The organism is Klenkia sesuvii (assembly GCF_037083825.1).
Taxonomy (GTDB): Bacteria; Actinomycetota; Actinomycetes; order Mycobacteriales; family Geodermatophilaceae; genus Klenkia; species Klenkia sesuvii.
Genome location: NZ_JBAPLU010000001.1, coordinates 57672 through 281806 on the forward strand (window position 1 = coordinate 57672; position 224135 = coordinate 281806).

The window sequence follows — 224135 nt, forward strand, 5'->3', positions numbered from 1 at the left end:
CCGGTCGCGGGCACGGGATCCATCGCAGCCCCCTAGTACTTCAGCAGGTTGGCGTCGTCGATCGAGGCCGACCGGCGGGTGCGGTGGATCGACATGATGATCGCCAGCCCCACCACCACCTCGGCGGCCGCGACGACCATCACGAACAGGGCGATCACCTGGCCGTCGACCGTCCCGGTGGACCGGGCGAAGGTGACCAGCGTGAGGTTGACCGAGTTGAGCATCAGCTCGATGCACATGAAGACGACGATCGCGTTGCGCCGCACGAGCACCCCGACCGCGCCGACGGTGAACAGCACCGCGGCCAGCACCAGGTAGTTGGTCAGGCTCATGCCAGCGGCCCGCCGGTGCCGCGGGTGGTGCCCAGCGCGGCGTCCGGGCCGCCCCTGGGCGGGTCGGCGGGCGGCAGCTCGTCGACCACCTGGGGCTCGACGCCGGTGGCGAAGCTGGCCGGCGCCGGGCTGCCGTCGGGCAGCCGGCCCGGGGCGGCGATCGAGTTGGCCCGGGCGTACACACCGGGGCCGGGCAGGGTCTGCGGGTGCTCGGTGAGGAACCGGGCGCGCGACTTCTCCTTCTGCCCCTGCCGGGAGCCGGGCTCGCGCTCGGCGTGGTTGAGCACCAGCGCCCCGATGGCCGCGACGATCAGCAGCGCGCCGGTGACCTCGAAGGCGAGCAGGTGCCGCCCGTAGAGCACCTCGGCGACGGCGGCCACGTTGCCGTCGGCCGCGCCGCCCGCCCCGCCCTGCACGGCCTCCAGCCCGGCCACCGGGAGGTCTTCGGTCGCCCGGGCGATGCCCGCCCCGACCAGCACCGCGAACCCGGCGCCGAGCAGCACGGCAGCCACCCGCTGCCCGCGCAGCGTCTCGACCACGGAGTCGGCAGAGTCCCGCCCGACCAGCATCAGCGAGAACAGGAACAGGATCATGATCGCGCCGGTGTAGACGATGATCTGGATGGCGCCCAGGAACGGCGCCGACTGCACGACGTAGAACACGCCCAGCACCAGCATCGTGTTGACCAGGAACAGCGCCGAGTGGATGGCGTTGCGGGCCAGCACCATGCCCAGCGCCCCGGCCAGCGCGATCGGCGCCAGCACCCAGAACGTCACCGTCTCCCCGGGGCCGCCGGTGCTGTCGGCGGCCGCGGCGAGCAGGGTGGCGGGCACCGTGGCGCTCACTGCGTCGTCCCCGAGGCCCCACCCGGTGCGCGCAGGTAGTAGTCCTTCTCGTCGTCACCCAGCCGCATCGGGTGCGGGGGCTGTTCCATGCCCGGCAGCAGCGGGGCCATCAGCTGCTCCTTGGTGTAGATGAGGCTGCCGCGTTCGTCGTCGGCGAGCTCGAAGTCGTTGCTCATCGTCAACGAGCGGGTCGGGCAGGCCTCGATGCACAACCCGCAGAAGATGCAGCGCAGGTAGTTGATCTGGTAGACGCGGCCGTACCGCTCGCCCGGGGAGAAGCGGGCCTCCTCGGTGTTGGTGCCGCCCTCGACGTAGATGGCGTCGGCCGGGCACGCCCAGGCGCAGAGTTCGCAGCCGACGCACTTCTCCAGGCCGTCGGGGTGCCGGTTGAGCACGTGCCGCCCGTGGTAGCGCGGCGCGGTGACCTTGGGTTCCTCCGGGTACTGCTCCGTGGTGACCTTCTTGAACATGGTCGAGAAGGTCACGCCGAAGCCCTGGGCCGGCGCGGGGAGCCGGCTGGTGCGCGGGGCCGGCGCCGACCGGGTGCCCCCGCCCTGCTCGACCTCGCCGCCGCGTCGGCGCTCGGGGGTCAGGTCAGGCATCGTCGTCCTTCCGGGGGGTCGGGCTGGGGCGGCGGCGACCGGTGGCGACCGGGGCACCGGTGGCGACCGGTTCCCGACCGGTCAGCCGCGGGGAGGGCGGCACGACCAGGTCCATCGGCGGGATGGGGAAGCCGCCCTCCGCCCGGGCCGGGCCGCTGCGCTGGGCGGGCCGGTGCCGCGCGCCGGGGGCCCGTACGGGGGGCAGCACCTCGGGCTCGGTGGGGTTGGTCGACCCCGCGGCGGCGTGCAGCGCGGCGATCCGGGTGTCGGCGTTGCTGCGGCGCGAAGCCACCAGCAGCACGCCCAGCACCAGCGCGGCCAGCGGCAACCCCACGTAGAGCGCGACCTCCCCGCTGTCGAGGTCGTACTCCCGCGAGACCGTGCGCATCGTGGCCACGGCCATGATCCACACGAGGGCCGTGGGCACCAGGACCTTCCACCCGAAGCGCATGAACTGGTCGTAGCGCAGCCGGGGCAGCGTGCCGCGCAGCCAGATGAACACGAACAGCGCGGCGACGACCTTGAGCAGGAACCACAGCAGCGGCCACCAGCCCGAGTTGGCGCCGTCCCAGATCGAGATCGGCCAGGGCGCCCGCCAGCCGCCGAGGAACAGCGTCGCGGCCAGCGCGGAGACGGTGACCATGTTGACGTACTCGGCGAGGAAGAAGAGGGCGAACTTCAGCGACGAGTACTCGGTGTGGAAACCGCCGACCAGCTCGGACTCGGCCTCGGGCAGGTCGAAGGGCGCCCGGTTGGTCTCCCCCACCACCGCGATGACGTAGACGACGAAGCTGACCGGCAGCAGCACGGCGTACCAGCTCGGACCGTCGAAGGTGAGCCCGAAGAAGTCCAGCCGGTTGTCCCCGGCCTGGGCGGCGACGATCTCCGAGGTGCTCATCGTGCCGGCGTAGAGGAACACCGCCACGATCGACAACCCCATGGCGATCTCGTAGCTGACCATCTGCGCGGCGCTGCGCAGGCTGCCCAGCAGCGGGTAGGTCGACCCGCTCGCCCAGCCCCCCAGCACGATGCCGTAGACGCCCATCGCCGAGCAGGCCAGCACCACGAGGACGCCGATGGGGGCGTCGATGAGCTGCAGCGGGGTCTGCTCGCCGAAGATCGAGACCATCGGGCCCAGCGGGATGACCGAGAAGGCCAGGAAGGCCGGGATGGTGGCGATGACCGGGGCCAGGAAGTACACCGGCTTGTCGGCCATCGCCGGGATGATGTCCTCCTTGAAGGCCAGCTTCAGCCCGTCGGCCAGGCTCTGCAGCGAGCCCCCGGGGCCCACCCGGTTGGGGCCCGAGCGTTGCTGCATGCGCGCGACGACCTTGCGCTCGAACACGATCGCGAACAGCGTCATCACGACCAGCAGCGCGAACACGCCGACGATCTTGACCAGCACCAGCCACCAGACGTCCTGCCCGAAGTCGGCCAGGGTCGGGCTCATGCGGCACCTCCGGCGGTGACGGTGACGACGCCGCCGGGGGCCGCGCCGAGGTGGGTGCGCACGTGGCTGCCCGGCGACCGCATCGGCAGCCACACGACGCGGTCGGGCATGTCGGTGACCCGCGCCGGCAGGGTGATGGCGCCGGCCGGGCCGGTGACGGTGACCGGCTCGCCGTCGCCGACCCCGAGCCGGACCGCGACCTCCTTGGCCAGCCGCACCACCGGGGGGCGCGCGGTGCCGGCCAGCGCCGGCTCGTCGCGCTGCAGGGTGCCGTCGTCGAGCAGCTGGTGCCACGAGGCGAGCACCGCCTGGTCGGGCGCCAGCCGCGGGCTGCCGGCGGGGGCGACGTCCAGCCCGCGGACCTCGCGGGCCCGACCGGCACCGCCGAGGGCGACCAGCTCGCGTCGGGCGGCGTCCACGGTGGTCAGCCCGAGCGCGACCCCCATCGCCTCGGCCAGACCGGTGAGCACGCGGGCGTCGGTCAGCTGGCCGCTGCCGTGCAGCGTCGCGTCGAAGGGACGCACCCGGCCCTCCCAGTCCAGGTAGCTGCCGGCCTTCTCGGGTGCGGCGGCCACCGGCAGGACGACGTCGGCGTGCGCGGTGACCGGTGAGGGCAGCAGCTCGAGGCTGACCACGAACCCCGCGGCGGCCAACGCGGCCTCGGCCAGTGCGGGGTCGGGCAGGTCGGCGGGGTCGACGCCGCCGACCAGCAGGCCGCCGAGCCGGCCGTCGCGGGCGGCCTGCAGGATGCCGGTCAGGTCGCGGCCGGCCCGCCGCGGCAGCTCGACGCCCCACGCGGCCTCGACGTCGGCACGGTCGGCGGCGTCCTCGACGGCCCGCCCGCCGGGCAGCAGGGTCGGCAGCGCGCCCACCTCGACCGCGCCGCGCTCACCGGCCCGGCGCGGCACCCAGGCGATGCGGGCACCGGAGGCGGCGGCCAGCGCCGATAGCGCCGAGAGCGCCCCGGGCACCTCGGCCAGCCGCTCGCCGGCCAGCACGACCGCGCCCTCGGCGCGCAGCGCGCCGGCCGCCTGCGCGCCCACCCCGCCGGCGGACTCGGTGGCCAGTGCCCGCAGGACGGCGGCCTCCAGCCCCGGCGGCGTGGCCAGCAGGGTGGCCGACAGCTTCTCGTCGGCGGTGGTGGCGAACGGGGCGACGTCGTAGACCGGCAGGCCCCGCTCGCGCACCGCCCGGCGCAGCCGCAGGAGCACGATCGGCGACTCCTCCTCCGGCTCGAACCCCACCATCAGCACGGCGGGCGCGGCGGCCAGCTCGTCGTAGGTGACGGCGCCGGCGCCGGGGGCGGTGCCGGCCACGTGCGCGGCCAGGAAGGCCAGCTCCTCGGGCGAGTGCGCACGCGCCCGGGCGTCGACGTCGTGGGTGCCCAGCGCGACGCGGGCGAACTTGGCGTAGGCGTAGGCGTCCTCGACGGTGAGCCGGCCGCCGGGGAGCACCCCCACCCCGCCGTCCGCGCGGGCCGCGGCCAGGCCGGCGGCCGCGGCGGCCCAGGCCTCGGGCCAGGACGCGGGCTGCAGGACGCCGTCCCGCCGGACCAGCGGGGTGGTGAGCCGCTCGTTGGCCGCGGCGTAGCGGAAGGCGAACCGGCCCTTGTCGCAGTTCCACTCCGTGTTCACCGCCGGGTCGTCGCCGGCCAGCCGGCGCAGCACGGTGCCGCGGCGGTAGTCGGTGCGCTGCGCGCAGCCCGAGGCGCAGTGCTCGCAGGTGCTGGCCTCGCTGCGCAGGTCGAAGGGCCGCGAGCGGAACCGGTAGGCCGAGCTGGTGAGCGCCCCCACCGGGCAGATCTGCACGGTGTTGCCCGAGAAGTAGGACTCGAACGGCTCGTCGGTGTAGATGCTGACCTGTTGCAGCGCGCCGCGGTCGAACAGCTCGATGAACGGGTCGCCGGCCACCTGCTGGGAGAACCGGGTGCACCGGGCGCAGAGCACGCAGCGCTCGCGGTCCAGCAGCACCTGCGAGCTGATCGGCAGCGGCTTGGGGTAGGTGCGCTTGGTGCCGGTGAACCGGCTCTCGGCGTGCCCGTTGCTCATCGCCTGGTTCTGCAGCGGGCACTCCCCGCCCTTGTCGCAGACCGGGCAGTCCAGCGGGTGGTTGACCAGCAGCAGCTCGAGCGTGCCGGCCTGGGCGCCCGCGGCGACCTCGCTGGTCAGCTGGGTCTTCACCACCATGTCGGGGGTCACCGGCACGGTGCAGGAGGCGACCGGCTTGCGCTGGCCCTCGACCTCGACCAGGCACTGCCGGCAGGCGCCGACCGGCTCCAGCAGTGGGTGGTCGCAGAACCGCGGGATCTGGACGCCGATCTGCTCGGCGGCCCGGATGATCAGCGTGCCCTTCGGCACCGCGACGTCGAAGCCGTCGATGGTCAGCCGGACGTGGTCCTCGGGCGTGTGCGCACCCGGCACGGCGGGGACCTGGGCCGGTGCTGGTTCGGGGGTGGTCATGCCATCGCTCCCACGGGCTCGAGCTTCAGCGTGCGACCCAGCCGGCCCTGTTCATCGGGCGGCAGCAGGGCCACGTAGTCGTCGCGGAAGTACTGGAGGGACGACGCGATGCAGCTGGTGGCGCCGTCGCCCAGGGCGCAGAACGAGCGGCCCAGGATGTTGTCGCAGGTGTCGGTGAGCAGGTCCAGGTCGCGGGCGGTGCCGTGCCCGGCGACCAGCCGTTCCAGGATCTGGACCAGCCAGTAGGTGCCCTCCCGGCACGGGGTGCACTTGCCGCAGCTCTCGTGGGCGTAGAACTCGGTGAACCGCAGGGTGGCCTCGACGATCGAGTCCGTCTCGTCGAAGACCATGAGCGCGGTGGTGCCGAGCATCGAGCCGGCTGCGGCGACGGAGTCGAAGTCCAGCGGGACGTCGAGGTGGTCGGCGGTGAAGTAGGGGGTGCTGGACCCGCCCGGCGTCCAGAACTTCAGCTCGTGGCCGGGCCGCACGCCGCCGGCCATCGCCAGCAGCTCGCGCATGGTCGTCCCCATCGGCGCCTCGTACTGGCCGGGGTGCACGACCCGGCCGGAGATCGAGTAGATCTTGGGGCCGGGTGACTTCTCGGGGCCGAACTCCTTGAACCAGGCCGACCCGCCGCGCACCACGTACGGGACGCTGGCCAGCGTCTCGACGTTGTTCACCACCGTCGGGGCGCCGTACAGACCGGCGACGGCGGGGAACGGCGGCTTGAGCCGGGGCTGGCCGCGGCGGCCCTCCAACGAGTCCAGCAGCGCGGTCTCCTCGCCGCAGATGTAGGCGCCGGCGCCGGCGTGCACCACGACGTCGAGGTCGAACCCGGAGCCGTGGACGTCGCGGCCCAGGTGACCGGCGGCGTAGGCCTCGGCGACGGCGGCCTGCAGCCGGCGGTGGGCGTGCACCGCCTCCCCGCGCACGTAGATGACCGCGAAGGAGCAGCGGATCGCGTAGGAGGCAATGGCCACGCCCTCCACCAGCGCGTGCGGGTCGGCCATCATCAGCGGGAGGTCCTTGCAGGTGCCCGGCTCCCCCTCGTCGGCGTTGACCACCAGGTACTTGGGCTTGGCCGCCGGGCCGGTCGGGGTCTCCCCCGGCGTGGGCTGCGGGATGAAGCTCCACTTCATGGCGGTGGGGAAGCCGGCGCCACCCCGACCGCGCAGGCCGGAGTCCTTGACGAGGGTGACCAGCTCGTCGGGGGTCATGCCCAGGGCGGTGCGCCAGGCGGTGTAGCCCTCGGTGCGCTCGTAGGTCTCGATGGTCCAGCTGCGGGGCTCGGCGAAGCGGCTGGTCAGCACGGGGGTGAGCGGCACGGCGTCAGACCTCTCGCGGGACCGACGTGCCCGACCCGGACTGGGCCTGGCCGTCGACGTCGGGTGCTGGGGCGTCCCGGTCGGCGGCCTCGCGGCCGGCCGGCTCGGGGCGGTCGGGGTGGTTCTGCGCGGCGCCGGAGCGCTCGGCGGGGTTGTCGGCGGCGGCCACCTGGGCATCGGCGGCCTGCTCCCCGGGTGTCTGCCCCCGGGAACTGCCGGGGGAAGGGAGCCCTTCCGTACCGGACTGGGCCTCCCCGTGCTGGAAGGGCTCCCTTGCCTCGGCAGGTTCGACGCCGGGCATCGGCGGGGCGGTCTCGCCGCGCTCGGCGGCCAGCCGGACCCCGCGCAGGGTGGGGACGCCGGCGCTGGGCCCGTCGACGGCAGCGCGCTCGGCAGCGGCGTCGGCGTGCTGGCTGAACCCGGCCAGCTGCCGGGACACCCCGCGGAAGTCGGTCAGCGGCGCCCCCCGGGTGGGCGCGGGCCGCTCGCCGCGGCGCAGCGCGGCGACCAGCGCCAGCGCGGCGTCGACGTCCTGCTGGTCGTAGAACTCGTAGTCCACGGTCACGACCGGGGCGTAGTCGCAGGCGGCCAGGCACTCGGCGTGCTCGAGGGTGATCGAGCCGTCGGCGGTGGTCTCGTCGTGGTGCACGCCCAGCTCGGCCGCGACCGCGTCGTAGATCCGCTGACCGCCGAGCACCGCGCACAGCGTGTTGGTGCAGACGCTGACCAGGTGCCGGCCGGTGGGGTGCCGCTTGAACATCGTGTAGAAGGTCGCCACCGCGCCGACCTCGGCCTTGGTGAGGCCGAGCTCCTCCGCGCACAGCGCGACGCCCTCCGGGGTGACGTAGCCCTGGACGGACTGGACCAGGTGCAGCATCGGCAGCAGCGCCGAGCGCGGCACCGGGTACCGGGCCATGATCTCGCGGCACTCGAGCCGGGTGGTCCCGGTCAGCGGCGGCAGGTCCTCGACGGTGCCGGGAACGGCTGACGAGTCCAGACCCGTGACCGCCGTCCCCTCGGGGCTGCCGGGCAGCGCGCTCATCGGTCGACACCCCCCATGACCGGGTCGACGGAGGCGATGGCGGCGATGACGTCGGCGATCATGCCGCCCTCGCTCATCGCCGCGGTCGCCTGCAGGTTGGTGAAGCTGGGGTCGCGGACGTGCACCCGGAAGGGCCGGGTGCCGCCGTCGGAGACCACGTGGAAGCCGAGCTCGCCGCGGGGGCTCTCGATCGCGGTGTACACCTGGCCGGCCGGCACCCGGAAACCCTCGGTGACCAGCTTGAAGTGGTGGATCAGAGCCTCCATCGACTGGCTCATGATGTGCTGCACGTGGTCGAGGGAGTTGCCCATGCCGTCGGGCCCGAGCGAGAGCTGGGCGGGCCAGGCGATCTTCTTGTCCTCGACCATGACCGGGCCGGGGCGCAGCCGGTCCAGGGCCTGCTCGATGATCTTCATCGACTCCCCCACCTCGGCCATGCGCACCAGGTAGCGGCCCCAGGCGTCGGCGGTGTCGGCGGTGGGCACCTCGAAGTCGTAGGTCTCGTAGCCGCAGTAGGGCTCGACCTTGCGCAGGTCCCACGGCAGGCCCGCGCTGCGCAGGATGGGCCCGGTGACGCCGAGCGCGACGCAGCCGGTGACGTCGAGGTAGCCGACGTCGCGCAGCCGCCGCTGCCAGATCGGTTGGCCGGTGAGCAGCCGGTGGAAGCCGGCCACCCGCTCGGGCATGATCGCCAACCACTCGCGGATCCTGTCCTCGATCCCAGGGGGGAGGTCCTGCGCCAGCCCGCCCGGGCGCACGTAGGCGTGGTTCATGCGCAGCCCGGTGATCTCCTCCAGCAGGTCCAGCACGAGCTCGCGCTCGCGGAACCCGTTGGTCATGCCGGTCAGGGCGCCCATCTCCATGCCGAAGGTGGCCAGGCCGACCAGGTGGGAGGCGATCCGGTTGAGCTCCATGACCAGCACGCGGATGGTGGTGGCCCGCTCGGGCACCTCGATGCCCAGCAGCTTCTCCACCGCCAGGCAGTAGGCGGTCTCGTTGAACAGCGGCGCCAGGTAGTCCATCCGGGTCACGAAGGTCGTGCCCTGGGTCCAGGTGCGGTACTCGACGTTCTTCTCGATGCCGGTGTGCAGGTACCCGATGACGACGCGGGCCTGGGTGACCGTCTCGCCCTCGAGGTCGAGCACCAGCCGGAGCACCCCGTGGGTGGAGGGGTGCTGCGGGCCCATGTTGACCACCAGTCGCTCCTGGGCGAACTGGTCGGCGCCGCCGAAGGTCAGGTCCCAGTCGCCCCCGGTGACGGTGAAGACCCGCCCCTCGGTGGTCTCCCGGGAACCGGCGTAGGGGTCGGCGTGCGGGTCGGTGGTGGTCACCGGTAGGACCGCCTCTCGTCCGGGGGCGGCGTGCTGGCGCCGTGGTACTCCACGGGGACACCGCCCAGCGGGTAGTCCTTGCGCTGGGGGTGGCCCTCCCAGTCGTCGGGCATGAGGATGCGGGTGAGCGCCGGGTGGCCGTCGAAGACGATGCCGAACATGTCGAAGGCCTCGCGCTCGTGCCAGTCGGCCGTCGGGTAGACCCCGGTCAGGCTCGGCACCCGGGGGTCCTCGGCGGAGACCGCGACCTCCAGCCGGATGCGGCGGCGGTAGGTCATCGACGTCAGGTGCACCACGACGTGCAGCCGCTCGCCGGCCGGCCCCCCGGAGTCCAGGTAGTCCACCCCGCTGACGCTGCTGCACAGCTCGAACCGCAGGGCGTCGTCGTCGCGCAGCGCCTGGGCCAGCACCAGGAGGTGCTCGCGGGCCACGAACCAGGTGATCTCGCCGCGGTCGACGACCACCCGCCGCACGGCGGCGTCGTAGACCTGCTGGCCGACGGCCTCGGCGAGGGCGTCGGCGACCTCGTCGAACCACCCGCCGTAGGGCCGGTCGGTGGAGTGCAGGGTGACCGCGCCACCGGGCTCGACCCGGACCAGACCGCCGAAGCCGGAGGTGTCACCGGTGCCGGTGACCCCGAAGGCGCCGGTGCGGAAGGGCCCCTCGCTCACCGCTGCTCCCCGGGGAGGACGACGGCGGCCCCGCCGCGCTGCTCGAGGGCGAACTGCCCGGTGCGGCCCTCGGCGGCGGCCTGCTCGTAGGCCTTCCGGGCGGCCTTGTCCACCCGCACGGTGGAGGGCATCGCCACGTGCAGGTCCTTCGCCGTCCCGTCCGCCTGCGCGGCGGCCAGCGCGGCCGCGCGCTTGGGCCCCAGCGGCTCGTGCTGGATCTTGTGGTGCAGCTTGAGGATCGCGTCCATGAGCATCTCGGGGCGCGGCGGGCAACCGGGCAGGTACATGTCGACCGGCACGACGTGGTCGACGCCCTGCACGATCGCGTAGTTGTTGAACATCCCGCCCGAGCTGGAGCACACGCCCATGGCCAGCACCCAGCGCGGCTCGGGCATCTGGTCGTAGATCTGGCGCAGGACCGGGGCCATCTTCTGGCTCACCCGGCCGGCCACGATCAGCAGGTCGGCCTGGCGTGGCGAGGCCCGGAAGACCTCCATGCCGAAGCGGGCCAGGTCGTAGCGGCCGGCACCGGAGGCCATCATCTCGATCGCGCAGCAGGCCAGCCCGAAGGTGGCCGGCCACAGCGAGGACTTGCGGGTCCAGTTGACCAGCTTCTCGACGCTGGTCAGCAGCACCCCGGACGGGAGCTTCTCCTCGAGGCCCATGTCAGTCCCACTCCAGCCCACCGCGACGCCACTCGTAGGCGAAGGCGATGAAGATCGTCGCGACGAACAGGAACATCGAGAGCAGGCCCCACACGCCCAGGGCGTCGTTCGCGACCGCCCACGGGTAGAGGAAGACGATCTCGATGTCGAAGATGATGAAGAGCATCGCGGTCAGGTAGTACTTGACCGGGAAACGACCGCCGGTGAGCGGCTGGTCGACCGGCTCGATGCCGCACTCGTAGGCCTGCAGCTTGGCCCGGTTGTACCGGCGCGGACCGATGAAGGGGGCCGCGGTGACCGAGAACAGCGCGAACCCCGCCGCCAGCACGAAGAGGCCGACCAGCGGGGCGTAGGTCTCGAGCATCAACGCCTCCCCCGGTTCCGGACCCGCTTGTGAACTGGTTCACAAGTCGACACGTCAGAACCCTATGCCCCAGGTCACAGTTCCCGGAAGGGACCCCCGCCCGGCGCGCCGCGACCGAGGGTGGACACCTGCCCCGAGCCGGTGACGGGACCGACGCCGAGCGGGCCCTACCGCGCGGGCGTCAGGCGGTGCAGGACGTCGAGGGTGCGGTCGACGGCGTCGCCGTCCCGACCGTCGGAGAGGTTGCCCATCAGCCGCAGCGCGATCGCGACCGCGGCCGGTCGCTTGAGCCCGTGCGCGGTCGCGAAGCGCACCAGCTCGGGCCGGGCGAGGCCCTTGAGGAACAGCCCGCCGAGCCGGTGGTGGGCGCCGAACTCCCGCCGCAGCAGGTCGGGGTAGCCCCGCAGCACGGCCTCCCGGGCCGGGCCGTCGGGTCTGGCCAGCGCGGCCCGGACGACGCCCGCCCCGGTGCGGCCGGTCTCCATCGCGTAGCTGATGCCCTCGCCGTTGAACGGGTTGACCGTGCCGGCCGAGTCACCGACCAGCAGCAGCCCGCGGGTGTAGGCCGGGCGGCGGGACAGCGAGGTGGGCAGCCCGGCACCCCGCAGCGGGGTGCCGGGGCGGTCGGGGTCGATGCCCCACGAGGGCGGCAGTGAGGCGATCCAGCGCCGGTAGACCGTGCGGGTGTCGTCGTCCCCCGCGTACCGGGTGTCCAGCAGGCCGAACCCGACGTTGGCCGTGCCGTCGCCCATGGGGAAGAACCAGCCGTAGCCGGGCATCGACGCGGCGTCCGGGCCCGACGCGGTGAGGTCGAAGGAGATGTCGAGGTAGGGGTCGTGGGTGCGCGGGGTGGTGAGGTACTGCCGGACGGCGACCCCCAGCGGCACGTCGGTGCGCCGGTTCAGCCCGACCGCCTTGGCCAGCCGGCCGCTGAGGCCCTCGGCGGAGATGACCAGCGCGGCGCGGAACTCCTCGCCGTCGGTGGCCCGGACCCCGCAGACCCGGCCGGCGTCGTCCAGCAGCGGCTCGGCCACGGTGACCCCGAACCGCACCTGCGCCCCGGCCGCCACGGCGTGCCGGGCGAGCTGGGCGTCGAGGTCGGCACGGGTGCGGATGAGCCCGTCGGCGGGCCAGCGGGCCAGCCGCGGCCAGTCGACCTCGACCACCTGCCCGCCGCCGTGCACCCGCAGGCCGCGGTGGCGCACCCAGCCCTCGTCGGTGGTGTCGATGCCCATCGCCGCGAGGGCGGCCACCCCGCGCGGGGTCAGACCGTCACCGCAGACCTTCTCGCGCGGGAAGTGCGCCTTCTCGAGCACCAGGACGTCGAACCCGGCCGAGGCCAGCCAGTACGCCGCCGACGAACCGGCCGGGCCGGCGCCCACCACCACGACGTCGTACCGCTGCTCTGCCACGCGACGAGCCTAGGTCGGGGGCCTCAGGACGGCGGCGGCGCCACCGGGTCGGTCGGGCTCGGCGCCGGTGCGGGCGGCGCCGGCTCGGACGGGACCGGGTCCACCGGGGTGGGCGGCGGGTCGACGGGACCGGGGTCGGGCGTGGGCGGGAACGTCATGCCGTGTGCTGTGCCCCGCACCACACAGCCCGAACCCCGACGATCACGGACCCCAGGACACCGACGCTCGGCGTGGCGCGCGCACAGCTCCGTGATCAACAGCAGGGTGGGCGGGGCGGTCAGGCGGGCTTGACCCCGCGGTGGAGGGCGACGATGCCGCCGGTCAGGTTGCGCCAGGCGACGTCGGTCCAGCCCGCGGCCTGCAGCTTCGCCGCCATCGGGGCCTGCGCCGGCCAGGCCCGGATCGACTCGGCGAGGTAGACGTAGGCCTCGGGGTTGCTGCTCACCGCGCGGGCGATCGGCGGCAGGGCCCGCATGAGGTACTCGAGGTAGACGGTGCGCCACGGCGTCCAGGTGGGCGTGGAGAACTCGCAGACCACGAGGGTGCCACCGGGCCGGGTGACCCGGGAGAACTCCCGCAGCGCGGCGTCGGTGTCGGCCACGTTGCGCAGCCCGAAGGAGATGACGACGCCGTCGACGCTCGCGTCGGCCAGCGGCAGCGCCATGGCGTCCCCGGCCACCATCGGCACCGGGCGGTGCCGGCCGGCCCGGAGCATGCCCTGGGAGAAGTCGCAGGCCACGGCCCGCACCCCACCGGTGGCCAGCTCCACCGTGGAGACCCCGGTGCCCGCCGCGACGTCGAGCACGGTCTGGCCCGCGCGGGCCCCCAGCGCCGCGCGGGTGGCCCACCGCCAGCCGGCGTCCAGACCGCCGGAGAGCACGGTGTTGGTGACGTCGTACTTGCCGGCCACCCGGTCGAACATCGCAGCGACCTCGGCGGGCCGCTTCTCCAGCGTCGCCCGGTAGCCGGCGTGTGCCCGATCTCCTGGTTCCACGCCCGACGACGATACGGCGGGGGTGCCTATCGTGGAGGCCGTGACCAGTGCGGCGACGACCACGCAGCGCGTGGTCACGACCCCGCTGGGGCGCCGCCGCAGCGACCTGCTCACCAAGCTGCCCGCCGCCGGCGCGCTCGCCTGGGTCCGCGACGGCGAGGGGCTGGTCGGCTGGGGCGAGGTCGACCGGCTCGAGGTGACCGGCCCCGGGGCCCTCGAGCGGGCCGCCGCCTGGTGGGCGCAGCGCTGCGCGGCCGCCGACGTCGTCGACCCGGTGGGGCTGCCCGGGTCGGGTCCGGTGCTGTTCGGCTCGGTGGCCTTCGACCCCGACCGCGGGACGTCGGTGTTCGTCGTCCCGGCGGTGGTGCTGGGCCGGCGCGACGGCCAGACCTGGGTGACCACCACCGGTGACGACCACCCCGAGGTCACCGAGTTCCCCGCCCAGGCCGCCGACGTCTCGATCGGCCGGTTGACCTACACCGACGGCGCCCTGGACCCCGTCACCTGGTGCGGCCGGGTGGCCGAGGCGGTGCGCCGCATCGCCGCCGGCGACCTGGACAAGGTGGTGCTCGCCCGCGACGTCGTGGTCACCGCCGACCACCCCCTCGACCCGCGTCGTCTGCTGCTGCGGCTGGCCGCTCGCTTCCCCTCGTGCTGGACCTTCGCCGTCGAGGGGCTGCTGGGCGCCACCCCCGAGCTGCTGCTGCGCCGCACCGGGGACGTCGTGGAGTCCCGCGTGCTGGCCGGCACCGCCGCGCGCAGCAGCGACCCCGCCGCCGACACCGCCCTGGGCGCGAGCCTGGCCGGCAGCGCCAAGGACCACGCCGAGCACCGCTACGCCATCGACTCGCTCGCCGCCTCGCTGCGTCCTTTCTGCGCCGACCTCGAGGTGCCCGCGCGCCCGGCGGTGCTCACGCTGCCCAACGTGCGGCACCTGTCCAGCGACGTCCGCGGCCACCTGTCCGCCGATGCCCCCGGCCTGCTGGAGCTGCTGGCCGCCGTGCACCCGACGGCCGCCGTCGGGGGGACGCCGACGCCGGCCGCCGTGGAGCTCATCCGCGAGGTCGAGGGCATGGACCGCGGCCGGTACGCCGGGCCGGTCGGCTGGGTCGACGCCCGCGGGGACGGCGAGTTCGGGTTGGCGCTGCGGTGCGCCCAGCTGACCGGGGGGGACGGCGGCGCGGAGGCCCGCCTGTTCGCCGGGTGCGGCATCGTCGGCGACTCCGACCCGATGGCCGAGCTGGCCGAGACCCAGGCCAAGCTCGCCGCCGTCCAGGCCGCCCTCCAGGACTGACCCCGGAACTGGGAATGATTCCCATTAGCTATTAGGGTGGGCGCCATGCTCCCCGGCCTGCCCTCCCGCCCTGCTCACCTGCCGCCCGACGTCGTCGACCGGCTCCGCCGCTGGGTGCGCACGTCCCTGGACCTGGACCTCGACACGGCCGTGCTGGTCACGCAGCTGACCTGCCGCGACGCCGGGTGCGCGCCCGTCGAGACCGTGCTGGCCGTGCTGCGGCCCGGGGAGACCGTTCAGCGCACGATCTCCTCCCCCGCCGAGCTGGTGTCGGTCGCCGACGTCCAGCGCGCGTTCGGCCTCGCCGCATGAGTGCCCCCACCGCCGACAAGGTGCCCGTCACCGTCCTCACCGGCTTCCTCGGCTCGGGCAAGACCACCCTCCTCAACCGCATCCTCACCGAGCAGCACGGTCAGCGGATAGCGGTCATCGAGAACGAGTTCGGCGAGGTCGGCATCGACGACGCCCTGGTCATCGATGCCGAGGAGGAGGTGTTCGAGATGAACAACGGGTGCATCTGCTGCACCGTGCGCGGCGACCTCATCCGCATCCTCGGCACCCTGATGCGCCGCAAGGACCGCTTCGACCGCATCCTCATCGAGACCACCGGGCTCGCCGACCCGGCGCCGGTCGCGCAGACCTTCTTCATGGACGACGAGATCGGCGGCCAGCTGCGCCTGGACGGCATCGTCACCCTCGTCGACGCCGCCCACCTGGTGCAGCACCTCGACGACGAGCGGCCCGACGGCGTGGAGAACGAGGCCGTCGAGCAGATCGCGTTCGCCGACCGCATCGTGCTGAACAAGACCGACCTGGTGGACGCCGGGGAGCTGGCCGAGGTGCGCGCCCGGATCAGCGGGATCAACCGGCTGGCCGACGTCCTGGAGGCAGTGCAGGCCGACGTCGACCTCTCCGCGGTCCTCGACGTCGGCGGGTTCGACCTGGCCCGGGCCCTCGACCTGGACCCGGCCTTCCTCACCGAGAGCGAGCACCAGCACGACCAGACCGTGACCAGCGTCGGCGTCGAGCTCGACGGCGAACTCGACATCGACCGGCTCAACGCCTGGCTCGGCCGGTTGCTCTCGACCAAGGGTGTGGACATCTTCCGCAGCAAGGGCATCCTCGCCGTGCGCGGCATGCCCGAGCGCTACGTGTTCCAGGGCGTGCACATGCTGCTCGACGGCACCCAGGGCGCCCCGTGGGGCGACGCGCCGCGCAGCAACCGTGCCGTGTTCATCGGGCGTGACCTCGACCGGGCCGAGCTCACCGACGGGCTGCGCGCATGCCTGGCCGAACCGGTGCCGGCCTCGTGACCACCGCCCTGGCCCGGCCCGTGCTCTGGACCGCCCGGGTCGACGAGTCGGTGAGCGCCGTGGGCTGGTCGGCCGGCGACGTGCGGGTGGCCGTGGCCGACCTCGGCGGAGCGGTCACGCTGCTGGACGGCCGCGACGGCGCCGTCGTCGCGACGGGCCCGACCCACGACGGCGGCGCGCTGGCCCTGGCCTGGCAGCCCGGCGGCGAGGTGCTGGCCACCGGCGGTGCCGACGGGCGGGTCGTGCTGCTCGGCCCGGCCGGCCCGTGCGTGGTCGAGGTCGGCGGGTGGGTCCAGGCGATGCGCTGGGCCCGCAGCGGGCGTCACCTGGCGGTGGCGACCGGCCGCACCGTGGTGCTGCTCGACCCGGCCGGCGCGGTGCTGGCCCGGTGGGGTGGTCAGCCCAGCACGGTCACCGACGTGGTGTTCAGCCGCGACGGCTCCCGCCTCGGCGTGGCGGCCTACGGGGGGCTGCGCTGGTACGCCGTCTCGGCCTCCGGGGCGTCGGCCGCGGCGGACCCCGTGCGCGTGTTCGACTGGAAGGGTTCGCTGCTCACCGCCCGGGTCACCCCCGACGGCCGCTGGGTGGCCTCGGGCAACCAGGACTCCAGCGTGCACGTGTGGCGACTGTGGACCGGTGAGGACGCCCAGATGGCGGGCTACCCGCAGAAGGTCGACGTCCTCGCCTTCGACCGGCTCAGCCGGTGGATGGCCAACGGCGGCAGCACCGAGGTGCACCTGTGGGACTTCTCCGGACGCGGTCCGGTGGGGCGGTCGCCGTTCGTGCTGCCCGGGCACGACGCCCTGGTCAGCGCGCTCGCCTGGCAGCCGACCGGCAGCCTGCTCGCCTCGGCCGGCCGGGACGGCGGCATCGCCCTGTGGCAGCCCTCGACCACGGGGATCACGGGGCGTCGTCCGCGCGCCCGGTTCACCGCTGGGGCACGGGTCACCGGGCTGACCTGGCAGCCCGGGGGCGGCGCCGTGGTGGCCGGCACCGTCGAGGGCGCCGTGCTGGCGGTGGCGGCATGAGCACGCTGCCCGTCACCGTGCTGTCGGGGTTCCTCGGCGCGGGCACGACGACCTTGTTCAACGGGGTGCTGGCCAACCGCGAGGGGGAACGGGTGGCGGTGGTCGCCAGGACGTGAGCGAGGTCGACCTCGACGCCGATCTGCTGCACCCTCCGCGCGGGGTGGGGCCTCAGGACAGCGCGGCGTGGGCGGCGTCGCGGAGGCGGACGGCGAGGTCGGCCTCGGCGCGCTGGTCACCGCGCACCACGACCACCCGCGGGCCCCCCAGCGCCAGCGCGCCGCGCAGGCCGTCGGGGTCGTGCACCGCGGTGGCGGCCCAGCCCAGGGCCCGGGCCACCGCGACGAGGTCGCGCCCGTGCGGGGTGCCGAACACCCGGCGGTAGCCCGCGGCGTGCTCGGCCCGGCCGGGCTCGAGCTGGGCGAAGATGCCACCGCCGTCGTTGTCGGGGACGACGAGGGTCAGGTCGGGCACCCGTTCGCCGTCGCCGAGCAGCAGCCCCTGCAGGTCGTGCAGGAACGTCAGGTCCCCCATCAGCGCGTACGCCGGACCGCCGCCGGCACCCTGGTGGGCCAGTGCGGCGCCGATCGCGGTGGAGACCGTGCCGTCGATGCCGGCCACGCCCCGGTTGGCCAGCACGGTCAGGCCGGCGCGGGGCACGGCGTAGCGGTCGACGTCGCGCACCGGGTTGGAGGAGCCGAGCACCAGCAGCGCACCGGCCGGCAGCGCGGCGACCAGGTCGCGAGCCAGCCGCGCCGCGGTCAGCCGCGGGTCGGCGTCGAGCACCTCGTCGACGGCCGCCCCGGCGCGCTGGGCGGCCTGCGCCCACTCCTGCGCCCAGCCGTCGGGGACCACGTGCCCCGAGACGTCGCGGCCGCCCACGACCGCGCCCGGGTCGGGCAGCACGCCGGCGACCCGGTGGGTGCCCCGGCCGGCGTCGGGCCAGCCGGGGTGGGGCGTGACGGTGTCCACGACGACGTCGGGGTGGGCCAGCAGCGCCGACACCGGCCGGCTCAGCGTCGGTCGGCCCACCACCACGACCCGGTCGGGCCGGTGCTCGGCGGCCCAGGCCCCCGACCCCAGGAGCAGCGCCGCGCCGCGCACCGAACCCGACCCGCCCCAGGTGCCGCTGCTGGGCTCGCCCAGCACGGGCCACCCGCGCTGCTCGGCGATCACCGAGGTGCCGCGGCCCAGGGCCACCGGGGCGTCGCCGGCGACCACCAGGGTGCGGCGGGACCGCGCGGGCCCGGGCGGGGCACCGGCGGGCGGGGTGGCCAGCATGGGCCCGGGCCCGGTGCCCGGGGTGGCCGCCGTCCAGGGCGCACCGTCGGGGCGACCGGCCCACGCACCCGCGGGCGGGGCCGGCCGGGGGTCGTGCCCGTCGGGCAGCAGGGGCTCGCGCAGCGCCAGGTTGAGGTGCACGGGCCCCGGGTCGCCCGACAGCGCGCCGGTGGCCACCAGCAGCGCCCGGGCCGCCACCGAGCGCCAGTAGCGGTTCTGCGCGGCCTCCCGGCCCTCCTCGGGCACGCCCAGGTCGGTCGCCCAGCGGACGGCCCCGCCGTACAGGCCGACCTGGTCGACGGTCTGGTTGGCGCCGGTGCCGCGCAGCTCGGGGGGCCGGTCGGCGGTGAGCAGCAGCAGCGGGACGCCGGCGTGCGCGGCCTCCAGCGCCGCCGCGTGCAGGTGCGCGGTCGCCGTCCCGGACGTGGTGAGGACCGGGACCGGCCGGCCGGCGGCCTTGGCCAGGCCGAGGGCCAGGAAGGCGCCGGTGCGCTCGTCGATGCGCACGTGCAGCCGCAGCCGGCCCGACAGCTCGGCCTGGTGCAGCGCCAGGGCCACCGGGGCCGAGCGCGAGCCGGGGCAGACGACGGCGTCGGTCACCCCGCCGCGGACCAGCTCGTCGACCAGGACCCGGGCGAAGGCGGTGGAGGGGTTCACGCGGCACGCACCCGCTCGAGGCGGGCCAACCAGCGGCGCTCGGTGTCGGGGTCGGCGGCCGGCAGACGGTCCGGGGCCACCGCCCGCACCGGCAGCGCCCCGTCGACCGGCAGCAGCGGCTCGGTGGTGACGTCGTGGTCGAACAGCGCGACGGTGGCCAGCCCGCAGGCGAAGGGCAGCTCGGGCAGGGCGGCGGCCAGGGCGACCCCGGCGGCGATGCCGACCGAGGACTCCAGCGCCGAGGACACCACGCACGGCAGCCCGTGCGCCCGCGCGACCTCCAGGGCCGCGCGCACGCCGCCCAGCGGCTGCACCTTGAGGACGACGACGTCGCACGCCTCGCGCAGGTCCACCCCGGCCGGGTCCGCGGCCCGACGCACCACCTCGTCGGCGGCCAGGCGGACGTCGACCCGCCGGCGCAGCGCGGCCAGCTCGGCGACGGTGGCGCAGGGCTGCTCGACGTACTCCAGGTCGTACCGGCCCAGCACGGCGATCCGCTCGGCGGCCCGGTCCACCGACCAGGCGGCGTTCGCGTCGACCCGCACGGCCCCACCCGCGCCCAGGGCGTCGCGCACGGCCTCGACCCGGGCCTCGTCGTCGGCGTCGGTCTGCCCGGGCTCGGCGACCTTCACCTTGGCGGTGCGGCAGCCCGACGCCGTCACGATCGCGTGGGCCCGCTCGGGCCCGACCGCCGGCACGGTGCAGTTGACCGGGACGCAGGTGCGCAGCGGCGCCGGCCAGCCCACGGTGGCGGCCTCGACGGCCGCGGCCCACCAGCGCGTGACGTCGGCGTCGGCGTAGTCCCAGAACGGGGAGAACTCGCCCCACCCCGCGGGCCCCTGCACCAGCACCCCGTCGCGCACATCGATGCCGCGGAACCGGGTGCGCAGCGGCGTCGACCACACCCGCACGTCCATCACGGTGCCGAGCCTAGGCTGGGTCCTCGTGGCCCGGCAGCTCTCCCTGGTGACCGCGCCGGCCCCCGGGCCCGCGGTGCTCACCGACGTGTGGCCGCCGCTGCGCGCGGCCCTCGACGGCCGGGCCCCGCTGGCCGTCGTCCCGGCCGACGCCGGGTCCGCCGCCCGCGCACGGGCGGTGCTGCGGCCCGAGGTCCCGCTGGAGGACGGCGCCGACCTGGTCGTGCTCACCTCCGGCTCGACCGGCGACGGCCGCGGGGTCCTGCTGTCGGCCGCCGCGCTGCAGGCGTCGGCGACCGCGACGCTGGACCGGCTGGGCGGACCCGGCGGCTGGGTGCTGGCGCTGCCGGTCAGCGCGGTCGCCGGGCTGCAGGTGCTGGTGCGCTCGGCGCTGGCCGACCAGGCCCCCGCCGTCCTGGCCCCGGGCGAAGCGTTGGCCGACGCGCTCGGGCGGGCGCCGGGCGACCGCCGGTACACCGCGCTGGTGCCCACCCAGCTGCGCCGCTTCCTCGCCGCCGAGCCCGACGCCCTGCGCGCGTTCGACGCCGTCCTGGTCGGCGGCGCCGCCACCGACCCGGCACTGCTGGCCCGGGCCCGCGACGCCGGCGTCCCCGTCGTCACCACCTACGGCATGAGCGAGACCGCCGGCGGTTGCGTCTACGACGGCGTCCCCCTGGACGGCGTGGGGGTGCGCGCCGGTGAGCACGGCATCGAGCTGTCGGGGCCCCAGCTCGCCGCGGGCTACCGGCTGGACCCGTCGGCCACGGCCGAGGTCTTCGTCGACGGCTGGTTCCGCACCCGCGACGCCGGGGCGCTCGGGTCCGACGGGCTGCTGACCGTGCACGGCCGGCTGGACGACGTCGTGGTCACCGGCGGGGTGAACGTCGCCCCGGCGGCGGTGGAGGCCGCGCTGCGCGAGCACCCCGCCGTCGCCGACGCGGTGGTGCTGGGCCGCCCCGACGCGGAGTGGGGCGCCCGCGTGGTCGCCGCCGTCGTCCCCTCCCCCGGTGGCGCACCCGACCTCGCCGTCCTGCGCTCGTGGGTGACCGCGCGGCTGGGTGCACCGGCCGCCCCGAAGGAGCTGCACGTGGTCGACGCCGTCCCGGTGCTGCACACCGGCAAGCCCGACCGCCGCGCGGTCGCCCGACTCATCGGAGGAGCCTGATGGCCACCCCTGCCCAGTGGCTGGCCGGCGCCCGTCCGCGCACGCTGCCCGCCGCCGTCGCCCCCGTGCTGGTCGGCACCGGCGTAGCCGTCGCCCTCGACGGGTTCCGGCTCGGGCCCGCGCTGCTGGCCCTCGTGGTCGCGCTGGCGCTGCAGGTGGGCGTGAACTACGCGAACGACCACTCCGACGGCAAGCGCGGCACCGACGCCGACCGGGTGGGACCGATGCGGCTGGTCGGGTCGGGGGCTGCCTCGGCGCGGGCCGTCCTGGTGGCCGCGCTGCTGTCGTTCGCGGTCGCCGGGGTGGCCGGGCTGGCGCTGGCGGCGGTGTCGTCGTGGTGGCTGGTCGCGGTCGGCGCAGTGAGCATCGCCGCCGCCTGGACCTACACCGGCGGGCCGATCCCCTACGGCTACCGGGCGCTGGGCGAGGTGTTCGTCTTTGTGTTCTTCGGGCTGGTCGCCGTCGTCGGCACCACCTTCGGGCAGACCCGCACCGTCGAGGGGCTGGCCTTCGCCGCCGCGGTGCCGGTCGGCCTGCTCATCACCGCGATCCTGGTGGTCAACAACCTGCGCGACGTGCACGGCGACGCCGCGGTCGGCAAGCGCACCCTGGCGGTGCTGCTGGGCGAGCAGGCCACCCGCTGGTTCTTCGCCGGGCTGGTCGTCGCCGCGTTCGTGGTGGTGGTGGCCGTCGGCGTCGTCCGGCCGTGGGCGCTGCTGGGGTTGCTGGCCGCGCCCGTCGCCGTCCCGCCGGTGCGCACCGTGCTGAGCGGTGCGACCGGGCCGGCGTTGATCGCCGCCCTCGGCGGCACCGGCCGGGCGACGCTGGCGACCGGGGTGGCGTTCGCGCTGGGGCTGGCGCTCAGCTGACGGGGTCGTCGGTGCCCTTCAGCCGGGCGCGGAGGTCCTGCTTGGCCGCCCGGCGGGTGACCGACCGGGCGGCCATGGCCTCGGTCAGCCGCTCGCGCAGCGGCTTGAGCAGCACGAACGACAGCGGCATGGACAGCAGCAGGCCGAAGAGCAGGCCGGGGAAGCTGCCCAGCCCCAGCACCCACAGCAGGGCGACCAGCGCGGCGGCCAGCGCGATGCGGCCGAGGGTGTAGAGCGCCAGCAGCGGCCACACCGACGGCGCGCTGGCCGGCCCCCCGGTCGGGCCCACGGGCCGGTTGGGCTCGCTCGGTGCGGCCATCTCACTCGCTTCGGCCATGGCGGCCCTCCCACTTGGTCGACAGGACGACGGTCGTCCGGGTGCGCGAGACACCCCGGACCCGGTTCAACGCGTTGATGGTGTCCTCGAGTGCCGGGATGTCGGTCACCCGCACCTTGAGGACGTAGCCCTCGGTGCCGGCGGTGCGCCAGCAGTCCTGCACCTGGGGCAGGTCCGACATCGCCTCCAGCATGCCCACGTCGTCGACCTCGTCGCTGTCGATGATGCCGATGAGCGCGGTGACGCCGAGGCCGACCGCGGCGGGGTCGACGACCGCGGTGTAGCCGGTGATGACCCCCGCGGACTCCAGCTTGCCCACCCGCTCGTGCACGGCCGGGGCCGAGAGACCCACCTGGCGGGCGAGCTCGGCGTAGCTGGCGCGCCCGTTGGTCTGCAGCAGGGTCAGCAACTGCTGGTCGACGGCGTCGATGTCGGCCTCCGGGGCAGGGGCAGGGACGGGGCGGCGCAGACACGGGTGCGGCGCGGGGTGTGCGGTGCGCGGGTGTAGGGCTGGGGCCTCGCGGGCACCCCACCGAGTATCGCGCGAGCGCCTACATTGGGGTCTCGGCGGGTCGGGCACGTCTGCGGGGAAGGGTGGACCGGTGGTCTTCTTGGTCATGCTGGTGATCGCCATCGCGGTGGTCGTGCTGGTGATGCGCGCTGCGGCCACCCAGGGTGGCGGCAACGGCGGTGGCAACGGCGGGTTGCGCCGGCCGCCGCGTCCGCGCGGGCCCAAGCCGCCGCCGCGGGTCGTGGCCCCCGACGACGACCCCGACTTCCTGCGCGAGCTCGACCGCCGCACGCGCCGCGACGACGGCACCGCCTCCGCGTAGCCGCACCCGCGGGAACGGCCATGTTGCAGGGGGCCCGGGCCGCGCGGGGCGTGGTCTGGGGGGCGACGGGGTCCTTCCTCAGGCGGCGCTGGTCGACCCGCCGCCGAACAGCCGCCGCCAGCCCCCGCGCCGGGTCGGCGCCTGCTCGACCTCGTCGCTCCCGTCCTCGGCCGCCGCGGCGTCGAGGGCGGCCAGCACGGAGCCGTCGTCCTTCGGGTGGTCGTCCTCGGGGTGGTCGTCCTCGGCGGTGACCGCCGGACCGGTGTCTCCGCGGTGGGTGTCGTGCGGCGCCGGCTGGCCGCTGGTGGGCCACCCGATGCCCTCCCCGCGGTGCGGCTCCTGCGGCCACCCCACCGGGGAGCCGGCGTCGGCGGCACCCAGCGGCGGGCGGGGCTGGGCGCCGGCCTGACCGCGCTGCTGCAGAGCCGTGGCCACGATGGGGTGGACGACGGCGCCGTCGGCCGCGCTGTGCTTACCCACGGTGAGGTCCCCTGCGCTCGCTCATGTCAGCAGGGTCGCACGTCAGGCCCTGGCGGGCAGCCTGGACACCGCCGGATCCCCCGATCGGGGATCACGGAGAGTGACCCAGGGGTCAGTTCAGCCCGCCGTAGGAGTGCAGCCCGGTGGACACCATGTTCACGTAGAGCAGGTTGAAGACCATGACGCCGAGGCCGACCACGTTGACCCAGGCGGAGGGGCGGCCGCGCCAGCCGGCCGTGGTGCGGGCGTGCAGGTAGGCGGCGTACACCACCCAGGCGATGAACGCCCACGTCTCCTTGGGGTCCCAGCCCCAGAACCGACCCCAGGCGCTCTCGGCCCAGATGGCGCCGGCGATGACCGCGAAGGTCCAGATCGGGAAACCGAACACCGCGGTGCGGTGCGCCGTGCGGTCGAGCGCGGCGGCCGAGGGGAGCCGGTGCACGATGCGCGACAGCGGCGCCTGACCGGCGGCCAGCTTGGCCTCGTACCGGCTGCGCACCAGGTACATGACGCTGGCGATGCCCGAGACGAAGAAGATGCCGAAGCCGAGGATGGCCGTGGTGACGTGCACCGCGAGCCAGGCCGAGCGCAGGGCGGCCACCAGCGGACCGGCCTGGGCGTACAGGAACAGCCCGATGCCCACCATGGAGAGCACCACGGGGGCGAGCACGAAGATGCCGATGTGCCGCAGGGCCGGCGTGCGCACGGCCAGCACCAGGTAGACCACGACCGCGACCAGCACGACGGCCGTGCCGAACTCGTACATGTTGCCCCAGGGCAGCCGGCCGGTGGCCATGCCGCGGGTGACCAGCACACCGGTGTGCACGAGGGCGCCGACGAGCGTGAGCCCCATGGCGACCATGCCCCAGCGGCGGGCGCGCGCGGGCTCGTCGTCCGCACCCGGCGCGACAGGGGCAGCAGGGCCGGCGGGCGCGCCACCGGCGGCGACCAGCTCGCGGGCCGGGGCGACCGCGCGCCCGAAGGCCAGCTCGGCGCAGAAGGCGACGACCGCCAGGGAGTAGAGCCCCACCGACACCGAGAACAGGGTGTCCGACAGCGCGGCGAGCGTTTCGTCTGTCACGAGCTGGGGTTCTCCTCGGTGCGGGCGCGGCGGGCCAGGGCGGCCGCGACGTCGTCGGTGAGTGCGGTGAAGCGTGGCGCGGTGTCGGCGCTGCCCCGGGTGAGCGCACCGATGGCCAGGACGGTACCCGCGCCGCCACCGCGGGCGGCCCCCGCGCGGGCGAAGACCCGCTCCCGGCGGAGCAGCAGCATGCCCAGCAGGCCGACCAGGATGGCGATCGCCGAGACCAGCACCCACAGCTGGCCGGGGTCGTGGGAGACCTGCATGGCGGCGAACTGCTTGAGGCCGGAGAACGTGATCACGGTGCCGTCGGCCAGGGTGGTCGACTCACCCACCGACAGGTTGGCCGCACCGACCCGCTCGAGGGTGCCGCGGTCGATCTGGGTCTGGTCGACCGAGTAGACGTTCTGCGGGATCCCCGAGTCCAGGCCGAGGTAGCCCTCGTACACGAACAGGGCGACCTGCGGGTCCAGCGGCCGGGGGTCGATGGAGGTGAGCACGCCTCCCTGCATCGAGCCGGTGGGGGCGAAGAAACCCTCCAGGGCCAGCTGCTCGTCGCTGCCGGGCACGTCGGGCAGCTTGAGCGCACCCTGGCTGGACATCGTCGCGGTGTCCGAGGGCAGGAACGGGGCGGAGACGTCGGTGAAGGAGTCACCGTTCGGGAAGGTCACGCTGAACACCGGCGAGAAGCCGTGGCCGGTGACGTAGACCCGGTCGCCCTCGAAGCGCAGCGGGTCGTTGACCCCGATCGTCGTGGCGCGGCTGGCCGACCCGGCCAGGCCGTAGGAGATGTCGGCGGTGAACGACGCGGCCGTGAGGTTGTCCTCGTACTCGGCCCGGAAGTCCTCGAGGGTGACGCACAGCGGCGTCATGTCGGCGGTGTCGACCAGCGCGCCCTCGCTGTGGTTGTCGTACTGCTGGAAGGTGTTGCAGAACCGGTCGCCCTCGGTGACCAGGATGCTGCCCTCGTACCCCCACAGCTTCCCCCCGGCCAGGCCCAGCAGCAACGCGAGCAGGGCGAGGTGGAAGACGACGTTGCCCGTCTCCTTCAGGAAGCCCTTCTCCGCCGACAGCTCGGGGCCGTGCGCGCCGTCGCGGCGGACCACCCGGAACCGGCGGACCCGCAGCTCCTCCTCCACCGCGTCGAGCGCCTCGGTGGCGGGCAGCGGGGTGTCCAGCGCCCGGTTGTCGGGCAGCCGGTGCAGGTGCCGCGGCGCCGGCGGCGGCGCCGCGACCACCGCGCGGGCGTGCTCGACGGCCCGGGGCAGCACGCAGCCGATCAGGGAGAGGAACAGCAGCAGGTAGATCGCGGCGAACCACGGCGAGCTGAAGACGTCGAACAGGTAGAGCTTGTCCAGCACCGGCGCCAGGTCGGGGTGCTCGGCGAAGTAGCCGCTGACCTGGCTCTGCGACAGCGACCGCTGGGGCAGCAGGGACCCGGGGATGGCGGCGACGGCGAGCAGGAAGAGCAGGACCAGCGCCGTCCGCATCGCCGTCAGCGACCGCCACCACCGCAGCAGCGTCGAGGAGACCTTCTGCACGGGAGCCGCCCTGCGAGGCGACGGACGAGGCGCGGGCCGCTCGACGGTGGTGGTCACAGGAAGAACTCCCCGAACCCGGTGGACCCCAGCCACGAGCGGAACCAGAGCATGCCCTCACCCCACAGGCCGGTCAGCAGCAGCAGCCCGACGACGACGAGCACGGCGCCGCCGAACCGGCTGACCGCGGCGGCGTGGCGCCGCAGGAACGTGGTGGCCCCGACCGCCCAGCGGGCGCCGAGGGCGACCAGGACGAAGGGGATGCCCAGCCCGAGGCAGTAGGCGACCCCGAGGAAGGCTCCCCGGGCCGCGGTGGCCTCGGAGAAGGCCAGCGAGTTGACCGCACCCAGCGTCGGTCCGAGGCAGGGCGTCCACCCCAGCCCGAACACCACACCGAGGAGCGGGGCCCCGGCCAGGCCCGCGGCCGGCTTCAGGGAGAGCTTCTTCGTGCGCTGCAGGAACGGGATCCAGCCCAGGAAGCCCAGGCCGACCAGCACGGTGACCCCACCCATGACGCGGGTGATCTCGTCGTTGTAGACGGCCAGCCAACGACCGAGGCCCCCGAACGCGGCGCCGAAGGAGACGAAGACCGCGGTGAAGCCGAGCACGAACAGCACGGCGCCGACCACCATGCGTCCCCGGGGCGGGCGCTCGTCGGCCCGCACCGCGGTGGCCACTGCACCCCCGCCGTCCCCGTCCGGTCGCGGCGTCCGCGTGCGGGCACCGCTGCCGACCAGGCCGGTGACGTAGGAGAGGTAACCGGGCACCAGCGGCAGCACGCACGGCGACGCGAAGCTGATCAGCCCCACCAGGGCGGAGACGGCCGCGGCGACCAGCAACGGACCGTCGGTGACCAGACCGGCGAAGGTGCTGCCCACCTCAGCCCTCCGCCAGCAGCTGGTCGAGCGTGGACCGCAGGTCGTCCTCGCTCACCGCGGCGGTGAACACCGCGGCCACGCGCTGCTGCCGGTCCAGCACGATCGTCGACGGGATGGCCCGGGTCGGGAAGTCGCGGAAGGCCAGGGCGACCTCGCTGGCGGGGTCGTAGAGCGACGGGAAGGTCAGCCCCTTGTCGGCCACGAACGCCTGGGCCAGCTGCTGCTGGTCCTTGACATTCAGGCCCAGGAACTGGACACCGTCGTCGCGCAGGTCCTGGTGGACGCGCTCGAACTCCGGGCTCTCGACGCGGCAGGGGGCGCACCACGACGCCCAGACGTTGAGCACGGCGATGTCGCCGGCGAGCTCGTCGGAGCTCCAGTCGCCCCCGTCCAGCAACGTCCCGGAGAACTCCGGCGCCGACTGCCGCTCGTCCTCGGCGATCACCCCGCCGGACGGCGTGCCCTGCACGAACCGGAACTCCCCGCCGTTGTTGACGTCGACCTGGCCCGACCCGGTCGAGCAGCCCGCCACCGCGAGCGCGGTCAGGACGGCGAGGGCCAGCTTCCTCATGCCCCGCCCACCGTGCCCTTCCCGGCCGGGCCCGCCGGCTCGGCGTAGTCGACCCGCACCAGCTCGTCGCCGGCCCAGGTCAGCGAGGTGACGCTGGCCAGCCCGCACTGCCGCCGCCGGGGGTCGTGCACGTAGCTGCGGCCCTCGACGGTCAGCCGCAGCACCCAGATGGGCAGCTGGTGGCTGACGCAGACGGCCGCCGAGCCGCGCGCGGCGTCGCGGGCGGTGTGCACCGCGCCCAGCATCCGCTCGGCGATCTCCCGGTAGGGCTCGCCCCAGGACGGCCGGAACGGGTTGCGCAGCCGCCACCAGTTGGCCGGGTGCTTGAGCGCGCCGTCCCCGACGCCGAAGGTCTGGCCCTCGAACTGGTTGCCGGCCTCGACCAGCCGCTCGTCGGTGGCGATCGGCAGGTCGAGCGCCTCGGCGATGGGCGCCGCGGTCTCCTGTGCGCGCTGCAGCGGGGAGGCGACCAGGTGGGTGATCGGACGGTGCTGGCCGAACCAGTCGGCGGCGGTGCGGGCCATGCCGTGCCCGGCGTCGGAGAGGTGGAACCCGGGCAGCCGGCCGTAGAGCACACCGGTCGGGTTGAACACCTCACCGTGCCGCATCACGTGGACGGTGGTGAACGGCCGCGTCCCGGGTTCCCGCGCGAGCTCGCGAGCGGAGGGGAGGACGGGGTCCGTCACGGCTGCAGGGCCTGGGCGTCGTGCGAGACCGTCGGTGCGGCACCCGGGGTGGCCGCGGCGGCCGCGCGGGCGGCGGCGGGCAGCGCGTCGAGCACGCGCTGCACGGCCTCGTCGTCCATGGCGGCGTTGACGAACCAGGACTCGAAGGCCGAGGGCGGCAGGTACACCCCGTCGGCCAGCATCGAGTGGAAGAACGCCGTGTGCTGCGCCGTCTCCTGGGTGCGCGCGTCGTCGTAGTCGCGCACGACGCGGCCGTCGGGGACGAAGAAGACGGAGAACATCGACCCGGCGGTCTGCAGGCGGTGCGCGACCCCCGCCGCGGCGAGGGCGTCGGTGAGGGCGCCCGAGATCGTGGCGGCGACGGCGTCGCAGCGGGCGTAGACCTCGTCGGTGCAGTGCTGCAGCGTGGTGAGCCCGGCGGCGACCGCGACGGGGTTCCCGGCCAGCGTGCCGGCCTGGTAGACCGGGCCGAGCGGGGCCAGCTGCTGCATGAGCTCGCGGCGGCCGCCGAAGGCCGCGGCCGGCAGACCGCCACCCATGACCTTGCCGAAGGTGACCAGGTCGGCGTCGTAGTGCTCGTGCCCGTGCCAACCCGCGCGGCTGACCCGGAAGCCGGTCATCACCTCGTCGACCAGCAGCAGCGCGCCGTGCGCGGCGGTGATCCGCCGCAGCTCGGCGTTGAACCCGTCGAGCGGCGGGACGACGCCCATGTTGCCGGCGGCGGCCTCGGTGGCGACGACGGCGATCTCGCTGCCGCGCTCGGCGAACACGGCCTCGACGGCGGCGACGTCGTTGTAGGGCAGCACGACCGTGTCGGCGGCGGCTCCGGTGGTGACGCCGGGGGTGTCGGGCAGCCCGAGCGTGGCCACCCCGGAGCCGGCCGCGGCCAGCAGGGCGTCGACGTGGCCGTGGTAGCAGCCGGCGAACTTGACGACGACGGACCGGCCGGTGGCGCCGCGGGCCAGCCGGATCGCCGAGAGCACCGCCTCGGTGCCGGAGTTGACCAGCCGGACCTGCTCGACGCCGGCGCGGTCGACGATCTCCGCGGCCAGGTCGACCTCGCCGGCGGTGGGTGTGCCGAAGGAGAAGCCGCGGGAGGCCGCCTCGGTCACCGCGGCGACGACGGCGGGGTGCGCGTGGCCCAGGATCATCGGGCCCCACGAGCTGACCAGGTCGACGTAGCGGCGGCCGTCGACGTCGGTGATCCACGGACCCGACCCCGAGGCCATGAACCGCGGGGTGCCGCCGACGGCGCGGAAGGCGCGCACGGGCGAGTTCACCCCGCCGGGGGTCACGGCGGCGGCGCGCTCGAACAGGTCGGCCGAGGCCGGCGCTCCGTAGGGGTAGGCCTCGTGGGCGTCGCGCGGGTAGCTCACGGCTCCACTGTCCCAGGCTGCTCCGACGAACCGGTGGCCCCCGTCAGAGCTGTGCGCAGGGCAACCGTCAGCTGTGCGGGCCGGCGGGTGGGCACGAGCACCGTCGTCCCGTCGGTGCGGCGCAGCGGCAGGCCGACTCGGCCCTTCGGGACGTCGGCGCCGCCGCCCAGCACGGGTGCCCCGACGTCCACGCCGACCTCGCCGGACAGCGACGTCGGGTCGACCTCGGTCAGCGGCAACCGCTCGCGGCCGACGGTCAGCCCGGCGTCCGGGCCGCGGTCGACGACGGTGACCGTCCACACCCGGTTGGCCGACACGGTCCCGGCCGCGACGATGCCGAGCACCGCCACGACGGCGACCACCCAGACCAGCAGCGGCACGTCCTGGCCGGGGAGCACGGCGTCGAGCACGGCCAGGACGACGAACGCCCAGACCATCGACCAGAGCGTGCGCCAGGACCCGCCGGGCTCGCGGTAGGTCACCGCAACCAGCCGGCGGCCTCGACCGCCCAGTACGTCAGGACCGTGCCCGCGCCGGCGCGGCGGATCGAGGTCAGGGTCTCGAGGATCGCCCGGCGGCGGTCGAGCATGCCGCGCTCGGCGGCCGCCTCGACCATCGCGTACTCACCGCTGACCTGGTAGGCGCTGACCGGGACGTCGACGGCGTCGGCGACCTGCCGCACGATGTCCAGGTAGGGCAGCGCGGGCTTGACCATGACGGCGTCGGCGCCCTCGGCGAGGTCCTGGGCCACCTCGCGCAGCGCCTCGGCGGCGTTGGGCGGGTCCATCTGGTAGGTCGAGCGGTCACCGAACTGCGGCGCACCCTCGGCGGCCTCGCGGAACGGGCCGTAGAAGCCCGAGGCGTACTTGGCGGCGTAGGCCAGGATCGGCACCTCGGTGAACGCGGCGGAGTCCAGCCCGGCCCGGATGGCGGCGACCTGGCCGTCCATCATCCCGCTGGGGGCGACCAGGTGCGCCCCGGCCTGGGCCTGGGCGATCGCGACGGCGGCGTAGCGGTCCAACGTCGGGTCGTTGTCCACGACGCCCGCCGGGGTGACCACGCCGCAGTGGCCGTGGTCGGTGTACTCGCACAGGCACAGGTCGGCCATGAGCACGAGCTCGTCGCCCAGGTCGGCGCGCAGCTGCTGCAGGGCGACGTTGACCACGCCGTCGGCGGCGTCGGCCTGGGAGCCCACCGGGTCCTTGTCGGCGGGGATGCCGAACAGCATCAGCCCGCCGATGCCGGCCTCGGCGGCCTCCGCGGCGGCCGTGCGCACCGACTCCTGCGTGTGCTGCACGACCCCGGGCATCGAGGAGATCGGCTGCGGCTCGGTGATGCCCTGCTTGACGAACACCGGCAGCACGAAGTCGGCGGGGGCCAGCCGGGTCTGCGCGGTCAACCGGCGCATCGCCGGCGTCGAGCGCAGCCGCCGTCCCCGCGCGAAACCCGGGCTGGCACCCCCACGCCGCCCTGCGCCGAGAGTCCGCCCCGCCGTCACTCCGCGGACCCGGCCTCGGCGCGGCGGGCCTCGGCGAACGCGGCGAGCGCGTCGACCAGCGGACCGACCGCGGCGGTCTCGGGCTGGACGTCGACCCGCAGGCCGAACTCGGTGGCACTGGCCGCGGTGGCGGGGCCGATGACCGAGACGACGGTGCGGGCGTGCGGCTTGCCGGCGATCCCGACCAGGTTGCGCACGGTCGAGGACGACGTGAAGCAGACGGCGTCGAAGCCGCCGCCCTTGATCGCCTCGCGCACGGCGGCGGCCGGCGGGGCGGCGCGCACGGTGCGGTAGGCGGTGACGTCGTCGACCTCCCAGCCGCGCTCCTTCAGGCCCGCGGTCAGGGTCTCGGTGGCGATGTCGGCGCGGGGCAGCAGCACCCGGTCGATCGGGTCGAAGACGTCGTCGTAGGGCGGGAAGTCCACGAGCAGGCCCTCGGAGGACTGCTCGCCGGAGGGCACCAGCTCGGGCACGATGCCGAACTCGCGCACGGCCTCGGCGGTCTGCTCGCCGACGCAGGCGACCTTGACCCCGGCGAAGGCGCGGGCGTCCAGGCCCAGCTCGACGAACTTCTCGCGGACGGCGCGCACCGCGTTGGTGGAGGTGAAGACGATCCACCCGTAGCGGCCGGTGACCAGGCCCTTGACCGCACGGTCCATCTGGGCCGCGCTGCGCGGGGGCTCCACGGCGATGGTGGGCACCTCCACCGGGACGGCGCCGTAGGCGCGCAGCCGCTCGCTCATGTCGCCGGCCTGCTCCTTGGTGCGGGGCACCAGCACCCGCCAGCCGAACAGCGGGCGGGACTCCCACCAACCCAGCCGGGCGCGCTTGTCCACGACCGACCCGATGGTGGCCACGACCGACCCGGTGAAGGACTCGGTGCCGGCGTCCTTCTCCGCGACCGCGCCCAGCTTGGCCACGACGCTCTTCTGCGCGGTGCTGGAGCCGTCGGCGGTGACCACCACGGAGGTCGCGGCGGACATGCCGCCCTCGAGGAGGCCGGCGGCCACGAGCGGCAGCTGGTCGGCGGCGACCTGCAGCACGAGCGGGCTGCCGGTGCCGGTGGCGGCGGCGGCGAGCGCGGCCAGGTCGACCGGGTCCTCGCCGCGCAGGTCGGCCTGCACGGAACCCGCGCCCACGGCCACGCCGGCGAACGCGGGCACGGCGCTGCCCACGGCCACGCCGGGGACGACGTCGAAGGGCACGCTGGTGCGGGTCACGGCCAGCACCTCCTTGACCACCAGGTCGGTGGTGAAGGGGTCGCCGGCCACCAGCCGGACGACGACGGAGCCCCCCTTGGCGGCGGCCACGGCGGACTTGGCGACCTCGGCCGGCTCGCCGGTGGCGACGGCCAGCTCGAGGTCGGGGTGCGCCTCGCGCACGGCGTCGGTCAGCGGGGCCGGGACCTCGGCGTCGACCAGCACGAGGTCGGCGGCGGCCAGCGCCTCGGCGGCGCGGGTGGTCAGCATGCCGGGGTCACCGGGGCCGGCTCCGACGAAGACGACTCGGCCGGACTGCTTGCGTGAGCGCGTCATCGCGTGCTCTCCATCTCCGACCCCGAGGTGGGGTCGCTTGCGGTCGAACAGGGGGTCTGTGGGTGTGGCAGGGCGTTCATCGGCTGGCCGCCACGAGGGCGCCCGCACCGCGGTCGAGCAGGTCGGCCGCGAGGTCGCGGCCCAACCGGGTGGCGTCGGTCACGGGTCCGGAGACCGAACCGCGCACGGCGTCGCCGCCGTCGAGCGCGGTGACCGACGCCCGCAGGTAGATCTCCGCCCCGCCGTCCTCGGCCTCGCCGATCTCGGCGTGCGCGGCGACGGGCGCGCTGCACCCGGCCTCCAGGGTGGCCAGGACGGTGCGCTCGGCCGCGACGCAGGCGCGGGCACCGGCGTCGTCGAGGGCCGCCAGCAGCGACCGGGTGACGTCGTCGTCGCTCCGGCACTCCACGGCCAGGGCACCCTGCGCGGGGGCGGGGAGCACCTGGAGCGGGTCGAGCACCTCGGTGACGGCGTCCAGCCGGCCGAGGCGGGCCAATCCTGCCCGGGCGAGGACCACCGCGTCCAGTTCGCCCGAGGTCACCTTGCCCATCCGGGTGTCGACGTTGCCCCGGATGGGGACCACCTCGAGGCCCAGGCCGAGGGCGCGCAGCTGGGCGACCCGGCGGGGGGCGCCGGTGCCGACGGTGGCCCCGGTGGGCAGTTCCCCCAGGGTCAAGCCGTCGCGGGCGACAAGGGCGTCGCGGGGGTCCTCCCGGGCGGGCACCGCGGCGATGACCAGTCCGGGCTCCTCGGCGGTGGGCAGGTCCTTGTAGCTGTGCACGGCGACGTCGACCCGGCCGTCGTGCAGCGCCTCGCGCAGCGCGCTGACGAACACCCCGGTGCCGCCGAGCTGGCTGATGGCGGCGGCGGACCGGTCGCCCTCGGTGGTGATGTGCACCAGCTCCACCGGTCGACCGCTGACCGCGGCGAGGGCGTCGGCGACGTGCCCGGACTGGGTCAGCGCGAGCTCGCTGCGCCGGGTGCCCAGCCGGATCGGGCCGGTCACGGGAGGTCCCGGTCGGTGAGCTGGTCCAGCGTCGTGGTCGAGGTGGTGACGGCGGCGTCGACGGTGACGGCGTCGGCCAGCTTGCCGGTGGTGTCGGCGTCCAGGCCCAGCCCGAACAGCGCGCGCAGCGCGTCGGCGTAGTCGGTGCCGCCCGGGGCGCTGGCCAGCTCCTTGACCCGCACGGTGGGCTCGTGCAGCAGCTTGTCGACCACCCGGCGGACGGTGCGGGCGATCTCGGACCGGGCCCGGGCGTCGAGGTCGGGCAACCGGGTGGACAGGCGCAGCAGCTCGGCGTCGACCACGTCGGCGGCCTGGCTGCGCAGCGCCGACACCGTGGGGGCGACGGCGGCGGCCTGCCGCTCGGCGCGCAGCAGCGAGGTCTCGAGCTCGACGAGGGCGTGCGCGGCGGCGATGTCGTCGGCGGCGACGGACCCGGCCACCGGCTGGCCGGGCCGGGCGGCCCGCTCGCCCTGCAGCATCGCCAGGTCGACCACGTGGACGCCCGGCAGGGTGCCGACCGCGGCGTCGACGTCGCGGGGCAGTGCCAGGTCGACCACCACCAGCGGGCGGTCCCGGCCGGCCATCGCGGTGCCGACGACGTCGGTGCCGATGACCGTCCCGGTGGCACCGGTGCAGGTGACGAGCACGTCGGCGGCGGCCACCTCGTCGGCCAGCCGGTCCAGGTCGGCGGCCCGGCCCCCGATCGACTCGGCCAGCCGGGCGGCGGTGGACGGCGTCCGGCTGGTGACGGTGACGGTGGCACCGCGGCGGGCGAGGGTGGTGGCGGCCAGCGCCCCCATCGACCCCGCGCCGACCACCAGCACCGGCCGGCCCGCCAGCTCGCCGACGCGGTCGGTGACGCGGTCGAGGGCGACCGAGACCAGCGAGGCGCCGGCCCGGTCGATGCCGGTCTCGCTGTGCACGCGCTTGCCCACCCGCAGCGCCCGCTGGGCGATGGGGTGCAGCTCGCGCCCGATCGCGCCCTCGGCCTGGGCCAGCGCGTAGGCCGCGCGCAGCTGGCCCAGCACCTGGGTCTCGCCGACCACCATGGAGTCCAGGCCCGCGGCCACGACGCACAGGTGACCGATGGCCTGGTCCTCGTAGTGCACGGTGACGTAGGGCGAGAGGTCCTCGACGCCGGTGCCGGCGTGCCGGGCCAGCACCCGGCTGACGTCGGCCACCCCGCCGTGGAACCGGTCGACCTCGGCGAAGATCTCGACCCGGTTGCAGGTCGCCAGGACCAGCGCCTCGGACACGTGCTCGCAGTCCAGCAGCTCGTGCAGGGTCTTGACGGTGTCGTCGCCGTTCATGGCGGCCTGCTCGAGCAGGGTCACCGGCGCGGTCTGGTGGCTGATGCCGACGGCGAGGAGGCTCATGGGAGGGCCACCTGCTCGCTCATCCGGTGGGGCACGACGTCCACACCCTTCTGCTGGTCCAGGAAGGCCAGCACCTGCAGTTCCACCGACAGGTCGACCTGCCGGACGTCGACCCCGGCGGGGACGGCGAGCGCCACGGGGGCGAAGTTCACGATGCTGCGCACCCCGGCGGCCACCAGCCGGTCGCACACCGACTGGGCCACGGTCGCCGGCGTCGTGACCACGGCGATGGTCACCCCGTGCGCGGCGACGACCTCCTCGAGGTCCTCGACCGGGCGGACGGCGGTGCCGCCGACGACGTCGCCCACGCGGGCGGGGTCGGCGTCCAGCAGCCCGACGAAGGTGAAGCCCCGGGTGCCGAAACCGGCGTAGCCGGCGAGCGCCGACCCCAGGTTGCCCATGCCGACGAGGACGCAGGAGCGGGCCTGCTCGACGCCGAGCGCACGGGCCAGCCGCTCGCGCAGGGCGGGGACGGCGTAGCCGACGCCCCGGACGCCGCACGGGCCGAGGTAGGAGAGGTCCTTGCGCAGCCCGGCGGGGTTGACCCCGGCGGCGGAGGCGAGCTCACCGCTGGACACCGACCCGCGACCGGCCTCGGCCAGGCCGGTGAGCACGCGCAGGTAGACCGCCAGCCGGGCCACCGTCGCCTCCGGGATGGCCCGGGTCCGCACCTCGGTCACGCGCCCTCCTCGCTGGTCCCGCCCACCCGGCTGCGGCCACCGCGGACGCACCGGTCGGGGTGGTCCACGGGCGTCTCCACTGCGGTGCGCGCGCACGCAGGGGGTGCCGCTGGCGTCGAGGGGGTGTCGGCCGGGTCTCGTCGGCCCGGCAACGCCACGGTAACCGCTTGTGAACGTCGGAACAAAGTCCCGTGGGGCATCCGTGCAGGTCACCGGCCCCCGATGTGTCCGACGCCACCGCTGCGGCGGGTGCTCAGCGGGCCGCGAGGTCCCGTCGGAGCCGGTCGACGTCGACGGTGAAGTAGCTGTGCTCGCGGCCGTCGAGCAGGACCACGGGCACCCGGTCGCCGTACTCGGCCTGCAGCTCGGGGTCGCCGTCCACGTCCACGGCGGTGACCGCGAGGCCGTGCTCGGCGGCCACGCGGGCCAGCGTCTCGGCCGCCACCTCGCAGAGGTGGCAGGACTGCCGGGTCAGCAGCTGCAGCGCAGGGGCGGGCTCAGCCACCCTGCACCCCGGCGTCGACGCCCTCGGCGTGCTGGGTCTCGGCGGCGATGCGGTCCAGGCCCAGCTCGCGCAGCCGGGCCCGGCTGACCTTGCCGGTCAGGGAGTGCGGGAGCGCGTCGACCAGGTGCACCGACCGCGGCACCTTGAACCGGGCCAGGGAGGTGCGGGCGTAGGCCCGCAGCGTCTCGCCGTCGACCTCGGCGCCGGGGGTGAGCACGACGAAGGCCCGCACCGACTCCCCGGTCCGCTCGTCGGGCACCCCGATGACCGCCGCCTCGGCGACCTCCGGGTGGCCCTCCAGCACGCGCTCGACCTCCAGCGGGTACACGTTGAACCCGCTGACCAGCACCAGGTCGCGGCGCCGGTCCACCAGGTGCAGGTCGCCCTGCGCGTCGCGGTAGGCGATGTCGCCGGTGAGCAGCCACCCCTCGGCGTCGGGCCCGTCGGCGCCGTCGGGCCAGTAGCCGCCGAACAGGTTGGGCCCGCGCACGCACACCTCGCCGGCGCTGTCGGGCGGGTCGTCGCCGAAGGGGTCGCCGAACACGTCCTCGCGCACCCGGCTGCCGGGGTCGGGGCCGGCCTCGGGGCCACCGGCGGTGTCCCGCAGCACCAGCTCGACGCCGGGCAGCGGGGCGCCGATGCAGGCCGGTTTGCCGCGTCCGGTGACCAGGGTGGTGGTCAGCACCGGCGCGGCCTCGGTCAGGCCGTAGCCCTCCCACACCGTCACCGCGGCGCGCTCCTTCATCGCCGTCCAGACGCGGGGGGCCAGCGGCGCGGAGCCCGAGCTCGCCGTGTGCACCGCGGCGAAGGCGCGGCGCAGCGCGGTGTCCGAGCCGGCGGCGTCGGCGGCGGCCAGCCAGGCCTGGTACATCGGCGGCGCGGCCGGGACGGCGGTGACGCCCTCGGCCGTCATCAGCTCCAGGGTGGCCACCGGGTCGAACGCGGGGACGACGACGCCGCACGACGCCGTGGCGGCCACCAGGCCCAGGCCGCCGTTGAGCCCGTAGACGTGGAAGAGCGGCAGGGCGAGCAGGACGACGTCGCCGGGGCGCACCGGGGCGGGGTCGACCGCGAGCACCTGCTGCTGGTTGGCCAGCAGCACGGCGTGGGTGAGCATCGCACCGCGCGGGCGGCCGGTGGTGCCGCTGGTGTAGGCCAGCAGGGCCAGCGCGTCGGGATCGTCGGGGTCGGCCGGGGGCTCGCCGTCGGCCGCCGGCGGGCCGACCTGCACGGGCACGCCGGCCAGCTCCTCGCGACCGGCGGCCACCACCAGCGCGCGGGCCCCGGAGTCGGTGAGCAGGTGGGTGAGCTCGGGGTCGGTGTAGGCGGTGTTCACCGGGACGACGACCAGCCCGGCCCGCATCGCGCCCACGACGGCGAGCACCCAGTCGATGCCGTTGGGCAGCTGCACGGCCACCCGGTCCCCCGCCGCGAGCCCGCGGGCGGCGTACCCGGCCGCGGCCCGCTCGACCGCCTCGTCGAGCTCCGTCCAGGTCAGCCGCCGGTCCCCCTCGACCAGTGCGGGGGCCGGGCCGTGGGTGCGCGCGGCGGCGCGGACGAGACCGTGGAACGTGCGGGCTGCGGGGGCCACTGCGGGTTCTCCTCCCTCGGCGGTCCCCCGGTCCGGGACCGCTCGCGTGGACGCGGAGGCCCGATGTTGTCACCATGGGGCCGACCTGCGCAGGTCAGGGCCCGGGTGGACGGGTCACGAGCGGTGCGCCGACGACGACGGGGGGACGTCCATGCCCCGCCAGGGTCGTGCCGCCGAGGACCTCGAGCGGGGGGCGGGTGCGGCCGGCGCCGGGGCCGACCCGGCCGAGGGCACCGCCGTCGTCGTCCCACGCCCCCGGCCGACACCACGCCCCCGGCCGACACCCCGGCCGCGCACGCCCGGACCCCGCCGGGCCGGCGGCGTCGAGGGCGCGCCAGCGACCCCGCCGGTGACCCCGCCACCGTCCCCGCGCCACCGCCCCGCCGAGCCCGATCCCACCGTGGAGCCCGACCCCGCCGCCGAGCCCGATCCCACCACGGGGTCCAGCCCCACGGCCGAGCCCGATGCCACCGCGGAGCTGCCGGCGCAGCCCGAGGGCGAGGAGCAGGTCGCGGTCTGGACGCTGGTCGAGCGCGCGCAGGCAGGTGAGGCCGAGGCGTTCGGCGAGCTGTACGACCGCTACGCCGACATGGTGTTCCGGTTCCTCTACCACCGGGTCGCCGACCGGCAGACGGCCGAGGACTTCACCAGCGAGACCTTCGTGCGCGCGCTGCGGCGCATCGACTCCCTCACGTTCCAGGGCCGCGACGTCGGCGCCTGGCTGGTGACCATCGCGCGCAACATCGTCCTCGACCACGTGAAGAGCAGCCGGTTCCGGCTGGAGGTGACCACCGCCGACATGCGCGACGCCGACCGGGCCACCGACGGCCCCGAGGACGCGGTGCTGCAGGGGTTGACCAACGCCGAGCTGATGGCGTGCGTGGCGCAGCTGGGCGACGAGCAGCGGGAGTGCATCGCGCTGCGGTTCCTCCAGGGGCTCTCGGTGTCGGAGACCGCGGCCGCCATGGGCAAGAAGGACGGCGCCGTGAAGGCGCTGCAGCACCGGGCCGTGAAGCGGCTGGCCACGCTGCTGCCGGAGGGGTTGCGGTGACCCGTCCGGGTGGGCGGGGAAGTTACCTGCCGGTACCCCGTATCGGTGGGACGGGCCCCTCGTTGTTCGCGCTGACACGACCCGCCGGGCCGGTCGGTGCGCACGCGGGACGGGGACGACGATGAGCGACAGGGAGGTCCGAGCAGAGCTCGAGGACGCGCTCGTCCGGCGGCTGCAGCGGCTCCCCCGCGACGCCCCCGACCTGGGCGCGGACGTGCGGGCCACCCAGCGCGCGCGGCTGGTGGCGATGGCCGCCGTCCGCGAGCCCGCGGTCCGCTCGCCGGAGCCGGCGCCCTCGTGGTGGCGCCGGGCGCTGGCTGCCCGGTCCGCCGACGTGGTGCCGCCGCGCTGGCGCACCCGGGTCACGGCGGGGCTGGTCGGCGCGGCGATGTCGGTGGGAGCCCTGTCGGGGTTGGTGGCGGTGGCCCAGGACGCCGAGCCCGGCGACCTCCTCTACGGCCTGAAGCGGGGCAGCGAGCAGACCCAGCTGGCGCTGGCCGCGGACACCGAACGGGGGTTGACCCTGCTGGGCTTCGCCACGACGCGCCTGCAGGAGCTGCAGGCGCTCACCGGGTCCGACGCAGGGGCCCAGCCGGTCGCCGCGGCGCCGGGCCGGTCGGTCGCCGCCGCCCCCGATGCCGGGACCGTCGTCGACGTGCTGGACACCATGGACGAGCAGACCACCGAGGGGACCTCGGCGCTGACGACGACGGCGGTGCCGGCGCGCGACACCGCCGCGCTGACCACCCTCGTCGGGTGGGCCCAGCAGCAACGGGCGGGGCTGGTGGGGCTCGACGTACCGGTCGGCGCCGAGCAGGCGGTGGCCGACTCGCTCGACCTCGTCGACCAGGTGGCCGCGCGGGGGGCTGGTCTACAGGCGTCGCTGGCCTGCTCCGACGGCGCAGCCGACGCCGGCCGCGACTCGCTGGGCCCGGTGCCCGGTGCGTGCCTGCCAGCCCCCTCCCCCGCGCCGACCGCGGCGCCCTCCACCGGTGCGCCGGCGACCCCCGCCCCGGGCAGCACGGCAGCGCCGGCCCCGACGACGGGCCCGGCGCCGGCGTCGACGAGCACCGCCGCGAGCACGCCGGCGGCGAGGCCGACCGGCGGCGGGGCCGCCACCACCGCACCGGGGGTGCCGGGGGTCCCCGGAGCACCCGGAGTGCCGACCGTGCCGCTGCCCACGTCGGCGCCGACCACGACCCCCGGGCCGCTGATCGAGGTCCCGCTCCCACTGCCGTCGACCACCATCTGCGTCGGCGGGCTGATCTGCGTGGGCGACTGACCCTCCACCGGGGCGTGGGCCTACGGTTCTCCCCGTGCCCGACGCCGTCCGCTCCCCGGGGACACCCACGTCCGGCGTCGTCCTGGTCACCGGCGCCGCCCGGGCCACCAGCATCGCGGCCGGCATCGTGCCGAGGTTGCGCGCGGACGGGTGGACGGTGGCGACCAGCGACCTGCACGACAGCGACCACGACGCCGACCTCGCCTCGGCGACGGCGCCGCAGGAGCTGCTGGACGCGGTGGTGGCCGCGCACGGGCCGGTGCGGGCGCTGGTGCTCAGCCATGCCCACTGCGTCGAGTCCGGGGTGCTGGACACGACGGCCGAGAGCTTCGACCGGCACGTGGCGGTCAACGCCCGGGCCACCCTCCTGCTGATCGCGGCGTTCGCGCGGCAGGTGCCCGACGGCGGCGGCGCGGTGGTGGCGCTGACCAGTGACCACACGACCGGCAACCTGCCGTACGGGTCGTCGAAGGGGGCGCTCGACCGGATCGTGGTGTCGGCGGCGCGGGAGCTGGGCCCGCGGGGCATCTCGGCGAACGTGCTGAATCCGGGGCCGGTGGACACCGGCTGGATGGACGACGAGCTGCGGGCGTCCTTGGTGCCGCACCACCCCCTGGGCCGGCTGGGCACGCCGACCGACATCGCCGGGGTCGTGTCGTTCCTGCTGTCGCCCGAGGGACGGTGGATCTCCGGTCAGCTCCTGCAGGCCGACGGCGGCTTCTCGGCGCGCTACTGACCGGGGCCGGTGGTCGCCCGGGCGCGCCGCCGGCCTGCCCGCCGCGCCGGGGTGGTCCGCGGCGCGCGGCCGTCCGCCGCTCAGAAGGGCGGTGGGTCCGCGGCCGGGTCGTGGGGTGGGGGTGCGAGGAGGTCGAGGACGCCGTCGGCGGCCGGTGGCCGGGTGCTGCGGGTGGTGCCGCCGGGGGTGGTGACGTGCAGGGTGCCGTCGGGGTCGAGGCGGAAGGCCCAGCCGGGGGCGTGGGTCTTGAGCAGGTGGTGGCGTCGGCAGAGCATGACCAGGTTGCGGACGCAGGTCTTCCCGCCGCGTGCGGGGTTGTGGTGGTCGTAGGGGACGACGTGGTCGGCGTCGGCGTGCAGGGCGGTCTGGCGGCAGCCGGGGAAGCGGCAGTGCCGGTCGCGGGCGCGCAGGTACCGGTACTGGGCGGCTGTGGGGCGGTAGGCGGTGGTGGCGGGTGGTGGTCCCAGCCCGGCGCCGGCCCGGGCGGCGGCTTCGAGCTCGTGCGGTGTGGCCACGGCCAGCAGTCGACGTCCGGGGCCGGTGACGGTGAACGTCAGGTGCCCGCCGACGGGGTGGGTGAGCCCGAGGGCGTCGATGCGGCGCAGCAGTTCGCGGACGGCAGCCGGGCTGATGGGCATCCTGTCGACGTCGGCGACCTGGGAGCCGCCGGCGGGCACACCTGTCCCCCGGAGCCGGTGGCCCGGTCTGCGCGAACCTGTCCCGGCAACGTCGGCCGGCTCCTCGGTGGCCAGGTCATCGGTGGCCATGTCCTCGGCGGCCCGGTCCTCGGCGGCCAGGTCCTCGGCGGCCAGGTCCTCGGCGGCCAGGTCCTCGGCGGCCAGGTCCTCGGCGGCCAGGTCCTCGGCGGCCAGGTCCTCGGCGGCCAGGTCCTCGGCGGCCAGGTCCTCGGCGGCCAGGTCCTGGGCGGCCATGTCCTGTGCGGCGGGTCCTTCGGTGTCGGCCTCGGCCTGGGCTCCCCCCGTCGTGGTCCCTTCGGGGACGGTGCCGTTGAGGTCTGCTGACTCGCTGGTGGAGATCAGGTCGTCGAGGTCGGGCAGCAGCAGGTCGGCGAGGTCGGCGTTGACCGTCACGTGGGTCACCGCCGGGTCCCGGGCCTCCCACGGGCGCATGATCAACGTCAGGACGACCGCGATGCGGATCTGGCCGATGGGTCGCTCGTCGCCATCGGCCTTCAGCGCCCTCGCGTAGGCGTTGACCTGGGCGCGGGCCAGTTCGAGGTCGGCGAGGTCGACGTGCAGCAGCCGCAGCTCACCCAACCCGTCACCGGTGCCCACCACCACCACGTCGGCACCGCGCTTGCTGATCTCCCGCCGCCGGTCAGCCGCCGCCGAATCGGCAGCGATGAGCGCGGCGACCAGCCGGTCGTGCAGCGCCGACGGGCCGCACCCGCGCTCGGCCCAGCCCACCCCGCAGGCGGCCAGGGCGGCGACGACCCCGTCCTCGACCGGGCCACCCCAGGAGGCGGCCTGGTGCTTGAGCGCCCGCACGATCGCCCGCGCCCGCGACTCATCGATGCGCCCATCGGCCAGCGCATGCCACACCCCGGGCAACTGCCGCACCAGCGTCAGGGCGTGGTCGACGTGATGGCGGGTCGCCGGCACCGAGGCGCCCAGCAGCACCGCCACCTCCTCGGGCAGGAAGTCATCGGCGGCCTGCGCTGCGGCCTCCTCCGCTGCCTCCTGGTCGAGCAGGTCGGGGACCTCGCCACCGCTGCCGGCACGTGCCGTGGGGAGGAAGGGCAGCGGCCGGCGGGCGCCCAGGGTGGCCTTGCGCTCGATCAACCCCAGCTCGTAGGCCGCCAGCGACGAGCGTTGCCGGTGCACCGACGCCAGCTCCGCATCCAGTTCCGCCCCGTCCAGCCCGGCGGCCACCGCCAGAGCGGTCAACCGCGGCACCCCACCCCTGGCCACCGGCGGGTCCACCGGCGGGGTCTCGAGCGGGTCCACCGGCGGGGCAGCGGGCACGGCAGCGGGCGCGGCGAAGCGGGGGGACACCTCCACCCAGAACCGCCGGCCCGTCGTCGTCATGCAGCCATTCGACCAGGAGGGTCTGACAGGAACGGGGCCAGAACAAGGGGTGTGAGCAGGAAATTCTCTGCTCTGGAATGCGCGCGGAGGGTGGGCGGGGCACCGGCGCCGGTGTGCCGGCCGGATGGGCCCGTGGCCCACCGCCCGGGGCCGGCCCCGCCCAGCGGTTAGGGTCGGGCACGCCGGGTCGGGGCCGGCGCGGCGTCGAGACGAGGGGGCCACGAGTGGTTCGAGTGCCGTTCCGCGGTCGCCGCGCGCGCACCCCGGGTGACCTGGAGGACGAGGAGACCCGCGCGCTCGTCGCAGGCGTCGCCTCGGCTGCCGCGGCCGAGGTGGACACGCCGCCCGCCGTCCAGCCCGACCACACCGCCGCCGCGTTCTTCGACTGCGACAACACGATGATGATGGGCGCGTCGCTGTTCTGGTTCGCCCGCGGCCTGGCCGCGCGCAAGTACTTCACCGGCCGCGACGTCGCCTCCTTCATCTGGCAGCAGGCGAAGTTCCGGGTGGCCGGCACGGAGTCCGCCGTGGACATGCACACCGTGCGGGACAACGCCCTGGCGTTCATCGCCGGCCGCTCGGTCGAGGAGATCTCCAGCGCTGGCGAGGAGATCTACGACGAGCTCATGGCCGACCGCATCTGGGCCGGCACCCGCGTCCTCGCCCAGCAGCACCTCGACGCCGGCCAGCGCGTCTGGCTCGTGACCGCCACCCCGATCGAGCTGGCGTCGGTCATCGCGCGCCGGCTGGGCCTCACCGGCGCCCTGGGCACCGTGTCGGAGATCGTCGACGGCAAGTACACCGGCCGCCTGGTCGGCGAGATGATGCACCACGAGGCGAAGGCGCAGGCCGTGCGGGCGCTGGCCGAGCGGGAGGGCTTGGACCTCACCCGCTGCACCGCCTACAGCGACTCGTCCAACGACCTGCCCATGCTGTCGCTGGTGGGCACCGCCGTCGCGGTCAACCCCGACGCCGAGCTCAAGGCCGTCGCCCGCTCGCGCGGTTGGCTGGTCAAGGACTTCCGCACCGGCCGCAAGGCCGCCCGCATCGGCGTCCCGACGCTGGGCGCCGCGGCCCTGGGCGGCGGCGCGGTGACCGGCCTGCTGGCCCTGCGCCGGCGCAACCGCTGGCCGTTCTGACCCGCCCCGACCCAGCGCGGGGTCAGCTGAAGACCGAGCGACGCTGCAGCAGCAGCTGGTAGAGCGACTGCTGGATGGTCTCGCGCACCTGGTCGGTGAGGTTGAAGACCAGCATCGGGTCGTCGGCCGCGGCCGGACCGTAGGACGCGGTCTCGATGGGCTCGCCGAAGGCGATGAACCACTTCGAGGGCAGCGGCACCGCACCGAGCGGACCCAGCAGCGGGAAGGTGGGCGTGATCGGCAGGTAGGGCAGCCCGAGGATGCGCGCCGCCGTCCGGGCGTTGCCGATCATCGGGTAGATCTCCTCGGCCCCCACGATCGCGCACGGCAGGATCGGTGCCCCGGTGCGCAGCGCGGCGGTGACGAACCCGCCCCGGCCGAACCGCTGCAGCGTGTAGCGCTCGCTGAACGGCTTGCCGATGCCCTTGAACCCCTCGGGGAAGACCCCGACCAGCTCGCCTTCGGTCAGCAGCCGCTCGGCGTCCTCGTTGCACGCCAGCGTCGCCCCCAGCTTGCGGGCCATCGCACCCACGAACGGGTACTGAAACACCAGGTCGGCACCCAGCAGGCGGAAGCGGCGGGCGGCCGGGTGCTCGTCGTGCAGCGCGACGGTGGTCATGAGCGCGTCGAGCGGCAGGGTGCCCGAGTGGTTGGCCACGACCAGGGCGCCCCCGACGTCGGGCACGTTCTCCAGGCCCTGCACCTCGACCCGGAACCACTTCTGGAACAGCGGGCGCAGCACCGGCATGAGCAGGTGGTCGGCCAGGTCGGGGTCGAAGCCGAACTCGTCGGTCTCGTACTCGCCGGTGAGCCGTCGGCGCAGGAAGTCCAACCCCCCGGCCAGCTGCGCCTCCCACCCGGGCGTGGGCGTGGCCGCCCCGCTCGGCTCGTCGGGCCCGTCGGGGTGCAGCCGGATGACCCGCGCCTCAGGCATCGCGCACCGCCCGCAGCCCGGTCACCCGCGGCTCCTCGGGCCGCGCCGTGACCGACCCCAACGCGCCGACCAGACCGGCCGCCCGGCCGGCGAGGGAGCCCGCCGTGGACAGCAGGGCACCGACGGCGCGGGGGTCGACGACCGGGACGACGGTGCGCCCGTAGTCGGCCAGCGCCTCGGCGGTGGTGTAGCGCGGCGTGTAGCCGAACTCCTCGCGCAGCACGCGGGTGTCCACGACCCGGCCGAAGTTCAGGAAGCGCAGCTGCTCGGGCGAGTAGTCGGTGATGCGCGCCTGCCGGGTCAACCGGCCCAGCGGCGCCATGGCCTGCTCAGGCAGCGGCAGCGGGACCCGGCCGAGGCGACGGATGGCCTGCGAGAGCAGCACCGTGCCCTGCGCGCCGACGTTGACCGTCCCGGTGAACTCGCCGGTGGTGGCCTTGGCCAGGACGGCGACCGCGTCGTCCTCGTGGAGGAGCTGGACGCGGGCGTCGAACCCCAGTGCCGTGGGGACGACGGGCAGGCGTAGGAAACCGGTGAGCAGGGAGTCGATGCGCGGGCCGATGAAGTTGGTGAAGCGCAGCACGGCGACGCCGACCTCGGGACGGCGGCGGGCGAAGGACCGGACGTAGCCCTCGATGTCGAGGCTGTCCTTGGCGAAGCCGCCACCGGGCACGCGGCGGGCCTGCATCGTCTCGGTGAACACGGCCGGGTCCCGGGGACTGGCCCCGTACACGGCGCTGGTGGACTTGAGCACCAACCGCCGCACGCTGGGCACCCGCTGGCAGGCCGCCAGCAGCTGCATCGTGCCGATGACGTTGAGCTCCTTCATCGACGTGCGGCCGCCGCTCCCCCCGGGGGTGGAGCTGATGTTCATGTGCACGACGGTGTCGACCCCGGCCGCGGCGATGACCTTGCTGATCAGCGGGTTGCGGATGTCGGCGCGCACGAACTCGGTACGACCGAGGCGACGCATCACCTCGGGGCGGGGGGGAACCGTGTCCACCCCCAGGACCCGCTCGACGGAGGGGTCCGCGGCGAGCTCGGCCGCCAGCGCACCGCCCAACCACCGGCTCACACCGGTGACGAGGACGACCGCGGGCGGCACGAGCGTCAGCTCACTTCTTGTTGCGACGCTGGACGCGCGTCTTCTTGAGCAGCTTGCGGTGCTTCTTCTTAGCCATCCGCTTGCGGCGCTTCTTGATGACCGAACCCATGGTGATGCTCCCGACTCGAGGTCGCGCAGGGCCGGGCCGCCGACCGGAGGTCAGGCCGGGCACCGCGCGAGGGTGTTCAGCTCGTGTGCGCCGGACCCCCGACAGCGGAGGCTCGACGCTCAGCGGTCGAGACTACCTGGTGGCCGGGCGGAGCGGCTCGCTCGCAGGGGCAGGAGCCGTGCGGGGCCGGCGGCCGGGGTCGTCCTCCCGGGGAGCCGCCGCCGGTGACCCGACGGCGGCGACCCCGTGCGGAGGGTGCTGCTGTGCTGTGCAGTTCACTGCTGGTGGAACAGGTGACGCGATGGAACGGCCGCGTCGCAGGGTCCCTGGCCGCGCGCAGCGTGGCCTGGGGCGCGAGGAGGTCCTTCCTCAGGCGATGTCGGTGTAGGCGTCGCGCAGGTAGTCCTGGACGGCGCGCTCGGGCACCCGGAAGGAGCGGCCGACGCGGACGGCGGAGAGCTCGCCGCCGTGCACCAGGCGGTACACGGTCATCTTGGAGACGCGCATCATCGCGGCGACCTCGGCGACGGTCAGGAAGGTGACGGCCGAGCGCTGCGGCTGGGGAGCCAGCTGCCGGTTGACGGGGGCGGCGGCCGGGTGCGGAGCGGGCACCGGGCGGGCGACCGACTGGGCCGACACGGGGCGGCCGACCGGGCGCGGGCCGGGCTGGGCGGGGCGGACCTGGTAGGCGCGCTGGGGCATGGTCATCGTCGTTCTCCTCCGCTGGGGCGCGCATCGAGGCCGTCGGCTTCCCCACCGGCGGTCGGGTCACGTGCGTGCTGGGAGAAACGTTAGGGGTCTGCTGGGACAGAAGCGATGGGTGAAACGAACAGGCGGACCGGTCCGTCCTGGTCACTTGTCGACACGACTGACAGTGGTCGCTTGTTCACCGGCCGTCTCTGACATGTCGACACGGCGACACGGCGTCACAACGCCGTCACATCTCCCCAACAGCGACGCCCCGGAGTTGTGCAGTCACGCAGCGTAAGAATTCCTAGAAAATCTCACCCGGTTCGACGACCGAGCTCCACCGAGCGGTCGTGCGCGGCCTCGATGGCCGCGATCAGGGCGGCCCGCACCCCGTGCCGCTCGAGCTCGCGGATCGCAGCGATGGTCGTGCCCCCCGGACTGGTGACCGCCTCGCGCAGCTGCACGGGGTGCTCCCCCGAGTCGCGCAGCATGGTCGCCGCGCCCAGCGCGGTCTGCACGATGAGGTCGGCGGCCAGCGCCCGGGGCAGCCCCAGCAGGATCCCGGCGTCGACCATGGCCTCGACCAGGTAGAAGAAGTAGGCCGGACCGCTGCCCGACAGCGCCGTCACGGCGTCCTGCTGCTTCTCGGGCACCCGGCGCACCTGCCCGACCGCCGACAGCAGCGCCTCGGCCTCGTCGAGGTGGGCGGGGGTGGCGTGCGCCCCCGCCGACAGCACGCTCATGCCCTCGTCGACCAGGGCCGGGGTGTTCGGCATGACGCGCACCACCGGCGTCCCGGCCGGCAGCGCGGCCTCCACACGCGCCGTGGGCACACCGGCCGCCACCGACACGACCAGGTGATCCGGGCCGACGTGCGGAGCCAGGTCGGCCAGCAGCGCATCGACGTCCTGGGGCTTGACCGCCACCAGGACCACCCGGCACGCCGCGGCCGCGGCGGCGAGGTCCAGCGACCGCACGCCGTACGTCCCGACCAGCTCCGCGGCGCGGTCGGCGCTGCGCTCGACGACCACGATGCCCGCGGCGGCACCCGGTCGGCGGGTCAGCCCCGAGAGCAGGGCCTCCCCGATCTTGCCGCCGCCGACGAGGGCCAGTCCGGTCAACTGCAGGTCAGGTGTGCTGGTCACGCGCAGACGCTAGCCGGGCACCCCGGGGGACGGGTCAGGTACCAGCGAGCAGACCGGCCGCCGGGACGACGACCAGCAGCGTGCCGGCGAACAGCAGCAGCACGAGCACACGCATCGGCAGCGCGCCCTGGCCGTGCCGGCCGCGCCACCACGACACCGACCCGACCATGCCCGCGATGGCCAGCGGCGCCGCCACCACCGCGACGTAGGGGAGCAGCTCCCACAGCACGGTGAACAGGTAGTAGACGCCCACCCCGACGGCCAGGGCCAGCACGAGCTCACCGACGAACCGGGCCCAGGCGAGTGCGGTCTGCCCCGTGGTGAGCGGTTCGTCGTCCTCCTCGGCCGGCAGCACGACCTTGGGGATCGGACCGGTGGAGGGCACCGGCGCCGCGCCGGACCGGGTGCCGACGGCGCCGCCCAGACCGGGCGTGCGGCCGGTGCGCAGCCCGGGGATCGCCGCGGTCGTGCCGCTCGGCTCGGGGGCGGCGGGCTGCTCGACGGTGGCCGGTTCGGGCTCGGGAGCCCGCCGCCGTCCGAAGCGCGAGCCCGACCCGGTCGCCCCCGTGGCCCCGCGCGGCGGCGGAGGTGCGGTGTCCTCGGTCCGCCGGCCGGCCACCCGGCGGTCGGCCACGCGGCGGTCGGTGTCCGGTCGTGCGGGGTCGCGCCGGGACGCGGTGTCCTCGGCCAACCGGGCGCCGGCCGGGCCCGCCCCGGCGCCCGCCCGGGCGTCCTTCTCGGCCTTCTCGGCGCGGGTCTCGTCGACGGTGCGCCGGCGGCGGGCGGGCTTGACCGGGCCCGTGGTGCCCGGCCGGGTGCCGGCCTCGGACTCCAGGCCGTGCTCCCGAAGGATCTCGGCCAGGGAGCGGACCGAGTGGTCAGCGTCGCTCATGCGCCCTCCAAGCCGTCCAACCGCCGCAGGATGATGCCCTCGCGGAGGGCCCATGGGCAGATTGCCACGGCGGGCACCGCGACGGCCCGCATCGCGGCCCGCGCCACGACCGCGCCCGCCGGCACCTGGTGCGCGCGGTCGACCGACACGCCGTTCAGCTCGGCCAGGGCGGAGGAGTCGATGCGGGACACGAACCCGACCAGTTGCTCCAAGCCGACCGCGCTCAGCTGCCGCGGCACCCGCAGGCCGGCCGAGTAGGGCGCGGCGCCGGTGAGCCGGGCGAGGGTGCGGAAGGTCTTGGACGTCGCCGCCACCAGGTCGGGTTCCCCGGCCGCGGCCAGTCGCCGGGCAGCGGGGGCCAGCAGCCGCGTGGCGTGCCCGTCGAGGGCGTCGAGGGCGTCGAGGTCGGGACGGCGACCGGCGTGCGCCTCGGGCAGGAACCGGCGGGTCATGCGCCCGGCGCCCAGCGGGACCGACAGCGCGACGTCGGGGTCCTCGTCGATGCCGGTGGCCAGCTCGAGCGAACCGCCACCGATGTCCAGGACCAGCAGCCGGCCAGCGCTCCACCCGAACCAGCGGCGCACCGCCAGGAAGGTCAACCGCGCCTCGTCCTCGCCGCTGAGCACCTGCAGCTCGACGCCGGTCGCCCGGGCGACCCGCTCGAGCACCTTGGCCCCGTTGGTGGCCTCCCGGATGGCCGAGGTGACGAAGGCCAGCAGCTCCTCGCACCCGGCCTCGGTGGCCACCTCGCGGGCCCGCCGCACCGCCGCCAGGAGGGCCTTCTCCCCCGCCTTGGACAGCTCGCCGTCCTCGCCCACGTGCTCGGCCAGCCGCAGGACCGACTTGTCGGAGAAGGCCGGGGTGGGGTGGGCGCCGCGGTGGGCGTCGACCACGAGCAGGTGCACGGTGTTCGAACCGACGTCGAGCACTCCCAGCCGCATGACCGCACAGTCTGCCGGGTGCCCGGCCGGCCGGGCACACGTGGTGGACTGGACGACGTGCAGGCACCGCCGGAGGAAGTCGACCCCGACCACGCCCGCGAGTGGGTCGAGTTCACCGACCCCGCCGATCCCGAGCACCGCGTGCGCGCCGACCTCACCTGGCTGACGTCGGCCTGGACCTGCGTCTTCGGGCGCGGGTGCGCCGGGGTGGTGGCCGGCCGGGCCCAGGACGGCTGCTGCAACCACGGCGCCTTCTTCACCGACACCGACGACCTCACCCGGGTGGCCGCCGCGGTGGAGGAGCTCACCGACGCCGACTGGCAGCGTCGTCCGCAGTGGGCCACCGACTGGACCGAGCCCGACACCCTGGACGAACCCGGCGAGGACGGCGCGACCGAGGCCGCGCTGCGCACCCGGGTCGTCGACGGCGTCTGCGTCTTCAACAACCGGCCCGACTTCCCCGGGGGCGGCGGGTGCGCCCTGCACGCCCTGGCGCTGCGCACCGGGCGGCACCCGCTGGAGACCAAGCCCGACGTCTGCTGGCAGCTGCCCGTGCGCCGGGAGCAGGAGTGGGTCGACCGCCCCGACGACACCCGCGTGCTGGTCAGCTCGATCGGCGAGTTCGACCGCCGGGGGTGGGGCCCCGGCGGGCACGACCTGCACTGGTGGTGCACCGGGTCCCCGGTCGCCCACGTCGCCGCCGAACCACTGGTGGACACCTACGCGGCCGAGCTGACCGAGCTGCTGGGCGCCCCGGCGTACGCCGAGCTACGCCGGCTGGCCCGCGAGCGGCTCGACCTGGGACTCGTGGCCCCCCACCCGGCCAGCCCGGTGCCCGTCCAGCTGCACCGGCGCCGGCCCGGCTGACGCACCGCCCGGCGCCGCTGCGGGGGTCGCCGCGAAGGTGCGGCGCCACTCGCGCGGGGCGACCCCGCGACGGCGGACGACGTGCCCGTGCGGAGGGACCCACGTCTACCTGATCGGTCGGCGCATCGAGGAGGCCCGGGCCCGGCTGGCCGCTGCCGATTGCGTCCAGCGCGCGGACCACGCCGTCCCGGCGTAGCTTCGAACACATGAGCGACGCAGACGCCCCCGTGAACTCCGGCCAGCCCGGCGACCCCACCGCCGAGAAGGACCCGCACGACTGGGTGACCGGCGACGAACCGGCCACCGGCGCGCAGAAGAGCTACCTGTCCACGCTGGCGCAGCAGGCCGGCGAGGAGGTCCCCGAGGACATCAGCAAGGCCGACGCCTCGATCAAGATCGAGGAGCTCCAGGACGAGACCGGCCGCGGCAAGTGAGCCCGGGGGCCCCGCCGTCGGCGGGGCCCCCGGTCACGACTCGAACTTGTAGCCCAGCCCCCGGACGGTCACCAACCACTTGGGGGTGGCCGGGTCGGGCTCGATCTTGGCCCGCAACCGCTTCACGTGGACGTCGAGGGTCTTGGTGTCGCCCACGTAGTCCGACCCCCACACCCGGTCGATGAGCTGCCCGCGGGTCAGCACCCGGCCGGCGTTGCGCAGCAGCAGCTCGAGGAGGTCGAACTCCTTCAGCGGGAGCGGCACCGTCTCGCCGTCGACGGACACGGTGTGCCGCTCGACGTCCATGCGCACCGGGCCCGCGGCCAGGGTGGCCTCCGAGGGCAGGTCGGCGTCGCTGCCCCGGCGCAGCACTGCGCGGATGCGGGCCAGGAGCTCGCGCGCCGAGTAGGGCTTGGTGACGTAGTCGTCGGCACCCAGCTCCAGGCCCACGACCTTGTCGATCTCGGTGTCCTTGGCCGTGAGCATGATGATCGGCACCGCGCTGCGGGCGCGCAGGGTGCGGCACACCTCGGTGCCCGACAGGCCCGGCAGCATGAGGTCCAGCAGCACGATGTCGGCCCCGCCCCGGTCGAACTCGGCCAACGCGTCGATGCCGTTGCCGGCCACGACGGCCTCGTAGCCCTCACGGCGCAGCATGTAGGACAGCGCGTCGGAGAAGGACTCCTCGTCCTCCACGACCAGCACTCGGGTCATGACCGTCCTCTCTGGACATCGGTCTCGGCGACGGCTGCGCGCAGCGCGTCGACACGGTCGCGGGGAGGACCCGCGGGGTCGGAGGCGGGGCCGGGGACGTCGGCGGTGGGGGCCAGCGGGATGCGCAGCGTGAACGTCGACCCCAGGCCCTCCTCGCTCCAGACGGCCACCGACCCGCCGTGGTTGGTGGCCACGTGCTTGACGATGGCCAGGCCCAGGCCGGTGCCGCCGGTCGCGCTCGCCCGCGACTGGTCGACCCGGTAGAAGCGCTCGAACACCCGCGCCCGGTCGGCCCGGGGGATGCCGATGCCCGAGTCGGTCACCGCGATCTCGGCGAACCCCTCACGCGCCCGGGTCCCGACGGCGATCTTGGTGGAGTCCGGCGAGTAGGTGACCGCGTTGGCCAGCAGGTTGGTGACGGCGGTGGCCAGCTGCGCCTCCACGCCGAGGACCACCAGGTCGTCCTGCTCGCCCACGGCCAGCTCGATGCCCTTGGCGGCGGCCGCCAGCCGCGTGCGGTCGACCGCCTCGGCCACCACGTCGTGCACCAGCACGGGCTCCAGCTCGGGCAACGGCTCGGCACCCTGCAGGCGGGACAGGTCGATGAGCTCGCGCACCAGCCGGGACAGCCGGTCGGACTCGTGCACCATGCGGGCGGCGAACCGCTGCACCGTCTCGGGGTCGTCGGCGGCGCCCTGGGTGGCCTCCGCCAGCAGCGCGAGCGCCCCGACCGGCGTCTTCAGCTCGTGCCCGACGTTGGCGACGAAGTCGCGCCGCACGGCCTCGACCCGGCGGGCCTCGGTGACGTCCTGCAGCACGAGGGCCACGGGCCCGGGTTCGTGCGCGGCGCCGCCCTGCACGCGCAGCCCGTGCACGCCCACCATGCGGGGACCGGTGCCCACCAGGTCGGCGGGCAGCTGCACGTCCGCGCGCCGGGGCCCGGCCCGCCGCACCTCGTGGGCCACCGCAGCCAGGCCGGGCACCAGCAGCCGCGGCCCGCGCAGGATGCCCATCGCGCGGGCGGCCGGGTTGGCCAGCAGGACCGAGTCGTGCACGTCGAGCAGCACCACCGCCGGGTCCATGAGGTCCAGCAGCCGGCGGGCCAGCACCGCCTCGTCCTCGACCCGGGTGGGCGCACCCGGCAACGAGGTCGGCACGAAGGTGCCGTCCTCGATCGAGGACGACGGCTGCCCGGTGCGGAACCGGACGACGAGGGCGCCGGCCACACCGCCCAGGACGAGGCCGAGCACCAGCCACAGGAGCGGGAGCACGGCGCCGATGCTAGGCCGACCGGGGGACGGTTCCCGGCCTCCGCCCACGGGATCACCCCTCGGGGGAACCAGTGTTCACGGCCCGGTGTCCGGCCGTTCACCTGCGCGACCCGGCACGGGACCGGCCCGAAAACTACGCTGCTGTGCGGACGCCCGAGCCGCAACCGCACCCGGGTTGCGCCGCGTCACCGTCGACATCCGCACCCGCCCACCCGGGTGCGCACACTGGAGGAGCACCGTGCGCGACACCTACCGCGAAGAACTGGACGACATCACCACCTCCCTGGTGGAGATGACCAACACGGTCGGCTCGGCCATGAGCAAGGCCACCACCGCGCTGCTGGACGCCGACGTCGCCCTCGCCGACCTCGTCATCGCCGGGGACGCCCACATCGACGCCGTCCGCGAGAGCGTCGACGAGCGGTGCTTCACCCTGCTCGCCCGCCAGGCCCCCGTCGCCACCGACCTGCGCTCGGTCACCACCGCCATGGCCACCGTGCAGGACCTCGAGCGCATGGGCGACCTGGCCCAGCACATCGCCAAGGTCGCCCGCATGCGCTTCCCCGACCACGCGGTGCCCCAGGAGGTGCGCCCGGTCTTCCTGGACATGGGCCACACCGCCGAGAGCCTCGTCGCGCAGGCCGGCACCATCATCGCCAAGCGGGACATCGAGGCCGCCGCCCAGCTCGAGGCCGACGACGACCTGATGGACCGCAACCACCAGCAGCTGTTCCGCGAGCTGCTCAGCGACGAGTGGCCGCACGGCATCCAGTCGGCCATCGACATCACCCTGCTGGGCCGCTACTACGAGCGCTTCGCCGACCACGCGGTCAGCGTCGCGCGCCGGGTGGTCTACCTGGTCACCGGCGAGCGCCCCTCGCCCGTGGTCGCCGCCGCCAGCTGAGGCTGTGCGCATCGCGATCCTCCGGATCGCACGAGAAGGGCCCCGGGACGTCGTCCCGGGGCCCTTCTCGTCACTCGGTGCTGGAACGGCCCCGTCGCAGGGTCCCGCCGCGAGCTTGCTCGTGGTGGGGGGCGACGGGGTCCTTCACTTCTTGCCCTGGTTGGCCACTGCCTTGATGGCCTCGGCGGCGGCCTCGGGGTCGAGGTACTGGCCGCCGGGGTTGGTCGGGCGGAGGTCGTCGTCCAGGTCGTAGCGCAGCGGGACGCCGGTGGGGATGTTCAGGCCCACCACCTCGTCGTCGCCCATGCCGTCGAGGTGCTTGACCAGCGCCCGCAGGCTGTTGCCGTGCGCGGTGACCAGCACCGTCCGCCCGGCGCGCAGGTCGGGCACGATCGAGTCGTACCAGTAGGGCAGCATCCGGACGACGACGTCGGCCAGGCACTCGGTGGCCGGGCGGGCCTCCGGGGGCAGGAAGGCGTAGCGCGGGTCGGCGTCCTGGCTGTACTCGTCGGCCGGGTCGATCGGCGGCGGCGGGGTGGCGTAGCTGCGCCGCCAGGTCATGAACTGCTCCTCGCCGTACTCGGCGAGCGTGGCGGCCTTGTCCTTGCCCTGCAGGGCCCCGTAGTGCCGCTCGTTGAGCCGCCACGAGCGCGTGACCGGGATCCACTGCCGGTCGGCCGCGGCCAGCGCCAGCTCTGCGGTGGTGATGGCCCGCTTGAGCAGCGAGGTGTGCAGGACGTCGGGCAGCAGCCCCTCGGCCTTCAGCAGCTCACCGCCCCGGGTCGCCTCCGCGCGGCCCTTGTCCGACAGCGGGACGTCGACCCAGCCGGTGAAGAGGTTGGCCTTGTTCCACTCGCTCTCGCCGTGGCGGAGGAGCACCAGAGTTCCGGTCACGGCGTCCATCCTGCCCGACGGGTCACCCGGTCAGCAGGGGCCAGGTCAGCCAGAGCTCGAACAGCAGCGGGGGCACCAGCCCGGCCAGCAGCCAGGGGCTGCGCACCCGCCGTCCGGTGCTCCACCGGACCACCGCGGCCACGCCCACGCACAGCCCGGCGCCGGCCAGCCCCCACCCGAGGGCCGCGGGCACGTCCGCGGTGAAGAACTGCGCGATGGCCAGCTGCACGGCGCACACCAGCAGCGGGTAGACCAGGGCCGTCGCCAGCACCACCCCGGTCAGGGCACGGGTGCGGCTGCGCAGCTCGGTCTCGTCGGCCATCGTGGTCGTCGGCGCCGGGCTCAGGTGAGCGTGCCGGCCCGCCACCGCCGGGCGGCGGCGCCCAGCTGGTCGGCCGTGCGGGCCAGCGCGGACCCACCCCGGGTGACCCGGTCGGCGGAGTCGGGGTCGGACTCGTCGAGGTCGTCGGCGCGCGCCGCGCGGCCGCCGGCCACGACCCAGCAGAAGGCGGCGGCCCGGTCGAGCGCGACGTCGAGGTCGCCCTCGAACACACCGGTGAGGACGGCGTCGGCGAGGTCGCGCACGCCGTCGGGCCCGGGCGGGTCGGCGAGGCCCGCGACGACCTCGCGGGGCAGCACCCTCCCCTGACCGGCCTCGAACTCGCGGGCGGCGGCCACCGGGTCGCGCTGCACCCAGGCGCGCAGCAGGTACAGCCGCCACAGCGCGCCGGGCAGCGAGATGGCCGGGGCGTCGGCCCACAGCTCGGCCAGTTCGTCGAGGCCCTGGTCGTCGGCGAGGGTCACCAGGCGCCGGGTCACCTCGGGGTCGTCGGTCGCGCGGGCTCGGTCGACCAGCGCGTAGGCCACCCCGCGGGCGGCCTCGGTGGTGGCGATGGGGTCCACCTCCCCGGCCAGGTGCGCGCCGATGGAGGCACGCAGCAGGGGGCGGCGGTTGCGGCCGGCCATCGGGTCCTCCTCGTCGGTGACGGCCGCAACGGTAGGACGACCCCCTCCGTTGTACGTGCCCGACCGGCCGACGGCTACCCCGGGCGAGCGGCGGGGTCGCGGCCCAGGAAGCCCATCAGGCGGTCGACCGCGGGGGCGTCGTCGGGCACCGGCACCTTCGGGCCGTACTGGCCCGACTGCCGGAGGAACTCGTCCATGGGCTGCATGCCGGCCAGCAGCTGCGTGCACTCGGCCTCGTCCAGCCCGGCGTCCTGACCCGACGCGCGCGCCAGGTCCCAGGTGTGCAGCAGCACGTCGGTCGAGTAGAACCGGTCGACCGCCTCGGCCAGCGGCAGCGTGCCCAGGTGCTGGTGGGTGAACGACTCGGCCGCGCGGGGCGAGTCCAGCAGCGCCTGGACGGCGGTCGCGTGCCGGGTCCAGTCCTGCGCCGGGTCGCCGGTCCGCTCGACGGCCAGCACGACGTCGTCCGCGGCGAGCAGGCCGGGCAGCCACTCGACCAAGTGAGCGACCACGTCGGCCGCCGTCCAGCCCTCGACCGGGGTGGTCGCCGTCCAGTCGGTGACCCCGGCGACCACCTCCCCGAACCGGCCGGCCACGCGGGCGTGCCGGGCGGACGGGCTCTCCACGGCGGTCATCGGGTCTCCACGGGTCGGACGGGGTCAGGACGGCGGGAGGGTGCGGCGGCCGGGCAACCAGACCAGGCAGACCACGGCGGCGACCAGCGCGGAGGCCGCCGTCCCGATCGCGGTGACGTGCATGGCCTCGACGAAGGCCTGGCGGGCGGGGGCGACCAGCACCTCGGCGTCCGCCCCGGCCACCCGCACGGCCTCCAGCGTGGCGACCACCGACTGGCGGGCCTGCTCGCGGGCGGCCTCGGGCAGCACCTCGACGGCGTCGCCCAGCCGGGCGGCGTAGACCCCGGCGACCAGCGAGCCCAGGATGGCCACGCCCAGCGCCCCGCCGACCTGGCGCACCGTGTTGTTCACCGCCCCGCCGGCACCGGCCTTCTCGCGCGGCACCACGCTCATGATCGCCTCGGTGGCCGGCGCCAGCACGGTGCCCAGGCCGAGCCCCTGCACGAAGAGCACGACCAGCACCAGCCAGACCGGCGGGCCCACCCGCAGCAGCTGGTTGGCCGCGAACGCGGTGGCCATCAGCCCGAACCCGGCCGCGCACACCAACTTGGCGCCTAACCGGTCGGCCAGCACCGACGCCCGCGGCGAGGCCATCGCGATGGCCACCGCCATCGGCACCAGGGTCGCCCCGCTCTGCAGCGGGCTGAAGCCGAGCACGCCCTGCAGGTAGTACACGAGGTAGAACGTCGCCCCCTGCAGGGCGAAGAAGTTCAGCGCCAGCGCGCCGGCCGAGGCGGAGAACGCGGGCAGCCGGAACAGGGAGACGTCCAGCGCCGGGTGGCTGGTGCGGCGCTGCCACCAGATGAACGCGGCCAGCAGGACCAGACCGCCCAGCAGCGGGCCGAGCACGCCCGGCGTCGTCCAGCCCACCCCCTCGCCGCCGCGGATGATGCCGAACACCAGCGAACCCAGCCCGGCGATCGACAGCAGCACCCCCGGGACGTCGAGGCGCCCGGGCGCGGGGTCCCTGGACTCGGGCACCAGCACGACGACGCCGAGGGCACCGAGCGCCGCGACCGGGATGCCGAGCAGGAAGACCGCGCCCCACCAGAAGTGCTCGAGCACCAGCCCGCCGGCCAGCGGTCCGCCGGCGATGCCGATGCCGGCCGCCCCGGCCCACACCCCGATGGCCCGGCTGCGCTCGGCGGGCGGGAACACGTTGCTGATCACCGCCAGGGTGGCCGGCTGCACGGCGGCCCCGCCGACGCCCATGAGCGCCCGCCAGGCGATGAGCTCGTCGGCCGACCCGGCGAAGGCGGCCAGCACCGACCCCAGGGAGAAGATGCCCAGCCCCAGCAGCAGGGCCCGTCGGCGCCCGATGCGGTCGCCGAGGACGCCCCAGCTGAACAGGAGGCCGGCGAAGACCAGGATGTAGGCGTCGATGGCCCACTGGAGCTGGCTCTGGGTGGCCGACAGGTCGCGCTGCAAGGTGGGCAGGGCGACGTTCAGCACCGTGTTGCCCATGATGACCACCAGGAGGCAGACGATCATGGTGGCCAGCACCCACCAGCGGCGCTCGTACCCGGGCGGGGCCGGGGTGCTCACCCGCGCTCGACGAAGTCCGCGAACGCCTCGAGGTTGCGCAGGGACTCCCCGCGCTTGACCCGCCACTCCCACTCGCGCCGGATCGAGGTGCCGAAGCCGATCTCGAGCATCGTGTTGAAGTGGTCGTCGGCGTAGCTGAGCACCGCGCCCAGCAGCCGGTCGACCTCCTCGGCCGTGACCGCCGCCGCGCTGACCCGGCCGGTCAGGTAGACGTCGCCCACGGTGTCGATCGAGTAGGCGACGCCGTACATGCGGGCGTTGTGCTGCAGCAGCCAGGTCCACAGCTGCTCGCGGTTCTCGTCGGGCTGCCGGCACACGAACGCCTCGATGCGCAGCCCGTGCTCGCCGAGCACCAGCCCGCACACCGTCTTGAGCTTCTTGGTGCCGGGCAGGTCGACCAGGAACCGCCCGGGGGCGGGGTGCTCGTAGACCAGCTCGGCGTCGCGCAGCGCGGCGTCCACCACGGCCTCGAGCTCGGCGACGGTGCTCACCGCGCACCGCCCCCGGCCGAGAAGGCCCGGACGGCGTCGCGCACCCGGTCCCGCGGCGAGCGCACCGCCGACCCCATCTCGGCCATCGCGGCGGCGTAGGCCTCGACCAGGGACCCGGCCGTGCGGTCCCAGCTGAAGGACTCGGCGTGCCGGCGGGCCCCGGGCGAGAGCTCGTCGCGCCGCTCGGCGACCTTGCGGATCGCCGCGGCGTAGTCGGCCGGGTCGTGGCCGTCGACGAGCACCCCGGAGACGCCGTCGGCGACCGCGGTGGGCAGCCCCCCGACGGCCGCCGCCACCACGGGTGTGCCGCACGCCTGGGCCTCGAGCGCGACCAGCCCGAAGGACTCGTTGTGGCTGGGGACGACGGCGACGTCGGCGGCCCGGTAGTGGTCGGCGAGCGCCCCGGCGGCCTGCGGCGGCACGAACCGGACGACGTCGGTGATGCCCAGGGACGCGGCCAGCTCCTGCAGCTGCCGCGGTTCGGCCAGCCCGCTGCCGCTGGGCGCACCGACCACCAGCACCTGCAGCCGGGACCGCAGCGCCGGCTCGTCGGCGAGAAGGCGGGCGGCGGCGTGCAGCAGCACGTCGGGGGCCTTGAGGGGTTGGATGCGCCCGACGAACAGCAGCACCAGGGCGTCCTCGGGCACCCCGACCGTGCGCCGGGCGGCGGCCCGGTCGCCGGGGGTGAAGGTGGCCAGGTCGACCCCGGGCGGCACCACGAGGGTGCGGGCGGGGTCGGCCCCGTACCAGCGCACGAGCTGGCGGGCCTCCTCCGCGGTGTTGGCGACCAACCGGTCGGCCTCGGCGACCACCTGCTCCTCGCCGATGACCCGGGCCATCGGCTCGGGGGCGTCGCCGTCGGCCAGGGCGGCGTTCTTCACCTTGGCCAGGGTGTGCGCCGAGTGCACGAGCGGCACCCCCCAGCGGTCGCGGGCCAGCCAGCCGACCTGCCCCGAGAGCCAGTAGTGGCTGTGCAGCACGTCGTAGAAGCCGGGTTCGTGCCGGGCCTCCTCGCGGAGCACGGCGGCGGTGAAGGCGCACAGCTGCGCGGGCAGGTCGTGCTTGCCCAGGCCCTCGAAGGGGCCGGCCGACACGTGCCGCACGGTCACCCCCGGGACCATCTCCACCACCGGGGGCAGGTCCGACGAGGTGGCCCGGGTGAAGACCTCCACCGCGATGCCCCGGGCGGCCAACCGCCGGGACACCTCGACGACGTAGACGTTCATGCCCCCGGCGTCACCGGCACCGGGCTGGTCGAGCGGGCTGGTGTGCACGCTCAGCGTGGCCACGCGGCGCGGCAGCATCGGGCGCGCCGTCCAGGGGGCGACCGGGCGCAGCGGGCGACGAGCAGGCACCGTCACTCCTCCCCGCAGGCGCCTCCGCCGGGCACCTCTCCGGTCCCCCATCCTGCACCAGCAGACTGGACGCATGCCCGCCGAGACATCCGCCCTCCCCTTCCCGGGCCACGGACGTGTGGCCGTCGTCACCGGTGCGTCCAGCGGCATCGGGGCCGCGACCGCCGAGCGCCTGGCCGCCGACGGGTTCACCGTCGTCCTCGCCGCGCGGCGTCTGGACCGGCTCACCGAGCTCGCCGCGCGCATCGGCGGCCGGGCCGTCGAGCTCGACGTCACCGACCAGGCCTCCGTCGACGCCCTGGCCGCCTCGCTGGACCGGGTCGACGTCCTGGTCAACAACGCCGGCGGCGCGTTCGACGCCGCACCGGTGGCCGAGGCCGACCTCGACTCCTGGACGAGGGCGTTCGAGGTCAACGTGCTGGGCACCGTGCGGGTCACCAAGGCGCTGCTGCCCGCGCTGCGCGCCTCGGGCGCTGGTGACGTCGTCCTCATGGGGTCCACCGCGGGCCTGGTCAGCTACGAGGGCGGCGCCAGCTACACCGCCGCGAAGCACGGCGTGCACACCCTCGCCGAGACCATGCGGCTGGAGCTGGTCGCCGAGCCGGTGCGCATCGTGGAGATCGCCCCCGGCATGGTGCGCACCGAGGAGTTCGCGCTCAACCGCACCGGCGACGCGGCGAAGGCCGCCAAGGTCTACGAGGGCGTGCGCGAGCCGCTGGTCGCCGCCGACGTCGCAGACTGCGTCGCCTGGGCCATCACCCGCCCGCACCACGTGAACGTCGACCTGCTGGTGGTCCGCCCGCGCGCGCAGGCCGCCCAGCACAAGGTCCACCGCGAGGGGTAGGCCCACCACCCCTCCCCCAGCACGCCCACCACCCCTCCCCGGCACGCCCACCACCCCTCCCCCGGCATGGGAGCCCATGCACCCGGTGATGAGGCCCATGACCGGGTGCACGGGCTCCCATGCCGGGGTCAGCGGGCGTCAGCGGGGGGATGCCGGGGTCAGCTCGGGCGGACGGCGGTCGGTTCGGGGACGAGGGCCACGCCGAAGCGGTCGCGGACGGCGTCCACCACGCGGCCGGCGAAGGCGAGCAGCTCGTCGGCCGTGGCGCCCGGCTCGGTGGTGAGCGCCAGCGAGTGCCGGGACGACGTCCCCACGTGGCCCTCACGGGTGCCGCGGCCGAAGCCGGCGTGCTGCACCAGCCACGCCGCCGACAGCTTGACGTCGTCGCCGGCCGGCCAGCTCGGGCAGCCCGCGGCGACCACCGGGTCGGCCATCGCCGCCGGGACGACCGGGTTGGTGAAGAAGGAGCCGGCGCTGCGGGAGTCGGGGTCGGCCGGGTCGAGCACCATGCCCTTGCCCCGGCGCAGCTCGAGCACCGCCGTCCGGACGTCGGCCAGCGGCGCCCGCTCCCCCACCTGCACGCCGAGCCGGCGGGCCAGCTCGGCGTAGCCCACCGGCATCGACAGCTCCGACGCGGTCAGCCCGAACGTCACGGTGAGGACGACGAACACGCCGGGGTTCTGCTTCAGCGCCGAGTCGCGGTAGCCGAAGCCGCAGTCGGCCGGCGAGAGCGTGCGCACCGAGCCGTCGCGCCGGTCGAGCACCTGCACCGCGGTGATCGTCTGCGCCACCTCCTGGCCGTACGCGCCGACGTTCTGCACCGGCGTCGCCCCGGTGCTGCCCGGGATGCCCGACAGCGCCTCCATGCCGGCCAGGCCCTCGGCCACGGTGTGCGCGACGAGGTCGTCCCACGGCTCGCCGGCCTGCACCTCGAGCGAGTCGCCGGTGCGCAGCACCCCGCGGGAGCGGACGGCGACGACGTCCCCGGGCCACCCGGCGTCCGGGGCGACCACGTTGGAGCCCCCGCCGAGCACGAGCAGGGGGCGCCCTGCGGCGTCGGCGGCACGGACGGCGGCGACCAGCTCCTCGGCGTCGTGCACCTCGACCAGCCGGTCGACTGGCCCGCCCACCGCCAACGTCGTGAGTTCGGCCAACCGGGTTCCCTCGAGCACCTGCACCCCTCCACGCTAACCGCGACTACGCTCCGGGCCGGTGAGCAGCGACCACTCCCGCAAGGCGGTGCTGCCCCCGACCCGCAAGCAGCCCCGGCTGGCCGCCGGTCGCGCCCGCGCGCTGGGCCTGCCCACCCGCGGCACCACGAACGCCAACCGGTTGCGCCGGGTCGACCGCTGGCTGCTGGCCACGCAGGTGCCGCGGCTGCGCGACGCGGCCCGCCCGCTGGTGGTCGACCTCGGCTACGGGGCGTCGGCGGTCACCACGCTGGAGCTGGTCGAGCGGCTGGGTCCTGAGGTCGACGGCCTGGAGGTCGTCGGGTTGGAGATCGACCCCGAGCGGGTGGCCGCCGTCGCCGCCGACCGTGACCCACCGCGGGTGGACTTCCGGGTCGGCGGGTTCGAGCTGGCCGGGCTCTCGCCGGTGCTGGTGCGGGCGTTCAACGTGCTGCGCCAGTACGACGAGGAGTCCGCCGCCCGCGCCTGGACGACGATGTGCGCCGCGCTCGGGCCCGGTGGCCTGCTGGTGGAGGGCACCTGCGACGAGTGGGGGCGGCGCGCCTGCTGGGTGGCCCTGGACGACTCGGGCCCGCTGACCCTGACCCTCGCCGTCCGGCCCTCGGACATCGAGCGCCCCTCGGACCTGGCCGAGCGGTTGCCCAAGTCGCTCATCCACCACAACGTGCCCGGGCAGCCGGTGCACGAGTTCCTCGCCGCCTTCGACGCGTGCTGGGCCGCGGCCGCGGGGCTGTCGACGTTCGGGCCGCGGCAGCGCTGGGCGGCCGCGGCCGAGGCGCTGGCCGGCCAGGGGTGGCCGCTGGTGGGGTCGACCCGGCGGTGGCGGCACGGCGAGGTCACCGTGCGCTGGTCCGCCGTGGCCCCGCACGGCACGAGCACCGCGTGAGCGCCGCACGGGCCCGGGGCGAGCGCACCGTGGGCCGCCGGCGGGCAGCCGAGCCGCCCCCGGCCATGCCCGGGCAGGTCGCCGTCGCCGGCGGGGTCGCCGAGATCCTGGGCGACGCCGACCGCGACCGGTCGTACGTGCTCGTGCTGGACGGGGTGCCGCAGTCGCACGTCGACCTCGACGACCCCGCGCACCTGGAGTTCGAGTACGTGCGCCGCATGGGCCACGTGGTCGACCTCGCCGCCGACGAGGGCGCGCCGCTCGACGTCCTGCACCTCGGCGGCGGCGCGCTCACGCTGCCCCGCTACGTGGCCGTGACCCGGCCCGGTTCGCGGCAGCGCGTCGTCGAGCTCGACGAGCCGCTCACCGAGCTCGTGCGCGAGCACCTGCCCCTGCCCCGCGGCGCCCGGGTCCGGGTGTGCGCCGCCGACGCCCGGGTCGGGTTGGCCGCCGCGCCCGACGACAGCGCGGACGTCGTCCTGGTCGACGTGTTCGCCGGGGCGCGCACCCCGGCGCACCTGACCAGCACCGAGTTCGCCGCCGAGGTGGCGCGCGTGCTGCGGCCGGGCGGGGTGACGGCGTGGAACGTCTCCGACGGCCCGCCGCTGCACTTCCTGCGCACCCAGGCAGCCACGCTGCGGGCGGTCTTCGGGCACGTGCTGCTGGTCGCGGAGCCGGGCACGCTGCGCGGGCGCCGGCACGGCAACACGGTCGCGGTGGCCTCGGACGCCGAGCTGCCGGTGGGCCCGCTGACCCGTCGGTGCGCCGGTGACCCGATGCCCTCGCGGGTCGTCGCCGGGGAGGACCTCGTGGCCTTCGTCGGCACCGCAGCACCGGTGGAGGACGCGAGCGCGGTGCCGTCGCCGGAGCCCCCACCGGGCATCTTCGCCTGATCTCGGCAGGCGGCTGCCAGGGAGCCGCCCTACGGTGCCAGCATGACCTCTCCGGCGCCCCGCAGCTTCTCCCGCGACACCCAGCACAAGGTCATCGCCGGGGTCTGCTCCGGCCTGGCCCGGCGCTTCGGGCTGTCGCGCACCGTCGTCCGGGTGGCGTTCGTCGTGTCGTGCGTGCTGCCCGGCCCGCAGTTCGTCGCCTACCTGCTGCTGTGGCTCGTGATGCCCCGCGGCTGAGCCGCGGGCGTCCTACCAGCTGCTGTTGCCCGACTGCAGGCCGCGCAGGGCCGGCCGGACGTCGACCAGGTAGACGACGATGCCGATGACGGCCGGCAGCCCCAGGAACGACATGACGCCGAACCCGTAGACGACGAGGGTGGCGATGGCGGTGATCGCCACCCAGGCCGGCTTGGACAGCTTGCCGGTGGCCACGTAGCCCGCGGCCGGGCGGATGACGGCGTCGACCGTGGCCCAGGCACCCATGGCCAGCACGGCGTACGTGATCACGAGGAACAGCGCGTTGTCGAAGGCCGGCATGCCGCCAGGGTAGCTCCCGGGGACGCTACAGGGCCCGCAGCGCGGACGCTGCGGGCCCAGCGGCTGGGACGGCCCCGATGCCTCAGCCGGCCGAGGGCGCGTTGCTGCTGGCGGCCGGCGCGTTGCTGCTGGCCGACGGCGCCGAGCTGCGGGCCGAGGGCGCGCTGGCCTTGGCGGGCGCCTTCGCCGGGGTGGCCTTGGCGGCGGTCGTCCGCTTGGCGGGGGTGCGCTTCGCCGGGGACTTCGGGGCGGCGCCCGCGGTGGATCGGACGGCCCGCTTGGCCGACCGGGCCTCGCGGGCCACGTCGCGCTTGGTCTCGGCCACGGCCTTGCTCGTGCGCGCCTTGGCCTTCTGCGCGGCGGAGGTGACCTCGTCGGCGGCGTCGGCGGTCTCGGCCTTCGACTTCTGCGCGGCGGAGGTGACCTCGTCGGCGGTGTCGGCGACGGCCTCGTCAGCGGTGTCGAGCACCCCGTCGACGGCGTCCTGCACGGTCTCGACCCCGCGCTCGGCACGGCTCACGAGCGAGCGGAAGCCGGGCTGGCGCCGCAGGTCCTCGACGACCTCCTCGCCGCGGGCGGCCAGGCCGGCCAGCGTGCTGGTGGCCTGCTCGCGGGCGGCGCCGGCCAGCACCGTGACGGTCCCGCGGACCTCGGCGACGGAGTTCTTGACGGCGTCGGGGCGGGCGGCGCCCTGGGCGCGGTCGGCGGCGACCTCGGCGGTGCTGCGCACCTGGCCGACGGCGGAGAAGGCCTTGTCGCGGGCGGCCTCGGCCCGGGCCCGCGCCTCCTTCACCGCGACCTCGGCCTGCGTCTGGGCCTCACTCGGCAGGGCCTCGGCGCGGTGCAGCACGCCCTCCACGAACGAGCGGGCGCGGTCGACGACGACGTCGCCGGCGCCGATGGCGGCCAGCACACCGGTGCGGCCGGTCTCGGCGACGAGCTCGCGGGCAGACCGGGCGGTCAGCCGGGCGTCGTGGGCGGTGCGCTCGGCGCGCTTGCGGGCGGTCTCCGCGCTCTTCTTGGCGTTGTCCAGGGTGCTCATCGGTGCTCCTCGGGAGTGGGGGTGACGGGGGGAGCGGCCAGCGACTCGTACAGGTCGAGCAGCACGGCCTTGTGCCGCTCGCTGAGCGCCGGGTCCGACCGGATCGCGGCGACCGTGTCCGGCGTGCCGGAGCGGCGGTCGAGGATGCCGGCCTGCTCGTAGAGCGTCTCGGCGGAGATCTTCAGGCCCCGGGCGATCTGGGCGAGGATCTCGGCCGACGGCTTGCGCAGCCCCCGTTCCACCTGCGAGAGGTAGGGGTTGCTGACCCCGGCGGTGCGGGCCAGCTCGCGCAGCGACACCTGGGCGGCGTTGCGCTGGGTGCGGATGAAGTCGCCCACCTGCGAGCTGACCGACGTCGAGACGGTGGAGGCCTCGGCGGCGGCGGACTCGACGGCGCTGGTCACGCTCTCGCGGACCGAGCTGACGATCTCCGACGGGTTCTGCACGCAGTCCATCCTGACGCCTCCTGCTAGCTCTTGCAAGCAGAGAGCTAGCAGTGTGGCGGATGCCTCAGACCGCGGCGCGGACCTCGCCGACCACGCCGTCCCCACCGCTCACCGGGAGGACGGCGAACGGGGCCAGCAGCTGCGCGGGCACGCCCAGCCGGGCCAACCCCGCGCACAGGGCCGGCATGCGCCCGCGGTCACCGCCGTCGTCCAGCTTGAGCGCGACCGCACCGGCACCCGGCAGCGCAGCCACGTGGACACCGTCGGCCCCGCCCTTGACCAGCAGACCGGGCACGGCCCCCATGAGCAGGGTGTCGTCCTTGCCGGTGCCGGCGACCAGCCACGGGTGCGCCCGCACGGCGTCGGCGACGGCCCGGCCGGCAGTGCCCGGCTCGGCCTGCACCAGCGACAGGACACCGCGGGCGAGGGCGGTCACCGACAGCGCGTGCTGCGGCGCGCCGCAGCCGTCGACCACGACGGCGCTCACCGGCTCACCACCGGCCTCGCCCAGCCGGGCCTCGATCGCCTGCTGCAGCGGGTGCGCCCGGTCCAGGTACCCCTGGGTCGGCCAGCCGGCGGCCACGCAGGCCGACAGCATCGCGGCGTGCTTGCCCGAGCAGTTCATCGCCGAGCGCGCCGGGGTCCGGCCCTCGACCAGCCAGGTGGCCTTCTCGCGCTCGTCGGAGGGCAGCGCAGCCGGGCAGCCCAGGTCGTGCTCGGCCAGGCCGGCGGCGGCCAGCATCGACAGGGCCAGCTCGACGTGCCCGGGCTCACCCGAGTGCGAGCCGGCCGCGATGGCCAGCTCCTCGGTGGAGCGGGGCACCCACCCGGCGTCGAGGTAGGCGGTCGCCTGCACCGGCTTGTTCGACGACCGCGGCAGGGTGGGGACGTCGACCGCCCCCACCGCGTGGACGACGGCGCCCGATGCGTCGAGCACCACCAGCGACCCGCGGTGCACCGACTCCAGGAACCCCGACCGGTGCACCTCCACCAGCACGGGGTTGTCCGGGAACGACATCAGGTCCCGATCTCGTGGTTCGGCCCGCTCGCAGGGACCCGCGGCGCGCGGAGCGCGCCGTGGGGGGCGAGGGGGTCCTTCATCAGTGCCGGCCCTCGGCGGCCAGCAGCTGGGCGACGTCGGCCTCGCCGTCGCGGTAGCGGCGGCCCAGCTCGGCGGCGAGCGCGTCCATCACCTGCTGCACGCCGCGGCGCCGCTCGGACAGGCCCCGCTCGCCCTCGGCCAGCGCGCGGGCGGCGGACTCGAGCTGGTCGTCGGGCAGCTCACCGACGTCGGAGAGGTCGACCCCGGGGGCCAGCGAGTTCACCCACTGCTCCAGCTCCGCCGGGTTGCTGGGCTGGACGGTCTGGTGCCGGCCGAGGCCGTGCGCCGGGCCGCGCCCCTTCTCCGCCAGGATCTCGGGCAGCAGGTCGACCAGGGAGCGGCCGTCGTGCTCGGCGCGGCGCTGCAGCTCGCGGCGCACGATGTCCAGCCGGCCCTGCAGCAGGCGCCGGGTGTAGGAGAGGTCGACCTCGCTCTGCTCGGCCTGCCGGCGCAGCCCGCGCACGTCGAGCATCGGGCGCCGTTCGACGCCGTCGAGGAACGCGGGGTCGAGCAGGGTGTCGACGGCGGTGCCGCCGGCCGCGGTGGTGGTCATCGGGGTGCCTCCAGGGGTGCTGGCTGGGACGGGTGGATGCCCAGCAGCTCGCGGGCCTCGGTGGTGGTCAGGGCGGGGCGCTGGGCGATGCGGGCCAGACCGGCCGCGCGGGCGACCAGCTGCGCGTTGTCGCGCACGGGCTCGCCGGGGGCGTAGGTGAGCGTGTCCTCCATGCCCACCCGCAGGTGACCGCCCGCGCTGAGCGCGGCCAGCATCACCGGCAGGGAGGTGCGACCCACCCCGGTGGCCGCGAAGGTCCAGCCGGGTTCGATCGCGGGCAGGCAGGCGGCCAGTGCGCCGGTGGTGCCGGGCATGCCGCCGGGCACGCCCATGACGAGGTCGACGTGCACGTGGCCGCCGTGCGGGGGGCCGTGCCGGTCGAGCAGCCGGGACAGGGTGGCCAGGTGGCCGAGGTCGAAGGCCTCGTACTCGGGCACGATGCCGCGGTCACGCATCTGGGTGTGCAGCTCGACGATCAGGTCCCACGGGTTGTTGAAGACGTCGCGGCCGAAGTTGACCGTGCCCAGCGACAGCGACGCGGCGTCCGGCTGCGCGTCGAGGACGGCGACCCGGTCGGGCAGCGGGTCGGTGACCGCCCCGCCCGAGGAGAGCTGGACGACGAGGTCGGTGGACTCGCGGACCGCGGTGACCACCTCCCGGACCCTTGCCAGGTCCAGCGTCGGCCGGGTGTCCAGGTCGCGGACGTGCAGGTGGACGACGGCGGCACCGAGGGCCTCGCAGTCGCGCGCGGTGGACACGACCTCCTCGACGCTCACCGGCAGCGCGGGGACGTCGGCCTTCGCCGACTCCGCCCCGGTGGGGGCGAGGGTGATCAGGGTCCCCGTCGTCACCGGCCGATCGTCGCAGACCGGACGGCCCGCACGCGCTCCCGGGCCGCCAGGACCGTGTCGTCGGTGGCGACCACGAGGTCGTCGGGGTCGACGACGACCACCGACTCCCCCGCCCGCAGCTCGGGCAGGGGTTCCTTCTCCAGCGTCGCCGACTTGACCAACGCCAGCCCGACCACCCCCAGCTCGTGGTGCCGGACGACGGTGCCCAGCCGACCCACCTCGCGGGTGCCGGCGGTGACCGGCGTGCCCGGCGGGGGCAGCTGCTCGCTCATGCCGTCCAGGTGCACCAGGACCAACCGGCGCGGGGGCCGACCCAGGTTGTGCACCCGGGCGACGGTCTCCTGCCCCCGGTAGCAGCCCTTCTCCAGGTGCACGGCGGTGGACAGCCAGGGCGTCTCGTTGGGGATGGTGCGGTGGTCGGAGTCGGTGCCCACCCGCGGCCGGTGCGCCTCGACGGCGAGCGCACCCAGCGCGTCGACCCCGGCCAGCACCGCACCGACGGCCAGCAGGGCATCGGCGCGGGCGGCCAGCTCGGCGCGGGGCACCAGCAGGTCGACGGTCGGCACGCCGTCGCCGAGGGCGGGCATGCGCCGCACCCACCCGCCGACGGCCGCCCGCACCTCGTACGGCTCGGCCGGCACGGGGAGCCCGGCAGCGGCCAGGACCTCGTCGGTGCGCGGCCCGACCAGGGTGAGCACCGCCCACGCGTCGGTCACCAGCGCCGGTTCCACCCGCAGCATGAAGCGCATGCGGTCCAGCCAGCCGGCCAGGTCGGCACCCGCGCCCGGCTCGGTGTCCAGCCAGGTGGTGCCGGCGAGGTCGGCGACCACGACGTGGTGCTCGACGTGGCCCTGCGGGGACAGCACCAGCGTCTCGGCGCCCGAGCCGTCGGCCAGCCGGTCGAGGTGCTGGCTGGTCAGGCTGTGCAGCCAGGACAGCCGGTCGGGACCGGGGACGGCGACGACGTCGCGGTCGCTGCGGTCGACCAGCACGACCGCCTCGGCCGCGCGGCGCTGCTCGGGCAGCGGTTCGCCGTAGTGTGCGGCGACGGAACCGCCCTCCACGGCGACCGCACCCGGACGGGACAGCAGCGGGGACGTCACGACTCCTCCTGACCGGCCCCGCGGCAGTCCCGGCACGTCCCGGACAGCGCCACGTGGCCCACGTCCAGGCTGTAACCGAGGTCGGCGGCCAGACGTTCCGCGACGCCGTCCATCACCGCCGGGTCGACCGAGTCGATGCGGCCGCACACCGAGCAGACGACGTGCAGGTGCGGGTGCTGGGCGGCGTGGTAGACCGGCGCGCCCTTGCCCAGGTGGGTGTGCCAGACCAGGTTGAGCTTCTCGAGCAGCTCCAGGTTGCGGTAGACCGTCGAGGTGTCGGGCGCGGCGCCGCCGGGGCCGGCCTGCTCGCGCAACCAGGAGCCGATCTCCTCCGGGGTGCCGTGCTCGAGCGCGCCGACCGCCTCGAGGACCCGCTGCCGCTGGGTGGTCAGGCGCAGCCCGCGGGAGCGCAGCTGCTGGGCCAGGGGCAGGGCGTCCGCACCGGCCGGGGGCTCGTGGACGTGGTCGGGCACGGTCTCGAGCCTAGGGGTGCTGCTGCCCCGCGTCCCACCACCGCAGCACCCGCTCGCCACCCAGGGTCAGCCACCGCGACGGCTCGCCCTCGGGCACGTCGACGTCGAACCACACCGCGCCGCGCTCGACCGGCCCCTGCCGCCACCGCCCGTCGGCCCCGCGACCGGCCCGCAACCGGTCGACGGCCTCCGCGGCCCGCGGGTCGGGGGCGGTGCCGTCGTGCAGCCCGGCCAGGCGCAGGTGCTCGAGCACCCGCAGGACGTCGTACCGCCAACGCGACGGGGCGACCGGCGGTGTGGTGCAGGCGTCGAGCAGCTCGCCGTCCGAGCGGTGGAGCAGGTGCCGGGCGAGCAGGTGCTCCTCGCCGCGGTGCCGGGCCGCGCGCAGCGCGTCGTCCCCACCGGTGGCGATCTCGTGGGCCAGCAGCCCGCGCACGGCGTTCAGCGTGGAGTGCACCGACGAGACCGTCGAGCCCTCGACCCACGCGCAGTTCCAGCCGCCGTCGGCGAGCTGGTGCTCGGGGAACCAGTGCGCGAGGTCCTCGACGTCGACGCCGAGCCACACGCCGTTGGCCAGCGTGGTCGCGTTGATGCAGACGTCGACCTCGCCGCCCCAGTAGGGCAGGTCGTCGTACTCCCAGCGGCAGCCGGCGGCCAGACGCTCGGCGGTGTCTCCGAGCGCGGTGGGGTCGCACCCCCACTCCCGCAGCGCGGTGAGCGACCAGGTGGTCGCCGTCCAGGGCTGGCCCTCGCCCTCGGGCCAGGTGGGGTCGCCGTCCGGGCGGGGGAAGTAGGCGCCGCCGGCCCACTGGCCGTCGGGGTCCTGGTGGGCCAGCAGCCGGGCCCCGAACCCCTCGGTGGCGACCCTGGCGCGGGTCGCCTGCCAGACCTCGGGCGGTGCGTCGAGCAGGTCGCGTTCGACCTGCCAGCGCAGCGCCGGGTCGCCGTCGAGCAGCCAGGTCAGGACGTCGTCCGCCATGCTGGGAACCTAGCGCGCTCCTAGGGTCGAGCCGTGTTCTTCTTCTTCGGGTTCGGCAGCAAGCAGAAGGACCTCGGGCCCGGCTCCACCCGCACCTGCCCGCGCTGCGGCAACACCACCGTGTGGGCGCGGGTGGAGCGGTACTCGCAGTTCACCGTCTTCTTCGTGCCGCTGCTGCGCTGGAAGCGGCAGCAGCTCGAGGTCTGCACGATCTGCGGCACCGCGGTGCAGGTGTGAGGCAGGCTGGGTCGGTGGACGACCAGCGGGCAGTGGCGGTCTGGCGGGACGGCGCGGCGGTGCGGGTGCCGGCCGACCAGCCGGTGGTGACGGCGTTCGACGCCGGACTGGCCCGCGGCGACGGCGTGTTCGAGTCGGTGCTGGTCGACGGCGGCGCCACCCCGCGGCTGGGTGACCACCTGGTGCGGTTGCAGCGTTCGACCCGGCTGCTCGACCTGCCCCCGGTGCCCGACGACGCGTGGCGCGAGCTGGTCGCGGCGGCCACCGAGGGCTGGCCGGCCGACGTCGAGGGCGTGTGCCGGTTGTTCCTGACCCGCGGCGACGGTGCCGCCCCGACCGCGCTGGCCCTGCTGGCCCCCGTCGGCGAGGACGTGCTGCGCCAGCGGCGGGACGGCGTCCGCGTGGTCGCCCTGACCTACGGGCTCGCCGCCGACGTGCGGGCTGGTGCGCCCTGGCTGCTCGGCGGGGCGAAGACGCTCTCGTACGCGGTCAACATGGCGGCGCAGCGGCACGCGCACGCGGTCGGCGCCGACGACGTGGTGTTCACCTCCGCCGAGGGCCAGCTGCTCGAGGGCCCGACGTCCACGGTCGTGTGGGCGTCCGGCGGCACGCTGCACACCCCGCCGGCCGACCTCGGCATCCTCGCCGGCACCACGCAGGCCCGGCTGTTCTCCGCCGCCGAGACCGACGGCTGGCCCACCGCGGTCACCCCGGGCACGGTCGCCGACCTGCACGCCGCCGACGCCGTCTGGCTGCTGTCGGGCATCCGCGGCGCGGCGCGCGTGACCTCCCTGGACGGCGTGGCCCGCGACGACGCCGGCCTGACCGCCCGCGTGCAGGACCTCCTCGCCCGGCCGTGACCGCCCGAGGACGCCGTCGTCGTGGCCCACCGTGACGCCTCTCCTGGGTGGGCACGGACGGTCCTCCGGCGGTCGCGACGTCCGGCACCCCTGCGGCTCAGGTCCTGTCCGCGCCCGTGAGGTGGCGGCCGTCATCGGGCACATGTACCTGGCCAGGCGCCGTCGTGTTCGCGACGATCATCCGGTAGCAGGGCGTTCGGGGTCCCTGGATGTCTGAACACCCTGAGCGGGGCGTCGGCGGACGCGTGTCAGGTCGAGTCGGCATCACGCACCGACGGGCTCTCGCCCGGAGCGGACGGGTCAGGTCAGCAGCGGGCCGAGGATGATCTCGGTTCCGTCGGGGCGGTAGGTGCGCCAGCGCTCGCCGGGTGGAGCCCCGTCGTCCCGCTCGACCCGGAACCCGTGGTGCACCTTCGTGTGGTGGCGTTCGCAGAGCAGCGCCGAGTTGTCGAGGCTGGTGTCGCCCTGGTCAAGCGCCCACTCGGCCAGGTGGTGCACGTCGCACCAGTGCGTCGGGTTGTCGCACCCGGCGAACACGCAGTGGCCGTCGCGCTGCTCGACCGCGCGGCGGATGTGCGGCGGAACCACGCGCTTGGTGCGCCCGACGTCCAACGGCAGCCCATCGGGTCCCATCACGATGCGGGTGACCGTCGAGTCGCAGGCGACCCAGCGCGCCCGGGCGGCCGAGACCCGTGCACCGAAGCCGGTGGCAGCCGCGTCGTGGCCGGTGGCGGGGTCCACCAGGTCCTCGAGGTCGACCGTCACCACCACGTGCGGCTTCACGGTGCGCAGCAGCGGCAGCCCGCCGGCGGCCAGGGTGTTGTCGGCCCACTGCACCAGCGCGTCGCCCTGCTGCTGCGCCCGGGTGCGGAGGTCACCGCGCGGCCGGTCTGCCTGCACCATCGACTCGATCACCGCAGCGACTCGTTCGAAGCCGACCGCATCGAGGTCGAACCGACCCGACCCGCTGCCGTCGTCGTGCCGGGTCATCGTCAGGCGGCGGCGCTCGGTGGGGTCGGGTTCGGGGCCGTCGGGGTCCAGCGCGTTGCGGAACGCCTGCACCGCCGTGCCCAGCTTCGCGTGCGGCAGCGTGCGGGCGACCGCGGTCCAGGCCTCGTCGAACGCGCCGAGGTCGACGTCCTGCTCCTCGGCTGCGGCGACGTCGCAGGGCCGCAGGCCGTCGGCGACCACGCCCACCTGGGCGGCGGTCACCGTCCCCTCGGCGAAGGCGGACCCGAGCCGGGGCAGGTGCTCCAGCACGCGGCCGGCCCGGACGACGGCTGCCGCCGCACTCGCCGAGTAGTGGTGGTGCCCACGCAGCAGCGACTGCATGGTGCGCAGTCCGTCGTGCTCGGCCGCACCGACCACGTCGGCGTGCCGCACCGTGCGCACGAGTTCGGCCTGGAGGCGGTTGATGGTCTGCACGATGTCGGCGGTGCGGTCGAGGAGCTGGCCCTCACGCAGCTCGTGCAGGTCATCGGCGGCGAGCGCCTCGACGGCCGAGCGCAGCTCGCTCATCGACCACCCCTCCCGCTCGAACACCTGTACGAATTCTACCGGGCCGACTGCGGCGCCTGCAAGCCGAAATGCCAGGTCAGAGCGGCACTGAACCCGGAGAACCCAGTCCGCCGGCCTACGGCACGCGAGCCGGATCAGCCACCTCCGGATCGCCGTCCCGCCCGACGACCGAGCGGAGCAGCCGACGCTGCCAGGGAGCACTCGACGCGCTCGGGGTCGTGGCCGCACCCGCGGGTAGACTGGGGTGAGGTGCGCCGGGAAGTCTGGTCGGCAGTTCCGCAACCGACCCCTGGAGCCGCTTCCGTGTCGAGTCCTACCCGCCTGTTCGCCCGCGGCACCTACGGCGAGGCCACCCGCATCGCCGCACTGCTGCGCAAGGAGACGGTCGGCGGCGTCCTGCTGATCATCGGCGCAGCCGTCGCGCTCGTCTGGGCGAACACCCCCTGGGCGGACTTCTACGAGGGGCTGCGCGACACCGTGGTCGGCCCGGCCTCGCTGCACCTGGACCTCTCGCTGGGCACCTGGGCCGCCGACGGGCTGCTGGCGATCTTCTTCTTCGTGGCCGGGCTCGAGCTCAAGCGCGAGTTCGTCGCGGGGGACCTGCGCGACCCACGCAAGGCCGCACTGCCCGTCGCGGCGGCGGTCGGCGGCATGGCGGTCCCGGCGATCATCTACACGGTCATCAACCTCGGCAGCGAGGACGGCCTCACCGGCTGGGCGATCCCCACCGCCACCGACATCGCCTTCGCCCTGGCCGTGCTGGCCGTCATCAGCACGCACCTGCCCGCGGCCCTGCGCACCTTCCTGCTCACGCTGGCCATCGTCGACGACCTGCTGGCCATCACGATCATCGCGATCTTCTACACCTCGTCGCTGTCGCTGGGCCCGCTCGCCCTCGCCCTCGTCCCGCTCGCGCTGTTCGGGTTCTGCGTGCAGAAGCGCATCCGCTCGTGGTGGATCCTGCTGCCGCTGGCGGCGGTGACCTGGGTGCTGGTGCACGAGTCGGGGGTGCACGCGACCGTCGCCGGTGTGCTGCTGGCCTTCACCGTGCCCGTCGTGCGCAGCCAGGCCGCCGGCGGCCCCGACGCCGGTCCGGGGCTGGCCGAGCACTTCGAGCACCGCATCCGGCCGATCTCCGCCGGCATCGCCGTCCCGGTGTTCGCGTTCTTCTCCGCCGGCGTCACCGTCGGCGGCCTGTCCGGCCTGGGCGCCTCGCTCACCGACTCGGTGGCCGTCGGCATCGTCGCCGGGCTCGTCGTGGGCAAGGCCGTCGGCATCACGGGCGCCACCTGGCTGGTCAGCCGGTTCACCCGGGCCCAGCTCGACACCGACCTGCGCTGGCCCGATGTCGTCGGGCTGTCGTTGCTGGCCGGCATCGGCTTCACCGTCTCGCTGCTCATCGGCGAGCTGGCCTTCGGCGCGGGGTCGCTGCGCGACGAGCACGTCAAGGTCGGCGTGCTCACCGGCACCCTCATCGCCGCGTTGCTGGCCACCGCCGTGCTCAAGCCCCGCGACCGCACCTACCGCCGCATCGCCGAGGCCGAGGCCCGCGACGACGACGGCGACGGCATCCCCGACGTCTACCAGGAGCAGGGCCGCGCGGTGGACCAGACCTCGCCCCGCGAGACGGTCGACGAGGCCTCCCGGCGCCGCCGCGCCACCGAGCCGGAGGGCTGAGAAAAGGGCGTTGCGGGGGCGGCCGCACGAGTCGTACCGTGGCCGCACACGAGAGAGGAGGTGGTCCGAACAATTGATGTCGTTCAGGACTCGTGAGGTGGCTGTCCGCTAGCCGCCGTCCAGATGGGCCGCCCGCTCGGCACCGGTGAGACCCCGGTCCGACGCGCGTGGCATCGCCCGTCCGTCGCACGGCGGCGAGCGAGAACCGGACAGTCACCCGACCCCCGGGCCGCCGACCCAGTCCAGTCGGCCCGCCCCCCGTCAGAAGTGCTCATCGAGCCGACGGGGATGGCGGAGCAGCCCGGGGGTTGTCCTGTCCCGGGGCCGGTCAGGCCATGAACCGGCGGGCAGCCACCACCCCGGCGGGCAGGTCGGCCCGCAGCGGCCCGACGACGTCGGCCAGCCCGCCGACCGTCAGGCGCGGACCAGCCAGGGCCAGCGCGGCCACCGCCGGCCACGGCGGGCGCCACCCACCCAGCCCCTGGTCGTCGGCGACGCCCTCCAGGTAGGCGTCGACGACGCCGTACAGCTGCCCGGCGTCGACCGGCAACCCGGCCACACCGCCACCGGGCAGGGCACCGGCCGCGCGCCACCAGACCGCGCCGTCCCACCCCAGCACGAACGAGACCTCGCCGGCGTCGGCCCGCAACGGCGGCAACCACCAGTCAGGGGCCCCGGCGACCAGCTCACCGGACGGGGCGCCGTCGGGACGCCGGGTCAGCCGCGCCCGGTTGCCGCCGCCGTCGTCCCAGACCCACGTGTCCCTGCCGACGGCGTGGGCGACGGCGGGGAACCCCAGCGCGGTGGTCACCGCCGCCACCGCGGCCCAGCGCCCGCGCAGGACCTCCAACGACGGCAGGTCCACGGCGACGAGCTCGTCAGCGGGCACTGCGGGACGATAGCCGTCATGGACCCCGCCGCCGTCGAGACCAGGGTGACCACCGTGCTCGGCGCCTGGGCCGCCGGGTCGGTGATCGTCGGCGCCGCGCTGCCGACCTCCCCGCGCCTGCGGGGGTTCGGCCGGCAGACCGCCGCGTGGGGGGCCGTCGACGGCGCGATCGCCGCGGTGGGCACCCGCAACCGCCGCCGACGGGGCCCGACCGACCCGGCGCGGCTGCGACGCGTGCTGGTGGTGAACGCGGTCCTCGACGTCGGCTACGTGGCCGCCGGGCTCGTGCTGCTGCGGGGCACCCCATGGACGACCGACCGCTGGCGGGGCGACGGCGCGGCCGTGGTCGTGCAGGGGACCTTCCTGCTCGCCCTCGACGCCACGGCCGCCGCCGCACTGCGGCCCGCTCTGCTCAGAGGCGACTGAGCTCGTCGGCCAGGTCGTCGAGGCCCAGCGACCCCTGCGACAGCGCCGCCATGTGCCACGCCTTCAGGTCGAAGGCGTCACCGCGAGCGGCCTGGGCCGCCGCGCGACCCTCGAGCCAGGCCCGCTCGCCCAGCTTGTAGCTGATCGCCTGCCCGGGCATGCCCAGGTAGCGCACCAGCTCGCTGTCCAGGAAGGCCGCGTCACGCCCGCAGTACTCGCCGAAGAAGGCCCTGGCCAGCTCCGGGGTCCACGGCTGGCCCCGGTGGTCGGCCAGCGCACCGTCGGCGTCGCCGGGGATCGGCAGCTCGAGGTGCATGCCGATGTCGACGACCACGCGCACCGCCCGCATCTGCTGGGCGTCGAGGTAACCCAGGCGCGCGCCCGGGTCGGTGAGGAAGCCCAGCTCGTCCATCAACCTCTCGGCGTAGAGCGCCCAGCCCTCGAGGTTGGCGCTCACCCCGCCGACCGCGGTCTGGAACACCGAGAGCTGGTCGGACACCAGCACCCACTGGGCCAGCTGCAGGTGGTGGCCCGGGACGCCCTCGTGGTACCAGGTGGAGACCAGGTCCCACAGCGGGAACCTGGTCTTGCCCAGCGTCGGCAGCCAGGTGCGGCCCGGCCGCCCGAAGTCGAGCGAGGGCCGGCTGTAGTACGGCGCGGCGGCGCTGCCGGGCGGGGCGATCATCGCCTCGACCCGCCTGATCGGCTCGGCGATGTCGAAGTGCGTGCCGTCGAGGGAGGCGATCGCGTCGTCCATCATCTGCTGCAGACGGAGCCGGATCTCCTCGACACCCTCCACGGCCTCGCCGTGCTCACCCAGCCAGCGCATGGCCTGCATCGGCGTGGCCCCGGGCAGCACGAGCTCGGCGGCGGCCCGCTGCTCCTCGCGGATGCGGCGGTGCTCGGCCCAGCCCCAGGCGTAGGCGTCCTCCAAGCCGGTGCCCCGGCCCAGGTCGCTGCCGTTCCACCGGCGGGCGAACCGGGCGTAGCGCTCGCGGCCCACCGCGTCGGGGGTGCCCTGCGCCTGCGGGAGGTAGGTGTCGCGCAGGAAGTCGCGGACCTCCACGACCGCGGCGTCGGCCGCGGCGGCCGCGGCGTCCAGCTCGGCCCGCAGGCCCTCGGGGCCGGGGGCGACGACCCCGGCGAAGTAGGGCCCTGAGGACCACTCGTCGAGCTGGCCGACGACAGTCTCGACCTGCCGCGGGGCGGCGAACAGCCCCCGGGACGCACCCTCGGCGAGGGTGGCGAGGTACCCGCGGTAGGCCTCGGGCACGCGGGCGAGTCGGCGGCCCAGCACCGCCCAGTCGTCGTCGGTGGTCAGCGGCATCATCGTGAACACCTGGCGCACCGAGTGCACCGGGGAGAACAGGTTGGACAGCTCGCGCAGACCCTCGCCGGCGTCGTGCAGGTCGAGCGAGGCGGTCAGCCGCTCCCGCAGCAGCCGCGCGCAGCGGAACTCGACGGGGTCCTCGGCCAGCGCCGGGTCGGCGGCCAGCACCCGGTCGAGCTCGGCCAGGGTGTCGCGCTCGAGCTGGGCGGCGGCTGCCAGACCGGCCGGCGAGAGGTCGGGCAGCCGGTCGTCGCCGGGGCGGGTGCCCAGCGCCGTGCCGGCGATCGGGTCGAGGTCGCAGAGCGCGTCGACGTAGGCGTCGGCCACCTCGCGCGGGGTGGCCGGGCGGGACGGTCGCTGCGGGCCCGTGGTGCTCATCGGATCCTCTCCAGACGCGCGGACATCACCGGGCGCAGCTGGCCGTCGGGGCCGGCCCGGTCGACGGCGTACATGAGCGCGCCGTCGACGACGCCGTAGAGCCGCACCGCCTTGGTGGTGTCGGGGTGGTCGGGGGTGCGGGCCAGCACGTCGCTGGTCAGCTCCCAGCTGGTGGTGGTGCGGGCGGTGCCCACGTAGATCTCGACGAGGCCCTCGGGGTGGGCGACCAGCAGCTCGACGTCGTCCTCGCCCCGGGGACGCCAGAACCCGGACTCGCGGACGTCGGGGGCGCCCACCGCGCCCTCGGCGGTGATCTGCCAGGTGTGCGACTCGTAGGCCAGGAAGTCCCGGCCGTCGTGGGCGAACCGCACCCACTGACCGAACCGCTGGTCGCCGTCGGGGCCGACGAGCACCCCCTCGCCGTGCCACTCGCCCAGCAGCGGCAGCACCGAGAGCAGCTCGTGGGCCACCTCGGGGCCGGTACGGACGTCGGTGGTCTCCTCGACCGGGAGCACGGTGCGGCCGTCGGCGGGCTGCTCGGGCAGCCCGGCGGGCGTCGGGTTCGTCATCGCCGGACCCCCGTGCGCTCGCGGCGGGTCAACCGGGCCGCCCCGGCCGCGCTCCACAGCGCGGCGAGTGCGGCCAGGGTGACGAGAACCCAGGCAAGGACCAGACCCATGCCCGCCACGGTAACGAGGGGGTCCGACACCGGCGCGCGTCAGCGGGGGCCCGGCCGGCGGCCCACCCCGCGGCTCAGACGGCGACGACGCCGGCGGTCGCCCGGCAGACCTCGTCCCAGGCCGTGGGCTCGATGCCGAAGGTCGTGGTGGTCCCCGACCCGTCGACCACGAACTCGGCGTCCCACTGGTGCCGGATGGCCACCAGCTCGCGCATCTGCGGGACGGCCACGCCCAGCGTCCTCAGCAGCGGCCAGGGCAGCCCCGACACCCGGGCCGGGCGGGCCCCCATCGCGGCGGCGACGTCGGTCAGCACCTGGCGCTGGCTGCGCGGCGGCGTGCTGGGCACCACCCACGGCCGGCCCCAGGCCCGGGGGTCGGTGCCCAGGACGGCCAGCACGCGGCCCACGTCGGGCAGGTACGCCCAGCTGTGCGCCACGTCGGGGTCGCCGACCACCCAGGCCCGTCGGCCGCGGCGGAGGGTCTGCAGCTGCCGGGTGACGTGGGAGTGCGCCGCCGGCACCGTCGGGCCGATGAAGTCGGCGGCACGCGCCTCCGCGACCCGGACGCGGCCCGCGTCGTGGGCGGCGAGCATGTCGGTCCACACCCGGGCCCGCACCCGGCCCTTGGTGTCGGTGGCCGCCAGCGGGCTGTCGGCCGTCATGGGTCCGGTGGGCCGGCCGTGCACGTACAGGTTGCCCATGGCGACGAGCACCGCACCGGAGCGCTCGGCCGCCGTCAGCAGGGCAGCGGCCATCGGGGGCCAGTCGGCGGCCCACCGGTGGTAGGCGGGGTTCACCGCGTTGTAGATCGCGTCGGCCCCCCGTGCGGCCTCGGCCAGCGCGCGGGGGTCCCCGGCCTCCACCCTGCGGTGCTCGACGTCGGCCGTCGACGTCCCTCCGCTGCGCGACAGCACGCGCACCCGGTGCCCCCCGGCCAGCAGCTCGTCGGCCACGGCCGACCCGACTGGGCCCTTGCCCACCACCACGTGCAGTCCCACGACTCCTCCTCGGTTTCGACGAGAGCACCGCTCTCGTCGACTGAGCATGGGCGGATGGCAATGGCCTGTCAAGAGCACTGCTCTCGTTCCAGATCGGTGGTACCGTCCGGGTCGTGGTGAGCACCGCGAGGGAACGTGCCCGGGCCGCGCTGACCGAGGAGATCCTGGCGTCCGCGCGCACGCAGCTGGCCACCGTCGGGGCCGCCGCCCTCTCGCTGCGCGCGGTGGCCCGGGACCTGGGCATGGCCTCCTCGGCGCTCTACCGCTACTTCCCCAGCCGCGACGACCTGCTCACCCGGCTGATCCAGGAGGGCTACGACGCCCTGGGCGCGGCCGCCGAGGAGGCCGACGACCCCGCCCAGCAGCCACGGGCCCGGTGGCACGCCGTGTGCGCCGCCATCCGGGCGTGGGCCCGGGCGAACCCGCACGAGTGGGCTCTGCTGTACGGGTCGCCGGTGCCCGGCTACGCGGCGCCGGCCGACACGGTGCCCGCGGCGGCCCGGGTGGGGGTCGTGCTCGGCGGCATCCTGGGTGACGCGGCCCGGGCCGGCCTGCTGCCGCCACCGGAGGGGCGGCGCACCCACCTGGTGCTCCCCGCGGCGACGGCCGTGCTGGGGGGCGACCACCCCGCCCTCGACGACGCCACCCGCGCCCGGGCGCTGATGACCTGGAGCGCGGTCCACGGGATGGTCAGCTTCGAGCTGTTCGGCCACTTCGTCGGCTCCGTGGCCGACGGGGACGCGTTCTTCACCGAGCAGGTCGGCGAACTGGCCGACCTGCTCGGGCTGTGACAGGTCCTCCTACGCAGAAGTCCGTCCTCCGCCACCGGACCTGGTGGCGGAGGACGGACTCGTGAGGTGCTGGAACGGCCTGGCTGCAGGGTCCCGCGGCGTGCGGAGCGCGTCGTGGGGGGCAGTCAGGTCCTTCCTCAGGCGATGGCGAGGGTGGTCTCGTTCAGGCCGACCTCTGCGCTCAGCACCCGCTCGGCGCGGCCGACCGGGGCCAACGACCGCAGCTTCCACTCACCCGGCGCGGCGAAGAACCGGAACTCCCCCTCGGGCGAGGTGACGACCTCCGCGGTGAACTCGTCGGAGGAGTCGAGCAGCCGCACGTAGGCGCCGGCGACCGGCGACCCGTCGTGCCAGACCGACCCCTGGATCACCGTCTGGGTGGTCAGGTCGACACCGGCCAGCGCGCCACCCTGCTTCGGGGCCCCGCACACGGTCAGGCCCCCTTGGCGATCGGGACGCCGACCAGCGAGCCGTACTCGGTCCACGAACCGTCGTAGTTCTTGACGTCGTCGTGGCCGAGCAGCTCGCGCAGCACGAACCAGGTGTGGCTCGAGCGCTCGCCGATGCGGCAGTAGGCGATGGTCTCCTTCGAGCCGTCGAAGCCGGCGTCGGCGTACAGCGCGGCCAGCTCCTCGTCGCTCTTGAAGGTGCCGTCCTCGTTCGCGGCCTTGCTCCACGGCACGTTCACGGCCGAGGGGATGTGGCCGGGGCGCTGCGCACCCTCCTGCGGCAGGTGCGCGGGGGCGACCAGCTTGCCGGCGAACTCGTCGGGGCTGCGCACGTCGACCAGGTTCTTGGTGTCGATGGCGGCCACCACCTCGTCGCGGAACGCGCGGATCGAGGTGTCGGGCTCCTGCGCGGTGTACTGGGTGGCGGGGCGGGTGACCTCGGCGTCGGAGAGCGGGCGGCTGTCCAGCTCCCACTTCTTGCGGCCACCGTCGACCAGCTTGACGTCGGCGTGGCCGTAGAGCTTGAAGTACCAGTAGGCGTAGGCGGCGAACCAGTTGTTGTTGCCGCCGTAGAGCACGACCGTGTCGTCGTTGCTGATGCCCTTGGCCGACAGCAGAGCCTCGAACTGCTCCTTGTCCACGAAGTCGCGGCGCAGCGGGTCCTGGAGGTCGGTCTTCCAGTCCAGCTTCACCGCACCCTCGAGGTGGCCCTTGTCGTAGGCGCTGGTGTCCTCGTCGACCTCGACGAAGACCAGGCCGGCGTCGCCCAGGTGCTCCTGGGCCCAGTCGGCGCTGACGAGCACGTCGGCACGGCTCATGGTGGTTCCTCCTGTGGTGGGGGTCAGTGGGTACGAGCGGGACGGGCCCGCCGGACGAGCAGGTAGAGCTCGCAGCCGAGGCAGAAGCCGGCGGCTGCGTTGAGCAGGGCGGCCACCAGGGCCAGCCCGGTCGCGACGGCACCGACGAGCGGTGCGCCGGCCAGGTAGCCGAGGGTGCCGACGAGGGCGAAGCCGAACCCGACGAGCTGGGCGAACCGGGGCGGCGCCTCGTCCTCCCGCTCGGTGACCGGGCCCAGCCGGGGGGCGACGAGGGTGCGGAAGAGCACGCCGTAGGGGGCGTACCGCAGCCCGGCGAACGCACCGACGGCGAAGACCACCGCCTGGACGGCGAGCAGCCAGCCGCTGCCGGTGAGCAGGACGACGGCGAGCACGACGGTGGTGACCCAGGCGCCGAAGCGCGGGCCACGGACGTCGACCTGACGGGTGGGTGTCACGGGGTGGGGGCCTTCCGAGGAGCGGGGTGAGGGCTCGTCGAGGCGGGGAGTCAGCCTCGGAACTCGGACCGACACAGGCAGCTGCCCAGGCGGCACAGGTCGACTGTGCGTCGCTGAGTCAGCAGGGTGCCCACGGCGGGGAGGGTAGCAACACCCATCACACGGGCCCCGCCGCCGGTGCGTGCGCGGCCACCAGCGCCCGCAGCTCGTCGGGCCGGGGCGCACCGCTGCTGCGGCCCAGCAGCGCACCGCTGCGGTCGAGGTAGAACAGCGTGGGGGTGCGCCGGACGTCGAGCGCGCGCACGGCGTCCAGCTCGCTCTCGGCGTCGACGTGCACCGCGGCCAACCCCGGGTGCCGGGTCCCCAGCTGCGCCAACCGGGCCGTGGTGGCCCGGCAGGGCGCGCAGAACGCGGTGGCGAACTGCACCACCGTCAGGTCGGCGTCCTCGGGCCGCACACCCAGGGAGCGCAGCACCTCGACCTCCGGGGAGTCCCCCGTCATGCCCTCCCCCGTCGTCCGCACGGCACCGCTGCGGGTGCGCAGCCACCAGCCGGCCACCCCTGCCACGAGCAGGGCGAGGCCGAGCACGATCGCACCGGTCGCATCCACGTCACCACCCAACACGACCGAGACGGTGGGGATTCCCTACTGCAGGACGACGTCGGTGGCCGCCACCGTCAGGTCGACGCCGCCGTCGGTGACCTGCAGGCCGGTCAGCTGCAGACCGAAGGGCAGCGCGGGCAGCGGGTAGCGGAACTCCAGCAGCTCCTGCGCCTGCTCCAGCACGAACTGCGGGACGTCGATGCCGGCCCCCGACGCGGAGTCGACGTCGACCACGAGGTCCTGCCCGTCCAGGGACACGGTGCCCGCGGCCGTGAGCGGGATCGTCTGCCCCAGCAGCTCGACGGTCTTGGTGATGCGCAGCCCGTCGCCCTCCCGGGTGAGCGTCGTGTCCCCGCCGAGCTGGTCGGCCAGCAGCGAGAGCGGCACCGAGGCCTGCCCGTCGACCCGGTCGACCGGCAGCTGGGACACCCGTCCGCCCAGCACGTCCGACAGCGGCAGCTGCACCCCCTGCAGCGAGACGTCGGCGGTCGTGCCGGCGGGCTGACCCAGCTCGTCGGCGGTCAGCGCGATGCGCACGTCGTCGTAGCGCCCGGCGACGGCCTGGGTGAGGAACGGGAACCCGGTGATGTCGACGTCGGGTTCGCCGGCCAACCCGCCCTGCTGCGCGACCTGGGCGGCGACCTGGTCCTCGGCGACCAGCACGCCGACGCGGTCGGCGGCCACGAGCAGCACCAGCAGCACCCCGAGGGTGATCAGCAGACCTTTCACCGGGCCCACTCTCCCAGGGCTACAGGCTGGTCTGCAGCGCCAGGAAGTAGGCGACCGGTGCGGCGGCGGCGAACGGGAGGACGGCCTGCACCACCGGCAGGGCCCAGCCCCGCCGGGGACGCTCGGCCACGACGTAGGACGCGCCGACCGCCACCAGCACCGCGACGCCGGCGATCGCGGCGCCGTACGTCGCCGCCGACAGCGCGTCGAGGAGGTCGCCGGGCCGACGGCGGAGGAGCGCGGTGCCCACCCCGGCGAGGACGGCGAGCACCAGGCCGGTCAGCCCACGGGGCACGCCCGCCGCGACCGAGGGCCGGGGCAGGACCAGGTCGACGAGGTGCCCGACCAGCAGGGCGGCGCCCACGACGAGCACCGCCGACGTCGCCAGCCGCGGCCCGTCGGGCGTGCGCCCCAGCGCCAGCAGCAGGGCCAGGGCCACCACCGCGCACAGCAGCAGCAGCACGCCGGCCAGGGAGGCGACGAGGTAGCGGCGCGGGGCCGGGCGGGCCATCTGGTGCACCACCGACAGCAGGAACCCCGGTCCGAGGACGAGCAGGAGCACGCCCAGGTCGGGGCGGTCGGGCAGGCCCAGCAGCAGGTCGGCGCCGACCGCGGCCAGCACTCCGACGCCGATGGAGCCGGCCAGACCGCGGATCCCGGTGGCCAGCACCCACGCCGCCACCAGCGCGACCTGCAGCACGAGCACGCCGGCCAGCAACCCCGCGTGCCCGGCCAGCAGCGGCAGCCCGGCCAGCGCCGCGGTGCCGACGACGACCGCGCCGGCGGCCGGCAGGTGGTGGACGGGCGGCGGGAGCACCTGCGTCGAGGTCGGGCCGGTCATCGGCCCGGGCGCGCGGCGGCGGGGGCGGGGATCACCGGGCCATGTTCGCAGAGCCGGCCGCGGCCGACGGTGTCCCGCGCCCAGCGACCGATGCGCTCGGCCAGTGGCGCGGTCATGCCGTTCTCGGCGTGCCCCATGCCGGGCACCACCCACACGGTGGCGGCGGGCCCGGCCGCCTGCGCGAGCGTGCGGAAGTGCTCGAGCGGGAAGTAGGTGTCGCGGTCGCCGTGCACCAGCAGCAGCGGCGTGGGCGCGATCGCGCTGACCAGCTGGACCGGGGCCGGCGGGTTGCTCGGCCACGGCGGGGCCAGGCGGACTCCCATGACCCGCGCCCCGAGCCGGCGACCGACCGTCGTCTCCAGCAGCCAGTGCACGCGGCGCATGGGCACCGTGTCGCGCAGGCCCCGGTGCAGGGGCCCGCCGCGAGCCTGCGAGTGGTGGGGGGGCAGCGGGGTCCTTCTGCTGGCGCAGCGCCGCACCCCCGCCCATCGACAGGCCGACCGTGACCACCGTGGTGGCGCCGTCGGCGCGGGCGGCCCGCACGGCCGCGTCGACGTCGAGCAGCTCGGGGTCCCCGCCGACGCCGGAGGCACCGCCGGACCGGCCGTGCCCGCGGAAGTCCAGCCCGCGCACCTCACCGAACCGGCGGAGGTAGCCGGCCAGCCGGAGGAAGGGGGCACGGGCGGTCGAGTTGGTGAACCCGTGCGCCACCACGAACGTCACCGGCCGCCGCTCCGGGTCCGGCGGCCCGGGCAGGTCCGGGGGCACCACGATGCCGCGCAGCCGCACGCCGTCCTCGGTGGTCACCGTCACGTCACGACGGGGCAACACCGGGACCACCTCGCGCAACACGTCCGATATCCTGCCGGTTCACCCCGACACCGGCGTCGACGGACCCGAGGAGACGGCATGCGGCTCGTGCTCATGACTTCCGCCCGTCAGGCGACCACCGAGGTGCTGCCCGCCCTCGGTCTCCTGCCGCACCAGGTGCGGGTCGTCGCGCCCGAGCTGTCGAGCCTGCTCGACGGCGACGCCGGCGACGTGGTGCTGGTCGACGCCCGCCACGACCTGGTGCGCGCGCGCACCCTGTGCGGCCTGCTGGCCAGCACCGGGGTGGCCGCGTCGCTGGTGGCGGTGCTGTCCGAGGGCGGTCTGGTCGCCCTCTCGGCCGATTGGGGTGTCGACGACGTCGTCCTCGACACCGCCGGCCCCGCCGAGGTCGACGCCCGGCTGAAGTGGGCCACCGCCCGCCGCGCCGCCGCCAGCACCCCGAGCCCGGTCGACGAGGGCGGCGTCACCAAGGCCGGCGAGCTGGTCATCGACGAGCACAGCTACTCGGCCAAGCTGCGCGGCCGCCCACTCGACCTCACCTACAAGGAGTTCGAGCTCCTCAAGTACCTGGCCCAGCACCCCGGCCGGGTGTTCTCCCGCGCCCAGCTGCTGCAGGAGATCTGGGGCTACGACTACTTCGGCGGCACCCGCACGGTCGACGTCCACGTGCGGCGCCTGCGGGCGAAGCTGGGCACCGAGCACGAGGCCCTGATCGGCACCGTGCGCAACGTCGGCTACAAGCTCGACCAGCAGGTCGCCGACGCCACGTCCGCCTCGGCGACCGCGGCCCCCGAGACCAGCGACGCGCCGGCCGTCCCCTGACCGAGCACCGGCACGACCCCCTCCCGGACCACGCGATCGCGGTCTCGGTGAACGTGCTGCCCCGCGCCGAGGGGCGCTCGCTCGAGCTCGCCCTGGAGCTCGTCGAGGCCGCCGCCCGGGCCGACGGCGTCCGCCCGCTCAGCGAGGAGGCCGAGCTGCGACTGCGGCACGGCGGCCCGGACGGCGGCCGCGACGTGCTGTTCGGCCACGAGGGACGCGCGGCCGCCTACGCGCGGCTGGACCGGGACGGCGACGGCGGCTGGCAGGCCGAGTTCGTCGTCCACCCGCAGCTGCGCCGGCGCGGCCTCGGGCGCGCGATGGCCGAGAAGGTGGAGGAGCTGGCCGGCGACGGGCCGCTCGCGGTCTGGGCGCACGGCGAGCTCCCGGGGTCGGCCGAGCTGGGCACCGCCCGCGGGTGGACGCGGGCCCGCACGCTGCTGCAGATGCGCATGCCGCTGGCCGGCCCCGGACCGCACGCCGACCCCGAGCTGCCCGCCGACGTCGTCGTCCGGCCCTTCCGGCCCGGGGTCGACGAGGAGGCCTGGTTGGCGGTCAACGCCGCGGCCTTCGCCCACCACCCCGAGCAGGGCGGCATGACCCGCCGCGACCTCGAGCTGCGCGAGGCCGAGGAGTGGTTCGACCCGGCGGGCTTCCTGCTCGCCTGGCGGCTGGCCGACGACGGCACCGAGACGCTGCTGGGCTCGCACTGGACCAAGGTGCACCCGGCGGGCGAGGTCGCCGACGAGCCGGTCGGCGAGGTGTACGTGCTGGGCGTCGCCCCCGCGGCGCAGGGCCTGCGGCTGGGTCGCGCGCTGACCGACCTGGGCCTGGCGCACCTGCGCTCGCGCGGGCTGGCGGAGGTGCTCCTCTACGTCGAGGAGGACAACACCGCTGCGGTCGCCCTGTACGAGCGGTCAGGGTTCAGCCGGTACGCCGTCGACGTGCAGTGGCACCGTCCCGCGCGCCGGTCCTGACCCGCTGTTGAGCCCAACCGGGTGAGTTCACCTGGGGGACGTGACCTGTACCGCAGCCGGTGATCCACACCTCATGGGTCGTTCATCCCGCGTTCACCGAGCGAGCCAGATCCGTCCACTTGCGCTGCCTAGCGTCCTCGTCTGTTGGACCTCACTGCCCGGCACCGACGTCCGGGCACCACCAGTCGAAAGGCCCTGAGTAGATGCTCAGCACCAAGACGCGCGCCGTGACCCTCTCCGCGGCGTTCGCCAGCACCCTCGCGCTCGCTGCGTGCGGCGCCTCCAACGAGGGTGGCACCACCGACTCCTCCGGCGCGGATTCCAGCCAGGAGCAGCTGAGCGGCACCCTCGTGGGTGCCGGCGCCTCGAGCCAGCAGGCCGCCATGCAGGGGTGGACCGCCGGTTACTCCTCCATCCAGCCCGACGTCACGGTCAACTACGACCCGGTCGGCTCCGGCGGTGGCCGCGAGCAGTTCATCGCCGGCGGCACCGACTTCGCCGGCTCCGACGCCGCGCTGAAGGACGACGAGCTCACCGAGGCCGAGGCCCGCTGCGGCGACGGCGGCGTGTTCGAGCTGCCGAACTACATCTCGGCCATCGCCGTGGTCTACAACCTGCCGGGCGTCGACGAGCTCAACCTCTCGCCCGAGGTGCTGGCCGGCATCTTCACCGGCGCGATCACGACGTGGAACGACCCGGCCATCGCCGCGGACAACGAGGGCGTGCAGCTGCCCTCGACCACCATCACCCCCGTGCACCGCGCCGACGACTCGGGCACGACCACGAACTTCACCCAGTACCTGAACGCCGCCGCCCCCGACGTGTGGACCAGCGAGCCCGACGGCGAGTGGCCGCTGTCCGGTGGCGAGGCCGCCAACCAGACCTCGGGCATGATCTCGGCGGTCTCCGCCGGCGAGGGCGCCATCGGCTACGCCGACGAGTCGCAGGCCGGCGACCTGGGTGTGGCCAACATCGGTGTGGGCGAGGACTTCGTCGCCCCCTCCCCCGAGGCCGCCGCGGCCGTCGTCGAGGGCTCGGAGCTGCAGTCCGGGCGCAGCGAGTACGACTTCGCCTACGACATCAACCGCACCACCACCTCGGCCGACGAGTACCCGATCGTCCTGGTCAGCTACCACATCGGCTGCGTCTCCTACGACGACGCCGAGACCGCCGACCTGGTGAAGTCCTTCCTGGGCTACGTCATCAGCGAGGACGGCCAGCAGGCCGCCGCCGACGCCGCCGGCAGCGCTCCGATCTCGGACGGTCTGCGCGAGCAGGCGCAGACCGCGGTGGACGCCATCACCTCCGGCAGCTGACCCACCGCGAGCGGCCCGGGTGCTTCGTGCGCCCGGGCCGCTCGTGCGTCGGCCCCCGCCGACGGCACCACCCCACCCGCCCCGCACCGACCGCACGCTCGGAGTCCCCGTGACCTCGCTCGACACCCCGCCCCGGAAGGCCGACAAGCCCACCCGCACCGTGCGCAGCGCCGGCGACCGCACCTTCGCCGGGCTGTCCACCGGCGCCGGCATCCTCATCCTGGTCGTGCTCGCCGGGGTGGCCGCGTTCCTGATCTCGGAGTCCCTCGACTCGATCACGGCACCGGCCGCCGACGTCCCCGGCGGCGAGGGCGTGTGGAGCTACGTCGGCCCGCTGGTGTTCGGCACCCTGCTGGCCGCCGTCATCGCCCTGGTCGTCGCCACCCCGCTGGGCGTGGCCATCGCCCTGTTCATCACCTACTACGCGCCGAAGCGCGTCGCCGCGACGCTGGGCTACGTCGTCGACCTGCTCGCCGCGATCCCCAGCGTCGTCTACGGCTTCTGGGGCCTGGCCGCGCTGGCGCCGTCCCTGGTGCCCTTCTTCGCCTGGGCCGAGCGCAACCTCGGCTTCCTGCCGTTCTTCGCCGGCCCCGCCTCGGTCACCGGCCGCACCATGCTCACCGCCGGCCTGGTGCTGGCGATCATGATCCTGCCGATCATCTCGGCGATCAGCCGTGAGGTGTTCTCCCAGGCCCCGGCACTGCACCGGGAGGCCGCGCTGGCCCTCGGCGCCACCCGCTGGGAGATGATCAAGATGGCGGTGCTGCCCTACGGCAAGTCCGGCGTCATCGGCGGCGCCATGCTCGGCCTGGGCCGCGCGCTGGGCGAGACGCTCGCGGTGGCCATCGTGCTGTCGGTCTCCGGCGGCATCACCTTCAACCTGATCAGCTCCTCGAACCCCTCGACGATCGCGGCCAACATCGCGCTGCAGTTCCCGGAGTCCTCCGGGCTCGCCGTCAGCACGCTGATCTTCACCGGTCTCGTGCTGTTCGTGATCACCCTCGCGGTCAACATGCTCGCCCGGTACGTGGTCAACCGCCGGGCCGACTTCTCCGGAGCGAACTGATGAGCACCACCACCCCGACCCGTCCGGAGGCACCCGAGCCCCTGGCCCCGGCCGTCGGCCACCGGCGCGGCCTGCCGCGCTTCGGCGGCACCGCAGTGTTCGCCGCCGGGCTGGTCCTGGCCGCGCTGGCCACCCTGGCCTCGGGGTGGTCGTGGGGCCTGTTCGCCGTCTACGGCATCGTGCTCGGCTGCCTGGTCACCTACGTGGTCTCCCGGGCCGTGGAGGGTCGCCGCAAGGCCACCGACCGGCTGGTCACCGCACTGGTGAGCTCGGCCTTCGCGATCGCCATGGTCCCGCTGGTCTCGCTGGTCTACACCGTCGTCAGCAACGGCATCGGCCGGCTCGACGGCACGTTCTTCAGCAACTCCATGGTCGGGGTCGTGGGCGAGGGCGGTGGCGCCTACCACGCCATCATGGGCACCCTGATCATCACCGCCCTGGCCACGCTGATCTCGGTGCCGGTGGGCCTGCTGGCCGCGATCTACCTGGTCGAGTACGGCCGGGGCCGGCTGAAGAAGGCGCTGACCTTCTTCGTCGACGTCATGACCGGCATCCCCTCCATCGTCGCCGGCCTGTTCGCCTACGCCCTGTTCGCCATCTTCTTCGGCCCGGGCATCCGGTTCGGCCTCGGCGGGGCGGTCGCGCTGTCGGTGCTGATGATCCCGGTCGTCGTCCGGTCCTCGGAGGAGGTGCTCAAGCTCGTCCCCAACGAGCTCCGCGAGGCCTCCTACGCTCTGGGCGTCTCCAAGTGGCGCACGATCCTCAAGGTCGTCGTCCCCACCGCCATCGCCGGCCTGGGCACCTCGGTGACCCTGGCCATCGCCCGGGTGATCGGCGAGACCGCGCCGCTGCTGGTCATCGTCGGCATCACCGCGGCCACCAACTTCGACCCGTTCGACGGCCGCATGGCCACTCTGCCGGTCTACGCCTACTACCAGCTCACCCAGCCCGGCGTGCCGCCCGAGTTCGGCATCGGCCGGGCCTGGACAGCGGCCCTGGTGCTCATCATCATCGTGATGGCCCTCAACGTCGTGGCCCGCCTGATCAGTCGTTTCTTCGCCCCCAAGACCGGTCGCTGACCGAGGAACCAGGAGCACACCAGACATGGCCAAGCGCATCGACGTCTCGGACCTGGACATCTTCTACGGCAACTTCAAGGCCGTGGAGGGCGTCAACGTCTCCATCGAGCCGCGCAGCGTCACCGCGCTCATCGGTCCCTCGGGCTGCGGCAAGTCGACCTTCCTGCGGTCGCTGAACCGCATGCACGAGGTCATCCCCGGCGCCCGCGTCGAGGGCAAGGTCGTCATCGACGGCCAGGACCTCTACGGCTCCGACGTCGACCCGGTCGACGTCCGCCGCCAGATCGGGATGGTCTTCCAGCGGCCCAACCCGTTCCCGACGATGTCGATCTACGACAACGTCGTCGCCGGGGTCCGGCTCAACAGCAAGAAGATGAACAAGAGCGACCTCGACGACCTGGTCGAGTCCTCGCTCAAGGGCGCGAACCTGTGGAACGAGGTCAAGGACCGCCTCGACCGGCCCGGGTCGGGTCTGTCCGGTGGCCAGCAGCAGCGCCTCTGCATCGCCCGCGCGATCGCCGTCCAGCCCGAGGTCCTGCTCATGGACGAGCCCTGCTCGGCCCTGGACCCGATCTCGACCCTGGCGATCGAGGACCTGATGACGGAGCTGAAGGACCGCTTCACCATCGTCATCGTCACCCACAACATGCAGCAGGCCGCCCGCGTCAGCGAGCAGACCGGCTTCTTCAACCTCAACGGCGTGGGGCAGCCCGGTCGGCTGATCGAGTTCAACCCGACCGAGAAGATCTTCTCCAACCCCGACCAGAAGGCCACCGAGGACTACATCTCCGGCCGCTTCGGCTGACACAGAAGGACCCCCCTCGCCCCCCGCGACGCGCTCCGCACGCCGCGGGTCCCTGCGAGGGGGCCGTTCCAGTACCTCACCGGCCCCCGTCGACCACCCGGTCGGCGGGGGCTTCGGCGTTCAGCCGCAGGTGACGGTGGGGGCGGGTGCCGGCAGCGCGGTCTCGGGGACGGCGGCCCCCACCGCGACGGGTGCGACGGCGAGGTCGGCGGAGGCGACGACGAGCTGGACCCCGCCGCCGGTGGCGGTGCTGGGCTCGAGCACCGCGCCGGGCACGGCCGCGGCCACCGTGCGCGCCTGGTCGAGCGCCTCGGGTGCGTACCGGACGACGCTGGTGGTGGCGGGGAGCGGCTCCAGGGCCACACCCGGGACGACGAACCCCGCGCCGGCGAGCGCCGCGGCCACGCCGGCGCCCGGGCCGCCGGCCGGGTCGGTGGCACCGGTGGCGTCGAGCACCTGGACGGTGACCTCGGCGGGGGCGACCACCACGCTGGCCCCGCCCGGCGCCGACCGGTCGTCGGCCTCCTGGGTGGTCTGCCCCTCGGCGGGGGCGGGCAGCTCGCCGGTGGAGATCAGGGACTCGAACAGGGTGCGGGTCGCGGCGCCGTCCACCAGGGCCTGCGCGACGGTCTGCCCCGCGGGCACGTAGCCGACCCGGGCGAGCGGGAGCGAGGTGCGCGCCAGGCCGCCGTCGGGGAGGCCGCGCAGGGTCTCCTCCAACGACCGGAGGTCACCCAGCGAGGTGCGCTCGTCGACGGTCAGCCGGTGGGCGGCGTCGAGGAGCACCGAGGTGGCCCGCACCGGGTTGACCAGCAGCCCCAGGTCGGCGGTGGGCAGGGCGTCGGTCGGGCAGGAGGCCGGCACCGCACCGTCGCGCGCCCCGTCCCCGGGCAGGTCGACGGAGAGGAAGTGGTCGACCCGCAGCCCGGTGAGCTGCTGGACGGCACGCACCAGGCACGAGGGCCCGCCCGCCCGCAGTGCGTCGGCCACCGGCTCGGTCACCGGCGCCCGCAGCTCGCCGTCGGCGGCCCGGCACTCGGGGGTGTCCACCTGGACGGCGGCGGGGACGTCGACCAGCACGGCGGTCCGCCCGCCGTCGGCCAGCCGCAGGAGGCTCGGGGTGACCGTGCCGTCACCGGCGCCGACCACGAGCCAGGTGGTGGAGCCCTGCTGCAGCTGCGGCGCCAGGACCTCCGGCGCCCGCGGGGACAGCGCGGCCACGCGGTCCATGGACCGGTCGGCGTAGAAGTAGAGCCCGACGTAGAACCCGCCCACCAGGCCGACCAGCACCCCCAGCACCACGACCACCCGCACCAACCGGCGGGCCAGCGGCCCCATCGGCGCCCGAGGGGTCGGCGCGGCGACCGGGACGTCGCGACCGGGGATGGGCGGCAGCGGGGCGGCCGACCGGGTGCCCGGCAGCGGCGGCACGGGCGCGGAGTGCCGCATGGCTCGATCGGCACCCGGCAACGGCGGGACCGGGGCGGAGTGCCGCTGCCCGCGCTCGGCGGCGCCCCCCCGGGTGGGTGCCGACCCGACGCCGGCCGACGGCGCGGCGGACGCCGAGCCGGCCGGGGGCTGGGGAGCGGACGGGACCGGGCGCGGGACGGCGGCAGCTGGGCGGGCCGGCACGGGGCCGGAGCGGGCGCCGGCACCACGGCCCGGGCTGGCCGCGGGCGGCGATGCGGGCTGCGATGCGGGCAGCGATGCGGGCGGGGGTCCGGGCACCGGGGGCAGCGTGGGGCGGGGCCCCCCCGTCTGCGCGGGCAGGGAGCTCGTGACCGGCGCCCGGACGATGCCCGACGCCGGGAGCTCGCTGGTCCCCGGTGGGGTCACCGCGCCGCCCGACGGCTGGCCGGGCGCCGGGCCAGCGGGCGCCGGGCCAGCGGGCGCCGGGCCAGCGGGCACCGGGCCGGCGGGTGCTGGTGCAGCGGGTGCGACGGCCGGGGGGACAGCGGGGGGGACAGCCGAGGGACCGGCCGCCGGCGGGGCCGGGGGCAGCGGGAGCCGCTGGACGGGCTCGGCGGGCTCGACGGCCTCCCCGGCCTCGACGACCCCGTCCCCGGACGGGCGGGACGGCGGCGGCGGGGCACTGGGCCGCGGGGGCGGCGGCGGGGTGGTCGTGCTGGGCCGGGGGGCCGAGGACCAGGGACGGGACGGCGGCGCGGTCACCGCGGCCCGGCGGTCGGCACGCCGTCGACCGGGCGCGGCGGTGGTGCCGCGCGAGCGGGCCAGCAGCGCCTCGACGGTCAGCTGCGCGTCGGTGGTGGCGCCGTGCGCGCGTCCGGGCACCGCCGTGCCGGGCGCCGCAGCGCCGTCGGGTCCCCCGCGCCTGCCGTCGTCCGCCACCGGTGTCCGCACCTCGTCGTCGTGGTCCGCGGCCGGTCGACCCCCCGTCGACGGCGTCCGCCTGCCCCCGCCCCGTGCGCACGCAGCGTCCGGGCACGACCACGATACGGGGTGAACAACACCGGTGTGGTTCCCACGCCGCGCGGTCGCCTCGTCGACACGGCACCACGTCGACCTCCGGTCCCGTCGCGCCCGGGGTCGCCGCTGCGTAGCGTCACCCCGCGTGAAGCTCCCGCTGCCGGCCCCCGCCGACCTGTTCGCCGCGGCCGAGGGCCTGCGCGACCTGGTCACCGAGTCGCTGGCCCTGGTGCCGCGGGTGGTCACCGCCGTGGGGCAGGTCGAGCTGCTGCTGGACCGGGTTTCGGTCCTGCTGGCCCGGGTCGAGGCCGTGGTCGACCGGGCCGAGGACGCCGTCGCCGCCGTCGACGGCGCCCGGGCCCGGGCCGACGTCGCGATCCGCGGCGTCGAGAGCACCCGCGCCGCGGCCGACACCGCCATCTCGGCGGTGGAGGGCACCCGCCGGGCCGCCGACGCGGTGGTCGGCGAGGCCCGGGGGACCCGGGCACGCGCCGACGAGCTGGTCGCCGGGGCGGGTGGGCTGCTCGAGCGCACCTCGCCGTTGGTCGCGGCCTACGAGCCGGCGCTGACGCAGCTCGCCCCGCTGCTGCAGCGCTTCGCCGACGACCTCGACCCGGCCGAGGTCGAGGCGCTCGTGCGGCTGGTCGACCGCTTGCCCGCGCTGGTGGACCACCTCGACGACGACGTGCTGCCGGTGCTTGCCTCGCTCGACCACCTCGCCCCCGACGTGCACGCCCTGCTGGACACCGTGCAGGACCTCCGCGAGCTGGCCAAGGGGTTCCCCGGATCGAAGCTGTTCCGCCGCCGCGGGGCGGAGGAGATCGCCGAGGAGGAGGCCGAGCAGCGCCGCGGGTGACGGCGCTGCCCGGGGCTCAGCCCTCGGTCCCGTGCCCGAGGGCGCGCACGACCTCGCCGACGGTGCGGTAGCTCTCCCCCGCCGGCAGGCGAGCCAGTTCGTCGGCCACGGCGTCGGGGGCCCGGTGGTCGCGGGCGGCCTCCACCAGGTCGGCCCCGGTCGAGGGGAAGTCGGCGCGGTCCAGCCAGCGGGCCAGCTCCGTCCGCAGCTGGACGGTCGCTGCGTCGATGCCGACCGGCGTGCCCCCGGTCAGCGTGCTGTCCGGGGCGAGGTCGACGTCGGGCTGGTCCTCACCGCTGGGCTGCACCTCGCGCGACTCGTGGGCCCGCCCCTCGCGGCCCGAGCGCGTGATGCCCTCGGTCTCGGCAGCCAGCACGTCGTCGACGCGGGCACCGTGTGTCCCGGTCTCCTGCCGGCCGTCGCCCGGGGTGGTCACTGCTTCTCCAGGGCGTCGGGCTTGTGCACGGCCTTCTTGCCCGACTTGTCGCTCTCCACCTCGTACTGGGGGTCGTCGTCGCTGGCCTTCACGGTGCGCCCGGCAGCCTTCGTGTCATCGGTGATCTTGCGGGTGACGGTGCCCTCGGTCTCGGTGCCGTGGGTCTTCCAGGTGACGTCGTCACCCTTCTTCAGGTCGTCGCTCATCGGTCCTCCTCGGGTCGGACCCCGAGCCTGCCCACCACGCTGCGCCCGCACACCTCCCGCGGCGCGGACCTGCGGAAGCGGCGGTGTCACCCGCCCGGGTGAGGTCGGTGGCCGAACCACTCCCGGCGACCTCGGTGCACACGTAGCGTGGTCACCAGGTCGGCAGGGCGGCCGTCGGGGCAGGTACCGGCGTCGCGCCCCTCACCCTCGGTGAGCCCGGCCCCGCGATCGCCGACCCGGTCGTCCCCTCCCCCGGGACCGGCCGGGTCGGCCCGCGCACAGACCGGCGTCCCCGTCCCGGTCCGCCCGTCCCGGTACGCCTGCCCCGGAACGCCCGCCCGGTGACCGGGCCCGGGCCTCCCCCGGTCTTTAGGCTTGGCGGCCGTGACCGCGCCCCCCTCCCGCCCCGTCGACCTCCTCACCGTCGTGTCGGCCCGGGCGGTCACCCCCGCGGTCCGCCGGGTCACCCTGCAGGGCGCGCCCGAGGTGGTGGCCGCCGCCGAGCCCACGCTCGCGCTGCTGGTGCCGCGCGTCGGCGACCCCGCACCGCGCTGGCCCGACGTCGCCCGCGACGGGCGCATCGTGTGGCCCCAGGGCAGCCACGGCATCAGCCTGCGCAGCTACACCGCCCGCCGGCAGGACCCCGCCACCGGGGAGCTGGACGTCGACTTCGTGCTGCACGGCGACGGCCCGGCGGCGGCCTGGGCCGCGGCCGCCGGGCCCGGTGCCCTGCTCGGCGTGGCGAGCACCGCACCCCTGGGCCTGCGCGAGGAGATCGCCGCGGGGTGGCTGCTGCTCGCCGGTGACGAGACGGCGATCCCGGCGATCGCGCGCATCCTGGCCGCGGCCGACCCCGCCACCCGCGGGCTGGCCCTGCTGGAGGTGGCCGGGCCCGCCGAGGAGCAGGCCGTGCCCGCCCCGGCCGGGGTGGAGGTCCGCTGGCTGCACCGCGGCACCGCCGAACCCGGCCTCACCTCGCCGCTGGCCGACGCCGTCACCGCGCTCGACCCCCCGGACGCCGAGGACGTCTTCGCCTGGGTCGCTGCGGAGTCCGCCGCCGTCCGCACCATCCGTGCCGACCTGCGCAGCCGCTGGGGCCTGGGCCGGTCGGGCCACCACGCCATCGGCTACTGGCGGCGTGGTCGGGCGATGTCACCGGCGGGCTGACCACCGGGTTCGCAGCATCCTCACAGGTAGTGTCCAGACCCGACCCAGCGCCGACCAGCATGCTCTGCCCATGACGACGACGGCGCCTGAGCGGTCCCCGGGAGGACACATGTCGGCCAGCGCGGGGCAGCGAGCGCCCGAGGCACGCCTGCTGGTGGTCGACGACGAGCCCAACATCCGCGAGCTGCTGTCGGCCAGCCTGCGCTACGCCGGGTTCGAGGTGGCCACCGCGGCCGACGGCCAGCAGGCCCTCGCCGCCGCCGCGCAGTTCCGCCCCGACCTGCTCGTGCTCGACGTGATGATGCCCGGCCTCGACGGGTTCGGCGTCGTCCGGCGGTTGCGCCAGAACGGCACCCACACCCCGGTCCTTTTCCTCACCGCCCGCGACGCCGCCGAGGACAAGGTCTCGGGCCTCACCCTCGGCGGCGACGACTACGTCACCAAGCCCTTCAGCCTCGACGAGGTGCTGGCCCGCATCCGCGCGGTGCTGCGCCGCACCCAGGGCACGCGGAAGGTCGAGGAGGCCCCGCGGCTGGTGTTCGCCGACATCGAGCTCGACGAGGAGTCCCACGAGGTGCTCAAGGCCGGCGAGCTGATCAGCCTGTCGCCGACCGAGTTCAAGCTGCTGCGCTACCTGATGAGCAACCCCGGTCGGGTGCTGTCGAAGGCGCAGATCCTCGACCACGTGTGGAACTACGACTTCAACGGCGAGGCCAACGTCGTCGAGTCCTACATCTCCTACCTGCGCCGCAAGGTCGACACCACCGAGCCCCGCTTGCTGCACACCCTGCGCGGCGTCGGCTACTCGCTCCGGCTGCCCCGCGGGAGCTGACGATCAGCGCGCCGAGCAGCACGGGCACGAGCACGACCGTCGAGACGGGCGGGGAGGACACCTCCCCGCCCGTCGGTCCGTCTCGGCCACCGCGCGGACCGCACCCCCGGGTGCCCCTGCGGCTGCGCCTGGTGGCCCTGCTGGTGGTGCTCCTTGCCGTGGCCCTGGCGGTCACCGGGTACGTGGCCACCTCGCAGCTGCGCCAGTACCTCGTCGGACAGCAGCAGACTCAGCTGCAAGAGCAGGTGCGATCCCTCAGCGAGCGCATCCCCGACACCATCGCGCTCTGCAACAGCAGCAACCGCTACCCGGGCCCCACCCTCATCGCCTGCGCGAACGACTCCACCGTCGCGATCGTCCAGGGCGGGGGGAGCGACGCCAGGTCCCTGCCCGACGTCTCGGCGATCACGCCGTCCACCATCCAGTCCTACGACGACGAACCCTTCACGCTTCCGTCCGGAGACGGAACGACCACGTGGTTGCTGATCTCGAACAGCCTGACCGCCACCACGGTCATCACCGTCGGCATCGATCTGTCCGACGACCAGCGCATCCTGGCGCGCCTCATCATCGTGCAGCTGGTCGTCGGTGCCGTGGTGCTGGTGCTGCTCGGTGTCGCCGGCTACGTGCTGGTCCGCACCTCGCTGCGACCACTGGTCGAGGTGGAGCACACCGCCGCTGCGATCGCCGGCGGTGATCTGTCGCGCCGGGTACCGGAGGGCGACGAGCGCACCGAGGTGGGCCGGCTCGGCCGCGCGCTCAACGGCATGCTGGCCCGCATCGAGGGTGCCTTCCAGGCGCAGGCCGCCAGCGAGGAGCAGGCCCGCGCCAGCGAGGGGCGCATGCGCCGCTTCGTCGCCGACGCCAGCCACGAGCTGCGCACCCCGCTCACCTCCATCCGCGGGTTCGCCGAGCTGTACCGGCAGGGCGCCTTCCGCGGCGACGACGCCGAGACCCAGCGGATGATGGGTCGCATCGAGGGCGAGGCCGCGCGCATGGGCGCCCTGGTCGAGGACCTGCTGCAGCTGGCCCGGCTCGACCAGCACCGGCCCGTCGCCGCGCTCCCCGTCGACCTGGGCGAGGTCGCCGGCGACGCCGTCCACGACGCCCGGGCCGTGCAGCCCGACCGGCCGGTGCGGCTGGAGCTGGCCGAGTCCCTCACCGACGTCCCGGTCGTGCTGGGCGACGAGGGCCGGTTGCGCCAGGTCGTCGCCAACCTGGTCACCAACGCGCTGACCCACACCCCGCCCGGCACCCCGGTGACCGTGCGGCTGTCCGAGGAGCCCGGCGACCCCGACGCCGTCGTCGTGGAGGTCGCCGACGAAGGGCCGGGCCTGGCCCCGGAGGACGCCGCGCGGGTCTTCGAGCGGTTCTACCGGGCCGACGCCTCGCGCACGCGCGACGCCGGCGGCAGCGGCCTGGGGCTGTCCATCGTGTCCTCGCTGGTGGCCGCGCACGGCGGGACGACGACGCTGCGCACCGCCCCCGGCCAGGGCGCCACCTTCGCCGTCCGGCTGCCCCGGTCGGGTCCGGCCGGTCAGGGCTGACCGCCGGGTGTGAGACTCGCGGGGTGACGACGACGTCCCCGTGGGCCGAGCACCCCGCCGCACCCGACCCCGACCCCGACCTGCAGGCCGCGGTCACCGAGCTGGGCGCCGCCGTCCGCGACCTGCTCGAGACCACCGTGACCACCACCGTGCCCGCCGGCGAGCAGGCCGCCGTGGCGGCCGGGGTGCGCGGGCTGACCGCCCGGCTGGCGGCCGCCACCCGCGGCCGGCACACCCTCTCGGCCCTGGACGACCTGCCGACCTTCCGGCGCACCTACTCCCCGGTGACCGGGGTGGGCAACGGGTTCGCGCCGCCGGTGCAGTTCCGGCGCGAGGGCGACACCGTGGTCGGCGAGACCGTGCTGGGGTTGCGGCACGAGGGGCCGCCCGCGCACTGCCACGGCGGGGTGAGCGCGCTGCTCATGGACCAGCTGCTGGGCAGCGCGGCGTTCCTGGCCGGGCGGTGGGGCATGACCGCGCACCTCGTCCTCACGTACCACGGTGCGGTGCCGCTGCAGACCCCGCTGGTGCTCACCGCGCGCATCACCGAGACCTCGGGCCGCAAGACCGTCGTCACCGGGGGCATCGCGCTGGCCGCCGAGCCCGACCGGGAGCTGGTGAGCGGCGAGGCCGTGTTCGTCTCGCCCCGCCCGGAGCTGCTCGAGCTGTACTTCGGTGCACTCACCACCGCCGACGGCTCCCCCGCGCCCGGCCACGGCGCCACCGACGGCACGGCCCTGTGAACGACGTCGAGCTCGCCGCGGCCGCCGCCCGGGCCGCGGCCGACGTCCTGCTCCCGCTGCGCGGGGGCGACCTCGCCGGCGGTGCGCTCGGCGACGCCGGGGACGCGGCCGCCCAGCGCGCCGTCGCCGCGCTGCTGGCCGAGCACCGCCCCGACGACGCCGTGCTCAGCGAGGAGGCCGCCGACGACCCGGTCCGGCTGGGTGCCGACCGGGTGTGGATCGTGGACCCGCTCGACGGCACGAAGGAGTACCGCGCCGGCGACCGGCACGACTGGGCGGTGCACGTCGCGCTGTGGGAGCGGCGGCCGGGACCGGGGAGCGGGTCCGGCGCTGCACCCGGCGCTGCACCCGGTGACGCAGCAGGCGACCTGACGGCGGCCGCCGTGGGGCTGCCCGCGCTCGACGAGGTGCTCACCACCGCCCCCGCGCCGGTCGTCCCACCCCGGCCCGCGGGCCCGCTGCGGGTGGCGGTGTCCCGGTCGCGGCCCCCCGAGGTGGCCCGAGCCGTGGCCACGGCGCTGGGTGCGGACCTGGTGCCGCTCGGGTCGGCCGGCTACAAGGTGCTCGCCGTGGTGCGCAGCGAGGCCGACGCCTACGTGCACGCGGGCGGGATGTACCAGTGGGACTCCGCCGCGCCGGTCGCCGTCGCCCGCGCGGCGGGGTTGTGGACGTCGCGGCTGGACGGGTCGCCGCTGGTCTACAACGCACCCGACCCGTGGCTGCCCGACCTGGTGGTCTGCCGTCCCGAGCTGGCCGACCGGGTCCTGGCTGCGGCGCGTCGGGAGGCATGACGGAGACTGGTCGCCGGAATCCCCACCACGTCGATGCGGTTGGGGGGAACAGGCCGCCGTCCCCGAGCACAACGGAGCACCCGCGCGTGAGCACCACCGTCGCCGACCTGCACCTGACCCAGCTGCAGATGCTCGAGGCCGAGTCCGTGCACGTGCTGCGCGAGGTGGCCGCCGAGCTCGAGCGCCCGGTGCTGCTGTTCAGCGGCGGCAAGGACTCCATCGTCATGCTGGAGCTGGCCCGCAAGGCGTTCGCGCCGGCCCGCATCCCGTTCCCGGTCCTGCACGTCGACACCGGGCTGAACTTCCCCGAGGTGCTCGCCTTCCGCGACCGCCGGGTGGCCGAGCTGGGCGTCGAGCTGGTGGTCGCCTCGGTGCCCGACGCCATCGCCGCCGGCACCGTGCGCGAGGAGCCCAACGGGTCGCGCAACCGCATCCAGACCCCGGTGCTGCTCGACGCGGTCGAGCAGCACCGGTTCACCGCGCTGTTCGGCGGGGCGCGGCGCGACGAGGACAAGGCCCGCGCCAAGGAGCGGGTGTTCAGCTTCCGCGACGAATTCGGCCAGTGGGACCCGAAGAACCAGCGGCCCGAGCTGTGGGACCTGTACAACGGCCGCATCCACCTGGGCGAGTCGATCCGGGTGTTCCCGCTGTCGAACTGGACCGAGCTCGACATCTGGTCCTACATCGCCCAGGAGCAGATCGCGATCCCGTCGCTCTACCTCGCCAGCGAGCGCGACGTCGTCGACCGGGGCGGCATGCTCTACGCGGTCAACGAGTTCATCACTCCCAAGCCCGGCGAGACCGTGCTCCGCGAGTCGGTGCGCTACCGCACCGTCGGCGACGCCAACCTGACCGCCGCGGTGCGCTCGACCGCGACGACGGTCGAGGAGGTCATCGCCGAGATCGCGGTGACCCGGCTGACCGAGCGCGGCGCCACCCGCGGCGACGACAAGGTCAGCGACGCCGCGATGGAGGACCGCAAGAAGGAGGGCTACTTCTGATGAGCACGCTCGAGGCCGCCGCCGTGGAGATCGCCGGCGCCCGCAAGGACATGCTCCGCATCGCCACCGCCGGGTCGGTGGACGACGGCAAGTCCACCCTGATCGGCCGGCTGCTCTACGACTCGAAGGCCGTGTTCGAGGACCAGTACGAGGCCATCGCCCGAGCCAGCCGCGGTGACCACGTCGACCTGTCGTTGCTCACCGACGGCCTGCGAGCCGAGCGCGAGCAGGGCATCACCATCGACGTCGCCTACCGGTACTTCACCACCCCGCGGCGCACCTTCGTGCTGGCCGACACCCCCGGGCACGTGCAGTACACCCGCAACATGGTCACCGGCGCCTCCACCGCCGACCTCGCGATCGTGCTGGTCGACGCCCGCAAGGGCATGCTCGAGCAGTCGCGCCGGCACGCGTTCCTGGCCTCGCTGCTGCGGGTGCCGCACCTGGTCGTCGCGGTCAACAAGATGGACCTCGTCGGCTGGTCCGAGGGCGTCTTCACCGCGATCCGCGACGAGTTCACAGCCTTCGCCGCGCGGCTGGACGTCCCGGAGGTCACCGTCGTCCCGATCTCGGCGCTGGCCGGGGACAACGTGGTGACCGCCTCGCAGAACATGCCCTGGTACGACGGCCCGTCGCTGCTGCACCACCTCGAGCACGTCGAGGTGGCCAGCGACGTCAACCACACCGACCTGCGCTTCCCCGTGCAGTACGTGATCCGGCCGCAGTCCGAGGCCCACCGCGACTACCGCGGCTACGCCGGCACCGTGGCCAGCGGGGTGCTGCACGTCGGTGACGCCGTCCTGGTGCTCCCCTCCGGCCGGACGACGACCGTCGCCGGCATCGACTCACCCTCCGGGCCGGTCGAGCGGGCGTTCCCCCCGATGGCGGTGACCGTGCGGCTGGCCGACGACGTCGACGTCTCCCGCGGTGACCTGCTCTGCGCCGCCGACACCGCCCCCACCGTCACCCAGGACCTCGAGGCCGTCGTCTGCTGGATGACCGACGAGCCGCTGCGCGACCGCCGCAAGCTCGTGCTCAAGCACACCACCCGCTCGGTGCGGGCCGTGGTGAGGTCGGTGCACCACCGGCTCGACGTGAACACCCTCGACCACGACGTCGAGGCCGGCGAGCTGGGCCTCAACGACATCGGCCGGGTCACCCTGCGCACCACCCAACCGCTGTTCGTCGACGACTACGCCAGCAACCGGGCCACGGGCCGCTTCATCCTGGTCGACGAGGCCACCAACGCCACCGTCGGCGCCGGCATGCTGTGAGCCATACCGAGGGTTGACCCGCGCGAACGCCCCTTGCTCCGTGCTCTGGCACGGACCAAGGGGCGTTCGCGCGGGTGGAGCCGTCAGGCCGCCGTGGACTCCGCGGTGCTGGCCCCGGTCTCGCCGGAGGCGACCTTCAGGGCGCGCTTCGTGAGCAAGCGGGCGAGGTGGGAGCGGTACTCGGCGTCGGCGTGCATGTCGCTCGAGGGCGAGGTGCCCTCGGCGGCCAGCTCGGCGGCGTCCTCGATGCTCTTCCCCTCGGCGAGGGCCGCCTCGACGGCCGAGGCCTTCAGGACGACGCCGCCCATGTTCGCCAGCGCCACCCCCACGGAGCCGTCGGGCAGGTGCACCGCGGCGGCGGCGACGATCGGCCAGTCGTTCTCGCGGCGGGTGAACTTCTCGTAGCCCCAGCCACCGGACCCGGTGCGCGGCACCCGCAGCTCGACGACGAGCTCACCCTCCTCCATGGCGGTCTCGAAGAACCCGAGGAAGAACTCGGTGATCGGGATGGAGCGCCGACCCGAGGGACCCTGCACCACCACGGTCGCACCGAGCGCCAGCAGCGCGGTGGGCAGGTCCGACGCCGGGTCACAGTGCGCGACGGTGCCGCCGAGCGTGCCCTTGTGCCGCACCTGCGGGTCGCCGACCCGGGACGCCACGTGCGGCAGCAGCGGCACCTCGGACTGCGCGACCTCGGACTTCTCCAGCTCGTGGTGCCGGGTCGCGGCACCGATGGCGACCTCGTCGCCCTCGACCCGGACGTAGGAGAGCTCCTCGACACCGGAGATGTCGATGAGCACCGAGGGCACGGCCAGCCGCAGCTTCATGATCGGCAGCAGCGAGTGCCCGCCGGCCAGGATCTTGGCGTCCTCGCCGTGCTCGGCCAGGGCGGCCACCGCCTCGTCGACGGTGGACACCCGCACGTAGTCGAACGGCGCCGGGATCACGCGCTGACCTCCTGCTTCGACGTGGGGACCCGGCCCGCGGCCGGGCCGGACTCCGCGGCCGTGAGCACCGCGCGCACGATGTTGTGGTAGCCGGTGCACCGGCAGAGGTTGCCCTCCAGCCCCTCGCGCACCTCGCGGTCGGTCGGGTTCGGGTTGTCCGCCAGGACGCCGACGGCGGCCATCACCATGCCCGAGGTGCAGAACCCGCACTGCAGGCCGTGCTCGGCGCGGAAGGCGGCCTGCACCGGGTGCAGCTCGCCGTCGGGACCGGCCAGCCCCTCCAGGGTGGTGACCTCCGCGCCCTCGGCCTGCAGCGCCAGCACCGTGCAGCTCTTCACGGTGAGCCCGTCGACGATGACGGTGCAGGCACCGCAGGAGGTCGAGTCGCAGCCGATGTTGGTGGCGGTGAGCCCCAGGTTGTCGCGCAGGTGGTGCGCCAGCAGCGTGCGCGGCTCGACCTCGTCGGTCCGCTGCTGCCCGTTGACGGTCATCGAGACCTGCATCAGTTGGTGCTCCCCTTCTGGGCTTCGCGGATCGCGCGCCAGACGCGCATGGAGGTGGCGGGCATGTCGACGTGCCGCACGCCCAGGTGGGCGACGGAGTCGACGACGGCGGACTGCACCGCCGGGGTGGAGCCGATGGTGCCGGCCTCGCCGATCCCCTTGGCCCCGAGCGGGTTCATCGGGGTGGGCGTGGCCATCTCGACCAGCTCGAAGCTGGGCAGCTCGGTGGCCGAGACGAACGGGTAGTCGGCGAAGGTCGAGGTCTGCGGGTTGCCGTCGTCGTCGTAGAGGATCTCCTCCAGCAGCGCCTGCCCGACCCCCTGCGCGATGCCGCCGTGCCGCTGCCCCTCGGCCAGCAGCGGGTTGATGATCGTGCCGGCGTCGTCGACCGTGATCAGCCGCGTGACCACGGCCTTGCCGGACTCGACGTCGGTCTCGACCACGGCCACGTGCGCCCCGAAGGGGAACGTCGGCGCAGCGGCGGTGAAGGTGGTCTGCACGATCAGCTGCTCGTCGGCGGCCAGCTGGGCCCAGGTGATGCCCGTGCCGGGCGTGCCCTTGACCGACAGGCCCGCGTTGGCGAGGTCGACCTCGAGGTCGTCGGGGTTGGCCTCGAGCAGCTCGGCGGCGCGCTTGCGGGCCACCTCGACCAGCTCGACGGCGGCCTGGTGCACGGCGGCGCCACCCTGCTGCAGCGAGCGGGAGCCCATGGTGCCGCCGCCGTCGGGGATGCGGTCGGTGTCGCCGTGCAGCACGGTGATCTTCTCGACCGGGATGCCCAGCTGCTCGCTGGCCAGCATCGCCCAGGTGGTGGCGTGGCCCTGGCCGTGCGGCGAGGTGCCGGTGAGCACGGTCGCCGTCCCGTCGGGGTGGACCTCGAGCTGGGCGTTCTCCGACGTCCCGTGGCCGGAGTCGGCACCGGTGATCTCGACGTAGGCCGAGACGCCGATGCCGAGCTGGCGGACGTCGCCGCGCTCGCGGCGGCGGGCCTGCTCGGCGCGCAGGTCGGCGTAGCCGGCCGCCTCGAGCACCCGGTCCAGCGCCGCGGCGTAGTCGCCGCTGTCGTAGGTGGCCCCCGACGCGGTGGTGAAGGGCTCGGTGAACGGGGCGATGAAGTTCTTGCGCCGCACGTCGGCGGGGTCCATGCCGATCTCGGCGGCGAAGAGGTCCATCGCGCGCTCGGCGGCGGCGGTGGCCTCGGGCCGGCCGGCGCCGCGGTAGGCGCCGATCGAGGTTCCGTTCGTGGCGTAGCAGGTGGCCTGCGCGTGCACCTTGGGGATGTCGTAGACCGCGGCGGCCATGAGCATCGTCAGCGTGGGCAGCACGGTGCCGATGCGCGGGTAGGCACCGCAGTCCTGGTTCACCACCAGGCTGTAGGCCTTGACGGTGCCGTCGCGGTCGCCGCCGATGGTGATGACCTGGTCCTGGGCGCGGCCCTGGAGCATGCCGGTCATGTTCTCCGAGCGGCTCTCGGTCCAGCGGACGGGCCGACCGGCCTGCTGGGCCAGCCACGCGACGAAGGCGTACTCCTGGTCGGCGCCGATCTTGGCGCCGAAGCCGCCGCCGACGTCGGGGGTGACCAGGTGCACCAGCGTCGGGTCCAGGCCCAACCAGCCGGCGATCTGGCCCTGCGCCTGCTGCGCGCCCTGGTTGGTGCACCAGATGGTCACCCGGCCGTCCTCGCCCCAGGCCGCCGAGGCCGCGCGGGTCTCCAGCGGGGCCGCGGCCACGCGCTGGTTGGCGATGGCCCGGGTCACCACGACCTCGCAGTCGGCGAAGAAGTCCTCGGGGGCGGGCTCGCCGAACGCGGCCACCTTGTTGGTGCCGACCGCGGGGAACAGCACGGTCTCGTCGGTGGCGGCGGCCGCGGTGCCCACCACGGCGGGCAGCGGGTCGATGTCGACGACGACCATCTCGGCGGCGTCCTCGCCCTGGTAGCGCTCCTCGGTGAGGACGACGGCGAGCAGGTCACCGACGAAGTGCACGCGGCCGCCGACGGGCACCAGCCAGGGGCGGGAGAAGCCGGCGTCGAGGAAGGGCAGCGGCGGCGGGACCGGCTGCAGGTCGCCGAGGTCCTCGGCGGTGTAGACGGCCACGACGCCCGGTGCCTCGCGGGCCGCGGAGGCGTCGACCTCGGTGACCGTGCCGTGGGCGACGGTGGACCGGACGAAGGTCGCGTGCAGGGCACCGGCCAGCCGGGGGTCGGTGAGGTCGTCGGTGTAGACCGCCCCACGGGTGAGGAAGAGGGGGTCCTCCGTGCGGACGACCCGGGTGCCGAGGATGCTCATGCGCTCGCTTCCGTAGCTGGACGACGGGTAGAACGCGCCCCGCCGGGCGGGGTGCTCGGCGTCACTCTCGCATGCCGCATGTGAGCGGCGACACCCTGACTTCCGCTGAGCGACACCCGGTGCCAGCCGGGCTCGCGCACCGTGGTCTGCTGACCGCATGGGGACGCCGCGCGCCCGGGGCGCCGCCCTGCTGGTGATGGTCGCGGTGGTGGTCGTGGCCCTCAACCAGCGGCCGGCCCTGGTCGGCGTGGCACCCGTGCTGGGCGACCTGCGGGCCGACACCGGGCTCTCGAGCGCGCTGGCCGGCCTGCTGACGTCGCTGCCCGTCCTGTGCTTCGGGGCGTTCGCCCCGCTCGCGCCGCGGCTGGCCCGCCGGATGGGCCTGGAGACCGCCGTCGCCGTCTCGTTGGTGCTGCTGGCGGCCGGGACGGCGGTGCGCCTGCTGCACCCGGTGGCCGCGCTGTTCAGCGGCACCCTGGTCGCCGGCGCGGCCATCGCGGTGGCCAACGTGCTCGTGCCGGCCTACGTGAAGCGCGAGTTCATCGACCCCGGGTTGCCGATGGGCGGGTACTCGGCGGCCCTCAACGTCGGCGCGGCGCTGGCAGCGGGCCTCACGCTGCCCCTGGGTGCGGCACTCGGGCTGGACTGGCGAGGCGCGCTGGCGCTGTGGGGCGCGCTCGCGGTGGTGGCCCTCGCCGTGTGGCTGCCCGTCGCCGGCACCGGTCGGCTCGCGCGCGGGGCCGTCGCCGCGCCCGGTGGGTCGTGGGGGCTGCTGCGGCACGCGACCGCCCGCAAGGCCACCGTGTTCCTGGGGATGCAGAGCATCCAGTTCTACGGGTTGTCGGCCTGGCTGCCCACGCTGCTGGCCGACGCCGGGCTGACCCGGGCCCAGGGCGGGGTACAGCTCGCCGTGGTCACGGCGACCGGGGCCGTGGGGGCGTTCCTGGGCCCGACGCTGGCCGGCCGGCTGCAGCAGCGCGGGCACGGGCAGCGGTCGCTGGTGGCCGCGGCGGTGGGCTGCTACCTGGTCGGGCTGGGCGGCCTGCTGCTCGCGCCCACCACGGCCACCACGCTGTGGGTGTCGGTGTTCGGGCTGGCGCAGGGCGGGGGGTTCGCGCTCGGCCTCACCCTGGTGGTGCTGCGCAGCGCGACGCCGCTCACCGCCGCGCGGCTGGGCGGGGTGGCGCAGTGCCTGGGGTACCTGGTGGCGGCGACCGGGCCGGTCCTGCTGGGGGCGCTGCACGACGCGACCGGCGGCTGGTCCTGGTCGGTCGGTCTGCTGGTCGCGCTGCTCGTGCCCATGGTCTGGGCCGGGTGGGGGGCGGCCCGCGACGTCGTCCTGCCCGAGGCGGCGGCGCGGGCCTGAGCCCTACTCCGTCGGGTCGGGCGTCTGGGAGGCGTCGCCGTCCCAGTCCTTGCCGGCGTTCTGCGCGTTCTCCGAGGCGCTGTCGGTCTGCGAGGCCACGGTCTCGACCATCTCGCGGTCGCTGACCCCCTCGCCGGCGGTGTGCGTCTCGGCGCTGTGCTTGCTCATCGTGGGCCCTTCGTCGGTGGACGGTCCTCATCGACGGTCCCCGTCACCGCCACGCGGCAAACCCGCATCAGCCGAGGGCGTCGATCGCCTTGTGGATCCGCTGCTCGCTGACCGGGCGGGGGGTGCCGACCGCCTGCGCGAACAGGCTCACCCGCAGCTCCTCGACCATCCAGCGGATCCGCCCCACCGGGTCGTCCGGGCCACCCACCGCGGGCACCCGGCCGCGCACCTCCAGGTACTCCGCCCACACGGCCTCGACCTGGGCCTGCCACAGCGCGTCACGGGCCGCGTTGGCGGGCAGCTTCTCCAGCCGCACCGCCATCCCCTTCAGGTACCGGACGACGTCGGGCAACCGCTTGCGGCCGGTCGCGGCGACGAACCCGCGGTGCAGCAGCCCGGTCATCTGCGCCCGCAGGTCGGCCACCGCTGCCGCGGGCACCCCCCGCCCCGGCGCCGCGCCGATCGCGATGGCGGTCTCGCGGGCCTGGGTGAGCACGGCCTCCACCCGGCGCACGGTCTCCGCGGTCAGCGTGTGCAGCTGGGTGCGCGACGCCTCCACCAGCGCGTCGAAGGCCTCCTGCGTGCGCGGGGGGCCGCCGTGCTGGGCCACCAGCTCGTCGGCGGCGGCGTCCACGCAGTCGGCGACCAGGTCGGGGATCTCGCCGTCCGGGTTGAACTGCAGGGCCAGCCGGCTGCGGGGCTGCAGCGACTTGACCACCTTGGTGGCGGGCGAGCCGACGGCGAGCAGCAGCAGGCGGCGGGCGCCCAGCCAGGTCAGCCGCGACGCCTCGGCCGCGGTCGGCACCACCCGGACGCCGACCGTGGCGCCCTCGTCGACCAGCGCGGGGTAGGCCGTGACCAGGTGGCCCTGCCGGTCGACCTGCACCGTCTCCGGCAGCGTGCCGAGGGTCCACGACGTCAGGCCGGTGCGCGAGACGTCGGCCGAGGCCTTCGCCAGCGACCGTCGCGACTCCCCCGCCACCTGCGCGCGCAGCGCATCGAGGTCCTTGCCGGTGGCCAGCGGTCTCGCCCGGTCGTCGAGCACCCGGAAGGTGGCCCGCAGGTGGTCGGGCACCGACGACGGCACCCAGGCGTCGGGCGGGATCTGCACCGCGACGGCCCGCCGGACCTCCCGCTCCAGCGCCGGCAGCAGCGGCTCGGTGGGGTCGATGTGCGGCAGCACCTCGCGCACCCGGTCAGGGATCGGCACCAGGCCGCGGCGCAGCTGCTTGGGCAGCCCGCGCAGCAGCGCCGTGACCAGCTCTTCGCGCTGGCCGGGCACCGTCCAGGCCAGCGAGGCGCCCGACGTCTCGGCGGCCACGGTGTCCAGCACGCCCAGCGGGACGTCGACGGTCACGCCGTCGTCCTCGGCGCCGGGGTCGAAGGCGTAGGACAGCGGCAGCACCAGGCCCTGCGTCAGGTGGACCTCGTCGGGGAAGTCGCCGGCGCGCACCTCCTCGGCGACGGCGGCGTCGGTGACCATCTCGGGGGTGAAGTCCAGCAGGTGCGGGTCGCGGCGCCGGGCCTGCTTCCACCAGGTGTCGAAGTGCCGGGTCGAGACGACCTCGGCGCCGATGCGGGCGTCGTAGAGCTCGAACACCGTCTCGTCGTCGACCCGCAGGTCGCGGCGCCGGGCCCGCTCCTCGAGCTCGGCGACCTGGGCCAGCACCGCCTGGTTGTGCGCCCAGAACCGGTGGTTGGTGTGCCACTCGCCCTCGACCAGGGCGTGCCGGATGAACAGCTCGCGGCTGACCACCGGGTCGATCGAGCCGTACTGCACGCGCCGGCCCACCACCAGCGGGATGCCGTAGAGGGTGACCCGCTCGGTGGCGACGACCGAGCCGCGCTTGGCGTCCCACCGCGGCTCGGAGTACTGCCGCTTCACCAGGTGGTCGGCCAGCCGCTCGATGGTCTCGGGGTCGACCCGGGCCACGGTGCGGGCGAACAGCCGACTGGTCTCCACCAGCTCGCCGGCGACCACCCACCGCGGCGGCTTCCTCGTCAGCACCGACCCGGGCGCGATGACGAACTTCGCGCCGCGGGCGCCCAGGTACTCCCGCGAGCCGCGCCGCTTGTCGCCGGGCGAGGCGTCCTTGCCGAGCTCCTGCTGCAGGCCGACCTGGGATAGCAGCCCCGACAGCAGCGCGGCGTGCACACCCCGCTCGTCGGGTTCGGTGGCCAGCGCACCGGTCTGCATCCCGAGCCGGCGGGCCGTGCTGCGGAGCTGGCCGTGCAGGTCCTGCCACTCCCGGATCCGCAGCCAGTGCAGGAACTCGCGCTTGACCGTGCGGCGGAACTGGTTGCCGCTCAGCTCGGCCTGGCGCTCGCCCAGGTAGCGCCAGAGGTTGAGGATCGAGGTGAAGTCGGAGTCCTCGGCGGCGAACCGGGCGTGCAGCTGGTCGGCGGCGGCCTGCGCGTCGGCGGGGCGCTCGCGCACGTCCTGCACGGTCAGCCCGGCGGCGATGACCAGCACCTCCTCCAGCACCCCACGCCGGTCGGCCTCCACCACCATGCGGGCCAGCCGGGGGTCCAGGGGCAGCGCGGCCAGCGCCCGCCCGACCTCGGTCAACCGGCCCTCGGCCAGTGCGCCCAGCTCGTCGAGCAGGGCGTACCCGTCGGCGACCGCGCGCCGGTCGGGCGGGTCGAGGAACGGGAAGTCCTCCACCGCACCCAGCCCCAGCGACGCCATCTGCAGCAGCACCGACGCCAGCGACGTCCGCAGGATCTCGGGGTCGGTGAACTCCGGGCGGCTCTCGAAGTCCTCCTCGCTGTAGAGCCGGATCGCGATGCCGTCCGACGTCCGGCCGCAGCGGCCCGAGCGCTGCCGGGCCGAGGCCTGGCTGATGTCCTCGATGGGCAGCCGCTGCACCTTGGTGCGCGCGCTGTACCGGCTGATCCGCGCGGTGCCGGGGTCGACGACGTAGCGGATGCCGGGCACCGTCAGCGACGTCTCGGCCACGTTGGTGGCCAGCACGATGCGGCGGCCGGTGTGCGGTTGGAAGACCTTGTGCTGGTCGGCCGCCGACAGGCGCGAGTAGAGCGGCAGCACCTCCGCCTGCAGGGCGGCGTCACCGAGCGCGTCGGCGGTGTCGCGGATGTCCCGCTCGCCGGCCAGGAACACCAGGACGTCGCCCGGCCCCTCGGCCACCAGCTCGCGGCAGGCGTCCACGATCGCCGTCACCTGGTCGCGGTCGGGGTCGGCGTCCGGGTCGTCGGGGTCCACGACCGGCCGGTAGCGCACCTCGACCGGGTAGGTGCGGCCGCTGACCTCCACCACCGGCGCGTCTCCGAAGTGCTTGGCGATCCGGTCGACGTCGATGGTCGCCGAGGTGATGACGACCTTGAGGTCGGGACGGCGGGGCAGCAGCTGGGCCAGGTAGCCGAGCAGGAAGTCGATGTTCAGCGACCGCTCGTGCGCCTCGTCGACCACGATCGTGTCGTACTGGCGCAGCAGCCGGTCGCGCTGCACCTCGGCCAGCAGCACGCCGTCGGTCATCAGCTTGACCAGGCTGGTGTCGCTGACCTGGTCGGTGAAGCGCACCTTGTAGCCGACCACCTCGCCCAGCGGCGAGCCCAGCTCCTCGGCGATGCGCTCGGCGACCGTGCGGGCGGCGATGCGGCGGGGCTGGGTGTGCCCGATGCGGCCGCGCACGCCCCGGCCGAGCTCGAGCAGGATCTTGGGCAGCTGGGTGGTCTTGCCCGAGCCGGTCTCGCCGGCCACCACGACGACCTGGTGGTCGCGGATCGCCGCGGCGATGTCGTCGCGCCGTCCGCTGACCGGCAGCTGCTCGGGGTAGGACACCGTGGGGACGGCGGCGGCACGGGCGGCGATGCGCGCCTCGGCGCGGACGACGTCGGCGGCGACCTGCTCGAGCTTCCGGGCCCGCGCAGCCGGGTCGCGGACGCCGCGCAGCTGGTCCAGCCGCCGGCGGAGGCGGTGCTCGTCGTCGAGGGTCAGCGCGGGCAGGCGGGACCGCAGGTCGTCGGTCTCGGCGCTCACACGCTCCAGTTTCCCACCCCTGCGCCACCCGGTTGGCGGTGCAGCGGGCAACCAGTTGCCCACATCACATCAACATGCACGCTGCAACTGATTGCATGTACCTCGCAACGAGTTGTACGGTTCAACCGTTCCGCCACCGCGGGACCGGACCACCCCTCCCCCGGAGCACGCATGACCGACTCCCTCCTCGCGCCGTGCGCGGCGCCCCCCTCGGCACCGTCGGGCCGGCGGGGCGACGTCCACGCCGTCTCCGACCAGCTCTCCCGCCTCATGCGCGTGGTGCACGCCCTCAAGGCCGCCGTGACGGCCGGGGGCGACTCGCGCGAGCGGGCAGCGCACGTCCTCCTCTTCCCGCTGGTCCGGCTCGGCCCGCAGCGGCAGAGCGCCCTGGCCGAGATGGTGCACGCCGACCCGTCCACCGTCAGCCGGCACGTCACTGTGCTCGTCGACGCCGGCCTGGTGCAGCGCGTGGCCGACGCCCACGACGGCCGCGCCAGCCAGCTCGTGGTCACCCCCGCCGGCGAGGAGGTCGTCGCCGCCATGGTCCGCGAGCGCGAGGCCCTGTTCGAGACCGTCACCGCCGACTGGTCCGACGCCGACCTCACCGCCTTCGGCGACCTCCTCGAGCGCTTCGTCGGCGACCTCACCGACGCGCTCCCCACCCTCACCGCCGCCCCGTCCCGCCCCACCCCCGAGAAGGACCGATGACGCAGACCACCGACCGCGACACCGCGGCCGCCACCAAGCGCGCCACCGCCGCGGCACCGTCCGAGGACGGCACCTTCACCCACCGCCAGATCATCACCATCCTGGTCGGCCTGCTGCTGGGCATGTTCCTGGCCGCCCTCGACCAGACCGTGGTCTCCACCGCCATCCGCACCATCGCCGACGACCTGCAGGGCTACGACCTGCAGGCGTGGGCCACCACGGCGTTCCTCATCACCTCGACGATCGCCACCCCGCTGTACGGGAAGCTGTCCGACATCTACGGGCGCCGTCCGTTCTTCCTCTTCGCCATCGCGGTCTTCGTGGTCGGCTCGGCGCTGTGCGGCATCTCCACCTCGATGTACGAGCTGGCCGCCTGGCGTGCCGTGCAGGGCATCGGCGCCGGTGGCCTGATGTCGCTGGCGCTGGCGATCATCGCCGACATCGTGCCGCCGCGGGAGCGCTCCAAGTACCAGGGCTACTTCATGGCCGTCTTCGGCACCTCGTCGGTGCTCGGCCCGGTCATCGGCGGCGCCCTCGCCGGCCAGGACTCGATCCTGGGCCTGGCGGGCTGGCGCTGGATCTTCTGGGTCAACGTGCCGCTGGGCATCCTGGCCCTGGCCGTCGTCTTCAAGAACCTGCACCTGCCCCACCAGCGGCAGAGCCGGCGCATCGACTACCCCGGCGCCCTCACGCTGATCGCCTTCCTGGTGCCGCTGCTGATCGTCGCCGAGCAGGGCCGCACCTGGGGCTGGGCATCCACCAGCGCGATCGTCTGCTACGTCATCGGCGCGGTGGGCTTCGTCGCGTTCGTGCTGGCCGAGCGGGCCTACCGCGACGACGCGCTGTTGCCGCTGCGCATGTTCGGCAACCGCACCTTCTCGGTCAGCGCGATCAGCTCGGTCGTGGTCGGCATGGGCATGTTCGGCGGCCTGCTGCTGCTCCCGCAGTACCTGCAGATCGTGCACGGCTCCTCGGCCACCGAGGCCGGCCTGCAGATGATCCCGCTGGTGCTGGGGATCATGACCGGCGCGATGAGCTCGGGCATCGCGATCGGCAAGAGCGGCAAGTACAAGAAGTTCCCGCTCATCGGCCTCGTGCTGATGATCGGTGCGCTGATCTCGCTGTCCTTCGTCGTCGGCGCCGACACGAACTACTGGATCATGGTGCCGTTCATGGTCGCCATGGGCGTCGGGCTGGGCTTCAACTTCCAGCCCATCATCCTGGCGGTGCAGAACGCCGTCAGCCCCCGCGAGATCGGCGTGGCCACCTCCTCGGTGACCTTCTTCCGCCAGATGGGCGGCACGCTGGGCACCGCGATCTTCCTGTCGGTGCTGTTCAGCTCCCTGCCCACCAACATCGGCAACGCCTACGCCGACGCGCAGTCCTCCGCTGCGTTCCAGCAGGCCGCGCAGGCCAACCCCGAGCAGCTCCAGCAGCTGCAGGGCGCCGGCACCGACCTGTCGGACACCTCGTTCATCCAGCGGATCGACCCCGCCCTCGCACTGCCGTTCAAGGACGGGTTCGCCACGTCGATCGACTTCGTGTTCCTGCTCGCCGCGGCCGCCCTGGTCGTCGGGTTCGTCGTGCTGTTCTGGCTGCCGCAGGTCGCCCTGCGCAACCAGTCCGGCGTCCAGGCCCGGCAGTCCGGTGCCGCGCAGGGTGCGCCCACCGCGGACGCCCCCGCCGAGCAGCCGGCAGCGGTGGCCGCGAACGCGGTCGGGGCCGCGGCACCGACCTCCAGCGCGGCGACCAGCACGAGCGACACCGGCCGCCACGCCCGCGTCGCGGACCAGCCGCTCGGCAAGCACGAGGACGTCGGTGCCGACCACGGCAAGCACGAGGGGGACGACGACACCCCCACCGGGCTGGCCAGCATCCCCGCCGACCACCTCCCGGCCGGGCGCCCGAAGGACTGACGGCCACCGCACCACCGCACCGCGCACCACCGCACCGCCCCTGCAGCGACGCCCGCTGCGGGGGCGGTCGCGTTCGGGCAGGGTGCACGCATGGGTGAGGCGCTGTTCCCCGGCTTCGACGTGCTCGACCTCGACGTGGCGCACCCGCAGGGCGGCACGCGGGTGCACGCGGTCGTCGGCGGCGAGGGTCCGCCCCTGGTCCTGCTGCACGGGTACCCGCAGACGCACGCGCTGTGGGCCGGGATCGCCCCCGACCTGGCTCGCGAGCACACCCTGGTGGTCCCCGACCTGCGCGGCTACGGCGACTCCGGCAAGCCCGCAGACGCGCCGGACCACGCCCCGCACTCCTTCCGCGCGATGGCCGCCGACGTCGCCGCCCTGATGACCCACCTCGGGCACGAGAGCTACGCCGTCGTCGGCCACGACCGCGGCGCCCGGGTCACCCACCGGCTGGCCCTCGACCACGCCGAGCGGGTCACCCGCGCCGCCGTCCTCGACGTCTTGCCGACCGCGCACGTCTACGCGCACGTCGACCGCCGGCTGGCCACCGCCTACTACCACTGGTTCTTCTACCTGCAGCCCGCGCCGGTGCCCGAGGACCTGATCGCCGGCGACCCGATCGGCTACGTGCACACGCTGCTCGGCGGCTGGGGCGGCCCGCTCGATGCGCACTCCCCCGCCCAGCTGGCCGAGTACGAGCGCTGCTTCGCCGACCCGGCCGCCCGGCACGCGATGCTCGAGGACTACCGCGCCGCCGCCTCGATCGACCTCGAGCACGACGCGGCCGACGCCGCCGCGGGCCGCCGGGTCGGCTGCCCGCTGCTGGTGCTGTGGGGTGCGCACGGCGTCGTGGGCACCGGCCCGGACGACGTCCTGGCGGTCTGGCGGGAGCGTGCGGACGACGACGCGCTGGTCACCGGCCAGGCGGTGGACGCCGGCCACTTCCTGGTCGACGAGGCCCCGGGCGAGACGGTGGCCGCCCTCCGAGGCTTCCTCGTCTGACCACGGCCCCGGACCGCAGGGATGTCGGAGGGTCGGCCTAGCCTCGGGGCCAGACACCGTCGTCGAGAGGTCCCCATGCGCGCGTCCCTGGTCCTGTCCCGTCGCGACCTCGACTTCCTGCTGCACGAGTGGTTGCAGGTCGAGCAGTTGACCAAGCGCGACCGGTTCGCCGCGCACGACCGCGACACCTTCGACGCGGTGGTGGACCTGGCCGCCGAGATCGCCGTCGAGCACTTCGCGCCGCACAACCGCACCGCTGACGAGCACGAGCCGCACGTCGTCGACGGCAAGGTCGTGCTGGTGCCCGAGGTCGCCGCTGCCCTCAAGGTGTTCGGCGAGGCCGGTCTGGCGGCCGGCACGCTGCCCGAGGAGCTGGGCGGCCTGCAGCTGCCGCAGGTGGTCAGCAAGGCCGCCACCATCTGGTTCCAGGCCGCCAACGTCGGCAGCTCGGCCTACCCGTTCCTCACCATGGCCAACGCCCACCTGCTGCTGGCGCACGGCAGCCAGGAGCAGGTCGACACCTACGTGCGGCCCATGGCCGAGGGCCGCTGGTTCGGCACCATGGCACTGAGCGAGCCGCAGGCCGGGTCGTCGCTGGCCGACATCACCACCCGGGCCGAGCGGTGCGCGGACGGCTCGTTCCGGCTCACCGGCACCAAGATGTGGATCTCCGGTGGCGACCACGAGCTGAGCGAGAACATCGTCCACCTGGTGCTGGCCAAGGTCCCCGGCGGTCCGGCGGGCGTGAAGGGCATCTCGCTGTTCGTCGTCCCCAAGTTCCTCCCCGAGGGCGACGGCGTCGGCGAGCGGAACGACGTGGTGCTGGCCGGGCTCAACCACAAGATGGGCTACCGCGGGACGACCAACACCCTGCTCAACTTCGGCGAGGGCGTGCACACCCCGGGCGGGCGCCCGGGCGCCGTCGGTTGGCTGGTCGGCGAGGAGAACCGCGGGCTGGCCGCGATGTTCCACATGATGAACGAGGCCCGGGTCGGCGTGGGGCTGGGCGCCACCGCCCTGGGCTACACCGGCTACCTGCACGCCCTCGACTACGCCAGGACCCGCACGCAGGGGCGCCCGCCGGCCGGCAAGGACCCGAGTGCACCGCCCGTGCCGATCGTCGAGCACAGCGACGTGAAGCGGATGCTGCTGGCTGCCAAGAGCTACGTCGAGGGCGGGCTGGCCCTCGGTCTGTACTGCGCGAAACTGGTCGACGAGGAGCAGACCGCGGAGACGCCCGAGGAGCGGGCCGCCGCGCACACGCTGCTCGAGGTGCTCACCCCGGTCGCGAAGAGCTGGCCCTCGCAGTGGGGTCTGGCAGCCAACGACCTGGCGATCCAGGTGCACGGCGGCTACGGCTACACACGCGACTTCCCGGTCGAGCAGTTCTACCGGGACAACCGGCTCAACCCAATCCACGAGGGCACCGTGGGCATCCAGGGTCTGGACCTGCTGGGCCGCAAGGTGGTGGCCGACGGCGGTGCCGGCCTGCGGCTGCTGGCGCGCACGATCGGGGCGACGACGGCCCGGGCAGCGGGCACCGAGTGGGCGTCCTTCGCCGCCGAGCTCGACGCCGTGGTGGCCCGGGTGGGTGAGGTCACGGCCGCGCTCTGGGGGGCCGGCGACCCGGACGTGACCCTGGCCAACGCGACGGTCTACCTGGAGGCGGTGGGCCACGTCGTCGTCGCGTGGTTGTGGCTGGAGCAGGTGCTGGCCGTCGGCGGAGCCGACGGCGACTTCTACGCCGGGAAGCGGGCCGCGGCCCGGTACTTCCAGCGCTACGAGCTGCCGCGGGTGGGTCCGCAGCTGGACCTGCTGGCCTCGCTGGACCGGACGACGCTGGACGCCGACCCGGCCTGGCTGTGATCGACGGCGCGGGGTGCCGCCGGGTGGGTCAGAGCGTGGCGGGGGCGGCCTCGGGTGCCGCGTGCCGGGCACGGGGGGCGGCGGCGCTGCGCTTCTCGGCCTCGTAGCGCGAGGTGGACTGGGTCCCCATCGCGATCACGAGCCCGGTCAGCACCAGGAAACCCACCAGGGTCACGAGCGGCCACAACACCATCGGAAGTCGGTCTCCCCATCCTCTCGGGCAGCCACCGGGGTGCCGGCGGCCCGTCGTCCGTGACGGAAGCTGCCCCCAATGTCGGCAGCTCAACCCCACTCCCGCACAGAAGCCGGGTGAACATCGCGTAACGGTGCTCACACTTCCGGACGGCGTGGTCTCATTCGGGGGTCAGGCTACCGACGAACCGAGGAGGCCCCGTGCGCACCCGCACCCCTGCGGCCGGGCTGCTGGTGCTCACCCTGGCGCTGTCGGTGACCACGCTGTCGCTGTTGCAGTCGCTGGTCGTGCCCATGCTGCCGGTGATCGCCGAGCAGCTGGAGGTCGGCGCCGGCGCGGCCGGCTGGGTGCTGACCGCCAACCTGCTGGCGGCCGCCGTGCTGACGCCGGTGATCGGGCGCCTGGGGGACACCGTGGGTGAGCGCCGCGTGGTGCTCGGGGTCCTGGTCGTCATCAGCGCCGGCACCGTGCTGGCGGTGCTGACCACGTCGCTGCCGTTGCTGCTCGTGGCCCGCGTGCTGCAGGGCGCCTCCTACGGGCTGTTCCCGCTGTCGATCTCCATCCTGCGCCGCGAGCTGCCCGCCGAGCGGCTGACCGTGGCCATGTCGGTCGTCTCGAGCACGCTGGCGGTGGGCGGGGTGATCGGGTTGGTGGTCACCGGGCTGCTCACCCGCGACGGCGGCAACTACCACCGCCCCTTCTGGCTGGGGCTGGGCATCGCCCTCGTCGCCCTGGCGCTGGCCGCCTGGACGCTGCCCGACCGGCCGGCCAACGCCGCCGGCGGGGTCGACTGGTGGGGAGCCGTCGTGCTCGGCGCCGGGCTCGTGCTGCTCCTGCTGCCGCTCTCGCAGGGCCACACGTGGGGCTGGGCATCCCCGGCCACGATCGGCTGCCTCGTCGGTGCGGTGGTCGTGCTGGCCGGCTGGGTGCTGCTGCAGCGTCGGCGCACCCACCCGCTCGTGCGGCCCCAGCTGCTGGCCGACCGCCGCATGCTGGTGCCCAACGTGGCCGGGCTGATGACCGGGTTCGGGTTGTTCGCCTCGTTCCTGGCCGTCACCCAGTTCGTGCAGGTGCCGGCGGCCGCCGGCTACGGGTTCGGTGCGTCGACCCTGGAGGCGGCCGTCGTCTACCTGCTCCCCGGCGGCGTCGCGGGCATCGTCCTGGCCCCGTTCGCCGGTCAGGTCGTGGCCCGCATCGGCGGGGAGACCACCCTGCTGATCGGCGCCGCGTCCGGGCTGCTCGGGTTCGGCCTGTTCGCCCTGGCCCGGTCGGTGCCCTGGGTCGTGGTGCTGGTCGGGCTGCTCACCCAGCTGGCGGTCACGGTGGCCTTCGCCGCGCTGCCGGCCCTCGTCGTGCAGGCCGTGGAGCCCGCCGAGACCGGGGTCGCCAACGGGGTCAACTCGATCACCCGCTCGGTGGGCAGCGCCCTGGCCAGCGCGCTCATCATCACCGTCGTCGCCGGGTCGGCCGACGCCACCGGGCTCCCCAGCAGCGGGTCGTTCACCGTCGTCGCCGTCCTGGGCGGGGGCAGCGCGCTGGTCACGGCGGCCGCTGCCCTCTGGGGACGCCGCGGGGCCCGGCAGCGCACCGACGAGCTGGCCGACGTCGAGCGGGCGACCGCGTGCGCCGGGGAGTGGTCCCCGGTCAGCGGCATCCGCTGATCAGCTCGCGGACGGGCAGCGCGGCGCCAGGTTCCACCTGGGTGCGCGCCCACACGGGTCACCCAGGGGCAGAAGGCGTCAGGAGGCGCAGCTCCACCCCGGTGCGCCTGCAGGCGGGTGACCCGGCAACGGGACCCGCACAGGAGCGCACCTTCCCCTCGGTGCGCCCGCCCGCTGGTGCGCCCCCCTCGGTGCGCCCGCCTGCTGGTGCGCCGGCCCGCTGGCGCGCCGGCCCGCTGGTGCGCCGGCCCGCTGGTACGCGGGGCCGCTGCTCAGTCCCGGTCGGCGGACCGGCGCATCGACCACATCTGCGCCGGCCGCTCGAACTGGGTCGCGATCTCCCACGACACGTGCGGGGGGCCGGTCTCCTTGCGGAAGTTGGCCACCGCCACCCGGGCCAGCTCGGGGTCGGCGGCCACCCGGGCAGCCAGTTCGCGGGCGCGGGGTTCGACGTCGTCGGCGGGCAGCGCTGCCCACGCCAGGCCCAGCTCGGCGGCCCGGGCACCGCTGACCTCCTCGCCGAACAGCGCCATCGCCGCCGCGGCCTCCCGGCCGACGAGCCGGGACAGGATCACGAAGTGCCCGCCGCCGGGGTGCAGCCCGCGCTTGAGGAAGCCGCAGATCAGCCGGGCGTCCTCGGCGACGACCCGCAGGTCGGCGGCCAGCAGCATGTTCATCCCCGCACCCACGGCCGAGCCGCGGACGGCGGCGACGGTGGGCACCCTCAGCTGACCCAGGCGGTAGAACGAGTCGTAGATGGCGCCCATGCCGTCCCAGGCGGGGCCGGCGGCCGGGTCCTGGCCGGCGTCCAGCAGGGTCTGCACGTCCCCGCCCGCGCAGAAGCTCCTGCCCACGGCGGTGAGCACGAGCGCGCCGACGTCGGGGCGGGCGTCGACCTCGTCGAGCACCGCGATGAACTCCGCGGCCATCGCCGGGGTGAGGGCGTTGCGCCGGTCGGGGGCGTTCAGGGTGACGACGGCGACGCCGCCGTCCACCTCGAGCAGGACTTCGTCGTCAGCCATGCCGGAGATCAGACCACGGGCCGGCCGTCACCGGCGTGCCGGCCGGATCCGGCGGGGTCCTCGGCGCTCGGCGGGACGGCGACCCGCACCACCGGACGTGGCGTACATCACGTCTTGACGGTGCGACGTGGTTCCATGCCCGCACAGGGCGTGCGGGGAGGGAGACGGGTGAGCCAGGACAGCGACGCGGCCGGCGTCCCGGCGTCGCAGACCCTCGACCGTGGCATCCGGGTGCTCGAGCACCTCGCGGCGGCCCGGGAGCCGCAGTCGATCGCCACCGTGGCGGCGGCCGTCGGCGTGCACCGGTCAATCGCCTACCGCCTCCTCCGCACCCTCGAGGCGCACCGGCTGGTGGAGCGCGACGAGGCCGGCAGCTACGGCGTCGGGCTGGCGGTGGTTGGGCTGTCCCGGTCGGTGCGCCGCACGCTGCAGGCCGCCGCCACCCCGGAGCTGGCCGTGCTGGTGCAGCAGCTGGGCATGACCGCCTTCCTCGTCGTCCGCGACGGCGACGAGGCGGTCACGGTGAACGCCGTCGAGCCGCGGGACTCCCCCGCGCACGTCGCCTTCCGGCCCGGGAACCGGCACCCCGTCCACCTCGGCGCCACCGGGCTGGCCCTGCTCATGCCCGAGCCGCCCGACCCGGCCGACCGCGAGGTGCTCACCGCTGCGCGAGCGCGGGGGTGGGTGTCCTCTCTCGGCGAGGTCATCCCCGGGATGCGCGCGGTGGCCGCGCCGGTGCGACGTCCCGACGGGTCGGCCGCGGGCGCGCTGGCGGTGATCTTCGTGGACCAGGCGGTGGACGACGCCGCGGTCGGGGCGGTGCTGGTGACCGCCGCCGACCGGGTGTCGGCCGTGCTCGGGTGACCGGTCGCCTGGTTACCGTGCAGCCATGACCGAACCCGCCCCCGACGAGACGCCGGAACCCGTGAAGACGCCGGTCTGGTGGACGGCGGTGCCCGTGCTGGTGGGCGCCTACGCGGTGTACGGCCTGGCCCGCGGCGACACCGGCTCGATCTGGCCGTGGGGGGACATCGTCATCCTGGTCGTCGCGCTGGCGCTGCTGGCCGTCGTCCTCGCGCCCCGGCTGCGGCAGCGCCGCTGACCGGGTCGGGGAAGGACCGGTCCCCGAACAGCACGGCCCGGGCCGCGGCCCGGCCCGGCGGGGTGCCCAGCAGCGGGAAGGCGGCCTCGACCAGCCGCGGCGACCGGACGGCGGCCAGCCCCCGCCGCAGGGCCAGCCGGCCGCGGAACCTGGTGCGCAGCTCCGCCCCGTCGTAGCGGGCCAGCACCTCCGGCCGGCCCGAGCGCAGCGCCTCGTGCAGCACGTCGGCGGCCTGCGCGGCCTGCCGCAGGCACGGGTCGAGCCCACCGGCGGTCAGCGGGGAGACCGCCCCCGACGCGTCGCCGACCAGCAACCCCTCGGCGCTGCTGATGCGGCGCAGCAGGCCGCCGACCGGGATGGGACCGCCGCGCAGCTCGGCGTCCTCGGGCACCGGCCCCGGCAGGCCCGGCGCCCGCTCGGCGAACCGGCGCAGGGCGGCGCGGAGGCCATCGGGGTACCGGTCGGGCAGGCCGGCGGTGCCCACGTGCACGTGCCGGCCGTCGTCGACCACCCAGGCCAGGTAGCCCGGGGCCAGCACGGGGTCGAGCACGCAGTGGAAGGCCGGCGGCCGGTCGTGCGCGGGGACGGCGAACACGGCCTCGGCGCCGGTGAGCAGCAGGCGGTTGCGGTCCAGCCCCAGCTCGGTGGCCACCCGCGACCGGGCGCCGTCGGCACCGACCAGGAAGCGGGCCCGCACCCGGCGTTCCCCGTCGGGCCCGGCCAGCCGCCAGCCGTCGCCGTCCCGGCCGAGGAAGCGGGTGCCCAGCGCGATGCGCGCGCCGGCCTCGACCGCGTCGGCGGCCGCGGACAGGTACAGCCCACCCATGTCGCCCACGCGGTACTCCTCGCGCGGGCTGTCGAGGGTGACCGGACGACGTCCGGAGGGCGGGTACAGCACGACGCGGTGGATGGCAGGGCCGAGGTGCTGCGGCGGCAGCGGGAAGTCCCGCAGGGTCTTGGCCACGAAGATCCCGGTGGTGCGCACGGCGACGTCGAGCCGGCGGCGGCGCTCGACCAGCTCGACCTCGTGGCCGCGGCGGGCCAGGTCGGTGGCCAGGTGCAGCCCGGCCAGCCCCGCGCCGACCACCAGGACGTCGGTCACCGGAGCACCTCGGCGTCGTCGGTGGCGTCTTCGGGGACCCACTGCAGCAGGTCGCCGGGCTGGCACTCCAGCACCTGGCAGATGGCCTCCAGCGTGCTGAACCGCACGGCCTTGGCCCGGCCGTTCTTCAGGACGGCGACGTTGGCCGGGGTCAGGCCGACCTTCTCGGCGAACTCGCCGACGGCCATGCGGCGCTCGGCGAGCAGCACGTCGATGCGGACGACGATCGGCATCAGATGACCTGCTCGAGGTCGGCGCGGAGCTCGGTGGCCTGGCGCAGCAGCGAGCGCAGCACCAGCACGACCAGCTCGACGACGACGATGCCGAGCCCGACGACGAACAGCAGCAGCGGCAGGCCGGGGTCGGTGGCGTTGACCCCGACCAGCACGAACCCGACGGCGAACACCGCGCCCCCGCCGGCGGTCGCCCGCACGACGAGGTCGACCCAGCGGAGCGCCCTGGTGGTGAAGATCCGGTCGCGCTCGACCATGCCGAGCAACTTCCAGGTGGCGACCAGCACGACCTCGAAGCCGAGCAGGGTGCCGAAGGCCACCGCGGTCAGCGGCCAGCGCAGCCAGGCCAGGTCGGCGTCCACCCGCGCCATGTACGCGAACTGGCCCGGGAAGGAGAAGAACTGCAGGACCAGCACGACGCCGAAGAGGGCGACCAGGAAGATCCGGAGGAGGGGGACGACCCCCACGCGACGTGGCATGCATCGAGAATCGATGGATACCTATCGAATGTCAATAGCACGCCGCGGACCATCCATGATCACCTCGGGTCAGCTGCTGCCTCGCCAGCCACGACGCAGCACTGGACCCGGGGTGATCACCCCCACCCGCTGCTGCCCGGCGATCCCCGGTAGGCGTCGGGGTTCCCGGTGCCGTTGGTCCCCTGAGTGCCTGCAGCGCCGCCGGCCCCGGGCCCGACCTGCGGGCCCGGGGTCGCGCGACGACTACTTCTTCGCGCCCTTGGAGGCCTTGGTCGACTTCTTCAGCTTCTTCTTGGCCTTGGAGAGCTTGCGCTCCAGGTTCTTCACGAGCTTGCGGTCGTCCTTGACGGTGGTCTTGGCCATGTCGGTCCCTCCCGGGGTCGGTTCGTCGATCGAGCTGGTGATCAAACCGGACGACGCCGGTCCCGGCATCCCGAACCGATGCGGCGGCCGGCGGTCAGGGCGCGCGGACGGCGCGCTTGCGGTCGAACATCGCGGCGTCGACCTCGGCGAGGGCCTCGTCGACGGTCCGGTCGGCGGTCATGATGGTGACGCCGACCGAGGCCGACGCCGTGACGCTGTCCTCGTCGGGCAGCAGCACGTCGAGGCGGGCCAGCCGCTCGCGCAGGCGGTGCGCGAGCGCCTCGGCGCCCGGGGGCAGCAGGACGACGAACTCGTCGCCACCCAGCCGGCCGACGACCCCACCGGTGGCCTCCGCGCTCTCCTGGGCCACGGCTGCGACGGCCTGGAGGACCAGGTCGCCGGCGGCGTGGCCGGAGGTGTCGTTGACCGACTTGAAGTGGTCGAGGTCGAGCAGGACCAGGACGGCGCCGTCGGTGCTGGTGCGCTCGGCGACCTCGAAGAACCCGCGCCGGTTGAGCACCTCGGTCAGCGGGTCGGTGCGGGCCTGCCGCTCCAGGTCGTCCTGCAGGCGAGTGCGCCGCGCGACCTCCTCCGCCAGCCTGGCGTTGGCCTCGGTCAGCCGGTTCTGCAGCCGCACCCACGGGATCGCGGTGATCGGCGCGATGAGCAGTGGCATCAGCACGGGCGCCCCGTGCGCGACCAGCTTCACCGGCAGCGCGTCGAAGGTGAGCCCGAACGCCCAGTAGAGGAGGTGGGTGATGACCAGCGAGGCGACGGTGCCGGCGGCGACGAACCGCACCACCGAGCGCAACGCCGACGACGGGCGCGCGTCGTCCACCCGGGTGGCGACGCGTCCGACGGTGGTCACAGGGTGATCATCGACCGGTGGCGTCGCCGGACGCATACCCCCTCCGGGTGACGGGGCGCCGACGTGGGCCCCGTGGGGATCGAACCCACAACCCGCGGATTAAAAGTCCGCTGCTCTGCCAGTTGAGCTAGAGGCCCGCGGCCCGTAGGCCACCCGTCGCAGCCTACGGGCCCGGCCCACTGCCCAAGGGTGCGGCCGACTGCGGGTTCTCGCCCTGTCGGTGAGCCGGGAGAGGGCGCGAAGCCCGCAACCGGACGGCGCCCTCGGCCGAGCACGACCTGGGCGACCGCGGCCCCGGGACCTGTGCGCTCACGCAGGCCAGCAGTGACGCTCCGGGGTCGTGTGCCCCATCGCTCACCCGATCAGTGGCCGGTGCGCACCGAACGAGGGATCGCTCGCGCACGCAGGGTCACCTAGCGTCCTCGGGGTCCCACCGTGTGCCCAGGAAGCGAGCCCGCCCATGCCCGGCAAGGAGCAGCAGGTCGTTACGACCCGACCGCTCGTCCGCGGCAGCGTGCTCCCCCGGCGCGAGGGACGGCGCCGGCTGCGGGCCCCGTTCGCCCGCTGTCCGCAGCGGGCCCGGTACGGCGCACCCCGCCTGCTGGTGCTGGTGCCGGCGCGCGACGCCGAGGCGACCCTGGCCCGCACGCTGACCTCGCTGCGCGCCCAGACCCGGGTGCCCGACCGCGTCGTCGTGCTCGCCGATGCCTGCACCGACGGCACCGAGCAGGTCGCCCGCCGCTTCCCCGGGGTGACCGTGCTGCGCACCGTCGAGAACGCCGACGGCCGCACCGGCGCCCTCGCCCAGGGCTGGCGGCGCTTCCAGGCCTCCGCCGACCTGGTCGCCGTCGTCGACGCCGACACCGTGCTCGCCCCCGACTGCCTCGAGCAGCTCGAGCGCGAACTGGACGCCGGTGGCCGGCACGGTGGCGTGCTCGTGCGCTTCGGGGTGGACCAGCGACTGGGCACCACCCGCCCCGCCCGCCTGCTGCTGCGCCGCGACCCCGCCGAGGCGACCGCCTGGGCCGTGGACGCACTGCTGGGTGCCCGCCGCGACCCCGCCCGGGGCGGCTCCGTCACCCTCGTCGGCGCCCGGGCCCTGCGCGACGTCGCGGCCGCCCGCGGCACCGCCGCCCCCTGGTACGCGACGGCCCCCGACCCCGACCAGCAGCTGATGCGCGACCTCACGCGGACCGGGCACGTCGCGGCCACCTCCACGACCGCCCGGGTGCACACCGGCCCGGTGCTCACCACCGCCGGCCTGCTCGTCTGCCGGCGCGCCCGGTACCGCGGCGGGGACCACGGCGGGGACCTGCGCGGCCTGCTGGCCCCCGTCGCCACCCGGCTCGCCCTCCTCGGGCTGGTCGTGGCCGCCGTCGCCGGCTCCTGGCCGTTGTGGCCCTGGGCCGTCGCGGCCGGCTTCGCCGCCCTGGTCGGTGCCGCGCGGGCCCTGGTCGGCCCGCACCGCACCGTCACCGACGTGGTGGCCGGGGCACTCCTCGTGCCCGCCGAGGTCGACCTCTGGCTGCGGGTCGGGTGCGCCGTCGGTGCCCGGGTCCGCCCCGCAGCTCGCACCTGACCCCCACCAGCCCCCCGGCTGCACGTCCCCCCACGTCGCGGCCGGGTGTCGGAACCCGGCCCCGGCCGGTCCCCTCCCCCGGGACCGTCCGGGGTCGGGCGCCGTCCAGCCACGGACCTGAGAACCGGCACCCTGGGCGACCGGGCCGTTGCAGGTGACAACCATCACGGTTGCTGGGTCGCACACCGGGAATGCACAGCGCGGGCACCGGTTGGTGCCGTAGGAAGTTCCACAGTGCAACCACCTCGCACCCCCCTCGCGACCCCTGGAGAACCGGTGACCTGCCCGAGCATGCTCCGCCGGCCGCACGCGGTCGACGTGCTGCGCCACGGGATCGGCTCCGGGCACGGCCACCGGGTCGTGCGGGCCGTGCTGGATCGCGAGACCGGACGCGCGCAGCTGGCCCGCTACGCCATGGTCGGGGCCGTCTCCAGCGCGCTCTACGCCGTCCTGTTCGTGGCGGTCGAGGGCGCCGGGGAGCAGCCGGCCAACCTGGTGGGCGCGATCGCGTCGACGCTGCTGGCCAACGAGCTGCACCGCCGGCTCACCTTCCACGCCGGCGGTCGGGTCGGCTGGTTCACCGCCCAGTGGGAGGGCGGCGGCCTGGCGGCCCTCGGCCTGGTGGCCACCTCGCTGGCGCTGGCCGCCCTCGACCACCTGGCCGACGACCCCGGCTGGGCGGTGCAGGTGCTGCTGATCGGTGCGGTCACCGGCGCCGTGGGTCTGGCCCGCTTCATGGCCCTGCGCGCCTGGGTGTTCCACCGGTCACCGGCCCGCGGGGAGTAGCCGGCCCGGTGGTGGGGTAGGTCGTTGCCCGTTCAACGACCATCGAGACCCCGGAGGTCCCCCCGATGACGAAGATCGCCGTCGTCTACTACTCGTCCACCGGCAACACCCACCAGCTCGCGCAGGCCGTCGCCCAGGGTGCGGAGGAGGCCGGCGCCGAGGTGCGGCTGCGTCGCGTCGTCGAGACCGCCCCCGACGCCGCGATCGACAGCAACCCGGCCTGGCGGGCCCACCTGGACTCCGTCACCGACGTGCCCACCGCCTCCCCCGAGGACCTAGAGTGGGCCGACGGCTACGCCCTCGGCACGCCCACCCGCTTCGGCACGCCGTCGGCCCAGCTGAAGGCCTACATCGACACCCTCGGCGGCCTCTGGGCCACCGGCAAGCTCGCCAACCGGGGCGCCACCGCCTTCACCAGCGCGCAGAACACCCACGGCGGCAACGAGTCGACGATCCTCACGCTGTTCAACGTCTTCTCCCACTTCGGCGCCGTCATCGTCCCGCCGGGCTACACCGACCCGCTGCTGTTCGAGGCCGGCGGCAACCCCTACGGCGCATCCGTCCCCTCGGGCGGGGACGCCTCCGCGGCCTCCCCGCAGGTCCTGGCCGCCGCCCGGTACCAGGGGCGCCGGCTCGCCGAGATCTCGGCCAAGATCACGTCCTGATCACACCCCGGGCCGCGCTCGCCAGCTGGGCGCGGCCCGGGGGGACCCGATCACTAGCCTGGTCCGGTGACCACGGCGCCGAGCTCCCCCGAAGGGCGTCCCGACCACGCCACGGGCGAGGCCGTCGACGCACCCGTTGCCGACCCGACCACCCAACGGCGGGGGGTGCGCCTCACCGTCCGGTGGCTGCAACGCATCGTCGTGGCCCTGGTCGGCGCCACCCTGGGCGTGCTCCTGCTCGGCCGGGTCGAGGCCCCCATCGGGCCCTTCGACGCCACCGTCGCCTTCACCCCGGCCATCTCTGGCGGCGCCGAACTGGAGATCCCACCCCTGGGCTCCCTCGCCGTCGACGCCTACGACGGCCCGCTGCGCCTGGACGTCCAGCTGCGCCGGGTCGACCAGCTGCGCGCGCAGGCGCTGGCCACCGACCCGACCCAGCTCGACGGCGTCGTCGACCGGGTCAGCGCCGACCTGCGCGCCGCGGTTGAGCAGCTGGCCTGGACCACCGGCGCCGCCGCGCTCGGCGGCGCCGCCCTGTTCTCCTTCATCGCCCTGCGCCGCACCCGCGAGCCCGTCATCGCCGTCGGGCTCTCCGTGGTGCTGCTGGCCGGCACCGCCGGCCTCGGGGCAGCCACGTGGCGCCCGCAGGCGCTCAGCCAGCCGACCTACACGGGCCTGCTGGTCAACGCCAACAGCCTCATCGGCTCGGCGCAGGACATCGTCGCCCGCTACGACGCCTACCGGGCCTCGCTCGAGGACCTCGTCACCAACGTCAGCACCCTGTACTCGGCGGTCTCCACCCTGCCCGACCCGGCGATGACCGCCGACAGCGTCGCCCTGCTGCACGTGTCCGACATCCACCTCAACCCCGCCGGGGCAGGTCTGGTCTCGCAGGTGGTCGCGCAGTTCGGCATCGACGGCGTGCTCGACACCGGGGACATCGTCGACTGGGGCAGCCCAGCCGAGAACCAGACCTTCGGGTGGATCGGCGCCCTCGGCGTCCCCTACGTCTTCATCCGCGGCAACCACGACTCCGCGGTCACCGCGGCCGCCGTCGACGCCCAGCCGAACACGGTCGTCCTGGACGACACCGGGACGACGGTGGCCGGCATCGAGGTGGTGGGCGCCCCCGACCCGCGCTTCACCCCCGACAAGGACGCCGAGGGCGGCACCCAGACGCTGGAGGAGACCGGCGAGGAGCTCGCCGACGCCATCGCCGACCTGGACACCCCGCCGTCGATCGCGATGGTGCACGACCCGAAGCAGGCGCCCCCGCTCGACGGCGTGGTCCCGCTGGTGCTGGCCGGCCACACCCACGAGCGCGACGTCTCGGTGCTCGACGACGGGACGCGCCTCATGGTGGAGGGCTCCACCGGCGGCGCCGGCCTGCGCGGCCTGCAGGGCGAGGAGCCCACACCGCTGACCTGCACGGTGCTCTACCTCGACCCGGCCACCGGCGCGCTGACCGCCTACGACGAGATCACCCTTGGCGGACTCGGGCAGTCGGAGGTCACGATCGAGCGGACCTACGTGCAGGCGCTGCCCACCGGCGACGACGAGGACGGCGGCCAGGACGACGGCGGCCCGGGCAACGGCCCGGACGGCGGGGGCCCGGACGGCGGCGGGGACCAGGCCACGCCCACCGATCAGCCGGTCGAGGGTCCCGCCGTCCCGACCCCCTGACCCCTACGCTCCCGGGCCATGACGACCTCGCGCGCCGCCCGCCTCGCCACCCCCGTGCTGACCCTGTCCGCCCTGGTGGCCCTGACCGGTTGCTCGTTCACCTCGCACAACGTGTCGTGCTCGGGCAACCAGTGCACCGCCACCCTGACCGGGGAGGGGTCGGAGGCCTCGATCCTGGGCACCTCGCTGGCCTTCGCCGGCACCCAGGACGGGCGGGCCACCCTCTCGGTGGGCGGGGCGGAGGTCTCCTGCGCGACCGGCGAGAGCGTCACCGCCGGTCCGCTCTCGCTGACCTGCACCTCCGTCGAGGACGACCGGGTGGAGCTCACCGCCTCGCTCGGCTGATCAGCTCACGACTGCACGTCGACGACGATGCGCGTCGGGTTGCTCAAGCTGTACACCCGGAACGGGCGGTCCTGGGTCAGGCCCACGTAGGCCAAGGCCTGACCCTCGAAGGTGGAGTCGAAGTAGACCCCGCTCACCGGGCCGGTCTGGGGGCCGTAGACCCCCGGCGCGGCCTCGGTCACCCCGGGCGCCGCGTAGGGGTTGGTCACCCTGGTCAGGGTGACCCGGAGGAACGTCGTCCCGGGCACCTCGAGGGCGGTGCCCGACCCCTGCTGGGAGGGCGCGTCGGTGTAGGCGACGTCCCAGCCCGGCACGGCGTCGCCCGAGACGTCGAACACGACGCGGCCGAAGCCGTCCTGGGCACCCAGGCGCACGTCGGTGACGACGGTCGGCCCCTCCCCGGCCACCGGGTCAGCGGACACGGGCGCGGGCTCGGCGGGGAACGCCGGCACCGCCGCACCGCCGTCGTCCCCGGCCGCGACGGTGGTCGAGGCGCTCGTCGGCGTGGTCGCCCCCGCGGCGCTGCCCGTGGCCGCCGCGGACGACGTCGAGCCGGTGCTGCTGCCGGCTTCCTGGGCCTCGCCCCCGCCGCAGCCGGCCAGCAGGACCAGCGTCGAGAGCGGGACGGCGACCAGGCCTCGGGTCAGGGCGGTGCGGCGCATGGACCCACAGTGGCAGGTCCGGCGAGCCGTGCGGGAGAGCGGCACGCGGGGGATCCCCCGGGAAGGTGAGGCTGGCCTGCCGTTTCGTCGGTGCCGCGCGGGGCACCACGGGCTGCGCCCAGCCCCACCACGAGAGGTTCCCCGTGCTCGACGTCACCGACCTGGTCCTCGAGGACCACCACACCATGCGCCGCCAGTTCGCCCTGCTCGACGACTGCTGGGACGACCCCCGCGCTCTCGGCATGATCTGGAAGGGCCTGGCCCGGCTGCTCGACGTGCACGCCGCGTGCGAGGAGGAGGTGTTCTACCCCTACCTGCTGAAGTACGGCGACTCCGGGGACGACGACTCCACCGAGGGCGACGTCGTCGACGAGACCGACGACGCGCTGGGCGACCACAACGAGATCCGCGACGCGGTCGCCGCGGCCGGCAAGGAGGAGCCGGGCAGCGAGGCCTGGTGGAGCGCGGTGCGCAAGGCGCGCGAGGAGAACGACGACCACCTGGCCGAGGAGGAGCACGACGCGCTGCCGGACTTCCGGCGCAACGCCTCGGTGGAGCTGCGCGCGGAGCTGGCCCTGCGCTGGCTGGACTGGCGCTACGCCCACGACTCGGGCGAGGGGATCACCTACGACAAGGACCCCGAGACCTACATCGAGCAGCACCGCTCCTCCCCGGTGGCCGGCCCGGTCGGGCACCCGGTCGACGCCACCTCCGTCACCCAGGCCTGAGGCCCACCCACGACCCGCCGGGCCCCCCTGTCACGAGGGGCCCGGTGGGCATGTATGGTTCTCCCTGCCTCCAGCGAGCACGAGCCCTCATCGTCTAGTGGTCCAGGACGCCGCCCTTTCAAGGCGGTAGCACGGGTTCGAACCCCGTTGGGGGCACGCAGTACAGCATCACAGCCACGCAGTACGCACCACAGCAAGGCCCTGTAGCGCAGTTGGTTAGCGCGCCGCCCTGTCACGGCGGAGGTCGCGGGTTCGAGTCCCGTCAGGGTCGCCGACCGATGTCCACGGATCCACCCCGTGGACGCCGGCAGCGGGCCAGGTAGCTCAGTCGGTACGAGCGCTCGCCTGAAAAGCGAGAGGTCGGCGGTTCGACCCCGCCCCTGGCCACCCCTCCCCGCCCGGCTCACAGGCCCGGCACAGCCGCAGCACCGGTCCTGCACGGTCACGGTGCGCACCGTCCTCCTCGACACCGAGGAGGACGCGTGGAACTCGATCTGCCCCGTCGCCGGGCCACCCGCCGCGTGCGGTGGGCCACCGCCGCCGTCGCCGGCGGTGCCCTGGCCGCCACCGGCGCGCTCACGGTCGTGGTGGCCGAGGCGCACCCGGCGACCGCCAGCAGCACCGCCGACACCGCCGACGCGGGCACCGCGGGCCTGGAGACCCCGGCGACCCCCGGCGCCGACCAGCAGGACCGGCTGGCCGGCCCCGGTGGCGTCTCCGCCGGGCAGGGCGGCCGGTCGCACGCCTCCAGCGGTGGCTCGTGAGCACCGTGCAGCGCGACCGCGCCGCGCAGCTCGAGCGCCCGGTCGCCGTGGCCGACTGGACGGCGTGGACCTGCCGGGTGCGCCTGGCCGTCACCGACCCCGCCGCGCTGCCGGCCGCCCGGGCGCTGCTCACCGCCCGGTTGGCCGCCGTCGACCGGGCGTGCAGCCGGTTCCGGGCCGACTCCGAGCTGGCCGCCGTCGACGCGGGGGCCGGCCGGTGGACGCCGGTCGGGCCGTTGCTGGCCGAGGCGCTGGCCGTGGCGCTGCGCGCGGCCCGGCTCTCCGACGGCGACGTCGACCCCACGGTGGGCGGTGCGATGACCGCCCTCGGGTACGACCGCGACCTCGACCTGGTCGACCCCGGTCAGGTGCCCCCGGTGCTCTCCCCGGTGGCCGGCTGGGGCACGGTCGAGCTGGACGGCGACCGCGTCCGCATCCCCTGGGGCACCCGGCTCGACCTGGGCGCCACCGCCAAGTCCTGGACCGCCGACCGGGCCGCCGCCGACATCGCCGCCCGCACCGGCGTCGGAGCGCTGGTCTCGATCGGCGGCGACGTGGCGGTCGCCGGCCCGGCGCCCGCGGGCGGCTGGCGGGTGCGGGTCGAGGACGTCACCGGTGACCCCGACGCACCGGCCGGGCCGGACGCGCAGGTCGTCGTCCTCACCGACGGCGGGTTGGCGACCTCGGGCACCCGGGCGCGGCGCTGGCGGCGCGGCGGGGTCGAGGTGCACCACGTCCTGGACCCGCGCACCGGGCTGCCGGCCACCCCGGCCTGGCGGACGGTGAGCGTCGCCGCCGCCAGCTGCACGGACGCCGGCACCGCCAGCACGGCGGCCGTCGTGCGCGGGCGGGCCGCGCTGCCGTGGCTGGCCGGGCTGGGTCTGCCGGCCCGGCTGGTCGGCGAGGACGGCGACGTCGTCACCACCGGGGGGTGGCCGGCGTGGACGTGCTGACCGACGGCGGGTTCCTCTGGTACCTGAACCGGGCCACCGGACTGGTCGTGCTCGCGCTGATGACGCTGACGATCGTGCTCGGGGTCCTGGTGCACCGGCAGGTCGCACTGCCCGGGCTGCCCCGGTGGGGCACCGTCGGCCTGCACCGTGGCGCGGGGTTGGTGTCGGCGGTGCTGCTGGTCGTGCACGTGGTCAGCGCCGTCGTCGACGGCTACGTGCGCATCAGCTGGCTGGACGCCGTGCTGCCCTTCGTCGCCGGCTACGAGCCCTTCTGGGTCGGGTGGGGCACCCTGGCGGTCGACCTGGCCGCGGTGGTGGTGCTGACCAGCCTGCTGCGCGGCCGGCTGCCGCTGCGGGCCTGGCGCGCCGTGCACCTGACCTCGTACGCGTTGTGGCCGCTGGCCCTCGCGCACGGCCTGGGTGCCGGCACCGACCTGGGGTCGGGCTGGCTGCTGGGCGGGGTGGTCGCCTGCGCGGTCGCCGTCGCGATCGCCTCCGGGGTCGCCCTGGCCGGACGACGCCGCGCCCGTCCCCCGCTCGAGCGGGCCCCCGACGCCCTGGCGCAGGCCCGCGCCGCCCTCGCCTCCGGCCGCCCCGCGGCCGCCGTCCGGAACAGGTGATCCGTCGTGACCGCTCCTCCCCTCGCCCGCGGGCTGCTCGGCGCCGGTGACCCCTCGCTGGCCGCCCACCGCGCGGCGCACGGCCCGCTGCCGGCGGTGCCCGACCTCGCCGTCCTCGCCGGGGACCTCACCGGGCGGGGCGGCGCCGGGTTCCCGGTGGCCCGCAAGCTGCGCGGGGTCGCCGAGGCCGCCCGGGCCGCCGGCACCCCCGCCGTCGTGGTCGGCAACGGCGGTGAGGGCGAGCCGGCCGCGGCCAAGGACGCCGTCCTGCTGGACCGGTCACCGCACCTCGTGCTCGACGGGCTGGCACTGGCCGCCCGCGCCGTGGGGGCCGACACCGTGGTGCTGGCCGCCGGCCGCCGGTCGCTGCCGGGCCTGCAGCGGGCGGTGGCCGAGCGCGGGGCACCCGTGCGGCTGGTCGAGCTGACCGACCGCTTCCTCGCCGGGGAGGAGACGGCGCTGGTCGCCGCGGTGGACGGCGGCCCGCCCCTGCCCCGGGGCCGCGCGGTCCCGGTGTGGCGGCGCGGGGTGCAGGGCCGGCCCACCCTGGTGCACAACGTCGAGACCCTCGCCCGGCTGGCGCTGCTGGCCCGCGGCGGACCGGCGACGACGAGCACGCTCGTCACGCGGCACGTGCCGGGTCGGCACGGCCCGGTGGTCGACGTCGCCGAGGTGCCGCTGACGGCGCGGCTGGGCGACGTGCTGGCCCTGGGCGACGCCCAGGCCGTGCTGGTCGGCGGCTACCACGGCAGCTGGGTGCCCGCCCGCGCCGCGGCGGGCCTGACCCTGACCCGCGACGGGCTCGCCCCGGCCGGCGCCGCGCTGGGCGCCGGGGTGCTGGCCGCGCTGCCCGCCGACCGCTGCGGGTTGCGCGAGACGTCCGCGGTGGTGTCCTACCTGGCCGCGGAGTCCGCCGGGCAGTGCGGGCCGTGCCTGAACGGGCTGCCCCGCGCCGCCGCCGGCCTCGAGCTGCTGGCCCGGCCCGGCCCGCACCCGCCGGGGCTGCTGGCCGACGTCCACCGCTGGGCCGGCCTGGTCGTCGGCCGGGGCGCCTGCGCGCACCCCGACGGCAGCGTGCGCCTGGTGACCAGCGCCCTGCGGGTGTTCGCCGACGAGCTGGCCGCGCACGCCGCCGGCCGGTGCACCGCGACCTCGCACGCCCCGTTCCTGCCGGTGCCGGCCGGTGCGCGATGAGCGCGCGGTTGCGGGTGGACCCCGTCGCGTGCACCGGGCACGGGGTCTGCGCCGACCTGCTGCCGGAGGCCGTCGTCCTCGACGAGTGGGGCTACCCCCTGCTGGCCGCCGGTGAGCTGCCCGCCGAGCTGCGCCGACCCGCCCGCCGGGCGGTGGCCGCCTGCCCGGCCCGCGCGCTGCGGCTGGACCGCGCCACCGGCGCACGACAGACTTCTCCTGGGCAGCTCACAGGGAGCGCGCAGGTAGCGCGTCCACAGTGATGCCCATGACCGCCATCGAGACCCGCCCCACCGGGACCGCGACCAGCTCCCGGGCCCAGCTCACCCGCCCGGACGGCAGCGCCCTGCGGGTGCTGGTCGTCGACGACGAGCGCTCCCTCTGCGAGCTGCTCTCCCTCGCCCTGCGCTACGAGGGCTGGGACGTGCGGACCGCCGCCGACGGCGCCGAGGCCGTGCGCGCCGCCCGCGAGTTCCGCCCCGACGCGGTCGTGCTCGATGTCATGCTGCCCGACATGGACGGCCTCGAGGTGCTGCGCCGGCTGCGCGCGGACTCCCCGCTCGTGCCGGTCGTGTTCCTCACCGCCAAGGACGCCGTCGAGGACCGCATCGCCGGGCTGACCGCCGGCGGCGACGACTACGTCACCAAGCCCTTCTCCCTCGAGGAGGTCGCCGCCCGGCTGCGCGGCCTGCTGCGCCGCACCTCCCGCGTGGTGGCCGACGACGGCCTGCTCGTGGTCGGCGACCTGACCCTCGACGAGGAGTCCCACGAGGTCACCCGCGGCGGCGACGACATCCGGCTGACCGCCACCGAGTTCGAGCTGCTGCGCTACCTCATGCGCAACCCCAAGCGGGTGCTGTCCAAGGCCCAGATCCTCGACCGCGTCTGGCAGTACGACTTCGGCGGCCAGGGCAACATCGTCGAGCTCTACATCTCCTACCTGCGCCGCAAGATCGACGCCGGCCGTTCCCCGATGATCCACACGCTGCGGGGCGCCGGCTACGTCATCAAGCCCGCCGTCTGACCGGACGCATGCCTCCCGGCACCGAGCCCGCAGCCCGACCCGCCCGCCGGCGGCTCTCGCTGCGGGCTCGGCTGCTGGTGGCCTTCCTGGTGCCCACCGTCCTCGTGCTCGGCGTGGTCGGGCTGGTGTCGGTGCTGACCCTGCGGCACCAGCTGGTGGCCCAGGTCGACGAGGGGCTGGGCGGAGCCGGGGAGCGGGCGCTGCGGACGGTCTACGACGACGACGACCAGCCCCCGGCCGGCGGACCCGGTGGCGGGGAACCCGGCGACGGTCCCGAGGAGCTCGGCGGCCCGGGCCAGGGCGAGGGCACCGTCGTGGCCTACGTCGAGGACGGGCGGGTCACCAACGCCGTGGTGATCGACCGCTCCGGTGACTACACCGCCCTGTCGACGTCGCAGCAGGCCCGGTTGGGCGGCCTGACCGCCGACACCCGCCCGACCACGGTGGACCTGGGCGACGGGCTGGGCGAGTACCGGGTGGTGGCCGAGACGACCCGCGACGGCGCCGTCGTCGTCACCGGGCTGCCGCTGGCGGGGGTGCGCAGCGCGCTGGCCCGGCTCGTGGTGGTCGAGCTGCTGGCCGGCCTGGTCGCCGTCCTGCTGGCGGCCCTGGCCGCGGGGCTGACCATCCGCCGGCAGCTGCGCCCGCTCGACCGGGTCGCCGCCACCGCCACCCGTGTCTCGACGCTGGAGCTGTCCACCGGTGAGGTGCAGCTGGCCGAGCGGGTGCCGCCGGCCGACACCGACCCCGGCACCGAGGTCGGCCAGGTCGGCGCCGCGCTGAACACGATGCTCGACCACGTCGAGAGCTCGCTGGCCGCCCGCCAGGCCTCGGAGACCCAGGTGCGGCAGTTCGTCGCCGACGCCAGCCACGAGCTGCGCACCCCGCTGGCCTCGATCCGCGGCTACGCCGAGCTGGTGCGCCGGCAGCACGCCGACGTCGAGCCCGAGGTCGGGCACGCGCTGCGCCGGGTGGAGTCCGAGGCCGTGCGCATGACCGGCCTGGTCGAGGACCTGCTGCTGCTGGCCCGCCTCGACGCCGGCCGCGACCTCACCGTCGAGGAGGTCGACCTGGCCGCGCTGGTCGTCGACACCGTGTCCGACGCGCACGTGGCCGGTCCGGACCACCACTGGCGGGTCGACCTCCCCGACGCCGGGGTGCTGGTGCCCGGCGACGGCGCCCGGCTGCACCAGGTGCTGGCCAACCTGCTGGCCAACGTCCGCACGCACACCCCCGCCGGCACGACGGCGACCGTGCGGCTGCGCACCGACGGCGACGCGGCGCTGCTCGAGGTGGCCGACGACGGGCCGGGCATCCCGGCGGCGTTGCAGGCCACGGTGTTCGAGCGGTTCGCCCGCGGCGACTCCTCGCGCTCCCGGCAGGCCGGCTCGACCGGTCTGGGCCTGGCCATCGTCAGCGCGGTGGTGTCCGCGCACGGGGGCAACGTCTCGGTCGCCAGCCGGCCCGGCCGCACCGTCTTCACCGTCCGGCTGCCGCACGCCGTGCAGGTGGCGGTCGACCCCGACGGCGAGCTGGACGACGACCCCGCAGAGGACCCCGCAGAGGACCCCGCACAGGACCCCGCACAGGCCCCCGGACCGGCCGCCGGCGACCCGGTCGGCGAGGGGCGGTGACCGGCACGGTTGGCGACCCACGTCACGGGTAGGTCGCGATGCGTGACGAATCCGACCGATCCGCCGCCGTCCCCGCTGACCGACGACCCGCCGGCCCCCGAGGTGTCGGTCGAGACCACCGGGCCCGGCGCCGTCCGGGTGACCGTGGTCGGGGACTTCACCGCCGAGGCACGGCGGCCGGTCATCCGCGTGGTCACCGACCTGCTGCTGGGCGCGGACCCGCCGCAGTCGGTGCAGCTGGACCTGCACCGGGTCACGTTCCTCAACTCGGCGGGGCTGTCCACCGTCGTCCAGCTGCACCGCATGCTCGAAGGCCGCGGTGCCGAGCTGGAGCTGGTGGTGGGCACGACGGTGGTGGCGCGACCGCTGCAGCTGTCAGGCCTCTGGCACCGCTTCCACGTGCGCGACGAACGCCCGCCCGGCTCCTGACCGGCGACCGTCCCCGGGCGCCGGCGCGGTTACCGATGCCCTGGGGCAGAACCGTCCCCGGAGTCCTGGGCCACGACCCCGTGATTTGACTTGCAACGCATCCGCGTTCGAACGTATGATCGAATGCGTGCAGTCGTCGGCCCCGCTCACCGGTCCCACCCCGGGTCCACCGTGGAGCGACGACGAACCCGGTCTGCCCGACACCCTGCGCCTGTCCCCGGCCGCGGTCGCCGAACGCGCCGCACGACGCGCCCGCATCGACGCTGCCCACCCTGAACCTGCGCCCCCTCCGACTAATGACACCGCCACGCCCTGCGCGAGCGGTCCGACCGCATCCGGCAGGTTCCGGACCACCCGACGCCGGAGAGCCCCCGCTCGAGCCAGCGACCGCGCCGCCGCAGCGCGCGCAGAGTTCGAGGCCGCGACCTGGCCGACCTTCGCCCCGCCCGCACTGGGCGCTGCCACCGGACCCATGTCCCAGGTGATGGCCGCCGAGCGCGCCCTGGCCACAGCCACTGCTGCCCGCGCCCGTGCGCTCAGCGCCCTCGCCGACGCCCGCCCCGCTGGCGACGACCGACCCGCCGGCACTCCCGGCGCCATGTCCGCCGAACGCCGCAGCGCGCGAGCCGACGTCCTGTCCCAGGTCTCGGAATGGGTCGTCCGCGAACTCCGCGTGTCCCTCGCCGTCACCGACACCGCCGCCGACCGGATGCTGGTGCAGGCCCTCACCCTGACCCGACGCCTCCCCGGCGTCCTCGCTGCACTCGAGGGCGGCACCATCCACTGCGGGCACCTCCCCGCGCTCGTCGACCTGCTCGACCCCATCACCGACCACACCTTGCGCGCCCGCATCGAGGCCGAGCTCCTCCGCTGGCTCGCCGCCCGCGGCGCCACCGGGACCATCACCACCCCTGCCCAGCTCCGCGCCAAGGTCCACCGCGTCCTGCTCGCCCGCGACGCCCGCACCCAGGCCGAGAACCTGCGCCGCGCCCTGGCCACCCGCGGCGTGTTCACGTCCCCGGAGCCCGTTCCCGGCATGAGCGGCATCTACCTGCGGATGACCACCGCCGAGGCCGCCGCCCTCTACGCCGCCCTCGACCAGCTGGGTGCAGCCCTCCCCGGCGACGAGCCCGCCGACGGAACCGCAGACGGGCCTCGGCGCAGTCGGGCCGAGGAGATGCTCGACGTGGTCCTCGACCTCGTCCTCCGCCCCGGCAGCTCGTCCGTGCCTGCGGTGCAGATCTCCCTCACCGTCGTCGCAGCACTCGAGACCCTCCTCGGCGCCGACATCCCCGGCGACATCGGCGGGCACCTCGTCCCCGCCGCCGAGATCCGTGCGCTCATCGACCTCCTCACCGGCATCCCCCTCGCCGACGACCACGACGCCGAGGCCGGCGACGAGGCCGGCGACCGGGCGCACCACGAGCACCACGACGAGGCCGACGCCCGGGCCGGCGACCCCCAGACCGAGTACCTGCAGGCGGACGACGTCGAGCAGTGCGCCGCCGCGGCCGCCGAGGCCGCCGAGGCCGGCGACCCCCGGGCGACCGCCGCCCGAGGCGAGCCGCCGCCGCTGGACGACGCCACCTACTGGGCGATGGTCGACCAGCTCGTCGCCGCGGCCCCCGACGCCGACGACATGTGGTTCGACCCCGACGACCCGCTCTGGCCCGACCACGACACCTGGCCCTGCGACGACACCTCGGCCGGCGACACCGTGGGAACACACCCCGTTGCGCCCGACGACGCGTGCCCTGGGCGGGTCGGCCCGGCCCGCCCGACCGACCACTCCGCATCGCCGACCACCCAGAGCTCCGCGGGCACCGGTGCCGAGACCGCTCTCGACGCCCTGCGCGTCGCTGCCCCAGCCGATGTCGCGGCCCTCCGCGGCCTGCTCGCTGCCACCCGTGCCACCACCGGTGGCGGGCTCACCCACCGACCCCGCATCGCCCTCACCCACGCCCTCACCGGCGCCCTGGTCTCCCTCACCGACCTCGCCGGGCTGCAGAAGGCCGCCGCCACCGGGACCGGCCTCGGGCCACCCCCGGACACCGACGGCTACCACCCCGCCGCCGCCCTCGAGCGACACGTCCGCACCCGCGACCGCCGTTGCCGCACGCCCGGCTGCCGCCGACCCGTCATGACCGGCGAACTCGACCACCACGTCCCCCACCCCGCCGGCCCCACCTCCGCCGCCAACCTCTGCGGCCTCTGCCTCACCGACCACCGCGGCAAGCACCAAGCACCCGGCTGGCGGCACCACCTCCACCCCGACGGCACCTACACCGTCACCACCCCTGCCGGCCTCACCGCACGCACCGCACCGCCCGCAGTTCTGTGACCGTGCTCGGGCCCTACCCGGCCGGTGGGGTTGCGGGCACCGCGACCCAAGACCCATGGCGGACGCCGGCGCCCCTCAGGCGTCCGTCGGCACAACGGTCCGGCGTTCCGCCCCCGTGTCGACGAACGCCGCCAGGTACGCGCCGGGGTCCCAGCGGCTGTCGCTCACAGCTGGGGCAGGTGGTGGGCGAGGTCCGGGTGGGGGCCGGGTGCGGATGCCGACATGTCGACACGGGCCTCGCCGAAGAGGGTCGACATGTCGACACCGGAGCGCGCGCAACGCCGCAGGGCCCGGGTCGCGGCGATCTCGACGGCCACCCCCTCGACCTGACCGAGCACCCGGCCGACCCCACCCGGGCGCACGAGGTCCGCGAGCCGGGCCACCTCGCCCGACGACCACAGCAACGGACCGCTCTGGGTCACCTGGGTGCGGCAGCGGGCCAGCACCGGCGCTGGCGGCTCCCCGGCGTGCACCCGCGGGTCGCCGTCCAGCAGCTCCGGGTCGACGCCCCAGACCTGCAGGTCCAGCCCCGCCGCGAGCAGCGAGCGCACGCCCAGCACCGTCGCGTCGACGTCCGCCCCGGGCGCGAGACGCGCGACGACGTCGGGGTGGCGCCACCACCCGCCGACGCCGCGGGCGGCCGGGTCGGGCAGCAGCCGGGTCAGCGAGCGGGTCTCAGCGTTCTTCTCCCGCCGGGCCGCCACGGGGTCGTCGCCTCGCAGCCCCCAGTCGGGTCCGTCGTGCCAGGCCACGGCCCGCTCGCGGTGGGCCAGCACCGCCCCGGCGGTGAGCAGCCGGTGCGCCAGCTCCCAGTCCTCGCCGCCGTAGCCGTCGAAGGTCTCGTCGAAGCCCCCCACCTCGTCGAACAGTGCCCGCGTCGTCCCCATCACCGCGCTGATGACGAAGCGGTAGGACCGGTCGTCGGCGTCCAGGAGCGACCCGGCCGACCGCAGCCAAGCCGGCTCGGTCAGCTCCGCGGGGGCCGGGCCGCCGGCGAACCAGGCCAGCAGCCGCTCGGGCGTCCAACCGGCCAGGTCGGCGTGCCGGCGGCGGCCGGTGACCAGCGCGTCGGGCACCAGCGCCGGCAACGCGGCCAGCTCCTCGACGTAGGTCGGCTCGGGCACGGTGTCGCCGTCGACGAACAGCAGGACGTCGCCGTCGGCCGCCCGCGCACCCAGGTTGCGCGCCGCGGCCGCCCGGAAACCCCGGTCCTCCTGCCGCACCACGACCACCCCGGACCCGACGACGGGTGGCGAGGGGGACCCGTCGTCGGCCACCACCACCTGCAGCCGCGTCGCCGGGTGGGTCTGCGCCGCCAGCCCGGCCAGCACGAGGTCCAGCTGGGCCTGCGCCCGGTAGTGGGGCACCACCACGCTCACGGTGGGCGGCTGCGCTGGCCGGACGTGGTCGAGCGCCGACCAGTCGTTGCCGCGCACCACGTACCGCCCCGGCTCGCCGAGTGGCGGCTTCCGGTCGGGATCGGACCCGGGACGAGCCATCAGGCGCCACTCACCGAGGCCCAGACGGCGCGGTAGGCGGCCACCGTCCCCGGCATCGACGGGCCGACCGGTGTGCCGGGGTGCAGCCAGGTCGAGGTCGGGTCGGCCACCGCCTCGGCGAGTGCTGGGGCCAGGTCGTCGTAGAGCCACAGCGCGCCGGGGCAGCGGGCGGCCACCTCCCGGGTGTAGGCGACGTCGGGCACGAGCGGACGGCGTCCGGCGGCCAGCCACGACCCGATCGAGCCCGAGGCCGAGACGTGCCGGTGCGGGGCCAACGGCACCGAGGCCGCGCGCAGCCGGGCGGGCAACGCGTCGTCGGGCACGTAGCCGGTGACGGTCAGCGGCCCGAGGGCGGCGAGCTCGGCGACCAGGTCGTCGTGGCCGTCGGAGGGCCGGCCCAGCGCAGTGAGCCCCGTGCCGGGCGGCAGCGCCCGCAGCGCCTCGTCGTGCCCCTTGCCCGGGTACAGGAAGCCCAGCACCACGACCTGCCCGTCCGGCGGCGGCACCGGCCCGGGCGGCAGCACCTGCACCGGCAGGGGCACCACGTGCGGGACGGCGTCGGCGAACGCCCGCAGACGGGTGGCCTCGTGCTCGCTGTTGACCACGACCGCGGCGGCGGCGGCCACCACGGCCGCGTAGGCGCGGGCGCGGCGCTGCTGGAGCACCGACCCGTCGTCGGGCGGCACGTCGTGCAGGGTCACCACCAGCGGACGGCGCAGGCCGGCCGCCAGCTCGGTGAAGGCGGCCGCGGAGGTCTCGGCGGTGGGCCCGAACAGCCGGTCGGTGTAGTGCACCTGCACGAGGTCCGGGCCGGTCCCCCCCGCGGCCTCGGCCAGCTCACGGGCGTACCGGGTCACGCCGTGCTCGGGCGGACCGACCAGCAGGTGCTCGACGCCGTCCCCGGCCCCCGACCCCGCCCTCACGAGCCCGAGCGGTCGGCGGCGACCCGGCCGTAGACGTGGTCGTGCACCCGGCGCAGGTGCGCGCGCTGCTCGGCCCGCCAGGCGGGGTCGGCCCTCGGCGGCCACGGCCGGGTGACCGCGACCAGCACCGCCGCGGTCAGCGACCCGGTGTCGAGGCCGCGCACCTCGTCGTTGCCGTAGAGCACGACGTCGTCCCACTGGTCGGCGTAGTGCCCGCAGGTCGGCGCGACCACCCGCGTGCCCACGTCGCGGCAGGCCTCCAACCAGCCCGAGTGGGTGCCGAAGCGGTGCGGCAGCACCGAGACGGCCAGCGTCTGCAGGTAGGCGGTCAGCTCGGCGTCGTCGTAGCGGGGGTGCACCACCAGCTCGTACTCCCCCGCGTCGGCGCCCTCGCGCAGCCCGGGCACCCGTGCGGCCAGGTCGACGTCGTCGTGCACGTCGACCCGCAGGCGCCCGCCGCCCGAGACCGCGCCCGAGGCCGCGGCGCGCACGACGTCCAGCGGGTCGAGCAGGTTGGTGCGCAGGGACTTCAGGTGGACGCCGACCAGCCGGGGTTCCCGGCCGACGTCGGGCAGCGGCGTGACCAGGCCCGGGTGCGGGACGACGATGCACGAGCGGGAGAACCGCTCGGCGACCTCGTCGGCGGCGCCCTCGGTCAGGGTCAGCACCACCTCCGCCGCACCCAGCAGCGCGGCGAGGTGCCGGTCGTGGCGCTCGCGGGTGGAGTGGTGCGGGTTGCGCAGGTCGTGCACCGTGACCACGAGCCCCACGCCGCTGCGGCGCACCGTCTCGGTCCAGGTCAGCATCTCGTCGGGGGTCAGCCCGTCGTAGCCGAAGTGCAGGTGGACGACGTCGACCTCGGCGGCGTGCGCGGCCAGGTAGTCGGGGTCCAGCCACGGGCTCGGCGCCCAGGGCTGGTCCGGCGGGGGCGGCGGGCCGACGCGCTCGACCCCCGCGGGCAGCACCGCGTCGAGGTAGGGGTGCGTGTGCGGCACGGTGACCACCCGCATCAGACGGCCACCCAGTCCTCGCCCGCGCGGCGCACCAGGCCGCGCTCCTGGAACGCCTCCAGCCAGCCCTGCATGGGCCACCAGCCCCAGCGCCGGGCGAAGACCGCACCGTTGGCCAGCACGTCGGACAGGTGCTCGACGGGGGGTCGGGAGACCGGGTGGTGCTGGTGGAAGGCGGCCGCACCGCCCACCCAGCGCAGCGGCACCCCGGCCGCGTGCGCGGTCTCGGCGAAGTCGGTGTCCTCGCCGCCGTAGCCGGCGTACTCGGTGCAGAACCCGTCCAGCCGGGTCCAGGTCGCGGCGGTCAGCGCGAACGACAACGACCAGAACAGGCGGTGGTCCGCCGCCGGCCACACCTCGCCGTCGGGCGGCGCGGGTCGGGCCGGGTGCGGGTCGGCCAGGGTGGGCAGGGCCGCCAGGTCGTAGTCGGGCGCCGGCGGCAGGTACGTCACGGGACCCGAGTCCAGCACACCGTCCTGCGCGACCGCCGCGTACCTGGCCAGCAGGACCGGCGCCGGGATGCAGTCGACGTCGAGGAACACCAGCAGTCCCGCACCGCGGTCGAGGGCGGCCGCCGCGCCGGCGTTGCGGGCCGCGGCCAGCGGCAACCGGTCCCCGGCGGGCAGGTCCACCACCCGCGCGCGGTCCCCGACCACGGCCGCCACCCCGTCGTCGCCCATGGCCACCACGACGTGGTCGTCGGCGGGCCGGGTCTGCGCCGCGAGGCCGGCCAGCTGCCGGGCGAGGTGGTCGTGCCGGCCGTGCACGACGGTGACCACCGCCGTCCTCACCGGTGCGCCACCGCGGAGATCTCGGCCGCGGCCCGCTGCGCGGCGTCCCCGGGCGACCAGCGCGACCAGCCCGCCCCGCCGAGGGCGCGCGCCTGCTGCAGCAACCGCGGCCAGGCCGCGGTGTCGGGCCAGCTCGGCAGCCCGACGGCGATGCCCGCGCGGTGCAGGGCGTCGGTGGTGCGGTGCTGCTCGCGGAAGGGCCGGTCCTGGGCCACGACCACGGCCGGACGGCGGGCCGCGGCCACCTCGGCCAACGCGTTCTGCCCGGCGTGGGTCACCACCAGGTCGGCGGCCGACAGCACCGGCCACGGGTCGGCCGACCAGCCGCCGGTCCCCCCCAGCACCGTCCACGACAGCTCGGGGGTGACCGACCGCAACGCGTCGACGTCGTCCTGGGTCACCGCGCTGCCGCCGCTCCCGGCCAGCAGCACCGCGGTGCCCGGCGCCGGGTCGGCCGGGGGTCGGCCGTCGAACCGGGAGACCGCGCCCACGTGCACCGCGCGGTCGCCGAGGGCAGCCAGCCACGGCGGGTCGAGCACGTCCTGCGGCCAGAACGCCAGCACCCGGTCGGCGACGGTGTACCCGGTGGTGTGCGGGGCGTCGGTGCGGTCGCCGGGCATGGCGGTGACGACGACGGGCACGCCCATCAGCCGCAGGAAGACGCTGACCTCGACCGAGACGTCGACCACCACGGCGGCCGGACGCGCCTCGTCGACCCAGGCGGCCAGCCGGGCCATCCGCTCGCGCATGCCGTCGTGCCCGCGCGGCGCCCAGTGCAGCGCACCGCCCGCGGTGACCTCCTCGACGGGGTGCGCGGCGTCGTCGGCCAGCGGGACCCACCCGGCGAAGGGGCCGCCGGGGTCGGGCAGCGACGACAGGCCGGTGACCGGGACGTCGAGCACGGCGGCCACCGCCGCGGCGCGGTGCAGGTGGCCGCGTCCCTGGTGGTGCACGTACCAGCCGATCACCGGCGTCCCCCCGCCCTCACGCAGTGGCCACCACGGTGGCGGCCAAGGAGCCGTAGAGCTGCTCGTACCGGTCGACCATCGTCTCCACCGAGCAGTGTGCCCGGGCCCGCTCCCGCGCGTCGGCCCGCGCCAGACCCTCGGCCTCCGGGATGGCCGCGGCCAGCCCGGCCACGTCGCCGGCGGGGACCAGCCGCCCGCACGCCGGCGTCAGCACCTCGGGGATGCCACCGCGGGCGAACGCCACCACGGGGGTGCCGCAGGCCAGCGCCTCGGCCACGACCAGGCCGTAGGGCTCGTCCCAGCACGGGGTGACCAGGGCCACCGAGGCCCGGCCGACGGCGCGGGCCAGCTCGGGGTGGTCGAGGTGGCCCAGGTGGGTGACCCCGCGGCCGAGGAAGGGGGCGATGGTGCGGTCGAAGTACTCCCGGTCGACCACCGGACCGGCGATCTGGAGCTCGCGGCCGGCAGCCAGCGCCGCCTGCACCGCCAGGTGGGTGCCCTTCTCCGGCACGATGCGCCCGGACCAGATCAGCGGTCCGCCGCCGGGCCCGGCCACCCAGCGGTGGAGGTCGACGCCGTTGGGCACCACCCCGACCTGCTGCCGGATGCCGGTGGAGGACCGCCAGGCCGACGCGGTGTGCTCGCTGACGGCCACCAGCTGCACCGGCGTCGGCCCCCCGCTCTGCAGCGCGGACTCCAACCACGGCGTTGGTGGGCAGTGCAGCGTCTGGACCATCGGCACCTGCAGCGCCGGGGCCATCGCCAGCGGCAGGTAGTGCAGGGCGTGGTTGTGCACGAGGTCGAAGTCGTGGGCCCGGCGCCCGGTCAGCTCGAGCATCAGCGCGAGGTAGGCGTGGTGGTCCTCCAGGAACACCTCGGGCGCCATGCTCACGTCGGCCCGGGCGGCCGGGCTGACGTCGAGCTGGCCGACCGCCAGGTGCTCCACCGCCAGGTCGGGGTCCGAGCCCGGCGCGGCGAAGAGGGTCACGTCGTGGCCGCGGGCGGTCAGCGAGCGGGTGAGCTGCCAGACGTGGGACTCCAGCCCCCCGGCGAACGGCTCGGCGATCGGGTACCGGCTGGAGGCGATCACCGCGATGCGCAGCCGGCGCCCGGTGTCCGGCCCCCCGGCCAGGTCGGTGCGGGGCGGCTCGGGGCGGGACGGGACCGCGCGCAGGCGGCCACGGCGCGGCACGGTCACCCCGTGGGCGCGCTGGGGTGGGGGGGTGTTCTCGGGCACGGTCGGGCAGCACCTCCTGACGGCGGGCACCCCACGCCGGGCAGCGGCGGGGATCGAGCGGGGCGGGGACGGCGACCGGCACCCCGCTTCATGAGGTGTCGCGGCGAGCACCTCGACCTGGTCGACCGGCGCCCGGACCGTGTCGGCCGAACTGCCCGCGATCTTCACAGACCCCCCGCCCCCCCGCACCTCGACCCCCCCGCCTCGTGACCCCGGTCACCGCCCCCTCCGCTGCGTAACCGCCGTTTCCGCCGGGGGGGTTCACCGGTCCGGGTGAGCACGGCGGGCCGTCGTCCGCGCCGACCGGTTACGGTCCGGGTCGGTACCCGGCCGGCGGCACGCCCGGCCGAGCGACGAGGAGGGCACGTGACCGAGCGCGGCGACGGCGGAGCACCTGGCGGGGGCTCCGGCCCGTACCCGGGCAACGGCGGCGGCAACAGCGGCGGCGGCAACAGCGGCGGCAACGGCGGCGGCGGCTGGTCCGACTGGAGCACCCCACCCGGCCAGCACCAGGGCCCTCCACCCGGCCAGCAGCCGGGCCAGCCCTACGGCCCGCCGACCGGGCAGCCCTGGGGACCGCCGCCCGGCCAGCAGACCCCCCAGCAGCACCCCCAGCAGCACCCCCAGCAGCCCGGTCCCGACGGCCGGTACCCGACGCAGCAGTTCGGCGCCGTCCCCCCGGGCCGGCCGGGGCCGGCCGGGGCGTGGGACCCGGCGAGCGGTCCGGCGCCCTGGGCCGTCCAGCCCACCCGGCGCCGCAGCCGGAAGCCGCTGCTCATCGGGGTCGCGGCGCTGGTCGTGCTCGCCCTGGTCGGCACCGGGCTGTGGTTCCTGCTGCGGGGTGCCGACATCACCTACGCCGGCCGCACCGTCGCCGAGCCGCAGCGGGTGCTCGACGAGGCCGGGTCGACGCTGGACTCCTACGCCGAGGGGCGCGGCGGGGCGGTGTCCGACGACTCCGCCTGCTGGTTCCAGACCCTGTCGGCCGACACCACCGACGTGCGCGACGCCGTCGTCTGCGGGCCCGTGCTCTTCGTCGACGGGAACCCGTCGGCGGCCTGGCTGGACTTCCCCGTCACCCCCTCGACCGGGTCCGGCGACGTCACCTTCGAGGTGTCCGCCGAGCCGGCCGACCCCGAGCCGCGCCCGCTCGAGGACGCCGACCTCCTGGTCCGGCCCGACGGCGCCACGCCGCCGGAGGGCGCGGGGGATCTCGAGGTGCCGCAGCCCCCGCAGGCCGACCCCGGGTTCAGCGCCGAGGGCCCGTTCGACGACGTCGACCTCGTCGCCCCCGACGGCCCGGCCACCCTGTCCGGTGCCGCCGCGCGGGTGACGGTCACCGGCGTCGCCGAGACCGAGCGCACCGGCACCGGCGACGACGCGCGCAGCCCCGCCGACGGCGAGGTGTTCCGGGTGTTCAGCTACACCATCAGCAGCGGCGAGGGGTACGCCAACACCGCCCCCGAGCTGTCCTACGTGGTCGAGGGCGGTGACCCGGTGGCGGTCGACCCCGGGCTGGTCGTGCCGGGCGCCACCGTCGAGGGGCTGCTCTCGGCACCCGCCGACGCCGACGTCGAGCTGGTCGTCGTCGACGACGGGGTGACCCAGACGCTCTCCCTGGTCGACGGCACCCCGGGGGCGGACAACCTGCAGGTCACGACCCGGGACAACCGCGCCTCGGCGACGCCGGGCACCCAGTCGCTGCCGGGCACCATCAGCCGGGACGGCCTCAGCGCCGACGCCACGTACACCCTCGAGGTCAGCAGCGCCCGCATCGGCTGGTACACGGCCACCGACATCTCGGCGACCCCGCCGGCGCCGGACCGGGCGTTCCTCGTGCTCCAGGACTACCTGACCGCGGACAACGCCAGCTTCATCGCCGGCAAGCCGCCGTCGAGCCTGTACACGCTGACCCTGCCCGACGGCACCGTGGTGGCCGGGCAGAACCTGTCCCCCGACCCGAACCTGGTCGCGACGGCGTTCGACGTCCCGGCCGGCTTCACCGACGGCACGATCACCTTCGGCGGCTCGGGCGCGCTCGCCGACGGGTCGACCCTGACCTTCCCGGAGCAGCGGACCTTCCCGGTGACCATCCCGGCCAGCTGAGCGGGGGCCCGGCGGTCAGCCGCGCAGCTCGGCCAGGATCGGCTTGGCCACGGCGAGGGCGTGGTTGGCCGCCGGCACCCCGGCGTAGACCGCGGTGTGCAGGCAGACCTCGGCGACCTCCTCGTCGGTGAGGCCGTTGTTCACCGCGGCCCGCACGTGCAGCGCGAACTCGTCCCAGTGCCGCAGCGCCGCGGTGATGGCCAGGGTGAGCATCGAGCGGGTGCGGCGGTCCAGCCCCGGCCGCTGCCAGAGGTCCCCCCAGGCCACCCGGGTGATGAAGTCCTGGAAGTCGGCGGTCAGCGGCACCACCCCGGCGACGGCGCGGTCGACGTGCGCGTCGCCCAGCACCTCGCGCCGGGTGCGCATGCCCGCGGCCCGGCGTTCCTCGTCCGTGCTCGGGGCCCCGTCGGTGGGGCCGGTCACCGGGTGCCGCCCAGGTGGGCCAGCAGCGCGTCGGTGACGTGCTGGGCCTGCTCGACGTTGGCGATGTGCGCGGCCGGCGAGACCGTGAGCAGCGCCGCGCCGCGGATGCCCGCGGCGATGGCCTCCTGGTGCTCGGGCGGCAGTGCGGGGTCCTCGGCGCCGCTGACCACCAGCGTGGGGGCGGTGATCGTGCCCAGCTGGTCGCGCAGGTCGAGCGCACCGACCGCGGCGCAGCAGCTGGCGTAGCCCTCGTCGTCGCAGTCGGCGATGCCCTGCCGCATGCGGTCCACCAGGTCGGGGTGGTCGGCGGCGAACCCGGGGGTGAACCACCGGCCGACCACGGCGTCGGCGAGGGCGGCGGTGCCGTCGGTGCGGGCGGTGGCTGCGCGGTCGCGCCACGCGTCGGGGTTGCCCGGGTGGGCCGAGCTGCACAGCACGACGAGGCGGTCGACCCGCTCGGGGTCGCGCGCGGCCAGCCGCAGGCCGGTCATGCCGCCGATGCTGAGCCCGACCACGTGCGCGCGGGTGATGCGCAGCCGGTCGAGCAGGGCCAGGACGTCGTCGGCGAGGTCGTCGACGGTCGAGTCGCCCTGCGGGGACGGCGACCGGCCGTGCCCGCGGGTGTCGTAGCGCACCACCCGGTACCGCTCGGCGAGCGCCGCCACCTGCGGGTCCCACATCTCGAGCGTGGCGCCCAGGGAGTTCGACAGCAGGACGGCGGGGGCACCCTCCGGCCCGGTCACCTCGTGGTGGACGTCGATCGCGGTCATCGCTTCTCCTCGGGTGTCGGTGGCGGGGCGTCGGTGGCGGCGCGGACGGTGTGCGCGGCGAGGGCGGCGTCGACCTGCGCCGCGGCCTCGCCGGTGTCGGGGGTGGTCGCGGCCAGCAACGCGTCGGCGTCGACGTCGGTGCGCCCGCGCACGAGGTCGGCCAGCGACCGGCCCTCCCGGGCGGCCTGCCGGACGGCGTCGGCGGCCGCGTCGTGCGCCGGCCCCCGCCCCAGGGAGGGGGTCAGCGCGTCGGCCAGCGCCCCGGCCAGCTGGGCGCCCGACGCCGCGGAGACGACCGCGGCCGCACGCGCGGTGTCGAACCGCAGCCCGGACAGGCAGTCGGCCAGCCACGCCGCGGCCGACCCCGTGGTGGCCAGCAGGGCCGAGAGCGTGGGCCACTCGCTGTGCCACGCGCCGGCCGAGCGTTCGTGCTCCTGCTCCATGGCGCCGAACAGGGTGCCGACCAGCCCGGGGGCGCGCCGCGCGCAGGCGCGGGCGGAGATCGCGGCGACGGGGTTGCGCTTGTGCGGCATCGCCGAGGACCCGCCGCGGCCCTCGCCGGACTCGGTGGCCTCGGCCACCTCGGTCTGGGCCAGCAGGACGACGTCGACCGCGACGGTGGCGACCACCCCGGCGGCGGCGCCGAGGGCCCCGGCCAGGTCGGCGACCGGCAGGCGGGTGGTGAACCACGGGACGGCGGTGGTGGTCAGCCCCAGCTCGTCGGCCAGTGCCGCGCGCACGTCGACCCCGGACCCGGAGCTGGCGGCCAGCGTGCCGACCGCCCCGCCGTACTGCACCGGCAGCGCGGCGTCGACCGCGGCCAACCGTGCCCGGGCGCCGTCGAGCCCGGCCAGCCACCCGGCCGCGCGGAACCCGAGCGTGGTCGGCAGCGCCTGCTGCAGCAGCGTGCGGCCGATGGCGACGTTGTCCCGGTGGTCGGCGGCGAGCCCGGCCGCGGCCCCCGCGGCGGCGGCCAGGTCGGCGTCGATCGCGGCGAGCGCCCGCCGCGCCACGAGCACCAGGGCGGTGTCGACGACGTCCTGGCTGGTGGCGCCGACGTGCACCGCGCCGGCGGCGTGCGGGCCGACCGCGTCGCCGAGCACCCGCACCAGGGGCGGCACGGGGTTGCCGGCGTCGGCCGCGCGGGCGACCACGGCGGCGACGTCGAGCGCGCCGGGCTGCGCGGCGACCCGGGTGACCTCGGCCGCGGCGGTCTCGGCGACCAGCCCGCAGCGCGCGGCGGCCCGGGCCAGCGCCGCCTCGACGTCGAGCATCGCCTGCAGCCAGGCCTCGTCGGAGACCGCGGCGGCGGCACCACCGCGCGCGAACGTGCCGTCCCAGAGCCCGGTCATGCGCCCATCCTCACAGCCGGCGTCAGACCGCGAAGAAGACGGTCTCGTCCTCGCCCTGCAGCTGGATGTCCAGCCGGTAGCCGTCGTCGGTGGGCCGGGCGACCAGGGTCGCGCGCTGCTGCTCGGTGAGCCCGGCCAGCACGGGGTCGGCTGCGTTGGCCTCGGCTTCGTCGGCGAAGTAGACGCGGGTGACCACCCGGTCCAGCAAGCCGCGGGCGAAGACCGAGAGGTCCAGGTGCGGGGCCTGCCAGCCGCCCCGGCCGTCGGGCACCGGCCCGGGCTTGAGCGTGCGGATGGCGTACTCCCCGCCGGGGGTGGCCGAGCGCCCGAACCCGCGGAAGCCGGGGGTGGCCGCCGGGCCGCGGGGGTCGTCGGGGTGGGCGAATCGGCCCCGGGGGTCGGCCTGCCAGCTCTCGACCATCGCGTCGGGGACGACGTCGCCGTTGCCGTCGCGCACCGTGCCGCGCAGCCAGATCTCCCCCGGGGTGCCCGGCGCCACGGCGTCGGCACCGTCGGGCCAGGTCAGACCGATGGCCAGGTACGGGCCGACGGTCGCGCTGGGGGTGGTGGGGAGGCGGTGGGGCCCGTCGAGGAAGCCGCTGCCGCGGCGCGGGGTGCCCGGACGACGGTCGTTGCCCCCGTCGGCGTCGCGGACCAGGGGTGAGTCGTGCTCGTGCTCGCTCACGCGACATCTCCGTCGTCGTCGGTCTCGAAGGGGGTCTGGTCGGTGCCGCGCAGCACGATGTCCCACCGGAAGCCCAGCGCCCAGTCCGGCTGCGTGCGGGCGAGGTCGAAGGTCGCGACCGCGCGATGCCGGGCGGCCGGCGGGATCGCGTTGTAGATCGGATCCTGCCCGAAGAGCGGGTCGTCGGGGAAGTACATCTGGGTGACCAGGCGCTGGGTGAACGCCCGCCCGAAGAGCGAGAAGTGGATGTGCGCGGGGCGCCAGGCGTTGTGGTGGTTGCCCCACGGGTAGGCGCCGGGCTTGATCGTCGTGAACTCGTAGCGCCCGAGGTCGTCGGTGACCACCCGGCCCAGACCGTCGAAGTGCGGGTCGAGCGGGGCCGGCCAGTTGTCCACCACGTGCCGGTAGCGGCCGGCTGCGTTGGCCTGCCACACCTCGACCAGGGCGCCGGGCACCGGGCGGCCGTCGCTGTCGAGCACCCGCCCGAAGACGTTGATGCGCTGCCCCTGGGCCTCGCCACCGGCGCGCAGGGTCAGGTCGGCGTCGCCGGCGGCGACGCGGTCCTCCCCCAGCACCGGGCCGGTGATCTCGGTGAGGCGGTGCGGCAGGTCGACCGGGGTGCGCAAGGGTGCCCGCGAGCCGGTCGAGCGGTAGTCGGGGAAGGCGACGGGGGTGCGCTGCCCGGCCTGCTCGCGCACGTAGCGGGGCAGCTCGAACCGGTCACCGCCGGCGGGGGATGTGGTCCCGGTCATGCCGGGAACGTACGGCCCGGCGTGGACCTCTGGCACGCTGTGCTTCCCGCTGGGTGGAAGGAGGACCGGTGGCCGGAGGGGCTGCGACGACGGGCCGCTCGGTGACGTCCCGGGCGCTGCGCGTCCTCGACGCGTTCGACGCCGACCACCCCCGGCTCACGCTGTCGGAGATCGCCGCGCGCAGCGGCACCCCGCTGACCACCGCTCACCGGCTGCTGGCCGAGCTGGTCGCCTGGGGTGCGCTGGTGCGGCGGGCCGACGGCCGTTACGTGGTGGGCCGCAAGCTGTGGGACCTGGGCCTGCTGGCCCCGGTGCAGGCCGAGCTGCGCCAGGTGGCGAGCCCCTTCCTGCTCGACGTGCACACCGCCACCCGCGACACCGTGCACCTGGCCGTGCGCGACGGCACCGACGCCCTCTACGTCGACCGGGTCTCCGGCCGGGAGTCGGTGCCCGTGGTCAGCCAGGTGGGCAGCCGGTTGCCGCTGCACGCCGTCGGCGTGGGCAAGGTGCTGCTGGCCGCCGCCCCCGCCGCGGTGGTGGCCGAGGTGCTGCGCGCCCCGTCCCGGCAGACCCGGCACACCGTCGTCGACCCGGCCCGGCTGGCCCGGGAGCTGGCCGAGGTCCGCCGCTCGGGCTCGGCCCGCACGTCGGAGGAGATGTCGCTGGGCGCGGCGTCGGTGGCGGTGCCAGTGGTCCTGGCCCGGGGCGGCACCCCCACGGTGGTGGCCGCGGCGCTGGGCATCGTCGTCCCGACGCACCGGGCCGACCGGGACCTCCCCCGGCTGGTCCCGGTGCTGCAGGTGGCCGCCCGCGGCATCGCACGCGAGCTGGCCCGCACCGACGCCGTCCCGTGACGTTTCCGGCCAGCGGTAGTGCAGGGTCGCAGCGTCGCAGTCGCCGTGGTCACACTGCGACCGTGCGTACACAGGTGGGGATCATCGGGGCCGGGCCGGCCGGGCTGCTGCTGTCGCGGCTGCTGCACGTGCAGGGCATCGACTCGGTCGTGCTGGAGAACCGCGACCGGTCCTACGTGGAGGCCCGCATCCGCGCGGGCATCCTCGAGGACCACACGGTGCAGACGCTGCGCGAGGTCGGGGTGGGCGAGCGGCTCGACCGCGAGGGGCTGCACCACCACGGCATCCACCTGCAGATCCCCGGCGAGCGCCACCACCTGGACTTCGAGGCGCTGTGCGGGCGCACGGTGTGGGTCTACGGCCAGACCGAGGTGGTGAAGGACCTCATCGCCACGCAGCTCGCCGAGGGTCCGCCGCTGCTGTTCGAGGTCTCCGACGTCCAGCCGCACGACGTGCACACCGACACCCCGCGGATCACCTTCACCGACGCCCAAGGCACCGCGCAGGAGCTGCACTGCGACGTCGTGGTCGGCGCCGACGGCTTCCACGGCGTCTCGCGGCCCATCGTGACCGCCGCCACCGGCGGGAAGGTGTGGGAGCGGGTCTACCCCTTCTCCTGGCTCGGCATCCTGGCCGACGCCCCGCCGGCCACCGACGACCTGGTCTACGCCTGGCACCCCGACGGGTTCGCCCTGTACTCGATGCGCTCGCCGAGCGTCTCGCGCCTGTACGTGCAGGTCGACCCGGACGAGACGATCGAGGACTGGTCCGACGAGCGGATCTGGGACGCTCTGGACGAGCGGCTGGGCCTGCCCGGCTGGTCGGTCAACCGCGGGCCGGTCACCGAGAAGTCGATCCTGCCGATGCGCTCGTTCGTCTCCACCCCGATGCGGCACGGACGGCTGTTCCTGGCCGGCGACGCCGCGCACATCGTGCCGCCCACCGGCGCCAAGGGGTTGAACCTGGCCGTGGCCGACGTGACGCTCCTGTCCCGCGCCCTGGTGCGGCTGCTGCAGGAGAAGCAGACCGACCTCGCCGACGCCTACTCCGACACCGCACTGCGCCGGGTCTGGCGGTGCACGCACTTCAGCTGGTACATGACCTCGATGCTGCACACGGTGTCCGCCCGGCAGGGGGGCGACGACTTCGACCACCAGCTGCAGCTGTCGCAGCTGCGGCGGGTGTTCGACTCCGAACCCGCGCAGCGCGAGCTCGCGCTCAACTACACCGGCCTGCCCGTGGCCGGCTGACGAGTTCACCTGCACCACGGTCCGTAGCGGGGTTTACGATCGATCCGGGCACGGAACTGACCGGTCGTGCTCGCCGCCCACCCGCGGCCGGCGGTCGACCGACGGAGGTCCCGTGGCGCTCCCCTCGACCCTGCGACCCCCCACCCCGGCGGGTGACCCGGTCGCGGTCCGCGCCTCGAGCTGCCCGACGGAGGACCTCCCCGACCTGCTGCGCGGCGCGCTGGCCGAGCTCGTCGCGCAGGTACCCGGCGCCGCCGCGGCGAGCCTGACCACGGTGCTGGCCCCCCGCGCCCGGCTCCGGCCCTGGCTGGCCGTCGGCACCGGCGCCGCCGAGCTCGACGACCTGCAGGCCCTGGTCGGGCGGGGGCCGGCCGTCCTGGCCGCGACCACCGGCGAGGCGGTCTCCACCGGTGACGTGTGGGCCGACCCCCGGTGGCGCCTGGCGGCCGGGCCCGGCCGCTCCCCCGTGCGGTCGGCCCTCGCACTGTCGCTGCCGGGCGCCGCCCGGGCCCGGGTGGTGCTCACGATGCTGGCCCCCGGCGACGAGATGGTCGGCCCGGAGGCGGCGGCGCGGACCACGGCGGCCGTGCCCGACCTCGCCTCGGCGGTGGGCGTCGTGCGGGCCCGGCAGGAGGTGGCCGAGCTCCAGGTCGCCCTCTCGACCAACCGGACCATCGGCGCGGCCATCGGGGTCACGATGGCCACCCGGCAGCTGACCTACGACGCGGCCGCCCAGCTGCTGCGCCGCATCAGCAACGACACCAACACGAGGTTGGGCGACCTGGCCGACCGGGTGCTGCGGGACGGCGTCGTCCCCGAGCCGCCCGGCTGATCAGGCCGCGACGGCGCTGCGCCGGCCGCCGCCCAGCAGCGTGCCCAGGACCCCCACCACCGCGTAGGCGGCCAGCACGGCGCACGCCGCGCCCGCACCGGCGCCGCCGAAGTAGACCAGGCCCCGGACGCCGTCGGTGCCGGCCCCGGGGGGCAACCAGCGGCCGATGGCCGCCCAGAAGGGCGGCAGCAACGGGGCCGGGTAGGCGCCACCGGCACTGGGGTTGCCCAGGACGACGAACAGCAGGATCGCCAGGCCGATGCCGACGAGCCCCGTCCACACCTGCAGCGCCGTGGTGACCGCGCCGACCGCGAACACCAGCAGCGCACCGAACACGGTGAGCACCGCGGTGTGCCCGCCGTCGAGCGCGCCCAGCAACGGCCCGACCACCAGCGCCCCACCCAGGCCGCTCACCAGCGAGTAGACCGCGAGGGCGACCAGCCGGGTCGCCGCGCGACCCCGCGTGGCGGGCCGGGAGCCCGCGCTGACGCCGATGATCGAGGCGACCAGGTAGCCCCCCACCACCCAGCCCACCGCCAGGTAGAAGGCCGTCAACCCGCGGGCGTCGCCGTCCCCGGCCGGGATCGCGTCGGTGGTGGTGAGGGTGCGCTGCTGGGCGGCGTCGACCTGGCCGAGCACCTGCTCGAGCGCCGTCGCCACGGCGCCGCCCTCGGCCCCGGCCACCAGCAGGGTGTCCTGGGCGTCGGCGCCGACCAGCAGCACCCCGTCGACCTCGCGGTCGCCCAGCGCCTGCCGCGCGGCGTCCTCGTCACCGGCGGCGCGGGCGGCCACCGGGTGCCCGTCGAGCGCCTCGAGCTGGGCCACCACCTGGTCGGCGGTGCCGGCCGGCGCACCGGCGGGGGCGACGACGGCCAGGGGGACGCCGCGCGGGGTGGGGTCGTGGAAGGCGCCGACGTAGCTCAGCACGAACCCCAGCTGCAGCAGCAGCACGCCGACCACGAGCACGGCCGCGCGCCGGGTCACCCCCGGGAACAGCTCGCGCCGGGGGGCTCCGTGCTGGCTCATCTCGTCCTCCTCGATACCGATACGTATCCGATACCGACGAGTATGCTCCTCGTCGTGACCGGGGCAAGGGCGGACGACGTGACGGTGCGCACCCGGCCCCGCCGCGACCAGGTACGGGCCCGGGTCCTCGAGGCCGCCCGGCAGGTGTTCGCCGAACGCGGTTTCGCCGGGGCGAGCACCGACCAGGTGGCGGCCGCCGCCGGGTTCACCAAGGGCGCGGTCTACTCCAACTTCGGCAGCAAGGACGAGCTGTTCCTCGCCCTCGTGGAGGCCGAGGCCGCCGCCCGGGTCGACGCGGTCGAGCGGGCGCTGGCCGGCACGTCGGACCTGTCCGGCGCGCTGGCCGCCGTCGGCGCCGAGCTCGCCGCGCGCGACCCGGCCTGGCTGCTGCTGTACCTGGAGTTCTGGCAGCGCGCCGTGCGCGACCCCGGGGTCCGCGCCGCGTTCGTCGCCTCCCGCCGCGACCTGCGCGCCCGGGTGGCCGAGGTGGTCGAGCGCTTCCTCGGCGCGCACCCGGTGCACACCGGGTGGGACGCGGGCAGCCTCACCCTGGTGCTCCTCGCGCTGACCAACGGTCTGGCGCTGGAGGCGTTGCCCGACCCGCAGGCGGTGCCCGCCGACGTGCTGCCCCGGGTGCTGGCCGATCTGCTGGACAGCGCGCCGGCCGACCGGTGACGGCGGGGCAGGTGGGTCACCTGTGACCAGGATTGGCACACTCTCCGCGACTATCCGGTGATGTTCGGTGACATCTGCGTGGGCGACGGACCGGTCGGTCACCTAGCGTCGGAGCCATGACGTCGACGCTCCTGATCATCGGTGGTGTGCTCCTGGCACTCGTCGGGTTGCTCGCGCTGATCGTCAAGCTGAGCGCCCGCCCCGCCGACCGCCGCGGCTCGACGACCGCCGGCCGCTCCGCCGCGCGCACCCCGGGCTGGGTGGTCGACACCGGCCAGAAGCACCCCGACGCCTGGGACCCGCTGTCCCAGACCAGCACCCACATCCGCGCCACCCGCTGACCCCACGGCCGTCGTCCGGCCTCACACCGGACGGCGGCGCACCACCTCGGCGTCGGCCGCGGCCAGGAACGCACGGTGCCGCTCGGCCTCCTGCTGCAGCGCCGCCCGCCCGAACGCGGTCTCCGGCGTCATCAGCGGGACCGGCGTGCCGGTGCGCAGCCGTGCCGGCACGACGTCGGCGCCGGGGGGCACCAGGGCCAGCAACCGCTCGTGGACGGCGACGCCCACCAGCGACCGGCACCGCAGCAGCTCCAGCTGCACGTCGTCGCACCGGGTCGCGACGTCGGGCTGCTCGCCCTCGGGCGGGGCCGTACGGCGGGCCAGTGCGTGCAGGTCACCACCGCCGACGCCCTCGCGCGCGGTCTCGGCGGCCCGGGTGGTGGCGTCGACCGGTGCCCCGCACCACGGGCAGGTGCCGTGCACGCGCCAACCCGACCCGGTCTCGGCCTGCACCGGGTCCGTGGCGTAGCCCCACGGCGGCGGCCCGCCGCGGCAGGGGTGCGGCGCCAGCAGCGCCAGCAGCCCGGCCTCCTCCACGTCGCGGGCCGGCTGCGACCAGCGCAACCGGACCCGCCGGGGCCAGGCCTGGGCTGAGGGGAGCAGCAGCAGCGGCCACGGCGCCCAGGCGACGGCGAGCGCCACGAACGGCACCACCATCGTCGGGTCCGTCGGCTCGCCGTCGACCAGCACGTACTTCACCAGGAACAGGCCGGTGACCACGCACGCGACGCTGAGCAGCCGGGCCGGGAAGAACCCCTCGGAGAACGAGCCGAGGTGCACCACCCGCTTCGCGCCGCGGACGGCCAGCGCCGCCAGCATGACCAGCACGCCGCAGAGCAGGAAGCCCCCGGCGAGCTTGCCCAGCAGCGGCCAGTCACCGCCGGCGATCGACACCGCGTAGCGCACGGCGACCCCGAGCAGCGCCAGCGGCACGACCAGCAGCAGCACGGTCGCCAGGACCACCGGCACCGGCGGGCGCACCCGCGACCACCCCCGCAGCACCGCAGCCGTGCTGGGCCCCGGCCCGACCGGCGGCCGCGCCGCGGCCAGCACCTTGCGGGTCTCCATCACCGGGGGACGGCGTGCACTGGTCACGGCTGGAGGTTGGCACACCGCGCCGCGGGTGAGCAGCCCGCCGACGGCGATAGGGTCGCCTCGATGTCCAGCGCCGACGACAGCCCACCCGACGCAGCGGAGCTCGTGCTGCCCGTCGGGCACTCCCTCGGCATGGCGGCGAGCGGCCCCGTGGTCGAGGTGCGGCTCGGCGCCGCCGTCGAGCAGCTGGGGCCTGCGGAGTTCGCCCTGTGGTCCATGGCGCACAGCGACCCGGCGGGCGGGCGGGGTCCCTGGGGCCCGGCCGGGCTGCTGGACGCCGCCGAGCGGGTGGAGCTCGAGGGCGCGGCCGGCCACCTGGAGGCACTGCTGCAGCGGGGCCTGCTGGCCCGGGCGGTCCCCGGCACCCCGTCGGCCCGCGCGCTGGCCGACACCGTGCGCCTGCTGCCGCTCACCACGGGCCTGGGGAACGACCACCAGTCGCCGCAGGTCTACCGCATGGGCCGGCCCGACCGGCTGCTCGCGGTGGGCAGCTCGGCGACCTACGACCTCTTCCAGTGGGCCCACATGGAGAGCAGCCTGTGGCGGGCGTGCGAGGCAGCCGCCACGGTGGCCGCGCGGGTGGGTGCCACCGACCCCGGCCTCGTCGAGCCCGAGGAGCTGCTCACCGGCCTCCTCACCGGGCTGCACGCGCTGCTGGGCACCAACGCCGTGTGCCTGGACACCTGGGGGGTGGCACCGTGACGCTGCTGCTGCGGGTCGGCCACGCGATGGGGCCCTTCCACCCGACCGTCGGCGCCTTCGCCCGGCACGACGTGGTGCGGGTCGGGTGGGACACCCCGAAGCTCGTCGGCGAGGTGCAACGGGTCACCTGGCAGCTGGCCGTGGGCCACCCGACGGAGGAGCTCGACCCCGCGGTGGTCGAGGACCTCGTCGCGCGGGGCCTGCTGGTGCGGGTCGAGGAGACCCCCGAGGGACGTCTCGCCTTCGCCCGCGGCCACCGGGTGCAGCCCCTCGGCGTCGGCACGCTGCCCACCGACGACGGCGGCCGCGTGGTGGGCACCTGGACGTCCCCGGTCGCCGAGCTCGACCCCGAGGCGTTCGACATCTGGGCGTGGGCGCACCTCTTCCCCGACCTCGACGCCGCAGCGACCGGCCTCTCCGGCGCCTCGGCGATCCCCGGTGCCGACCCCGCCGCGGTGCTCGACCGGCTGGTGCACCGGCTGCCCGAGCTGCTGGCCGCCGGGGTGCTGTACCTCGACGTCCCCCGCGACGGCGTCCGGCCGGCGCCGTGAGCGAGCCGCTGGTGGTCCCGCTGGGACGCCGGCTCGCCGTGTACGACCTCTCCCGCGAGCACGACCCCCGGGCGGTGCAGGCCTTCGTGCAGCTCGCCGGCCAGACGGTGCAGCTGGGCGGGGCCGCGCTGCACCTCTGGGACGCCGCGCAGCGGGCCGGCCGCGGAGCCGCGGACCTGGCCCGGGAGTGGGGCCTCACCGACGCCGACGCCGACGCCGGCTGGGCCGAGCTGCAGGCCCTGGGCGTCGTCAGCGAGCTGGCCGACACCGTCGACGGCCGCCGCGCGTGGGCGGCGGCGCACACCCTGCACCCGCTCGTGCTGGGGCTGGGCGAGGTGGCCGACCAGCCGTCCGCGCACCACGTGGGGCTCCCCGGTCGCCCGCTCGTGCAGACCACGCGCGCCGTGCGCGACGTCTGGGCCTGGGGCCCGCTGTTCGGCGACCTCTGGACGTCGGTCGGCTGGCACGCCGCGGGCCACGCCGCCGACGGGCCGCCCGACCCGCGGGCCGCCGACCCCGACCTGCTGCTCGCCGACGTCGTCGCGACGTTGCCGGCGCTGCTGCAGACCACCGCGGCCTACGTCGACCTGGCCCTGCCCGCGGCGGGTGCGGCGTGAGCCCGGGGGGGCGGGTGCTGCCGGTCGGGTTCCGGCTGGGACCCGAGACCATGCCGCAGCCGGTCGTGGGCACCGTGCGGCTGGGCTGGAGACGGCTGGGGCTCGGACTCGACGAGACCCTGGTCTGGGACCTCGCGCACGGCGTGCCCGGCGACGACCCGCTCGCCGACGCCGAGCGGCTCCTGGCGCACGCCGCGGCAGCGGGCGTGGCCGACCCGTCCGCGGTCGTCGAGGGCCTGCTGGCGCGGTCGCTGCTGGTCCGGGTCCCGCCGGCCGGGCAGGACCCCGCCGCCCTCGAGGCCCTCGCCCACCGGCTGCGGGCGCGTCCGCTGCTGGTCGGCATCGGCTCGGGGTCGGCACCAGGCACCACGGCGCTCGGCGTGCCCGGGTGGCCGGTGCTGGAGCTGCCCGACGTGGCTGCCCACCGCTGGGACGACACCGCGGTGCTGCCCGACCTCTGGGCGGCCGCCGAGTTCTCCCTGGTCCGCGAGGACGGCCCCGACGCCCCGCCCCCGACGCACGACCGGCTGCTGGCCGCGACGGCGGTGGTCGTCGACGACCTCCCGGTGCTGCTGGCCCACCACTGCGCCTACCTGGACCTCGCCACTCCCTGACCGCCGTCCCGGTCGGGCGTGCACGGTTCAGCGGCCGGCGGGCACCTGGCGCAGCCGGCCCAGCAGGTCGGGCACGGGACGCAGCCGCAGCGCGGACCGGGCCGACTCCGCCTCCCTGGGCGGGAGCAGGCGGGGCCCGCGACCGGGCACCAGCCGCGCCGGCCCCGGACCCGGGACGACCGGCAGCTCGCTGAGGCCGCCCTCGGGTCCGCCCCGCTCCCCGACCACCACGGCGCCGGCCAGCCGGTCGTCCGGGACGCCGAGCGCGGCCACCGCCTGCTCGACGGCCTGGGTCACGGCCACCGGGACACCCCACCAGAACGCGCCGCCGGGGACGTCGGACAGCACCAGCACCGCGCCACCGCTGCGCCCCGGCTCCACCCAGCGCACCAGCAGGTCCACCGCTGCCCCACCCGGGGCCACGACGGTGACCACCGTGGCCGTGGTCCGCCCGATGCCGTCGGGCCACAGGTCGACGTCCACCGCGGGCCCGACCGCGCCGACCGGGAACGCCGCAGCCGGCGGCGGTGAGTAGGGCAACGGCGGCCGGGACGGGGTCGTGGGGCGCCCGGACGACGGCGGTGCCGCAGGAGCGGGGGATACCCCAGGAGCCGGCGGGGACTGCGCGGCCGGGGGCCGCGGGGGCTCGGCCCGGCCGCGGCAGGTGCAGGGCGTGCCGGGCGGGCAGTCGCAGGTCTCCTCCGGCCACCACCCGGTCGCGTTCGCGATGGTGCGCACCCAGCGCAGGAACTCCTCGTCCTGGGCCATGGCCACCGCCGTGCCGGCGGCCGCCGACCCGACGCCGACCAGCGCGGCGGACACCGTGGCCAGGGCAGGGGGCAGCCCGGTGCGCAGGCGGGCTGGCTCGGGGCCGTCCTCCAGCAGACCCAGCCGTCGGGCCTCCTCGACGACGGCCCGCACACGCTCGGCCCGCTCGGGCCGGGGCGTGTCCGCCAGCTGCTCGGTGGTGCGGGCGAGCACGGCGACGTCCTGCGCCTGCGTGGCCGGGCCGGGGTGCGCGGTCAGCCTCCCGAGCGCGGACTCGACCCCGGCCACCAGGGCGGCGGCGCGGTCGAGCACGAGGCGGAGCGCGGCCGGCTGGACCGACCGCGCGGCGCGGCCGTCCACCCGGTCGCGCACAGCGGCGAGCTCGGCGCGCGCCGCGAGCGCCTCCGCCCGGGCCCGCGCCCGGGCGGTGTCCACGTCGGCCCGGCCGGCGGCGAGGTCGATGCCCGCCCACCGCGCCCGGCGCGCATCGACGGCCTTGGCGCGCAGCCCCTCGTTGACGAAGGCGGACCGGCCGGCGGCGACGTCCCCGACGGTCGCGACGAGCGCGGCCGCCGGAGCGGTCATGGCGCCCGCCGCACCGGCCGCCACCGCGAGCGCGGGGCCGGTGAGGGCCTGCCAGGCGGCCGGGGAGAGGAGCTCGTGCGGGGGGAGCGAGGTGCTGGCGAGCGCCACCGCACCGGTCGCGACCACCACCGACGGGATCAGCATCCGCCGGGCGGCGGTCAGCACGTGCGGTCGCCCGGTCGACGCCGGAGCGGTGACCGCGGCGGGCTCGTCCACCTCGGCCGACGGCGGGGGCGGCTCCGGTGCCGGTGCGGGGGGCGGGCGACGGACGCCCAGCAGCCGCTCGCGCACACCGGCCGCGACGATGTCGGCCAGCAGCCGCTCGCGCGCCCGGTTCCCGGCCTGCTGCGCGGCGAGCTCGGCGCGGGCGGCCTCGTGGTCGGCCGCCCGCTCGGCCCGCGCCGCGTCGAGCTGGTCGGTCGCGGCTTGCGACCAGCGGCTGCTGGGGCGCTTGCCCTGCTCCTTCGCGACGGCGGCGGAGCGCTCCGCGAGCGCGACGGACACCGCCAGCGCGACCGGTCCCAGGGCCAGCCCGACCGCGGGGGCGATCCCCATCGTGCTGATCCCCAGCGCCGTGGCCGCCAGGGAGGGCACCAGGGATCCCGCCAGGCCCTTGGCCACCGCCCAGCCGGCCGAGGGCACCGCGGTGGGCAGCTCGTCGAGGGCGGCCAGCCGCAGCTGGACGTCCTCGTCCAGCACGGCGCGGCGGTGCGGCCACCCCAGGGCGTCGGGGTCGCTGCCCCGCACGGGCGCGCTGTCCAGCCCCATCCCGGCGGCCAGCTCCCGCGCCCGGGCCGTGGCCGCGGTCCGGGCGCGGCCCCGGGTGGACTCCACCGCCTGCAGCGCCGCCCGCAGCTCGGTCACCCGGGCCCGGTCGGCCGGGCTCAAGGTGCGGGCGTCGACCGGTTCCGACCGCGGCCCGGGGACGAGCTGGTCGGTGGTCGGCCCGGGTTCTGTGGCCGGGTCGGTGGGCGGCTGCGCGGCGTCGGCGTCGGTGCGGGCGTCGGCGTCGGTGCGGGCGGATCGACCCGACCCGCCCGCGGCCACCTCGGCCAGCAGCGCGTCCAGGCGGGCGGCGCGGCGGGCGGCCGCGCGGGACTCGGCGTCCAGGCGACGCCCGGCCTCGTCGTGGGCGGCGGCGTCGGCGGCGTGCTCGGCGGCGGCCCGGGCCGCGCGACGGGCCTCGTCCACGGCGGTCCGCTGCGCCTCGAGAGCCGCCTTGTGCTGGCTCTGCCGGTGCTCGACCACCGCGGTGAGCCCGGCCCCGGCGACGGCCGCCGCCAGGGGCGTCACCGTGGCCAGCGTGACCCCGACCAGGCCGAGGGCCGCGGTCAGCCCGAAGCCGACGGCCCCGAACGTGGCCGCGGTGACCGCTCCGGTGGCGGCCTTGGTCACCCAGGCGCGCAGGCCGGGGGTGGACGGCGTCCGAGCACCGGACTGCCCGGCGTCGGTGGTCGGGTCCGCGGCGGTCCCGTCCACCGTGGTCCGGTCCTCCGTGGTCCGGTCCGCCCGGTGCAGGTCGGCACGGTCCTGCTCCGTCCGGGCCGAGGCCGACGCACGGCCGGGCCCGGCACCGGGCGCGAGGGTCTCCAGCCGCTGCTGGAGGGCGCCCAGCAGCCCCGTCCCGGGGGTCGCCGAGGCCGACGGCTGCCCGGTGAGCTCGGCGAGGGCCGCCGTGGCGGCCTCGGCAGCGCGGGCGGCGGACACGTCGGAGCCGGTGCGGCGCAGCGCCTCCTCGACGGCCCGGTCGTGCACCGCTGCGGCGTCGGGCGGCAGGCCACGCCGGACCTCGTCGGCGGCCCGGAGCAGCTCGGTGAGCCGGGCGAGCCGGCGGTCGGCGACGACGGCGGCCACCTGCCCGGCCACGCCGGCCACCGCGGAGACCACCGCGGCCGTCATGCGGCTGCCGTCCCCGGTGAAGGCCCCGACGGTGAACGCGGCCGCACCCGAGGTGACGGCGCCCAGGGCGCCGCCGAGCACCACCTTGGCCGCTGCCGACCCCGCCGACGGCAATCCGCTGGGCAGCAGCGCCGGGTTCGCGACCAGCCCGAGGACGGCGACGGCGCGCCGTGCCCGGGCCGGCAGCTCGGCCGCGAGCGCGTCGAAGTCCGGCGACCCGCCGTCCCGTGAGCCGTCGGCGGCGTACCCGCCCTCGTCCAGCCCGAGCAGGGGCAGCAGCTCGGCCGCGATGTCGGCGGCTCGCCGCCGCGTGCGCGGATCGGCCGACGTGGCCTGCTCGGCCAGGCGCACGAGGTCGTCGGCGCGGGCCGCGACCTCTAGTGCTCGACCACGCCCCGGTCCGGCCAGCTGCCCGTCGCGCGCTGACGCTTGATCACCGCCCGGACCACCGCGGGCATCTGCGGGTCGTCCGCCCCCACCGAGGGCCACCTCGTCGGATCCCGGGGATCGAGCACCACCCGTCTCGAGCGGTCCACCGCGTCCGGGCCCCAGCGGTACTCGACCGCCTCCGGGCTCTCCGCCACCTTCTCGTACTCCAGGCGCACCGCCATGAGGGGTCTCCGTCAGGGGTCGGGCAGCGTCGGGTTCTCCTTCGAGCAGTGGGCCATCCACCGCACCGGCCCGGCGCTCGGGGTTCTGCGCCGGGGTCAGCTCCCCTGACCGGCCAGCTGCTCCCAGGCCTGCTCCAGGCTCTCGCGCGCCAGGTGCACCGGCCGGACCCGACCGCCGCGCACCATGATCACCGGGGCGCCCCGCCGCGGGGTCGGCCGCGTCACCAGCCAGGCGTCCCGGAACGGGTGCGCCTCCCACGTCCCCTCGGTCGCCTGGTCGTCGCTGCCCGTCCAGGCCAGCGTCGCCGCGACCGCCTGCTCCGGGGTGCCCGGCACTGCCGACCCGGGCTCCGTCCCCGGCTGCGTCGTCCCCTGCGCCTCGTCCTGCGGCAAGGTCCACTCCCTCCCAGGCGGCACCGGGCCGCCGAACCATCGCTTCGCCCCGCCAGATGCCGTGCGGGTAGGCCGGCGGCCACCCGGTCGCCGTCCCGTCCTGGCCGTCGACCCACAGCAGTCCGCGGCTCGTCACGACCGCGTTGAACCAGTGACCGCCGGCGTGCCCGCGGGGCAGTCCGGGCACGTGCCAGTCGACGCCGACGACGGCGACGGTGCCCGCCGGGGCACCGCGCAGCCGGCTCTCCAGGTCGGCCCAGACGTCGGCGGTGAACGCGCTCGTGTCGTCGACGACCGGCGAGCCGTCGGTGGGCGGCACCGGGGCGGGCGCGACCGCCTGCGCCGTCGGTGCCCCACCGGTCCAGGCCCACATCTCGGCGTACTCGCCCCGCTGCGGGTCGCCCCAGGCCGGGCGCACGGCCAGCCCCTGGACGGCGTCGGCGACGCGGCGGGCGCACTCGCCGCAGTTGTTGGCCCACTGCTCGGCCTCCGCCGTCCCCAGCGGGTGGTCACCCAGGTGCGGGTTGACCGCGCCGACCCAGCCGGCGACGTCGCCCCCGGCCACCCGGTGGGCCTGCCGCAGGGCCTCGGCCTCCGTGGTCCCCGGGTCGGTGTAGCGGGTCGGGTCCACAGCCGGGCGCGGCACGCCGGTCTCGTCCTGGCCCGGCTCCCAGGTGGGGGTGGTCGGCAGCTCCGTGGCGACGGGCGCGCCGTCCGGACCGGCCTCGACCTGGACGTAGGGCACCGTGCCGGTGCGCAGGCCGTCGGCCAGGGTGCGGGCGAGCTCGGCCTGCGCCGGGTCGGCGGCGAGGGCCTCGGCCACCTGGCGGAGCGCGGCGTCGACGTCGAGCGGCCCGGCCGGACCGACGACGGCCAGCCGGGGTCCGACCCGGACGACGTCGTGCCCGGCGACGGTGGCCACCGGCTCGGGGGCCGCGCCCAGCGCCTCCGCGACCGAGGAGGTCAACCCGACGTGCGCTGCTGGGCGATCTCCGACACCTCGGTCGCCGGCACCGTCGCGTTGAACACCCCCCGGTCCACCTCCGTCAGCCCCAGGTCCCGGGCCGTCCTGCTGCTGCCCAGGTGCCGCAGCACCAGCTGGTCGCCCTCCTGCGCCATCACCTGGAACGCTTCCCCCCGCCACCGACAGGTCGTCCGCAGCGTCGTCCGCACGGCGTCCGCCCTCGGCACCTCCAGACCCCACCCGCCCGTCGCTCGTGGGGCGAAGCCCTCCGCCGGTTCCGAGGACAGCAGCAGCACCGTCCGCCCCCCGGGCCTGACCGTCCCTCGATAGGTCAGCCCGCGGTGCTCCCAGTACGTCCCGTCCGGCAGCTGCTGTGCGGTCATCCTCGGTCTCCAGGTGAGAGAGGGACGGGGTGGGGTCCTCGACGGCCTGGACCGGCTGGTCCGCGACCGTCAGCCCGTCCGGCGCACCTGCTCGAGGCCGTCCACCTCCGCCTCGGGCACCACCGTCTCCCACCCGAACTTGTCCACCCTGGTCAGGCCCAGCTGCTCGGCCCGGCTCTCGTCCCTGCCCGTCCAGCTCAGCTGCAGCCGCCCCGGGGGATCGCTGCGTCCCACCACCCAGAACACCTCGCCCTGCCACCGGCACCGGGTCGTCAGCTCGACCAGGGTCGCCTCGGCGGCCGGCACCGTCCGGCGCCACCCCCGCACCCGTCCCGGGGTGAACTCCGGGTCCTCCTGGGTCTCGGCGAACACCAGCAAGGTCGTCTGGTCGCCCGTGTCCGACCCGCGGTACGTCCTCCCCCGCCACTCCACGTAGGTCCCGTCCGGCAGGTCGGTCATCGCTCGCGTTCTCCTCGGTCGTCGGGCTCTCCACCCGGGTTGCGCGCAGGTCGGTCCAGCTCTGCGTGTCCGCGTCGTACACGCCGATGCGTCGCTCGTGGCCCTGTCGGTCGATGGCCCACAGCTCGGCGCCGTCCGGCAGTGCGACCGCGTCCTGGAGGTCACCCTCCGGCACCCGGTGGTCGACGCTGCGGGTGAAGCCGTTGCCCGTGAAGGGCGGTCCCGACGTGTTGGTGCCACCCATCGTCGGCCCGTACGGCGTGCTCACGCGGGCGGTCCGCGGGAGGGGGAACCGCAGTGCGGCGACCTCGGAGGTCCCGGGCGGGAACCGCGTTCCGGCGTAGTCCAGCCGGAGCCCCTCCACGATCTGGTCGACCGTCCGCAGGGTGGCGACGTCCTGCAGCCGGGCCGTGAAGCTCTGCGCGTGGGTGGCGCGGAAGACGAACGTGCCGTCGGCGCCCCGCAGCTGGGTGCCGGCCAGGTAGGACTGCGCGAACTCCATGGGCAGCACCCGCTGCACGAGGGTCCCCGGAGGGAACCCGACCGACTCCCGGACGGCGGTCATGACGGCGCGCTGCTCGTCGGTGAGATCGGCGGCGGCCAGGGTCTGGCGCACGGCGTCGAACTGCTCCACGGTCACGCCGGGCGGGAGGTGCTCGGCCACGGAGTCGTGGAAGGACGGTGGCAGCGTGAGTGAGTCCAACCCGAACACGGCGTCGGGGTCGGGGTCGGCGGGTCCCTCGGGGCCGGCGGGGCCCTCCGTGTCGACGGGCCCCGCGACGTCGCCCGGGCTCAGCTCTGGATCCGCCCCCGGTCCGGCCACGTCGTCCTGGGTCAGGCGGCCCTGCGCACCTGCTCCATCCCGGTCACCTCCGACTCGGGCACCTCGACCTCCCAGGCCATCTTGTCCACCCTGGTCAGCCCGATCTCCCCCGCCCGCCTCGGGTCCCCGTCCCACCCGAGCAGCAACCGGGCCGGCTGCCTGCTCCGTGACAGCACCCAGAACGTCTCCCCGCGCCACCGGCAGCGCGACGCCAGCGCGAACCCCGTCGCCTCCGTCATGGGCACCGTCCGCTCCCACCCCCGCACCATGCCCGGGATGAACTCCGGGTCCTCCTGGCTGTCGGCGAACACCACGTACTGGCTCGGCCCGCTCACCGAGCCCCGGTACGTCCGGCCCCGCCACTCCACGTAGGTCCCGTCCGGCAGGTCGGTCATCGCTCGCGTCCCCTCGGGTGGCCGGATCGGTGCTGGGTCCCTCGGTGTCGCCGAGGGTCAGCTCTGGATCCGCCCCCGGTCCGGCCAGGCGCCCTCCCGACCGGCCCGGAGCACCACCCGGCCGATCACCTTCTGGGTCAGTGCGGGACTGATCCCCTGCGGCATCGGGGCCCGGGACGGGTCGTCCCTCGGGATCGACACCAGGTGCGCCGTCGGGTCCTCGGCTCCCCCGAACCGGTAGACCACCTCCGTCGCGGTCTCCGACTCCTTCTCGAACGCCAGGAAGATCGCCATGCTCGCCTTCGTCGAGGGTGCCGGTCCCGGTCAGGTGGCGATCGACGCCCGTTCCGGCCAGGTCCCCGTCGTCCCTCGCCGGTGGCGGAGCCAGCCGGCCACCCACGGCGCCCGGTCCGTCGTGCCCGTCGTCTCGCCGGTCGCCAGGACGATCGTCAACCGCTCGTCCATCGCCTGCGGGCTCGGTCCGTACCGGTACGTCACCTCCCGGTCGGTCAGCTGGTCCCGCTCGACGAACGTCGCCGTCGCCATCGGTCAAGCCCTCCGTCATCGAGCCGTCCCCGGGTGCCGTGGACGGGAAGTACCCCTTGCTCCTGGACGGGGACATCACCCGGCTCAGGCGATGATCTGCCCCTTCGGGATCCACTCCCCGGTTCGCTGCTGCTCCCGCCGGAGCCAACTCGCCACCCGCCGGTCGTCGAGGTCGGTCGACTCCACCGGTTCCCCCGTGTCCCGGTCGAGCATCACCGACCTCGGCTGGTCCTCCCACGTCGGTCCGTACCGGTAGCTCACCGTCGACGCGTCCTGCGCCGTCCGGGTCATGCGGATCCGAAGCGCCATCACGGACCTCCCATGCGTCGTAGGTCTCCCCCCGCGGGGCTGTGCGTTGGCTGTCCCAGTCGTGGTCACGCTGGGTCAGCTCGTGCGCGGTGTCGTAGTCCATCGGCGGGGTGCCCCGCATCAGGGTGAGTTCACGCAGTTCGTGCCGTAGCAGCACGACGTCGGCAGGCGTGTGCGTTCCCGCTCGCAGCCGGATCCACGCCTCGGCCATGTCCGGGTCCTCTGCGAACCGCTGTACGGAGACGCCCTCGCCGTACCGGTCGGGGAGTTCATGGACGTCCTCCATGACGTGCGCCTTGATGGCCGCGATGTCTGCGGGGGTGAAGGTTCCCGCCGGGTTCCCGCGTCCGCGGTCCTCGCCTGCGACGTTGGCCGCGATCGCAGCGACATCGGCCGGATCCGAGCGGAACGCGTCGTACGCGTTCTCCGCCCACGTCCACGCTGCGACCGGGTCCACAGGCCGGTTGCTCCCGCCCGTCGGGAACCCGTTCGGCGACCTGGTCACGTCGCCGTTCGGAGCGGCGTCCCTGGTCAGGCCGTCTGGCCGATCAGGACCGTCCCCCTCGTCACCACGGGGGCGTCCTGCGGGTGGATCTCCAGCCCGATCAGCGGTCCCTCGGGTGTCTCCCGCCGGTGGAAGTCCACCATGGTGACCCGCACCGAGGTGGTCGTCCCCGCCACGGTCAACCCGTCCCCGTTGCGGATCTCCCCCTGCGTCAGCAGGCCGGTCAGCACCGGTCCCCGCCCCGGGATCGCGAACCTGTCCTGCACCAGGTAGTGCGCCCTCATCGGCATTCCTCCCGGGGTCGAGGGCGTCCTCCACCACCGCAGGGCCGACAGGCGGCTGGCCGGTCGAGCCGACGGTGGGCTGCGACGTGGACGGGTCCGCCGTGGTGGACCCGGGTGAGGTGTCGGTCGCCGGGACGGGGGCGTCGACCGCCGTGTCGACGTGCAGGCCGGCGCGGCTGGCCGCGCGCTCCCGAAGGAAGGTCTCGACCTGCTCGCGGGAGAGCTGCTGCTCCGGGGCCAAGCCCTTGTTCAGCTTCTGCGTCAGGTCGTCGACGACCGCGTCCCGGTGCTCGACGGCCTGGCGCAGCGGGTCCGACGCCGGGTCCGCGGCGCTCGTGGTGCTCGGCTGCCCTCCCGTCGACGGCGACGTGGACTGCTGCTCCGCCGGCGACGTGGACGGGTCGGTCGACCCGCCGTCCCGCGACGACTGCGCCGTCGACTGCTGGGAGGACTGCGCGGTCGGGGACGACGAGGAGGTCGCACCCTGCTGACCCGACGGGGTCGAGCTCTGCGGCGCCTGCGGCGACGACGCCTGCGGGGACGACGGGGTCGATCCCTGCTGTCCGGGAGACGTCCCTTGCGTCGTGGACGACGAGGTGGACGACGAGGTGGACGACGAGCTTGCGGACGACGGAGGAGCAGACGACGACTGAGCGGACGACTGCGGGGACGAGGACTGCGAGCCCGGAGACGACGACGCAGAAGACGGAGACGAAGACGGAGACGGAGAAGACGAAGACGGCGACGAAGACGTCGCCGGCGACGACGAGGAAGCCGGCGACGAGGAGGCCGCCGGGGCCGAGGTCGCGCTGGCTGGTGCACCCGCACCGGTGGTCGCCGTCCTGCCCTGCTGCCCCCCGGTCCCCTGCTGCGAACCGCCAGCCTGCTGGCCGCCCGACCCGCCGGCCTGGCCGGTAGCGCCGGCGTTCTGACCCGCTGACCCGCCGGTGTGCCCGGACGAGCTTGCGGCACCGGTGGCCGCCCCCGACGTCCCTCCGGTCTGGCCCCCGGCGCCGGGTGCGGTAGCCGTCGCCGTCACCGGGGACCCGCCGAGCTGGCTCTGGGCGAGGTCGCCGCGGGCGACGGCGTCGGCGCCCTGGTCGAGCAGCGCGTTGCCCAGGGTCTGCGAGGGCCGGGTGACGGCGGAGATGACCTCGACGCTGACCGGGCTGACGGTGCCCGCGCGCCCGGCGCCGCCGAGGGCTGCACCCAGCACGCTCTGCGCCGAGGGCCACGACCACTGGCCGTTGACCAGGCCGTTGGTGACGGTGCTGCTCAACGGGGAGGTGAGGGCGTTGTTGGCCGCCGCGTTGACGGCGTTGCCCGGCCAGCGGCGCACCGCGTTGCCCAGCCCGGGCAGGTTGCCGACGGTGTCGCGGCCCATGCGGTTGAGGGGGAGGTTGCGGGTGGTCCGGCCCAGCAGCGGACCGACCACCCCGCCCCCGACGAGGCCGCCGAGACCGCCGCCGACGGCCGCGGTGACCGTGTTGTTCCAGTCCCACTCACCGCGGGTGCCCTGCGACATCTGCATGGCCTGCGCGATGGAGTCGATGAGGACCTCCTCGGCGACCTCCTCGAACACCTCGCGACCCAGGTGCTGCACGACGTGGTTGCTGACCACGCGGGAGACGACGCCGCGCGAGACGGCCCCGGCGACGGCGGTGGTGGTCTGCCGGGCGACGGCCTGGGTGACCGCCTTGGTGGCGAACTGACGCCCCACGGCCGCCACGATCTTCTGGATGATCTGCCCGATCGCGGTGCGCGCCGTGGCGGCGATGGGGCCGAGCAGCCCGCCGGTGGCGCCACCGGTGAAGAACATGGCCAGCAGCGCGACGAAGGCGGCGATGACGGCGACCCAGAAGGCCACGTTGATGGAGATCTTGCCGAACTGCGTCTCCATCGCGAAGTTGTCGGTCTGCTGCTGCATCGCCGACGCGTTCTGCACGAGCGCGGCCAGACCGGCGTCGGGTGAGGCGATCAGCTGCTGCGCGATGTCCTCGAACACCATGGCCGCGGGCGCGTCCCACCCGGCCCGCAGCGTCGTGGTGGCGTCGGAGAGGTCGGCCGCGGCGTCGCTGAGGTCCTGCGCGAGCGCGGCCCACTCGTCGCGGATGGCCCAGACCGCTGTCTCGCTGCCCTCGGGCCAGCTCTGCCCCGAGACGACCATGGAGACGAGGTCGACGAACCAGTCGGGCTGGTCGCCCACCTGCCAGGCGGGCGTGACATCGCCGCTCACGTCACCCCCTGGAGCATGGTCGTCGGCCGGCGCCGCGGGCGGCGCACGAGAACTGTCCCACCGCGCCCGGCGGCGCGGGGGCGGGGTTCAGGAACCGCTGCCCGGTGTCCCGGCGCCGGAGGCCTGGGCGTCGACGGGCAGCACCTCGGCGGCCTGCTCGGCGTCGGAGGCCAACGAGGTGCCGATGGCGGTCCGCGCACCCTGCCCGCGCTCGTGCAGCTGGGTGGCGACAGCGGTGACGGCGTCGCGCACCGTGCCGGTGTTGTCGACGTAGCCGCCGGCCGCGGAGAACTGCTGCCCCGCCTCGTCGGAGCCCCACGGCCGGGCGGCCTCCATGCCCGCGATCGCGGCGAGGCGCTCGGTGACCGACCGGTTGAGCGCGCCCTCGGCGGCCTCCCAGGCCAGGATGCCGGCGCCGGCCTGCTCCGGGTCGATCGAGACGCTGTTGCCGCTGGTGGACTCCGCCATCGTCAGGCTCCTCGTGTCCGTCGTTCCATGTCGCCGATCACCTGGTCCAGGTCACCGTCGAGCGTGGCCCGCATCTGCTCGGGCGGCACGATGGCCGAGAAGGTGTCGATGACCTGCTCGCGGGCGGCCGCGGCCGCCTTCTGCACCGTGGCGGTGATGGTGTCGGCCAGCTCCCGGGAGTCGGGACGGCGGTAGATGCGCGGGTCCAGGTCGAGCCGGACCAGGTCGCCCTGCGGCCCCACCGTGACCGTCACCAAGCCGTCGCGGGACTTCTCCGTCACCTGCACCGCCTTGGCCCGGGCCAGCAGCGCCGGCGCCTCGGCGACCATCGACTCGAAGCGGTGCTGCAGCTGGTCGGCGTAGGCCCGCAGCGCCGTGGTGTCGGAGGAGGACGGTTCCATGCGACCTCCTCGTCGAGCTGCGCGCGGGGCCGGCACCCCGCGGGGACGTGGGCCGACGATACTGGCCGCGCCGGTTCCCGCACCCGCGGACCGCTCGACGACCGACACCGGGGAGGTGCACGTGGCGCGCTCCCGCGTCCTGCCCGGTGCCGCCGCGGTGGTGGCAGGGGCGCTCGCCGCCGGTGCGCTCGTGGTGGGTCCCGGGGCCGGCCGGGCCGTCGCCGCGGAGGCCTGCGACCAGCCGCCCCCGGCGTCGGCGCAGATCGCCGACGTCCCCTGGCCCCAGCTGCGCTACGACCCGCCCACCCAGGTGTGGCCCTTCGGCACCGGGGCCGGCGTCACCGTCGCCGTGCTGGACACCGGCGTCTCCGCGGCCCACCCGCAGCTGCAGGGCCGGGTGCTGCCGGGCACCGACGTCGTCCGGTCAGGGCCGGCCGACGTCGACTGCACCACCCACGGCACAGCGCTGGCCAGCCTGGTGGCCGCCGGCCAGGTGACCGGCGTCGGCCTGCGCGGCCTGGCCCCCGCCAGCACCGTCCTGCCCGTGCAGGTGAGCGACGACCCGGTCACCGACCCCGCCGCCCAACCCGTGGACCCCGGCCGGGTGGCCGCAGGCCTCGACGCCGCCGTGGCCGGGGGCGCCCAGGTCGTGCTGGTGGGCACGGTGCTCTACCAGGACGACCCGGGGGTGGCGGCCGCGGTGACCCGGGCCCTGGACGCCGGGGTGGTCGTGGTGGCCCCGGTCGGCGACGGGCACGACGAGGAGCTCGGCAACCGCCCCGACCCCGCCTCGATCACCCCCTACCCGGCGGCCTACGACGGCGTGGTGGGCGTCGGCGCGGTCGACCGCGACGGGCAGCGCAGCCGGGGCTCGCAGATCGGCGGCTACGTCGACCTGGTCGCCCCCGGCGGTGACGTCGTGGCCGCCGGCTCCACCGCGCAGGCCGTGTACAGCGGCACCGCGTTCGCGGCGGCGTTCGTGGCGGCCACCGCGGCGGTGCTGGTCGGGTCGCCCGACGTCGTGCTCCCCCCCGGCGCCGACCGCGGGCCGGCGGTCCAGGCGCAGCTGGTCGGCACGGCGACCCCGGCCGCCGGGGTGCTCGGCTACGGCGCAGGTGAGCTGTCACCGTCGCGCGCGGTCACCGAGCCGCTGGTCGCCGGCGACCCGTCCGCCCTGCCGGGGTACCGGCCGCCGCCGCTCGACGAGGCCGCCGAGGCACGTGCGGAGACGGTGGCCCGGGCCGACCGCACGGCGGTGCGCTGGGCCGCGGGCACGGCGGTGCTGGTCGTGCTGGTCGTGCTGGTCGCGGTGGTGGTCCCCCGGGCCCGCCGCCGCCGGTGGCGCGCGGGTGCACCGGCCCCGGCCCGCCGGGTCGAGCGCGATCCCGAGTTCGTGCCCGGCGACGCCCTCTTCCGGGCACCGCCGCTGCCCTGACCGGCCCGACCCCGAGCGCACGACGGCCGCCCCCCGCGGTGCGGGGGGCGGCCGTCGGACGGTCGTGCGGGATCAGCCCGAGACGAGGCTGACGTTGGCCTGCTCGGTGGACTGCGAGGTCTCCGCCGAGGAGTTCAGCGCGGCCTGGAAGGAGATGAGGGCCTCCTTGATCCGGTCCGCGGCCGAGTTCCACTGCTGCTGGCGGGCCGAGTAGGCCACCTGCGCATCGCTGGTCCAGGTGCTCATCAGCGAGTTCACCTGGTTGTTCACCTCGCTCAGCGAGGTGTCGAGGCCGGAGGCGGCACTGTTGACGAAGCCCGCGGCCTCGCTCTGGAGCGCCCAGCTGACCTGGTACTCACCACCACTGCTCATGACTGCTCCTTCTCCGTGCGCTCGATCAGCGGACGAGGCCGCTGGTGATCCCGGTCGTGACGCTCTCGACGTTGGTCATGTAGCCGCGCTGGTCGGCGTCGCCCTGGGTGTAGTTGACACCGGCCTGGCCCACCGACTGGGCGATGGCGCCGAGGGCTGCGTTCATGTTGCTGCTCTCGGTGGCCACCGTGGCCTTGACCTGGGTGAACGCGGCGGCGAACTGCCCGCGGGACTGCGCCTCGAGGGTGGCCAGGTTGCTGTTGAGCGTGGAGAACAGCGAGTTCAGCTGCTGCGACGCCTCGGAGGCCGAGCGCGCGAACGCCGCCATCTGCTCCGGACTGGCACCGGTTCCGTCTGCCATGTTGTTCCTCATCCCTCCAGATCGGCCGGGTGGGTCGACCGGTTCAACCGTGGTGACGCCTGGGGCGCCGGTGAGCACGGCGAACGGTACTGGACAGGACCGCACCGTGCGAACCGTTGTCCACAGGCCCGGGACCGGCGGTCAGCCCGCGCCGGCGGCCAGCTGCGCGCTCAGCGGCGAGCCGGCGGGCACCCGTGCGACCAGGGCGGCGGGCATCGGCACCGGGTCGACGCCGGCGTAGCCGAGCACCCCGGCGGTGGCCTCGTCGGGCACGCGGTAGGCCCGGCCCTCGTCGGTGACGAGGAAGAGGAACCCGTCGGCGGCCGAGTCCGAGCCCTGGGCGCGCACCAGCGCCCCCCCGCCGGGCGGGACGACGACGGCGTCGGCCAGCACCGTGCCGTCGGCGGTGCGCTGCTCGGTCAACGCGGCCGACGACGCGTCGACGTCGGCCCCGAGCGCCACCGCCGGCCGCTCGTCCACGCCGTCGAACGCCGCGCAGACTGTCTCGGTCGCCGAGGTCACCGGGAGGGTCTCGGGCTGCTCGTCGGGCGGGTCGGCCGGCCCGCGCTCGGGCAGCGGCACGAGGGTGGCGGCGTTGGTCTGCGCCGGGCGCACCGGCAGGGCGGTGGGCGGGGCACCCCCGTAGGCGAGCGCCGACAGCGCGGGGTCGGCCAGCAGCAGGTCGGCCTGCACCCGCGAGATGCCGACCAGGCGGTCGGTGTCCACCTGGTAGTAGAGCTGGCCGCCGGACTCGGACTCCACGACCACGACCTGGCCGGCCACGGCGCCGGGCAGCGCCGAGGAGGGCTGGCCGCGGGAGGCGACCGGCGCGGGGGCCAGCGGCTCCCCCTCGGGCAACCCCGACAGCCACGCCGTGCCGACCTGGACCTGCACCTCGTCACCCAGGGTCAGCCCCTGCAGCACGGCACCCTCGTCGGGCACCGGGTACTGGACGCCGCCCCAGACGTAGTGCAGGGTGCCGCGCTCGACGTCGCGGGCCAGGAACCCGGCGTCCCCGGCCGACCGGCCGCCGTCGGCGGTGCCGCCGACCACGAGCGCGGTGCGGGTGACCTCCTCGCCGCTGGCCAGCTCGACCGGCGCCGCGCACAGCGTCCACGGCGCCCCCACGAGCTGGTCGGGGTCGGGCACCGCATCGGGGGCGTCGGCGATGCCGAGGGCCTGCCCGCGCGGGGCGCCCGCGAGCGAGGCGCGGGAGACCTCGACGACCTCGGAAGTACCGACCAGAAGCGCGGCGGAGACGAAGTTGGCGACCGGGTGGAGGTGGAAGACCCCCGCCTGGTCGGGCAGCCACACGAAGCGGGCGCCGGTCTCCTCCATGAGGATGACGGCCTGGCCGTCCTTCCACCGGTCGTTGCCCCCCGGCGAGACCACGCCCACCACGCCGGCGACCGCCAGGGCCAGCACGGCGACCATGACGCTGCCGAACACCGCCCCGCCCATGCGGCGCAGCGGGCTCTGCGCCGGGTCGGTCTCGCGCAGCACCACCCCGGACACCACGCGCTTCACCAGGAACTGGTAGCTCTGGTAGAGGTCCCGCCTGCTCGCCACCTGCGGCCCCCGTCAGCCGTACAGGCCGCGGACGTAGCCGTACAGGCCCAGCACGGCGCAGGCCACCGGCACGACCGCCAGCACCAGGACGACGTCGAGCACGTCGGCCACCCGTCCCAGGTAGGGCCCCGGCGCGCGGTGCCGGAAGGCCAGGCCCGCGGCCAGCACCGCGGCCGCGGTCACCACCAGGGCCGGGACGACGGCGGCGACCACCCACGCGGCGGGCAACGCCGCGGCCGAGACGCCGAGCACCAGCGCCGGCAGCAGGCCGCCGGCCAGCAGCGGCAGGCGGTGACGGGCCGCGGGGAAGAACCTCGCCCGCAGGGTCGAGACCGCCGCCACCAGCGCCACCAGCCACAGCGCCGAGGTGCGACCGCTCCCGACCAGCAGCGGCGCGGCCAGCACCGACGTCGCCGCTCCCCCGCCGAGGATGCCGGTGAGCAGCTCGTCGGTGCGCCGCACCCGGGCCCGCACCCGTGCCCGCCCGACCGGCGGGGGGTCGGCGACGAGGTCCTCGGTCGTGGCGGGCAGCGCCGGCACGGGCAGCTTGCCCAGCCGCAGCGACAGCAGCGGGGCCAGCGGGGTCAGCAGCACGACCAGGACGACGACGACGGCGGCGGCGTCGACCCCGTCGACGGACCCGGCGCGGGCCAGCAGCGCCCCCACCGCGCCCAGCAACCCCACGACGACCCCGCCGACCGGGTACTGCGTGCGACCGGCCACGCCGACCACCCCGGCGGCCGACACCAGGACCAGCGCGAGCGAGCCGCTGAGCACCTGCGCCCAGCCCAGGTCGCCCAGCGGCTGGTCACCCAGACCCACCACCGCGCCCCCGGTGGCCGCCGCGACCATCGCCACCACGGCCGGCGCCGTCCCGGCCTCGGCGTCGGAGGCCAGCCGGGCCAGCAGCACACCGCCCACCAGGGCCACGAGCGCCAGCCCGAGCGCGACCAGGCCGGCGGTGGTGGCGTCGGGACCGGTGAGGGTGAGGCCCAGGGCCAGCAGCAGCGCCGCGCACGCCACCCCGACCCCGGCACGCCGGGTGGCGACCGGGCCCCAGTCGGGGCTGGTGGCCCGGGCTGCGCCGGCGATGGCGTCGACGACGTCGTCGTAGTCCAGCTCGGGCCAGTCGTCCTGGCGCGGCACCAGGTGCAGCACCTCGCCGTCGCGCAGCTCCTGCCCGGCCAGCGACCGTGCGGGGTCGACCAGCTGGCCGTCGACCCGGCGCAGCACCCATCCGCCGTGCTGCTGGCCGTCGTCGGCCAGGCCCTCGCCGGCGTTGCGCAGCAGGGCCGGCAGGAGCTCGGCCACCGGCACCGAGTCGGGCAGGGCGACGTCGACCCGACGTCGTGGCGCGGCCACCGTCACCCGGGCGAGCCCACCCCCGAGGGACCGCGTCACCTGGCACCACCCATCCTGCGTCGGTCGGCAGCCGGTCCTGCGACCCCGGTCGCCCGGCCGGGCCATACGATACGGATCACTCCCGCAGCGCAGGGCCGACCGGCCCGGACCCGCGGGCACCGCCCGGTCGGCAGCTGCGAGGAGGACCCATGAGCACCGTGGTGCTCCGCCGCCAGCCGCGGCGCGACGCCCCCGAGCTGCCCAGCGGCGAGGTCGTGCTCGACCCGCCGCCGGAGATCCCCACCGGGGGCAAGCGCTGGGGCCAGGTCCTCATGATGCTGCCGATGCTGGCCGGCGCGGGGGCGATGGCGCTCCTGTTCTCCCAGGGCCGCGGGGGTCCCCTGGGCTACGTGGCCGGTGGCCTGCTGGGCGTCTCGGCCCTGGGCATGGTCGCCATGGGGCTCATGAACTCGGGTGGGCAGAGCAAGCGGCAGCTGGCCGAGGACCGCCGGGCCTACATGCGCCACCTCAGCCTGCAGCGGCGCAGCGTGCGCCGCACCGCCGAGGCCCAGCGCGAGGCGATGCTGTACCGGCACCCCGAGCCCGACCAGCTCTGGGTGACCGCGGCCAGCCACCGCCTGTGGGAGCGCCGCCGCGAGCACGCCGACTTCGGCGTGGTGCGCATCGGCCGCGGCCCGCAGGCCCTGGCCACCCCGGTGGTGCCGCCGCAGACCCGTCCGCTCGACGAGCTCGAGCCGCTGTGCGCCAGCGCGCTGCGCCGCTTCGTGCTCACCTACTCCGTCGTCCCCGAGCTGCCCGTCGCCATGGCGGTCAACGGCTTCGGCCGCGTGCACGTGCTCGGGCCCGCCGAGCGCCGCCGCTCCCTCGCCCGCGCCGTCGTCGCCCAGCTCGCCGTCCACCACAGCCCCGACGACCTGCTCGTCGCCGTCGCCGCCGGCAACGAGGAGCGCGCCGGGTGGGAGTGGACGAAGTGGCTGCCGCACGCCCAGCACCCCGAGCGCTCCGACGCCCTGGGCCGGCTGCGGCTGGTCACCCCCACGGTGCCGGCGCTGGAGGCGCTGCTGGACGACTTCCTCGCCGTCCGGCCGCGGTTCGACCCCAGCGGCAGCGGGGCCCCGGTCGGTGGGCCGCACGTGGTCGTCGTGCTCGACGGCGGCGAGGCCGCCGGCTCCAGCCACCTCATGACCGACGGCGGGGTGGAGGGCGTCTCCGTCCTGGACCTCTCCACGCCCCCGCCGCGGTTGCTGGACCGGGGCACCCTGGTCCTCGAGATCGACGCCGACGGCGCGATCAGCAGCCGCACGACCGACGGCACCGCCGTCATCGGCCGGGCCGACGAGCTCGCCCCGGCCCTGGCCGAGTCCCTGGCCCGCCAGCTCGCGCCCTTCCGGCTCTCGGCCGGCAGCCGGGGCGGGGACGCCGCGCTGAGCACCGCCACCGGGCTGGCCGACCTGCTCGACATCGCCGACCCGTTCTCCTACGACGTCGACCGCGGGTGGGCTCCGCGGCCCAACCGCGACCGGCTGCGCGTGCCCATCGGCATCGGGCCCGACGGCGCCCCCGTCGAGCTCGACCTCAAGGAGTCCGCGCAGGACGGCATGGGCCCCCACGGCCTGCTGGTCGGCGCGACGGGCGCCGGCAAGTCCGAGCTGCTGCGCACGCTGGTGCTCGCCCTGGCGGTCACCCACGACAGCGAGACGCTGAACTTCGTGCTGGTCGACTTCAAGGGCGGCGCGACCTTCACCACGCTGGACCGGCTGCCGCACACCAGCGCCGTCATCACCAACCTGGCCGACGAGCTGCCGCTGGTCGACCGCATGGTCGACGCCATCAACGGCGAGCTGCTGCGCCGGCAGGAGCTGCTGCGCTCGGCGGGCAACTACAGCTCGCTGCGGGACTACGAGCGGGCCCGCACCTCCGGCGTCCCGCTGCCGCCGGTGCCCACGCTGCTGATCATCTGCGACGAGTTCAGCGAGCTGCTCAGCGCCAAGCCCGACTTCATCGACCTGTTCGTGCAGATCGGCCGGGTCGGCCGCTCGCTGGGCGTGCACCTGCTGCTGGCCAGCCAGCGCCTCGAGGAGGGGCGGCTGCGCGGGCTGGACACCCACCTCTCCTACCGCATCGGCCTGCGCACCAACTCGGCCATGGAGAGCCGGGTCGTGCTGGCCTCCCCCGAGGCCTTCGAGCTGCCGCGGGCCCCCGGCCACGGGTTCCTCAAGTTCGGCACCGACCCGCTCGAGCGCTTCCGCGCCGCCTACGTCAGCGGCACCCACAAGCGGCCCACCGAGCGCCGCGAGGTGGGCGCGACGGGCGGTCCGGTCGTGCACGCCTACGACACCCAGTACCTGGCCCCGCCCGTACCGGCCGCGCCGGCCGAGGGCGAGCCCGAGCCGGCCGCCGACGATGCCTCCGCCGAGTCCTCCGTCGGCGAGAGCCTGCTCGACGTCCTGGTCGACCGCATGGAGGGCCGCGGCACCCCGGCCCACCAGGTGTGGCTGCCGCCGCTGGCCGAGCCCCCCACGCTGGACCTGCTCCTCCCCCCGCTCGTCGAGCACCCCGAGCGGGGCTGCACCGTCGACGCCCCTGACCTGTGGGGCACCCTGCGGGCCACGGTCGGCGTGGTCGACCGGCCGGCCGACCAGCGGCGCGACCCGCTGGTCCTGGACCTCTCGGGCGCCGGCGGGCACGTCGCGGTCGTCGGCGGTCCGCAGTCGGGCAAGAGCACGGCGCTGCGCAGCCTCGTCGCCTCGCTGGCGCTCACCCACACCCCCCGCGAGGTGCAGGTCTACTGCTTCGACTTCGGCGGCGGCACCCTGGCCGGCCTGCGCGAGCTCCCGCACGTGGGCACGGTGTCGGCCCGCAGCGACGCCGACCAGGTGCGGCGGACCGTCGCCGAGCTGCAGGGCCTGCTGACCCGCCGCGAACTGGCCTTCGCCCGGCTCGGCGTCGACGGCATGGCTACCTACCGGCGCCGGCTGCGCTCGGGCCAGGTCGCCGACGACCCCTACGGCGACGTCGTGCTCGTCGTCGACGGCTGGCTCACCGTGCGCAACGACTTCGAGGACATCGAGGCCGCCGTCACCGACCTGGCCACCCGCGGCCTGTCCTACGGCATCCACGTGGTGGTCGGTGCCGGGCGGTGGCTGGACCTGCGCCCGGCCATCCGCGACCTCTTCGGCACCCGGCTCGAGCTGCGCCTGGGCGACCCCGGCGACTCGCTGCTGGACCGCCGCACCGCCGTGAACGTGCCGGCCGAGACCCCGGGCCGGGGCATCACGCCCGAGAAGCTGCACGTGCTCACGGCGCTGCCGCGCATCGACGGCGAGCAGCGCACCGACGACCTCGCCGACGGCGTCGCCGGCCTGGTCGACGCGGTGCGCAGCCGGTGGCAGGGGCCGGTGGCCCCCGGCGTCCGGCTGCTGCCCTCACTGGTCGAGCACGGGCAGCTGCTGGCCGACCCCAACCAGGGCATCGCCATCGGCATCACGGAGGCCGACCTGTCGACGGTGCACCTGGACCTGCGCAGCGAGCCGCACCTGGTGGTGTTCGGCGACGCCGAGTGCGGCAAGAGCACGTTCCTGCGCTCCTTCGTCCGCCGGGTCACCGAGCAGTGGACGCCCTACGACGTCCGCGTGCTGACCCTGGACTTCCGGCGCAGCCTGCTCGGTGCGGTCGGCGACGAGCACAGCATCGGCTACGCGACCTCGGCGCCGATGGCCCGCGACATGGTCGCCGAGGTGGCCCAGGTGATGCAGGGCCGGCTGCCCGGCCCCGACGTCACGCCCGCCCAGCTGCGCGACCGCAGCTGGTGGGACGGGCCCGAGCTGTACCTCGTCGTCGACGACTACGACCTCGTGGCCGCCGCCAACCCCAACCCGCTGGCCCCGCTGCTGGAGTTCCTCGCCCAGGGCCGCGACATCGGCCTGCACGTCGTGCTCACCCGGCGCAGCGGCGGGGCGAGTCGGGCCCTGTTCGAGCCGGTGCTGCTGCGGCTGCGCGAGCTGGCCACCCCCGGCATCGTCATGGACGGCGACAAGGGCGAGGGCGCGCTGGTGGGGTCGGTCAAGCCCATGCCGCAGCCCCCGGGCCGGGGCTGGTTGGTGACCCGCCGGCGGGGCACCGAGCTGGTCCAGCTGGCCTGGCTGCCGCCGGAGGCCTGACTGCCGCCCACCGGCCGCGACCTGCACCGGACCGGTCCGGGCCGGTACCCTTCCCGTCGCGAGACCGATGATCTGGACGAGCACCGCGGGAGAACCGATGAGCGACAGCACCTCCGCCCGGCCCGACAGCATCTCCGACTTCGGCATGGCCTCCATCGAGCAGGTCACGCTGCTCGGTGACGACTTCGGCAACAACGTCAGCAGCATCACCGCCGCCGGCCCGGGCCGCAGCGGCGGCGGCATGGCCGCCAGCTTCCGCGAGAGCTACCAGGTCGTCGCCCAGAACCTGGGCTCGTTCATGACCGACGCCGCCGACGGCCTCACCGCCCTGGGCTACGCCGGGATCACCGTCGCGCAGAACTACCGCGACGGCGACGCCGCCCAGCGCGACCAGATGGGTGGGGTGCAGGCGGCCTTCACCCCCGGCCCCGGGCAGCCGTCGCTGCAGGGCGACCGGGCCGCGGCCCAGCAGGCCGGCGCGAGCGGCGGCGACCCCGCGGCCGCGCCGGGGTCGGCGGGGTGGATCCCGCCGTCGGTGGCCGCCGGGCAGACCACCCGCGACGACGACCGGACGACGCCCAGCCCCACCGTCCAGTCGGAGATCGACGAGCTCAACGACCAGCTGGGCACGAGCGAGTCGGAGTTCACCCCCGCGACGAACGACGAGCACGCCGCGGAGGTCAACGAGCGCGCCGACGAGATCGAGGACGAGAACGCGGGCCGCTCCGGCGACTCCGTCCTGCTGGCGCCGGGGGCCCCGGGCGCCCCGGGTGCATCCCCGTCCCCCACGACCGCCTGACCCGCGTGCCGGAGAACTTCGGGTACTCCGCGGCGGGTCCGCGGGAGCCCTACTCGACCGTGCAGTTCTGCCCGGCGGGCACGGACCTGTCGGTGCAGGACATCAAGGCGCACTACCAGGCCGTCGAGATGGAGGACTGGGTCGCGCTGCAGCTGGCCGCGACCAGCTGGACCAACCTGTCCACCGCGCTCGACCAGCGGGCCACCGACCTGCGCACAGCCGGGCAGGCCCTGCAGCCCGACTGGGACTCCGACGCCGCCGTCGTCTTCTTCGAACGGGTCGGGCAGACCACCTGGTCCCTCGACGAGTGGAGCTCCGCCGCCAGCCGCACCGGCACCGCCCTGGGCGTCCTCGCCGACCAGGTGCGGGAGCTCAAGGAGCACATGCGCGACCTGTTCCAGCAGTACTCCGCAGCTGCGCTGGCCGCCCAGCAGCGGGAGGAGGACGACTGGATCCCCGGCCTGGGCTTCGAGGACGTCACCAACGACTGGTGGGGCAAGGACGAGGGCGCGAAGGTGCTCCAGGAGTGGACCGCGCGCTCCCTCGCCGAGGTCATCCGCCCGCTCGACCAGGCCTACGCCGAGGCCCAGTCGGCGCTCAGCCAGGGCTCCCGGTTCGCCGGCCCGACGAACGCCGCCCGGCCCAGCGACGCGGCCTGGGGCGGTGCCCTGGGCATGCCCTCGGCCGCCCCGGCACCGGGGGCGGCGCCCCGTGCCCCCGGCGCCCCGGGTGCCCCCGGCGGCGCGCCGTCCCCGGCTGCCCCGCCGGCGCCGGGCACGCCGCCCGGCCAGGTCGGCGGCAGCCCGACCCCGGCGCCGGTCGCCCCACCGCCGGTGGCACCCCCCGTCCCGCAGCCGGTCACCCAGCCCACCGCCCCCGTCGCCCCGGTGGCGCCCGTCGCCCCGGTCGTCCCGCCCGCGGCAACTCCCGGCGTCCGCCCGTCCGCACCCCCCGTCGCGCCGGTCACCCAGGTGACCCCGGCGTCGGCGTCGACGCGCACCGCACCCGCCGCTCCTCCGGGCACCGGGACCGTCGGCGCCGCCGCGGCCGCGTCCGCCGCCCGCGTCGCTCCCCCGCCCGGGATGCCCGCCGGGCTCGGCGGCCGCGCCGTCGCGCCCCCGCCGGGTGCCCCCGGGGCACCAGCGACCGGTCGCCCCGGCACCCCTGGTGCGCCGCCCAGCCTGCAGGGCCGCAACGCACCCGCCGCTCCTCCCGCCGGCCGCGGCGGCACCCCGGCCGCTCCCCAGCTGCCCGGCCGCGGCGCCGGGGCTCCCCCGGCCACAGCTCCTCCGGGCACAGCTCCTCCGGGCACAGCTCCCCCGGCCACAGGTCGCCCGGGCGCACCCGGCACCCCGGGGCACCCGACGGGTCCGGGCGCCCCCGCGTCGGGCCGGCCCGGTGCGCCCGGGTCGCCCGCGCGACCCGGTGACCCGTTGGCCGGGCGCACGGCACCCCGCTCGACCCCGCCCGGGCCGGGCGCTCCCGGCGCACCTGGGCGACCCGGTGGGCCACCGGGTCCCGGCGGCCCCGCCGGCCCGGCCGTCCCCCGCGCGCTCGGCGGCTCGCGCGTCACCGCGGGCCGTCCCGGTCCCGCGGCCGGCGGCCCCCCGGCCCCGCCCACCCCGCCGAACGGGCTCGGCGGGCGCGGCACCCGGCCCACCGCCGCGGAGTCCTCGACCAACAGCGCCGCCGCGCGCGCGGCCGTGCGCAACGGCCTGCAGGGGCGACCCGCGCCCGGTGCAGGTCCCCTCGGTGCGTCCCGGCCCGGCGCGTCCGGCACCGGCGGTCCGCCGGTCGGCCGGCCCCCGGCCCGCCGGCGCGAGGAGGAGGAGACGGTGCGGCGGCGGGAGCAGGTGGGCGACGCCGAGCTGTTCGACGTCGAGCAGGCCGGCTCCGGCGTCATCGAGCGACCCGAGGACCGGTCGGCGCCGCGCACCGCGGGGCCGGCCCTGGGCGGTGGCGGCCGGTGAGCCAGCCCCTCGGCCGGCCGACCGACGACGCCGAGGCGCAGCCGGGCACCGCTCCCGCCACGCCACCGGACGCCCCGCCACCGGACGCCACCCCACCGGAGGCCGCGGCCCGGCCGTCGTGGGATGCCCCGCTGCCGGCCGCCGTGGTCACCGGCCGTCCCGCCCCCGCCCCGATCCCGACGGCGACCCCGACGGCGACCCCGACGGCGGGGCCGCCCACCGCGGCCCCGGCCGCCGCGGCCCGCCGCGCCCCGCTCAGCCCGGCGGCTGCCTACGGCGCGCCGACCCCCGCCGTCCCGGTGCAGGCCTCGGCAGGGACCCAGGACGCCGCGCAGGCCGAGGCGGCCTGGACGGCGACCGCGCTGGCCGCCGGCACCGGCACCGGACGTGCCCGCCCCGCCGTCCTGGACGACCGCACCGCCGCCGACCGGGCCGTCGACGCCCGCGACGACGAGGCGCTGGCCGCGGCCGACCCGCCGGTCCGCCCCCCGGTGGTGCAGCCGGGTCGCCCGGCGACCCCGCGCCGGCCGTGGACGGTGGCCGGGGTGCACGTGCTGCAGCTGGTGGCGCTCGAGGTGGCCGTCGTCGCCGTGGCGCTGGTGCACCGGCAGCCGTGGTGGGTGCTCGCCCCGGTCGCCGCAGGCGCGGCACTCCTGGCCGGCCTCGCCGTGGTCCGCCGCGACGGCCGCTGGGCCTGGCAGGTCGCCGGGACCCGGCTGCGCCACCTGGCCGGTGCCCGGCGGGCGTCCGCCCCGGCGCCGGGCGCCTCCGCCGACGAGACCGCCGACGACCTCCTCGCCGCCCTGGCCGGCGGGGGGTGGGTCGACGCCGTGACCGTCGACGACGTGTCGGCTGCCGTGCTCGACCACCCCGGCGGCGTGGCGGTCGCGGTCGAGGCGATGCCGGCCACCGAGAGCCGGTTCGCCCCCGGGGTCGTGCGCCTGCCCTCGTTGGCCGCGCTGCTGCCCGCCGGGGACGACGCCGACACCCGGCTGACCGCGCAGCTCGTCGTCCAGACGGTGCCCGCCCCCGGCCGCACCGACGCCGACGACCCGGTCGGGGTGTCGTGGCGGGAGCTGACCGGTGGCCGCCCCGTGGTGCGCCGGCGGTGCTGGATCGTGCTCCAGGTGCAGCGGGCCCCCGACCGCTCCGACCCCCTCGAGCTGCGCGCCACGCTGGTCAACGCCGTCCGGCGGGTGCAGCGCCAGGTCCGCAAGGCCGGCCTGCGCGGCCACCTGCTCGGTCCCGAGGAGGCGCGCGCCGGCCTGCTCGCGCTGGCCGGGGCCCGGGCCGACGAGGCCGGCCGCGTCGAGCTGCCCGGCGGGGGCCCCGGCGGCAGCCGTGCGCGCTGGGGGGGCTGGGTGTCGGGCGGCCGCCGGCACGTGGCGCTGCGCCTGGTCACCTGGCCCGACCTGGGCGCGCCGGCCGGCCGCTCCTGGGTGACCGCGCTCGGCGAGGCCTGCCCGGTCCCCTCCGTGGTGGCGGTGGCGGCGCGGCGCACCCCCGACGGCGAGCTCGACGTCGAGGGCACGGTGCGCCTCGTGCTCGGCGCCGAGGAGCCGGAGGGCTCGGCGGTCGACGACGTCCGCGGCGCCGCCGCCGCGCTGGGCGCGCGCCTGCGCCGGGCCGACGGCGAGCACCGGGTCGCGGTGGCGAGCACCCTGGCGCTGGGCGGGTTCCTCCGGTGAACGCCGTCCCGGGCTCCGCCGTCGCGGGCTCCGCCCTCCCGCCGGCCCGCACCGACCCGGCCACCCTGGACGTCCTCGAGGTGGCCGCGGGCGGCGGCGGTGTGCTGCTGGGCCCCGACCTGGCCGGTGAACCGGTGCACCTGGACCTGTTCCGCCCCGAGCCGCTGGCCGTCGTCCTGGTCGCGCCGGTCGGGTTGGCGCTGGTGCTCGCGCTCCGGTCGCTGGCGGTGGGCGCCGAGGTCGTCGTCGAGACGTCGCGGCCGGCCGGTTGGTCGGCCGCCGGGTCGCTCGCCACGTCGCGGTCGTCGTCCTTCGTGGTCACCGAGCGGGCCGGCACCCAACCGGCCGGCACGCTGCCGGTCCCCCGGTTGCTGGTCGTCGACGGCGAGTCCGGTGCCGCCGACGCGCACCGGGTGGGGGCGTGGTCGGCGCAGGTGACCGTGGCCGAGACGGCTGGGCGGTGGAACACCGCGGGCCTGGGCTCGGCCGACCTCGTGGTGGTGCAGGGCCTGCCCCTGTCCCAGGCCGCGGTCGTCGGGCGCGCCCTGGGGCTGGCCGACGGCGAGGCCGTGCTCGGTGGCCGGGCCGACGACGTGGTCACGCTCGTCGGCCGCGGCGAGGTGCGGCACGCGCAGGTGCGCCCGACGTCGGTGGAGCGCTGGCTGCTGGGGGCGGCGGCCGAGCGCCGCGGCTGACCCCGGTCAGTCCACCCGCAGCTGGTCCTCGCGCAGACCCCTGAGCTCCTCGCGCGGCACCCACCGCCGGTGCACCCCCCGGGCGACCCGCTCGAACCCGGCCGCGCGCGCCTCCAGCACCGACCCGCCGGCGAACTCCAGCAGGACGTCGTCCGGGCGCCCGTCGACCAGGAGCACGTCGTGGCCCCGCCAGGTGCCCACCTGCCGCACCAGCACGACGGCGGCGCACTCGGCGGCGGGCACCTCGTGCACCCACGGGCCGTCGTCGGTGAGGGCGGTGAAGCCCTCCTGCGGTCGGTCGGCGACCAGCCACACCCAGAGCCCGTCGCCGCGCTGCTCGGGGGCGGCCCGCCACTCCTCGCCGCGCCACCGGGCGCGGTACCCCGCCGTCCTCACGACCCGTCCCCGCCCGGCTCGACCACCAGCACCCAGGTCTCGCGCAGGCCGTCCCACACGGCCCGGCGCCGCTCGGTGCCGTCGGGCTCGAGCTCGAACATCTGCGCCCCGTGCGGGAGCAGCAGACCGTGCACGCGGTACTCGCGCACCAGGGAGTCGGGTGCGGCGAAGCCGGTGCCGGTGAACGGCGGCTCCTCGACCACCCAGCCGGCCACGGCGTCGCGCCGCTCGGGATCGGTGCCGCCCAGCGGCGTGCGGTAGAGCTCGCGGCCCACGACGGCCCAGCGCAGCAGCGTGACCGAGCCGGTGGCCGACAGCAGCTCGTCGGTCTCGTGGCCGCGGCCGACCGCCTCGACCACCGCCGTCGGTGCGCCCAGGTGGGCGGTGTCGCGGGCGTGGTGCACGTAACCGGACACCCGGCCCTCGTCGGCGGCCAGCCGACCGGCGACGTCGGCGGGCGAGAGCACCTGCTGCACCACGGGCGGCAGCCGGTCGGGCTCGGCCTGGGCGTCCTGCACCAGGGTGGGGGCGGCCAGCCGGGCCACCGTGCCGGACTCGAGGAAGAAGGGGTGCTCGGCGCCGGGGTCGACGGCCAGCCCCCACCGGGTGTCGGGCCACCCGGCGGCCAGCTCGGCGAAGGACACCGCCCGGCAGTGGGTCGCCTGCCCGCCGGTGAGCTGCTGCATGCGGGCCACCGACGTGTACGCCAGCACCCAGGTGCGGCCCTCGGCGTCGGCGGTGGGCCAGGCGGGGTCCTCGGTGCCGGCGTGGGCGGCGGCGGTGAGGGGCAGCGCCAGCTCGGCGGTGCGCAGCAGGGCCAGGCACCCGGCGGTGTCCCCGGCGGCGGCCGCGGCCTCCAGCGCTGCCCCGAACACGTCGTCCGGGCGGTCGCTCACCTCCCCGAGCCTAGGGCCGACCGGCGCACTAGGGTCGACGAGGGCCGACGACAGGAGCTGACCCGACCGTGAGCGGCACGCTGCAGGTGGACCCCGGCCGCCCGGGCGCCTACCCCACGATCGGCGAGGCACTGCTCGACGCCGCACCGGGCGCCACGGTCGTGGTCGCCGCGGGCAGCTACGACGAGGGGCTCGACGTCCGCGGTCGTGACGTCACCCTCACCACCGCCGGGGACGGGGACGCCGAGGTCCGCGTCGGCGGCTCGTCCTACGAGCCCACCCTGCGCGTCCGCGGGTGCACCGTGACCGTGCGCGGGCTCACCCTGGTCGGCACGCAGGCGCACGTGGTGGACGGCGAGGACTGCCGGCTCGTGCTGCGCGACTGCACGGTCGAGGCCGGGTACGGGGCCGGCGTCCGGGTGACCGACCGCAGCACCCTCGAGCTGGCCGACTGCACCATCACGGGCGCCCAGCAGGGCCTCGTGGTCGAGGACTCCGGGGGCACGCTGGAGCGGGTGACGGTGTCGGCGAGCGCCGACGACGCGGTGGTGGTGCGCCTGGGCGCGGACCCGGTGCTGCGCGACTGCGTCGTCCGCGACGCCGGGGCGCGGGGCGTCTACGTCTACTCCTCGGCGCGCCCGGTGCTCGAGGGGTGCGAGGTCGAGGCCACCGGCGGACCCGGCGTCGTCGTCGCCCAGGGCGCCTCGGCGACGCTGCAGCGCTGCGCGGTGCGCCGCACCGGCGGCCCGGGCGTCGAGTTCGCCGCCGGCACGTCGGGGCGCGTGGAGGCCTGCCGCACCGAGGACACCTCCGCACCGGGGGTGTCGGTGGCCGACGGGGCCGACGTGTCGGTGGCCGAGGCGCCGGCCGCGGCGACCGTGGGCGTGGGCAGCTCGCCCAGCGCCAAGGGCGACCCCGAGCGGGTCGAGGAGCTGCTGGCCGAGCTCGACGCGATGGTGGGCCTGGCCGGGGTCAAGGCCGAGGTGCGCTCCATCATCGACGAGATCCAGGTGAACGAGTGGCGCCGGGCCGCGGGCCTGGCGGTCGGCGGCGCGAGCCACCACCTGGTGTTCGCCGGGGCGCCGGGCACCGGCAAGACCACCGTGGGCCGCATCTACGGCCAGCTGCTGGCCGCCCTCGGCGCGCTCCCCGGCGGGCCGCTGAAGGAGGTCTCGCGGCGCGACCTGGTCGGCCAGTACATCGGGCACACGGCGGAGAAGACCGCCGCGGTGTTCGACGAGGCGGCCGGCGGCGTGGTGTTCCTCGACGAGGCCTACACGTTGACCCGGCAGGCCGGCGGGGGCGGCAACGACTTCGGCCAGGAGGCCGTCGACATGATCGTCAAGCTCATGGAGGACCGCCGCGACACGTTGGCCGTGATCGCCGCCGGCTACACCGCGGAGATGGTGCAGTTCCTCGACGCCAACCCGGGGCTCGCCTCGCGCTTCGTCAAGACGGTGGAGTTCGAGAACTACGGGCCCGAGGAGCTCGCGCTCATCATCACCCGCATGATCACCACCGGTGACTACCTGCTGGGGCCGCAGGCCGGGGCCATGCTGCGGCTGCACTTCGAGACCGTGCCGCGCGGTGCCGACTTCGGCAACGCCCGCGAGGCCCGCAAGCTGTTCGAGAAGCTGCGCAAGGTGCAGTCGCAGCGGCTGCGCCTGGCCGGCCGCCAGCCCACCCTCGAGGAGCTGCAGACCCTCACCGTCGACGACGTGCGGGTCGCCGTCGCCGAGTGACCGTCACGGCACGCGGTAACCGCGGAACACCACCGTCCGCCGCTCGGTGAACCCGAGCCGCCGGTAGAGCGCCCGGGCCGCGGTGTTGCCCTCGACCACGTGCAGGAACGCCTGGTCACCGCGGGCTGCGGTGCGCCGCACCAGGTCGTGCACCAGCACCCCGGCCAACCCCTGCCCCCGCGCCTCGTCGGCGGTGCAGACGGCGCTGATCTCGGTCCAGCCGGGCGGGCGCAGCCGCTGCCCGGCCATCGCGACCAGCCGGCCGCCCCGCCGCACCCCGACGAAGGTGCCCAGCTCCCCGGTGCGGGCGAAGAACGGCCCCGGGCGGGTGCGGGTGGCCAGGTCCAGCATCTCGGCGGCGTCGGCCGGACCCAGCTCGACCACGCGCGGGTCGGGGTCGCCCCCGGCCGGCGGGGCGACCAGCTGCCGGCCCTCGAGCTCGAACAACCGGGCCCAGGTCGGCGGGGGCGCGGCGGCGGCGATGAACAGCTCGGCCACGGTGCCCGGGCCCAGCAGCTGCGCCAGGTCGGCCCAGTCCTGCGGGGTCGGGTCGGCGGGGACGGCGGAGAACACCGCGACGTCGTCGGGGTAGGTGGCCATGCGTCCCCGCCGGCGCGCGAGCGCGGCGTGCGCCCCGGTCAGCGACGCCCCGACCGGGTCGTCCAGGACGAGGTCCTTCATGGGGTGGCGAGGGCGGCACCCAGGGCCGAGGCGGCCAGCCGGACGGCGGCCGCCCGGGTGCGGGGCTCCAGCAGCTCCAGCCGCAACTGGCTGCCGGTGGCCAGGTGCCGGTCGGCGGGCACGGTCAGGAAGTCCCCGGCCTGGCCGGCGAAGCGGTTGCGGACCTCGGCCACGTCGATCGCGGCGCCCGCCGCGGGCACGTTGGTGACCGCGACGACGCTGCGGTCGGCCAGGGCCTCGTAGCCGCTGGTGCGCAGCCAGCGGAGCACGTTGTGCGCGGCGAGCACGCCGTCGACGCTGGGCGAGGTGGCCAGCACGAGGCTGTGGCAGCCGCTGACGACGCGACGCATGAGCGGGGTGGCCAGGCCCGCGCCGCAGTCGGTCACCATGACGGCGAAGTGCCGGAAGACCGCGTTCATCGCCTGCACGTACACCTCCTCGGTGAGCGCGGCGCTCTGCTCGGGGTCGCGCCCGCTGGGCAGCACCCAGGCGCCGTCGGCGGAGCGCGCCAACGCCCCCGCGAGCACCTCGAACCGGCCGGGGTCACCGGCGGCGGCGAGCTCGTGCACCGAGGCCTGCAGCGGGACGCCGGTGCGCAGCGCCAGCGACCCGAAGGTGGTGTCGGTGTCGAACAGCAGCACCGGGTCCTGGCGGTGCCGGGCGACCGTGCTGGCCAGCAGCACCGACAGGGTGGTCTTGCCGACCCCGCCCTTCAGCGCGATGACCCCGATGCGGCGGGGTGAGGGGACGGGGGTGCCCAGGTAGCTCGACCAGGCGGCGAGGTCGGCGGCCGACGGCGTCGGCTCGCCCTCGGCCAGCCCGCGGCCGAACAGCCGTCGGCGGGGGGCCGGGCGGGCGGCGTCGAGCCCGGCCACCCCGGGGTCGAGGTGCGGTGCGGAGTGCTGGCCGGAGTACGGGAGCGGGGGGTACGGCGAGCTCACGGTGCCAGCAGCTCCTCGGACCTCATGCCGCACAAGATACGTCGCCGCCGGGCGGCCCCGGGGCGCCGACGCACCCGTCCGGGTCAGGCCCCGAGGAGCAGCTCGGCGGCCCGTTCACCGATGGCCACGGCGGTCGCGGCCGGGCCGCGGGTGGGCACCGTCGGCAGCACCGAGGTGTCGGCCACGCGCAGCCCCTCGACGCCGCGCACCCGCAGCCGCTGGTCGACCACGGCACCGGGGTCGTCGTCGGGTCCGCTGCGGGCGCTGCCGGAGAGGTGGATGGCGGTCGCCAGGTGCGCCCGGGTCCAGGCGTCGAGGGCGGTGTCGTCGGCGAGGACGTCGTCGGGCAGGTCGGTGCGGGCGGCCACCAGCGGCGCCATGGCGGGGGTGCCCAGCAGGTCGGCGGCCAGCCGCACGGCCTGCCGCATGCGCCGGCGGTCGTCGGGGGTGGCCAGGTAGCCGTACCGGATGCGGGGCTGCACCGACGGGTCGGCGCTGACGAGGTCGATGCGGCCGCGGCTCTCCTGCGACTGGAGGGCGACGCCGAGGTAGAGGTCGTCCCGGGTGCGTGCCTGCTGCCACGCCCGGCGCAGGGAGGTGCCGCGCAGGGCGCGCACGGTGGCCAGCGGGCGGCGCAGCACCTCGGTGAGGCCCGACAGCGCATGGCCCTCGGCCCGCGAGAGCATCACCTTGCTGAACGGCTTGAGCCACGGCATGACCTCGAGGTGGTCGGCCGTGTTGAGCGCGGTGGTCAGCGGGAGCATGCCGCGCGGCATCGGGGTGCGGCGGGCCGGGGCGTAGGTGACGTAGAGGTCGGGGTGGTCGGTGGTGCCGGCACCCACGCCCGGGACGTCGACGACGACCTCGACCCCGGCCGCCCGCAGCCGGTCGGCCGGGCCGATGCCGCTGAGCATGAGCAGGTGCGGGGAGCCGACGGCACCGGCCGACAGCACCACCTCGCCGGCCCGGTGCTCGGTCCCGTCGGCGCAGCGCACGCCGACGGCGCGGCCGCGCTCCACCAGCACCCGGACGACGGGGCTGTCGCCGCGGACGGTGAGCCCCGGCCGGTCGCGGCGGGGGGAGAGGTAGGCCATCGCGGTGTTGACCCGCACGCCGTCGCGCACGTTGACCGGCACCGGGCCCACGCCGGGCGGGCCGTCGGCGTTCTTGTCCGGTTCGGCCGGGAAGCCCAGCTGCAGGCAGGCCGCGGTGAACGCGTCGGTGATCGGGTGCGGGTCGGTCGTGCGGGTCACCGGCACCGGGCCGGTGGTGCCGTGCAGGGGGTCGGCCTCGCTGCGCTCGAACGCCGCCCGCATCGGCTCCCACGCCCAGACCGGGTTGCCGGCGGCGACCCAGCGCTCGCAGTCGGCGCGGGTGGCGCGGATCCAGTAGGTGCCGTTGAGCGCGCTGGAGCCGCCGACCACCCGTCCCCGGGGCACCGGCCAGCGCAGGCCGTCGACCAGCTCACCGGTGAGGTCCCAGTTCGCCGGGTGCCCCGGCACGGCGGCGCCCATGGTGGCGGCGTCGCGGAGGGTGGCCGGGAAGTCCTCGGGACGGCGGTGGTCGGCGCCGGCCTCCAGCAGCAGCACGGTGCGGCCGGCGTCGACCAGCCGCGCGGCCAGCGCGCACCCGGCCGACCCCGCGCCGACGACGAGGACGTCGTAGCTGCTCACAGGCCCAGGACACCCGGCAGGTCGAGCCGGCGGACCTTGCCGGTGGACGTGCGCGGCAGCTCGTCGAGGGGGTGGGCGGACTTGGGCCGCTTGGCCGGGGAGAGGTGCTCGCGCGCCCAGGCGGCCAGGTCGTCGGGGGTCGCCGTCCCCACGTAGGCGGCGACCACGCGCTGGCCCCACTCGTCGTCGGGGACACCGAAGACGGCGGACTCGACGACGCCGGGGTGGGCGTCGAGGGCGGCCTCCACCTCGGCCGGGTAGACGTTGACCCCGCCGGAGATCACCAGGTCCTCGCGGCGCCCGTCGAGCCAGACGGTGCCGTCGGCGTCGACCCGACCGAGGTCGCCGACGGTCACGCGGTCGCCGTCCCACGCCTGCGCCGTCTTGTCGGGCGCGCGCCAGTACTCGAACCGGGCCCACGGCGGCACCGCGCACCACAGCTGCCCTCGCCCGTCGGTGGTGAGGGTGCGGCCCGGGCGGGCGCGACCCACGCTGCCGGGGTGGGCCAGCCAGTCGTCGGTGGTGCAGACGGTGAACTGCGCCTCGGTCGAGCCGTAGAACTCGTGGACGGCGCCCGCCGGCAGCGCGGCGACCACAGCGCGCTTGGTGGGCTCGGGGCAGGGGGCGCCGGCGTGGGCCAGCACGCGGAAGCTGGACCAGTCGACGTCCTCGCGCAGCAGTCGTTGCAGGTGGGTGGGCACGCAGAACGTCGTGGTCGGGCGCAGCTCGGTGATGACCCGGGCGGCCCGGGCGGCGTCGAACGGACCGGGCAGCAGCACCTCTCCCCCGGCCAGCAGCGTGTGGGTGGCGAACCGCAGCGGCGCGGAGTGGTGCAGCGGGGAGAGGACGAGGTGCCGGTCGGCCGGCCCGAACCCCCAGAGCTCGATCTCCTCGCCGGCCAGCGCCCGCGCGTCGTCGTCGGCGAGGACACCGGACCACACGCCCTTGCGGCGCCCGGTGGTGCCCGACGTGTAGTGCATCGGCCGGGCCAGCGGGAACGGCGTCAGCTCGGCCATCGCCTCACCCAGCAGCTGGGCCGGGTCGTCCCCCAGGTCGAGCGCGGGATCGGCGTCGGCGACGAGCTCGGCCCGCTCGGCGGCCGGCAGCGCGGGGTCGAGCACGACGGGGACGACGCCGCTGCGCAGCGCCCCGAGGACGGCGGCCAGCAGCGCCGGCGACGCCGCGGCCGACACCACGACCCGCTCCCCCCGACCGATGCCGCGGGCGGCCAGGGCCCCGGCCACGCGCCGCTGGTCGGCTTCGCTGTCGGCGGCCCGGACGACCGGCACCTCGCTGTGCACGCTCACCCCGGCAGCGTGGCACGCCCTACCGACGATTGCTGCGCCGGCTCCAGCTGCTCCACGACACGTCCTGGTTCAGCGGGTTGCCCAGGATCTCGGCGTCCCGCCGGCTCTCGCGGGCCTGGAACCAGATGTCGGCCGAGTGGGTCACCGCCGACCCGCGGCGCCGGACCGCGCGGTCCATCCACCAGCTCACCGCGAGCAGCGCGAGGAGGACGCCGGCGACGCAGACCCAGAACACCATGCCCGAGTGTGGCACGTGGGCCCACCCGCAGCCCGCTCCGCGCGCCATGGTGCACCCACCCACCGACACTCTTCGCCGCGCCCTCCGCGAGCCTGTGGACACGCCGCTGAGCTGCGGATACCTCTTGCTCGCGTCGTCTCGGCGCGGTATTGTTCGTACAGGTGTTCGAGTAGCGTGGAGGGGGTGATGACGGTGGACGGCACGGTGGTGGGCATGGTGGTCGGCAGCCGGTTCGGCCTCACCCTGGGCATCGGCCAGGTCGAGGTCTACGCCTCCGCCGCCGCCCGCGCCGCCGTCCTGGAAGCAGAACGCCTGGCCCAGGTCGCCGCTGGCTACCCCGACGAGGCGATCCACCGCCCGACCCGGCTCTCCGAGCTGCTGGTCGACCACGCCGACCGCGCCGGCATCCACGCCGTGCTGCGCGACGTCGCCGAGGCCCAGGCCGAACTGCACGCCCTGCAGGCCGCCGCCATCACCCGCCTGGCCGCCCTCCAACCCGGCACCACCGCACTCCCCGGCGCCGCCGACCATGCCGACGACAGGCCCGCCGATGACAGGGCCGCCGATGACTGGGTCGCCGACGAAGTCGCCGTCGTGCTGGGCATCGCCACCAGCTCGGCAGCCACCCTGGTGGGCAAGCAACGCGCCCTGGTCGACCAGCTCCCCCAGGTCTGGGCCGCCCTGGCCGAAGGCCGCATCGACGTCCGCCGCGCCACCGTGCTGGTCGACACCCTCGCCCACCGCAAGCACTCCGCCGGCGGCGCCCTGCCCGACGACGTCGTCGACCACGCCGCCCACCAAGGCCTGGCCTGGATCGCTGAGGGCATCGGCCCCACACCTCTGGCCGACCGCGTCGCCGGCGTGCTCATCGCCGCCGACCCCGCCGAAGCCGAGCGCCGCGCCGAACGCCGCCGAGCCAAGCAGAACACCACCACGGTGGGCACCGGCGACGGCCTGGCCACCTTCCGCAGCGACCACCTCGACGCCGACCACGCCGCCCAGATGCAGACCGTCATCGACGCCATGGCCGCCACCATGAAACGCAACGGCGACCGCCGCCCCATCGGCGTCCTGCGCACCCACGCCCACCACCAGCTCATCACCCGCCCCTGGCAGGCCCTCCCCGACGACGTCGCCGCCGCCCGCTGGAACCTCAACCTGCGCGCCGACCTCGCCGACCTCGACCACGAAGGCCCCCTCGGCACCGCACCGACGCCGACCGCGGCCAGCAGCGAAGACCCGGGCACACGCGACCCCGACGACCCCGACGACCCCGACGACCTCAGGGTCTGCGGGTCGGGCGTGGGCGCCATCGGTGGGCTACCGGTGTCCCCCGTCGCCGTCGCCGACCTCCTCGCCCGCGTCGACGCCCTCCTCCGCACCGGAACCCCCGGCCGCACGGGCGGCGGCCAGCTCACGGGCAACGTCTGGTTCCAGATCGTCGACGCCACCGGCCGACTGCGCGCCCTCACCACCCTCACCGAAGCCCGCGCCGCCCTCCGCCGCGGCACCGGCCTGGGCCCACCACCCGCCATCGACCGCTACACCCCCACCCCCGCCCAGATCCGCTTCATCAAGGCCCGCGACCAGCACTGCCGCTTCCCCGGCTGCCACCGCCCCGCCGAGTACGCCGACCTCGACCACGTCATCCCCTACGACCACCACGACCCCCACCACGGCGGACCCACCTGCATCACCAACCTGGTCTGCCTGTGCCGCCACCACCACCGCCTCAAGACCCACGCCGAAGGCTGGCACTTCGCCATGGACCCCGACGGCACCCTCCACGTCACCCCACCCGGTGGCCCAACCCGCACCACCCGACCAACCACCCTGGCCGAAGCACACGTCGGCACCGAGGTCGACCACGTCATCGAGCTGCTCGGCCCCATCCCGAAGCGCTACCGCACCCCCACCCCAGCCGAACGCGCCACCCGACGAGCAGCTGCCGCCGAACGCGCCCGCCTCGCCGCACAGATCGACGCCGACCTCGACGCCGCCCTCGCCCGCGCCGCCGCAGGCCTCCCCCTCTGGCCCACCACCGACGCACCGGACGACGACCAGGACCCGCCGCCGTTCTGACGCCCACCCGCTCGCGCCACCTGCGTGCCCTCGAGCTGCTGCGGACCAGCTGGCCCGGTGGTCAGCGGCTCGCCTCAGGGGACGTCCGACTCGCCCGCGGAGCCCGGTCGGTCGGGCAGGTCGGTGGCCAACCCGGCGCGGAGCACGTCGTCCACACCACGCAGCGGGGAGAGCACCTCCTCCGGGGGCGACGTGAACACCCCGACGACGTCGCGCTCGCCCCGGGCGGGGTCCGGGGTGTACACGAGTGCTTCCCGGACCAGGTCGAACGCCACGTCGGTCCCCCGCGGGTCGAGCCGGTGCCAGCGACCGGCCACCGACACCGCGACCAGCCCGTGCACGACGTGGCCGCCGCTGGGGGCGGCCAGCCGCTGGTAGCAGAGACCGGCCGGCACCCCGTGCGCCCGCAGCAGGGCGACGAGCAGGTGCGACTGCGCGTAGCAGAGCCCGACACCGGCCTCGGCCACCTCCGAAGCGCGCACCGTCACCCGCGGGTCGGCCACGTCGTAGGAGTGGTCGACCCGATCACGCACGTGCTCGAAGGCCCTGCGGGCGTAGGTGACGTCGTCGGGACGGTCGTGCGCCAAGGACCAGCGCACGGCCTGCACCGCCGGGTGCCCGAGGTCGACGACGTCGTCCGCGGCCAGGAACCCGGGCGGGGCGGTGCGGAGGTCCGTGGTCACGCCACCCGCCAGCTGTCACCGGCCCCGCGCACCACCTGGCCGGTCGCCGACAGCTTGGCCAGCGTGGCCCGGGTCGACTGCTCGGCCGCCGGCCACACCGCCCGCGGCACCTCGGCGTAGACGTGCGCCACCAGCTCGGCCACGGTCCGCGCACCCGAGAGCAGGGCGTCGAGCAGCTGCCACTCCCGGTGGGCGCGGTGCGCGGCGTAGAACTCGAGCACGGCGCCGACGTCCTCGGTCAGCTCGGGCCCGTGCCCGCAGTACAGCGCCGCCGGCCCCAGCCGGTGCACCCGCCGCAGCGAGTCCAGGTAGGCCAGCACGTCGCCCTCGGGGTGCGTCACCACCGACGTGCCGCGCCCCAGCACGTGGTCCCCCACCAGCACCGACCCGGTCTCGGTGCGGAAGGCCAGGTGGTCCCGGGTGTGACCGGGCGTCGCGACCACCGACAGCGTCGTCCCCGCGAGGGCGACCGTGTCCCCGTCCTCGAGCACCCGCCCCCCAGGCCCGGTGACCTCACGACTGCCCGCCGCCACCGGCACGCCGAAGCGAGCGGCCCAGGGCAGGGCCGCCTCGGCGTGGTCGCCGTGGTGGTGGGTGACCAGCACACCGACGACCTCGGCGTCGCGGGCGGCCAGCACCTCGGCCACCGCGGCCAGGTGCGCGGGGTCGTCGGGCCCGGGGTCGACCACGACGACCTGGCCGCTGCCCGGCGCGCCGACCACGTAGGTGTTGGTGCCGTCGAGGGTCATCGGCGACGGGTTGGGCGCCAGCACCCGGGTCACCAGCGGCTCGGGCTCGGCGGTGCGGGCCAGCTCGCCCGGCGCAGGCAACGACCAGCTGCGGCGGGGGTCGACCGGGGCGTCCACGCCGACGACCGTAGCCGGGCGCGGATCGCCCACCCCCGCTAGCGTCGTCGCCATGCGCATGCGACCGGCACTGGCCGCCCTGTCCGCCACGGCCCTGCTGGGCCTCGCCGCCTGCGGCGGCTCCGACGACGACTCCGCGGCGGCGACGAGCGCGGGCACCTCGGCCGAGCAGACCAGCTCGAGCTCGGCGGAGACCAGCACGGGGGCGGGCGACGACCAGACCGCGACGTTCTGCACCGAGGCCGAGCAGAGCCTCGACGGGTTCGACGACGAGCTCGACGCCGCCGGCCCCGAGGGCCTGGTCACCATCCTCCCGCAGGTGGTCGACGCCATCGACGCCCTCGACCCGCCGGCGGCCATCGCCGGTGACGTGCAGACCTTGCGCGACGCCTACGACCAGCTGGCCCAGGCCGCCGCCGCCAACGACCTCACCACCCCCGAGGGCCAGCAGGCGTTCCAGGACGCCTACGCCCAGCTCCAGCCGACCGCTCAGCCCGCCGAGGACGCCCTCGAGGACTGGACCGACGCCAACTGCGCCGACGACGGGGCCTCGCCGACCAGCTGAGGGTCGACCGCTGCCCCGCAGCGGTTCCGTAACCTGCGCGCATGCGCCTGACCACCCCCTTGAAGACCGTCGTCGCCGGCAGTGCCGCCCTGGCCCTGCTGACCGCCTGCGGCGGCGGTTCCGACGACTCCACCGCGAGCTCGCCGTCGTCCGCGGCGTCCAGCTCCGCCGCCGACGAGGGCGCCGAGGCCACCGACCCTGCGGCCGCCGAGTTCTGCGCCGACGCCGAAGCCGCGTTCAGCGAGCTCGACGGCGTCACCGGGACCACCGACCCCTCGGCCCTGCCGTCGATCTTCGCGCAGGCCTCCGACCAGCTCAGCTCCATCGAGCCGCCGGCCGAGATCGCCGACTCCTGGGGCACCCTGACCGACACCCTGGCCCAGGCCGTGCAGGACGTCCAGGGCCTCGACCTCACCACCCCCGAGGGTCAGCAGGCCTTCACCGAGGCCTTCTCCGGGCTCGAGGACACCGCCTCGGCCGCACAGGAGGAGGTCAGCGCCTACGTGGACGCCAACTGCGACCTGCCGACCGGGAGCGCCCCGGCCACCAGCTGACGACCCGTCAGCCGAACCGCGCTGCCCGGTGGTCGCCCCGCCGGGCAGCGCGGTGTCCGTAGCCTCACCGCCATGCGCCTGACCACCCCCGTGAAGACCGTCGTCGCCGGCAGTGCCGCCCTGGCCCTGCTCACCGCGTGCAGCGGTGGCTCCGACGACACCGCGGCGACCTCGTCGGCCACCTCGACCTCGGCCGCGCCCTCCTCGGCGGAGCAGTCCTCCGGTGACCTGGACGCCGACACCGCCGCGTTCTGCAGCGACACCACCTCGGCGTTCGCCGACCTGGAGTCGGCGTTCAGCAGCGCCGGCGACGACCCGACGGCCATCCCGACCCTGCTCGCGCAGGCGTCCGAGCGCCTGCAGGGCATCGAGCCCCCGGCCGAGATCAGCGACGCGTGGACCCGTTTCACCGGCGCCCTCGACACCGCCGCCACCGCGGTCCAGGGTGTCGACCTGACCACCCCCGAGGGGCAGCAGCAGTTCGCCACCGCGTTCGGCGCGCTGCAGACCACCGCGGCCCAGGACCAGACGGAGCTGCAGGACTACCTGTCCTCCACCTGCGGCATCGACGCCGCCGAGCCCAGCGCCACGGCGACCAGCTGACCCGGCGGGCCCAGCGACCCGGTCGGCGTCAGCAGCCGCGGATGCTCACCCCGCGGGCCGACATCCACGGCACGGGGTCGACCGCACCGCTGTACATGGCACCGTTGGGGTGCACCTCGAAGTGCAGGTGCGGGCCGGTGGACTGGCCCTCGTTGCCGACGTCGGCGATCTGCTCGCCCGCCGAGACCCGCTCACCGGCCCGGACGTAGTAGCGGCTGACGTGGCCGTAGACGGTGACCGCGCCGTCGTCGCCGCGGACGTAGACCGCCTGGCCGAAACCGGTGGCCGCACCGGCCCGCTGCACGGTGCCCGACGTCGCGGCGTAGACCGGCGTCCCGATGGGGGCGGCGATGTCGACCCCGTTGTGCGTGGTGCCCCAGCGCGACCCGAAGCAGCTGCTGGTGCGCCCCGCCGCCGGCAGCACGTAGCCACCGCCACCGCCACCGCCGCCGTCCCCGCCGACCGAGGTCGGCGGCGGCGGGGCCTGCCGGGCCGCGGCCGCGGCCGCCGCAGCGGCGGCGGCCGCCTGCTGCTGCGCCCGGGCGGCCGCGGCCTCCTCGGCGGCCTTCTGGTCCAGCCACGCCTGGTAGGCGTTGCGGGCCCCCTGCAGGGACAGCAGCTGGATCTGCGCGGCCTGCAGCTGGGCCTCGTAGCTCGTCTTCTCCGCGCTCACCTGCGCGACCGCGGCCTGCTGGGCGGCGACCTGCGAGTCCGCGGCGCTCTTGGCGTCGGCCGCGGCCTGCTCGGCGGCCGCCTGCTGGTCCAGCGCCTGCCGGGCTGCGGAGTCGGCGTTGGCCTGGGCCACCTGCGCGACCTCGAGCTCGCCCAGGACGTCGACCTGGTTGTCGGCCACCCACTCCAGCATCGCGGCGCGCTCGACCAGCTCGCCCGGTCCGCGGGCGTCCAGCAGCACCACCGCGGTGGTCAGCGTGGCGCCGTTCATGTAGGTGTCCCGGGAGAACGCCGAGATGCGGGCCTGCGACGCGGTCACCTGGTCGGTGGCCACGGCGAGGGCAGTCGCGGTCTGGTCCGCCGCGGCCTGGGCGATGCCCAGGGCCTCCTGGGCGGCCTCGTAGGCGATGCCGGCCGACTCGGCCTGCACCGACGCCTGCTCCAGCTGCGCCTGGGCGCCGGCCACCAGACCGGCGATGCGCCCGACCTCGGCCGCGGCCGCGTCCTGGGCGGCCTGCGCCGCGGTCAGCTCGCCGTCGCTCGGGTTGCCCGGCGCCGCGGGGACGGCGAAGGCCGGACCGGCGCCGAGCAGGACCGTGGAGGCCGCGAGGGCAGCCACGAGGGTGGCACGCAGCGGGCGCTGCGACATGGTGCGCTCCCTGGGGAAGAGGGATGGCGGAGGAGCCGATGGACTGTCCCACCAGCCCCACCAGTCACATGCGCAACACGCCGGGGCAGCCTGGACCAGTCCGTCACGAACCGTCGGCCCGTTCCGTCTGTCCCTGTTCCATCGACACGGCCCGGTCCGACCTTGAGCACGACTTCAGTCGACGAGCGGATCTCGCTCCAGCTCGTGGGCCAACGCGTCGAGCTCGCCCCCGCCGGACATGAGCTCGACCAGCTCCTCGCGGGTCAGCTCGGCCCTCGCGCGGTCGGCGATGCTCTGCCCCCGGCGCAGCACCAGGAAGCGGTCCCCCACCGGGTAGGCGTGGTGCGGGTTGTGGGTGATGAACACGACCCCCAGGCCCCGCTCGCGGGCCCGCGCGACGTAGCGCAGCACCACACCGGACTGGGTGACGCCCAGGGCGGCCGTGGGCTCGTCGAGGATCAGCACGCGGGCGCCGAAGTGCACTGCCCGCGCGATGGCCACGCACTGCCGCTCGCCCCCGGAGAGGGTGCCGATGGGCTGGTCGACGTCCCGCAGGGAGATGCCCATGGCGGCCATCTCCTCGTGCGTGGTCCGCTTCATGAGGTCGACGTCGAGCAGGCGCAGCGGGCCGCGGCGCGGCTCGGAGCCCAGGAAGAAGTTGCGCCAGACCGGCATGAGCGGGACGACGGCGAGGTCCTGATAGACCGTCGCGATGCCCAGGGCCAGGGCGTCGCGCGGGCTGGTCATGTGCTGCTCGACCCCGTCCACGCGGTAGGTGCCCTCGGTGTGCTGGTGCGCCCCGGACAGGATCTTGATGAACGTGGACTTGCCGGCACCGTTGTCACCGAGCACGCACGTCACCTCGCCGGCCCGCACGGTCGTGGTGACCCCGCGCAGCGCCACGACCGACCCGTAGGTCTTGCCCAGGTCGGTCACCTCGATCAGCGGGGCGCTCACCGCAGCCGCTCCGCCCGCACCCGCACCGCGTTGTTGACCAGCACGGCAGCCAGCAGCATCACGCCCAGGAAGGCGTAGAGCCAGTTGCTGTCCCAGCCGGCGTAGACCACGCCCTGCCGGGTCATGCCGTAGATCAGCGCGCCCAGCGCCGCGCCCACCGCCGACCCGTAGCCACCGGTGAGCAGGCACCCGCCGACGACGGCGCAGATGATGTACACGAACTCGTCGCCCACGCCGGTCGAGCTCTGCACGGTCGAGCTCTGGAACAGGCTGATCATGCCGACCAGCCACCCCGCCCCGGCCGTCGTCATGAACAGCCCCACCTTCGTGCGGGCCACCGGCACCCCGGTGGCCCGGGCGCTGGTCTGCGCCCCGCCGACGGCGAACACCCAGTTTCCGGCCCGGGTGCGCAGCAGCACCAGCGTGGCCACGGCGGTGACCGCCAGGAACCACAGCACCGACACCGAGATGCTGGCCCCGCCGAGGGAGAAGCCCCCGCCGAACAGCGGCCGCACCGAGTCGACGTGGGGCACGTCGGCGAACCCCTGGACGGCGACCTGGCCGTAGACCAGCTTGACCAGCGCCAGGTCGATGCCCTGCAGCACGAAGAAGGTGCCCAGGGTGACGATGAAGCTGGGCAGGCCGGTGCGGACGACGAGCACCCCGTTGAGCGCGCCGATGGCCAGCGCGACGACCAGGGCGACCAGGACGGCGACCCACACGTTGAGCCCGTAGCCGGTGGTGGCGACCCCGACGAGCAGGCCCGTGGCCCCCGTCATCGCACCGGCGGAGAGGTCGAACTCGCCGCCGATCATGAGCATCGCCACCGCCACGGCCATGATCCCGAAGCGGGACGCCGAGTTCAGCCACGTGCCGACGCCCGAGGGCGTGAGGAACTGGTCGGCGACGACGGTGAAGAACACCAGCACGGCGAGCGCCGCGACGGCCGCCCCGACCTCGGGCCGGCGGAGCACCCGGGTGGTGGCCCGGGTCGGGACGGCTGTGGTCATCGGGTGCCGTTGGCGGCGTACCGGGCGACGTCGGCGGCGTTGTCCGAGGTGACGAAGGCCGGGCCGGAGTTGACCGGCTGGCCACCGCCGACGACGTTGCCGTTGGTCGCGTAGAGCTGCAGGAACGAGACCGGCAGGTAGCCCTGCAGGTAGGGCTGCTGGTCGACGGCGAAGGTGATGTCGCCGGCGGTGATCGCGTCGAGCACGTCGGAGGAGATGTCGAAGGTGTCGATCTGGGCCGAGGTGCCCGCGTCGCCCTGGGCCGCGACCGCGGCGACCGCGACCTGGCCCTGCAGCGCGAGGACCGTGCCCACGCTCGGGTCCGACTGCAGCTTGGACAGGATGGTGTCCTGCACCTGGGCGGTGTCGGTGCCGTCGACCTGCAGGTTCTCCACCTCGCCGGCGTAGGTCGAGGCGACCGCCGAGCAGCGGTCCTCCAGGCCGATGTTGCCGGCCTCGTGGATGACGCACAGGACCTTGCCGGTCTGGCCCTCCTCGTTCAGCCGGGCGCCGACCGCCTCGCCGGCGGTGGTCTCGTCCTGGCCGACGTGGGTGATCGCGCCGAACTCGGCCGAGCGGCCCTGCCCGGAGTTGATCGTGATGACCGGGATGCCGGCGGCGACCGCGGCCTCGACCGAGTCGCGCAGGCCGTCGGGGTTGGCCATGGAGACGACGATGCCGTCGACGCCCTGGGACACGGCGTTGTCGATCAGCTCGGCCTGCCGGGTCGGGTCGGGGTCGCTGTTGTAGTCGACCGTGACGCCGAGGTCCTCGCCGGCCTGGTCGGCGCCGGAGCGGACGACGTCCCAGAACGAGTCACCGGGGGCGCCGTGGGTGATGACGGCGATGTCGAGGTCGGCGCCGGCGGCGTCGCCGGAGGTGTCCTCCCGCCCGGTGCCGCTGCAGGCGCTGAGGGCCAGGACGCCGGCGAGGGTGCCGGCGACGGCGAGCGCGCGGGCAGATCGGGTGATGCGCATGGGTGGGACTTCCTCCTGCAGAGCGGGCATACCAGTGGACGAGTATGTCTGGTCCGCGCTCAGGGGGTCAGCAGGCTCATCTCGAAGGAGTACCGGTCGGCCACGTAGACGTGCTGGCCGTGCTCGACCGGGGTGCCGTGCCGGTCGTAGGAGGTGCGCTCCATCGTGAGCAGGATCGCCCCCGGCGGGGTGTCGAGCAGCTCGGCCTCCTCGGGGGTGGCCGGGCGCGCGCCGATGACCTGCCGGGCCGTGCGCATCTCCAGGCCCGCGGCCCGGATCAGCGCGTAGAGGCCGGTGCGCTCCAGCTCGGCGTCGTCGAGGTCGAGCAACCCCGCGCGCACCCAGTTGGTCAGCCGGGCGATCGGCGCGCCGCGCACGGCCCGCAGCCGGACGACGGTCACCGCGTCCGCCCCCGCCGGGATGCCCAGCGCACGGGCGGTGCCGGGGTCGGCCGGTCCGGTGGTGTGCGACAGCACGCGGGTGGCTGGGTCCTCGTCGGCGCGCACCAGCTCGTCGTAGCTGCTCGTCGGCTCCGGCGGGGGCAACCGCAGGGGCGAGCCCACCCGGGTGCCCGCCCCGCGCCGGCGCACGATGAGGCCCTGCTCGACGAGGTAGCGCATCGCCTGGCGCAGGGTCGGCCGGGAGAGCCCGAGGGAGTCGGCCAGGGCGACCTCGTTGTCCAGCCGGGTGCCCGGCGGCAGCCGGCCCGAGGCGATGCCCTGCTCGAGGAACCGGGCGACCTGGCGGTACAGCGGCACGGAGCTGGTGCGGTCCAGCCGCAGCCCGGCGACGAGGTCGGACACCCGCTCGGTCTCCCGCACCCTCGTCCTCCTCGGTGGCTCCTGCTCGACGCACCAGCCTGTCATGCCGGGGGCTCGTAGGCTCTGCGACGTGGACGTCTTCGGCTCCGGGCACGAGCAAGTGGTCTTCTGCACCGACGAGGAGTCCGGGCTGCGGGCGGTCATCGCGATCTACTCGACCGCCCTCGGGCCGGCCCTGGGCGGCACCCGCTTCTTCCCCTACGCCTCCGAGGCCGAGGCCGTCGCCGACGCGCTGGCCCTCTCGAAGGCGATGGCCTACAAGAACAGCCTGGCCGGGCTCGACCTCGGCGGCGGCAAGGGCGTGGTCATCGGGGACCCCGCGCGGCACAGGACCGAGGCGCTGCTGCGCGCCTACGGCCGGTTCGTCGAGTCCCTCGGCGGGCGCTACCTCACCGCCTGCGACGTCGGCACCTCCAACGCCGACCTCGACGTCGTGGCCCGCGAGACCCGCTACGCCCACGGCCGCTCGCTGGCCCGCGGCGGGTGCGGCGACTCCTCGGTGCTCACCGCGTACGGCGTCTTCCAGGGCATGCGGGCCGCGGCGCAGCACCGCTGGGGCACACCGTCGCTGGCGGGGCGGACGGTCGCGGTCGCCGGCGTCGGCAAGGTCGGGTCGTGGCTGGTCGACTCGCTGGTCGAGGACGGCGCCTCCGTGGTGGTCACCGACGTCGACGCGGCCGCGGTCGAGCGGGTGCTCGCCAAGCACCCCGCCGCCCGCGCCGTGGCCGACACCGCCGAGCTGGTGCGCACCCCGCACGACGTCTACGCCCCCTGTGCCCTGGGCGGCGCGCTCGACGACGCCACCGTCGCCGTCCTGCCCGCGGAGGTCGTGTGCGGCGGTGCCAACAACCAGCTCGTGCACGACGGCACCGCGCAGCTGCTGGCCGACCGGGGCATCCTCTACGCCCCCGACTACCTGGTGAACGCCGGCGGGGTCATCCAGGTGGAGGACGAGCGGCACGGCTTCGACTTCGCCCGGGCCGAGGCCAACGCCGCGACCATCTTCGACGTGGCCCTCCGGGTCTTCGCCGCCGCCGACGCCGAGGGGGTCACCCCGGCCGTGGCCGCCGACCGCCTGGCCGAGGAACGGATGCGCTCCGTGGGCCGGCTCTCGGCCATCCGGTTGCCCGGGACACGCTGAGACCCCGATCACGGCCAGGCCGCCTGACCTGCCCGTCCGGGGGACTCGCGACGAGGACGTGTGCCGAGCCCCGATCCGTGACGTAAGCTCGTCGGCGGACACAATCACTCAGTCGGGGTCGCCAGTCGGGCCGTCCAAGCCCAGCGCTGGACGGCCGCCACTCCGTAACGAGGGGGTCGAGCCATGGGGCGCGGCCGAGCGAAGGCCAAGCAGACACGCGTGGCCCGTGAGCTCAAGTACAGCTCACCCACCACCGACCTGACTGCGCTGCAGCGGGAACTCGGTGGTCAGCCGTCGTCCTTCCCGGCCCGCGGGCCCAAGGACGACGACGAGGACGACATCGCCTCGCGATGGATCGACGACGACGACTCGGACGACGGCTGGGTCGCCAGCCGCTGATCCGCGTGGGTCGTCGACCCAGCTGGACCGCACCACCGCACCACCACGAGCACCGCCGTCCCGCCAGGACGGCGGTGCTGTCGTGCTGCCTCAGCGGTAGTCGCCCACCAGGTGGGCAGCGGGCGCGTCGGCGTCCGACCGCCGTCCGACCGTGCCCGCGACCCAGGCGGGCACGCCGCGCGCGGTGAGCAGGGCGACCGTGCGGTCAGCAGCCTCGGGGGCGACGGCGGCGACCATGCCGACGCCGCAGTTGAAGGCGCGCTCGGACTCTGCGCGCGGCACGCCGTGCGACTCCAGCAGGTGCACCGCGGCCGGCAGGGCCCACGTGCTGCGGTCGAGCTCGGCGACCAGCCCGTCGGGGACGACGCGGGCGGCGTTGCCGGCCAGCCCGCCGCCGGTGATGTGCGCGAAGGCGTGCACCTGCGCGACCCCGAGCTCGGCGACCAGTGCGAGGCAGTCGAGGGCGTAGATGCGCGTCGGCTCGAGCAGGGTGGCGCCCAGCTCGCGGTCGAGGCCGGCCGGGGTGGAGCGCAGGTCCAGGCCCGCCTCGGCGACCACCCGGCGCACCAGGGAGTAGCCGTTGGAATGGAAGCCCGAGGAGGCCATGGCCACCACGACGTCGCCCTCGCGCACCCGCTCGGGGCCCAGCACCGCGTCGGCCTCGACGACGCCGACCGCGGTGGCGGCCAGGTCGTACTCGTCGGCGCCCATGAGGTCGCCGTGCTCGGCGGTCTCGCCGCCGACCAGCGAGGCACCGGCCAGGCGGCACCCGGTGGCGATGCCGGTGACGATCGCGGCGATGCGCTCGGGCACGACCTTCCCGCAGGCCACGTAGTCCTGCAGGAACAGCGGCTCGGCCCCGCAGGCGACGAGGTCGTCGACGCACATGGCCACCAGGTCGATGCCGACGGTGTCGTGCCGGTCCAGCTCGCGGGCCAGCGCGATCTTGGTGCCCACGCCGTCGGTGGACGACGCCAGCAGCGGCGTGCGGTACTTCTGGGTGTCCAGCGCGAACAGCCCCGCGAAGCCACCGAGGCCGCCGACCACCTCGGGGCGGTTGGTGGCCTCGACCGCACCCTTCATGAGGGCGACGGCGCGCTCGCCGGCGTCGATGTCGACGCCGGACCCGGCGTAGGTGAACCCGCTCACGGGCGGGTGAGGGCGTCGTCGGCGCCGCCGGCCACGCTGGGGCTGCCGGCCTGCTGGCCGGTCCAGCCGCTCACGGCGCGGGCGGCCTCGCGGTCGACGTCGTCGAGCACCGGCAGCGTGCGCTTGGTGATGCCCTCGAGCACGTGCTTGCCCAGGACCTCGGGCTCGCCCAGCGGGATCGGGTAGTCGCCGGTGAAGCAGGCCGAGCACAGCCGGGTGGCCGGCTGCTCGGTGGCCGCGACCATGCCGGCCTCGCTGACGTAGCCCAGCGAGTCGGCGTTGATCGAGGCGCGCACGCCGTCGGTGTCCAGGCCGTTGGCGACCAGCTCGGCGCGGCTGGCGAAGTCGATGCCGTAGAAGCACGGCCACTTCACCGGGGGCGAGGCGATGCGCACGTGCACCTCGACCGCCCCGGCCTCGCGCAGCATGCGCACCAGTGCCCGCTGGGTGTTCCCGCGCACGATCGAGTCGTCGACGACGACCAGGCGCTTGCCGCGGATGACGTCGCGCAGCGGGTTGAGCTTGAGCCGGATGCCCAGCTGGCGGATGGTCTGGCTGGGCTGGATGAACGTGCGGCCCACGTAGGAGTTCTTGACCAGGCCCAGCCCGTAGGGGATGCCCGAGGCCTCGGCGTAGCCGACCGCGGCCGGGGTGCCCGACTCGGGGACGGGGATGACCAGGTCGGCCTCGACCGGGTGCTCGCGGGCCAGCCGCCGGCCGATCTCGACCCGGGCGGCGTGCACCCCGCGGCCGGAGATCGTGGTGTCGGGGCGGGCGAGGTAGACGTACTCGAACACGCAACCCTTGGGCTCGGCGGGGGCGAAGTGCTGGGAGCGCAGCCCGTCCTCGTCGATGGCGATGAGCTCGCCGGGCTCGACCTCGCGCACGTAGGAGGCGCCGACGATGTCCAGGGCGGCGGTCTCGCTGGCCACGACCCACCCGCGCTCGAGCCGCCCGAGCACCAGCGGGCGCACGCCCTGGGCGTCGCGGGCGGCGTAGAGGGTGGTCTCGTCCATGAAGGTGAAGCTGAACGCGCCGCGCAGGGCGGGCAGCACCTGCATCGCGGCGGCCTCGACCGAGAGGTCCTGCTTGGCGGCGATGAGCGCGGTGACGATGTCGGAGTCGGTGGTGGCCGAGAACGCCCCCGACACCCCCTCGTCGGCGGCGCGGCTGGCCAGCTCGGCGGTGTTCACCAGGTTGCCGTTGTGGCACAGCGCGATGCCGCTGCCCCCGCCCGTGGTGCGGAAGGTGGGCTGGGCGTTCTCCCAGGTGGAGGCGCCGGTCGTGGAGTACCGGGTGTGCCCGACGGCGAGGAAGCCGTGCAGGCTGGAGAGCGTCGACTCGTCGAAGACCTGGCTGACCAGGCCGAGGTCCTTGTAGACCACGACGGAGGCGCCGTCGGACACCGCGATGCCCGCCGCCTCCTGACCGCGGTGCTGGAGGGCGTACAGACCGAAGTAGGTGAGCTTGGCGACCTCCTCCCCCGGTGCCCAGACACCGAAGACGCCGCAGGCGTCCTGGGGTCCGGCGTCCTGGGGGTCGAGGTCGTGCGTCAGCCGTCCATCACCGCGAGGCACACGACCAACAGTACCGGCAGTCCTCACGCGAGCAGTTCGCGCAGGCGGCGGGCGTTGCGGACAGCGTGGCCCTCGCCGTCGTTGTTGAAGTAGCCGAAGACCTCGGTGCCCCGCCACTCGCGGATCCGGTCGGCCCACCAGTGCAGGTCGGCGTCGGGGTAGGAGCCGGCGTAGAGGTGCTCGTGGTCGGGCCCGTGCCAGCGCACGTAGGCGAACGGCGCGGTCACCCGCAGCACGCAGGGGATGCCCGCGCCGCTGACCACGCAGTAGGCGGCGCCGTGCCGGGCGAGCAGGTCGAACACGTCCTCGTGCTGCCAGGTGGGGTGCCGCAGCTCGACGGCGACCCGCAGCCACGGGGGCAGGTGGCCCAGGAACCAGGCCAGGCGGTCGTCGTCGCGCTCGTGGTCGGGGCGCAGCTGCACCAGCAGCACGCCGCGCCGGTCGGCGAGCTCGTGCCAGCCGGCGGCCATGCGGCCGATCCAGGTCCCGGGGTCGTACAGCCGCTTGGCGTGGGTGAGGCCGCGGGCGGCCTTGACGCTCATCGCGAAGCCCGGCGGGAGGCGCTGCCGCCAGCCGGCGAACGTGGTGTCGCGCGGCCAGCGGTAGAACGAGGCGTTCAGCTCGACGGTGTCGAACTCGGCCTCGTAGTGCGCCAGCCGGTCGCGGGACGGCGTCCCCGGTGGGTAGAGGACGCCGTCCCAGTGGTCGTAGCTCCACCCCGAGGTGCCGATGCGGGCCCGGGGTGCGTCCACGTCAGGCGCCCGTCAGTGGATGTTGTCGACCTCGGCGGCGACGGTGGTGTCGTCGCCGTGCCCGGTCTTCACCACCGTGTCGCCGGGCAGCGTCAGCAGCCGCTCCTGGATGGAGTTCAGGATGGTCGGCTTGTCGCTGAACGAGCGGCCGGTGGCACCGGGGCCACCGCAGAACAGGGTGTCGCCGGTGAACACCGTGTCGAGCTCGGGGGCGTAGAGGCAGGTGCTGCCCGGGGAGTGACCCGGGGTGTGCATCGCGACCAGCTGGGTGCCCGCGACGTCGAAGGTGGTGCCCTCGACGAGGTCGTGGTCGGGCTCGGCGTCGGGGTGCACGACGTCCCACAGCATGCGGTCGGCGGACGGGAACCAGATCGGCGCCCCGGTGGCCTCGCGCAGCGCCACCGCGGCGGTGATGTGGTCGTTGTGCCCGTGGGTCAGCACGATGGCGCCCAGCGTGCGGCCGCCGATGGCCTCGAGGATGGGGGCGGCGTCGTGCGGGGCGTCGACGACCAGCACGGTCTCGTCGTCGCCGACCAGCCAGACGTTGTTGTCGACGTCGAAGTCCTGGCCGTCGAGGCTGAAGACCCCGCTGATGACCGTCTTGTCGATGCGGGCCGGCATCAGAACACCACGACCGAGCGCAGCACGTCGCCGTGGTGCATCTTCTCGAACGCGGCCTCGACGTCGCCGACGCCGATGGTCTCGGAGACGAAGGCGTCGAGGTCGAAGCGGCCCTGCAGGTACAGGTCGATGAGCATCGGGAAGTCGCGGCTGGGCAGGCAGTCGCCGTACCAGGAGGACTTCAGCGCACCGCCGCGGCCGAACACGTCGATCAGCGGCAGCGTGATCTCCATGGTCGGGTTCGGGACGCCGACGAGGACGACGGTGCCGGCGAGGTCGCGGGCGTCGAAGGCCTGCTGGTAGACCGCCGGGTGGCCGACCGCGTCGATGGCGACGTCGACGCCGAACCCGCCGGTGAGCTCCTTGATCGCGGCGACCGCGTCGGTCTCCTTGGAGTTCACGGTGTGCGTGGCGCCCAGGCCCGTCGCCCACTCCAGCTTGCGGTCGTCGATGTCGACGGCGATGACCTTCGCGGCGCCGGCCAGCTTCGCCCCGGCGATGGCCGCATCGCCCACGCCGCCGCAGCCGAACACGGCCACGGTGTCCCCGCGGCCCACGCCACCGGTGTTGATAGCGGCACCGACGCCGGCCATGACGCCGCAGCCGAGCAGGCCGGCAGCCTCCGGCTTCGCGGCCGGGTCGACCTTGGTGCACTGGCCCGAGTGGACCAGGGTCTTCTCGGCGAACGCGCCGATGCCCAGCGCCGGGGACAGCTCGGTGCCGTCCTTGAGCGTCATCTTCTGCGCGGCGTTGTGGGTGTTGAAGCAGTACCAGGGCTTGCCCTTGGTGCAGGCGCGGCACTGCCCGCAGACTGCCCGCCAGTTGAGGATGACGTAGTCGCCGACGGCGACGTTGGTGACGCCCTCGCCGATCGCCGAGACCACGCCCGCGGCCTCGTGGCCGAGCAGGAACGGGAACTCGTCGTTGATCCCGCCCTCCCGGTAGTGCAGGTCGGTGTGGCAGACCCCGCAGGCCTGCACGTCGACGACCGCCTCACCCGGCCCCGGGTCGGGGACGATGATCGTCTCGAGACTGACGGGGGCTCCCTTGCTGAGGGCGACGACGCCCTGCACCTCGTACGGCATGCAGCCGAGCTTATGGGTGGGGCCCGACATCGCCGAGGCCCGCTTCCGTGGAGCGGGAGGTGACGACCAGGTCTCGCTCGGCGCGCGTCCGGTTGCACCGCGCACTACCGTCGCGCGGGCATGGCCCGTGTCACAGCGGGCACCCAGCAAACCGGGCGCTGCCCCGGACAGGAGGACCCCGTGGCCGTTCCCGGCTTCCTGGCACGCGACCGCATCGTCGCCAAGCCAGGCTTCAACCGGTGGCTCATCCCACCGGCCGCCCTGGCCGTCCACCTGTGCATCGGCCAGGTGTACGCCACGAGCGTCTACAAGTCCGCGCTCGTCGCCGACTTCGACAGCTCGCTCACCGCCATCGGCGCCATCTTCTCCATCGCCATCGTCGTGCTGGGCCTGTCGGCCGCGGTCTTCGGCACCTGGGTCGACCGCAACGGCCCGCGGGCGGCGATGTTCACCGCCGCCTGCTTCTGGTCCGCAGGCTTCCTGGTGGCCGCGCTCGGCATCTCGACCAACCAGCTGTGGCTGGTCTACCTGGGCTACGGCGTGCTCGGCGGCATCGGGCTGGGCATCGGCTACATCTCACCGGTGTCCACGCTGATCAAGTGGTTCCCCGACCGCCCGGGCCTGGCCACCGGCATGGCGATCATGGGCTTCGGCGGCGGCGCGCTCATCGCCTCGCCGCTGTCCCGCCAGCTGCTGTCCCTCTACGACGACGGCTACGACGGCACCGCGGGGACGACGGCCAGCGGCGGTGCCGTGGCCGGGCTGTTCGTCACCCTCGGCCTGGTCTACCTCGTCTTCATGATGTTCGGCGCGGCGATCATCCGGGTGCCGGCCGACGACTGGCGGCCCGACGGGTTCGACCCCTCGGCGGTCAAGCAGAAGGCCCTGGTCACCACCGCCAGCGTCTCGGCGGGCAACGCGATCAAGACCCCGCAGTTCTGGCTGCTGTGGACCGTGCTGTTCTGCAACGTGACCGCCGGCATCGGCATCCTCGAGCAGGCCAGCCCGATGATCCAGGACTTCTTCCGGGACGGCGCCTCGTCCGCGGTGTCCGCGGCCGCGGCCGGTGGGTTCGTCGGCCTGCTGTCGCTGTTCAACATGGCCGGCCGGTTCGTGTGGTCCTCCACCTCCGACGTCATCGGCCGCAAGGGCATCTACATGGTCTACCTGGGCCTGGGCCTGGTGCTGTACGTCCTGCTGGCCACCGCCGGCAGCTCGGCGGTCTGGCTGTTCGTGCTGCTGGCCGCGGTCATCATCAGCTTCTACGGCGGCGGGTTCGCCACCATCCCCGCCTACCTGCGCGACCTGTTCGGCACGTTCCAGGTCGGTGCCATCCACGGCCGGCTGCTCACCGCCTGGTCGGCCGCCGGGGTGGCCGGGCCGCTGATCGTCAACGGCGTGCTGGACACCCAGGGCACGCCGGGTGAGCTGGTGGCCGGTGACTACCGGATCGCGCTGTTCATCATGGTCGGCCTGCTGGCGGTCGGGTTCATCGCGAACCTGCTGGTCAAGCCGGTCGACAGCAAGTGGCACGAACCCTCGTCCGACACCACCACCCCCGAACGGAGCGCCGCCCGATGAGCACCCCCGACCGCACCCCGAGCAGCACCCCGGTGGGCCTGATCGTCCTGGCCTGGGTCCTGGTGGTCATCCCGCTGCTCTACGGCCTGGTGCAGACCGTCCGCACGGCCAGCGCACTGTTCACCGGCTGACCGCCACCTCCGCTCGACCCCCGGCTGGGCCGGTGGCCCGGGGCGCCTGCGCCGGGCCACCGGCCCAGCTGCGTTCCAGCTCCGCGGCGGGGACGGCGGCCCCGTGCAGGAAGCCCTGGCTCTCGTCGCACCGCACCGCGGCCAGCTCGTGGAACGTGGCCAGGTCCTCCACGCCCTCGGCGACGACCCGCAGCCCCAGGTCGTGCGCCAGACCGACGGTGCTGGCCACGATGGCCGCCGCCCGGGGATCGGTGAGCAGGCCCTGGGTGAACGACCGGTCCAGCTTCAGCTCCGTCGCCGGCAGGTCGCGCAGGTAGGTCAGGCTCGACCAGCCGGTCCCGAAGTCGTCCAGGCTCACCCCGACCCCGGCGGCGGCCACCCGGCGCAGCACGGCCGCGCTCCGCGCCGGGTCGACCATCACCGCCGTCTCGGTCACCTCCAGGACCAGTGCCTGCGGTGGTACCCCGGCCGCGGCGAGCAACCCGGTCACCCGCCCCGGCAGGCCGGCGTCCACCAGGTCGGCGGCCGACAGGTTCACCGACACCCGCACCCGATGACCGGTCGCCCACCACCGGCCCACCTGCTCGACGGCGCGGTCGAGCACCCACGACGTCACCTCCGGCATCAGGCCGTGCTCCTCGGCCACCTGCAGGAAGTCCCCGGGCGGGACCAGCCCGCGCACCGGGTGCCGCCAACGCACCAGGGCCTCGACCCCCACGACCAGCCCCGAGTCCAGGGCCACCTGCGGCTGGTAGTGCAGCACCAGCTGGTCCTCGCGCACCGCTCGGCGCAGGTCCTCCACCAGGCCCAGCAGGCCCGCGGTGTCCGAGCGCAACCCCTCGTCGAACACGACCGCCCGGCCGCGGGTCCGCTTGGCCCGGTACATCGCGACGTCGGCCTCCGCGAGCAGGTCTCCCCCCGCCCGACCCCCGGCGTCCAGGGCGATGCCGATGCTGGCCTGCACGTGCACCACGAAGCCGTCGCCGTCGACCGGGTCGGCCAGCGCGGCCGCCAGGTCGGCGGTCAACGTGCCGGCCCGGCCCGCCGGGGTCTGCCCCGCCGGGGGCGCGGCGACCACGACGAACTCGTCGCCGGCGAGCCGGCCGAGCAGGTCGCCGGGCTCGAGGGCGCCGGCCAGCCGCTCGGCCACCGCCCGCAGCAGCCGGTCCCCGGCGTCGTGCCCGAGGGCGTCGTTGACGTCCTTGAAGTTGTCCAGGTCCAGCAGGGCCAGCAGCCGCGGTGCCCCCTCGTCGCGCACCAGGCGCGCCCGGACGGCGCGGCGGTTGGGCAGGCCGGTGAGCTCGTCGGTGCGGGCCTCCGCCCGCGCCGTGCCCAGCTCGGCGAGGTCCCGGGTGTTGATCAGCAACCGGGTGCCCGACAGCACCACGGCCGCGCCCGCGAGCCAGGTGACCGCCGGGGCCAGGTCGAGCAGGGCGGCGGCGGCCATCAGCCCGGCGGAGACGACGAGCACGGCGTAGCCACCGACGGTCGAGGCGATCGGGTCGGTGGGCTGCGGGACCAGCGCGGCCGGCCGCCACGCCGCCGCCGCGCCGACGGTCAGCGCGGCGGCGGCGGGCACGAGCACGGCCCAGGTGCTGACCGCGCCGCTCCACAGCCAGTGGGCTCCCCCGATGCCGGCCGGCAGGAAGGCCACCGCGACCAGCCAGGTCCGGGTGTCCCGGGCGGTCGCCGCGATGGAGCCCATGGCGACCGCCGTCCCGCCGAGCACGAAGGCCGCGGCGAGCTGGAGCGCGGCCAGGTGCGCTGCCCACCAGGGCGACCCGGCGGCCGGCTCGGGGGCGACCACCTGCAGGAAGGCGGCGACGGCGAGGACCGAGCCGATCCCGTTCAGGGTCTCGTGCGGGTCGGCCAGGGCGGACCCCGTGCGGTTCCACACCACCAGGCCCCCGTAGAGCAGGGGGAAGGTCAGCACGACCGCGAGCGCGCCCGGCAGGGCCAGCAGCTGCCCCTGCACGTCGGCCAGGACCAGCACCGCGGTGGTCGCCGCGCCCAGCCCCGTGGTGGCCGCACCGACGGCGAGCCGGCGCCACAGGTCCCGCTCCCCGGCCGACCGGGCCGCCCGCGCCCGCGCCAGCCACGTGGCGGCCGCCGCGGTCAGCACGACGAGCCCCCAGGCCACCGGGTTCTCCACCGGGGACCCCGGGTTCCCCAGCACCGCGGCGCCCACCGTGCCGGCGAGCGCGGCGGCGAGCAGGACGGCGGGCAGCGCGGCGAGGCGGGCCCGCACCGGGGCCGGTGGGTCGAGGTGGGCGCGGGTGGTCATCAGGGAGCTCCAGGCCGTGGGGTGGGACAGGTCCCGACAGCCCCCCATCCGGAGCCGACGTCGCTCCTCGATGATCGGCAGCGCGAGACCTTCCCCAGCCCCCACCGGTTCCGGCATGACCCGACCGGGGTGGGTCAGCGCAGCGGGCGCAGCGGCAGCACCGCGGCCAGGTCGGCGCGGTTGCCGCTGGCGGCGACAGCCCCGCCGGCCACCGCATCGTCCCAGCTCAGCAGGCCGCAGACCAGCCGCAGCCAGGTGGCCGCGTCGGTCTCCACCACGTTGGGCGGTGTGCCGCGGGTGTGCCGCGGCCCCTCGATGCACTGGACGGCGACGTGCGGGGGCACTCGCACCTCCACCGACCGGCCGGGCACCTGCTGGGCCAGCCAGCGGGCCGAGGTCTTCACCGCCGCGCCCAGGACGGCGCGGGGCGGCTGCTCGGCCTCGCCCCGCAACCAGGGCAGCACCGGGGCCACCGCGGCCCGCAGTGCCTCCGCCGGGATCGGTGCCGTGCCGGCCACTACGCCCCCACGTGATCACGGACCTGGGACACCGACGCGTCGGCGTGGCGCGCGCGCAGGTCCGTGATCATCGGGGCGGGGGGGCTCAGCTGGTGGGGACGGCGCCCGTCGGCACCGCGCCCACGACGTCCTCGGGGTGGCCGAACAGGTCGGGCAGGGTGCGGGTCCAGGCGGTGCGCAGCTCGGCCAGCGGGAGCTCGACCAGCACGCCACCCCCCGCCGAGGAGACCACCAGCGCGTCGCCACCCGTCGTCCCGAGCTCGGTGACCGGGACGCCGGCAGCCTCCGCCGCGGCGCGCACGGCGGCCGGGTCGGAGCTGGTCACCACCGCGCGGGCCACCGACTCGGCGAACAGCGCCGCCGTGGCGTCGCCGTCGACGCGCAGGGTCGCGCCGGTGCCGTACCGCAGGGCCGACTCGGTGAGCGCCTGGGCGAGGCCGCCGTCGGACAGGTCGTGGGCCGACGTGACGAGGCCGTCGGCGGCGAGCGTGGCCAGCAGCCCGGCCAGCGCCTGCTCGGCCGCGAGGTCCAGCTGCGGCGGCAGGCCACCGAGGTGCCCGTGCGCGACCGCGGCCCAGGCCGAGCCGCCGAACTCGGGCCGGGTCTCCCCGAGCAGCAGCACGGTCTCCCCCGCCGCCCGCCAGCCGCCGCGCACCCGGGTGCGGACGTCGGCGTGCACCCCGAGGACGCCGATGACCGGGGTCGGGTTGATCGGCACGTCGCCGGTCTGGTTGTAGAGGCTCACGTTGCCGCCGGTCACCGGCAGGCCCAGCGCGCGGCAGCCGTCGGCCAGCCCGCGCACCGCCTCGGCGAACTGCCACATGACCTCGGGCTCCTCGGGGGAACCGAAGTTGAGGCAGTTGGTCACCGCCAGCGGCACGGCCCCGGAGACGGCGACGTTGCGGTAGGCCTCGGCCAGGTTCAGCTGCGCGCCGGTGTAGGGGTCCAGCCGGGCGAAGCGGGCGTTGCCGTCCAGCGCCAGGGCGATGCCGCGGTTGCTGGTCTCGTCGATGCGCACCACGCCGGCGTCGTCGGGCTGGGCGAGCACGGTGTTGCCCTGCACGTAGCGGTCGTACTGCTCGGTCAGCCACGACTTGTCGCAGCCGTCGGGGCTGCCGACGACGGCCAGCCAGTCGGCGCGCAGGTCGGCGGACCCCGCCGGGGGCGCGTCGGCCTGCAGCTCGTCGAGGTCGGCCGGGCGGTGGTAGGGGCGCTCGTAGACCGGGCCGTCGTGGGCCACCGTGCGCGGCGGGACGTCGACGATGCGCTCGCCGTGCCAGTCGATGAGCAGCCGGTCGCCGTCGGTGACCTCACCGATGACGGTGGCCAGCACGTCCCACCTGGCGCAGACGGCGAGGAACTCCTCGACCTTCGTGGGCTCGACGATCGCGCACATGCGCTCCTGCGACTCGCTCATCAGGATCTCGGCCGCGGTCAGCGTGGAGTCGCGCAGCGGCACGGTCTCCAGGTCGATGCGCATGCCGCCCGACCCGGCCGCCGCGAGCTCGGACGTCGCGCAGGACAGCCCGGCACCGCCGAGGTCCTGGATCCCGGTCACGAGGTCGGCGGCGAAGATCTCCAGGCACGCCTCGATGAGCAGCTTCTCGGTGAACGGGTCGCCGACCTGCACGCTCGGCCGCTTGGCCGGGCCGTGCTCGTCGAAGGTCTCGCTGGCCAGCACCGACACCCCGCCGATGCCGTCGCCGCCGGTGCGGGCGCCGAACAGCACGACCTTGTTGCCCACGCCCTCGGCCTTGGCCAGCCGGACGTCGGAGTGCTTCATGACGCCGACGCACAGCGCGTTCACCAGGGGGTTGCCGGCGTAGCAGTCGTCGAAGAGGACCTCGCCGCCGATGTTGGGCAGGCCCAGGCAGTTGCCGTAGCCACCGACGCCGGCCACGACGCCGGGCAGCACCCGGGCGGTGTCGGGGGCGTCGGCGCGGCCGAAGCGCAGCGAGTCCATGACGGCCACCGGGCGGGCGCCCATGGTGAGGATGTCGCGCACGATGCCGCCCACGCCGGTGGCCGCGCCCTGGTAGGGCTCCACGTAGCTGGGGTGGTTGTGCGACTCGACCTTGAAGGTGACCGCGTAGCCCTCGCCCACGTCGACCACGCCGGCGTTCTCGCCCATGCCGACCAGCAGCGCCTCGCTGCGGGGCAGGTCGCCGAAGGTGCGCAGGTGCACCTTGGAGGACTTGTAGGAGCAGTGCTCGCTCCACATGACCGAGTACATGGCCAGCTCGGCGGTGGTGGGCCGGCGGCCGAGGATGTCGCGGATGCGCAGGTACTCCTCGTCGCGCAGGCCCAGCTCGCGGAAGGGCTGCTCCTCGTCGGGGGTGCCCGCCGCGTTCTCCACGGTGTCGATGCTGTGCTCGACAGTTCGCTCGCTCACGAGAGGACGCCCTCCAGGACGCTGGAGAAGAAGCCGAGACCGTCGACCGAGGGGCCGGTGAGCTCCTCGACCGCGTGCTCGGGGTGCGGCATGAGCCCGACGACCCGGCCGTCGGCGCTGGTGACGCCGGCGATGTCGCGGCTGCTGCCGTTGGGGTTGCCACCGGCGTACCGGACGACGACGCGGCCCTCGCCCTCGATGCGGTCGAGGTCGGCGTCGGCGGCGACGTAGCGGCCCTCGCCGTTCTTCACCGGGACGACGATGGTCTGGCCCTGGGCGTAGGACGACGTCCACGCGGTGTCGGCGCGCTCGACGAGCAGGGCCTGGTCGCGGTTGCGGAAGTGCAGGTGGCTGTTGCGGGTCAGCGCCCCGGGCAGCAGCCCGGCCTCGCAGAGCACCTGGAAGCCGTTGCAGATGCCGAGCACCGGCATGCCGGCGCGCGCCCGGTCGACCACCGCGCGCATGAGCGGCTGGCGGGCGGCGATGGCGCCGGCCCGCAGGTAGTCGCCGTAGGAGAACCCGCCGGGCAGGACGACGGCGTCCACGGCGGGCAGCTCGGCGTCGGCGTGCCACAGCGGCACCACCTCACCGCCGGCGAGCCGCACCGCGCGGGCGGCGTCGACGTCGTCGAGCGACCCCGGGAAGGTGACGACCCCGATGCGCACGCCGGTCAGCCCTGCGACGGGGTGGGCGGGCGGACGGCTTCGAGGTGCAGCTCGACGTCCTCGATGACCGGGTTGGCCAGGAGGTTCTCGGCGATCTCGCGGAGCTCGGCCTCGTCGGGGGTGCCCTCGACGTCGAGGACGAAGTGCTTGCCCTGCCGGACGCCGGTCACCCCCCGGTGGCCCAGCCGCCCGAGGGCGCCGAGCACGGCCTGCCCCTGGGGGTCGGAGATCTCTGGCTTCAGGACGACGTCGACGACCACGCGCGGCACGGCCAGAGGGTACCGGGCAGACCGTCGAGCACTTCGGGGCGAGCACGAGCCGGAGCTGCCGATACCCCTCGCGAGACCTGTCGCCCGGCAGGCGCGCCCGAGGAGGGAGGTGGCCCGTGCCCGAGCCCGTGCCCGACCACGACCGTCCCCCGCACGGGCTGCAGGTCGAGGTCATCGGGGTGTCGGGCACACCGCAGGCGACCACGACCGTCGAGATCAGCGTCCCCCACGAGCTGGTCCTCGCCGTGGGCACCGGGGCGACCGGCCGACGGGTGCGGCTGGGCCTGGGGGCCCGCGTGCTCGTCTGGTGGACCGGCCCGGACGGCGTCACCCGGTACCGCCCCTACGAGGTCGGCGACGTGCGCGGCGGGGCCTTCCCCACCTGGGTGCTCCGCCCGTGCGGGGTGTGCTCAGCGGGTGACCGGCGGGCCACCCAGCGGGTGACCATGGAGGTGCCGGTCGGGCTCGTGACGCCCCTGGGCATGGTGCTCGGCGAGACCACCGACATCAGCGAGGGCGGCGTGCGGGCGGTGTTCGCCGCACCCCCCACGGTCGGGTTCAGCGACGTCGTCCAGCCGTTCCCGGACCCCGGCGACGTGGTCACCCTCGCCGTCGTGCTGGGCGGCACCCGCACCGAGCTGCCCAGCCGGGTGCTGCAGAGCGAGCGGCTGCCCGACGGGCGCCGGCTGCTGCGGGCCTCGTTCGAGGAGGTCGACGTCGCCACCCGCACCCGGTTGCGGATCACCACCTCGCAGGAGATCGGGCGGCAGCTCACCGGCCACCGGTGACGGTCGCGGCCGGTCAGCCGAACGTCGTGCCGGTCAGGGCCTCGTAGGCGGCCACGTAGCGGTCCCGGGTCGCGGCGACGACGTCGGCGGGCAGCTCGGGCGGCGGGGACTGCCGGTCCCAGCCCGACGACGTCAGCCAGTCGCGCACGAACTGCTTGTCGTAGGAGGGCTGCACCGCGCCGGGCGCCCACGTGGCGGCCGGCCAGAACCGCGACGAATCAGGGGTGAGCACCTCGTCGGCCAGCACGAGACCGTCGGCGTCGACCCCGAACTCGAACTTGGTGTCGGCCAGCACGATGCCCGCGCCGGCCGCGATCTCGTGGCCGCGCCGGTACAGCGCCAGGGTGAGCTCGCGCAGCTGCTCGGCCCGCTCGGGGCCCACCAGCTCGACGGTGCGGGCGTAGCTGATCGCCTCGTCGTGCTCCCCCACCTCGGCCTTGGTCGACGGCGTGAAGACCGGCTCGGGCAGCCGGGAGCCCTCCTCGAGCCCGGCCGGCAGCTCGACGTCGACGATCGCGCCGCTGCGGCGGTACTCGACGGTCCCCGAGCCCGACAGGTAGCCGCGGGCCACGCACTCGACCGGGGCCATCCCCAGCCGGCGCACGAGCATGCCCCGGCCCACCGCCTCGGCCGGGACGTCGACGGCGCTGATGAGGTGGTGGGTGGCGCCGTGCGCGGCCAGCACGTCGGCCAGCTGCTCGAACCACCACACCGACAGCTGCGTGAGCACCGCGCCCTTGTCCGGGATCGGGGTGGGCAGCACGTGGTCGTAGGCCGAGATGCGGTCCGACGCCAGGAGCAGCAGCCGGTCCTGCCCGGCGTCGTAGACCTCCCGCACCTTGCCGCGGGCCACCAGCGGCAGGTCGATCGTCACGACAGCGCTCTCACGACAGCGCTCTCACGACAGCGCCGCGAGCCGCTCGAACAGCGGGTCGAGGTTGGCCACGTAGCGCTCGGGCCGGCAGATGTCGTCGAGCTTCGCCTCGTCGAGCGCGACGCCGTCGGCCTCGGCGCGGGCGCGCAGGGTCTCGCGGAACGGGGTGCCGGTCTGCCAGGTCTGCATGGCCGCGCCCTGCACCAGGGCGTAGGACTGCTCGCGGCCCATGCCGCCCTCGACCAGCTCGAGCAGCACCGCGGAGGTGTAGATCAACCCGCCGGTGGAGTCGAGGTTGGCCCGCATGCGGTCGACGTCGACGACCAGGTTCTCGACCAGGCCGGCGGTGAGGTCGAGCAGGTAGTCCAGGGTGATCGCGGCGTCGGGCAGGAACACCCGCTCGGTCGAGGAGTGCGAGATGTCGCGCTCGTGCCAGAGCGGGATGCCCTCCATCACCGGCACGATCGCCGCACGCACCACGCGGGCGAGGCCGGCGATGCGCTCGGAGCGGATCGGGTTCTTCTTGTGCGGCATCGCGCTCGAGCCCTTCTGGCCCGACCCGAACGCCTCGGACAGCTCGCGCACCTCGGTGCGCTGGCCGTGCCGGACCTCCAGCGCGATCGCCTCGCAGACCGTCGCGAGGATCGCCAGCGAGGACACCCACTCGCTGATGCCGTCGCGCAGCACCACCTGGGTGGAGGCGTCGGCGGCGCGCAGGTCGAGCGCCTCGGCGACGATCCGCTCGACCGAGGGGTCGATGAGCGAGTAGGTGCCCACCGCACCGGAGATGGCCACGACGCCGACGGCGGCGCGGGCGGTGCGCAGCCGGTCGCGCGAGCGGGCCGCGGCGAAGGCGAGGTCGGCGACCCGGTGCCCCCACACGTCGGGCTCGGCGTGCACGCCGTGGGTGCGGCCGACCTTGATGGTGTGCCGGTGGGCCAGCCCGTGGTCGCGCAGCGCGGCCACCAGCCGGTCGGCCTTGGCCAGCAGCACGTCGGTGGCGTCGGTGAGCTGCACGGCCAGCGCGGTGTCCAGCAGGTCGGAGCTGGTCATGCCGTGGTGCACGTAGGCGGCCGCGCTGCGCGGCTCGGTGTTGTCCGCCCAGGCCGACAGGAAGGCGATGACGTCGTGCTGCGTGGTGGCCTCGATCTCGGCCACCGCCTCCGGGGTGGGCGGCGGCGCCTGCCGCACCGGCTCGACGACGTCGGCGGGCACGCGCCCGGCCGCGGCGTGGGCTTCCAGCACCAGGGTCTCGACCCGGCACCACAGCTCGTACTTGTGGGCCTCGCTCCAGACCCGGCCCATCTCGGGGAGGGTGTACCGCTCGATCACGCCGGTGATCCTCCCGCACGGCCGATCAGCCCGGCCGCGCGGGCCGCCTCCCCGTAGGCCTCGGCCAGCGTGTCGACCGTGTCGTGGGCGTTGAGGCCGCTGGGGTTGGGCACCACCCACAGCTCCACGCCGTCCGGCCAGCCCGGGGGGACGGCGTCCTGGCGGCCGGTGCGGGCGCGGGGGACGCCGAAGGCCTGCCGGTACGCCGTCACCCCGGCCACGGCGACGACCCGGGGACGGCGCTGCACCACCAGCTCCAGCAGGCGCTGCCCGCCCGCGCGCAGCTCGTCGCCCGTCAGCTCGTCGGCGCGCGCGGTGGCCCGGCGGACGAGGTTGGTGATGCCGATGCCGGCGGCGGTGAACCGGGCGCGGTCGGCGTCGGTCATGCCGGCCCCGGCGTCGACCGGCTCGCTGATGACCCCGGCCCGCAGCAGCGCCGGGTAGAAGCGGTTGCCCGGGCGCGCGAAGTGGGTCTGCACCGCCGCCGTCCACAGGCCGGGGTTGATCCCGACGACCAGCAGGCGCACCGGTCCCTCGGGCAGCAGGTCGGGCACCTCGGCGCCGGCGAAGGCCAGCAGCTCGGCGCGGGTGAACCGCATCTCAGCGCCCCGGGCACGTGTAGGGGGCGACCACGCCGGGCATCCTGCCCTCCGCGCCTCGCGGCGCGGTGCGGGTCC

At 75.6% G+C, this 224135-nt stretch carries 230 protein-coding genes, 4 tRNA genes and 2 pseudogenes (1 of these 236 only partly in view); 92 read left to right on the forward strand and 144 right to left on the reverse strand.

Annotation, left to right across the window (positions count from 1 at the left end; all coding sequences use genetic code 11):
- The 14 genes from nuoL to TEK04_RS00320 form a co-directional block, all read right to left on the reverse strand.
- A protein-coding gene (nuoL, locus tag TEK04_RS00255) for an NADH-quinone oxidoreductase subunit L (RefSeq protein ID WP_336402277.1) crosses the window boundary here: on the reverse strand, positions 1-23 show its start. It extends 1882 nt beyond the left edge of the window; the window shows 23 of its 1905 coding nt (coding positions 1-23); its start codon is at positions 21-23; the stop codon falls past the left edge of the window.
- Between the two features lie 9 nt (positions 24-32).
- Positions 33-332 (reverse strand): NADH-quinone oxidoreductase subunit NuoK, encoded by a 300-nt coding sequence (gene nuoK, locus TEK04_RS00260; RefSeq protein ID WP_336402278.1) that lies wholly within the window; start codon positions 330-332, stop codon positions 33-35.
- Positions 329-1177: an NADH-quinone oxidoreductase subunit J gene (locus TEK04_RS00265; RefSeq protein ID WP_336402279.1), complete on the reverse strand. Its 849-nt coding sequence runs from the start codon at positions 1175-1177 to the stop codon at positions 329-331. The genes nuoK and TEK04_RS00265 overlap by 4 nt, the downstream gene beginning before the upstream one ends.
- Positions 1174-1779: an NADH-quinone oxidoreductase subunit NuoI gene (gene nuoI, locus TEK04_RS00270; RefSeq protein ID WP_336402280.1), complete on the reverse strand. Its 606-nt coding sequence runs from the start codon at positions 1777-1779 to the stop codon at positions 1174-1176. Before nuoI ends, TEK04_RS00265 begins: the two co-directional genes overlap by 4 nt.
- Positions 1772-3229, reverse strand: a complete 1458-nt coding sequence (gene nuoH / locus TEK04_RS00275) for an NADH-quinone oxidoreductase subunit NuoH (protein ID WP_336402281.1) — start codon at positions 3227-3229, stop codon at positions 1772-1774. The genes nuoI and nuoH overlap by 8 nt, the downstream gene beginning before the upstream one ends.
- Entirely contained in the window at positions 3226-5688 is a 2463-nt protein-coding gene (locus TEK04_RS00280; protein ID WP_336402282.1) for an NADH-quinone oxidoreductase subunit G, read from the reverse strand. Before TEK04_RS00280 ends, nuoH begins: the two co-directional genes overlap by 4 nt.
- Positions 5685-7013 carry an NADH-quinone oxidoreductase subunit NuoF gene (gene nuoF / locus TEK04_RS00285; RefSeq protein WP_336402283.1) on the reverse strand — a complete coding sequence of 443 codons (1329 nt, stop codon included), beginning with the start codon at positions 7011-7013 and terminating at the stop codon, positions 5685-5687. Before nuoF ends, TEK04_RS00280 begins: the two co-directional genes overlap by 4 nt.
- A gap of 4 nt (positions 7014-7017) precedes the next feature.
- Positions 7018-8055, reverse strand: coding sequence for an NADH-quinone oxidoreductase subunit NuoE (nuoE, locus tag TEK04_RS00290; RefSeq protein WP_336402284.1), 1038 nt, complete (start codon positions 8053-8055; stop codon positions 7018-7020).
- Entirely contained in the window at positions 8052-9386 is a 1335-nt protein-coding gene (locus TEK04_RS00295) for an NADH-quinone oxidoreductase subunit D (protein ID WP_336402285.1), read from the reverse strand. Before TEK04_RS00295 ends, nuoE begins: the two co-directional genes overlap by 4 nt.
- Positions 9383-10057, reverse strand: coding sequence for an NADH-quinone oxidoreductase subunit C (locus tag TEK04_RS00300; RefSeq protein WP_336402286.1), 675 nt, complete (start codon positions 10055-10057; stop codon positions 9383-9385). The genes TEK04_RS00295 and TEK04_RS00300 overlap by 4 nt, the downstream gene beginning before the upstream one ends.
- Complete coding sequence (locus TEK04_RS00305) at positions 10054-10722, reverse strand: NuoB/complex I 20 kDa subunit family protein (RefSeq protein WP_432277306.1); 669 nt, start codon at positions 10720-10722, stop codon at positions 10054-10056. The genes TEK04_RS00300 and TEK04_RS00305 overlap by 4 nt, the downstream gene beginning before the upstream one ends.
- A gap of 1 nt (position 10723) precedes the next feature.
- Positions 10724-11086 carry an NADH-quinone oxidoreductase subunit A gene (locus TEK04_RS00310; protein WP_336402287.1) on the reverse strand — a complete coding sequence of 121 codons (363 nt, stop codon included), beginning with the start codon at positions 11084-11086 and terminating at the stop codon, positions 10724-10726.
- A 167-nt stretch (positions 11087-11253) separates the two neighbouring features.
- The gene (locus TEK04_RS00315; RefSeq protein ID WP_336402288.1) at positions 11254-12498 is read right to left on the reverse strand and encodes a geranylgeranyl reductase family protein; all 1245 of its coding nucleotides are present in this window, start codon (positions 12496-12498) and stop codon (positions 11254-11256) included.
- Between the two features lie 277 nt (positions 12499-12775).
- A complete protein-coding gene (locus TEK04_RS00320) occupies positions 12776-13492 on the reverse strand; it encodes a demethylmenaquinone methyltransferase (protein ID WP_336402289.1) in 717 nt (238 codons plus the stop codon).
- 40 nt (positions 13493-13532) lie between these two features.
- Here TEK04_RS00320 and TEK04_RS00325 point away from each other — a divergent pair, with 40 nt between their 5' ends.
- From TEK04_RS00325 to TEK04_RS00345, 5 genes are read left to right on the forward strand one after another with little or no spacing between them, the layout of a single operon-like run.
- Positions 13533-14786 (forward strand): isochorismate synthase, encoded by a 1254-nt coding sequence (locus tag TEK04_RS00325; protein WP_336402290.1) that lies wholly within the window; start codon positions 13533-13535, stop codon positions 14784-14786.
- A gap of 45 nt (positions 14787-14831) precedes the next feature.
- Positions 14832-15098 carry a hypothetical protein gene (locus tag TEK04_RS00330; RefSeq protein ID WP_336402291.1) on the forward strand — a complete coding sequence of 89 codons (267 nt, stop codon included), beginning with the start codon at positions 14832-14834 and terminating at the stop codon, positions 15096-15098.
- The gene (locus tag TEK04_RS00335; protein WP_336402292.1) at positions 15095-16099 is read left to right on the forward strand and encodes a CobW family GTP-binding protein; all 1005 of its coding nucleotides are present in this window, start codon (positions 15095-15097) and stop codon (positions 16097-16099) included. The genes TEK04_RS00330 and TEK04_RS00335 overlap by 4 nt, the downstream gene beginning before the upstream one ends.
- Entirely contained in the window at positions 16069-17127 is a 1059-nt protein-coding gene (locus TEK04_RS00340; protein ID WP_336402293.1) for a WD40 repeat domain-containing protein, read from the forward strand. Before TEK04_RS00335 ends, TEK04_RS00340 begins: the two co-directional genes overlap by 31 nt.
- Complete coding sequence (locus tag TEK04_RS00345) at positions 17124-17243, forward strand: GTP-binding protein (protein WP_336402294.1); 120 nt, start codon at positions 17124-17126, stop codon at positions 17241-17243. Before TEK04_RS00340 ends, TEK04_RS00345 begins: the two co-directional genes overlap by 4 nt.
- 52 nt (positions 17244-17295) lie before the next feature.
- On the opposite strand, the gene menD is transcribed toward TEK04_RS00345, so the two are convergent.
- Complete coding sequence (gene menD / locus TEK04_RS00350) at positions 17296-19062, reverse strand: 2-succinyl-5-enolpyruvyl-6-hydroxy-3-cyclohexene-1-carboxylic-acid synthase (protein WP_336402295.1); 1767 nt, start codon at positions 19060-19062, stop codon at positions 17296-17298.
- Positions 19059-19979 (reverse strand): o-succinylbenzoate synthase, encoded by a 921-nt coding sequence (locus TEK04_RS00355; protein WP_336402584.1) that lies wholly within the window; start codon positions 19977-19979, stop codon positions 19059-19061. The genes menD and TEK04_RS00355 overlap by 4 nt, the downstream gene beginning before the upstream one ends.
- Before the next feature lie 28 nt (positions 19980-20007).
- Between TEK04_RS00355 and menE the strand changes: the two genes are divergently transcribed.
- Both menE and TEK04_RS00365 read left to right on the forward strand, forming a co-directional pair.
- Positions 20008-21144: an o-succinylbenzoate--CoA ligase gene (gene menE / locus TEK04_RS00360; RefSeq protein WP_336402296.1), complete on the forward strand. Its 1137-nt coding sequence runs from the start codon at positions 20008-20010 to the stop codon at positions 21142-21144.
- Positions 21144-22013 carry a 1,4-dihydroxy-2-naphthoate polyprenyltransferase gene (locus tag TEK04_RS00365; RefSeq protein ID WP_336402297.1) on the forward strand — a complete coding sequence of 290 codons (870 nt, stop codon included), beginning with the start codon at positions 21144-21146 and terminating at the stop codon, positions 22011-22013. The genes menE and TEK04_RS00365 overlap by 1 nt, the downstream gene beginning before the upstream one ends.
- Here TEK04_RS00365 and TEK04_RS00370 read toward each other — a convergent pair.
- Complete coding sequence (locus tag TEK04_RS00370; protein WP_336402298.1) at positions 22006-22350, reverse strand: DUF4229 domain-containing protein; 345 nt, start codon at positions 22348-22350, stop codon at positions 22006-22008. The two genes, TEK04_RS00365 and TEK04_RS00370, sit on opposite strands and share 8 nt — an antisense overlap.
- A complete protein-coding gene (locus TEK04_RS00375; protein ID WP_336402585.1) occupies positions 22334-22819 on the reverse strand; it encodes an Lrp/AsnC family transcriptional regulator in 486 nt (161 codons plus the stop codon). The genes TEK04_RS00370 and TEK04_RS00375 overlap by 17 nt, the downstream gene beginning before the upstream one ends.
- A 133-nt stretch (positions 22820-22952) precedes the next feature.
- Between TEK04_RS00375 and TEK04_RS00380 the strand changes: the two genes are divergently transcribed.
- Entirely contained in the window at positions 22953-23183 is a 231-nt protein-coding gene (locus tag TEK04_RS00380) for a hypothetical protein (protein ID WP_336402299.1), read from the forward strand.
- 78 nt (positions 23184-23261) lie between these two features.
- On the opposite strand, the gene TEK04_RS00385 is transcribed toward TEK04_RS00380, so the two are convergent.
- From TEK04_RS00385 to TEK04_RS00455, 15 genes are all read right to left on the reverse strand, one after another.
- Complete coding sequence (locus TEK04_RS00385; protein ID WP_336402300.1) at positions 23262-23663, reverse strand: hypothetical protein; 402 nt, start codon at positions 23661-23663, stop codon at positions 23262-23264.
- Positions 23664-23775: 112 nt separating this feature from the next.
- Positions 23776-24744: a c-type cytochrome biogenesis protein CcsB gene (gene ccsB, locus TEK04_RS00390; RefSeq protein ID WP_336402301.1), complete on the reverse strand. Its 969-nt coding sequence runs from the start codon at positions 24742-24744 to the stop codon at positions 23776-23778.
- Positions 24741-26285, reverse strand: a complete 1545-nt coding sequence (gene resB / locus TEK04_RS00395; RefSeq protein WP_336402302.1) for a cytochrome c biogenesis protein ResB — start codon at positions 26283-26285, stop codon at positions 24741-24743. Before resB ends, ccsB begins: the two co-directional genes overlap by 4 nt.
- A 53-nt stretch (positions 26286-26338) precedes the next feature.
- Complete coding sequence (locus TEK04_RS00400; protein WP_336402303.1) at positions 26339-27160, reverse strand: cytochrome c biogenesis CcdA family protein; 822 nt, start codon at positions 27158-27160, stop codon at positions 26339-26341.
- 1 nt (position 27161) lies between these two features.
- The gene (locus TEK04_RS00405; RefSeq protein WP_336402304.1) at positions 27162-27731 is read right to left on the reverse strand and encodes a TlpA family protein disulfide reductase; all 570 of its coding nucleotides are present in this window, start codon (positions 27729-27731) and stop codon (positions 27162-27164) included.
- Complete coding sequence (locus tag TEK04_RS00410; protein WP_336402305.1) at positions 27728-28339, reverse strand: histidine phosphatase family protein; 612 nt, start codon at positions 28337-28339, stop codon at positions 27728-27730. Before TEK04_RS00410 ends, TEK04_RS00405 begins: the two co-directional genes overlap by 4 nt.
- A gap of 74 nt (positions 28340-28413) precedes the next feature.
- Positions 28414-29793, reverse strand: coding sequence for a glutamate-1-semialdehyde 2,1-aminomutase (gene hemL / locus TEK04_RS00415; protein WP_336402306.1), 1380 nt, complete (start codon positions 29791-29793; stop codon positions 28414-28416).
- The gene (locus tag TEK04_RS00420; protein WP_336402307.1) at positions 29790-30275 is read right to left on the reverse strand and encodes a hypothetical protein; all 486 of its coding nucleotides are present in this window, start codon (positions 30273-30275) and stop codon (positions 29790-29792) included. The genes hemL and TEK04_RS00420 overlap by 4 nt, the downstream gene beginning before the upstream one ends.
- The gene (hemB, locus tag TEK04_RS00425) at positions 30272-31291 is read right to left on the reverse strand and encodes a porphobilinogen synthase (RefSeq protein WP_336402308.1); all 1020 of its coding nucleotides are present in this window, start codon (positions 31289-31291) and stop codon (positions 30272-30274) included. The genes TEK04_RS00420 and hemB overlap by 4 nt, the downstream gene beginning before the upstream one ends.
- Positions 31288-32826 (reverse strand): uroporphyrinogen-III synthase, encoded by a 1539-nt coding sequence (locus TEK04_RS00430; RefSeq protein WP_336402309.1) that lies wholly within the window; start codon positions 32824-32826, stop codon positions 31288-31290. Before TEK04_RS00430 ends, hemB begins: the two co-directional genes overlap by 4 nt.
- 76 nt (positions 32827-32902) lie before the next feature.
- Positions 32903-33832: a hydroxymethylbilane synthase gene (gene hemC, locus TEK04_RS00435; RefSeq protein ID WP_336402310.1), complete on the reverse strand. Its 930-nt coding sequence runs from the start codon at positions 33830-33832 to the stop codon at positions 32903-32905.
- Positions 33829-35208, reverse strand: coding sequence for a glutamyl-tRNA reductase (locus tag TEK04_RS00440; protein ID WP_336402311.1), 1380 nt, complete (start codon positions 35206-35208; stop codon positions 33829-33831). The genes hemC and TEK04_RS00440 overlap by 4 nt, the downstream gene beginning before the upstream one ends.
- Positions 35205-35888, reverse strand: coding sequence for a redox-sensing transcriptional repressor Rex (locus TEK04_RS00445; protein WP_336402312.1), 684 nt, complete (start codon positions 35886-35888; stop codon positions 35205-35207). Before TEK04_RS00445 ends, TEK04_RS00440 begins: the two co-directional genes overlap by 4 nt.
- A gap of 253 nt (positions 35889-36141) precedes the next feature.
- Positions 36142-36393: a glutaredoxin family protein gene (locus tag TEK04_RS00450; RefSeq protein ID WP_336402313.1), complete on the reverse strand. Its 252-nt coding sequence runs from the start codon at positions 36391-36393 to the stop codon at positions 36142-36144.
- On the reverse strand, positions 36386-37984 hold the full coding sequence (locus TEK04_RS00455; protein ID WP_336402314.1) for an AMP-binding protein: 1599 nt from the start codon (positions 37982-37984) through the stop codon (positions 36386-36388). The genes TEK04_RS00450 and TEK04_RS00455 overlap by 8 nt, the downstream gene beginning before the upstream one ends.
- Before the next feature lie 400 nt (positions 37985-38384).
- Here TEK04_RS00455 and TEK04_RS00460 point away from each other — a divergent pair, with 400 nt between their 5' ends.
- The 3 genes from TEK04_RS00460 to TEK04_RS00470 all read left to right on the forward strand — a co-directional run bounded on the left by TEK04_RS00460 (position 38385) and on the right by TEK04_RS00470 (position 41053).
- The gene (locus TEK04_RS00460) at positions 38385-39035 is read left to right on the forward strand and encodes a sigma-70 family RNA polymerase sigma factor (protein WP_336402315.1); all 651 of its coding nucleotides are present in this window, start codon (positions 38385-38387) and stop codon (positions 39033-39035) included.
- A 121-nt stretch (positions 39036-39156) separates the two neighbouring features.
- Positions 39157-40317 (forward strand): DUF5667 domain-containing protein, encoded by a 1161-nt coding sequence (locus tag TEK04_RS00465; RefSeq protein ID WP_336402316.1) that lies wholly within the window; start codon positions 39157-39159, stop codon positions 40315-40317.
- Positions 40318-40351: 34 nt separating this feature from the next.
- Complete coding sequence (locus tag TEK04_RS00470) at positions 40352-41053, forward strand: SDR family oxidoreductase (protein WP_336402317.1); 702 nt, start codon at positions 40352-40354, stop codon at positions 41051-41053.
- A gap of 80 nt (positions 41054-41133) precedes the next feature.
- On the opposite strand, the gene TEK04_RS00475 is transcribed toward TEK04_RS00470, so the two are convergent.
- Entirely contained in the window at positions 41134-43101 is a 1968-nt protein-coding gene (locus tag TEK04_RS00475; RefSeq protein WP_336402318.1) for a hypothetical protein, read from the reverse strand.
- Between the two features lie 233 nt (positions 43102-43334).
- Here TEK04_RS00475 and TEK04_RS00480 point away from each other — a divergent pair, with 233 nt between their 5' ends.
- Positions 43335-44240 carry an HAD family hydrolase gene (locus TEK04_RS00480; RefSeq protein ID WP_336402319.1) on the forward strand — a complete coding sequence of 302 codons (906 nt, stop codon included), beginning with the start codon at positions 43335-43337 and terminating at the stop codon, positions 44238-44240.
- 22 nt (positions 44241-44262) lie between these two features.
- Here the strand turns inward: TEK04_RS00480 and TEK04_RS00485 are convergent, their stop codons facing one another.
- The 7 genes from TEK04_RS00485 to TEK04_RS00515 all read right to left on the reverse strand — a co-directional run bounded on the left by TEK04_RS00485 (position 44263) and on the right by TEK04_RS00515 (position 50056).
- Positions 44263-45174, reverse strand: a complete 912-nt coding sequence (locus TEK04_RS00485; RefSeq protein ID WP_336402320.1) for a lysophospholipid acyltransferase family protein — start codon at positions 45172-45174, stop codon at positions 44263-44265.
- Positions 45167-46279 carry an NAD-dependent epimerase/dehydratase family protein gene (locus TEK04_RS00490; RefSeq protein ID WP_336402321.1) on the reverse strand — a complete coding sequence of 371 codons (1113 nt, stop codon included), beginning with the start codon at positions 46277-46279 and terminating at the stop codon, positions 45167-45169. The genes TEK04_RS00485 and TEK04_RS00490 overlap by 8 nt, the downstream gene beginning before the upstream one ends.
- A gap of 10 nt (positions 46280-46289) precedes the next feature.
- Complete coding sequence (locus TEK04_RS21310; RefSeq protein ID WP_432277307.1) at positions 46290-46451, reverse strand: 30S ribosomal protein bS22; 162 nt, start codon at positions 46449-46451, stop codon at positions 46290-46292.
- A gap of 306 nt (positions 46452-46757) precedes the next feature.
- Positions 46758-47096 carry a helix-turn-helix domain-containing protein gene (locus TEK04_RS00500; RefSeq protein ID WP_336402322.1) on the reverse strand — a complete coding sequence of 113 codons (339 nt, stop codon included), beginning with the start codon at positions 47094-47096 and terminating at the stop codon, positions 46758-46760.
- Between the two features lie 296 nt (positions 47097-47392).
- A complete protein-coding gene (gene proC / locus TEK04_RS00505; RefSeq protein WP_336402323.1) occupies positions 47393-48223 on the reverse strand; it encodes a pyrroline-5-carboxylate reductase in 831 nt (276 codons plus the stop codon).
- 34 nt (positions 48224-48257) lie between these two features.
- Entirely contained in the window at positions 48258-49115 is an 858-nt protein-coding gene (locus TEK04_RS00510; protein ID WP_336402324.1) for a hypothetical protein, read from the reverse strand.
- Positions 49112-50056 carry a Ppx/GppA family phosphatase gene (locus TEK04_RS00515; RefSeq protein ID WP_336402325.1) on the reverse strand — a complete coding sequence of 315 codons (945 nt, stop codon included), beginning with the start codon at positions 50054-50056 and terminating at the stop codon, positions 49112-49114. The genes TEK04_RS00510 and TEK04_RS00515 overlap by 4 nt, the downstream gene beginning before the upstream one ends.
- A 57-nt stretch (positions 50057-50113) precedes the next feature.
- Between TEK04_RS00515 and TEK04_RS00520 the strand changes: the two genes are divergently transcribed.
- Together TEK04_RS00520 and TEK04_RS00525 are read left to right on the forward strand one after the other, a co-directional pair.
- Complete coding sequence (locus tag TEK04_RS00520) at positions 50114-50923, forward strand: DUF3109 family protein (RefSeq protein ID WP_336402326.1); 810 nt, start codon at positions 50114-50116, stop codon at positions 50921-50923.
- A 206-nt stretch (positions 50924-51129) separates the two neighbouring features.
- A complete protein-coding gene (locus TEK04_RS00525) occupies positions 51130-51357 on the forward strand; it encodes a DUF3072 domain-containing protein (protein ID WP_336402327.1) in 228 nt (75 codons plus the stop codon).
- Positions 51358-51390: 33 nt separating this feature from the next.
- Here the strand turns inward: TEK04_RS00525 and TEK04_RS00530 are convergent, their stop codons facing one another.
- Positions 51391-52071: a winged helix-turn-helix domain-containing protein gene (locus tag TEK04_RS00530; protein ID WP_336402328.1), complete on the reverse strand. Its 681-nt coding sequence runs from the start codon at positions 52069-52071 to the stop codon at positions 51391-51393.
- Positions 52068-53342 carry a sensor histidine kinase gene (locus tag TEK04_RS00535; RefSeq protein ID WP_336402329.1) on the reverse strand — a complete coding sequence of 425 codons (1275 nt, stop codon included), beginning with the start codon at positions 53340-53342 and terminating at the stop codon, positions 52068-52070. The genes TEK04_RS00530 and TEK04_RS00535 overlap by 4 nt, the downstream gene beginning before the upstream one ends.
- Before the next feature lie 238 nt (positions 53343-53580).
- Between TEK04_RS00535 and phoU the strand changes: the two genes are divergently transcribed.
- Positions 53581-54246: a phosphate signaling complex protein PhoU gene (gene phoU / locus TEK04_RS00540; protein WP_336402330.1), complete on the forward strand. Its 666-nt coding sequence runs from the start codon at positions 53581-53583 to the stop codon at positions 54244-54246.
- A gap of 144 nt (positions 54247-54390) precedes the next feature.
- Here the strand turns inward: phoU and TEK04_RS00545 are convergent, their stop codons facing one another.
- The 7 genes from TEK04_RS00545 to mshA all read right to left on the reverse strand — a co-directional run bounded on the left by TEK04_RS00545 (position 54391) and on the right by mshA (position 60132).
- Positions 54391-55149 (reverse strand): phosphoglyceromutase, encoded by a 759-nt coding sequence (locus TEK04_RS00545; protein WP_432277308.1) that lies wholly within the window; start codon positions 55147-55149, stop codon positions 54391-54393.
- Between the two features lie 13 nt (positions 55150-55162).
- Positions 55163-55462: a hypothetical protein gene (locus TEK04_RS00550; protein WP_336402332.1), complete on the reverse strand. Its 300-nt coding sequence runs from the start codon at positions 55460-55462 to the stop codon at positions 55163-55165.
- 20 nt (positions 55463-55482) lie between these two features.
- A complete protein-coding gene (locus tag TEK04_RS00555) occupies positions 55483-56106 on the reverse strand; it encodes a hypothetical protein (RefSeq protein ID WP_336402333.1) in 624 nt (207 codons plus the stop codon).
- Positions 56107-56180: 74 nt separating this feature from the next.
- Positions 56181-56741, reverse strand: coding sequence for a TIGR03086 family metal-binding protein (locus TEK04_RS00560; RefSeq protein WP_336402334.1), 561 nt, complete (start codon positions 56739-56741; stop codon positions 56181-56183).
- A gap of 24 nt (positions 56742-56765) precedes the next feature.
- A complete protein-coding gene (locus TEK04_RS00565) occupies positions 56766-58286 on the reverse strand; it encodes a DHA2 family efflux MFS transporter permease subunit (RefSeq protein WP_336402335.1) in 1521 nt (506 codons plus the stop codon).
- A complete protein-coding gene (locus TEK04_RS00570; RefSeq protein WP_336402336.1) occupies positions 58283-58777 on the reverse strand; it encodes a type III secretion system chaperone family protein in 495 nt (164 codons plus the stop codon). The genes TEK04_RS00565 and TEK04_RS00570 overlap by 4 nt, the downstream gene beginning before the upstream one ends.
- Positions 58774-60132, reverse strand: coding sequence for a D-inositol-3-phosphate glycosyltransferase (gene mshA, locus TEK04_RS00575; protein WP_336402337.1), 1359 nt, complete (start codon positions 60130-60132; stop codon positions 58774-58776). Before mshA ends, TEK04_RS00570 begins: the two co-directional genes overlap by 4 nt.
- Before the next feature lie 73 nt (positions 60133-60205).
- Between mshA and TEK04_RS00580 the strand changes: the two genes are divergently transcribed.
- Positions 60206-60976: an SDR family oxidoreductase gene (locus TEK04_RS00580; protein ID WP_336402338.1), complete on the forward strand. Its 771-nt coding sequence runs from the start codon at positions 60206-60208 to the stop codon at positions 60974-60976.
- A gap of 158 nt (positions 60977-61134) precedes the next feature.
- Here the strand turns inward: TEK04_RS00580 and TEK04_RS00585 are convergent, their stop codons facing one another.
- Positions 61135-62154: a UDP-N-acetylmuramate dehydrogenase gene (locus tag TEK04_RS00585; RefSeq protein ID WP_336402339.1), complete on the reverse strand. Its 1020-nt coding sequence runs from the start codon at positions 62152-62154 to the stop codon at positions 61135-61137.
- 34 nt (positions 62155-62188) lie between these two features.
- Between TEK04_RS00585 and TEK04_RS00590 the strand changes: the two genes are divergently transcribed.
- Genes TEK04_RS00590 through TEK04_RS00600 form a run of 3 tightly spaced genes read left to right on the forward strand, consistent with a single transcriptional unit; the run spans position 62189 to position 64182 of the window.
- Positions 62189-63052, forward strand: a complete 864-nt coding sequence (locus TEK04_RS00590) for a class I SAM-dependent methyltransferase (protein WP_336402340.1) — start codon at positions 62189-62191, stop codon at positions 63050-63052.
- The gene (locus TEK04_RS00595) at positions 63049-63945 is read left to right on the forward strand and encodes a spermidine synthase (protein WP_336402341.1); all 897 of its coding nucleotides are present in this window, start codon (positions 63049-63051) and stop codon (positions 63943-63945) included. Before TEK04_RS00590 ends, TEK04_RS00595 begins: the two co-directional genes overlap by 4 nt.
- 42 nt (positions 63946-63987) lie before the next feature.
- Positions 63988-64182, forward strand: coding sequence for a PspC domain-containing protein (locus TEK04_RS00600; protein WP_336402342.1), 195 nt, complete (start codon positions 63988-63990; stop codon positions 64180-64182).
- Between the two features lie 12 nt (positions 64183-64194).
- Here TEK04_RS00600 and TEK04_RS00605 read toward each other — a convergent pair whose 3' ends face one another.
- From TEK04_RS00605 to TEK04_RS00645, 9 genes are all read right to left on the reverse strand, one after another.
- Positions 64195-64482: a DUF2516 family protein gene (locus TEK04_RS00605; RefSeq protein ID WP_336402343.1), complete on the reverse strand. Its 288-nt coding sequence runs from the start codon at positions 64480-64482 to the stop codon at positions 64195-64197.
- An 82-nt stretch (positions 64483-64564) separates the two neighbouring features.
- On the reverse strand, positions 64565-65524 hold the full coding sequence (locus TEK04_RS00610) for a hypothetical protein (RefSeq protein WP_336402344.1): 960 nt from the start codon (positions 65522-65524) through the stop codon (positions 64565-64567).
- Positions 65521-65970: a helix-turn-helix domain-containing protein gene (locus TEK04_RS00615; RefSeq protein WP_336402345.1), complete on the reverse strand. Its 450-nt coding sequence runs from the start codon at positions 65968-65970 to the stop codon at positions 65521-65523. Before TEK04_RS00615 ends, TEK04_RS00610 begins: the two co-directional genes overlap by 4 nt.
- A 64-nt stretch (positions 65971-66034) precedes the next feature.
- On the reverse strand, positions 66035-66988 hold the full coding sequence (locus TEK04_RS00620) for an asparaginase (RefSeq protein WP_336402346.1): 954 nt from the start codon (positions 66986-66988) through the stop codon (positions 66035-66037).
- An 82-nt stretch (positions 66989-67070) separates the two neighbouring features.
- On the reverse strand, positions 67071-67625 hold the full coding sequence (locus tag TEK04_RS00625; RefSeq protein WP_336402347.1) for an RsiG family protein: 555 nt from the start codon (positions 67623-67625) through the stop codon (positions 67071-67073).
- Positions 67622-68476 carry a beta-keto acid cleavage family enzyme gene (locus tag TEK04_RS00630; protein ID WP_336402348.1) on the reverse strand — a complete coding sequence of 285 codons (855 nt, stop codon included), beginning with the start codon at positions 68474-68476 and terminating at the stop codon, positions 67622-67624. Before TEK04_RS00630 ends, TEK04_RS00625 begins: the two co-directional genes overlap by 4 nt.
- Positions 68473-69579 carry a CAF17-like 4Fe-4S cluster assembly/insertion protein YgfZ gene (gene ygfZ / locus TEK04_RS00635; RefSeq protein WP_336402349.1) on the reverse strand — a complete coding sequence of 369 codons (1107 nt, stop codon included), beginning with the start codon at positions 69577-69579 and terminating at the stop codon, positions 68473-68475. Before ygfZ ends, TEK04_RS00630 begins: the two co-directional genes overlap by 4 nt.
- Complete coding sequence (locus tag TEK04_RS00640; protein WP_336402350.1) at positions 69576-70052, reverse strand: Fur family transcriptional regulator; 477 nt, start codon at positions 70050-70052, stop codon at positions 69576-69578. The genes ygfZ and TEK04_RS00640 overlap by 4 nt, the downstream gene beginning before the upstream one ends.
- A gap of 10 nt (positions 70053-70062) precedes the next feature.
- A complete protein-coding gene (locus tag TEK04_RS00645) occupies positions 70063-71031 on the reverse strand; it encodes a squalene cyclase (RefSeq protein WP_336402351.1) in 969 nt (322 codons plus the stop codon).
- A 33-nt stretch (positions 71032-71064) separates the two neighbouring features.
- Here TEK04_RS00645 and TEK04_RS00650 point away from each other — a divergent pair, with 33 nt between their 5' ends.
- Complete coding sequence (locus tag TEK04_RS00650) at positions 71065-71268, forward strand: zinc-ribbon domain-containing protein (RefSeq protein WP_336402352.1); 204 nt, start codon at positions 71065-71067, stop codon at positions 71266-71268.
- Between the two features lie 14 nt (positions 71269-71282).
- Positions 71283-72128, forward strand: a complete 846-nt coding sequence (locus TEK04_RS00655) for an aminodeoxychorismate lyase (protein WP_336402353.1) — start codon at positions 71283-71285, stop codon at positions 72126-72128.
- Positions 72129-72428: 300 nt separating this feature from the next.
- On the opposite strand, the gene TEK04_RS00660 is transcribed toward TEK04_RS00655, so the two are convergent.
- On the reverse strand, positions 72429-73670 hold the full coding sequence (locus tag TEK04_RS00660) for an HNH endonuclease signature motif containing protein (protein WP_336402354.1): 1242 nt from the start codon (positions 73668-73670) through the stop codon (positions 72429-72431).
- Positions 73671-73949: 279 nt separating this feature from the next.
- Between TEK04_RS00660 and nhaA the strand changes: the two genes are divergently transcribed.
- Positions 73950-75323 (forward strand): Na+/H+ antiporter NhaA, encoded by a 1374-nt coding sequence (nhaA, locus tag TEK04_RS00665; protein ID WP_336402355.1) that lies wholly within the window; start codon positions 73950-73952, stop codon positions 75321-75323.
- A gap of 328 nt (positions 75324-75651) precedes the next feature.
- Here nhaA and TEK04_RS00670 read toward each other — a convergent pair whose 3' ends face one another.
- Complete coding sequence (locus TEK04_RS00670; RefSeq protein ID WP_336402356.1) at positions 75652-76212, reverse strand: hypothetical protein; 561 nt, start codon at positions 76210-76212, stop codon at positions 75652-75654.
- An 18-nt stretch (positions 76213-76230) separates the two neighbouring features.
- On the opposite strand from TEK04_RS00670, the gene TEK04_RS00675 reads away from it, so the two are divergent.
- Positions 76231-76638 carry a DUF6992 family protein gene (locus TEK04_RS00675; RefSeq protein ID WP_336402357.1) on the forward strand — a complete coding sequence of 136 codons (408 nt, stop codon included), beginning with the start codon at positions 76231-76233 and terminating at the stop codon, positions 76636-76638.
- Here the strand turns inward: TEK04_RS00675 and TEK04_RS00680 are convergent.
- The 3 genes from TEK04_RS00680 to TEK04_RS00690 all read right to left on the reverse strand — a co-directional run bounded on the left by TEK04_RS00680 (position 76625) and on the right by TEK04_RS00690 (position 80023).
- Positions 76625-78346, reverse strand: coding sequence for a DUF885 domain-containing protein (locus TEK04_RS00680; RefSeq protein ID WP_336402358.1), 1722 nt, complete (start codon positions 78344-78346; stop codon positions 76625-76627). The two genes, TEK04_RS00675 and TEK04_RS00680, sit on opposite strands and share 14 nt — an antisense overlap.
- Positions 78343-78915, reverse strand: coding sequence for a heme-binding beta-barrel domain-containing protein (locus TEK04_RS00685; protein ID WP_336402359.1), 573 nt, complete (start codon positions 78913-78915; stop codon positions 78343-78345). Before TEK04_RS00685 ends, TEK04_RS00680 begins: the two co-directional genes overlap by 4 nt.
- A 184-nt stretch (positions 78916-79099) precedes the next feature.
- Entirely contained in the window at positions 79100-80023 is a 924-nt protein-coding gene (locus tag TEK04_RS00690; protein WP_336402360.1) for an NAD-dependent epimerase/dehydratase family protein, read from the reverse strand.
- A gap of 113 nt (positions 80024-80136) precedes the next feature.
- Between TEK04_RS00690 and TEK04_RS00695 the strand changes: the two genes are divergently transcribed.
- Positions 80137-80814 carry a TetR/AcrR family transcriptional regulator gene (locus TEK04_RS00695; protein ID WP_336402361.1) on the forward strand — a complete coding sequence of 226 codons (678 nt, stop codon included), beginning with the start codon at positions 80137-80139 and terminating at the stop codon, positions 80812-80814.
- Between the two features lie 137 nt (positions 80815-80951).
- On the opposite strand, the gene TEK04_RS00700 is transcribed toward TEK04_RS00695, so the two are convergent.
- The 8 genes and pseudogenes from TEK04_RS00700 to TEK04_RS21315 all read right to left on the reverse strand — a co-directional run.
- Entirely contained in the window at positions 80952-81245 is a 294-nt protein-coding gene (locus TEK04_RS00700) for a DUF1416 domain-containing protein (protein ID WP_336402362.1), read from the reverse strand.
- Positions 81246-81247: 2 nt separating this feature from the next.
- Positions 81248-82081: a sulfurtransferase gene (locus tag TEK04_RS00705; protein ID WP_336402364.1), complete on the reverse strand. Its 834-nt coding sequence runs from the start codon at positions 82079-82081 to the stop codon at positions 81248-81250.
- A gap of 23 nt (positions 82082-82104) precedes the next feature.
- Positions 82105-82536 carry a DUF4395 domain-containing protein gene (locus tag TEK04_RS00710; RefSeq protein WP_336402365.1) on the reverse strand — a complete coding sequence of 144 codons (432 nt, stop codon included), beginning with the start codon at positions 82534-82536 and terminating at the stop codon, positions 82105-82107.
- 157 nt (positions 82537-82693) lie between these two features.
- Positions 82694-83146 carry a thioredoxin family protein gene (locus tag TEK04_RS00715; protein WP_336402366.1) on the reverse strand — a complete coding sequence of 151 codons (453 nt, stop codon included), beginning with the start codon at positions 83144-83146 and terminating at the stop codon, positions 82694-82696.
- A 36-nt stretch (positions 83147-83182) separates the two neighbouring features.
- The gene (locus tag TEK04_RS00720) at positions 83183-83869 is read right to left on the reverse strand and encodes an LmeA family phospholipid-binding protein (RefSeq protein ID WP_336402367.1); all 687 of its coding nucleotides are present in this window, start codon (positions 83867-83869) and stop codon (positions 83183-83185) included.
- A 19-nt stretch (positions 83870-83888) separates the two neighbouring features.
- Positions 83889-84710, reverse strand: coding sequence for a hypothetical protein (locus TEK04_RS00725; protein ID WP_336402369.1), 822 nt, complete (start codon positions 84708-84710; stop codon positions 83889-83891).
- Positions 84707-85093, reverse strand: a complete 387-nt coding sequence (locus TEK04_RS00730; protein ID WP_336402370.1) for an alpha/beta hydrolase — start codon at positions 85091-85093, stop codon at positions 84707-84709. Before TEK04_RS00730 ends, TEK04_RS00725 begins: the two co-directional genes overlap by 4 nt.
- Before the next feature lie 94 nt (positions 85094-85187).
- Positions 85188-85562 (reverse strand): annotated as a pseudogene (locus TEK04_RS21315) (serine aminopeptidase domain-containing protein); the annotation flags it as partial.
- Positions 85563-85619: 57 nt separating this feature from the next.
- Between TEK04_RS21315 and TEK04_RS00735 the strand changes: the two are divergent.
- The 6 genes from TEK04_RS00735 to pstB all read left to right on the forward strand — a co-directional run bounded on the left by TEK04_RS00735 (position 85620) and on the right by pstB (position 91603).
- Positions 85620-86363, forward strand: a complete 744-nt coding sequence (locus TEK04_RS00735) for a winged helix-turn-helix domain-containing protein (protein ID WP_336402371.1) — start codon at positions 85620-85622, stop codon at positions 86361-86363.
- Positions 86364-86410: 47 nt separating this feature from the next.
- The gene (gene mshD, locus TEK04_RS00740; protein ID WP_336402372.1) at positions 86411-87337 is read left to right on the forward strand and encodes a mycothiol synthase; all 927 of its coding nucleotides are present in this window, start codon (positions 86411-86413) and stop codon (positions 87335-87337) included.
- A gap of 203 nt (positions 87338-87540) precedes the next feature.
- Positions 87541-88653, forward strand: a complete 1113-nt coding sequence (gene pstS, locus TEK04_RS00745; protein ID WP_336402373.1) for a phosphate ABC transporter substrate-binding protein PstS — start codon at positions 87541-87543, stop codon at positions 88651-88653.
- 109 nt (positions 88654-88762) lie between these two features.
- On the forward strand, positions 88763-89719 hold the full coding sequence (pstC, locus tag TEK04_RS00750; RefSeq protein WP_336402374.1) for a phosphate ABC transporter permease subunit PstC: 957 nt from the start codon (positions 88763-88765) through the stop codon (positions 89717-89719).
- Entirely contained in the window at positions 89719-90798 is a 1080-nt protein-coding gene (gene pstA / locus TEK04_RS00755) for a phosphate ABC transporter permease PstA (RefSeq protein WP_336402375.1), read from the forward strand. Before pstC ends, pstA begins: the two co-directional genes overlap by 1 nt.
- A 25-nt stretch (positions 90799-90823) precedes the next feature.
- Complete coding sequence (gene pstB / locus TEK04_RS00760; RefSeq protein WP_336402376.1) at positions 90824-91603, forward strand: phosphate ABC transporter ATP-binding protein PstB; 780 nt, start codon at positions 90824-90826, stop codon at positions 91601-91603.
- Positions 91604-91723: 120 nt separating this feature from the next.
- Here pstB and TEK04_RS00765 read toward each other — a convergent pair whose 3' ends face one another.
- Positions 91724-93052 (reverse strand): LytR C-terminal domain-containing protein, encoded by a 1329-nt coding sequence (locus tag TEK04_RS00765; protein ID WP_336402377.1) that lies wholly within the window; start codon positions 93050-93052, stop codon positions 91724-91726.
- A gap of 1123 nt (positions 93053-94175) precedes the next feature.
- On the opposite strand from TEK04_RS00765, the gene TEK04_RS00770 reads away from it, so the two are divergent.
- A complete protein-coding gene (locus TEK04_RS00770) occupies positions 94176-94886 on the forward strand; it encodes a hypothetical protein (protein ID WP_336402378.1) in 711 nt (236 codons plus the stop codon).
- A 16-nt stretch (positions 94887-94902) separates the two neighbouring features.
- Here TEK04_RS00770 and TEK04_RS00775 read toward each other — a convergent pair whose 3' ends face one another.
- Both TEK04_RS00775 and TEK04_RS00780 read right to left on the reverse strand, forming a co-directional pair.
- Positions 94903-95322, reverse strand: a complete 420-nt coding sequence (locus TEK04_RS00775) for a DUF2795 domain-containing protein (RefSeq protein ID WP_336402379.1) — start codon at positions 95320-95322, stop codon at positions 94903-94905.
- Entirely contained in the window at positions 95319-95528 is a 210-nt protein-coding gene (locus TEK04_RS00780; protein ID WP_336402380.1) for a hypervirulence associated TUDOR domain-containing protein, read from the reverse strand. The genes TEK04_RS00775 and TEK04_RS00780 overlap by 4 nt, the downstream gene beginning before the upstream one ends.
- Positions 95529-95912: 384 nt before the next feature.
- Between TEK04_RS00780 and TEK04_RS00785 the strand changes: the two genes are divergently transcribed.
- The 7 genes from TEK04_RS00785 to TEK04_RS00815 all read left to right on the forward strand — a co-directional run bounded on the left by TEK04_RS00785 (position 95913) and on the right by TEK04_RS00815 (position 102883).
- Complete coding sequence (locus TEK04_RS00785; RefSeq protein WP_336402381.1) at positions 95913-96695, forward strand: siderophore-interacting protein; 783 nt, start codon at positions 95913-95915, stop codon at positions 96693-96695.
- A 109-nt stretch (positions 96696-96804) separates the two neighbouring features.
- Positions 96805-97527 (forward strand): response regulator transcription factor, encoded by a 723-nt coding sequence (locus TEK04_RS00790; protein ID WP_336402382.1) that lies wholly within the window; start codon positions 96805-96807, stop codon positions 97525-97527.
- Positions 97528-97637: 110 nt separating this feature from the next.
- Positions 97638-99074 (forward strand): sensor histidine kinase, encoded by a 1437-nt coding sequence (locus tag TEK04_RS00795; protein ID WP_336402383.1) that lies wholly within the window; start codon positions 97638-97640, stop codon positions 99072-99074.
- A gap of 23 nt (positions 99075-99097) precedes the next feature.
- The gene (locus TEK04_RS00800) at positions 99098-99817 is read left to right on the forward strand and encodes a PaaI family thioesterase (protein WP_336402384.1); all 720 of its coding nucleotides are present in this window, start codon (positions 99098-99100) and stop codon (positions 99815-99817) included.
- Positions 99814-100608: an inositol monophosphatase family protein gene (locus tag TEK04_RS00805; protein WP_336402385.1), complete on the forward strand. Its 795-nt coding sequence runs from the start codon at positions 99814-99816 to the stop codon at positions 100606-100608. The genes TEK04_RS00800 and TEK04_RS00805 overlap by 4 nt, the downstream gene beginning before the upstream one ends.
- A gap of 86 nt (positions 100609-100694) precedes the next feature.
- Positions 100695-101609: a sulfate adenylyltransferase subunit CysD gene (gene cysD, locus TEK04_RS00810; protein ID WP_336402386.1), complete on the forward strand. Its 915-nt coding sequence runs from the start codon at positions 100695-100697 to the stop codon at positions 101607-101609.
- The gene (locus TEK04_RS00815; protein ID WP_336402387.1) at positions 101609-102883 is read left to right on the forward strand and encodes a sulfate adenylyltransferase subunit 1; all 1275 of its coding nucleotides are present in this window, start codon (positions 101609-101611) and stop codon (positions 102881-102883) included. The genes cysD and TEK04_RS00815 overlap by 1 nt, the downstream gene beginning before the upstream one ends.
- Positions 102884-102966: 83 nt before the next feature.
- Here the strand turns inward: TEK04_RS00815 and TEK04_RS00820 are convergent, their stop codons facing one another.
- The 3 genes from TEK04_RS00820 to TEK04_RS00830 are packed head-to-tail and all read right to left on the reverse strand — an operon-like array spanning position 102967 to position 106621.
- The gene (locus tag TEK04_RS00820) at positions 102967-103830 is read right to left on the reverse strand and encodes an FAD binding domain-containing protein (protein WP_336402388.1); all 864 of its coding nucleotides are present in this window, start codon (positions 103828-103830) and stop codon (positions 102967-102969) included.
- Positions 103827-104333, reverse strand: a complete 507-nt coding sequence (locus tag TEK04_RS00825; RefSeq protein ID WP_336402389.1) for a (2Fe-2S)-binding protein — start codon at positions 104331-104333, stop codon at positions 103827-103829. The genes TEK04_RS00820 and TEK04_RS00825 overlap by 4 nt, the downstream gene beginning before the upstream one ends.
- Positions 104333-106621, reverse strand: coding sequence for a xanthine dehydrogenase family protein molybdopterin-binding subunit (locus tag TEK04_RS00830; RefSeq protein ID WP_336402390.1), 2289 nt, complete (start codon positions 106619-106621; stop codon positions 104333-104335). The genes TEK04_RS00825 and TEK04_RS00830 overlap by 1 nt, the downstream gene beginning before the upstream one ends.
- A gap of 157 nt (positions 106622-106778) precedes the next feature.
- On the opposite strand from TEK04_RS00830, the gene TEK04_RS00835 reads away from it, so the two are divergent.
- Positions 106779-107987, forward strand: coding sequence for an MFS transporter (locus TEK04_RS00835; RefSeq protein WP_336402391.1), 1209 nt, complete (start codon positions 106779-106781; stop codon positions 107985-107987).
- Between the two features lie 3 nt (positions 107988-107990).
- Here TEK04_RS00835 and TEK04_RS00840 read toward each other — a convergent pair whose 3' ends face one another.
- The gene (locus TEK04_RS00840) at positions 107991-108155 is read right to left on the reverse strand and encodes a hypothetical protein (protein ID WP_336402392.1); all 165 of its coding nucleotides are present in this window, start codon (positions 108153-108155) and stop codon (positions 107991-107993) included.
- 67 nt (positions 108156-108222) lie between these two features.
- A complete protein-coding gene (gene hrpA, locus TEK04_RS00845) occupies positions 108223-112155 on the reverse strand; it encodes an ATP-dependent RNA helicase HrpA (RefSeq protein WP_336402393.1) in 3933 nt (1310 codons plus the stop codon).
- A gap of 171 nt (positions 112156-112326) precedes the next feature.
- Here hrpA and TEK04_RS00850 point away from each other — a divergent pair, with 171 nt between their 5' ends.
- The 4 genes from TEK04_RS00850 to TEK04_RS00865 all read left to right on the forward strand — a co-directional run bounded on the left by TEK04_RS00850 (position 112327) and on the right by TEK04_RS00865 (position 117647).
- Positions 112327-112863: a MarR family winged helix-turn-helix transcriptional regulator gene (locus tag TEK04_RS00850; RefSeq protein ID WP_336402394.1), complete on the forward strand. Its 537-nt coding sequence runs from the start codon at positions 112327-112329 to the stop codon at positions 112861-112863.
- On the forward strand, positions 112860-114779 hold the full coding sequence (locus TEK04_RS00855) for an MDR family MFS transporter (protein ID WP_336402395.1): 1920 nt from the start codon (positions 112860-112862) through the stop codon (positions 114777-114779). Before TEK04_RS00850 ends, TEK04_RS00855 begins: the two co-directional genes overlap by 4 nt.
- 90 nt (positions 114780-114869) lie before the next feature.
- Complete coding sequence (locus TEK04_RS00860) at positions 114870-115781, forward strand: alpha/beta fold hydrolase (protein WP_336402396.1); 912 nt, start codon at positions 114870-114872, stop codon at positions 115779-115781.
- A 75-nt stretch (positions 115782-115856) separates the two neighbouring features.
- Entirely contained in the window at positions 115857-117647 is a 1791-nt protein-coding gene (locus TEK04_RS00865; RefSeq protein WP_336402397.1) for an acyl-CoA dehydrogenase, read from the forward strand.
- 28 nt (positions 117648-117675) lie between these two features.
- Here TEK04_RS00865 and TEK04_RS00870 read toward each other — a convergent pair whose 3' ends face one another.
- On the reverse strand, positions 117676-117840 hold the full coding sequence (locus TEK04_RS00870; protein WP_336402398.1) for a hypothetical protein: 165 nt from the start codon (positions 117838-117840) through the stop codon (positions 117676-117678).
- A gap of 200 nt (positions 117841-118040) precedes the next feature.
- Between TEK04_RS00870 and TEK04_RS00875 the strand changes: the two genes are divergently transcribed.
- Positions 118041-119501, forward strand: a complete 1461-nt coding sequence (locus tag TEK04_RS00875; RefSeq protein WP_336402399.1) for an MFS transporter — start codon at positions 118041-118043, stop codon at positions 119499-119501.
- Between the two features lie 272 nt (positions 119502-119773).
- On the opposite strand, the gene TEK04_RS00880 is transcribed toward TEK04_RS00875, so the two are convergent.
- The gene (locus TEK04_RS00880; RefSeq protein ID WP_336402400.1) at positions 119774-120523 is read right to left on the reverse strand and encodes an enoyl-CoA hydratase/isomerase family protein; all 750 of its coding nucleotides are present in this window, start codon (positions 120521-120523) and stop codon (positions 119774-119776) included.
- Positions 120524-120691: 168 nt separating this feature from the next.
- Between TEK04_RS00880 and TEK04_RS00885 the strand changes: the two genes are divergently transcribed.
- Positions 120692-121387 (forward strand): IclR family transcriptional regulator, encoded by a 696-nt coding sequence (locus TEK04_RS00885; RefSeq protein WP_336402402.1) that lies wholly within the window; start codon positions 120692-120694, stop codon positions 121385-121387.
- 25 nt (positions 121388-121412) lie between these two features.
- On the forward strand, positions 121413-121625 hold the full coding sequence (locus TEK04_RS00890) for a hypothetical protein (RefSeq protein WP_336402403.1): 213 nt from the start codon (positions 121413-121415) through the stop codon (positions 121623-121625).
- Here the strand turns inward: TEK04_RS00890 and TEK04_RS00895 are convergent.
- From TEK04_RS00895 to TEK04_RS00915, 5 genes are all read right to left on the reverse strand, one after another.
- On the reverse strand, positions 121558-122727 hold the full coding sequence (locus tag TEK04_RS00895; RefSeq protein WP_336402404.1) for an NAD(P)/FAD-dependent oxidoreductase: 1170 nt from the start codon (positions 122725-122727) through the stop codon (positions 121558-121560). The genes TEK04_RS00890 and TEK04_RS00895 overlap by 68 nt on opposite strands.
- Positions 122724-122960, reverse strand: a complete 237-nt coding sequence (locus tag TEK04_RS00900) for a helix-turn-helix domain-containing protein (protein WP_336402405.1) — start codon at positions 122958-122960, stop codon at positions 122724-122726. Before TEK04_RS00900 ends, TEK04_RS00895 begins: the two co-directional genes overlap by 4 nt.
- Positions 122960-123439: a DUF2975 domain-containing protein gene (locus tag TEK04_RS00905; protein ID WP_336402407.1), complete on the reverse strand. Its 480-nt coding sequence runs from the start codon at positions 123437-123439 to the stop codon at positions 122960-122962. The genes TEK04_RS00900 and TEK04_RS00905 overlap by 1 nt, the downstream gene beginning before the upstream one ends.
- 457 nt (positions 123440-123896) lie before the next feature.
- Positions 123897-124670: a GGDEF domain-containing protein gene (locus TEK04_RS00910; protein WP_336402408.1), complete on the reverse strand. Its 774-nt coding sequence runs from the start codon at positions 124668-124670 to the stop codon at positions 123897-123899.
- A gap of 64 nt (positions 124671-124734) precedes the next feature.
- Positions 124735-124807 (reverse strand) — tRNA-Lys (locus tag TEK04_RS00915).
- Positions 124808-125130: 323 nt separating this feature from the next.
- Between TEK04_RS00915 and TEK04_RS00920 the strand changes: the two genes are divergently transcribed.
- The 5 genes from TEK04_RS00920 to TEK04_RS00940 all read left to right on the forward strand — a co-directional run bounded on the left by TEK04_RS00920 (position 125131) and on the right by TEK04_RS00940 (position 129728).
- Positions 125131-126249, forward strand: coding sequence for a glycosyltransferase (locus tag TEK04_RS00920; RefSeq protein WP_336402409.1), 1119 nt, complete (start codon positions 125131-125133; stop codon positions 126247-126249).
- A gap of 276 nt (positions 126250-126525) precedes the next feature.
- Entirely contained in the window at positions 126526-127035 is a 510-nt protein-coding gene (locus tag TEK04_RS00925) for a GtrA family protein (RefSeq protein ID WP_336402410.1), read from the forward strand.
- A gap of 65 nt (positions 127036-127100) precedes the next feature.
- Positions 127101-127700 (forward strand): NAD(P)H:quinone oxidoreductase, encoded by a 600-nt coding sequence (gene wrbA / locus TEK04_RS00930; RefSeq protein WP_336402411.1) that lies wholly within the window; start codon positions 127101-127103, stop codon positions 127698-127700.
- Between the two features lie 66 nt (positions 127701-127766).
- Positions 127767-129383, forward strand: a complete 1617-nt coding sequence (locus tag TEK04_RS00935) for a metallophosphoesterase (protein WP_336402412.1) — start codon at positions 127767-127769, stop codon at positions 129381-129383.
- 18 nt (positions 129384-129401) lie between these two features.
- Positions 129402-129728: a hypothetical protein gene (locus TEK04_RS00940; RefSeq protein WP_336402413.1), complete on the forward strand. Its 327-nt coding sequence runs from the start codon at positions 129402-129404 to the stop codon at positions 129726-129728.
- Positions 129729-129733: 5 nt separating this feature from the next.
- Here the strand turns inward: TEK04_RS00940 and TEK04_RS00945 are convergent, their stop codons facing one another.
- Entirely contained in the window at positions 129734-130390 is a 657-nt protein-coding gene (locus tag TEK04_RS00945; protein ID WP_336402414.1) for an AMIN-like domain-containing (lipo)protein, read from the reverse strand.
- A gap of 143 nt (positions 130391-130533) precedes the next feature.
- Between TEK04_RS00945 and TEK04_RS00950 the strand changes: the two genes are divergently transcribed.
- From TEK04_RS00950 to TEK04_RS01010, 13 genes are all read left to right on the forward strand, one after another.
- Positions 130534-131118 (forward strand): hemerythrin domain-containing protein, encoded by a 585-nt coding sequence (locus tag TEK04_RS00950; RefSeq protein WP_336402415.1) that lies wholly within the window; start codon positions 130534-130536, stop codon positions 131116-131118.
- Positions 131119-131201: 83 nt separating this feature from the next.
- Positions 131202-131274 (forward strand) — tRNA-Glu (locus TEK04_RS00955).
- Positions 131275-131315: 41 nt separating this feature from the next.
- Positions 131316-131389, forward strand: a tRNA-Asp gene (locus tag TEK04_RS00960).
- Positions 131390-131431: 42 nt separating this feature from the next.
- A tRNA-Phe gene (locus tag TEK04_RS00965) sits at positions 131432-131505 on the forward strand.
- A 95-nt stretch (positions 131506-131600) separates the two neighbouring features.
- Positions 131601-131882, forward strand: a complete 282-nt coding sequence (locus tag TEK04_RS00970; protein WP_336402416.1) for a hypothetical protein — start codon at positions 131601-131603, stop codon at positions 131880-131882.
- Complete coding sequence (locus tag TEK04_RS00975) at positions 131879-132835, forward strand: FAD:protein FMN transferase (protein ID WP_336402417.1); 957 nt, start codon at positions 131879-131881, stop codon at positions 132833-132835. The genes TEK04_RS00970 and TEK04_RS00975 overlap by 4 nt, the downstream gene beginning before the upstream one ends.
- A complete protein-coding gene (locus TEK04_RS00980; protein ID WP_336402419.1) occupies positions 132823-133455 on the forward strand; it encodes a ferric reductase-like transmembrane domain-containing protein in 633 nt (210 codons plus the stop codon). The genes TEK04_RS00975 and TEK04_RS00980 overlap by 13 nt, the downstream gene beginning before the upstream one ends.
- 6 nt (positions 133456-133461) lie before the next feature.
- Positions 133462-134649 carry an NADH-ubiquinone oxidoreductase-F iron-sulfur binding region domain-containing protein gene (locus TEK04_RS00985; protein ID WP_336402420.1) on the forward strand — a complete coding sequence of 396 codons (1188 nt, stop codon included), beginning with the start codon at positions 133462-133464 and terminating at the stop codon, positions 134647-134649.
- Entirely contained in the window at positions 134646-134909 is a 264-nt protein-coding gene (locus tag TEK04_RS00990) for a ferredoxin (protein ID WP_336402421.1), read from the forward strand. Before TEK04_RS00985 ends, TEK04_RS00990 begins: the two co-directional genes overlap by 4 nt.
- 5 nt (positions 134910-134914) lie before the next feature.
- Positions 134915-135670 (forward strand): response regulator transcription factor, encoded by a 756-nt coding sequence (locus TEK04_RS00995; protein ID WP_432277309.1) that lies wholly within the window; start codon positions 134915-134917, stop codon positions 135668-135670.
- 8 nt (positions 135671-135678) lie between these two features.
- Positions 135679-137304 carry a sensor histidine kinase gene (locus TEK04_RS01000; protein WP_336402422.1) on the forward strand — a complete coding sequence of 542 codons (1626 nt, stop codon included), beginning with the start codon at positions 135679-135681 and terminating at the stop codon, positions 137302-137304.
- Between the two features lie 42 nt (positions 137305-137346).
- The gene (locus TEK04_RS01005) at positions 137347-137733 is read left to right on the forward strand and encodes an STAS domain-containing protein (protein WP_336402423.1); all 387 of its coding nucleotides are present in this window, start codon (positions 137347-137349) and stop codon (positions 137731-137733) included.
- A 472-nt stretch (positions 137734-138205) separates the two neighbouring features.
- A complete protein-coding gene (locus TEK04_RS01010; RefSeq protein ID WP_336402424.1) occupies positions 138206-140074 on the forward strand; it encodes an HNH endonuclease signature motif containing protein in 1869 nt (622 codons plus the stop codon).
- Positions 140075-140238: 164 nt separating this feature from the next.
- Here TEK04_RS01010 and TEK04_RS01015 read toward each other — a convergent pair whose 3' ends face one another.
- From TEK04_RS01015 to TEK04_RS01040, 6 genes are read right to left on the reverse strand one after another with little or no spacing between them, the layout of a single operon-like run.
- Positions 140239-141573: a glycosyltransferase gene (locus tag TEK04_RS01015; RefSeq protein ID WP_336402425.1), complete on the reverse strand. Its 1335-nt coding sequence runs from the start codon at positions 141571-141573 to the stop codon at positions 140239-140241.
- Positions 141573-142496 (reverse strand): glycosyltransferase, encoded by a 924-nt coding sequence (locus TEK04_RS01020; RefSeq protein WP_336402426.1) that lies wholly within the window; start codon positions 142494-142496, stop codon positions 141573-141575. Before TEK04_RS01020 ends, TEK04_RS01015 begins: the two co-directional genes overlap by 1 nt.
- A complete protein-coding gene (locus TEK04_RS01025; protein ID WP_336402427.1) occupies positions 142493-143491 on the reverse strand; it encodes a hypothetical protein in 999 nt (332 codons plus the stop codon). The genes TEK04_RS01020 and TEK04_RS01025 overlap by 4 nt, the downstream gene beginning before the upstream one ends.
- Positions 143492-143505: 14 nt before the next feature.
- Positions 143506-144297 carry a glycosyltransferase family 2 protein gene (locus TEK04_RS01030; protein ID WP_336402428.1) on the reverse strand — a complete coding sequence of 264 codons (792 nt, stop codon included), beginning with the start codon at positions 144295-144297 and terminating at the stop codon, positions 143506-143508.
- Positions 144294-145265 carry a glycosyltransferase gene (locus TEK04_RS01035; protein ID WP_336402429.1) on the reverse strand — a complete coding sequence of 324 codons (972 nt, stop codon included), beginning with the start codon at positions 145263-145265 and terminating at the stop codon, positions 144294-144296. Before TEK04_RS01035 ends, TEK04_RS01030 begins: the two co-directional genes overlap by 4 nt.
- A 16-nt stretch (positions 145266-145281) precedes the next feature.
- On the reverse strand, positions 145282-146502 hold the full coding sequence (locus TEK04_RS01040) for a glycosyltransferase (protein ID WP_336402430.1): 1221 nt from the start codon (positions 146500-146502) through the stop codon (positions 145282-145284).
- Between the two features lie 366 nt (positions 146503-146868).
- Between TEK04_RS01040 and TEK04_RS01045 the strand changes: the two genes are divergently transcribed.
- Positions 146869-148608, forward strand: coding sequence for a hypothetical protein (locus tag TEK04_RS01045; RefSeq protein WP_336402431.1), 1740 nt, complete (start codon positions 146869-146871; stop codon positions 148606-148608).
- A gap of 15 nt (positions 148609-148623) precedes the next feature.
- Here the strand turns inward: TEK04_RS01045 and pcaC are convergent, their stop codons facing one another.
- Genes pcaC through pcaH form a run of 5 tightly spaced genes read right to left on the reverse strand, consistent with a single transcriptional unit; the run spans position 148624 to position 152590 of the window.
- A complete protein-coding gene (gene pcaC, locus TEK04_RS01050) occupies positions 148624-149031 on the reverse strand; it encodes a 4-carboxymuconolactone decarboxylase (protein WP_336402433.1) in 408 nt (135 codons plus the stop codon).
- Positions 149028-149801: a 3-oxoadipate enol-lactonase gene (gene pcaD, locus TEK04_RS01055; RefSeq protein ID WP_336402434.1), complete on the reverse strand. Its 774-nt coding sequence runs from the start codon at positions 149799-149801 to the stop codon at positions 149028-149030. The genes pcaC and pcaD overlap by 4 nt, the downstream gene beginning before the upstream one ends.
- Positions 149798-151153, reverse strand: coding sequence for a 3-carboxy-cis,cis-muconate cycloisomerase (pcaB, locus tag TEK04_RS01060; RefSeq protein ID WP_336402436.1), 1356 nt, complete (start codon positions 151151-151153; stop codon positions 149798-149800). Before pcaB ends, pcaD begins: the two co-directional genes overlap by 4 nt.
- Before the next feature lie 22 nt (positions 151154-151175).
- The gene (gene pcaG / locus TEK04_RS01065) at positions 151176-151838 is read right to left on the reverse strand and encodes a protocatechuate 3,4-dioxygenase subunit alpha (protein WP_336402437.1); all 663 of its coding nucleotides are present in this window, start codon (positions 151836-151838) and stop codon (positions 151176-151178) included.
- Positions 151835-152590: a protocatechuate 3,4-dioxygenase subunit beta gene (gene pcaH / locus TEK04_RS01070; protein ID WP_336402438.1), complete on the reverse strand. Its 756-nt coding sequence runs from the start codon at positions 152588-152590 to the stop codon at positions 151835-151837. Before pcaH ends, pcaG begins: the two co-directional genes overlap by 4 nt.
- A 68-nt stretch (positions 152591-152658) precedes the next feature.
- Here pcaH and TEK04_RS01075 point away from each other — a divergent pair, with 68 nt between their 5' ends.
- From TEK04_RS01075 to TEK04_RS01085, 3 genes are all read left to right on the forward strand, one after another.
- A complete protein-coding gene (locus TEK04_RS01075) occupies positions 152659-153444 on the forward strand; it encodes an IclR family transcriptional regulator (protein ID WP_336402439.1) in 786 nt (261 codons plus the stop codon).
- 62 nt (positions 153445-153506) lie between these two features.
- A complete protein-coding gene (locus TEK04_RS01080; protein WP_336402440.1) occupies positions 153507-154694 on the forward strand; it encodes a 4-hydroxybenzoate 3-monooxygenase in 1188 nt (395 codons plus the stop codon).
- A 112-nt stretch (positions 154695-154806) separates the two neighbouring features.
- Positions 154807-155526 (forward strand): ANTAR domain-containing protein, encoded by a 720-nt coding sequence (locus TEK04_RS01085; RefSeq protein ID WP_336402442.1) that lies wholly within the window; start codon positions 154807-154809, stop codon positions 155524-155526.
- On the opposite strand, the gene TEK04_RS01090 is transcribed toward TEK04_RS01085, so the two are convergent.
- On the reverse strand, positions 155527-156552 hold the full coding sequence (locus TEK04_RS01090) for an ABC-2 transporter permease (protein ID WP_336402443.1): 1026 nt from the start codon (positions 156550-156552) through the stop codon (positions 155527-155529). It lies immediately after the preceding gene.
- A 54-nt stretch (positions 156553-156606) separates the two neighbouring features.
- Between TEK04_RS01090 and TEK04_RS01095 the strand changes: the two genes are divergently transcribed.
- Together TEK04_RS01095 and TEK04_RS01100 are read left to right on the forward strand one after the other, a co-directional pair.
- Positions 156607-157227, forward strand: coding sequence for a TetR/AcrR family transcriptional regulator (locus TEK04_RS01095; protein WP_336402444.1), 621 nt, complete (start codon positions 156607-156609; stop codon positions 157225-157227).
- Between the two features lie 116 nt (positions 157228-157343).
- The gene (locus tag TEK04_RS01100) at positions 157344-157568 is read left to right on the forward strand and encodes a hypothetical protein (RefSeq protein WP_336402445.1); all 225 of its coding nucleotides are present in this window, start codon (positions 157344-157346) and stop codon (positions 157566-157568) included.
- 21 nt (positions 157569-157589) lie between these two features.
- Here TEK04_RS01100 and TEK04_RS01105 read toward each other — a convergent pair whose 3' ends face one another.
- Positions 157590-158663, reverse strand: a complete 1074-nt coding sequence (locus TEK04_RS01105; protein ID WP_336402446.1) for a hypothetical protein — start codon at positions 158661-158663, stop codon at positions 157590-157592.
- A gap of 63 nt (positions 158664-158726) precedes the next feature.
- On the opposite strand from TEK04_RS01105, the gene TEK04_RS01110 reads away from it, so the two are divergent.
- From TEK04_RS01110 to TEK04_RS01125, 4 genes are read left to right on the forward strand one after another with little or no spacing between them, the layout of a single operon-like run.
- A complete protein-coding gene (locus TEK04_RS01110) occupies positions 158727-159365 on the forward strand; it encodes a hypothetical protein (protein ID WP_336402447.1) in 639 nt (212 codons plus the stop codon).
- The gene (locus TEK04_RS01115) at positions 159362-159916 is read left to right on the forward strand and encodes a hypothetical protein (protein ID WP_336402448.1); all 555 of its coding nucleotides are present in this window, start codon (positions 159362-159364) and stop codon (positions 159914-159916) included. Before TEK04_RS01110 ends, TEK04_RS01115 begins: the two co-directional genes overlap by 4 nt.
- Complete coding sequence (locus TEK04_RS01120) at positions 159913-160533, forward strand: hypothetical protein (protein WP_336402450.1); 621 nt, start codon at positions 159913-159915, stop codon at positions 160531-160533. The genes TEK04_RS01115 and TEK04_RS01120 overlap by 4 nt, the downstream gene beginning before the upstream one ends.
- Positions 160530-161147: a hypothetical protein gene (locus TEK04_RS01125; RefSeq protein ID WP_336402452.1), complete on the forward strand. Its 618-nt coding sequence runs from the start codon at positions 160530-160532 to the stop codon at positions 161145-161147. The genes TEK04_RS01120 and TEK04_RS01125 overlap by 4 nt, the downstream gene beginning before the upstream one ends.
- Positions 161148-161174: 27 nt before the next feature.
- Here TEK04_RS01125 and TEK04_RS01130 read toward each other — a convergent pair whose 3' ends face one another.
- The 8 genes from TEK04_RS01130 to TEK04_RS01165 form a co-directional block, all read right to left on the reverse strand.
- Positions 161175-166370 (reverse strand): toxin glutamine deamidase domain-containing protein, encoded by a 5196-nt coding sequence (locus tag TEK04_RS01130; RefSeq protein WP_336402454.1) that lies wholly within the window; start codon positions 166368-166370, stop codon positions 161175-161177.
- Positions 166367-166750, reverse strand: coding sequence for a hypothetical protein (locus TEK04_RS01135; RefSeq protein ID WP_336402455.1), 384 nt, complete (start codon positions 166748-166750; stop codon positions 166367-166369). The genes TEK04_RS01130 and TEK04_RS01135 overlap by 4 nt, the downstream gene beginning before the upstream one ends.
- 69 nt (positions 166751-166819) lie before the next feature.
- On the reverse strand, positions 166820-167209 hold the full coding sequence (locus tag TEK04_RS01140; protein ID WP_336402456.1) for a hypothetical protein: 390 nt from the start codon (positions 167207-167209) through the stop codon (positions 166820-166822).
- Positions 167210-168043: 834 nt separating this feature from the next.
- Positions 168044-168427: a hypothetical protein gene (locus TEK04_RS01145; RefSeq protein WP_336402457.1), complete on the reverse strand. Its 384-nt coding sequence runs from the start codon at positions 168425-168427 to the stop codon at positions 168044-168046.
- 57 nt (positions 168428-168484) lie between these two features.
- Entirely contained in the window at positions 168485-168721 is a 237-nt protein-coding gene (locus tag TEK04_RS01150) for a hypothetical protein (RefSeq protein WP_336402458.1), read from the reverse strand.
- A gap of 30 nt (positions 168722-168751) precedes the next feature.
- On the reverse strand, positions 168752-168973 hold the full coding sequence (locus TEK04_RS01155) for a hypothetical protein (RefSeq protein ID WP_336402459.1): 222 nt from the start codon (positions 168971-168973) through the stop codon (positions 168752-168754).
- An 84-nt stretch (positions 168974-169057) separates the two neighbouring features.
- Complete coding sequence (locus TEK04_RS01160) at positions 169058-169282, reverse strand: hypothetical protein (protein WP_336402460.1); 225 nt, start codon at positions 169280-169282, stop codon at positions 169058-169060.
- Between the two features lie 531 nt (positions 169283-169813).
- Positions 169814-170071 (reverse strand): hypothetical protein, encoded by a 258-nt coding sequence (locus TEK04_RS01165; RefSeq protein ID WP_336402461.1) that lies wholly within the window; start codon positions 170069-170071, stop codon positions 169814-169816.
- Positions 170072-170157: 86 nt separating this feature from the next.
- On the opposite strand from TEK04_RS01165, the gene TEK04_RS01170 reads away from it, so the two are divergent.
- Both TEK04_RS01170 and TEK04_RS01175 read left to right on the forward strand, forming a co-directional pair.
- Entirely contained in the window at positions 170158-170562 is a 405-nt protein-coding gene (locus TEK04_RS01170; protein ID WP_336402462.1) for a hypothetical protein, read from the forward strand.
- Positions 170563-171665: 1103 nt separating this feature from the next.
- Positions 171666-172043, forward strand: a complete 378-nt coding sequence (locus tag TEK04_RS01175; RefSeq protein WP_336402463.1) for a hypothetical protein — start codon at positions 171666-171668, stop codon at positions 172041-172043.
- Here TEK04_RS01175 and TEK04_RS21410 read toward each other — a convergent pair.
- The 3 genes and pseudogenes from TEK04_RS21410 to TEK04_RS01185 all read right to left on the reverse strand — a co-directional run.
- A pseudogene (locus TEK04_RS21410) lies at positions 171933-172238 on the reverse strand (WXG100-like domain-containing protein); the annotation flags it as partial. The gene TEK04_RS01175 and the pseudogene TEK04_RS21410 sit on opposite strands and share 111 nt — an antisense overlap.
- Positions 172239-172394: 156 nt before the next feature.
- Positions 172395-172775 carry a hypothetical protein gene (locus TEK04_RS01180; RefSeq protein WP_336402464.1) on the reverse strand — a complete coding sequence of 127 codons (381 nt, stop codon included), beginning with the start codon at positions 172773-172775 and terminating at the stop codon, positions 172395-172397.
- Between the two features lie 2 nt (positions 172776-172777).
- Complete coding sequence (locus TEK04_RS01185) at positions 172778-173176, reverse strand: YbaB/EbfC family nucleoid-associated protein (RefSeq protein ID WP_336402465.1); 399 nt, start codon at positions 173174-173176, stop codon at positions 172778-172780.
- Positions 173177-173297: 121 nt separating this feature from the next.
- Between TEK04_RS01185 and TEK04_RS01190 the strand changes: the two genes are divergently transcribed.
- Positions 173298-174611, forward strand: coding sequence for a S8 family serine peptidase (locus TEK04_RS01190; RefSeq protein ID WP_336402466.1), 1314 nt, complete (start codon positions 173298-173300; stop codon positions 174609-174611).
- Positions 174612-174683: 72 nt separating this feature from the next.
- On the opposite strand, the gene TEK04_RS01195 is transcribed toward TEK04_RS01190, so the two are convergent.
- From TEK04_RS01195 to eccD, 4 genes are all read right to left on the reverse strand, one after another.
- The gene (locus tag TEK04_RS01195; RefSeq protein WP_336402467.1) at positions 174684-174983 is read right to left on the reverse strand and encodes a WXG100 family type VII secretion target; all 300 of its coding nucleotides are present in this window, start codon (positions 174981-174983) and stop codon (positions 174684-174686) included.
- A 25-nt stretch (positions 174984-175008) separates the two neighbouring features.
- Positions 175009-175344, reverse strand: a complete 336-nt coding sequence (locus tag TEK04_RS01200; RefSeq protein ID WP_336402468.1) for a WXG100 family type VII secretion target — start codon at positions 175342-175344, stop codon at positions 175009-175011.
- 141 nt (positions 175345-175485) lie between these two features.
- Positions 175486-176913: a type VII secretion protein EccB gene (gene eccB / locus TEK04_RS01205; RefSeq protein ID WP_336402469.1), complete on the reverse strand. Its 1428-nt coding sequence runs from the start codon at positions 176911-176913 to the stop codon at positions 175486-175488.
- 12 nt (positions 176914-176925) lie between these two features.
- Positions 176926-178314 carry a type VII secretion integral membrane protein EccD gene (gene eccD, locus TEK04_RS01210; protein WP_336402470.1) on the reverse strand — a complete coding sequence of 463 codons (1389 nt, stop codon included), beginning with the start codon at positions 178312-178314 and terminating at the stop codon, positions 176926-176928.
- 149 nt (positions 178315-178463) lie between these two features.
- Between eccD and eccCa the strand changes: the two genes are divergently transcribed.
- The 5 genes from eccCa to TEK04_RS01235 all read left to right on the forward strand — a co-directional run bounded on the left by eccCa (position 178464) and on the right by TEK04_RS01235 (position 187587).
- The gene (eccCa, locus tag TEK04_RS01215; protein WP_336402471.1) at positions 178464-182435 is read left to right on the forward strand and encodes a type VII secretion protein EccCa; all 3972 of its coding nucleotides are present in this window, start codon (positions 178464-178466) and stop codon (positions 182433-182435) included.
- 97 nt (positions 182436-182532) lie between these two features.
- Positions 182533-183234 carry a hypothetical protein gene (locus tag TEK04_RS01220; RefSeq protein WP_336402472.1) on the forward strand — a complete coding sequence of 234 codons (702 nt, stop codon included), beginning with the start codon at positions 182533-182535 and terminating at the stop codon, positions 183232-183234.
- 5 nt (positions 183235-183239) lie between these two features.
- Positions 183240-185204: a hypothetical protein gene (locus tag TEK04_RS01225; RefSeq protein ID WP_336402473.1), complete on the forward strand. Its 1965-nt coding sequence runs from the start codon at positions 183240-183242 to the stop codon at positions 185202-185204.
- On the forward strand, positions 185201-186892 hold the full coding sequence (locus tag TEK04_RS01230; protein ID WP_336402474.1) for a hypothetical protein: 1692 nt from the start codon (positions 185201-185203) through the stop codon (positions 186890-186892). The genes TEK04_RS01225 and TEK04_RS01230 overlap by 4 nt, the downstream gene beginning before the upstream one ends.
- Entirely contained in the window at positions 186889-187587 is a 699-nt protein-coding gene (locus TEK04_RS01235; RefSeq protein WP_336402475.1) for a hypothetical protein, read from the forward strand. The genes TEK04_RS01230 and TEK04_RS01235 overlap by 4 nt, the downstream gene beginning before the upstream one ends.
- A 6-nt stretch (positions 187588-187593) precedes the next feature.
- On the opposite strand, the gene TEK04_RS01240 is transcribed toward TEK04_RS01235, so the two are convergent.
- Both TEK04_RS01240 and TEK04_RS01245 read right to left on the reverse strand, forming a co-directional pair.
- Complete coding sequence (locus tag TEK04_RS01240) at positions 187594-187983, reverse strand: hypothetical protein (protein WP_336402476.1); 390 nt, start codon at positions 187981-187983, stop codon at positions 187594-187596.
- Positions 187980-188879, reverse strand: a complete 900-nt coding sequence (locus TEK04_RS01245) for an SseB family protein (protein ID WP_336402477.1) — start codon at positions 188877-188879, stop codon at positions 187980-187982. Before TEK04_RS01245 ends, TEK04_RS01240 begins: the two co-directional genes overlap by 4 nt.
- 68 nt (positions 188880-188947) lie before the next feature.
- On the opposite strand from TEK04_RS01245, the gene TEK04_RS01250 reads away from it, so the two are divergent.
- Positions 188948-190621: a right-handed parallel beta-helix repeat-containing protein gene (locus tag TEK04_RS01250; RefSeq protein ID WP_336402478.1), complete on the forward strand. Its 1674-nt coding sequence runs from the start codon at positions 188948-188950 to the stop codon at positions 190619-190621.
- Positions 190622-190624: 3 nt separating this feature from the next.
- Here the strand turns inward: TEK04_RS01250 and TEK04_RS01255 are convergent, their stop codons facing one another.
- The 5 genes from TEK04_RS01255 to TEK04_RS01275 form a co-directional block, all read right to left on the reverse strand.
- Entirely contained in the window at positions 190625-191302 is a 678-nt protein-coding gene (locus tag TEK04_RS01255; protein WP_336402479.1) for a GNAT family N-acetyltransferase, read from the reverse strand.
- On the reverse strand, positions 191299-192243 hold the full coding sequence (locus tag TEK04_RS01260; protein WP_336402480.1) for a MinD/ParA family ATP-binding protein: 945 nt from the start codon (positions 192241-192243) through the stop codon (positions 191299-191301). The genes TEK04_RS01255 and TEK04_RS01260 overlap by 4 nt, the downstream gene beginning before the upstream one ends.
- 83 nt (positions 192244-192326) lie before the next feature.
- On the reverse strand, positions 192327-193916 hold the full coding sequence (locus TEK04_RS01265; RefSeq protein ID WP_336402481.1) for a GMC family oxidoreductase: 1590 nt from the start codon (positions 193914-193916) through the stop codon (positions 192327-192329).
- Positions 193913-195223 carry a class I adenylate-forming enzyme family protein gene (locus TEK04_RS01270; protein WP_336402482.1) on the reverse strand — a complete coding sequence of 437 codons (1311 nt, stop codon included), beginning with the start codon at positions 195221-195223 and terminating at the stop codon, positions 193913-193915. Before TEK04_RS01270 ends, TEK04_RS01265 begins: the two co-directional genes overlap by 4 nt.
- Positions 195224-195242: 19 nt before the next feature.
- On the reverse strand, positions 195243-195461 hold the full coding sequence (locus tag TEK04_RS01275; RefSeq protein WP_336402483.1) for a hypothetical protein: 219 nt from the start codon (positions 195459-195461) through the stop codon (positions 195243-195245).
- Between the two features lie 186 nt (positions 195462-195647).
- On the opposite strand from TEK04_RS01275, the gene TEK04_RS01280 reads away from it, so the two are divergent.
- Positions 195648-197543 (forward strand): HNH endonuclease signature motif containing protein, encoded by a 1896-nt coding sequence (locus TEK04_RS01280; protein ID WP_336402587.1) that lies wholly within the window; start codon positions 195648-195650, stop codon positions 197541-197543.
- 74 nt (positions 197544-197617) lie between these two features.
- Here the strand turns inward: TEK04_RS01280 and TEK04_RS01285 are convergent, their stop codons facing one another.
- Entirely contained in the window at positions 197618-198226 is a 609-nt protein-coding gene (locus tag TEK04_RS01285) for a transglutaminase-like domain-containing protein (protein WP_336402484.1), read from the reverse strand.
- Positions 198223-199092 carry an MBL fold metallo-hydrolase gene (locus TEK04_RS01290; protein WP_336402485.1) on the reverse strand — a complete coding sequence of 290 codons (870 nt, stop codon included), beginning with the start codon at positions 199090-199092 and terminating at the stop codon, positions 198223-198225. Before TEK04_RS01290 ends, TEK04_RS01285 begins: the two co-directional genes overlap by 4 nt.
- Before the next feature lie 52 nt (positions 199093-199144).
- Here TEK04_RS01290 and TEK04_RS01295 point away from each other — a divergent pair, with 52 nt between their 5' ends.
- The 3 genes from TEK04_RS01295 (at position 199145) to TEK04_RS01305 (ending at position 200814) form a co-directional block, all read left to right on the forward strand.
- On the forward strand, positions 199145-199657 hold the full coding sequence (locus tag TEK04_RS01295) for a hypothetical protein (protein ID WP_336402486.1): 513 nt from the start codon (positions 199145-199147) through the stop codon (positions 199655-199657).
- A gap of 41 nt (positions 199658-199698) precedes the next feature.
- Entirely contained in the window at positions 199699-200211 is a 513-nt protein-coding gene (locus TEK04_RS01300) for a hypothetical protein (protein ID WP_336402487.1), read from the forward strand.
- A 72-nt stretch (positions 200212-200283) separates the two neighbouring features.
- Positions 200284-200814, forward strand: coding sequence for a hypothetical protein (locus tag TEK04_RS01305; RefSeq protein WP_336402488.1), 531 nt, complete (start codon positions 200284-200286; stop codon positions 200812-200814).
- A 28-nt stretch (positions 200815-200842) separates the two neighbouring features.
- Here TEK04_RS01305 and TEK04_RS01310 read toward each other — a convergent pair whose 3' ends face one another.
- The 5 genes from TEK04_RS01310 to TEK04_RS01330 form a co-directional block, all read right to left on the reverse strand.
- Positions 200843-202135 carry a peptidoglycan DD-metalloendopeptidase family protein gene (locus TEK04_RS01310; RefSeq protein ID WP_336402489.1) on the reverse strand — a complete coding sequence of 431 codons (1293 nt, stop codon included), beginning with the start codon at positions 202133-202135 and terminating at the stop codon, positions 200843-200845.
- A 174-nt stretch (positions 202136-202309) separates the two neighbouring features.
- Positions 202310-203092, reverse strand: a complete 783-nt coding sequence (locus TEK04_RS01315) for an ATP-binding cassette domain-containing protein (RefSeq protein WP_336402490.1) — start codon at positions 203090-203092, stop codon at positions 202310-202312.
- On the reverse strand, positions 203089-204102 hold the full coding sequence (locus TEK04_RS01320) for an ABC transporter permease (protein WP_336402491.1): 1014 nt from the start codon (positions 204100-204102) through the stop codon (positions 203089-203091). Before TEK04_RS01320 ends, TEK04_RS01315 begins: the two co-directional genes overlap by 4 nt.
- Entirely contained in the window at positions 204099-205079 is a 981-nt protein-coding gene (locus TEK04_RS01325) for a substrate-binding domain-containing protein (protein WP_336402492.1), read from the reverse strand. The genes TEK04_RS01320 and TEK04_RS01325 overlap by 4 nt, the downstream gene beginning before the upstream one ends.
- A 59-nt stretch (positions 205080-205138) precedes the next feature.
- Positions 205139-205900: a GntR family transcriptional regulator gene (locus TEK04_RS01330; RefSeq protein ID WP_336402493.1), complete on the reverse strand. Its 762-nt coding sequence runs from the start codon at positions 205898-205900 to the stop codon at positions 205139-205141.
- A 70-nt stretch (positions 205901-205970) separates the two neighbouring features.
- On the opposite strand from TEK04_RS01330, the gene TEK04_RS01335 reads away from it, so the two are divergent.
- Together TEK04_RS01335 and TEK04_RS01340 are read left to right on the forward strand one after the other, a co-directional pair.
- Positions 205971-207041, forward strand: coding sequence for a Leu/Phe/Val dehydrogenase (locus tag TEK04_RS01335; RefSeq protein WP_336402494.1), 1071 nt, complete (start codon positions 205971-205973; stop codon positions 207039-207041).
- Between the two features lie 183 nt (positions 207042-207224).
- Positions 207225-207440, forward strand: coding sequence for a DUF3073 domain-containing protein (locus tag TEK04_RS01340; protein ID WP_336402495.1), 216 nt, complete (start codon positions 207225-207227; stop codon positions 207438-207440).
- A gap of 90 nt (positions 207441-207530) precedes the next feature.
- On the opposite strand, the gene purM is transcribed toward TEK04_RS01340, so the two are convergent.
- The 5 genes from purM to TEK04_RS01365 are packed head-to-tail and all read right to left on the reverse strand — an operon-like array spanning position 207531 to position 212624.
- Positions 207531-208589, reverse strand: a complete 1059-nt coding sequence (gene purM, locus TEK04_RS01345) for a phosphoribosylformylglycinamidine cyclo-ligase (RefSeq protein WP_336402496.1) — start codon at positions 208587-208589, stop codon at positions 207531-207533.
- Positions 208586-210166: an amidophosphoribosyltransferase gene (gene purF, locus TEK04_RS01350; RefSeq protein ID WP_336402497.1), complete on the reverse strand. Its 1581-nt coding sequence runs from the start codon at positions 210164-210166 to the stop codon at positions 208586-208588. Before purF ends, purM begins: the two co-directional genes overlap by 4 nt.
- Before the next feature lie 23 nt (positions 210167-210189).
- Positions 210190-210918 carry a DUF72 domain-containing protein gene (locus TEK04_RS01355; RefSeq protein WP_336402498.1) on the reverse strand — a complete coding sequence of 243 codons (729 nt, stop codon included), beginning with the start codon at positions 210916-210918 and terminating at the stop codon, positions 210190-210192.
- Positions 210919-210930: 12 nt separating this feature from the next.
- Positions 210931-211539: an MBL fold metallo-hydrolase gene (locus tag TEK04_RS01360; protein ID WP_336402499.1), complete on the reverse strand. Its 609-nt coding sequence runs from the start codon at positions 211537-211539 to the stop codon at positions 210931-210933.
- On the reverse strand, positions 211539-212624 hold the full coding sequence (locus tag TEK04_RS01365) for an S-(hydroxymethyl)mycothiol dehydrogenase (RefSeq protein ID WP_336402500.1): 1086 nt from the start codon (positions 212622-212624) through the stop codon (positions 211539-211541). The genes TEK04_RS01360 and TEK04_RS01365 overlap by 1 nt, the downstream gene beginning before the upstream one ends.
- 180 nt (positions 212625-212804) lie before the next feature.
- Here TEK04_RS01365 and TEK04_RS01370 point away from each other — a divergent pair, with 180 nt between their 5' ends.
- A complete protein-coding gene (locus TEK04_RS01370) occupies positions 212805-214205 on the forward strand; it encodes an OFA family MFS transporter (RefSeq protein ID WP_336402501.1) in 1401 nt (466 codons plus the stop codon).
- Positions 214202-214336 (forward strand): MFS transporter small subunit, encoded by a 135-nt coding sequence (locus TEK04_RS01375; protein ID WP_336402502.1) that lies wholly within the window; start codon positions 214202-214204, stop codon positions 214334-214336. Before TEK04_RS01370 ends, TEK04_RS01375 begins: the two co-directional genes overlap by 4 nt.
- On the opposite strand, the gene TEK04_RS01380 is transcribed toward TEK04_RS01375, so the two are convergent.
- The 5 genes from TEK04_RS01380 to purS all read right to left on the reverse strand — a co-directional run bounded on the left by TEK04_RS01380 (position 214326) and on the right by purS (position 220464).
- A complete protein-coding gene (locus TEK04_RS01380; RefSeq protein ID WP_336402503.1) occupies positions 214326-216620 on the reverse strand; it encodes a putative bifunctional diguanylate cyclase/phosphodiesterase in 2295 nt (764 codons plus the stop codon). The two genes, TEK04_RS01375 and TEK04_RS01380, sit on opposite strands and share 11 nt — an antisense overlap.
- Positions 216621-216754: 134 nt before the next feature.
- Entirely contained in the window at positions 216755-217138 is a 384-nt protein-coding gene (locus TEK04_RS01385; RefSeq protein WP_336402504.1) for a sterol carrier family protein, read from the reverse strand.
- Positions 217139-217223: 85 nt separating this feature from the next.
- Positions 217224-219530: a phosphoribosylformylglycinamidine synthase subunit PurL gene (purL, locus tag TEK04_RS01390; protein WP_336402505.1), complete on the reverse strand. Its 2307-nt coding sequence runs from the start codon at positions 219528-219530 to the stop codon at positions 217224-217226.
- On the reverse strand, positions 219527-220195 hold the full coding sequence (purQ, locus tag TEK04_RS01395; RefSeq protein WP_336402506.1) for a phosphoribosylformylglycinamidine synthase subunit PurQ: 669 nt from the start codon (positions 220193-220195) through the stop codon (positions 219527-219529). Before purQ ends, purL begins: the two co-directional genes overlap by 4 nt.
- A gap of 5 nt (positions 220196-220200) precedes the next feature.
- A complete protein-coding gene (gene purS / locus TEK04_RS01400; RefSeq protein ID WP_336402507.1) occupies positions 220201-220464 on the reverse strand; it encodes a phosphoribosylformylglycinamidine synthase subunit PurS in 264 nt (87 codons plus the stop codon).
- A 116-nt stretch (positions 220465-220580) separates the two neighbouring features.
- On the opposite strand from purS, the gene TEK04_RS01405 reads away from it, so the two are divergent.
- Entirely contained in the window at positions 220581-221252 is a 672-nt protein-coding gene (locus tag TEK04_RS01405; RefSeq protein WP_336402508.1) for a PilZ domain-containing protein, read from the forward strand.
- A gap of 13 nt (positions 221253-221265) precedes the next feature.
- On the opposite strand, the gene TEK04_RS01410 is transcribed toward TEK04_RS01405, so the two are convergent.
- From TEK04_RS01410 to TEK04_RS01420, 3 genes are read right to left on the reverse strand one after another with little or no spacing between them, the layout of a single operon-like run.
- The gene (locus TEK04_RS01410) at positions 221266-222126 is read right to left on the reverse strand and encodes a phosphoribosylaminoimidazolesuccinocarboxamide synthase (protein ID WP_336402509.1); all 861 of its coding nucleotides are present in this window, start codon (positions 222124-222126) and stop codon (positions 221266-221268) included.
- Between the two features lie 24 nt (positions 222127-222150).
- Positions 222151-223458: an adenylosuccinate lyase gene (gene purB, locus TEK04_RS01415; RefSeq protein WP_336402510.1), complete on the reverse strand. Its 1308-nt coding sequence runs from the start codon at positions 223456-223458 to the stop codon at positions 222151-222153.
- Positions 223455-224057 carry a mismatch-specific DNA-glycosylase gene (locus TEK04_RS01420; RefSeq protein ID WP_336402511.1) on the reverse strand — a complete coding sequence of 201 codons (603 nt, stop codon included), beginning with the start codon at positions 224055-224057 and terminating at the stop codon, positions 223455-223457. Before TEK04_RS01420 ends, purB begins: the two co-directional genes overlap by 4 nt.
- Positions 224058-224135 lie beyond the last annotated feature (78 nt).

What these genes read in the sequence shown, in the direction of transcription:
- TEK04_RS00600 (WP_336402342.1), top strand. Translation starts at nt 63,988, where the DNA reads ATGACCTCTCCGGCGCCCCGCAGCTTCTCCCGCGACACCCAGCACAAG.
- TEK04_RS00900 (WP_336402405.1), bottom strand. Translation starts at nt 122,960, where the DNA reads ATGCCGATCGTCGTCCGCATCGACGTGCTGCTCGCCGAGCGCCGCATG.
- pstA (WP_336402375.1), top strand. Translation starts at nt 89,719, where the DNA reads ATGAGCACCACCACCCCGACCCGTCCGGAGGCACCCGAGCCCCTGGCC.
- TEK04_RS01310 (WP_336402489.1), bottom strand. Translation starts at nt 202,135, where the DNA reads ATGTCGCAGCGCCCGCTGCGTGCCACCCTCGTGGCTGCCCTCGCGGCC.
- TEK04_RS00625 (WP_336402347.1), bottom strand. Translation starts at nt 67,625, where the DNA reads ATGACCACCACCGCGGCCGGCGGCACCGCCGTCGACACCCTGCTCGAC.
- TEK04_RS01155 (WP_336402459.1), bottom strand. Translation starts at nt 168,973, where the DNA reads ATGGCGACGGCGACGTTCGTCGAGCGGGACCAGCTGACCGACCGGGAG.
- nuoE (WP_336402284.1), bottom strand. Translation starts at nt 8,055, where the DNA reads ATGAGCGCGCTGCCCGGCAGCCCCGAGGGGACGGCGGTCACGGGTCTG.
- TEK04_RS01300 (WP_336402487.1), top strand. Translation starts at nt 199,699, where the DNA reads ATGCGCCTGACCACCCCCTTGAAGACCGTCGTCGCCGGCAGTGCCGCC.
- TEK04_RS00680 (WP_336402358.1), bottom strand. Translation starts at nt 78,346, where the DNA reads ATGAGCACCACGGGCCCGCAGCGACCGTCCCGCCCGGCCACCCCGCGC.
- TEK04_RS01360 (WP_336402499.1), bottom strand. Translation starts at nt 211,539, where the DNA reads ATGCCGGCCCGCATCGACAAGACGGTCATCAGCGGGGTCTTCAGCCTC.
- TEK04_RS01100 (WP_336402445.1), top strand. Translation starts at nt 157,344, where the DNA reads ATGACGTCGACGCTCCTGATCATCGGTGGTGTGCTCCTGGCACTCGTC.
- TEK04_RS00475 (WP_336402318.1), bottom strand. Translation starts at nt 43,101, where the DNA reads ATGACGACGACGGGCCGGCGGTTCTGGGTGGAGGTGTCCCCCCGCTTC.
- TEK04_RS00555 (WP_336402333.1), bottom strand. Translation starts at nt 56,106, where the DNA reads ATGGCCGGCCGCAACCGCCGCCCCCTGCTGCGTGCCTCCATCGGCGCG.
- TEK04_RS00510 (WP_336402324.1), bottom strand. Translation starts at nt 49,115, where the DNA reads ATGAGCGACGCTGACCACTCGGTCCGCTCCCTGGCCGAGATCCTTCGG.
- TEK04_RS00835 (WP_336402391.1), top strand. Translation starts at nt 106,779, where the DNA reads ATGGGGACGCCGCGCGCCCGGGGCGCCGCCCTGCTGGTGATGGTCGCG.
- TEK04_RS00500 (WP_336402322.1), bottom strand. Translation starts at nt 47,096, where the DNA reads ATGACCATGCCCCAGCGCGCCTACCAGGTCCGCCCCGCCCAGCCCGGC.
- TEK04_RS01135 (WP_336402455.1), bottom strand. Translation starts at nt 166,750, where the DNA reads ATGACCGCACAGCAGCTGCCGGACGGGACGTACTGGGAGCACCGCGGG.
- TEK04_RS00940 (WP_336402413.1), top strand. Translation starts at nt 129,402, where the DNA reads ATGACGACCTCGCGCGCCGCCCGCCTCGCCACCCCCGTGCTGACCCTG.
- TEK04_RS00560 (WP_336402334.1), bottom strand. Translation starts at nt 56,741, where the DNA reads ATGACCGCCGTGGAGAGCCCGTCCGCCCGGCACGCCCGCGTGGCCGGC.
- TEK04_RS00280 (WP_336402282.1), bottom strand. Translation starts at nt 5,688, where the DNA reads ATGACCACCCCCGAACCAGCACCGGCCCAGGTCCCCGCCGTGCCGGGT.
- TEK04_RS00830 (WP_336402390.1), bottom strand. Translation starts at nt 106,621, where the DNA reads ATGAGCATCCTCGGCACCCGGGTCGTCCGCACGGAGGACCCCCTCTTC.
- nuoI (WP_336402280.1), bottom strand. Translation starts at nt 1,779, where the DNA reads ATGCCTGACCTGACCCCCGAGCGCCGACGCGGCGGCGAGGTCGAGCAG.
- TEK04_RS00855 (WP_336402395.1), top strand. Translation starts at nt 112,860, where the DNA reads ATGACGCAGACCACCGACCGCGACACCGCGGCCGCCACCAAGCGCGCC.
- TEK04_RS00340 (WP_336402293.1), top strand. Translation starts at nt 16,069, where the DNA reads ATGCCTGGCCGAACCGGTGCCGGCCTCGTGACCACCGCCCTGGCCCGG.
- TEK04_RS00605 (WP_336402343.1), bottom strand. Translation starts at nt 64,482, where the DNA reads ATGCCGGCCTTCGACAACGCGCTGTTCCTCGTGATCACGTACGCCGTG.
- TEK04_RS00890 (WP_336402403.1), top strand. Translation starts at nt 121,413, where the DNA reads ATGACCGAACCCGCCCCCGACGAGACGCCGGAACCCGTGAAGACGCCG.
- TEK04_RS00370 (WP_336402298.1), bottom strand. Translation starts at nt 22,350, where the DNA reads ATGGCCGAAGCGAGTGAGATGGCCGCACCGAGCGAGCCCAACCGGCCC.
- pstB (WP_336402376.1), top strand. Translation starts at nt 90,824, where the DNA reads ATGGCCAAGCGCATCGACGTCTCGGACCTGGACATCTTCTACGGCAAC.
- TEK04_RS01160 (WP_336402460.1), bottom strand. Translation starts at nt 169,282, where the DNA reads ATGGCGCTTCGGATCCGCATGACCCGGACGGCGCAGGACGCGTCGACG.
- TEK04_RS00705 (WP_336402364.1), bottom strand. Translation starts at nt 82,081, where the DNA reads ATGAGCCGTGCCGACGTGCTCGTCAGCGCCGACTGGGCCCAGGAGCAC.
- TEK04_RS01275 (WP_336402483.1), bottom strand. Translation starts at nt 195,461, where the DNA reads ATGGTGTTCTGGGTCTGCGTCGCCGGCGTCCTCCTCGCGCTGCTCGCG.
- TEK04_RS01010 (WP_336402424.1), top strand. Translation starts at nt 138,206, where the DNA reads ATGTCCCAGGTGATGGCCGCCGAGCGCGCCCTGGCCACAGCCACTGCT.
- TEK04_RS00995 (WP_432277309.1), top strand. Translation starts at nt 134,915, where the DNA reads ATGACCGCCATCGAGACCCGCCCCACCGGGACCGCGACCAGCTCCCGG.
- TEK04_RS00405 (WP_336402304.1), bottom strand. Translation starts at nt 27,731, where the DNA reads ATGAGGAAGCTGGCCCTCGCCGTCCTGACCGCGCTCGCGGTGGCGGGC.
- eccCa (WP_336402471.1), top strand. Translation starts at nt 178,464, where the DNA reads ATGAGCACCGTGGTGCTCCGCCGCCAGCCGCGGCGCGACGCCCCCGAG.
- TEK04_RS00840 (WP_336402392.1), bottom strand. Translation starts at nt 108,155, where the DNA reads ATGAGCAAGCACAGCGCCGAGACGCACACCGCCGGCGAGGGGGTCAGC.
- TEK04_RS00310 (WP_336402287.1), bottom strand. Translation starts at nt 11,086, where the DNA reads ATGCTCGAGACCTACGCCCCGCTGGTCGGCCTCTTCGTGCTGGCGGCG.
- TEK04_RS01185 (WP_336402465.1), bottom strand. Translation starts at nt 173,176, where the DNA reads ATGGAACCGTCCTCCTCCGACACCACGGCGCTGCGGGCCTACGCCGAC.
- TEK04_RS01000 (WP_336402422.1), top strand. Translation starts at nt 135,679, where the DNA reads ATGCCTCCCGGCACCGAGCCCGCAGCCCGACCCGCCCGCCGGCGGCTC.
- TEK04_RS01110 (WP_336402447.1), top strand. Translation starts at nt 158,727, where the DNA reads ATGTCCAGCGCCGACGACAGCCCACCCGACGCAGCGGAGCTCGTGCTG.
- TEK04_RS01305 (WP_336402488.1), top strand. Translation starts at nt 200,284, where the DNA reads ATGCGCCTGACCACCCCCGTGAAGACCGTCGTCGCCGGCAGTGCCGCC.
- TEK04_RS00880 (WP_336402400.1), bottom strand. Translation starts at nt 120,523, where the DNA reads ATGGCTGACGACGAAGTCCTGCTCGAGGTGGACGGCGGCGTCGCCGTC.
- TEK04_RS00765 (WP_336402377.1), bottom strand. Translation starts at nt 93,052, where the DNA reads ATGCGGCACTCCGCGCCCGTGCCGCCGCTGCCGGGCACCCGGTCGGCC.
- TEK04_RS00580 (WP_336402338.1), top strand. Translation starts at nt 60,206, where the DNA reads ATGCCCGCCGAGACATCCGCCCTCCCCTTCCCGGGCCACGGACGTGTG.
- TEK04_RS00485 (WP_336402320.1), bottom strand. Translation starts at nt 45,174, where the DNA reads ATGCCTGAGGCGCGGGTCATCCGGCTGCACCCCGACGGGCCCGACGAG.
- TEK04_RS01180 (WP_336402464.1), bottom strand. Translation starts at nt 172,775, where the DNA reads ATGGCGGAGTCCACCAGCGGCAACAGCGTCTCGATCGACCCGGAGCAG.
- TEK04_RS01325 (WP_336402492.1), bottom strand. Translation starts at nt 205,079, where the DNA reads ATGCGCATCACCCGATCTGCCCGCGCGCTCGCCGTCGCCGGCACCCTC.
- TEK04_RS00365 (WP_336402297.1), top strand. Translation starts at nt 21,144, where the DNA reads ATGGCCACCCCTGCCCAGTGGCTGGCCGGCGCCCGTCCGCGCACGCTG.
- TEK04_RS00735 (WP_336402371.1), top strand. Translation starts at nt 85,620, where the DNA reads ATGCGGCTCGTGCTCATGACTTCCGCCCGTCAGGCGACCACCGAGGTG.
- TEK04_RS00465 (WP_336402316.1), top strand. Translation starts at nt 39,157, where the DNA reads ATGAGCGACAGGGAGGTCCGAGCAGAGCTCGAGGACGCGCTCGTCCGG.
- TEK04_RS01375 (WP_336402502.1), top strand. Translation starts at nt 214,202, where the DNA reads ATGAGCACCCCCGACCGCACCCCGAGCAGCACCCCGGTGGGCCTGATC.
- TEK04_RS00305 (WP_432277306.1), bottom strand. Translation starts at nt 10,722, where the DNA reads ATGGGCCTCGAGGAGAAGCTCCCGTCCGGGGTGCTGCTGACCAGCGTC.
- TEK04_RS00905 (WP_336402407.1), bottom strand. Translation starts at nt 123,439, where the DNA reads ATGCCACGTCGCGTGGGGGTCGTCCCCCTCCTCCGGATCTTCCTGGTC.
- TEK04_RS00870 (WP_336402398.1), bottom strand. Translation starts at nt 117,840, where the DNA reads ATGGTGTTGTGGCCGCTCGTGACCCTGGTGGGTTTCCTGGTGCTGACC.
- pstS (WP_336402373.1), top strand. Translation starts at nt 87,541, where the DNA reads ATGCTCAGCACCAAGACGCGCGCCGTGACCCTCTCCGCGGCGTTCGCC.
- pcaB (WP_336402436.1), bottom strand. Translation starts at nt 151,153, where the DNA reads ATGACCGGGCTCTGGGACGGCACGTTCGCGCGCGGTGGTGCCGCCGCC.
- TEK04_RS00620 (WP_336402346.1), bottom strand. Translation starts at nt 66,988, where the DNA reads ATGTCGTTCCCGGACAACCCCGTGCTGGTGGAGGTGCACCGGTCGGGG.
- TEK04_RS00335 (WP_336402292.1), top strand. Translation starts at nt 15,095, where the DNA reads ATGAGTGCCCCCACCGCCGACAAGGTGCCCGTCACCGTCCTCACCGGC.
- TEK04_RS00790 (WP_336402382.1), top strand. Translation starts at nt 96,805, where the DNA reads ATGTCGGCCAGCGCGGGGCAGCGAGCGCCCGAGGCACGCCTGCTGGTG.
- TEK04_RS01140 (WP_336402456.1), bottom strand. Translation starts at nt 167,209, where the DNA reads ATGACCGACCTGCCGGACGGGACCTACGTGGAGTGGCGGGGGAGGACG.
- TEK04_RS01340 (WP_336402495.1), top strand. Translation starts at nt 207,225, where the DNA reads ATGGGGCGCGGCCGAGCGAAGGCCAAGCAGACACGCGTGGCCCGTGAG.
- wrbA (WP_336402411.1), top strand. Translation starts at nt 127,101, where the DNA reads ATGACGAAGATCGCCGTCGTCTACTACTCGTCCACCGGCAACACCCAC.
- TEK04_RS01150 (WP_336402458.1), bottom strand. Translation starts at nt 168,721, where the DNA reads ATGGCGATCTTCCTGGCGTTCGAGAAGGAGTCGGAGACCGCGACGGAG.
- TEK04_RS01165 (WP_336402461.1), bottom strand. Translation starts at nt 170,071, where the DNA reads ATGAGGGCGCACTACCTGGTGCAGGACAGGTTCGCGATCCCGGGGCGG.
- TEK04_RS00440 (WP_336402311.1), bottom strand. Translation starts at nt 35,208, where the DNA reads ATGAGCCTCCTCGCCGTCGGCATCAGCCACCAGACCGCGCCGGTGACC.
- TEK04_RS00550 (WP_336402332.1), bottom strand. Translation starts at nt 55,462, where the DNA reads ATGGCCGACGAGACCGAGCTGCGCAGCCGCACCCGTGCCCTGACCGGG.
- nuoK (WP_336402278.1), bottom strand. Translation starts at nt 332, where the DNA reads ATGAGCCTGACCAACTACCTGGTGCTGGCCGCGGTGCTGTTCACCGTC.
- TEK04_RS00685 (WP_336402359.1), bottom strand. Translation starts at nt 78,915, where the DNA reads ATGACGAACCCGACGCCCGCCGGGCTGCCCGAGCAGCCCGCCGACGGC.
- TEK04_RS00780 (WP_336402380.1), bottom strand. Translation starts at nt 95,528, where the DNA reads ATGAGCGACGACCTGAAGAAGGGTGACGACGTCACCTGGAAGACCCAC.
- TEK04_RS00645 (WP_336402351.1), bottom strand. Translation starts at nt 71,031, where the DNA reads ATGGCGGACGACGTCCTGACCTGGCTGCTCGACGGCGACCCGGCGCTG.
- TEK04_RS00525 (WP_336402327.1), top strand. Translation starts at nt 51,130, where the DNA reads ATGAGCGACGCAGACGCCCCCGTGAACTCCGGCCAGCCCGGCGACCCC.
- TEK04_RS00990 (WP_336402421.1), top strand. Translation starts at nt 134,646, where the DNA reads ATGAGCGCGCGGTTGCGGGTGGACCCCGTCGCGTGCACCGGGCACGGG.
- TEK04_RS01200 (WP_336402468.1), bottom strand. Translation starts at nt 175,344, where the DNA reads ATGGCAGACGGAACCGGTGCCAGTCCGGAGCAGATGGCGGCGTTCGCG.
- TEK04_RS01195 (WP_336402467.1), bottom strand. Translation starts at nt 174,983, where the DNA reads ATGAGCAGTGGTGGTGAGTACCAGGTCAGCTGGGCGCTCCAGAGCGAG.
- TEK04_RS00865 (WP_336402397.1), top strand. Translation starts at nt 115,857, where the DNA reads ATGCGCGCGTCCCTGGTCCTGTCCCGTCGCGACCTCGACTTCCTGCTG.
- TEK04_RS01145 (WP_336402457.1), bottom strand. Translation starts at nt 168,427, where the DNA reads ATGACCGACCTGCCGGACGGGACCTACGTGGAGTGGCGGGGCCGGACG.
- TEK04_RS01090 (WP_336402443.1), bottom strand. Translation starts at nt 156,552, where the DNA reads ATGAGCCAGCACGGAGCCCCCCGGCGCGAGCTGTTCCCGGGGGTGACC.
- TEK04_RS00515 (WP_336402325.1), bottom strand. Translation starts at nt 50,056, where the DNA reads ATGCGGCTGGGAGTGCTCGACGTCGGTTCGAACACCGTGCACCTGCTC.
- nuoH (WP_336402281.1), bottom strand. Translation starts at nt 3,229, where the DNA reads ATGAGCCCGACCCTGGCCGACTTCGGGCAGGACGTCTGGTGGCTGGTG.
- TEK04_RS00675 (WP_336402357.1), top strand. Translation starts at nt 76,231, where the DNA reads ATGGACCCCGCCGCCGTCGAGACCAGGGTGACCACCGTGCTCGGCGCC.
- TEK04_RS00725 (WP_336402369.1), bottom strand. Translation starts at nt 84,710, where the DNA reads ATGACCGGCCCGACCTCGACGCAGGTGCTCCCGCCGCCCGTCCACCAC.
- TEK04_RS00945 (WP_336402414.1), bottom strand. Translation starts at nt 130,390, where the DNA reads ATGCGCCGCACCGCCCTGACCCGAGGCCTGGTCGCCGTCCCGCTCTCG.
- TEK04_RS00345 (WP_336402294.1), top strand. Translation starts at nt 17,124, where the DNA reads ATGAGCACGCTGCCCGTCACCGTGCTGTCGGGGTTCCTCGGCGCGGGC.
- TEK04_RS00410 (WP_336402305.1), bottom strand. Translation starts at nt 28,339, where the DNA reads ATGCGGCACGGTGAGGTGTTCAACCCGACCGGTGTGCTCTACGGCCGG.
- TEK04_RS00825 (WP_336402389.1), bottom strand. Translation starts at nt 104,333, where the DNA reads ATGCAGGTCTCGATGACCGTCAACGGGCAGCAGCGGACCGACGAGGTC.
- TEK04_RS01380 (WP_336402503.1), bottom strand. Translation starts at nt 216,620, where the DNA reads ATGACCACCCGCGCCCACCTCGACCCACCGGCCCCGGTGCGGGCCCGC.
- TEK04_RS01015 (WP_336402425.1), bottom strand. Translation starts at nt 141,573, where the DNA reads ATGGCTCGTCCCGGGTCCGATCCCGACCGGAAGCCGCCACTCGGCGAG.
- TEK04_RS00850 (WP_336402394.1), top strand. Translation starts at nt 112,327, where the DNA reads ATGACCGACTCCCTCCTCGCGCCGTGCGCGGCGCCCCCCTCGGCACCG.
- TEK04_RS00730 (WP_336402370.1), bottom strand. Translation starts at nt 85,093, where the DNA reads ATGCGCCGCGTGCACTGGCTGCTGGAGACGACGGTCGGTCGCCGGCTC.
- pcaH (WP_336402438.1), bottom strand. Translation starts at nt 152,590, where the DNA reads ATGACCGGGACCACATCCCCCGCCGGCGGTGACCGGTTCGAGCTGCCC.
- TEK04_RS01295 (WP_336402486.1), top strand. Translation starts at nt 199,145, where the DNA reads ATGCGCATGCGACCGGCACTGGCCGCCCTGTCCGCCACGGCCCTGCTG.
- TEK04_RS00530 (WP_336402328.1), bottom strand. Translation starts at nt 52,071, where the DNA reads ATGACCCGAGTGCTGGTCGTGGAGGACGAGGAGTCCTTCTCCGACGCG.
- TEK04_RS01280 (WP_336402587.1), top strand. Translation starts at nt 195,648, where the DNA reads ATGACGGTGGACGGCACGGTGGTGGGCATGGTGGTCGGCAGCCGGTTC.
- TEK04_RS00330 (WP_336402291.1), top strand. Translation starts at nt 14,832, where the DNA reads ATGCTCCCCGGCCTGCCCTCCCGCCCTGCTCACCTGCCGCCCGACGTC.
- pcaD (WP_336402434.1), bottom strand. Translation starts at nt 149,801, where the DNA reads ATGACCGCGATCGACGTCCACCACGAGGTGACCGGGCCGGAGGGTGCC.
- TEK04_RS00920 (WP_336402409.1), top strand. Translation starts at nt 125,131, where the DNA reads ATGCCCGGCAAGGAGCAGCAGGTCGTTACGACCCGACCGCTCGTCCGC.
- TEK04_RS00815 (WP_336402387.1), top strand. Translation starts at nt 101,609, where the DNA reads ATGAGCACGCTCGAGGCCGCCGCCGTGGAGATCGCCGGCGCCCGCAAG.
- TEK04_RS01220 (WP_336402472.1), top strand. Translation starts at nt 182,533, where the DNA reads ATGAGCGACAGCACCTCCGCCCGGCCCGACAGCATCTCCGACTTCGGC.
- TEK04_RS01255 (WP_336402479.1), bottom strand. Translation starts at nt 191,302, where the DNA reads ATGAAGGACCTCGTCCTGGACGACCCGGTCGGGGCGTCGCTGACCGGG.
- TEK04_RS01420 (WP_336402511.1), bottom strand. Translation starts at nt 224,057, where the DNA reads ATGCGGTTCACCCGCGCCGAGCTGCTGGCCTTCGCCGGCGCCGAGGTG.
- TEK04_RS01365 (WP_336402500.1), bottom strand. Translation starts at nt 212,624, where the DNA reads ATGCCGTACGAGGTGCAGGGCGTCGTCGCCCTCAGCAAGGGAGCCCCC.
- TEK04_RS00355 (WP_336402584.1), bottom strand. Translation starts at nt 19,979, where the DNA reads ATGGACGTGCGGGTGTGGTCGACGCCGCTGCGCACCCGGTTCCGCGGC.
- TEK04_RS00860 (WP_336402396.1), top strand. Translation starts at nt 114,870, where the DNA reads ATGGGTGAGGCGCTGTTCCCCGGCTTCGACGTGCTCGACCTCGACGTG.
- TEK04_RS01320 (WP_336402491.1), bottom strand. Translation starts at nt 204,102, where the DNA reads ATGACCACAGCCGTCCCGACCCGGGCCACCACCCGGGTGCTCCGCCGG.
- TEK04_RS00430 (WP_336402309.1), bottom strand. Translation starts at nt 32,826, where the DNA reads ATGACGCGCTCACGCAAGCAGTCCGGCCGAGTCGTCTTCGTCGGAGCC.
- TEK04_RS00610 (WP_336402344.1), bottom strand. Translation starts at nt 65,524, where the DNA reads ATGAGCACCCTGGACAACGCCAAGAAGAGCGCGGAGACCGCCCGCAAG.
- TEK04_RS00545 (WP_432277308.1), bottom strand. Translation starts at nt 55,149, where the DNA reads ATGGACGCCGTGACCGGAACTCTGGTGCTCCTCCGCCACGGCGAGAGC.